Origin of the sequence: Sporosarcina sp. FSL K6-2383 (genome assembly GCF_038618305.1) — a bacterium.
Classification (GTDB): Bacteria; Bacillota; Bacilli; order Bacillales_A; family Planococcaceae; genus Sporosarcina.
This window is the reverse complement of record NZ_CP152017.1, coordinates 2787050-3017735: the sequence shown is the minus strand read 5'-3', so window position 1 is coordinate 3017735 and position 230686 is coordinate 2787050. Positions and strand designations below refer to the sequence as shown.

271 protein-coding genes, 1 other RNA gene, 3 riboswitches and 1 other annotated feature (2 of these 276 cut by a window edge) are annotated in these 230686 nt (G+C 40.2%); of the genes, 213 read left to right on the top strand and 59 right to left on the bottom strand.

Annotated elements, in window-relative coordinates:
* Window positions 1–464, top strand: partial view of an LCP family protein gene (locus MKZ10_RS15075; protein WP_342505758.1) — the final stretch only. 517 nt of this gene lie to the left of the window's left edge; the window shows 464 of its 981 coding nt (coding positions 518–981); the start codon falls outside the window, past its left edge; its stop codon occupies window positions 462–464.
* Between the two features lie 24 nt (window positions 465–488).
* On the opposite strand, the gene MKZ10_RS15070 is transcribed toward MKZ10_RS15075, so the two are convergent.
* On the bottom strand, window positions 489–1415 hold the full coding sequence (locus MKZ10_RS15070; protein ID WP_342505757.1) for a cation diffusion facilitator family transporter: 927 nt from the start codon (window positions 1413–1415) through the stop codon (window positions 489–491).
* A gap of 376 nt (window positions 1416–1791) precedes the next feature.
* Here MKZ10_RS15070 and MKZ10_RS15065 point away from each other — a divergent pair, with 376 nt between their 5' ends.
* The 3 genes from MKZ10_RS15065 to MKZ10_RS15055 are packed head-to-tail and all read left to right on the top strand — an operon-like array spanning window position 1792 to window position 5458.
* A complete protein-coding gene (locus tag MKZ10_RS15065) occupies window positions 1792–3270 on the top strand; it encodes a spore germination protein (protein ID WP_342505756.1) in 1479 nt (492 codons plus the stop codon).
* Window positions 3271–3273: 3 nt separating this feature from the next.
* Window positions 3274–4353, top strand: a complete 1080-nt coding sequence (locus MKZ10_RS15060) for a GerAB/ArcD/ProY family transporter (RefSeq protein WP_342505755.1) — start codon at window positions 3274–3276, stop codon at window positions 4351–4353.
* Window position 4354: 1 nt separating this feature from the next.
* Window positions 4355–5458 (top strand): Ger(x)C family spore germination protein, encoded by a 1104-nt coding sequence (locus MKZ10_RS15055; RefSeq protein WP_342505754.1) that lies wholly within the window; start codon window positions 4355–4357, stop codon window positions 5456–5458.
* 155 nt (window positions 5459–5613) lie between these two features.
* On the opposite strand, the gene MKZ10_RS15050 is transcribed toward MKZ10_RS15055, so the two are convergent.
* Window positions 5614–6393: an SDR family oxidoreductase gene (locus MKZ10_RS15050; RefSeq protein WP_342505753.1), complete on the bottom strand. Its 780-nt coding sequence runs from the start codon at window positions 6391–6393 to the stop codon at window positions 5614–5616.
* A 208-nt stretch (window positions 6394–6601) separates the two neighbouring features.
* Here MKZ10_RS15050 and argC point away from each other — a divergent pair, with 208 nt between their 5' ends.
* The 6 genes from argC (at window position 6602) to MKZ10_RS15020 (ending at window position 12644) form a co-directional block, all read left to right on the top strand.
* Window positions 6602–7636 carry an N-acetyl-gamma-glutamyl-phosphate reductase gene (gene argC, locus MKZ10_RS15045; RefSeq protein ID WP_342505752.1) on the top strand — a complete coding sequence of 345 codons (1035 nt, stop codon included), beginning with the start codon at window positions 6602–6604 and terminating at the stop codon, window positions 7634–7636.
* A gap of 272 nt (window positions 7637–7908) precedes the next feature.
* Window positions 7909–9135 (top strand): bifunctional ornithine acetyltransferase/N-acetylglutamate synthase, encoded by a 1227-nt coding sequence (argJ, locus tag MKZ10_RS15040; protein WP_342505751.1) that lies wholly within the window; start codon window positions 7909–7911, stop codon window positions 9133–9135.
* Window positions 9098–9877: an acetylglutamate kinase gene (gene argB, locus MKZ10_RS15035; protein ID WP_342505750.1), complete on the top strand. Its 780-nt coding sequence runs from the start codon at window positions 9098–9100 to the stop codon at window positions 9875–9877. Before argJ ends, argB begins: the two co-directional genes overlap by 38 nt.
* Window positions 9874–11025 (top strand): acetylornithine transaminase, encoded by a 1152-nt coding sequence (locus tag MKZ10_RS15030; RefSeq protein ID WP_342505749.1) that lies wholly within the window; start codon window positions 9874–9876, stop codon window positions 11023–11025. Before argB ends, MKZ10_RS15030 begins: the two co-directional genes overlap by 4 nt.
* Window positions 11026–11242: 217 nt before the next feature.
* Window positions 11243–12154: a stalk domain-containing protein gene (locus MKZ10_RS15025; protein ID WP_342505748.1), complete on the top strand. Its 912-nt coding sequence runs from the start codon at window positions 11243–11245 to the stop codon at window positions 12152–12154.
* A 187-nt stretch (window positions 12155–12341) separates the two neighbouring features.
* Window positions 12342–12644 (top strand): hypothetical protein, encoded by a 303-nt coding sequence (locus MKZ10_RS15020; RefSeq protein WP_342505747.1) that lies wholly within the window; start codon window positions 12342–12344, stop codon window positions 12642–12644.
* 286 nt (window positions 12645–12930) lie between these two features.
* On the opposite strand, the gene MKZ10_RS15015 is transcribed toward MKZ10_RS15020, so the two are convergent.
* A complete protein-coding gene (locus tag MKZ10_RS15015; RefSeq protein WP_342505746.1) occupies window positions 12931–13434 on the bottom strand; it encodes a DUF1697 domain-containing protein in 504 nt (167 codons plus the stop codon).
* Between the two features lie 112 nt (window positions 13435–13546).
* On the opposite strand from MKZ10_RS15015, the gene MKZ10_RS15010 reads away from it, so the two are divergent.
* Entirely contained in the window at window positions 13547–14473 is a 927-nt protein-coding gene (locus MKZ10_RS15010) for an aldo/keto reductase (RefSeq protein ID WP_342505745.1), read from the top strand.
* A gap of 27 nt (window positions 14474–14500) precedes the next feature.
* Entirely contained in the window at window positions 14501–15028 is a 528-nt protein-coding gene (locus tag MKZ10_RS15005; RefSeq protein WP_342505744.1) for a 5'-3'-deoxyribonucleotidase, read from the top strand.
* A gap of 31 nt (window positions 15029–15059) precedes the next feature.
* Here the strand turns inward: MKZ10_RS15005 and MKZ10_RS15000 are convergent, their stop codons facing one another.
* Complete coding sequence (locus MKZ10_RS15000; RefSeq protein ID WP_342505743.1) at window positions 15060–15569, bottom strand: ferritin; 510 nt, start codon at window positions 15567–15569, stop codon at window positions 15060–15062.
* A gap of 498 nt (window positions 15570–16067) precedes the next feature.
* On the bottom strand, window positions 16068–17111 hold the full coding sequence (locus tag MKZ10_RS14995) for a multicopper oxidase domain-containing protein (protein ID WP_342505742.1): 1044 nt from the start codon (window positions 17109–17111) through the stop codon (window positions 16068–16070).
* A 435-nt stretch (window positions 17112–17546) separates the two neighbouring features.
* Here MKZ10_RS14995 and MKZ10_RS14990 point away from each other — a divergent pair, with 435 nt between their 5' ends.
* The 3 genes from MKZ10_RS14990 (at window position 17547) to MKZ10_RS14980 (ending at window position 20171) form a co-directional block, all read left to right on the top strand.
* The gene (locus tag MKZ10_RS14990; protein ID WP_342505741.1) at window positions 17547–18302 is read left to right on the top strand and encodes an NRDE family protein; all 756 of its coding nucleotides are present in this window, start codon (window positions 17547–17549) and stop codon (window positions 18300–18302) included.
* A gap of 136 nt (window positions 18303–18438) precedes the next feature.
* Complete coding sequence (locus tag MKZ10_RS14985) at window positions 18439–18609, top strand: hypothetical protein (protein WP_342505740.1); 171 nt, start codon at window positions 18439–18441, stop codon at window positions 18607–18609.
* Between the two features lie 98 nt (window positions 18610–18707).
* On the top strand, window positions 18708–20171 hold the full coding sequence (locus MKZ10_RS14980; protein ID WP_342505739.1) for a DEAD/DEAH box helicase: 1464 nt from the start codon (window positions 18708–18710) through the stop codon (window positions 20169–20171).
* A gap of 119 nt (window positions 20172–20290) precedes the next feature.
* On the opposite strand, the gene metE is transcribed toward MKZ10_RS14980, so the two are convergent.
* Complete coding sequence (metE, locus tag MKZ10_RS14975; RefSeq protein ID WP_342505738.1) at window positions 20291–22585, bottom strand: 5-methyltetrahydropteroyltriglutamate--homocysteine S-methyltransferase; 2295 nt, start codon at window positions 22583–22585, stop codon at window positions 20291–20293.
* Window positions 22586–22727: 142 nt separating this feature from the next.
* Window positions 22728–22876: riboswitch (cobalamin riboswitch) on the bottom strand.
* 438 nt (window positions 22877–23314) lie between these two features.
* On the opposite strand from metE, the gene MKZ10_RS14970 reads away from it, so the two are divergent.
* The 3 genes from MKZ10_RS14970 (at window position 23315) to MKZ10_RS14960 (ending at window position 26448) form a co-directional block, all read left to right on the top strand.
* Window positions 23315–24310: an ABC transporter substrate-binding protein gene (locus tag MKZ10_RS14970; protein ID WP_342505737.1), complete on the top strand. Its 996-nt coding sequence runs from the start codon at window positions 23315–23317 to the stop codon at window positions 24308–24310.
* Window positions 24311–24385: 75 nt separating this feature from the next.
* Complete coding sequence (locus tag MKZ10_RS14965) at window positions 24386–25246, top strand: proline/glycine betaine ABC transporter permease (protein WP_342505736.1); 861 nt, start codon at window positions 24386–24388, stop codon at window positions 25244–25246.
* Window positions 25243–26448: a glycine betaine/L-proline ABC transporter ATP-binding protein gene (locus MKZ10_RS14960; RefSeq protein WP_342505735.1), complete on the top strand. Its 1206-nt coding sequence runs from the start codon at window positions 25243–25245 to the stop codon at window positions 26446–26448. Before MKZ10_RS14965 ends, MKZ10_RS14960 begins: the two co-directional genes overlap by 4 nt.
* A 418-nt stretch (window positions 26449–26866) precedes the next feature.
* On the opposite strand, the gene MKZ10_RS14955 is transcribed toward MKZ10_RS14960, so the two are convergent.
* The gene (locus MKZ10_RS14955; protein WP_342505734.1) at window positions 26867–27346 is read right to left on the bottom strand and encodes a VanZ family protein; all 480 of its coding nucleotides are present in this window, start codon (window positions 27344–27346) and stop codon (window positions 26867–26869) included.
* A 141-nt stretch (window positions 27347–27487) separates the two neighbouring features.
* Here MKZ10_RS14955 and MKZ10_RS14950 point away from each other — a divergent pair, with 141 nt between their 5' ends.
* From MKZ10_RS14950 to MKZ10_RS14935, 4 genes are all read left to right on the top strand, one after another.
* The gene (locus tag MKZ10_RS14950; protein ID WP_342505733.1) at window positions 27488–28915 is read left to right on the top strand and encodes a PTS mannitol transporter subunit IICBA; all 1428 of its coding nucleotides are present in this window, start codon (window positions 27488–27490) and stop codon (window positions 28913–28915) included.
* Between the two features lie 84 nt (window positions 28916–28999).
* Window positions 29000–31090, top strand: coding sequence for a BglG family transcription antiterminator (locus tag MKZ10_RS14945; RefSeq protein WP_342505732.1), 2091 nt, complete (start codon window positions 29000–29002; stop codon window positions 31088–31090).
* Between the two features lie 16 nt (window positions 31091–31106).
* The gene (locus tag MKZ10_RS14940) at window positions 31107–31544 is read left to right on the top strand and encodes a PTS sugar transporter subunit IIA (RefSeq protein WP_342505731.1); all 438 of its coding nucleotides are present in this window, start codon (window positions 31107–31109) and stop codon (window positions 31542–31544) included.
* A gap of 1 nt (window position 31545) precedes the next feature.
* Window positions 31546–32694 (top strand): mannitol-1-phosphate 5-dehydrogenase, encoded by a 1149-nt coding sequence (locus MKZ10_RS14935; protein ID WP_342505730.1) that lies wholly within the window; start codon window positions 31546–31548, stop codon window positions 32692–32694.
* Between the two features lie 154 nt (window positions 32695–32848).
* Here MKZ10_RS14935 and MKZ10_RS14930 read toward each other — a convergent pair whose 3' ends face one another.
* Complete coding sequence (locus MKZ10_RS14930; RefSeq protein ID WP_342505729.1) at window positions 32849–33112, bottom strand: DUF3006 domain-containing protein; 264 nt, start codon at window positions 33110–33112, stop codon at window positions 32849–32851.
* A 4-nt stretch (window positions 33113–33116) separates the two neighbouring features.
* Window positions 33117–34256 carry an MBL fold metallo-hydrolase gene (locus MKZ10_RS14925; RefSeq protein ID WP_342505728.1) on the bottom strand — a complete coding sequence of 380 codons (1140 nt, stop codon included), beginning with the start codon at window positions 34254–34256 and terminating at the stop codon, window positions 33117–33119.
* Between the two features lie 453 nt (window positions 34257–34709).
* Between MKZ10_RS14925 and MKZ10_RS14920 the strand changes: the two genes are divergently transcribed.
* From MKZ10_RS14920 to MKZ10_RS14885, 8 genes are all read left to right on the top strand, one after another.
* Window positions 34710–35432 carry an alpha/beta hydrolase gene (locus MKZ10_RS14920; protein ID WP_342505727.1) on the top strand — a complete coding sequence of 241 codons (723 nt, stop codon included), beginning with the start codon at window positions 34710–34712 and terminating at the stop codon, window positions 35430–35432.
* Between the two features lie 200 nt (window positions 35433–35632).
* Window positions 35633–37051 (top strand): NAD-dependent succinate-semialdehyde dehydrogenase, encoded by a 1419-nt coding sequence (locus tag MKZ10_RS14915; RefSeq protein ID WP_342505726.1) that lies wholly within the window; start codon window positions 35633–35635, stop codon window positions 37049–37051.
* Between the two features lie 179 nt (window positions 37052–37230).
* Entirely contained in the window at window positions 37231–38787 is a 1557-nt protein-coding gene (locus MKZ10_RS14910; RefSeq protein WP_342505725.1) for a spore germination protein, read from the top strand.
* Window positions 38788–39900 carry a GerAB/ArcD/ProY family transporter gene (locus MKZ10_RS14905; RefSeq protein ID WP_342505724.1) on the top strand — a complete coding sequence of 371 codons (1113 nt, stop codon included), beginning with the start codon at window positions 38788–38790 and terminating at the stop codon, window positions 39898–39900. It begins immediately after the preceding gene.
* A complete protein-coding gene (locus MKZ10_RS14900; protein ID WP_342505723.1) occupies window positions 39897–41021 on the top strand; it encodes a Ger(x)C family spore germination protein in 1125 nt (374 codons plus the stop codon). Before MKZ10_RS14905 ends, MKZ10_RS14900 begins: the two co-directional genes overlap by 4 nt.
* A 98-nt stretch (window positions 41022–41119) precedes the next feature.
* Window positions 41120–41338: a spore coat associated protein CotJA gene (locus tag MKZ10_RS14895; RefSeq protein ID WP_342505722.1), complete on the top strand. Its 219-nt coding sequence runs from the start codon at window positions 41120–41122 to the stop codon at window positions 41336–41338.
* The gene (locus MKZ10_RS14890; protein WP_342505721.1) at window positions 41335–41601 is read left to right on the top strand and encodes a spore coat protein CotJB; all 267 of its coding nucleotides are present in this window, start codon (window positions 41335–41337) and stop codon (window positions 41599–41601) included. Before MKZ10_RS14895 ends, MKZ10_RS14890 begins: the two co-directional genes overlap by 4 nt.
* A gap of 15 nt (window positions 41602–41616) precedes the next feature.
* Window positions 41617–42186: a manganese catalase family protein gene (locus MKZ10_RS14885; RefSeq protein ID WP_342505720.1), complete on the top strand. Its 570-nt coding sequence runs from the start codon at window positions 41617–41619 to the stop codon at window positions 42184–42186.
* Between the two features lie 91 nt (window positions 42187–42277).
* Here MKZ10_RS14885 and MKZ10_RS14880 read toward each other — a convergent pair whose 3' ends face one another.
* Both MKZ10_RS14880 and MKZ10_RS14875 read right to left on the bottom strand, forming a co-directional pair.
* Window positions 42278–43060 carry a formate/nitrite transporter family protein gene (locus MKZ10_RS14880; RefSeq protein ID WP_342505719.1) on the bottom strand — a complete coding sequence of 261 codons (783 nt, stop codon included), beginning with the start codon at window positions 43058–43060 and terminating at the stop codon, window positions 42278–42280.
* Between the two features lie 292 nt (window positions 43061–43352).
* Window positions 43353–43796 carry a YusW family protein gene (locus tag MKZ10_RS14875; RefSeq protein ID WP_342505718.1) on the bottom strand — a complete coding sequence of 148 codons (444 nt, stop codon included), beginning with the start codon at window positions 43794–43796 and terminating at the stop codon, window positions 43353–43355.
* Window positions 43797–44018: 222 nt separating this feature from the next.
* Here MKZ10_RS14875 and MKZ10_RS14870 point away from each other — a divergent pair, with 222 nt between their 5' ends.
* Window positions 44019–44978: a COX15/CtaA family protein gene (locus MKZ10_RS14870; protein ID WP_342505717.1), complete on the top strand. Its 960-nt coding sequence runs from the start codon at window positions 44019–44021 to the stop codon at window positions 44976–44978.
* Between the two features lie 48 nt (window positions 44979–45026).
* Here the strand turns inward: MKZ10_RS14870 and MKZ10_RS14865 are convergent, their stop codons facing one another.
* A complete protein-coding gene (locus MKZ10_RS14865; protein WP_342505716.1) occupies window positions 45027–45392 on the bottom strand; it encodes a DUF488 family protein in 366 nt (121 codons plus the stop codon).
* Window positions 45393–45550: 158 nt separating this feature from the next.
* Here MKZ10_RS14865 and MKZ10_RS14860 point away from each other — a divergent pair, with 158 nt between their 5' ends.
* A complete protein-coding gene (locus MKZ10_RS14860; RefSeq protein WP_342505715.1) occupies window positions 45551–46096 on the top strand; it encodes a DUF420 domain-containing protein in 546 nt (181 codons plus the stop codon).
* An 83-nt stretch (window positions 46097–46179) separates the two neighbouring features.
* Here the strand turns inward: MKZ10_RS14860 and MKZ10_RS14855 are convergent, their stop codons facing one another.
* A complete protein-coding gene (locus MKZ10_RS14855; protein WP_342505714.1) occupies window positions 46180–46896 on the bottom strand; it encodes a 3-ketoacyl-ACP reductase in 717 nt (238 codons plus the stop codon).
* Window positions 46897–47100: 204 nt separating this feature from the next.
* Between MKZ10_RS14855 and MKZ10_RS14850 the strand changes: the two genes are divergently transcribed.
* Together MKZ10_RS14850 and MKZ10_RS14845 are read left to right on the top strand one after the other, a co-directional pair.
* Window positions 47101–47886, top strand: coding sequence for an ABC transporter ATP-binding protein (locus MKZ10_RS14850; RefSeq protein WP_342505713.1), 786 nt, complete (start codon window positions 47101–47103; stop codon window positions 47884–47886).
* Window positions 47887–48248: 362 nt separating this feature from the next.
* Window positions 48249–50126 (top strand): SLC13 family permease, encoded by a 1878-nt coding sequence (locus MKZ10_RS14845; protein WP_342510236.1) that lies wholly within the window; start codon window positions 48249–48251, stop codon window positions 50124–50126.
* A 32-nt stretch (window positions 50127–50158) separates the two neighbouring features.
* Here the strand turns inward: MKZ10_RS14845 and MKZ10_RS14840 are convergent, their stop codons facing one another.
* Window positions 50159–51205, bottom strand: coding sequence for a tellurite resistance/C4-dicarboxylate transporter family protein (locus MKZ10_RS14840; RefSeq protein ID WP_342505712.1), 1047 nt, complete (start codon window positions 51203–51205; stop codon window positions 50159–50161).
* A gap of 209 nt (window positions 51206–51414) precedes the next feature.
* Between MKZ10_RS14840 and MKZ10_RS14835 the strand changes: the two genes are divergently transcribed.
* The 9 genes from MKZ10_RS14835 (at window position 51415) to MKZ10_RS14795 (ending at window position 62674) form a co-directional block, all read left to right on the top strand.
* Window positions 51415–51936: a cytochrome C oxidase subunit II gene (locus MKZ10_RS14835; protein ID WP_342505711.1), complete on the top strand. Its 522-nt coding sequence runs from the start codon at window positions 51415–51417 to the stop codon at window positions 51934–51936.
* 18 nt (window positions 51937–51954) lie between these two features.
* Entirely contained in the window at window positions 51955–53442 is a 1488-nt protein-coding gene (locus MKZ10_RS14830) for a cbb3-type cytochrome c oxidase subunit I (RefSeq protein WP_342505710.1), read from the top strand.
* Between the two features lie 35 nt (window positions 53443–53477).
* The gene (locus MKZ10_RS14825) at window positions 53478–54035 is read left to right on the top strand and encodes a hypothetical protein (protein ID WP_342505709.1); all 558 of its coding nucleotides are present in this window, start codon (window positions 53478–53480) and stop codon (window positions 54033–54035) included.
* Window positions 54036–54344: 309 nt separating this feature from the next.
* The gene (locus MKZ10_RS14820; protein ID WP_342505708.1) at window positions 54345–56027 is read left to right on the top strand and encodes a HAMP domain-containing methyl-accepting chemotaxis protein; all 1683 of its coding nucleotides are present in this window, start codon (window positions 54345–54347) and stop codon (window positions 56025–56027) included.
* Between the two features lie 389 nt (window positions 56028–56416).
* Complete coding sequence (locus MKZ10_RS14815; protein WP_342505707.1) at window positions 56417–57106, top strand: GNAT family N-acetyltransferase; 690 nt, start codon at window positions 56417–56419, stop codon at window positions 57104–57106.
* A gap of 207 nt (window positions 57107–57313) precedes the next feature.
* Window positions 57314–59002 carry a methyl-accepting chemotaxis protein gene (locus tag MKZ10_RS14810; protein WP_342505706.1) on the top strand — a complete coding sequence of 563 codons (1689 nt, stop codon included), beginning with the start codon at window positions 57314–57316 and terminating at the stop codon, window positions 59000–59002.
* A 288-nt stretch (window positions 59003–59290) separates the two neighbouring features.
* Complete coding sequence (gene helD, locus MKZ10_RS14805; RefSeq protein ID WP_342505705.1) at window positions 59291–61498, top strand: RNA polymerase recycling motor HelD; 2208 nt, start codon at window positions 59291–59293, stop codon at window positions 61496–61498.
* A 22-nt stretch (window positions 61499–61520) separates the two neighbouring features.
* A complete protein-coding gene (locus MKZ10_RS14800; RefSeq protein ID WP_342505704.1) occupies window positions 61521–61979 on the top strand; it encodes a GNAT family N-acetyltransferase in 459 nt (152 codons plus the stop codon).
* A gap of 218 nt (window positions 61980–62197) precedes the next feature.
* The gene (locus MKZ10_RS14795) at window positions 62198–62674 is read left to right on the top strand and encodes a GNAT family N-acetyltransferase (RefSeq protein WP_342505703.1); all 477 of its coding nucleotides are present in this window, start codon (window positions 62198–62200) and stop codon (window positions 62672–62674) included.
* Between the two features lie 31 nt (window positions 62675–62705).
* Here the strand turns inward: MKZ10_RS14795 and MKZ10_RS14790 are convergent, their stop codons facing one another.
* The gene (locus tag MKZ10_RS14790; RefSeq protein ID WP_342505702.1) at window positions 62706–63356 is read right to left on the bottom strand and encodes a type II CAAX endopeptidase family protein; all 651 of its coding nucleotides are present in this window, start codon (window positions 63354–63356) and stop codon (window positions 62706–62708) included.
* Between the two features lie 169 nt (window positions 63357–63525).
* On the opposite strand from MKZ10_RS14790, the gene MKZ10_RS14785 reads away from it, so the two are divergent.
* The 11 genes from MKZ10_RS14785 to MKZ10_RS14735 all read left to right on the top strand — a co-directional run bounded on the left by MKZ10_RS14785 (window position 63526) and on the right by MKZ10_RS14735 (window position 74635).
* On the top strand, window positions 63526–66651 hold the full coding sequence (locus MKZ10_RS14785) for an SNF2 helicase associated domain-containing protein (RefSeq protein WP_342505701.1): 3126 nt from the start codon (window positions 63526–63528) through the stop codon (window positions 66649–66651).
* Window positions 66652–66911: 260 nt separating this feature from the next.
* Window positions 66912–67598, top strand: a complete 687-nt coding sequence (locus MKZ10_RS14780; RefSeq protein WP_342505700.1) for a Crp/Fnr family transcriptional regulator — start codon at window positions 66912–66914, stop codon at window positions 67596–67598.
* A 400-nt stretch (window positions 67599–67998) separates the two neighbouring features.
* Window positions 67999–68148, top strand: coding sequence for a hypothetical protein (locus tag MKZ10_RS14775; protein WP_203247098.1), 150 nt, complete (start codon window positions 67999–68001; stop codon window positions 68146–68148).
* A 13-nt stretch (window positions 68149–68161) separates the two neighbouring features.
* The gene (locus MKZ10_RS14770) at window positions 68162–68629 is read left to right on the top strand and encodes a cytochrome c oxidase subunit II (RefSeq protein ID WP_342505699.1); all 468 of its coding nucleotides are present in this window, start codon (window positions 68162–68164) and stop codon (window positions 68627–68629) included.
* Window positions 68630–68643: 14 nt separating this feature from the next.
* On the top strand, window positions 68644–70317 hold the full coding sequence (locus MKZ10_RS14765; RefSeq protein WP_342505698.1) for a cbb3-type cytochrome c oxidase subunit I: 1674 nt from the start codon (window positions 68644–68646) through the stop codon (window positions 70315–70317).
* 74 nt (window positions 70318–70391) lie between these two features.
* Window positions 70392–71030, top strand: coding sequence for an SCO family protein (locus MKZ10_RS14760; protein ID WP_342510234.1), 639 nt, complete (start codon window positions 70392–70394; stop codon window positions 71028–71030).
* A 3-nt stretch (window positions 71031–71033) separates the two neighbouring features.
* Window positions 71034–71594: a hypothetical protein gene (locus MKZ10_RS14755; protein WP_342505697.1), complete on the top strand. Its 561-nt coding sequence runs from the start codon at window positions 71034–71036 to the stop codon at window positions 71592–71594.
* A gap of 160 nt (window positions 71595–71754) precedes the next feature.
* Complete coding sequence (locus MKZ10_RS14750; RefSeq protein ID WP_342505696.1) at window positions 71755–72555, top strand: basic amino acid ABC transporter substrate-binding protein; 801 nt, start codon at window positions 71755–71757, stop codon at window positions 72553–72555.
* Window positions 72556–72595: 40 nt separating this feature from the next.
* Window positions 72596–73318, top strand: a complete 723-nt coding sequence (locus tag MKZ10_RS14745) for an amino acid ABC transporter permease (protein ID WP_342505695.1) — start codon at window positions 72596–72598, stop codon at window positions 73316–73318.
* Between the two features lie 18 nt (window positions 73319–73336).
* Complete coding sequence (locus MKZ10_RS14740) at window positions 73337–74059, top strand: amino acid ABC transporter ATP-binding protein (protein ID WP_342505694.1); 723 nt, start codon at window positions 73337–73339, stop codon at window positions 74057–74059.
* Window positions 74060–74185: 126 nt separating this feature from the next.
* Window positions 74186–74635 carry an SRPBCC family protein gene (locus MKZ10_RS14735; protein ID WP_342505693.1) on the top strand — a complete coding sequence of 150 codons (450 nt, stop codon included), beginning with the start codon at window positions 74186–74188 and terminating at the stop codon, window positions 74633–74635.
* A gap of 70 nt (window positions 74636–74705) precedes the next feature.
* On the opposite strand, the gene cynS is transcribed toward MKZ10_RS14735, so the two are convergent.
* Together cynS and thpR are read right to left on the bottom strand one after the other, a co-directional pair.
* Window positions 74706–75158 (bottom strand): cyanase, encoded by a 453-nt coding sequence (cynS, locus tag MKZ10_RS14730; RefSeq protein ID WP_342505692.1) that lies wholly within the window; start codon window positions 75156–75158, stop codon window positions 74706–74708.
* A gap of 133 nt (window positions 75159–75291) precedes the next feature.
* Window positions 75292–75834 carry an RNA 2',3'-cyclic phosphodiesterase gene (gene thpR / locus MKZ10_RS14725; protein ID WP_342505691.1) on the bottom strand — a complete coding sequence of 181 codons (543 nt, stop codon included), beginning with the start codon at window positions 75832–75834 and terminating at the stop codon, window positions 75292–75294.
* Window positions 75835–76044: 210 nt separating this feature from the next.
* Here thpR and MKZ10_RS14720 point away from each other — a divergent pair, with 210 nt between their 5' ends.
* The 3 genes from MKZ10_RS14720 (at window position 76045) to MKZ10_RS14710 (ending at window position 80270) form a co-directional block, all read left to right on the top strand.
* Entirely contained in the window at window positions 76045–77133 is a 1089-nt protein-coding gene (locus MKZ10_RS14720) for a branched-chain amino acid aminotransferase (protein ID WP_342505690.1), read from the top strand.
* 116 nt (window positions 77134–77249) lie between these two features.
* On the top strand, window positions 77250–79292 hold the full coding sequence (locus tag MKZ10_RS14715; RefSeq protein WP_342505689.1) for a catalase: 2043 nt from the start codon (window positions 77250–77252) through the stop codon (window positions 79290–79292).
* 168 nt (window positions 79293–79460) lie between these two features.
* Entirely contained in the window at window positions 79461–80270 is an 810-nt protein-coding gene (locus MKZ10_RS14710; protein WP_342505688.1) for an HAD family hydrolase, read from the top strand.
* 130 nt (window positions 80271–80400) lie between these two features.
* Here the strand turns inward: MKZ10_RS14710 and serA are convergent, their stop codons facing one another.
* Together serA and MKZ10_RS14700 are read right to left on the bottom strand one after the other, a co-directional pair.
* Entirely contained in the window at window positions 80401–81987 is a 1587-nt protein-coding gene (gene serA, locus MKZ10_RS14705; RefSeq protein ID WP_342505687.1) for a phosphoglycerate dehydrogenase, read from the bottom strand.
* Window positions 81988–83148: an alanine--glyoxylate aminotransferase family protein gene (locus tag MKZ10_RS14700; RefSeq protein WP_342505686.1), complete on the bottom strand. Its 1161-nt coding sequence runs from the start codon at window positions 83146–83148 to the stop codon at window positions 81988–81990. It lies immediately after the preceding gene.
* A 199-nt stretch (window positions 83149–83347) separates the two neighbouring features.
* Window positions 83348–83587, bottom strand: a binding site (T-box leader).
* Between the two features lie 215 nt (window positions 83588–83802).
* On the opposite strand from MKZ10_RS14700, the gene MKZ10_RS14695 reads away from it, so the two are divergent.
* Both MKZ10_RS14695 and MKZ10_RS14690 read left to right on the top strand, forming a co-directional pair.
* On the top strand, window positions 83803–84810 hold the full coding sequence (locus MKZ10_RS14695) for an LLM class flavin-dependent oxidoreductase (protein WP_342510232.1): 1008 nt from the start codon (window positions 83803–83805) through the stop codon (window positions 84808–84810).
* Between the two features lie 144 nt (window positions 84811–84954).
* Complete coding sequence (locus MKZ10_RS14690) at window positions 84955–86982, top strand: prolyl oligopeptidase family serine peptidase (protein WP_342510230.1); 2028 nt, start codon at window positions 84955–84957, stop codon at window positions 86980–86982.
* A gap of 226 nt (window positions 86983–87208) precedes the next feature.
* Here the strand turns inward: MKZ10_RS14690 and MKZ10_RS14685 are convergent, their stop codons facing one another.
* Window positions 87209–88183, bottom strand: coding sequence for a M23 family metallopeptidase (locus tag MKZ10_RS14685; RefSeq protein ID WP_342505685.1), 975 nt, complete (start codon window positions 88181–88183; stop codon window positions 87209–87211).
* Window positions 88184–88586: 403 nt separating this feature from the next.
* On the opposite strand from MKZ10_RS14685, the gene MKZ10_RS14680 reads away from it, so the two are divergent.
* Together MKZ10_RS14680 and MKZ10_RS14675 are read left to right on the top strand one after the other, a co-directional pair.
* A complete protein-coding gene (locus MKZ10_RS14680) occupies window positions 88587–88904 on the top strand; it encodes a thioredoxin family protein (RefSeq protein WP_342505684.1) in 318 nt (105 codons plus the stop codon).
* An 18-nt stretch (window positions 88905–88922) separates the two neighbouring features.
* Entirely contained in the window at window positions 88923–89636 is a 714-nt protein-coding gene (locus MKZ10_RS14675) for a gamma-glutamyl-gamma-aminobutyrate hydrolase family protein (RefSeq protein ID WP_342505683.1), read from the top strand.
* A 5-nt stretch (window positions 89637–89641) separates the two neighbouring features.
* Here the strand turns inward: MKZ10_RS14675 and MKZ10_RS14670 are convergent, their stop codons facing one another.
* The 6 genes from MKZ10_RS14670 to MKZ10_RS14645 all read right to left on the bottom strand — a co-directional run bounded on the left by MKZ10_RS14670 (window position 89642) and on the right by MKZ10_RS14645 (window position 93815).
* A complete protein-coding gene (locus MKZ10_RS14670) occupies window positions 89642–90367 on the bottom strand; it encodes a glycerophosphodiester phosphodiesterase (protein WP_342505682.1) in 726 nt (241 codons plus the stop codon).
* 402 nt (window positions 90368–90769) lie between these two features.
* Window positions 90770–91327 carry a DUF1273 domain-containing protein gene (locus MKZ10_RS14665; protein WP_342510228.1) on the bottom strand — a complete coding sequence of 186 codons (558 nt, stop codon included), beginning with the start codon at window positions 91325–91327 and terminating at the stop codon, window positions 90770–90772.
* 107 nt (window positions 91328–91434) lie between these two features.
* Window positions 91435–92193, bottom strand: coding sequence for a hypothetical protein (locus tag MKZ10_RS14660; protein WP_342505681.1), 759 nt, complete (start codon window positions 92191–92193; stop codon window positions 91435–91437).
* A gap of 43 nt (window positions 92194–92236) precedes the next feature.
* Window positions 92237–92509 carry a hypothetical protein gene (locus MKZ10_RS14655; protein ID WP_342505680.1) on the bottom strand — a complete coding sequence of 91 codons (273 nt, stop codon included), beginning with the start codon at window positions 92507–92509 and terminating at the stop codon, window positions 92237–92239.
* On the bottom strand, window positions 92509–93069 hold the full coding sequence (locus tag MKZ10_RS14650) for a hypothetical protein (protein ID WP_342505679.1): 561 nt from the start codon (window positions 93067–93069) through the stop codon (window positions 92509–92511). The genes MKZ10_RS14655 and MKZ10_RS14650 overlap by 1 nt, the downstream gene beginning before the upstream one ends.
* A gap of 92 nt (window positions 93070–93161) precedes the next feature.
* Entirely contained in the window at window positions 93162–93815 is a 654-nt protein-coding gene (locus MKZ10_RS14645; RefSeq protein ID WP_342505678.1) for a hypothetical protein, read from the bottom strand.
* 269 nt (window positions 93816–94084) lie between these two features.
* Between MKZ10_RS14645 and MKZ10_RS14640 the strand changes: the two genes are divergently transcribed.
* Together MKZ10_RS14640 and MKZ10_RS14635 are read left to right on the top strand one after the other, a co-directional pair.
* Window positions 94085–95029, top strand: a complete 945-nt coding sequence (locus MKZ10_RS14640) for a hypothetical protein (protein ID WP_342505677.1) — start codon at window positions 94085–94087, stop codon at window positions 95027–95029.
* Window positions 95030–95213: 184 nt separating this feature from the next.
* Entirely contained in the window at window positions 95214–95843 is a 630-nt protein-coding gene (locus tag MKZ10_RS14635; RefSeq protein WP_342505676.1) for an exosporium glycoprotein BclB-related protein, read from the top strand.
* A gap of 462 nt (window positions 95844–96305) precedes the next feature.
* Here the strand turns inward: MKZ10_RS14635 and MKZ10_RS14630 are convergent, their stop codons facing one another.
* The 3 genes from MKZ10_RS14630 to lexA form a co-directional block, all read right to left on the bottom strand.
* On the bottom strand, window positions 96306–97493 hold the full coding sequence (locus MKZ10_RS14630; protein ID WP_342505675.1) for a site-specific integrase: 1188 nt from the start codon (window positions 97491–97493) through the stop codon (window positions 96306–96308).
* Window positions 97494–97577: 84 nt separating this feature from the next.
* Entirely contained in the window at window positions 97578–98096 is a 519-nt protein-coding gene (locus tag MKZ10_RS14625) for a hypothetical protein (protein WP_342505674.1), read from the bottom strand.
* A gap of 273 nt (window positions 98097–98369) precedes the next feature.
* A complete protein-coding gene (gene lexA, locus MKZ10_RS14620) occupies window positions 98370–99047 on the bottom strand; it encodes a transcriptional repressor LexA (protein WP_342505673.1) in 678 nt (225 codons plus the stop codon).
* A gap of 171 nt (window positions 99048–99218) precedes the next feature.
* On the opposite strand from lexA, the gene MKZ10_RS14615 reads away from it, so the two are divergent.
* The 22 genes from MKZ10_RS14615 (at window position 99219) to MKZ10_RS14510 (ending at window position 111035) form a co-directional block, all read left to right on the top strand.
* Complete coding sequence (locus tag MKZ10_RS14615; RefSeq protein WP_342505672.1) at window positions 99219–99485, top strand: hypothetical protein; 267 nt, start codon at window positions 99219–99221, stop codon at window positions 99483–99485.
* Window positions 99486–99576: 91 nt separating this feature from the next.
* On the top strand, window positions 99577–99816 hold the full coding sequence (locus MKZ10_RS14610; protein ID WP_342505671.1) for a helix-turn-helix domain-containing protein: 240 nt from the start codon (window positions 99577–99579) through the stop codon (window positions 99814–99816).
* Between the two features lie 47 nt (window positions 99817–99863).
* Window positions 99864–100532, top strand: a complete 669-nt coding sequence (locus MKZ10_RS14605; RefSeq protein ID WP_342505670.1) for a Rha family transcriptional regulator — start codon at window positions 99864–99866, stop codon at window positions 100530–100532.
* A 167-nt stretch (window positions 100533–100699) separates the two neighbouring features.
* Window positions 100700–100987 (top strand): helix-turn-helix transcriptional regulator, encoded by a 288-nt coding sequence (locus MKZ10_RS14600; RefSeq protein WP_342505669.1) that lies wholly within the window; start codon window positions 100700–100702, stop codon window positions 100985–100987.
* A 13-nt stretch (window positions 100988–101000) separates the two neighbouring features.
* The gene (locus tag MKZ10_RS14595) at window positions 101001–101165 is read left to right on the top strand and encodes a hypothetical protein (protein ID WP_342505668.1); all 165 of its coding nucleotides are present in this window, start codon (window positions 101001–101003) and stop codon (window positions 101163–101165) included.
* Between the two features lie 268 nt (window positions 101166–101433).
* Window positions 101434–101586, top strand: coding sequence for a hypothetical protein (locus MKZ10_RS14590; RefSeq protein WP_342505667.1), 153 nt, complete (start codon window positions 101434–101436; stop codon window positions 101584–101586).
* Window positions 101587–101678: 92 nt separating this feature from the next.
* Window positions 101679–103667: a hypothetical protein gene (locus MKZ10_RS14585; RefSeq protein WP_342505666.1), complete on the top strand. Its 1989-nt coding sequence runs from the start codon at window positions 101679–101681 to the stop codon at window positions 103665–103667.
* Complete coding sequence (locus tag MKZ10_RS14580; protein ID WP_342505665.1) at window positions 103667–103831, top strand: hypothetical protein; 165 nt, start codon at window positions 103667–103669, stop codon at window positions 103829–103831. Before MKZ10_RS14585 ends, MKZ10_RS14580 begins: the two co-directional genes overlap by 1 nt.
* Entirely contained in the window at window positions 103824–104960 is a 1137-nt protein-coding gene (locus tag MKZ10_RS14575; protein ID WP_342505664.1) for a hypothetical protein, read from the top strand. The genes MKZ10_RS14580 and MKZ10_RS14575 overlap by 8 nt, the downstream gene beginning before the upstream one ends.
* On the top strand, window positions 104960–105661 hold the full coding sequence (locus MKZ10_RS14570; protein WP_342505663.1) for an MBL fold metallo-hydrolase: 702 nt from the start codon (window positions 104960–104962) through the stop codon (window positions 105659–105661). Before MKZ10_RS14575 ends, MKZ10_RS14570 begins: the two co-directional genes overlap by 1 nt.
* 24 nt (window positions 105662–105685) lie before the next feature.
* Window positions 105686–106600 (top strand): DnaD domain protein, encoded by a 915-nt coding sequence (locus MKZ10_RS14565; RefSeq protein ID WP_342505662.1) that lies wholly within the window; start codon window positions 105686–105688, stop codon window positions 106598–106600.
* Window positions 106601–106616: 16 nt separating this feature from the next.
* Window positions 106617–107009 carry a YopX family protein gene (locus MKZ10_RS14560; RefSeq protein WP_342505661.1) on the top strand — a complete coding sequence of 131 codons (393 nt, stop codon included), beginning with the start codon at window positions 106617–106619 and terminating at the stop codon, window positions 107007–107009.
* Window positions 107006–107269 (top strand): hypothetical protein, encoded by a 264-nt coding sequence (locus MKZ10_RS14555; RefSeq protein WP_342505660.1) that lies wholly within the window; start codon window positions 107006–107008, stop codon window positions 107267–107269. The genes MKZ10_RS14560 and MKZ10_RS14555 overlap by 4 nt, the downstream gene beginning before the upstream one ends.
* A gap of 5 nt (window positions 107270–107274) precedes the next feature.
* Window positions 107275–107739 carry a single-stranded DNA-binding protein gene (gene ssb, locus MKZ10_RS14550; RefSeq protein ID WP_342505659.1) on the top strand — a complete coding sequence of 155 codons (465 nt, stop codon included), beginning with the start codon at window positions 107275–107277 and terminating at the stop codon, window positions 107737–107739.
* Between the two features lie 21 nt (window positions 107740–107760).
* Window positions 107761–108015: a hypothetical protein gene (locus MKZ10_RS14545; protein WP_342505658.1), complete on the top strand. Its 255-nt coding sequence runs from the start codon at window positions 107761–107763 to the stop codon at window positions 108013–108015.
* Window positions 108012–108578, top strand: coding sequence for a dUTP diphosphatase (locus MKZ10_RS14540; RefSeq protein WP_342505657.1), 567 nt, complete (start codon window positions 108012–108014; stop codon window positions 108576–108578). The genes MKZ10_RS14545 and MKZ10_RS14540 overlap by 4 nt, the downstream gene beginning before the upstream one ends.
* Before the next feature lie 119 nt (window positions 108579–108697).
* A complete protein-coding gene (locus MKZ10_RS14535; RefSeq protein ID WP_342505656.1) occupies window positions 108698–109198 on the top strand; it encodes a DUF1064 domain-containing protein in 501 nt (166 codons plus the stop codon).
* An 18-nt stretch (window positions 109199–109216) separates the two neighbouring features.
* Window positions 109217–109456, top strand: coding sequence for a hypothetical protein (locus MKZ10_RS14530; protein WP_342505655.1), 240 nt, complete (start codon window positions 109217–109219; stop codon window positions 109454–109456).
* 166 nt (window positions 109457–109622) lie between these two features.
* Entirely contained in the window at window positions 109623–109892 is a 270-nt protein-coding gene (locus MKZ10_RS14525; RefSeq protein WP_342505654.1) for a hypothetical protein, read from the top strand.
* Between the two features lie 278 nt (window positions 109893–110170).
* Window positions 110171–110341: a hypothetical protein gene (locus MKZ10_RS14520; protein WP_342505653.1), complete on the top strand. Its 171-nt coding sequence runs from the start codon at window positions 110171–110173 to the stop codon at window positions 110339–110341.
* Between the two features lie 226 nt (window positions 110342–110567).
* Window positions 110568–110786 carry a hypothetical protein gene (locus MKZ10_RS14515; RefSeq protein ID WP_342505652.1) on the top strand — a complete coding sequence of 73 codons (219 nt, stop codon included), beginning with the start codon at window positions 110568–110570 and terminating at the stop codon, window positions 110784–110786.
* A gap of 39 nt (window positions 110787–110825) precedes the next feature.
* Window positions 110826–111035 carry a hypothetical protein gene (locus tag MKZ10_RS14510; protein ID WP_342505651.1) on the top strand — a complete coding sequence of 70 codons (210 nt, stop codon included), beginning with the start codon at window positions 110826–110828 and terminating at the stop codon, window positions 111033–111035.
* A gap of 53 nt (window positions 111036–111088) precedes the next feature.
* Here the strand turns inward: MKZ10_RS14510 and MKZ10_RS14505 are convergent, their stop codons facing one another.
* Window positions 111089–111307, bottom strand: a complete 219-nt coding sequence (locus tag MKZ10_RS14505; RefSeq protein ID WP_342505650.1) for a hypothetical protein — start codon at window positions 111305–111307, stop codon at window positions 111089–111091.
* 239 nt (window positions 111308–111546) lie between these two features.
* Here MKZ10_RS14505 and MKZ10_RS14500 point away from each other — a divergent pair, with 239 nt between their 5' ends.
* The 30 genes from MKZ10_RS14500 (at window position 111547) to MKZ10_RS14355 (ending at window position 127754) form a co-directional block, all read left to right on the top strand.
* The gene (locus tag MKZ10_RS14500) at window positions 111547–111804 is read left to right on the top strand and encodes a hypothetical protein (protein WP_342505649.1); all 258 of its coding nucleotides are present in this window, start codon (window positions 111547–111549) and stop codon (window positions 111802–111804) included.
* Window positions 111801–112025 (top strand): helix-turn-helix domain containing protein, encoded by a 225-nt coding sequence (locus MKZ10_RS14495; protein WP_342505648.1) that lies wholly within the window; start codon window positions 111801–111803, stop codon window positions 112023–112025. Before MKZ10_RS14500 ends, MKZ10_RS14495 begins: the two co-directional genes overlap by 4 nt.
* 2 nt (window positions 112026–112027) lie before the next feature.
* Entirely contained in the window at window positions 112028–112258 is a 231-nt protein-coding gene (locus tag MKZ10_RS14490; protein WP_342505647.1) for a hypothetical protein, read from the top strand.
* 21 nt (window positions 112259–112279) lie between these two features.
* Window positions 112280–112408, top strand: coding sequence for a hypothetical protein (locus MKZ10_RS14485; protein ID WP_342505646.1), 129 nt, complete (start codon window positions 112280–112282; stop codon window positions 112406–112408).
* A gap of 332 nt (window positions 112409–112740) precedes the next feature.
* Window positions 112741–112938, top strand: coding sequence for an XtrA/YqaO family protein (locus tag MKZ10_RS14480; protein WP_342505645.1), 198 nt, complete (start codon window positions 112741–112743; stop codon window positions 112936–112938).
* Between the two features lie 17 nt (window positions 112939–112955).
* Complete coding sequence (locus MKZ10_RS14475) at window positions 112956–113588, top strand: hypothetical protein (RefSeq protein WP_342505644.1); 633 nt, start codon at window positions 112956–112958, stop codon at window positions 113586–113588.
* Between the two features lie 95 nt (window positions 113589–113683).
* Window positions 113684–114025 carry a hypothetical protein gene (locus MKZ10_RS14470; RefSeq protein WP_342505643.1) on the top strand — a complete coding sequence of 114 codons (342 nt, stop codon included), beginning with the start codon at window positions 113684–113686 and terminating at the stop codon, window positions 114023–114025.
* A 4-nt stretch (window positions 114026–114029) separates the two neighbouring features.
* Window positions 114030–114218: a hypothetical protein gene (locus MKZ10_RS14465; protein ID WP_342505642.1), complete on the top strand. Its 189-nt coding sequence runs from the start codon at window positions 114030–114032 to the stop codon at window positions 114216–114218.
* 11 nt (window positions 114219–114229) lie between these two features.
* Window positions 114230–114736 carry a sigma-70 family RNA polymerase sigma factor gene (locus tag MKZ10_RS14460; protein ID WP_342505641.1) on the top strand — a complete coding sequence of 169 codons (507 nt, stop codon included), beginning with the start codon at window positions 114230–114232 and terminating at the stop codon, window positions 114734–114736.
* 355 nt (window positions 114737–115091) lie between these two features.
* Window positions 115092–115685, top strand: coding sequence for a DUF4145 domain-containing protein (locus tag MKZ10_RS14455; RefSeq protein WP_342505640.1), 594 nt, complete (start codon window positions 115092–115094; stop codon window positions 115683–115685).
* A 79-nt stretch (window positions 115686–115764) separates the two neighbouring features.
* Window positions 115765–116055 (top strand): ImmA/IrrE family metallo-endopeptidase, encoded by a 291-nt coding sequence (locus MKZ10_RS14450; protein ID WP_342505639.1) that lies wholly within the window; start codon window positions 115765–115767, stop codon window positions 116053–116055.
* Window positions 116056–116094: 39 nt separating this feature from the next.
* Entirely contained in the window at window positions 116095–116910 is an 816-nt protein-coding gene (terS, locus tag MKZ10_RS14445; RefSeq protein ID WP_342505638.1) for a phage terminase small subunit, read from the top strand.
* Entirely contained in the window at window positions 116910–118199 is a 1290-nt protein-coding gene (locus MKZ10_RS14440; RefSeq protein ID WP_342505637.1) for a PBSX family phage terminase large subunit, read from the top strand. The genes terS and MKZ10_RS14440 overlap by 1 nt, the downstream gene beginning before the upstream one ends.
* Window positions 118200–118245: 46 nt before the next feature.
* Window positions 118246–119634, top strand: a complete 1389-nt coding sequence (locus MKZ10_RS14435; protein ID WP_342505636.1) for a phage portal protein — start codon at window positions 118246–118248, stop codon at window positions 119632–119634.
* Window positions 119627–120652 (top strand): minor capsid protein, encoded by a 1026-nt coding sequence (locus MKZ10_RS14430; protein ID WP_342505635.1) that lies wholly within the window; start codon window positions 119627–119629, stop codon window positions 120650–120652. The genes MKZ10_RS14435 and MKZ10_RS14430 overlap by 8 nt, the downstream gene beginning before the upstream one ends.
* 30 nt (window positions 120653–120682) lie before the next feature.
* Complete coding sequence (locus MKZ10_RS14425; protein ID WP_342505634.1) at window positions 120683–120877, top strand: hypothetical protein; 195 nt, start codon at window positions 120683–120685, stop codon at window positions 120875–120877.
* Window positions 120878–121030: 153 nt separating this feature from the next.
* Complete coding sequence (locus tag MKZ10_RS14420) at window positions 121031–121315, top strand: hypothetical protein (protein WP_342505633.1); 285 nt, start codon at window positions 121031–121033, stop codon at window positions 121313–121315.
* A gap of 7 nt (window positions 121316–121322) precedes the next feature.
* On the top strand, window positions 121323–121490 hold the full coding sequence (locus MKZ10_RS14415; RefSeq protein WP_342505632.1) for a hypothetical protein: 168 nt from the start codon (window positions 121323–121325) through the stop codon (window positions 121488–121490).
* 117 nt (window positions 121491–121607) lie between these two features.
* Window positions 121608–122225: a phage scaffolding protein gene (locus MKZ10_RS14410; RefSeq protein ID WP_342505631.1), complete on the top strand. Its 618-nt coding sequence runs from the start codon at window positions 121608–121610 to the stop codon at window positions 122223–122225.
* Window positions 122226–122241: 16 nt separating this feature from the next.
* Window positions 122242–122610, top strand: a complete 369-nt coding sequence (locus MKZ10_RS14405; RefSeq protein ID WP_342505630.1) for a hypothetical protein — start codon at window positions 122242–122244, stop codon at window positions 122608–122610.
* 16 nt (window positions 122611–122626) lie between these two features.
* A complete protein-coding gene (locus MKZ10_RS14400) occupies window positions 122627–123670 on the top strand; it encodes a major capsid protein (RefSeq protein WP_342505629.1) in 1044 nt (347 codons plus the stop codon).
* Between the two features lie 45 nt (window positions 123671–123715).
* On the top strand, window positions 123716–123898 hold the full coding sequence (locus MKZ10_RS14395) for a hypothetical protein (RefSeq protein WP_342505628.1): 183 nt from the start codon (window positions 123716–123718) through the stop codon (window positions 123896–123898).
* 2 nt (window positions 123899–123900) lie between these two features.
* Window positions 123901–124248, top strand: coding sequence for a hypothetical protein (locus MKZ10_RS14390; RefSeq protein ID WP_342505627.1), 348 nt, complete (start codon window positions 123901–123903; stop codon window positions 124246–124248).
* A gap of 1 nt (window position 124249) precedes the next feature.
* Window positions 124250–124606 (top strand): hypothetical protein, encoded by a 357-nt coding sequence (locus tag MKZ10_RS14385; RefSeq protein WP_342505626.1) that lies wholly within the window; start codon window positions 124250–124252, stop codon window positions 124604–124606.
* A gap of 29 nt (window positions 124607–124635) precedes the next feature.
* On the top strand, window positions 124636–125004 hold the full coding sequence (locus MKZ10_RS14380) for an HK97 gp10 family phage protein (RefSeq protein WP_342505625.1): 369 nt from the start codon (window positions 124636–124638) through the stop codon (window positions 125002–125004).
* Entirely contained in the window at window positions 124997–125410 is a 414-nt protein-coding gene (locus tag MKZ10_RS14375) for a DUF6838 family protein (RefSeq protein WP_342505624.1), read from the top strand. The genes MKZ10_RS14380 and MKZ10_RS14375 overlap by 8 nt, the downstream gene beginning before the upstream one ends.
* Window positions 125394–125567, top strand: a complete 174-nt coding sequence (locus tag MKZ10_RS14370) for a hypothetical protein (RefSeq protein WP_342505623.1) — start codon at window positions 125394–125396, stop codon at window positions 125565–125567. Before MKZ10_RS14375 ends, MKZ10_RS14370 begins: the two co-directional genes overlap by 17 nt.
* Window positions 125567–126859, top strand: a complete 1293-nt coding sequence (locus MKZ10_RS14365) for a phage tail sheath C-terminal domain-containing protein (RefSeq protein WP_342505622.1) — start codon at window positions 125567–125569, stop codon at window positions 126857–126859. Before MKZ10_RS14370 ends, MKZ10_RS14365 begins: the two co-directional genes overlap by 1 nt.
* Before the next feature lie 15 nt (window positions 126860–126874).
* Window positions 126875–127336 carry a phage tail tube protein gene (locus MKZ10_RS14360; protein WP_342505621.1) on the top strand — a complete coding sequence of 154 codons (462 nt, stop codon included), beginning with the start codon at window positions 126875–126877 and terminating at the stop codon, window positions 127334–127336.
* Between the two features lie 16 nt (window positions 127337–127352).
* Window positions 127353–127754, top strand: a complete 402-nt coding sequence (locus MKZ10_RS14355; protein ID WP_342505620.1) for a phage portal protein — start codon at window positions 127353–127355, stop codon at window positions 127752–127754.
* Between the two features lie 577 nt (window positions 127755–128331).
* Here the strand turns inward: MKZ10_RS14355 and MKZ10_RS14350 are convergent.
* Window positions 128332–128865: a helix-turn-helix transcriptional regulator gene (locus tag MKZ10_RS14350; RefSeq protein WP_342505619.1), complete on the bottom strand. Its 534-nt coding sequence runs from the start codon at window positions 128863–128865 to the stop codon at window positions 128332–128334.
* Between the two features lie 172 nt (window positions 128866–129037).
* Here MKZ10_RS14350 and MKZ10_RS14345 point away from each other — a divergent pair, with 172 nt between their 5' ends.
* The 29 genes from MKZ10_RS14345 to MKZ10_RS14205 all read left to right on the top strand — a co-directional run bounded on the left by MKZ10_RS14345 (window position 129038) and on the right by MKZ10_RS14205 (window position 146673).
* A complete protein-coding gene (locus MKZ10_RS14345; protein WP_342505618.1) occupies window positions 129038–129283 on the top strand; it encodes a helix-turn-helix transcriptional regulator in 246 nt (81 codons plus the stop codon).
* Window positions 129249–129869, top strand: coding sequence for a BRO family protein (locus MKZ10_RS14340; RefSeq protein WP_342505617.1), 621 nt, complete (start codon window positions 129249–129251; stop codon window positions 129867–129869). Before MKZ10_RS14345 ends, MKZ10_RS14340 begins: the two co-directional genes overlap by 35 nt.
* Before the next feature lie 134 nt (window positions 129870–130003).
* Complete coding sequence (locus tag MKZ10_RS14335) at window positions 130004–130273, top strand: hypothetical protein (RefSeq protein ID WP_342505616.1); 270 nt, start codon at window positions 130004–130006, stop codon at window positions 130271–130273.
* Entirely contained in the window at window positions 130266–130568 is a 303-nt protein-coding gene (locus tag MKZ10_RS14330; RefSeq protein ID WP_342505615.1) for a hypothetical protein, read from the top strand. Before MKZ10_RS14335 ends, MKZ10_RS14330 begins: the two co-directional genes overlap by 8 nt.
* Window positions 130569–130712: 144 nt before the next feature.
* Window positions 130713–131219, top strand: coding sequence for a hypothetical protein (locus MKZ10_RS14325; RefSeq protein ID WP_342505614.1), 507 nt, complete (start codon window positions 130713–130715; stop codon window positions 131217–131219).
* A gap of 46 nt (window positions 131220–131265) precedes the next feature.
* Window positions 131266–133404, top strand: a complete 2139-nt coding sequence (locus MKZ10_RS14320; protein ID WP_342505613.1) for a tape measure protein — start codon at window positions 131266–131268, stop codon at window positions 133402–133404.
* Window positions 133404–134078, top strand: a complete 675-nt coding sequence (locus MKZ10_RS14315; protein WP_342505612.1) for a LysM peptidoglycan-binding domain-containing protein — start codon at window positions 133404–133406, stop codon at window positions 134076–134078. The genes MKZ10_RS14320 and MKZ10_RS14315 overlap by 1 nt, the downstream gene beginning before the upstream one ends.
* A gap of 10 nt (window positions 134079–134088) precedes the next feature.
* Window positions 134089–135048 carry a hypothetical protein gene (locus tag MKZ10_RS14310; protein WP_342505611.1) on the top strand — a complete coding sequence of 320 codons (960 nt, stop codon included), beginning with the start codon at window positions 134089–134091 and terminating at the stop codon, window positions 135046–135048.
* A complete protein-coding gene (locus MKZ10_RS14305; protein ID WP_342505610.1) occupies window positions 135048–135362 on the top strand; it encodes a DUF2577 domain-containing protein in 315 nt (104 codons plus the stop codon). The genes MKZ10_RS14310 and MKZ10_RS14305 overlap by 1 nt, the downstream gene beginning before the upstream one ends.
* Window positions 135363–135365: 3 nt before the next feature.
* Window positions 135366–135776, top strand: coding sequence for a DUF2634 domain-containing protein (locus MKZ10_RS14300; RefSeq protein WP_342510226.1), 411 nt, complete (start codon window positions 135366–135368; stop codon window positions 135774–135776).
* A complete protein-coding gene (locus MKZ10_RS14295) occupies window positions 135769–136857 on the top strand; it encodes a baseplate J/gp47 family protein (RefSeq protein ID WP_342505609.1) in 1089 nt (362 codons plus the stop codon). The genes MKZ10_RS14300 and MKZ10_RS14295 overlap by 8 nt, the downstream gene beginning before the upstream one ends.
* Window positions 136850–137434: a putative phage tail protein gene (locus MKZ10_RS14290; RefSeq protein WP_342505608.1), complete on the top strand. Its 585-nt coding sequence runs from the start codon at window positions 136850–136852 to the stop codon at window positions 137432–137434. Before MKZ10_RS14295 ends, MKZ10_RS14290 begins: the two co-directional genes overlap by 8 nt.
* Window positions 137431–137715 (top strand): ketopantoate hydroxymethyltransferase, encoded by a 285-nt coding sequence (locus MKZ10_RS14285; RefSeq protein ID WP_342505607.1) that lies wholly within the window; start codon window positions 137431–137433, stop codon window positions 137713–137715. The genes MKZ10_RS14290 and MKZ10_RS14285 overlap by 4 nt, the downstream gene beginning before the upstream one ends.
* The gene (locus MKZ10_RS14280) at window positions 137715–138701 is read left to right on the top strand and encodes a hypothetical protein (protein WP_342505606.1); all 987 of its coding nucleotides are present in this window, start codon (window positions 137715–137717) and stop codon (window positions 138699–138701) included. Before MKZ10_RS14285 ends, MKZ10_RS14280 begins: the two co-directional genes overlap by 1 nt.
* An 11-nt stretch (window positions 138702–138712) precedes the next feature.
* Window positions 138713–139039 carry a hypothetical protein gene (locus tag MKZ10_RS14275; RefSeq protein WP_342505605.1) on the top strand — a complete coding sequence of 109 codons (327 nt, stop codon included), beginning with the start codon at window positions 138713–138715 and terminating at the stop codon, window positions 139037–139039.
* Window positions 139020–139136, top strand: coding sequence for a CD1375 family protein (locus MKZ10_RS14270; protein WP_342505604.1), 117 nt, complete (start codon window positions 139020–139022; stop codon window positions 139134–139136). The genes MKZ10_RS14275 and MKZ10_RS14270 overlap by 20 nt, the downstream gene beginning before the upstream one ends.
* 76 nt (window positions 139137–139212) lie before the next feature.
* Window positions 139213–139866 (top strand): DUF6037 family protein, encoded by a 654-nt coding sequence (locus MKZ10_RS14265; protein WP_342505603.1) that lies wholly within the window; start codon window positions 139213–139215, stop codon window positions 139864–139866.
* Between the two features lie 178 nt (window positions 139867–140044).
* Entirely contained in the window at window positions 140045–140281 is a 237-nt protein-coding gene (locus MKZ10_RS14260; RefSeq protein WP_342505602.1) for a hemolysin XhlA family protein, read from the top strand.
* A 3-nt stretch (window positions 140282–140284) separates the two neighbouring features.
* Window positions 140285–140536 (top strand): phage holin, encoded by a 252-nt coding sequence (locus MKZ10_RS14255; protein ID WP_342505601.1) that lies wholly within the window; start codon window positions 140285–140287, stop codon window positions 140534–140536.
* Entirely contained in the window at window positions 140536–141303 is a 768-nt protein-coding gene (locus tag MKZ10_RS14250) for an N-acetylmuramoyl-L-alanine amidase (RefSeq protein ID WP_342505600.1), read from the top strand. Before MKZ10_RS14255 ends, MKZ10_RS14250 begins: the two co-directional genes overlap by 1 nt.
* A gap of 138 nt (window positions 141304–141441) precedes the next feature.
* Window positions 141442–142353, top strand: coding sequence for a hypothetical protein (locus MKZ10_RS14245; protein WP_342505599.1), 912 nt, complete (start codon window positions 141442–141444; stop codon window positions 142351–142353).
* Complete coding sequence (locus tag MKZ10_RS14240; RefSeq protein ID WP_342505598.1) at window positions 142347–142655, top strand: STAS-like domain-containing protein; 309 nt, start codon at window positions 142347–142349, stop codon at window positions 142653–142655. The genes MKZ10_RS14245 and MKZ10_RS14240 overlap by 7 nt, the downstream gene beginning before the upstream one ends.
* Before the next feature lie 95 nt (window positions 142656–142750).
* Complete coding sequence (locus MKZ10_RS14235; RefSeq protein WP_342505597.1) at window positions 142751–142972, top strand: transcriptional regulator; 222 nt, start codon at window positions 142751–142753, stop codon at window positions 142970–142972.
* Window positions 142972–144231, top strand: coding sequence for a UV damage repair protein UvrX (locus MKZ10_RS14230; protein ID WP_342510224.1), 1260 nt, complete (start codon window positions 142972–142974; stop codon window positions 144229–144231). The genes MKZ10_RS14235 and MKZ10_RS14230 overlap by 1 nt, the downstream gene beginning before the upstream one ends.
* Before the next feature lie 6 nt (window positions 144232–144237).
* Entirely contained in the window at window positions 144238–144567 is a 330-nt protein-coding gene (locus tag MKZ10_RS14225) for a YolD-like family protein (RefSeq protein WP_342505596.1), read from the top strand.
* Between the two features lie 15 nt (window positions 144568–144582).
* Window positions 144583–144849, top strand: coding sequence for a YolD-like family protein (locus tag MKZ10_RS14220; protein WP_342505595.1), 267 nt, complete (start codon window positions 144583–144585; stop codon window positions 144847–144849).
* A 115-nt stretch (window positions 144850–144964) separates the two neighbouring features.
* Window positions 144965–145255 (top strand): hypothetical protein, encoded by a 291-nt coding sequence (locus MKZ10_RS14215; protein ID WP_342505594.1) that lies wholly within the window; start codon window positions 144965–144967, stop codon window positions 145253–145255.
* Window positions 145256–145363: 108 nt separating this feature from the next.
* Window positions 145364–146434: an MBL fold metallo-hydrolase gene (locus MKZ10_RS14210; protein ID WP_342505593.1), complete on the top strand. Its 1071-nt coding sequence runs from the start codon at window positions 145364–145366 to the stop codon at window positions 146432–146434.
* On the top strand, window positions 146431–146673 hold the full coding sequence (locus MKZ10_RS14205) for a DUF3006 family protein (RefSeq protein WP_342505592.1): 243 nt from the start codon (window positions 146431–146433) through the stop codon (window positions 146671–146673). The genes MKZ10_RS14210 and MKZ10_RS14205 overlap by 4 nt, the downstream gene beginning before the upstream one ends.
* A 180-nt stretch (window positions 146674–146853) precedes the next feature.
* On the opposite strand, the gene ssrS is transcribed toward MKZ10_RS14205, so the two are convergent.
* A non-coding RNA gene (ssrS, locus tag MKZ10_RS14200) (6S RNA) lies at window positions 146854–147045 on the bottom strand.
* A gap of 104 nt (window positions 147046–147149) precedes the next feature.
* Complete coding sequence (locus tag MKZ10_RS14195; RefSeq protein ID WP_203247126.1) at window positions 147150–147419, bottom strand: AbrB/MazE/SpoVT family DNA-binding domain-containing protein; 270 nt, start codon at window positions 147417–147419, stop codon at window positions 147150–147152.
* 186 nt (window positions 147420–147605) lie between these two features.
* On the opposite strand from MKZ10_RS14195, the gene MKZ10_RS14190 reads away from it, so the two are divergent.
* The 15 genes from MKZ10_RS14190 (at window position 147606) to MKZ10_RS14120 (ending at window position 157039) form a co-directional block, all read left to right on the top strand.
* Window positions 147606–148478: a YitT family protein gene (locus MKZ10_RS14190; protein ID WP_342505591.1), complete on the top strand. Its 873-nt coding sequence runs from the start codon at window positions 147606–147608 to the stop codon at window positions 148476–148478.
* A 324-nt stretch (window positions 148479–148802) separates the two neighbouring features.
* Window positions 148803–149252, top strand: coding sequence for a GNAT family N-acetyltransferase (locus MKZ10_RS14185; RefSeq protein ID WP_342505590.1), 450 nt, complete (start codon window positions 148803–148805; stop codon window positions 149250–149252).
* 148 nt (window positions 149253–149400) lie between these two features.
* On the top strand, window positions 149401–149940 hold the full coding sequence (locus MKZ10_RS14180; protein ID WP_342505589.1) for a short-chain dehydrogenase: 540 nt from the start codon (window positions 149401–149403) through the stop codon (window positions 149938–149940).
* Between the two features lie 199 nt (window positions 149941–150139).
* Window positions 150140–150562 (top strand): DUF402 domain-containing protein, encoded by a 423-nt coding sequence (locus MKZ10_RS14175; RefSeq protein ID WP_342505588.1) that lies wholly within the window; start codon window positions 150140–150142, stop codon window positions 150560–150562.
* Window position 150563: 1 nt separating this feature from the next.
* The gene (locus tag MKZ10_RS14170; protein ID WP_342505587.1) at window positions 150564–151082 is read left to right on the top strand and encodes a GNAT family N-acetyltransferase; all 519 of its coding nucleotides are present in this window, start codon (window positions 150564–150566) and stop codon (window positions 151080–151082) included.
* Complete coding sequence (locus MKZ10_RS14165) at window positions 151082–151387, top strand: DUF2087 domain-containing protein (RefSeq protein WP_342505586.1); 306 nt, start codon at window positions 151082–151084, stop codon at window positions 151385–151387. Before MKZ10_RS14170 ends, MKZ10_RS14165 begins: the two co-directional genes overlap by 1 nt.
* Window positions 151371–151952 carry a nucleotidyltransferase family protein gene (locus MKZ10_RS14160; RefSeq protein ID WP_342510222.1) on the top strand — a complete coding sequence of 194 codons (582 nt, stop codon included), beginning with the start codon at window positions 151371–151373 and terminating at the stop codon, window positions 151950–151952. The genes MKZ10_RS14165 and MKZ10_RS14160 overlap by 17 nt, the downstream gene beginning before the upstream one ends.
* A 10-nt stretch (window positions 151953–151962) precedes the next feature.
* Window positions 151963–153093 carry a DNA polymerase III subunit beta gene (dnaN, locus tag MKZ10_RS14155; protein WP_342505585.1) on the top strand — a complete coding sequence of 377 codons (1131 nt, stop codon included), beginning with the start codon at window positions 151963–151965 and terminating at the stop codon, window positions 153091–153093.
* Window positions 153094–153141: 48 nt separating this feature from the next.
* Complete coding sequence (locus tag MKZ10_RS14150; protein ID WP_342505584.1) at window positions 153142–153585, top strand: ASCH domain-containing protein; 444 nt, start codon at window positions 153142–153144, stop codon at window positions 153583–153585.
* A gap of 51 nt (window positions 153586–153636) precedes the next feature.
* Entirely contained in the window at window positions 153637–154452 is an 816-nt protein-coding gene (locus MKZ10_RS14145) for a DUF2785 domain-containing protein (protein WP_342510221.1), read from the top strand.
* A 79-nt stretch (window positions 154453–154531) separates the two neighbouring features.
* Entirely contained in the window at window positions 154532–155182 is a 651-nt protein-coding gene (locus MKZ10_RS14140; protein ID WP_342505583.1) for an SIMPL domain-containing protein, read from the top strand.
* A gap of 18 nt (window positions 155183–155200) precedes the next feature.
* On the top strand, window positions 155201–155521 hold the full coding sequence (locus MKZ10_RS14135; RefSeq protein ID WP_342505582.1) for a hypothetical protein: 321 nt from the start codon (window positions 155201–155203) through the stop codon (window positions 155519–155521).
* A gap of 34 nt (window positions 155522–155555) precedes the next feature.
* Window positions 155556–156014, top strand: a complete 459-nt coding sequence (locus MKZ10_RS14130) for an NUDIX hydrolase (protein WP_342505581.1) — start codon at window positions 155556–155558, stop codon at window positions 156012–156014.
* 57 nt (window positions 156015–156071) lie between these two features.
* Window positions 156072–156878, top strand: coding sequence for a protein phosphatase 2C domain-containing protein (locus MKZ10_RS14125; RefSeq protein ID WP_342505580.1), 807 nt, complete (start codon window positions 156072–156074; stop codon window positions 156876–156878).
* Window positions 156875–157039, top strand: a complete 165-nt coding sequence (locus MKZ10_RS14120; RefSeq protein WP_342505579.1) for a hypothetical protein — start codon at window positions 156875–156877, stop codon at window positions 157037–157039. Before MKZ10_RS14125 ends, MKZ10_RS14120 begins: the two co-directional genes overlap by 4 nt.
* A 147-nt stretch (window positions 157040–157186) precedes the next feature.
* On the opposite strand, the gene MKZ10_RS14115 is transcribed toward MKZ10_RS14120, so the two are convergent.
* The gene (locus tag MKZ10_RS14115) at window positions 157187–157366 is read right to left on the bottom strand and encodes a hypothetical protein (protein WP_342505578.1); all 180 of its coding nucleotides are present in this window, start codon (window positions 157364–157366) and stop codon (window positions 157187–157189) included.
* A gap of 161 nt (window positions 157367–157527) precedes the next feature.
* Window positions 157528–157635: riboswitch (SAM riboswitch) on the top strand.
* A gap of 100 nt (window positions 157636–157735) precedes the next feature.
* On the opposite strand from MKZ10_RS14115, the gene metA reads away from it, so the two are divergent.
* From metA to MKZ10_RS14090, 5 genes are all read left to right on the top strand, one after another.
* Window positions 157736–158644, top strand: coding sequence for a homoserine O-succinyltransferase (metA, locus tag MKZ10_RS14110; protein WP_342505577.1), 909 nt, complete (start codon window positions 157736–157738; stop codon window positions 158642–158644).
* A 61-nt stretch (window positions 158645–158705) separates the two neighbouring features.
* The gene (locus MKZ10_RS14105; RefSeq protein WP_342505576.1) at window positions 158706–159413 is read left to right on the top strand and encodes a hypothetical protein; all 708 of its coding nucleotides are present in this window, start codon (window positions 158706–158708) and stop codon (window positions 159411–159413) included.
* A gap of 103 nt (window positions 159414–159516) precedes the next feature.
* On the top strand, window positions 159517–160059 hold the full coding sequence (locus MKZ10_RS14100) for a GNAT family protein (protein WP_342505575.1): 543 nt from the start codon (window positions 159517–159519) through the stop codon (window positions 160057–160059).
* A 115-nt stretch (window positions 160060–160174) separates the two neighbouring features.
* Window positions 160175–160432, top strand: a complete 258-nt coding sequence (locus tag MKZ10_RS14095) for a PepSY domain-containing protein (RefSeq protein ID WP_342505574.1) — start codon at window positions 160175–160177, stop codon at window positions 160430–160432.
* A 129-nt stretch (window positions 160433–160561) separates the two neighbouring features.
* On the top strand, window positions 160562–161278 hold the full coding sequence (locus tag MKZ10_RS14090) for a DUF421 domain-containing protein (protein WP_342505573.1): 717 nt from the start codon (window positions 160562–160564) through the stop codon (window positions 161276–161278).
* Between the two features lie 47 nt (window positions 161279–161325).
* Here MKZ10_RS14090 and MKZ10_RS14085 read toward each other — a convergent pair whose 3' ends face one another.
* Window positions 161326–162492 (bottom strand): malic enzyme-like NAD(P)-binding protein, encoded by a 1167-nt coding sequence (locus MKZ10_RS14085; RefSeq protein ID WP_342510219.1) that lies wholly within the window; start codon window positions 162490–162492, stop codon window positions 161326–161328.
* A 435-nt stretch (window positions 162493–162927) separates the two neighbouring features.
* Entirely contained in the window at window positions 162928–163587 is a 660-nt protein-coding gene (locus MKZ10_RS14080) for an HAD-IB family hydrolase (protein WP_342505572.1), read from the bottom strand.
* Between the two features lie 192 nt (window positions 163588–163779).
* Between MKZ10_RS14080 and MKZ10_RS14075 the strand changes: the two genes are divergently transcribed.
* Window positions 163780–164688, top strand: coding sequence for an RluA family pseudouridine synthase (locus MKZ10_RS14075; protein WP_342505571.1), 909 nt, complete (start codon window positions 163780–163782; stop codon window positions 164686–164688).
* Window positions 164689–164743: 55 nt separating this feature from the next.
* On the opposite strand, the gene MKZ10_RS14070 is transcribed toward MKZ10_RS14075, so the two are convergent.
* Complete coding sequence (locus MKZ10_RS14070) at window positions 164744–165379, bottom strand: spore coat protein (RefSeq protein WP_342505570.1); 636 nt, start codon at window positions 165377–165379, stop codon at window positions 164744–164746.
* 205 nt (window positions 165380–165584) lie between these two features.
* On the opposite strand from MKZ10_RS14070, the gene MKZ10_RS14065 reads away from it, so the two are divergent.
* The gene (locus tag MKZ10_RS14065; protein ID WP_342505569.1) at window positions 165585–166871 is read left to right on the top strand and encodes a glycoside hydrolase family 18 protein; all 1287 of its coding nucleotides are present in this window, start codon (window positions 165585–165587) and stop codon (window positions 166869–166871) included.
* 168 nt (window positions 166872–167039) lie between these two features.
* On the opposite strand, the gene MKZ10_RS14060 is transcribed toward MKZ10_RS14065, so the two are convergent.
* Window positions 167040–167180 (bottom strand): hypothetical protein, encoded by a 141-nt coding sequence (locus MKZ10_RS14060; RefSeq protein ID WP_342505568.1) that lies wholly within the window; start codon window positions 167178–167180, stop codon window positions 167040–167042.
* Between the two features lie 309 nt (window positions 167181–167489).
* Here MKZ10_RS14060 and gdhA point away from each other — a divergent pair, with 309 nt between their 5' ends.
* The 6 genes from gdhA to MKZ10_RS14030 all read left to right on the top strand — a co-directional run bounded on the left by gdhA (window position 167490) and on the right by MKZ10_RS14030 (window position 174569).
* Window positions 167490–168872, top strand: a complete 1383-nt coding sequence (gdhA, locus tag MKZ10_RS14055) for an NADP-specific glutamate dehydrogenase (RefSeq protein WP_342505567.1) — start codon at window positions 167490–167492, stop codon at window positions 168870–168872.
* 351 nt (window positions 168873–169223) lie between these two features.
* Window positions 169224–170792 (top strand): DUF6583 family protein, encoded by a 1569-nt coding sequence (locus tag MKZ10_RS14050; RefSeq protein WP_342505566.1) that lies wholly within the window; start codon window positions 169224–169226, stop codon window positions 170790–170792.
* A 178-nt stretch (window positions 170793–170970) separates the two neighbouring features.
* Window positions 170971–172194, top strand: a complete 1224-nt coding sequence (locus tag MKZ10_RS14045; protein WP_342505565.1) for an ABC transporter permease — start codon at window positions 170971–170973, stop codon at window positions 172192–172194.
* Window positions 172191–173324, top strand: a complete 1134-nt coding sequence (locus tag MKZ10_RS14040) for an ABC transporter permease (RefSeq protein WP_342505564.1) — start codon at window positions 172191–172193, stop codon at window positions 173322–173324. Before MKZ10_RS14045 ends, MKZ10_RS14040 begins: the two co-directional genes overlap by 4 nt.
* Window positions 173317–173991 (top strand): ABC transporter ATP-binding protein, encoded by a 675-nt coding sequence (locus tag MKZ10_RS14035; protein WP_342505563.1) that lies wholly within the window; start codon window positions 173317–173319, stop codon window positions 173989–173991. The genes MKZ10_RS14040 and MKZ10_RS14035 overlap by 8 nt, the downstream gene beginning before the upstream one ends.
* Entirely contained in the window at window positions 173988–174569 is a 582-nt protein-coding gene (locus tag MKZ10_RS14030) for a YdcF family protein (protein ID WP_342505562.1), read from the top strand. Before MKZ10_RS14035 ends, MKZ10_RS14030 begins: the two co-directional genes overlap by 4 nt.
* Before the next feature lie 75 nt (window positions 174570–174644).
* Here the strand turns inward: MKZ10_RS14030 and MKZ10_RS14025 are convergent, their stop codons facing one another.
* Window positions 174645–175148, bottom strand: coding sequence for a general stress protein (locus MKZ10_RS14025; protein WP_342505561.1), 504 nt, complete (start codon window positions 175146–175148; stop codon window positions 174645–174647).
* A gap of 349 nt (window positions 175149–175497) precedes the next feature.
* Here MKZ10_RS14025 and MKZ10_RS14020 point away from each other — a divergent pair, with 349 nt between their 5' ends.
* A complete protein-coding gene (locus MKZ10_RS14020; RefSeq protein WP_342505560.1) occupies window positions 175498–176874 on the top strand; it encodes an S-layer homology domain-containing protein in 1377 nt (458 codons plus the stop codon).
* A 52-nt stretch (window positions 176875–176926) separates the two neighbouring features.
* On the opposite strand, the gene MKZ10_RS14015 is transcribed toward MKZ10_RS14020, so the two are convergent.
* Window positions 176927–177724, bottom strand: a complete 798-nt coding sequence (locus tag MKZ10_RS14015; RefSeq protein WP_342505559.1) for a histidinol-phosphatase HisJ family protein — start codon at window positions 177722–177724, stop codon at window positions 176927–176929.
* Between the two features lie 97 nt (window positions 177725–177821).
* On the opposite strand from MKZ10_RS14015, the gene hisZ reads away from it, so the two are divergent.
* The 11 genes from hisZ to rlmN all read left to right on the top strand — a co-directional run bounded on the left by hisZ (window position 177822) and on the right by rlmN (window position 189795).
* Window positions 177822–179063 (top strand): ATP phosphoribosyltransferase regulatory subunit, encoded by a 1242-nt coding sequence (gene hisZ / locus MKZ10_RS14010; protein ID WP_342505558.1) that lies wholly within the window; start codon window positions 177822–177824, stop codon window positions 179061–179063.
* A complete protein-coding gene (gene hisG / locus MKZ10_RS14005) occupies window positions 179060–179686 on the top strand; it encodes an ATP phosphoribosyltransferase (protein WP_342505557.1) in 627 nt (208 codons plus the stop codon). Before hisZ ends, hisG begins: the two co-directional genes overlap by 4 nt.
* 7 nt (window positions 179687–179693) lie before the next feature.
* Window positions 179694–180980: a histidinol dehydrogenase gene (gene hisD, locus MKZ10_RS14000; RefSeq protein WP_342505556.1), complete on the top strand. Its 1287-nt coding sequence runs from the start codon at window positions 179694–179696 to the stop codon at window positions 180978–180980.
* On the top strand, window positions 180973–181557 hold the full coding sequence (hisB, locus tag MKZ10_RS13995) for an imidazoleglycerol-phosphate dehydratase HisB (RefSeq protein WP_342505555.1): 585 nt from the start codon (window positions 180973–180975) through the stop codon (window positions 181555–181557). Before hisD ends, hisB begins: the two co-directional genes overlap by 8 nt.
* Window positions 181558–181706: 149 nt before the next feature.
* Entirely contained in the window at window positions 181707–182429 is a 723-nt protein-coding gene (hisA, locus tag MKZ10_RS13990) for a 1-(5-phosphoribosyl)-5-[(5-phosphoribosylamino)methylideneamino]imidazole-4-carboxamide isomerase (protein ID WP_342505554.1), read from the top strand.
* Window positions 182419–183165 carry an imidazole glycerol phosphate synthase subunit HisF gene (hisF, locus tag MKZ10_RS13985; protein WP_342505553.1) on the top strand — a complete coding sequence of 249 codons (747 nt, stop codon included), beginning with the start codon at window positions 182419–182421 and terminating at the stop codon, window positions 183163–183165. Before hisA ends, hisF begins: the two co-directional genes overlap by 11 nt.
* Window positions 183166–183370: 205 nt before the next feature.
* The gene (gene hisIE, locus MKZ10_RS13980) at window positions 183371–184012 is read left to right on the top strand and encodes a bifunctional phosphoribosyl-AMP cyclohydrolase/phosphoribosyl-ATP diphosphatase HisIE (RefSeq protein WP_342505552.1); all 642 of its coding nucleotides are present in this window, start codon (window positions 183371–183373) and stop codon (window positions 184010–184012) included.
* A complete protein-coding gene (gene hisC, locus MKZ10_RS13975; protein ID WP_342505551.1) occupies window positions 184005–185060 on the top strand; it encodes a histidinol-phosphate transaminase in 1056 nt (351 codons plus the stop codon). Before hisIE ends, hisC begins: the two co-directional genes overlap by 8 nt.
* 716 nt (window positions 185061–185776) lie before the next feature.
* Window positions 185777–186949, top strand: coding sequence for an ATP-grasp domain-containing protein (locus MKZ10_RS13970; protein ID WP_342505550.1), 1173 nt, complete (start codon window positions 185777–185779; stop codon window positions 186947–186949).
* Between the two features lie 19 nt (window positions 186950–186968).
* Complete coding sequence (locus tag MKZ10_RS13965; RefSeq protein ID WP_342505549.1) at window positions 186969–188651, top strand: HAMP domain-containing methyl-accepting chemotaxis protein; 1683 nt, start codon at window positions 186969–186971, stop codon at window positions 188649–188651.
* A 79-nt stretch (window positions 188652–188730) separates the two neighbouring features.
* Complete coding sequence (gene rlmN / locus MKZ10_RS13960; RefSeq protein WP_342505548.1) at window positions 188731–189795, top strand: 23S rRNA (adenine(2503)-C(2))-methyltransferase RlmN; 1065 nt, start codon at window positions 188731–188733, stop codon at window positions 189793–189795.
* 50 nt (window positions 189796–189845) lie between these two features.
* Here the strand turns inward: rlmN and MKZ10_RS13955 are convergent, their stop codons facing one another.
* The 3 genes from MKZ10_RS13955 to MKZ10_RS13945 all read right to left on the bottom strand — a co-directional run bounded on the left by MKZ10_RS13955 (window position 189846) and on the right by MKZ10_RS13945 (window position 191562).
* Window positions 189846–190214, bottom strand: a complete 369-nt coding sequence (locus MKZ10_RS13955) for a hypothetical protein (protein ID WP_342505547.1) — start codon at window positions 190212–190214, stop codon at window positions 189846–189848.
* A gap of 166 nt (window positions 190215–190380) precedes the next feature.
* The gene (locus MKZ10_RS13950; protein ID WP_342505546.1) at window positions 190381–190677 is read right to left on the bottom strand and encodes a hypothetical protein; all 297 of its coding nucleotides are present in this window, start codon (window positions 190675–190677) and stop codon (window positions 190381–190383) included.
* A gap of 66 nt (window positions 190678–190743) precedes the next feature.
* The gene (locus MKZ10_RS13945) at window positions 190744–191562 is read right to left on the bottom strand and encodes a GNAT family N-acetyltransferase (protein WP_342505545.1); all 819 of its coding nucleotides are present in this window, start codon (window positions 191560–191562) and stop codon (window positions 190744–190746) included.
* A 305-nt stretch (window positions 191563–191867) separates the two neighbouring features.
* On the opposite strand from MKZ10_RS13945, the gene MKZ10_RS13940 reads away from it, so the two are divergent.
* Complete coding sequence (locus tag MKZ10_RS13940) at window positions 191868–192512, top strand: VTT domain-containing protein (protein ID WP_342505544.1); 645 nt, start codon at window positions 191868–191870, stop codon at window positions 192510–192512.
* Between the two features lie 36 nt (window positions 192513–192548).
* On the opposite strand, the gene MKZ10_RS13935 is transcribed toward MKZ10_RS13940, so the two are convergent.
* The 3 genes from MKZ10_RS13935 to MKZ10_RS13925 are packed head-to-tail and all read right to left on the bottom strand — an operon-like array spanning window position 192549 to window position 195214.
* On the bottom strand, window positions 192549–193121 hold the full coding sequence (locus MKZ10_RS13935) for an SCO family protein (protein ID WP_342505543.1): 573 nt from the start codon (window positions 193119–193121) through the stop codon (window positions 192549–192551).
* Between the two features lies 1 nt (window position 193122).
* Window positions 193123–194538, bottom strand: coding sequence for a HAMP domain-containing sensor histidine kinase (locus MKZ10_RS13930; RefSeq protein ID WP_342505542.1), 1416 nt, complete (start codon window positions 194536–194538; stop codon window positions 193123–193125).
* Between the two features lies 1 nt (window position 194539).
* Window positions 194540–195214, bottom strand: coding sequence for a response regulator transcription factor (locus MKZ10_RS13925; protein WP_342505541.1), 675 nt, complete (start codon window positions 195212–195214; stop codon window positions 194540–194542).
* A gap of 441 nt (window positions 195215–195655) precedes the next feature.
* On the opposite strand from MKZ10_RS13925, the gene MKZ10_RS13920 reads away from it, so the two are divergent.
* From MKZ10_RS13920 to MKZ10_RS13905, 4 genes are all read left to right on the top strand, one after another.
* Window positions 195656–196420, top strand: a complete 765-nt coding sequence (locus MKZ10_RS13920; RefSeq protein WP_342505540.1) for a FixH family protein — start codon at window positions 195656–195658, stop codon at window positions 196418–196420.
* 164 nt (window positions 196421–196584) lie between these two features.
* Window positions 196585–197049: an S-ribosylhomocysteine lyase gene (locus tag MKZ10_RS13915; protein WP_342510217.1), complete on the top strand. Its 465-nt coding sequence runs from the start codon at window positions 196585–196587 to the stop codon at window positions 197047–197049.
* Between the two features lie 90 nt (window positions 197050–197139).
* Window positions 197140–197583: an OsmC family protein gene (locus MKZ10_RS13910; RefSeq protein WP_342505539.1), complete on the top strand. Its 444-nt coding sequence runs from the start codon at window positions 197140–197142 to the stop codon at window positions 197581–197583.
* A gap of 121 nt (window positions 197584–197704) precedes the next feature.
* The gene (locus tag MKZ10_RS13905; RefSeq protein ID WP_342505538.1) at window positions 197705–198808 is read left to right on the top strand and encodes a DUF2087 domain-containing protein; all 1104 of its coding nucleotides are present in this window, start codon (window positions 197705–197707) and stop codon (window positions 198806–198808) included.
* Between the two features lie 127 nt (window positions 198809–198935).
* On the opposite strand, the gene MKZ10_RS13900 is transcribed toward MKZ10_RS13905, so the two are convergent.
* Entirely contained in the window at window positions 198936–199472 is a 537-nt protein-coding gene (locus MKZ10_RS13900; protein ID WP_342505537.1) for a GbsR/MarR family transcriptional regulator, read from the bottom strand.
* Between the two features lie 324 nt (window positions 199473–199796).
* Here MKZ10_RS13900 and MKZ10_RS13895 point away from each other — a divergent pair, with 324 nt between their 5' ends.
* From MKZ10_RS13895 to MKZ10_RS13840, 12 genes are all read left to right on the top strand, one after another.
* Window positions 199797–201059, top strand: coding sequence for a glycine betaine/L-proline ABC transporter ATP-binding protein (locus MKZ10_RS13895; protein WP_342505536.1), 1263 nt, complete (start codon window positions 199797–199799; stop codon window positions 201057–201059).
* Window positions 201052–201900: a proline/glycine betaine ABC transporter permease gene (locus MKZ10_RS13890; RefSeq protein WP_342505535.1), complete on the top strand. Its 849-nt coding sequence runs from the start codon at window positions 201052–201054 to the stop codon at window positions 201898–201900. The genes MKZ10_RS13895 and MKZ10_RS13890 overlap by 8 nt, the downstream gene beginning before the upstream one ends.
* On the top strand, window positions 201897–202808 hold the full coding sequence (locus MKZ10_RS13885; RefSeq protein ID WP_342505534.1) for a glycine betaine ABC transporter substrate-binding protein: 912 nt from the start codon (window positions 201897–201899) through the stop codon (window positions 202806–202808). Before MKZ10_RS13890 ends, MKZ10_RS13885 begins: the two co-directional genes overlap by 4 nt.
* Before the next feature lie 102 nt (window positions 202809–202910).
* A riboswitch (FMN riboswitch) is annotated at window positions 202911–203058 on the top strand.
* Window positions 203059–203248: 190 nt separating this feature from the next.
* Complete coding sequence (locus MKZ10_RS13880) at window positions 203249–203686, top strand: dihydrofolate reductase family protein (RefSeq protein ID WP_342505533.1); 438 nt, start codon at window positions 203249–203251, stop codon at window positions 203684–203686.
* A gap of 246 nt (window positions 203687–203932) precedes the next feature.
* A complete protein-coding gene (ribE, locus tag MKZ10_RS13875) occupies window positions 203933–204583 on the top strand; it encodes a riboflavin synthase (RefSeq protein ID WP_342505532.1) in 651 nt (216 codons plus the stop codon).
* A 13-nt stretch (window positions 204584–204596) separates the two neighbouring features.
* A complete protein-coding gene (gene ribB, locus MKZ10_RS13870) occupies window positions 204597–205235 on the top strand; it encodes a 3,4-dihydroxy-2-butanone-4-phosphate synthase (protein ID WP_342505531.1) in 639 nt (212 codons plus the stop codon).
* A gap of 12 nt (window positions 205236–205247) precedes the next feature.
* Complete coding sequence (gene ribE / locus MKZ10_RS13865; protein WP_342510214.1) at window positions 205248–205712, top strand: 6,7-dimethyl-8-ribityllumazine synthase; 465 nt, start codon at window positions 205248–205250, stop codon at window positions 205710–205712.
* A gap of 229 nt (window positions 205713–205941) precedes the next feature.
* Window positions 205942–206274, top strand: a complete 333-nt coding sequence (locus MKZ10_RS13860) for an ASCH domain-containing protein (RefSeq protein ID WP_342505530.1) — start codon at window positions 205942–205944, stop codon at window positions 206272–206274.
* A 7-nt stretch (window positions 206275–206281) separates the two neighbouring features.
* Complete coding sequence (locus MKZ10_RS13855; RefSeq protein WP_342505529.1) at window positions 206282–206725, top strand: hypothetical protein; 444 nt, start codon at window positions 206282–206284, stop codon at window positions 206723–206725.
* A gap of 182 nt (window positions 206726–206907) precedes the next feature.
* Window positions 206908–207336 (top strand): VOC family protein, encoded by a 429-nt coding sequence (locus MKZ10_RS13850; RefSeq protein ID WP_342505528.1) that lies wholly within the window; start codon window positions 206908–206910, stop codon window positions 207334–207336.
* An 80-nt stretch (window positions 207337–207416) separates the two neighbouring features.
* Window positions 207417–208277, top strand: coding sequence for a GNAT family N-acetyltransferase (locus MKZ10_RS13845; protein WP_342505527.1), 861 nt, complete (start codon window positions 207417–207419; stop codon window positions 208275–208277).
* A gap of 117 nt (window positions 208278–208394) precedes the next feature.
* Window positions 208395–208727, top strand: coding sequence for a hypothetical protein (locus MKZ10_RS13840; RefSeq protein WP_342505526.1), 333 nt, complete (start codon window positions 208395–208397; stop codon window positions 208725–208727).
* A gap of 72 nt (window positions 208728–208799) precedes the next feature.
* On the opposite strand, the gene MKZ10_RS13835 is transcribed toward MKZ10_RS13840, so the two are convergent.
* Together MKZ10_RS13835 and pepF are read right to left on the bottom strand one after the other, a co-directional pair.
* Window positions 208800–209963 (bottom strand): pyridoxal phosphate-dependent aminotransferase, encoded by a 1164-nt coding sequence (locus tag MKZ10_RS13835; RefSeq protein WP_342505525.1) that lies wholly within the window; start codon window positions 209961–209963, stop codon window positions 208800–208802.
* A gap of 141 nt (window positions 209964–210104) precedes the next feature.
* Window positions 210105–211919, bottom strand: a complete 1815-nt coding sequence (gene pepF / locus MKZ10_RS13830) for an oligoendopeptidase F (protein ID WP_342505524.1) — start codon at window positions 211917–211919, stop codon at window positions 210105–210107.
* 182 nt (window positions 211920–212101) lie between these two features.
* Between pepF and MKZ10_RS13825 the strand changes: the two genes are divergently transcribed.
* Window positions 212102–212626 carry an AAA family ATPase gene (locus MKZ10_RS13825; protein WP_342505523.1) on the top strand — a complete coding sequence of 175 codons (525 nt, stop codon included), beginning with the start codon at window positions 212102–212104 and terminating at the stop codon, window positions 212624–212626.
* A 14-nt stretch (window positions 212627–212640) separates the two neighbouring features.
* Here the strand turns inward: MKZ10_RS13825 and MKZ10_RS13820 are convergent, their stop codons facing one another.
* Both MKZ10_RS13820 and MKZ10_RS13815 read right to left on the bottom strand, forming a co-directional pair.
* Entirely contained in the window at window positions 212641–212940 is a 300-nt protein-coding gene (locus MKZ10_RS13820; protein ID WP_342505522.1) for a hypothetical protein, read from the bottom strand.
* 74 nt (window positions 212941–213014) lie between these two features.
* Complete coding sequence (locus MKZ10_RS13815; RefSeq protein ID WP_342505521.1) at window positions 213015–213449, bottom strand: hypothetical protein; 435 nt, start codon at window positions 213447–213449, stop codon at window positions 213015–213017.
* Between the two features lie 100 nt (window positions 213450–213549).
* Here MKZ10_RS13815 and MKZ10_RS13810 point away from each other — a divergent pair, with 100 nt between their 5' ends.
* The 6 genes from MKZ10_RS13810 to MKZ10_RS13785 all read left to right on the top strand — a co-directional run bounded on the left by MKZ10_RS13810 (window position 213550) and on the right by MKZ10_RS13785 (window position 217236).
* On the top strand, window positions 213550–214278 hold the full coding sequence (locus MKZ10_RS13810; protein ID WP_342505520.1) for an AAA family ATPase: 729 nt from the start codon (window positions 213550–213552) through the stop codon (window positions 214276–214278).
* 43 nt (window positions 214279–214321) lie between these two features.
* Complete coding sequence (locus tag MKZ10_RS13805) at window positions 214322–214804, top strand: PaaI family thioesterase (RefSeq protein ID WP_342505519.1); 483 nt, start codon at window positions 214322–214324, stop codon at window positions 214802–214804.
* A 115-nt stretch (window positions 214805–214919) separates the two neighbouring features.
* The gene (locus tag MKZ10_RS13800) at window positions 214920–215159 is read left to right on the top strand and encodes a hypothetical protein (protein ID WP_342505518.1); all 240 of its coding nucleotides are present in this window, start codon (window positions 214920–214922) and stop codon (window positions 215157–215159) included.
* Window positions 215160–215171: 12 nt separating this feature from the next.
* Complete coding sequence (locus MKZ10_RS13795) at window positions 215172–215561, top strand: DnaJ family domain-containing protein (protein ID WP_342505517.1); 390 nt, start codon at window positions 215172–215174, stop codon at window positions 215559–215561.
* A gap of 18 nt (window positions 215562–215579) precedes the next feature.
* Window positions 215580–216848, top strand: coding sequence for a beta-N-acetylhexosaminidase (gene nagZ, locus MKZ10_RS13790; RefSeq protein ID WP_342505516.1), 1269 nt, complete (start codon window positions 215580–215582; stop codon window positions 216846–216848).
* A gap of 82 nt (window positions 216849–216930) precedes the next feature.
* The gene (locus tag MKZ10_RS13785) at window positions 216931–217236 is read left to right on the top strand and encodes a DUF4870 domain-containing protein (RefSeq protein ID WP_342510212.1); all 306 of its coding nucleotides are present in this window, start codon (window positions 216931–216933) and stop codon (window positions 217234–217236) included.
* A gap of 102 nt (window positions 217237–217338) precedes the next feature.
* Here MKZ10_RS13785 and MKZ10_RS13780 read toward each other — a convergent pair whose 3' ends face one another.
* The 4 genes from MKZ10_RS13780 to MKZ10_RS13765 form a co-directional block, all read right to left on the bottom strand.
* Window positions 217339–218019, bottom strand: a complete 681-nt coding sequence (locus tag MKZ10_RS13780) for a hypothetical protein (RefSeq protein ID WP_342510210.1) — start codon at window positions 218017–218019, stop codon at window positions 217339–217341.
* Window positions 218020–218034: 15 nt separating this feature from the next.
* A complete protein-coding gene (locus MKZ10_RS13775) occupies window positions 218035–219051 on the bottom strand; it encodes a hypothetical protein (protein WP_342505515.1) in 1017 nt (338 codons plus the stop codon).
* The gene (locus MKZ10_RS13770) at window positions 219038–219385 is read right to left on the bottom strand and encodes a PadR family transcriptional regulator (protein ID WP_342505514.1); all 348 of its coding nucleotides are present in this window, start codon (window positions 219383–219385) and stop codon (window positions 219038–219040) included. The genes MKZ10_RS13775 and MKZ10_RS13770 overlap by 14 nt, the downstream gene beginning before the upstream one ends.
* Window positions 219386–219623: 238 nt before the next feature.
* Complete coding sequence (locus MKZ10_RS13765; protein ID WP_342505513.1) at window positions 219624–221216, bottom strand: catalase; 1593 nt, start codon at window positions 221214–221216, stop codon at window positions 219624–219626.
* A 446-nt stretch (window positions 221217–221662) separates the two neighbouring features.
* Here MKZ10_RS13765 and MKZ10_RS13760 point away from each other — a divergent pair, with 446 nt between their 5' ends.
* A complete protein-coding gene (locus MKZ10_RS13760; RefSeq protein ID WP_342505512.1) occupies window positions 221663–223912 on the top strand; it encodes an EAL domain-containing protein in 2250 nt (749 codons plus the stop codon).
* Window positions 223913–223971: 59 nt separating this feature from the next.
* Here the strand turns inward: MKZ10_RS13760 and MKZ10_RS13755 are convergent, their stop codons facing one another.
* Both MKZ10_RS13755 and MKZ10_RS13750 read right to left on the bottom strand, forming a co-directional pair.
* Complete coding sequence (locus MKZ10_RS13755) at window positions 223972–224880, bottom strand: ketopantoate reductase family protein (RefSeq protein ID WP_342505511.1); 909 nt, start codon at window positions 224878–224880, stop codon at window positions 223972–223974.
* A 65-nt stretch (window positions 224881–224945) separates the two neighbouring features.
* The gene (locus tag MKZ10_RS13750) at window positions 224946–225515 is read right to left on the bottom strand and encodes a nitroreductase (protein WP_342505510.1); all 570 of its coding nucleotides are present in this window, start codon (window positions 225513–225515) and stop codon (window positions 224946–224948) included.
* Window positions 225516–225653: 138 nt separating this feature from the next.
* Here MKZ10_RS13750 and MKZ10_RS13745 point away from each other — a divergent pair, with 138 nt between their 5' ends.
* From MKZ10_RS13745 to MKZ10_RS13730, 4 genes are all read left to right on the top strand, one after another.
* On the top strand, window positions 225654–226868 hold the full coding sequence (locus MKZ10_RS13745) for an MFS transporter (protein ID WP_342505509.1): 1215 nt from the start codon (window positions 225654–225656) through the stop codon (window positions 226866–226868).
* Window positions 226869–226981: 113 nt separating this feature from the next.
* The gene (locus MKZ10_RS13740) at window positions 226982–228160 is read left to right on the top strand and encodes an MFS transporter (protein WP_342505508.1); all 1179 of its coding nucleotides are present in this window, start codon (window positions 226982–226984) and stop codon (window positions 228158–228160) included.
* A 125-nt stretch (window positions 228161–228285) separates the two neighbouring features.
* Window positions 228286–228696: a MarR family transcriptional regulator gene (locus MKZ10_RS13735; RefSeq protein ID WP_342505507.1), complete on the top strand. Its 411-nt coding sequence runs from the start codon at window positions 228286–228288 to the stop codon at window positions 228694–228696.
* Between the two features lie 4 nt (window positions 228697–228700).
* A complete protein-coding gene (locus MKZ10_RS13730) occupies window positions 228701–229882 on the top strand; it encodes an MFS transporter (protein ID WP_342505506.1) in 1182 nt (393 codons plus the stop codon).
* Between the two features lie 42 nt (window positions 229883–229924).
* Here the strand turns inward: MKZ10_RS13730 and MKZ10_RS13725 are convergent, their stop codons facing one another.
* Window positions 229925–230350: a dual specificity protein phosphatase family protein gene (locus MKZ10_RS13725; RefSeq protein WP_342505505.1), complete on the bottom strand. Its 426-nt coding sequence runs from the start codon at window positions 230348–230350 to the stop codon at window positions 229925–229927.
* 25 nt (window positions 230351–230375) lie between these two features.
* Window positions 230376–230686, bottom strand: the final stretch of a protein-coding gene (locus tag MKZ10_RS13720) for a metallophosphoesterase family protein (RefSeq protein WP_342505504.1). The gene runs 400 nt beyond the window's last position; only the last 311 of its 711 coding nucleotides appear in the window; its start codon lies beyond the right edge, outside the window; its stop codon occupies window positions 230376–230378.

Genomic DNA, 230686 nt, shown 5'->3' with positions numbered 1-230686 from the left:
TTCAATCTACCATGTCCCATGGAATTGGGATGGTATTAAAGCCAGGGAAGCAAGTGTTACATGGCGATCAGTTGCTCGGCTATGTGCGTTATCGCAATGATATTAGAAGTGATTATGGGCGAGTCGAACGTCAGCAAGAAGTGTTGTCTAAAGTGAAAGACCAAGCGATTAGTGTGCATAGTTTGCTAAACTTGCCTAAAATATTAGGTGTCGTCAATCCTTATATTGATACGAATGTTGATAATCGAACAATCCTGACAATCGGCAAAGGATTGTTGACTGGAAAAACACGGGGGATGGAAACGATGCGAATTCCCGTAGAAAATTCATTTAAAGAAGAACGCCTAAATCGAGTAGGGGAAGTGCTTACTATTGATTTTGAGAAAAATAAGCAAGCGCTGCAAGAGTTTTTATCATCTGAAGATCCAATAAGTGAAGAAGAAACAGTTGAAGTAAATCCCTAATGAAAATGGAGCTATCCTAAAAAGTCATTTTACATGACCTTTTGGGACAGCTCCATTTTCTTCATACCAGGGATTTAAGTGAATCAACACTTCATCGACATCTTTATGATGCTCCATAATAGTATCCCTGATAGTTCGCGACACATCATGACCTTGCTGGATCGTTAATTCAGCAGGAATTCCAATGCGCAAATCGACAAGGATATAATGTCCGTGTTCACGGGCGCGTAGTCTGTCAATACGTTTTACTTCAGGAAATGTGTAGATGAGTGTAGCAAACTCATCTATTCTTTGCTGGTTGATATTTTTTTCCATTAGTACGTCCATTGCTTCTTTTCCAATCTCATAAGCAAGTTTGATGACTAAAAATGACACGATGATACCTGCTATAGGGTCGCCATACGATAGGAAGTGAATATCGTAAAAATCCCCGATGAGTGCAAGCCCAATTCCTAAAACAGCTGCGAGGGAAGCATAGACATCGGCGAGGTGATCGTATGCTGTGGCAATGAGTCCTTTACTGTTTGCCAATTTTCCAAGTCGAATAGTATAGACGTATAAAGCTTGTTTCCATATGAGTGAGATGAAAGCTGTGAGTAACGCCAGCAAGCTTGCTTTGGCAGGTTCTTCAAATAATGCTGAAATCGCCTCGAAGGCAATATAGATGGCAGCCAATCCTAAAATAAGCGCTACGATAGCAGAACTAATCACTTCTGCTTTGCCATGACCGTAAGGATGATCTTCATCAGCAGGACGCTTTGAAATGCGCATCGAGGTTAAAGCGGCTCCACTTGCAATGACATCGCCTGCATTGTGAAAACCATCGGCAAGCAGAACCGGGCTATGAAAGAGAACCCCAACGACTAGTTTAAGAATGGTTAAGAGAATATTGCTTATCAGACTAATCCAAACTGCAATAATGGAGGCGTTGGAATAATCATCTTTTTTCATAGAAAACACCACCTTTTAATATGTTTCCCAGGGGAAACAAAAACCCATGACAAGTTTCTGTCAAGGGTTTTTGTTGTTCTAAATTATATATTGGTTTTCCAGCAATCATATTCATCACTCGCTACAGTAAGACGTTTTCAAATTATAACACTGACAGATTTCAACGGCAAGCTTGGGGAGGAGCATTCTTTATGATTGAGCAAATACAAAATCATCAAAAATGGGGATGAAAACAATTTTTCAATTATGAGCAGGTGGATGGATCTGTTGCGTTGATCGTATATTGCTTATCAGATGACTGGCCTTTCTTGAATAAACGATTAGGAATTAGGAAATAGTGAGCTTAAACAGATCCAGAAAAAAGCAGGTGAAAGAGATGAGTTATTGGAATGGCGATAATAATGAAGAAGTAACGAACTCTACATCTACTACACAGAACGATAAAGTACTTATTACAATTGCCATGATTAAGAGTAAATTATATGGAATTAACGATGCTACGTTTAAAGATATTCAAACCGGAGAAGAGCTTGTGACAATCATTTATTTTAGTTCACTTATTGAAAAACTGACCCTGCACAGAACGGTTATTCTTCCGTTGTTAACCCAAAAGGAAGAATTGGTGAAATTTGCAGATGTACCTGCACAAATCAATCTTGCAGACATTGTATCTACTATCATCGAAGGAAACACGATTGTTTATTTTCATACTAAAAATATTTTTGCAATTGTGAATACATATAGCCCTCCTATGAGTTCAATTATTGGATCCGATACCGAATCAAGTGTCATTGGTCCGCAAGATGCTTTTACGGAGTCGCTGCAAACAAACTTATCACTGATAAAAAGACGGATTCAAAACACAAGTTTGAAAAATAAGGACTATATCGTAGGAACAGAAACAAATACTAAAATCTCTGTAGTTTACATGGAGCATATTGTGAATAAGGATAATTTGGATAAAGTGCATAAAAAAATAGTCGACATAAAACATCCGGGCTTTAATGATATCTCTATCTTGGAACAGCTAATGGATGACCATCCGTTCTCCCCAATCCCACAATATCTTGCGACGGTAAGACCCGATGCTGTTGCATCCTATTTATTGGATGGGCGCATCGCTATTTTTATGAACAATAGTCAGGCAGTCATGATTTGCCCCATTTCATTTTTTGAACTATTTACTTCGCCCGAGGATGCCTATAACCGTTGGACGACGGCCTCCCTTCTTAGGACCCTTCGTTTTTTCGGGTTCTTCTTATCGGTCATATTAACACCTACTTACATTTCAGTACTTACTCATCATCCAGAAATGCTTCCTTTCAATGCATTATTAAACTTACAAGAGTCAAGAGGTAAGGTACCTTTTCCACCTATTCTTGAAGTACTATTTATGGAACTTGTTATTGAAATATTAAGAGAAGCTGGGACACGAATGCCGTCGAAAATTGGACAAACAATTGGTATTGTTGGTGGGATTGTCATTGGGACTGCTGCAGTTGAAGCAAGTCTTGTGAGCAATGTCCTCATCGTTATTGTAGCGATTTCAGCGCTGCTATCTTTTCTATCACCAAATTTCACGTTGAGTAACTCGAATCGTGCCATTCGCTATATTTTTATAGTGGCTGCGGGCATGTTCGGATTATATGGTCAGATGATTGCATTTGCATGGCTTTTTCATCACTTATTAACTTTAACTTCTTTAGGAACCCCATTTATGACACCTGTCATACCAAGAAAATGGACAGACTTTCTTAACAGTGTCGTACGTGCACCCTTCTTTTTTGATAAACGAAAGTCGGGTGTTGCTAACGTGCAAAGCAAAAAAGCACCTCCTATAGAAAAGGGGGAGTAGGCAATGGATAAAGATAAATTTAAAGTTTTGAATCGCTATCATGTTGTTTTTCTTGTTCAAAATGTGATGGTAGGAACCTCTATCTTATCATTGCCGAATCGATTAAGTTCAATGGGGTACAGTCAGTGGTGGATGCCACTGTTGTTTGGGGTTATCGCAAACATTGTGCTCATACCAATGATATGGCTCGCTCTAAAATATCGTGATGATCATTTATTTGCAATTCATGAAAAGCTACTAGGCAAATGGCTCGGGAAAAGTATAAATATTTTTCTTGTTGCCTATTTCGTTGTAATTATAGCAGCTGTCTGTGCAAGCTATATTCAATTAATACAAGTTGTGGCACTCGTAGACCGAACAATCACGGGACCGTTAATTATTCTTTTGCTTATGATCATTTACATTGTAAACGGTGGCATTAAATCGGTCGCACGGTTTTGTATCATGGCTTTTTTCCTAACACTTGGAACTGTTTTTATTTTGAAATGGGGATTTGTTGAAGGAGAAATTAGTCATATGCTGCCTATTTTTAACTTCAATGCACAGGAGTTTTACACAGCAACTAAAAATGGACTAATGGCAGTCGGCGGTTTCGAATTAATATCGTTTTATTTTCCATATATCATCGATCAAAGAAAAGCATTGAAACATGCGTCACTTGGCATATGGTTATGTGTCTTGCTCACCTTTCTATTCACATTCGTAAGTGTGATGTTTTTTTCAGAGTGGCAACTTAAACACCTAATATATCCTGTTTTAAATTTGTTTAAAGAAGTTGAATTATCTTTTCTTGAACGAATCGACGTGCTAGGCATCACTTTATGGGTATTTCTTATTCTGTCTACGACTGCTGCTTATTTGTGGGCTGCAAAGAGAGGATTAGATTCAATTCTTTCAACAGCGAAGAGTGCGCATCTATACATGATTGTGATTGCTGTCTACCTAGTCGTACAGATTCCGTTTATGCAAGAGTTTCAAAAACTGTTATTTGAACGTATTTTTTACGTTATGTATGTCATGTTTGTGTGGCCAATCCTATTGTGTATCATTCACGTTATGAAACCAAAAAGAACGAGGGGTTAAGATGAAGAAAATCATTTTATTACTATTCGCACTATCTACATTTTTCACAGTGGGATGTACGCGTGAAGGTCAGCGTTCTTCTGTGGAAGATTTAGCATTGGTGAGTAGTGTAGGCCTTGACTATGTGAATGAGAAAGAAATAAGGATGACCGTATCGATACCACAACCAATGGGTGAATCCCCGGTACTTACAGAAGTTTATTCAGTCAACACAGAAATGATTCAAGAGGGACTCGTCAATATATCTTCTGAAGCTGACAAAATGATTATTTTAAACCAATTACGAACGATTTTATTTAATGAAGAATTTGCGAGAAGTGGCAAGGTAACGAAAGTGATTGAACATTTTTATAGGGATTCAACAATCGGTAATAAAGTCCGTCTTGTCGTTGTAAAAGATAAAGCAGAGGAGGTGTTAAGAGCTGATTATCCAGAAAATGAACATATGGATGCTTATTTGAATGATTTGTTTCAGCCTAAGCTCCATAATTCTTTTAGTCCCTTTACCTCGATCAATGATTATATAAGCGATCAAGAAAGTCCGATCTATCATACGATGATTCCTTATTTAGAAAAAAAGGAGAACTCACTTAAAATTATTGGTATTACTTTATTTAATGATGAAAAAATGATTCAAATAATTACGAATCAAGAATCGCTACTTATTCAGGCGTTGAAAGGGCTTGAAAAACTTTCTCCTATTGCTATTAAATTTAAGGGAAATGAACAGGATCAACAACTTTTTGTCGAACAAATTGAAAACGATTTAAAAGTGACAAGTAATAAAAATATTGACTCTCCGAAATTGGATATATCCCTCAAAATAGAGGGAGTAATAGTCGAATATAAAGGGAAACGAGATTTAAGTAAAAGTGAAGAAAATAAAAAAATTGAAAAAGAAATTAATAAACAAATTACAAAAGAGATAGAAGACTTGTTAAAAAAACTTCAGGAATCGGAAGTTGACCCAGTGGGTTTCAGTGAGTATTTTAGAATGTATCACAAAGGAAAATGGACAGATGAATTAACAATGAAAGTAATGCGCACAGTAGAATACAACGTAAATGTGGAATTTAAAATTCTTAACACAGGTACGTTAAAGTAATTCATACGGTGTCTAGTTAGGGCTACAATTTGTGCTCTTTGTAGCTGGTTAACTATTTCCTTAATTGACAACGTTGAAAGTCTCCATCTTTCTAGCCACATGAAAAACCACTTCATCTACTGGTTCATTCCCAGCTGATAAAGTGGTTCTTTGATTTACCCCATAATATTATAGCCAGCATCGACATAAATAATTTCGCCAGTGACGCCGCGTGATAGATTGCTTAAAACGGCAATCGTCATATCTGCGACTTCTTCTTGCGTGACATTACGTTTAAGGGGGGCTTTCTCCTCAATTTGAGTCAAAATTGTATTAAATGAAGGAACGCCTTTTGCCGACAATGTCCGAATGGCTCCCGCTGAAATTGCATTGACACGAATGTTTTCTTTCCCTAAATCGTATGCCAAGTATTTGACGGAAGATTCCAATGCCGCTTTCGCAACACCCATTACGTTGTAGCCATCCAATACACGTTCAGCACCTAGATAGCTCATCGTGACAATTGAGCCGCCCTCTGTCATAAATGGACGAGCTTCTTTCGCTGTCGCAATTAATGAGTAAGCACTAGTATCTTGCGCAAATGCAAACCCACTTCTTGTCGTTTCTACAAAGTCATTTCTCAAATCTTCAGCGTGTGCAAAGGCGAGTGAATGCACAATTCCATGAATGATGCCAGCTTCTGCACCGATTTTTGCAAAAGCTGCATGAATACTGTCATCCTCATTAACATCACATTGCACAATTTGCTTTGCTTCGTATCCTTCCGCACTTAATAATTTCTCCAATTTGACGAGTGAACGCTCTTTCCGATAGGTGAAAATGACATTTGCGCCGACTGTGAAGAGTGATTTTGCAACTCCCCAAGCAAGACTTCGTTCATTCGCAACACCCATGACAACTATGTTTTTACCCTTTAATTTCAATAAATCCTCCATAATAACCTCCTACATAAATCGCTGATACCTATTATTAGTACCAGATGCTAATCAAATTATAGCATATCTGTGAAGAAAGTGTGAATGTCTATTCTAAAATTGTGGAAGCGTATTCATTTCTGAAATATTTGTAATAAATAAAAATGCAGTTGACTTTATAATTATGCATACATATAATAAGTCTAACTTGTAATGAGGGGTGACTGTAATGAAGGTAGGAATCATTGGTGCTTCGGGGTATGGCGGGCTTGAACTCATCCGGCTATTGCATAACCATCCCGAAATTGAACAACTTGAATTATTCACGTCTTCGGAAGAAGGTACTGTATTTTCGCATAAGTATTCACATCTTATGAATATAGTTGATCGTCCGCTTCAGAAAATTGAGCAAGAGAAATTAGCGCAACTTGATATCGTATTTTCGAGTACGCCTGCCGGTGTAGCTAGTCAGCTACTGCCACCGTTAATTGGCAAAGGGCCGAAACTCATCGATTTGTCTGGTGATTTTCGATTAAAGGATGTATCAGAATACGAACAATGGTATAACAAGAAACCTGCTCCGCAAGAGGCAGTTGCACAAAGTGTATATGGACTAACAGAATGGAACTATGATGCTATTAAAGAAGCACAGTTAATCGCCAATCCTGGCTGCTATCCAACGGCAGTATTGTTATCGTTATTACCATTGATAAAAAATAAATTGATTGATGCTAGCGGTTTGATTATTGATGCGAAAAGCGGTGTGTCTGGCGCAGGCAATCAACCTAGTCAAATGACGCATTTCAGTGAAACGAATGAAAATACAGCAATTTATAAAATACATCAGCATCAGCACATCCCGGAAATCGAGCAGGCATTTGGATTGTTTGCACAACAAGCACCTCCGATTACTTTTACAACGCATCTTGTTCCGATGACGCGGGGGATTTTGGCAACAAGCTATGCGCCTGTCCGAGAAGGGGTCACAGAGGCTCAGCTTGTCGATTGTTTACAACAAACCTATGCGAATCATCCGTTTGTTCGAGTGTTGAAGGATACGAATAAATTTGGAACCAATCAAGTATATGGCTCTAATTATTGTGATCTCCATGTCAAAGTGGATCCTCGGACGAACAGGGCAACAATCGTTTCTGTCATTGACAATTTAGTAAAAGGGGCGGCAGGGCAGGCGATTCAAAATATGAATGTTCAATTCGGTTTTGAGGAAATGACTGGTTTAGCTTTTGTCCCGGCATTCATTTGACGAACAAGGAGGGATGAAATTCAATCCCTCCTTGTTCGTCAAATAGCCTCCGGCGGATGTCACAAATTTTGAAAGGAGTTAATTAAGGCAGTCTAAGTTCGCGACGTCCTGAAAAAGTGCCTTAATTTCTGCAAAAAACACAGAAATACGGCAAATCGAACCCTTCGCTGTTCGATTCGCAACGACTGCATACCCGCATCCTGCGGGCACAATTCAAAATTTGGACGCAATTACGCCAAGGCGAAATTGATTTTATAAAAGGGGGAAACACTATGATAACGACTTATCCAACCGTGAAGCGTATTTCGCGTAAAAATATCGTTTCACCTATCGGATTTAAAGCGGCAGGCATTCATTGTGGCATTAAACATAAAAAGAATGATTTAGCATTACTCATTAGTGAAGTGCCGGCGAGTGTCGCAGGAGTCTTTACAACAAATGCGATAAAGGCGGCACCACTTCTGGTTACAAAAGAAGTGGTTCAGCAGGTCGGAAAGATGCAGGCGATTATTGTAAACTCTGGAAATGCCAATGCGTGTACAGGACAGCAAGGTATGAAGGATGCATTGCTTATGCAGCAAACAACAGCAGAAAAGCTTGGCATTGCACCAGAATTAGTCGGTGTCGCGTCAACGGGCGTTATAGGCGAAATGATGCAGATGGAGCCGATTGTCAAAGGTATTCACAAAATACAACCTATCGCTGAGTTGGAGGGCTCAATTCTCTTTTCGCAAGCGATATTGACGACGGATACCGTGACAAAAAATACTGCTTATAGCGCAATTATTGATGGTAAAGAAATCATTATCGCAGGAACAGCAAAAGGCTCGGGGATGATTGCGCCGAATATGGCCACAATGCTGAGCTTTATCACAACGGATGCAAATATCGAATCTGTTCATTTGCAAGAAGCTTTGAAGCTGGTGACGGACAAAACGTTTAATTCCATTACGGTTGATGGTGACACGTCGACTAACGATATGGTTGTTGTTATGGCGAATGGCATGGCAGAGAACGAATCATTGACGCCTACTCATCCAGATTGGTCGCTATTCGTGAAAACATTGCATGCTGTTTCTCAGGACTTAGCAAAAATGATTGCCAAGGACGGGGAAGGGGCGACAAAGCTGATTGAAGTGGAAGTTGTGGGTGCCATTACAGATGAAGAGGCGCGTATGATTGCCAAATCAGTGGTCGGCTCACCTCTTGTTAAAACAGCAGTCTTTGGTTGTGATGCGAACTGGGGGCGCATTATTGCAGCGGTTGGCTATAGCGGAGCAACATTGGACCCGAATGCCATTACGATTAAAATCGGTACCACTACAGTCGTTGAAAACGGCGAGCCAATCCTATTTTCAGAGCAGCAATTACTTGTTTATTTAAAACAGCCAGAAGTGAAATTTACGGTCGAACTGCACCAAGGAAATGGTCAAGGAATCGCATGGGGGTGTGACTTAACATATGACTACGTTCAAATCAACGCAACCTATCGCTCGTAAGCGTCTAGTGATTAAATTAGGTGGTAGTATGCTGGAAGGGTTAGATAATGATTTTTTCATCAAGTTTAAACAGTTACAGGAAGAAGGCAATGATTTGATCATTGTGCACGGCGGGGGGATTGCTATCAATCAACAGCTTGCTAAAAATGGTGTACCTTCAACTGTAGTAAGTGGGATTCGAGTTACATCGAAGGAAGCTGCGAATATTGTGCAATCTACATTAGTTGGTCAAGTGAATCCAGCACTTGTTCACCAATTGAACAAAAAAGGCATTGGGGCGATTGGTTTGAGTGGTTATGATGGGAATTTGCTGTCATGTACATTCTTAGATGAAGAACTGTACGGATCAGTTGGGTATATCGAGCACGTCCGTGCAGAGTTACTTGATGCATTTCTTATGGCTGGTCTAGTTCCTGTGATTGCCTGTCTTGGAGCAACTGCTGATGGGTCGCCTCTTAATATTAATGCAGATACGGTTGCAAGTAAGGTCGCGCTTGCCGTTGATGCGGATAGTTTACTTCTAGTGACAGATACGCCAGGCATTAAAATACAGGAAGAAGTCCAACGAGTTGTGACACCTTCTAAGATTGCCCGATGGATTGGTACGGGTGAGATTTATGGAGGCATGTTACCAAAAGTCGGAGCTGCACTAGATTGTTTAAGTGCAGGTATTCCTAAAGTGCAAATTGTCGGTCAACAATTAGAAGGAACATCGATTAAGTCCGAGGGGGTTTTTGCTTGAGTACATTATTTCAAAATTACGCAAGGCGTCCCGTTCATATTGTCAAAGGGCAGGGAACGGTCGTAACAGATGATCAAGGAAATGACTATCTCGATTTCACAAGTGGTATCGCAGTTGTCAGTCTTGGGCATGCGCATCCTGCTATTGTCGAAGCTCTCAAAAAGCAAAGTGAGAAGCTTTGGCATATCTCGAATTTATTTGCTAGTCCTGAGCAGGAACAGCTGGCGACCGCGCTTGTAAAGGATACACCATTTGGTCAGGCTTTCTTTTGTAACAGTGGTGCCGAAGCGAATGAAGCAGCTATTAAATTAGCCCGTAAACATACACAGAAAAATACAATCATTACATTTGAACAATCATTTCATGGACGAACGTTTGGTGCGATGTCTGCAACGGGTCAAGACAAGGTTCGTCAAGGGTTCGGCCCATTACTGGAAACATTCCGAACGATCCCATATAACGATAAACAACAACTTGAAGCAGCCATTGATGATGATATAGCAGCCATTATGCTAGAAGCTATTCAAGGTGAGGGTGGCGTTAACCAACTCGATCCAGATGTTGCACAAGCAATCACGGATATTTGTCAGGAAAAAGGTATTTTATTGATTATTGATGAAGTACAGACGGGGATTAGCCGAACAGGAACGCGTTATGCTTACGAGCAGACGAATCTCCAGCCAGATATCATTACTCTTGCTAAGGGGCTAGGTGGGGGCTTCCCGATTGGGGCAATGCTGGGCACGAAAGTACTTGCAGAGTCATTTGGACCTGGCACGCACGGTACAACATTCGGGGGAAATCCACTCGCAGTGGCGGTAGCCCAAGCGGTTATTGATATTGTTTTTGAAGATGAATTTCTACAGCAAGTGAAGCAGACATCTGATTATTTATTGGATAAGTTACAAGCGATATTACCACAAGATCAGTTTACGATTCGCGGTCAAGGTTTGTTACTTGGGATTGTGTGCGAAGCTGAGGTTGCACCTTTCATTCAACAAGCGGAAGCTGCGGGCTTACTGCTTGTACAAGCAGGCACGCATGTTGTTCGCCTGCTGCCACCATTAACTGTAACAACCGAAGAAATCGACAAAGCTATAAACATTCTTGCATCCATTTTGCAACCTACAAAATCAGTGATTTCTTAAACTAAACTTGAATTAAGGCGTTCAGTGAAACGCCATTCAATTGACCTCTGTCTGAAGGTTTAAACAAACGGATCTGCCATTCAAGGCAGATCCGTTTGTTTGTGTCAAAAATGACCCCAATTCGACAATAATGAAATAAAGGAAGAAAAAATGTGTAACTTCTTCCAACATGCCCCGTCAAATACATTGAGTAATGAAAAGTGAGGAGAGAAAAAACATGAAAAAAATCAGTACAATTGCATTGGCAGCACTGTTAGCGGGTAGTGCAGTAGGTGGCTATTCAGCATATGCGCAGGAGGATATCATACCTATTATGGCTGAGAATGAGCAGCAAGTTCAAAACACAACCAATTACATGAAAGCAACTGGTGTTGTTCAAGAAATTGAAAAAGAAGCAAATGGCCTTCGTTTAACAATCGAAAATGAAGATAAAATGGTAACAATTTTACGAATCAACAATGAGTCCCTTCTATTTGACGCTGGAACAACAAACGGTCTGAAGCAAGAAGAGTTGAAAAAAGGTGCTATAATTGAAGCATACTATGATAAAAACAAACCAATGATCATGATTTATCCAGCAACAATAACGCCTGAAATCGTCATTGTGAAAAACGAAGAAGTATTCGGTGAAGTAAAAGTTAGCCAGTTCGACAAAGACTTCCTTAGCCTTGACCGTGAATTAAAATTGAATATTGGTGAAGAAACACCATTATTCAATCAACAAGGAAAAGCGATTGAACTGAAAGACTTGCAAGGTAAAGAACTGATGGTCTTCTATACGATTACCACAAGGAGTCTACCACCACAAACACCACCAAATAAGGTGATTGCTTTGGATAATCTAACACCAGATGTACAAGAAATCATTGCGAATGATCATTATATGAAAAATGGTGTCAAAATGATACCACTGCGTAAAGTGGCAGAACATCTTGGTTACTACGTATTATCAGAGCCGAAGGTTAATGGAGCAATTGTTACATTACAAAACAGTTCATTCACGATTACCCGTGGTGAAAAAATGTATGGTTATAATAAAAGCTTACGTCAATTTGAAGTAGCACCAGAGCTAAAGGATATGAAAACGTATGTACCAGAAGATTTCCTGCAGCTATTGATTCAAAACTAATAAACGAAAAGCATATAACTAAGCTTGAAACGATGGGACTGCCTTGTAAGAAGGCAGGCGTTTCAAGCTTTTTTGTTGTTTATCAATTTCGCCTCAGTGTAATTGCGTCCAGATTTTGCACCTAGCCTCTTTTCAATACATACAATAAAGCAGTGGCCGATTATCCCGGAAAAGGATGTGTTTAGACGTGTATTCCAATAACTCCAACCGTAATAGACAGTCAAAGTACACGCTAAATGATCTTTTAAAGGGAAAGGATTTAGAAATTGTTGCCGCGTCACTGCTGTTATTAGGTAAATTGAAGGTCGAATCTGTTCAGCTCTTTAGGGATAGACCTGTTATTGCGGTGACGTTACTAGGTGAATTTAAGAAATTGAATGATCAAAAAGTAGATGAAATGGCCGAGTTTTTAAACAGAAATGGAAATTTAACGATAGATGAAATAGTTGAAGGTATTAAAAAGCGAATGAATAGAGAGGAGGGAAAGTAGTGTTTGGGGACCAAACTGAATTTGATGGCGTAAAATTTATAAATACAGTTATCTTAATCGTATTCCTCCTCCTACTCATTTTCGGCTCAACAAGCCTCGAAAATCTGACGGAAGTTGAGGACATATACTAGTTTGATTCAGCAGGAGTAGACTTCCTGCTGAATTTTTATGAAGGTATAGAGTAAAAGTAAACTTAATATCCTCTAGCAAATACGACTTTGGATAACTTGCTAGAGGTGTATGTTGGATGAACTGTCAAGATGAATTTTTTTTGATTGATGAGTACCTACTCCATCTTATCTAGAATTTTATTCACCGTATTTTGATTGCGTGCAGTAGAATGCATAGCTAACTTCTTTTCGAAAAAGGTATTGGTGTATTTCGTTTGATGGTAGTTTTTCGTAAGTGAAATAATGATGTCCTTCTTATTGACGATAACGAATTCATCTTCTACTAGTTCATCCAGCAAGGCTAGTTGCTCATCAGAAATATCCTTTTCAAGAAACATAACATAAACTTGTTCCTTTGAAAAAATGGGGTGCTGCTGAATCTCTAATAGCTCTTGCTTTGTTCGCACAACAACAGGAATTTCAAATCCATATGTATCCCGTAAGTGTGTTTCGATGTGGTGGATGTTGTAGGATGTCCCATCAAAAAGGACATTCCCCGTTTGAATATAAGTACGGACATTTTCATAGGCCATTTGCTCAAATAAAGCCCTTAAAGATTGCATATCCACTTTGTTTTTCTTCCCTAGGTTAATGCCCCTAAGTAAAGCAACTGATGTCATATGATACACCCCTAGTATGGTTATTTTAATTTTCAAACCTTTTGATTGTCCCTTCATTGCTATTATAAGGTATTCTAATAGTATTGTTCACAATTAAAGGAGGATTTTTTTTATGAAATATAACCAAATTAAACACACTGACCTAAACGTCTCGAATATCATTATGGGGAATATGCGCTTGCCACAGCTTACAGTAGCTGAAATCGAGCAGCTAATCCACACAGCACTTGACGAAGGGATCAACTTCTTTGATCATGCAGATATTTATGGGCAGGGCAGAAGTGAGGAATTATTTGCTGAAGCGATTCAAATGAATTCGAGCATCCGTGAAAAAATGATTATTCAAAGTAAATGTGGTATTAAAGGGCAAGAAAACTACTTCGATTTTTCGAAAGGGCATATTCTGGATTCAGTCGATGGTATCTTAAAGCGTTTACAAACGGATTACTTGGATCTGTTATTGCTACATCGTCCTGATCCATTAATGGAGCCAGAAGAAGTTGCGGAAGCATTTGAAGTTTTGCATAGCAGTGGAAAGGTAAAGTATTTTGGGGTATCCAATCATAGTCCAGCACAAATCGAGCTATTACAAAAATATACGCCGCATAAATTAGTCGTCAACCAAGTTCAATTCAGCATCGCTCACACACCGATAATTGACTCTGGTATTGCGTTAAACATGAATACCGACCAAGCTATTAATCGTGATAGTAGTGTCCTTGAATATTGCCGTTTACATGATATTCAGCTACAAGCATGGTCGCCATTCCAAAATGGATTCTTTGAAGGTACATTTCTTGGCGATTTAGAGAAGTTTGCAGAGTTGAATAAAGTGATTGACGAAATTGCAACCCATTATGATGTAACAAATACAGCAATCGCAACAGCTTGGATTACCCGTCATCCTGCTAACATCCAGGTCGTGTTAGGGACAACAAGCCCGCAACGCCTTAAAGATGCATGTGCAGGTGCTGAAATTACGTTAACGAGAAAAGAATGGTATGACATCTATAAAGCAGCAGGGAATATGGTCCCTTGATTTATTTAAGAAAAAGGTGAAGCAATAGTGAAGCGAATTGCAATTGATATGGATGAAGTCATTAGCCATTTCAGTGTGGGCTGTTTGGAGCTGTTCAATAAAGAATTCAATGAAAAATATACAATAAAAGATTTACAAGGGAAATTGTTAGTAGAATTAGACGCTAGATTTGCAGACAGGGTAGATTATTATTTGGCCAATGAATCATTTTTTCTGGATTTACAGGTGATTAAAGACAGTCAAGAAGTGATCCAAAAGTTAAGTGCTCGCTATGATATTTATATTGTAACGGCGGCAATGGAATTCCCAACATCTCTGGCTCCGAAGTATCAATGGCTGAAACGGCATTTTAGCTTTTTGAATGACAAGAACTTTGTTTTCTGTGGAGATAAAAGCATTATTCATGCAGATTATTTAATCGATGACACGCCGAGTAACTTAGATAGGTTTACAGGACAAGGCATACTTTTCACAGCTCCACATAATCGCAACGTAACCGGCTATACTCGCCTAAACAATTGGCAAGAGGTTGCAGATTATTTCCTGAAGATATAAAACCACCCATTTCGGGTGGTTTTTAAATTCCTTATTCTCCAGTTTCAGGAGAGAATTGACGTTGGCCAAGTTCTTTTTCGTAAATGAATAATGCATTTTTATCTTCACCGATACGTTTTAAATACTCGATATGTGTATCAAAAGATGCTTCTTCTTCAACTTGCTCGTCCAAGAACCATCTTAAAAATGAAATCGTTGCATGTTCTTTTTCTTCCCAAGCGAGATCAGTAAGTTCATAGAAGTTTTTTGTGACTGCTTTCTCCTGTAACAAGCCAGACTCAAAAGTATCTAAAATAGAACTAAAATTGATTTTTGGTTCAGACGTAGCAGAAAACTTTGCTTGAATACCTCTGTCGTTCAAATAGTTGTAGATTTTCATACCGTGGAAACGTTCTTCTTCGGCTTGTTGGAGATAGTAGTTGGCAAAACCGCTGTAATTATTGTGTTCGCAATACGCAGCCATTGCCATATAAGATTGAGCGGCATCAAATTCATTGTTTAATTGTTTGTTAAGTGCGTCTGCTAATCGTTGACTAATCATAGTAATCTTCCTCCATTTCATGGTGTATAACCTTCTTTTATTATAAACGATTGGTCTATGACATTCACATAATTTGATTAGTCCACGTGGGGATAATAATACGTGGTCAATCTGCATAGTAAATTCGACAGGTTATCATTAGAACAAATTCCGGAAGAAATTAAATGCTTGAACAAGAGTTTACTGCTGCTAGAGGACATATACAATAATATTCAAGTATAGTAATATGGTTAATCGTAAATATAATTATCCTGTGATAAAATTATATCTATGCAGTATAATTTAATTAATTCTATCTATGATGCTATTGTAATATAGCGAACTGATTAGTCGTAAATCAAATTTAGTTATGCTACAATTATGGAAGTTCGATTGGCTATCATATCCAGTTGATACATGAGTCCCAATTAACTATTCGTTACACACAAAAACACCCACTCCTCCACGAGTAGGTGTTCAAGGTTTAAACTATTTGCAAATGATACTTGCAACGTATCATTAAGGTGTTACTTTTATAACTCCAACAGCGCCTTTTGTAGCATGATTAAACTGGTGTGTAACGAATGGATATTCCCCTTCTTCTGTAACGATGAATTCAACAACAGCTCCTCCGCTTGCAGGAAGCATAACTGTTTGTAAGCCTTTCATGTGGTTGGCAGGATCCGGATTACCATCAATATAGACGTCATCTAAAATGGTTCCAATAACGTGGAAGGAGCTTACTTCATTTGGCCCCACGTTCATAACGTAAATACGAACTTTTTCGCCCACTTTTGCAACAAGCGGTTGATCCTTTAAAGTGAATGTATCACCATTTGTATTGCGGTCCCCTTCATTTAACGCTTTTGTTGAGAACACAACTTCACTTGGTACGCCATTTGTCATAGCATCCATATCATTTTCTTTGTACCATTCATTTTGGACAATTACGAATTCTCGGTCGACTTCATGGTCAGTTGGAAAGCCATTTTTCGGTTTGACGATAATGGTTCCATGCATCCCGTTCGCGATATGCTCTAAAACGGGATCAGTTGCACAGTGATACATGAATACGCCAGGTCTATTCGCTGGGTAAGTGAATGTCCCATCTTGGTTTGGCATTACATCTGCAAATCCGACATTTGGTGCAACATGCACTGCATGGAAGTCCATACTATGCGGAACGGCAGGGTCAATATTGACCAATTTGAAGTTGACGAGATCTCCTTCATTAACGACGAGGAGTGGTCCAGGTGCTTCTCCATTGAATGTCCACGCCTTATACATTTTGCCTTTTGCAATTTCGATATCTGTGATTTGCGAAGTCATTTCTATATTAACTTCATGTTCACCAACACGCTCAAATTTGACTGGAACAGGTGGTTGATTCAGCCCTTCATGAGGTGCATACACTCTTACATCTGCTGTAGAACTTTCAACTTCCGATTTCGCTTCCACTTTAACTTTCTCCACATCTTTGACAGCTGCATTCGATCCACAAGCCCCCAATATCATAGATACGGATAACATTGCTGCACTTACTGCCATGCCTTTTCTCATCATAAACCCTCCTTGATATTTTTACCAGATACCATCTGATACCTACATCATAGGTGGGGGATACAGTCCAAAGTGTGATTTTAATCACACTATTTCGCTTGTCAAAAATTGTTCATACTTGAAGCTCTTTACTAAGGGAAATGATGAACGATTCGTGAATAAAGGGAGTTGTCACAAAATATTCAAATAGGAAGAAGGAAATCAATTACGCCTTAGCGTAATTGCGTCGGGATTTTGAATTGAGCTTGAGGCCAGCACGATGCTGGTCATGCAACCGTGCCACAGGATGTGGCGGTCTTAGGTTGCCTTCCTCTTCCTTCACTCCTGTCAAAATCCCTGACATCCGCCGCGCCGGAGGCTTTATCTGATTTCAGCCGGGTTTTTCTGCTGAAATCAGATAAAACAGGAATATATACGACTAAGGAAGGACGTGTAATCATGTGTCTGATTAATCTTAATTACGGTGAACACCCAACCTACAAATTGATTGTTGCGGCGAATCGGGATGAGTCCTATGATCGCCCAACTGCTCAAGCTGACTTTTGGGAAGAGAATCCCGACGTATTGGCAGGACGAGATTTAGTACATAATGGAACATGGCTTGGTATTACGAAGTCCGGTCGCTTTGCAGCATTGACAAATTACCGTGATCCTGCAGAATTTGGTATAGAAAAACAATCGCGTGGTGATATTGTGAAGGATTTTTTGATGGAAAACATTTCACCTGTTGAGTTTTTGGAAACATTACAGAATCATAGCAATGAGTATGCGGGTTTTAATTTAATTGTCGGCGATTTAGATGGATTGTTCTATTTTTCTAATAAACAAGAGGGAATCAAAGAGATTCCAAAGGGAACACATAGCTTGAGTAATGAATTTCTTAATACGCCTTGGCCGAAAGTGAAAAAGGGTAAGGGGAGACTTCGTAATTATGTGCAGCAACATGAAGTGGTTGAAACAGATGCGCTATTTGCTATTTTACGCGATACGGAAATTGCTTCAGACGAGCTGTTACCAGATACAGGTGTGGGATTGGACCTTGAACGACAGCTTTCTCCACTTTTTATCAAAACCACGAATTATGGAACACGTTGCTCGACTGTAGTTCTAGTCGGTCATGATGGTAGTATCACCTTTGTGGAACGGACATTTTCAAAAGGTTTGCTGGTGGACGAAGTGAAATTCGTTATTTGATTATACATACAATGTTGAAATGATAGGTTCTATAGACAAAGAAATATGTCAAAATATAATGTTTTACTTTTAGTATTAATATCAGGGATTATGCCATATTAAAAGGGAGCAGGATTGTGACAAAGGAGGTTTTATTGTGGGAAGAAAAGAGGATAAACATAGCTCGACGGCTCCACGGAAAAAAACAGGTAAGATGAAAGAAGAAATTTCTCTTGAGTTAGCTGAGCTAGACAATCTAAATCCTAAACAAGAGCCGATGACGCAAAATGACCGGCAGAAAAGTGAAACGGAAAGGACATATAAATAGATCCTTTAAGGATAAGTTGTTGTCTTCGGGCAGCAGCTTATTTTTGTGCAAAATCATAATAATCTCTATACTAACGTATATAGCCTGTTCATGGGATAATGTACGGAGAATGTGAGGTAGATACAATGTCATTTCAAAATTATCGATTAAGTAATGAAATTATACGAGCGCTAGATGGGCTTGGCTATTCGTCCCCAACAGAGGTACAGGAGAAAGTGCTTCCTGCGGCGTTAGACCGTACGGATTTGGTCGTCAAATCGCAGACGGGGAGTGGGAAGACCGCGGCGTTTGGTATTCCGATTTGTGAAATGGTCAATTGGGATGAAAATAAGCCACAGGCGCTTATTTTAACACCGACACGTGAGTTGGCTGATCAAGTTAAGGAGGATATTACGAATATTGGACGTTTTAAGCGAGTGAAAGCAGCTGCTGTCTATGGCAAGTCTCCTATTGCTTATCAGAAGGAAGAGTTGAAGCAGAAGTGTCACGTCGTTGTGGGGACACCTGGGCGTGTATTGGATCATATTGAGCGAGGGACATTGGTGCTTGAGAAAATTGGTTATCTTGTATTAGATGAAGCGGATGAAATGTTGAATATGGGCTTTATTGACCAAGTTGAAGCGATTATTAATCATTTGCCGAAAAATAGAACGACGATGCTATTTTCTGCGACACTTCCCGAGAAGATAGCGGCGTTAAGTAGTAAATATATGGACAATCCGAAAAAAATTGAGATTGCGTCGACGGTTACATTAACAGACCAAATTGACCATTCGGTAATTATTGTTAGAGAGCAGCAGAAGTTTGATTTGTTGCGTGATGTGACGGTTGTTGAAAATCCAGATAGCTGTATCATCTTTTGCCGAACGAAGGATCAAGTAGATGGGGTTACTGAACAACTTGAGAAGTTCTTTTACACATGCGATAAACTGCATGGTGGCATGATGCAGGAAGATCGTTTTGCGGTGATGGATGCATTTAAGCGTGGAGAATTCCGGTATTTGATTGCGACAGATGTTGCCGCACGCGGGATTGATATTGATAGTATTACACATGTCATTAACTATGATATTCCATTGGAGAATGAAAGTTATGTCCACCGCGTTGGGAGAACAGGACGAGCTGGTAAAAGAGGGAAGGCAATTTCCTTTGTTACACCTCATGAAGATAAATTCTTAGCGGACATTGAAGCTTATATCGGCTTTGAGATTTCGCAACGAAATGCGCCATCTAAGCAAGCTGTTGAGGCTGCCAAGGATGCATTCATTGAAAAAATGGAGCAATTGCCTAAGCTGAAAAGAGATAAAAGTGAACTTGTGAGTAAAGATATTATGAAGTTGTACTTTAATGGCGGTAAAAAGAAAAAACTGCGGGCATTTGACTTTGTCGGTACGATTACTAATATCCCGGGTGTAACGGGCGAAGATATTGGTATTATTAAAATCCAGGATACGGAGACGTATGTTGATATTTTAAATGGCAAGGGCAAGCTCGTGTTAGATGCAATGCGAACGACGACGGTGAAGGGCAAGTTATTGAAGGTGCATAAGGCGAATAAGTGATAATTAGCTAAAAAGCCAGCTATCCTTCCATTTCAAGTTTGAAATGGGGGAAAGCTGGCTTTTCTGTGTGAGTTTATGAAAAGACAAGCGATTTTGCAGAATTACACGCGATTCACCAATTACTTCTGTAAAACAGCATAGCGTTCGCGCATTTTATTCGTCGCAAGGACCATGTTTTTCAACGCGGCAATTGTTTCTTCATACTTCCTTGTTTTCAGGCCACAGTCTGGGTTAATCCAGAATTGACTTGGTTCCAGTACGCCGAGTCCTTGTTCGATGACGTCGACCATTTCTTGGACTTCAGGAACTCGTGGACTATGGATATCATAGACGCCAAGACCGATGCCTTTATCGTATGAGAAGTCGTTGAAGGCGGAAACGAGATCACCGTGGCTTCGTGATGTTTCAATAGAAATAACGTCTGCATCAAGTCCGCTGATGGAGTCGATGAAGTCATTGAATTCACAGTAGCACATATGCGTATGAATTTGCGTTGTATCTTGTACGGACGCTGTTGCTAGTCTGAATGCGTTGATAGCCCATTCTAGATAGTCACTCCACTCCGATTTTTTAAGTGGCAAGCCTTCACGCAGAGCAGGTTCGTCGACTTGAATGATGTGGATACCGGCAGCCTCCAGTGCTTCAACCTCTTTACGCAATGCAAGCGCAATCTGATACGTGACGTCTTTCCGTGAAATATCGTCGCGTACAAATGACCAATTCAAAATAGTGACAGGCCCTGTCAGCATTCCCTTCATCGGTTTGTCCGTCAAGGATTGAGCATAGACTGATTCCTCCACTGTCATCGGATCGATGAATGTCACATCACCGTAAATAACTGGTGGTTTAACACAGCGAGAGCCATAGGAAACGACCCAAGCCTTTTCAGTGAAGACAAAGCCGCCCAATTTCTCTCCGAAATACTCAACCATATCTGTCCGTTCGAATTCACCGTGAACGAAGACATCCAGTCCAATATCCTCTTGAATATCAATCCACTGTTTGATTTCATCACGTACGAAATCGCGATATTGTGCATCTGTTGATTCACCTTTACGCCATTTTGTCCGTGCGCGACGAACTTCTGGTGTTTGCGGGAAGCTACCAATTGTGGTTGTCGGTAGCAGAGGCAAATTGAATGTTTCTCGTTGTTTGTCGCGACGTTCCTTAAATGGAGAATTTCGTTTACTATCTTGTTCTCCGATGTTTTGTACGGATGCCAACAAATCAGGGTGATTTCTTGCAGGCAAGTCCGCAAGATTTTGACGGGCAGTTATACTTTCTACCACTGCATCAGTAATAGCTTGCTTACCTTCACGTACGCCTTTTGCTAGTGTTGTGACCTCCACAAGTTTTTCATCTGCAAAAGCGAGCGCAGCTTTAATCGTTGCGTCTAGCTTTACCTCAGATTGTACCGTGACGGGAACGTGAAGTAGACTGCTTGAAGACTGTACCCAAATGCGATCCACTGGCACAAGTTGTGTTAATGTATCGAGTAATGCTACTTTTTCCCGCAAATCAGCACGCCAGATATTGCGTCCATCGATTAAACCAGCCGCAAGTACTTTATCCGCCGGGAATCCGTGTGCTTGCAAATGTTCAAGGTTTTTCTCAGCACCTTGTGCAAAGTCAAGGCCAATCCCTGCAACAGGAAGGGCAACAACCTCTTCATAATGCTCAATGGCCTCAAAATATGTTTGTAATAGAATGTTGGCATTTGGAGCTTCGACGCTTAGTTGTTTGTAAATTTCAGTAACTGTTTGAATATCTTCTTTCGTTAGAGATGTGGAAAGAATAGGTTCTTCAAGCTGAATCCATTGCGCTCCTGCCTCTGCTAATTCGTTCAAAATTCGGCTATATAGAGGAACTAATTGCAAAATGAACGCTGGAATATCTTTTTTCGCATAGCCTTTTGATAGCTTTAAAAACGTATACGGTCCGATTAAGACAGGTTTACCGTCAATGTCTAATTTTTCTTTCGCCTCCAGATAGGCAGTAAGGGGTTTGTTCTCTGTTAATACTAGTTTTTTCTTGCTATATTCAGGAACGATATAATGGTAGTTCGCATTAAACCATTTAGTCATTTCTGAGGCAACAGCCCCATCATTACCACGTGCAATGGAGAAATACGTTGCAAGCGATACATCACCGCCAGACCAGTTAAAGCGTTCAGGAATCATACCAAACATGACAGCCGTATCGAGCATCCTATCGTACAAAGTGAAATCACCGACAGCAATAAGGTCGATTCCTGCGTCTTTTTGTTTTTGAAGACGTTCTAGACGAAGTTTTTCAATTTCCTCGAGGAATAGACCTTCCTCCAATTTCCCAGCCCAAAAGGCTTCGAGTGCTTTTTTCCATTCTCTATTGCCCCCGATATAGGGGTATCCAACCGTACTACTGACAATTGACAAATCGTTTCGTCTCCTCTTTTTGTGAAGTAACGAAGTGTTTAAATAAGGAAACAAAAAAACACTTCTAACGAAGGTTAGAAATGTTTACGCAGAATATAAATAGAGATGCGTTGTCATCCTAACACTCCCTATCGACCGTAGGGTAGAGCGTCGCAAAAAAGGCAGTTATCTGGCTTCAGCAAATTTACTGTTACAGTGGCGGGACCGCGCCGGATTATGGTTTCACCGGCTTCACTTTTAAGATCTGACAAAAGCATGTGTTATCAGACCACCTATTTCTATTGCTTTACTATGGAATTGTCGATGTATTCAAAGTTATCACGTATCTACTGTTCTGTCAAACTGAATACAAAGGATTGTCAAATGTTCCGAATGTATGAAAAACAATCAAGGTATCAACAAGTTAGGTGGCAAGTTGGCAGGTATGATTCTACAATAAATTTATATCTATGTTTCCCTTTTTGTATAAATATATTAAATGATTCACTCGTAAATTTAACTATTTTTATAATGATTTTAACTGTATTATTGCCAGCAAATTGCCGATGTGGGTTTGCAATGACTTGGAAACTCCTGTATTATTAAAAACTATAAATTAGACAGATAGATTTTTTTGAGGTTTCCCTATTCAGTTTTGGGGGAATAGGAGCCACGATAAACCAAACAGTTAGGGGGAAGTATGTTTATAACGTCTAATTTAAAAAAGATGAAAAGGGGTAACAATTTCTAATGAAAAAAATTACGATCTTTCTCTCAATTTGTATGCTTTTAATTCTTTCCGCGTGTAGTGGGGAGACAAGTAAAGACAGTATTAAAGTAATCCAATTTGCTGATGCCGGTTGGGATAGCATTCGTGTCCACAATAGTATTGCCCAACTCATTGTTGAGGAAGGCTATGGTTATGACACAGAAGTAACAAGTGGTACGACGGCTGCAACAGTTCAGTCATTGGAGAAAGGGGATATTAATGTCTATATGGAATTATGGACAGATAATATCAAAGAAGTTTATGAGGCAGCAATTGAAAAAGGAAATATTGTTAATGTCTCTACTAACTTCGCCGACAATTCACAGGGGTTATACGTACCGACATATGTCATTGAAGGGGATGCAGAAAGAGGGATTGAGCCAATCGCACCGGATTTAAAAACGGTTGAAGATTTAGCGAAGTATCCCGAAATTTTCCAAGATCCAGAAGATAAAAGTAAAGGACGTATTATTGGTGCTCCCTCTAGTTGGACGGTTAGTGAACATCTAGAAACGAAGTTGCAAACGTACGGCTTGGATGAGCAGTATAATTATTTGGCACCAGGATCAGATTCTGCAATTGTGGCATCACTAGTAGGTGCTTACAAAGAAGGTGAACCATGGATAGGGTATTATTGGTCTCCGACGTGGGTGACTGCAAGTTACGACTTAACATTACTTGCTGATAATCCATATGATGAAACTGTTTGGGAAGAAACTAAGGGAACTGAATTCCCACCTAATGATGTTGTGATTGCAGTCCATAAGGATTTCCCAACTCAGGCGAAGGATGTTGTTGACTTCTTAAGTAATTATGAAACAAGCAATGAATTGACTGAGCAGGCACTTGACTACATGAATGAAGCTGACGCTGAACCTGCAGAGGCGGCTAAATGGTGGATGCAAGAACATGAAGAGATTTGGATAACGTGGGTACCAAGTGACGTAGCTGAAAAAGTGAAAAAAGCTTTACAGTAATAATACTTTATCCAATTTACCCAACGAAAAAAGAAAGAGGTGAGGAAGCGGCTGTCTGTTGAACAGTCCAAACTTATGATTGAATTTCCCAATATACGCATACCGATCGGTAATGGTGTGGAAAAGTTCATAGATTTTTTAGCACAAAACTTTAGTGCATTTTTCGACTTCGTTTTTGTCATTGCTTCAACTACAATTAAGGGGCTTGAATCGGCACTTCTTTCAATTCCGTGGTGGGTATTTATCATCATCATTTTTGTATTGGGATGGTATTTTACTTCTATATACGGGGGACTACTATTCTCCTTTTTTATTTTCCTTATTGGTACATTTGATTTGTGGCCAGAAACAATGACTACCATATCAATTGTGTTAATCTCCGTATTGCTCTCCCTTGCAATTGGTATACCACTGGGCATTTTGACTGCCTTCAGTAAAGTGATGTCTGCTTTTATGCGTCCGATATTAGATGCGATGCAGACCATGCCAAGTTTTGTTTATTTGATCCCTGTTATTTTCTTTTTTCCGTTAGGAAATGTACCAGCAGTGATTGCAACAATTATTTACGCACTTCCCCCTGTCATTCGCTTGACGGAGTTAGGAATTCGTAATGTCGATGAGGAAGTGGTGGAATCCGCTCAATCTTTTGGTTCTTCGACAATGCAAATGCTAGTTAAGGTGCAATTACCGCAAGCGCTTCCAACAATTATGGCAGGCATTAACCAAACGACAATGATGGCTTTAGCAATGGCAGTTGTTGGGTCGATGGTAGGTGCACAAGGACTCGGTGAACGAGTACTCTATGCCATTAATCGAATTGATATTTCACTGGGTTTTGAAGCGGGAATTAGTATTGTTTTCTTAGCTATTATTATTGACCGCATTACCGGTGGAATAGCTGAGCGCCTTCAGAGAAATAGGAGGAATGCAGCATGACCGTTAAAGTGAAAGTTGAAAAAGTCTCAAAGATTTTTGGATCGAGACCTAAACGAGTAATTCCTTTAATTGAGGCAGGGGTCTCAAAGGAACAAATATTGGCAGACACAGGCCATACTGTTGGAGTTTATGATGCTTCGATGGAAATTATGGAAGGTGAAACATTTGTCATTATGGGACTGTCGGGAAGTGGAAAATCGACCCTAATTCGCTGTCTAAATTTATTGAATAAGCCAACATCTGGAGCCATTTATGTAGATGGTGAAAATGTTGCGGATTATAACAAACAGCAGTTGAAATATTATCGTCAGAAAAAAATTGCGATGGTATTTCAGCACTTCGGATTATTTAGTCATCGGACTGTTTTAGAAAATATTGAGTATGGATTAGAAATAAGAGGAATTGACAAAACAGAACGTCGACAAATTGCGCAGAAACATTTAGAAACAGTGGGGCTAAAGGGATACGAGCATCAATACCCAGAAGAATTATCTGGAGGGATGCGCCAGCGTGTTGGCATTGCAAGAGCGTTGGCAAATGACCCAGACATTTTATTGATGGATGAACCATTTAGTGCACTTGACCCTCTTATACGTCGTGAAATGCAGTTGGAGTTACTCGATATTCAAAATAGGCTACAAAAAACGATTATTTTCATCACTCACGATGTGAATGAAGCATTTAAAATTGGTGATCGTGTTGCTGTGATGAAAGATGGAAAAGTTGAACAGATTGGTACACCTGAAGAAATCTTAGAAAGTCCAGCAAATGATTATATTTCGCAGTTTATAAGAGATATCGATCGCTCAAAAATTTTACAAGCCAATCATATTATGGTGAAGCCTTATGGTTTGGTTTCGTTAAAAGACGGGTTAAATATGGCGATAAAAGTCATGCGCGAAAATGGAATCTCCAGTGTTTTTGTGACGGATCGGAAACGTCAGTTGCATGGTTTGGTAACAATTGACCAAGCGATCGATGGGTTAAAAGAAAAAAAGACATTGCAAGATGTCATGTTTAAAGAAGTAAAAACAGTTAGCCCAGATGATTATGTCCAAGATATTATTCCGTTTGTATTGGATTCAAAATATCCACTTGTTGTTGTTAATGAAGACAATCAGATAGCAGGAATCATTTTGCGGGTTCATGTTTTAGCAAGTTTGATTAGTGATAGTGTGGACGATTTTGATACAAGTCAATAATCAATAGTAAAAATCGGCTAGGGAATAGTTATTATTCCTTAGCCAATTTTTTTCTTTGCACGTTTTACGCGGTGTCCCTATTTTACTTTTAGCAAGCCCTATAAGAAAGTGACGTTTCCAGAAATAACAATAGAAAAGACCATGGTGAAGGGCTTCAGCAGCCAAAATTGAATCTTTGGCTGCCTTCTCCAGTTAAGAAGCACTCTATTTCCTCGTCCCAAAAAGCATTTGCACTTCACGTATCTACGTTTTTGGAGAGCGATGGATGAACGACCACCATACGATTACCGGCAAAAATGTATAGGGATGCGATGAAGTCGCATCTCTATACATAAAGAACGGTTATTGTAATAGAAGTCCGTTCAATCCCAAAGCGGTCAAAAACGTCCATCAACAGAGCACCTTGAATTTAATTCAGTTATTTTTTAATTGATCGACAGGCGAGATGTTTAAGAATCCTAGAATAGTGTAATAGGATAAGGAACGTTACTGCGCCCGCCATATCGAGCATGACATCTTGGGTGGAGGCAGTTCGACCAGCTGTTAAGGATTGGTGGATTTCATCAGTGATGGCAATAAGAAGTGTGAGAAAGGCAGCCATTACTTTTCGAAATTTCCACTTAGGTAGTACGGCATGAATCAAGAGGGCCAGTAAGCCGAAAGAGAAGAAATGAGTACTTTTTCGAATTAAAAATTCAACAAAAGCATAATACCCACGTTCTTCAATAGAAACACTTATGCCCCAGTAAGGAATATCTAATTTCATAAGTAAAGATTCCAACGGTTTTCCAGGTAACCATTTCTCAAGTTCTACCACAAGAGACTGTTGCTCATAGGTCTGTTCGGATGACATAAACAAAATAGTAAGAAGGACTAATAGGAGTATTATTTTTCGCATATAAAAACAGTAGCACACCAACTTTAGTCATGGCAACAATGAAGGTGACAGAATAGGGTTTACATTAGATTGATTATAGAATGAAAACGCTTTATTGTTATTATTAATACCACATCAATGGGGAGAAGGGAGTTAGTAACTATGACAAACGAACAACAAGGTTCAGGTTTCAAAGTTAAGGTTCAGCGTTTCGGAAGTTTCTTAAGCGGCATGATCATGCCGAATATCGGTGCATTTATTGCTTGGGGTATCATTACGGCATTATTTATTCCAACAGGTTGGATTCCTAACGAAAGCTTTGGAGAACTCGTAGGACCGATGATCAATTATTTACTACCAATTTTAATTGGGTTTACAGGTGGACGTCTCGTCTATGATATCCGTGGGGGTGTCGTTGGTGCAATTGTCACAATGGGGGTTATTGTTGGGGCAGAGATTCCAATGTTCCTCGGTGCAATGATTGTAGGACCTTTAGGTGGATGGGCGATCAAGTCGTTTGATAAACTAGTTGAAGGAAAAATTAAGTCAGGCTTTGAAATGCTTGTCAATAACTTTTCATCAGGAATTATTGGTTTCCTTTTAGCACTGGTTGCTTTTAAAGGAATCGGACCGGTAGTAGAGGCGTTAAATAAAGCGCTTGGATCAGGTGTGCAAGTAATTGTCGATGCTAATCTATTACCATTTGCAAGTATATTGGTTGAACCAGCAAAAGTACTATTTTTAAATAATGCTATTAACCATGGTGTGTTAAGTCCACTTGGTCTTGAGCAAGCTGCAGAAACTGGTAAATCGATTCTCTTCCTATTAGAGGCAAACCCAGGACCTGGTTTTGGGATATTGCTTGCCTATATGATTTTTGGTAAAGGAATGGCGAAGCAAACGGCATCAGGAGCAGGAATCATTCATTTCCTTGGGGGGATTCACGAAATTTACTTCCCGTACATTTTAATGAGACCATTGCTATTAGTTGCTGCAATTGCAGGTGGCGCAACTGGCGTCTTTACACTTCAGTTATTGGGTGGAGGCTTGGTTGCCACTGCATCGCCAGGTAGTATATTCGCAATCCTCGCTATGACGCCAAAAGGTAGCTTTGCAGCTGTTATCGCAGGCGTGTTCTTTGCAACACTCGTATCATTTGTTGTCGCTTCTATTATCCTGAAAACAGGTAAACAAACTGATGAGGATGAGTTGGCAAAAGCAACAGAAAAAACATCTGTACTAAAAGGCAAAGAAAGCCACGCAGCTGGCCTGCTAAACCAATCAGTTGGAGGAGCAGTTCAGGAAGCATCACTTGCGAATGTCAAAGGCATTATTTTTGCCTGCGACGCAGGAATGGGTTCTAGTGCGATGGGTGCAGGGATTTTACGCAATAAAGTCAAGAAAGCTGGTATTGATGTGGCCGTTACAAATATGGCGATTGCTAATTTACCGGCAGATGCGGAAGTTATCATTACGCATAAAGATTTAACTGATCGGGCGAAAGAAAAAGCACCAAACGCCTACCATGTATCAGTAGAAAACTTTTTAAATAGCCCGAAATACGATGAGTTACTTGAGAAGTTAGGATAATAATAAGGAACAGCAAAACTCGGCCTAATTATGGGCTGAGTTTTGCTAATGGTAAGAATATGCAGCATCAATGGGGTGTTTACGATGTATATTTCAGCTCGTGAAAAAGCAATCATTGAGATGTTGATCGACAGGCAGCAAGAAGTGACTATCAAAGAGTTATCTGAGGACATCGACGTAAGCTCACGGACGATTCATCGTGATTTGGATAGAATCGAAGAGCTTTTACAAAGCTCTCATCTTGAATTGTCGCGAAAAGCTGGGGTAGGTATTCAGATAATAGGCACTCAGCAAAATAAGGAAGCCTTAAAAAAAGAGCTTAACGCGTTTACTTTTCGAGAATATACAGTAGATGAAAGACAAACGATGATACTCTGTATATTGTTCGAATCGTCCGAACCCGTAAAGCTTTTTGCTCTTGCCAATGAATTGAGAGTCACAATTGCAACGATTAGTTCGGATTTACTGAAGTTAGAGGAGCTAGTGAAGCCATTTGAACTATCGATTGTTAAAAGAAGGGGCTACGGTATTGAAATAAGTGGATCAGAAAAAGCGAAACGAAGGGCAATGAGCTATCTTATTGCCAAAACACTAAAGGAAGATGAGTTTTTATCGCTTATTAAAGAGCGTATCGAGAAAAATTCTGTCAGTCAGGAAAATTCCATCTCAGAACGATTATTGCATCTTGTCGATCGGGAAAAGTTATTAATTATCGAGAATGTTATGCAAGACTTACAGCGAGTTCTACCATTTCCCATAACGGATAGTGCGTATGTCGGCCTGCTTGTTCACCTAGCGTTGGCGATTGAGCGGATACTAGTAGGTGAAAATATTGAGATGGATCAGATGTATTTACAGCAGTTAAAAATGGAACCGGAATTTGACATTGCACAAGAAATTATTGAAAAAATGGCAGTCCGTTTTCAAATTGACATACCAGTAGCTGAAATTGGTTATATAACGATGCATCTTCAGGGCGCTAAACTTCGTCATCATAAAGGGGAGTTACTTGAAGCATCCAATTTGCAAACAGTCATGCAAGCGAATAAATTGATGCACATCATTGAAGAGGCAACAGGTTTCGAATTGATGAACGATGAGCCTCTTTTGGAAGGGCTTGTCGCGCATTTAAAACCGGCAATTTATCGTGTCCGACAAAACATGGGCATTACGAACCCGTTATTGTCGAGTATTCGCAAGGATTATGAGGATTTGTTTCAGCTCGTTAAAGAGGCAGTGGAAAAAGTGTTCCCGGAGTTACAAATTCCTGATGAGGAAATCGGCTTCTTAGTTATGCACTTCGGATCTGCCCTGCTTAGTTCGAAAGGAGATAGGGATTTAAAAGCATACGTTGTTTGTTCGAGTGGTATCGGAACTTCAAAAATGCTTATATCTCGACTTCAACGTGAAATTCCTGAAATTGTTGAAACTAAAAACGTTTCTTTATTCGAATTGAAAGAGCTTCAAATTGCGGATAGGGATTTGGTTCTTTCTACGATTTACTTGCATGACTTCCCGAGAGAGTATATGATTGTAAGCCCGTTTATGACGGCAGAAGAAATTAAGAAAGTACAGCTATATGCGAGAAGACAGATGCTGATAAAAAAAGTGACTCCTCCATCGATGGAAAGTGATTCAACCATTGAGGAAATCATGGGAAATATGAGCAATATTCACTTATATACAGGGGCAGCGTCTACATTATTGTCGAATTTTTATCTGTCATCTTATTCAGAAACAATGACTGCAAAACAGTGCATACGTGAAGTCTGTATTGAATTAGAAGAGCAGGAGATCCTAGTAGAAGCTGAAATGATTGCAGATGCCTTATTTGAAAGAGAAGCAATTGGTGGAATCGGTATTCCAGGCACAAAACTCGCTTTGTTCCATACGCGTCACGAACATGTGTTGAAGCCCTCATTCACGATGCATTCACTTCAAAAGCCGGTTACTTTAAAAGCAATGGACGGGACGGATATTGAAGTGGACCAGTTATTACTTTTGCTGTCTCCCGATCCCTATCATGGCCCTGGTTTGGAAGCACTTAGTTTAATTAGTACAATGATTATTGAAAATGAAAAAAGTATTGAGTTATTTGAAACTGGTGAGGAAATAGCTATTCATACGTATATAGCTAAAAAATTTGAACAGTTTATGCATGAAAAAACAAACTAATCGAGGAGCGTTTACAATGACTTTATCTATTTTATCAGCTGACAATATTGTGTTAAATAAAGAGCTTACAACAAAGGAGGAGGCAATTCGTTTCACAGGACAAATCCTTGTTGAAAGGGGCTATGTTGAACCAAGTTATGTAGAAAAAATGTTGGAACGCGAAGCGATGACATCGACGTATATGGGTAATTTTGTAGCAATCCCTCACGGAACAGATGATGCGAAGGAGCAAGTGAAGACATCGGGAATTGCCATTATTCAGGTACCAGAGGGTGTTGACTTTGGAGATGGTAATATCGCGAAATTGATCTTTGGTATTGCCGGTAAAGGCGATGAGCATTTGGACATTCTTTCGAACATTGCAATCGTTGTTTCTGATGAGGAGAATGTAGAAGCCATTGTCAAAGCAACTTCAAAAGAAGATATTCTGTCGTTCTTTGAAGGAGTGAACTAATATGCAGGCAGTTCACTTTGGTGCAGGAAATATTGGAAGAGGCTTTATCGGTAGCTTATTGTACCAATCAGGATTTGAAACTTGTTTTGTGGATGTAAATAGTGAGCTTGTTGATTTGATTAATGACAAAAAAGAGTATCGTGTTCAACTTGCGAATGAGTCGCAGGAAGAATTAGTTGTTAAAAATGTGCGTGCTATTAATAGTGCAACGGATCCGCAGTTAGTTATTGAAGCAATTGTCCAAGCGGACTTTGTATCGGCGGCTGTTGGACCGAATGTGTTGCCTCATATTGCTGTATTGTTGGCAAAGGGGTTGAAAGAACGCCTTGAACAATCAGACAAGCCGTTAACGATTATTGCTTGTGAAAATATGATTGGCGGTAGTGCCTTGCTTATGGAGAAAGTCTATGAGCAATTGATAGATGAGGAAAAAGCCCGATTTGATGAACGTTTTAGTTTCCCAAATGCTGCAGTGGATCGTATTGTTCCAAATCAGGTAAATGAGGATAAGCTTTTGGTCAAGGTCGAACCATTTTACGAATGGGTTGTAGATGAATCTCAGATTAAGGGAGAAAATCCTCCTATTAAAGGGATACTATTTGTTGAGGATTTACAGCCATATATCGAAAGAAAGTTGTACACGGTGAATACGGGTCATTCGATTGTTGCTTACTTAGGTTATAGGGCGGGGAATAATACAATTCATGAGTCGCTTGCTAATGAAGACATCGAAAGCATGACCAAAAAAGCCTTACAAGAAACGGGGAAATTGCTCGTTGCAAAATATGGATTTAATGAGAAAGTACATGATGACTATATTCAAAAAATTATCGGTCGTTTTGCCAATCCATTCATAATTGATGATCCAACACGGGTAGGTCGTTCACCAATTCGTAAACTTCAAGCGAATGATCGACTTGTTGGTCCAGCACAGCAATATGTTGATATGTTCAAGGAGATACCGAAGTATTTAGTCGTCGGCATTGCGGCAGCACTGCGTTACGATTATATGGAGGATCCCGACGCGAAAGTTATACAAGAGGCGATTCAACAACAAAGTCTCCAACAGGCAATTGAAACATTTACCGGATTGAAGCCGGGAACAATGTTGTTCGAGGCGATTGTTGAACAGTATGGATTATTGATGTGAGTAAAAGCCGGAAGATTTTTCTTCCGGCTTTTTGGTGCGAACGTTGTTTAGTTTGAGTAAAACGTTGTTAGGTTTCGCGTTTATGTTGTCTAGTTCGTCGGAAACGTTGTGAACTTCGTGGCAATCGTCGTTACGTTGTGTGAGCACCTGACTTTCAACTACGTTTAAATCTACTAGACTTTCTGGATTTTAATCGTTGCATCCGTTCTTCAACTTCATTCGTAATCGCCTGTGTTTTGTCCACATCTATTTGTATGGAAACAATGTTGTCCTCTTCAATGTCGACAAGCAACCAAGTTCCCACAGTACTATCAGTGGGCAACAAGTCAGCTGGAACATGAAATTGCTGTTGCAGTGCATCAACAAGAATAAGTGCGTCATTCGTATCTGTAAATCGATCGAGATAGCCTGAATACATGCTTTTAGCCTCCTACGCAGGCAAGTCCCTGCGATTTAATATCATGCAAGCGTCCGGGACCCACACCTTTAATGTTGGTGAGTTCATCGACAGTACGATAAGGTCTCAGTTCGATTAATGCCTTTGCGAAGGCGGGTCCGATATGTGTAATTTCTTGAAGTTCTTCTGCATTAGCAGTGTTGATATCCAGACAGGATTTACCAACTGATTGCTGAGATAGTGTTCCTTGTTTTTGTGTCATAACTGTATAAGTTTTACCGTCTGTTTCCACAATAATCGTGCCATGTGTATCTGTGCCATAAAGCGGTACATCACGTTCACTGATTCGATCAACAACTTCAACATCAGGGTGCCCATAGGAGTTATCTACGCCAGCAGAGTAAATCGCAATTTCTGGATTAACAGCTTGTAAGAAATCAGATGTGCTAGATGTATTAGAGCCATGATGTCCAAGATGTAAAATGTTCGCTTGGATGTTTGCGCCGCTAGCGAGGATTGCGTTTTCAGCCAGCTGTTCAGCATCCCCAGTGAACAGGAACGAAATTTCTCCATATTGTAGTCGCATAGCGAGTGAATTATTATTAGTATTGCCTGTTAAAGAATCCGGATGAAGAATAGTTATTTCGAGTGGTCCGATGTCAAAAACATCTCCAACTTCGGGTTCATAATAGTCAATGCTACGCTTTTCGATGGCTTCTAGTGAGTTCGCAAACACCTGAGAAGTCGCAGTTTCTCCATTCATCCACACTTCTGTCACAGAAAAACCCTCAATGATTTTCTCCAACTGCCCAATATGATCGGCATGAGGATGCGTCACCGTAACGATATCAATGTCTTTGATATTTTTCGAATAAAGGTAAGTGACTACATCAGTTGCGTTCCAGTCACCTGTATCAATGAGTAGATTCATGGTTTCATTTTGATCAACGAGCTGCAGTAAGGTTGCATCAGCCTGTCCAACATCTATGTAATGGACTTTCAATGTTGACTGGCTAGTAGCTTGTTGATCCACTTTTTGAATGTCGCTATTATCTATCTCTTTGTCGTCTATCTTAGTTGTAGGTTCGATGCTGTCATGTGAACAACCAGAAAAAATAAGCAAACCAATAACGAGGGTAAGATAGGCGACTATGTTTTTACGCATAATAAATAGTCCTCCTATGTCATGATGTATTTCTTTTATTGTAACAGATAGGGGATAGTATGTTCTATCACTAATCATAATATGATAGAATTGATGGACAACCGAATATTGTGAGGGTGGTAGTTGTCGTGCTTCTTTTCTGTTTAAGGGAAGGAGGTGATAACTATGGAGACATTTTTTGATCTTCTAAAGGAGGTTTTGAGGGAATCATACGTGAAACAAGTGCTTTTCTTTTCCGAAAAAACATTTTGGAAAACAAGAAAACCACCCCGCGCCGTCAGAAGCAAGTGGATGGTTCTCAGGACAAAGAATAAGTTTTGACAACCACCACCCTGATGGTAGAGGTTGGGGGAGAAATGTTAGCGCATTTCTCTCTTTTAGTATATGTCCATTATATATGAAATTATTCAGGAAATCCAGTTAGGGTTTTGGGAGAAGTGGGGGAAAGCATGAATGATTTTACACACAAATATTATCGGTGAAGGCGAACCGATTGTATTTCTTCATTCTGGATTGCAGACGGGGGAAAGTGATTTTATTTATCAATGCGAGCATTTCAGTAAGAATTATAAAGTCATACTTCCTGATTTACGGGGACATGGTAGATCGAATGTTGATCAATTTGATATTGTAAATTTTTTCGAAGACTCTGCGAAGGATTTAAAAGATACGTTAGAGTTTCTTCGAATTGAAAAAACACATATTGTCGGAGGATCTTTAGGTGCGCTTGTTGGTTTGGTTTTCGCAAAGCGATTTCCTGATAGGGTAAGCAGTCTGACATTGTCTGGGATCACTTCGGAAAAACCTCATAATTGGGATGAATTACAGCTTATTGATGCACATATGCAAATGGCTGTTCTTGAAAATAGGGAATCAGTTAATTACTTTAATCAACTGCATCTGTCAAATTGGCAAAGTTTTATAAGGCAGTCACAGGAAGTTGACTGGTATCCGTTTAATGAAACAGGTGATGTCTCAAGTATTCGATGTCCAGCCCTAATAATCGTAGGGGAAGGAATGTGGCATGAAGTGAGTGGGGCTCTTAACTATCGGAAAAAAAATGACCGTTTCCATATGGCGGTCGTGCCATTCGCGGCTCACTTAGTTCATAATGAACAACCAGAGGTATATACAGTAATTTTAGAAAAATTTCTTAAAAGTATTGAACGAGAATGAAAAGAATGTGTTGATAAAGAATGAATAAAAAGCAGTTAGTGAATTTTGTTTATACAGGTGTTGACATTACCGATGATTGTACTGATGAATTTAGGCATACAGGTAGCAATTTTGAGAATGGCAAAACGCAGCCGCCTATGAACAGGGGATTGGAGAAATATTATTTGATTCATAATGAAAATAGTAGGAGTGAGTAAAAATTGAAAACCTATCACATGATCATTAATGGTGAAGAAGTTGGCCATGAGCTGCCCGTTATAGAAGTAAGTAACCCAGCAACAGAGCAAGTATTTGCGACTGTTCCAAGAGGGAGTAGTCAAGAGGCGACTTTGGCTGTCGATGCTGCCTACATGGCATTTGAGGAATGGTCTAGTTTATCGGCCTATGAGCGCAGTGAATTGATTCGCAACTGGTATGATTTGATTAAGCAGAAGACTGAGGATTTGGCGACGACGATGACGCAAGAGCAGGGGAAGCCGCTTTCTGAAGCACGCGGGGAAATCAATTATGCTAATGGGTTTATGGGTTGGTATGCAGAAGAAGGCAAGCGGATTTATGGTGAAATAATACCCGCTACACAGCGGAATAAGCGTCTTTTTGTTCATAAGCAGCCTGTAGGAGTAGCCGCGGTCATTACACCGTGGAATTTTCCGGCGGCAATGATTACGCGGAAAGTGGGGCCAGCGTTAGCGGCGGGGTGCACGGTTGTCATAAAGCCAGCGGGGCAAACACCACTGACGGCTATCAAATTAGTCCAATTGGCTAAGCAGGCGGGTATACCAGATGGAGTCGTTAATATTGTGACGGGGGATTCTAAAAAAATTGGGGAAGCGTGGCTGCAAGATAAACGAGTCCGCAAGCTAACATTTACGGGATCGACGGAAGTCGGTAAGACCTTAATGCAAGGTGCGGCGGAAACGATGAAAAAAGTATCTCTTGAACTAGGTGGACATGCGCCGGCAATTGTGATGGAAGATTGCGATATGGACAAGGCGGTAGCGGGCGTGTTGGCAGCGAAATTCCGCAATGCAGGTCAAACTTGTGTCTGTATTAACCGCGTTTATGTGCACGAATCGATTGCTAAGCAATTTACAGACAAACTTGTGGAAGCAGCAAAGCTGTTGAAGGTCGGTAATGGATTGGATGAAGGCGTGGATATTGGTCCACTTATCAACGCTTCTGCGGTTGAAAAAGTACAGCAGCATGTCGATGATGGACGAAGTAAGGGGGCAGCCGTTAAACTTGGCGGCGCACAAAAAAGCGGTTTATTCTTTGAACCGACGATTATGACGAACATAACGGATGACATGATTTGTATGCAAGAAGAGACATTCGGACCTGTTTTACCAATCAGTACATTTTCGACGGAAGAGGAAGCCATTCAACGAGCGAATGATTCGATTTATGGACTGGCAGCTTATGTATTCACAGAGAACATTACGCGGGGCATTCGAATAACCGAGAAGCTAGAATACGGGATCATCGGCTTGAATGATGGACTCCCATCTACACCACAAGCACCATTCGGAGGTTTTAAACAAAGTGGCCTAGGCCGTGAAGGCGGCCACCAAGGCATTGAGGAGTATGTAGAAGTAAAGTATGTTTCACTTGGTCTATAGCACACAAGAAAACCGATCCAGCTCGTTGGATCGGTTTTTTTTAGACGATTGAATAGTAGTTAGGAACATATTTTTGTCAATGAAAAATGGTATATGGGATACATCAAATTTCAGATGGGAGTATAGATTATCTTTTTTAAGTCAATTTTAGAAACAAAGTTAGTAATGAGGTGAATAGTGTGTTTCGTAAAAGGTTCAATTCGACTTTCACAAAAAAACAGTCTGCAGAAGCAAGTGAAAAGAATAAAGAAATTGAAGGAAAAACGGATAGCGTAGTTCCCCTCTCAAAGAATGATTTCACTCAGATGGTCAGTACTGCCGTTCATCATTCAGCTGATTTGAATATTAAATCAATTCCACCGAATCTAACGCTCACTTATATAGACACTTTAGTGGATGGTGAAGTACTAAAAGATCACATTATCCAGGATTTATTCAAAAGTAAGGATGCCTCACCAGAAAGTATCCTATCGACCCTAACAATCGCTCAGGTCAAGTTATCTTCTAACCTAGATGAGGCGATTACTGCATTGATGGATGGGACCGTACTTATTCATATTGAGGGGTACTCGCAAGTCGTATTAGCAAGTATCCCTACCAATGAATCGCGGGCTTTATCAGCACCAGAAAACGAATCTCAGGTAATTGGTGCACAAGTCGCGTTTAATGAAAGCCTGTCAACGAATGTTTCCTTGATTCGGAGATATATAAAAAATCGGGATCTTTGCAATGAAAGTATAATCGTTGGAGAGCGATCGAAAACAATGATTGCGCTGTTATACGTTAAAGGTATTGCTTCCGATGAAATGGTAAATACGCTTAGGCAGAGGATTACTGATCTCGAGATTGATTCGGTATTGGATAGCTCGATTCTCAATCAACTAATAGACGACAACTCGTTATCTGTTTTTCCGCAAATGTTGCTAACAGAAAGACCAGATAAGCTTTGCGCTGAACTATTGAATGGGAAATTGGGGGTTATCGTAGATGGAAGTTCCTTTGCAATTGTTTGCCCCCACTCATTTATTGAGTTCTTCCAAAGTCAGGAAGATCTCAATCTTCGATGGCAGATTGCTTCATTTGTCCGGTTATTAAGATTCAATGCTGTCGTCCTATCTGTATTTTTAACACCTTTATATGTAGCGGCTTTAACATTTCATTATGAAGTTATTCCGGAAACGCTCTTAGTCACACTAAGTGAATCAAGGGCCTTGGTTCCTTTCCCACCTTTACTAGAGGCATTGCTTATCGAGATTATTATTGAGTTGCTTCGAGAAGCTGGAGTCAGATTACCGACAAAGGTTGGTCAGACCATTGGTATTGTTGGCGGTATCGTTATTGGAACGGCAGCTGTGCAAGCAGGGATTACAAGCAATATTTTAATTATTATTGTTGCTTTAGGGGCATTGTCATCCTTTACAACACCAAGTTACATGATGGGGAATGTTATCAGAATTATTCGGTTCCCGTTAATATTCTTGGCAGGATTTTGGGGCTTTTATGGCATTATGCTGGGGCTTTGTTTTATTTTAATTCATCTTTTGCGCCAAACTAGTTTGGGATCCCCATATACAGCACCTTTTTATCCTCCGCGACTAATTGATTGGCGCGATAGTCTTGTCAGATTCCCACTGCCATTTACATTTAAAAGACCTTCAAATACGAGACCAGAAGATGCGGATAAGTATGAGCCCGAACCTATCAATCCTGAGAAAAATGAACAGAAGGTGAAATGAGTGAAAAGTTCTATACAAATTAGTCCTAAGGATACGATTAACGCTTTTTTGCTTTTTTTCATCATTCAGTCAGCTCAAATTGGTGTTGGGATACATGGTTTTCAACGGATTATATATCAGGATGCCAAGCAAGATGCATGGATTTCTGTGCTTCTTGCAGGTCTCGCCACTCATATCATCGCTTTTTTCATGATTAAAACGTTACAAATGTACGGTTCAAATGATCTATATGGTATTCATCAAGATGTATTTGGTAAATGGATTGGAAACTTTTTTAATATACTTTATATTATCTATTGTTCAGTTGCATTTATTGCAGTGTTGAGAAACTATATTGAAGTCGTTCAAACATGGGTTTTTCCAGATTTGGCCACCTGGTTTTTGGCGGCTTCATTGTTGTTAATCGTAATTTATACGTTTACGGGTGGTCTACGGGTGATTGTGGGCATTTCTTTTTTTAGTACTATTCTCTCCATATGGCTTTTTCCGTTATTGATTTTTCCAGTGAAGTTTATGGAGTTGAGTGACCTTCTGCCTATTTTGGAGGCCAATATGACGGAAATACTAAAAGGTGCAAAGTCTATGACATTTACCGTTATAGGATTTGAAATCATATATGTGATTTATCCTTTTGTAAAAGATAAAGAGAATGCAAAAAAACATATTCATCTTGGTTTGTTCGTAACGACCATGCTTTATCTTGTAATCATGTTGGTGTCTTTATCGTACTTCAGTGGAGAACAATTAACGAAAACGATATGGGCAACTTTGTCTTTATTCAATATTGTACAATTGCCGTTCATAGAACGGGTTGAATATATAGTTGTTTGTTTTTGGATGTTGATTATTTTACCGAATCTCTGTCTATTTATATGGTCTGCTTTTCGTGGAATCAGACGTATGGTAAAGATAAATGCAAATAAATTCGTCTGGATATTTTCATTGATTATCTTCGTTTTAAGTTTAACTTTTAAAACTCGAACACAAATAAATATGTTTAATGATTACTTTGGCAAGGTGGCATTTTATATTATTTTTGTTTACCCCATCTTTTTATACGTAATAGCGGCTATAAAAAAGAAATTCAAATCACATAAGGAGCAAAGTGAATGAGGAAAATTTATTTTTTTATACTACTGCTAGTACTCTGCGTTAGTTTAGTCGGATGTACGGAAACAAAAATCCTTGAAAGGGTGAGCTTAGTTACTTTGGTAGGCTACGACATGGGAAAAGAGGAGAGTGTGGAGACTACAGCTGTTGTTCGCCAGGTGGGGACAGAATTACAAAGTAAAGTTGTAATTATTACGAGTGAAAACGAAACGAGTCAAGGAACACGAGTAAAAGTAAATTATAGGGCAGCCGAAAAATTAATGTCTGGACAATTGAGGGGGACATTGTTTGGTGAAGAGTTTGCTGAAAATGGCATAGGTCATTATATTGACACCCTTATGAAAAATCATACGTTAAGCGAGCGGATGCTTTTGGCAGTGGTGGAGGGTGAGACGAGACCGTTACTTGAATATCAATACCCGGAAATTGATGAAATTGGTGAACATATTTATAAGCTGTTAGATCAGAACATCAAAAGTGAGCAAGTGGTTTCATCAACACTTCATGAAGTAGCTTATGATTATTATTCCATAGGTAGAGACATTGCCTTGCCGATTATAAAAAAGGATGAGGAGCTTGTGGCAATTTCTGGTATTGCTTTATTTAGGAAGGATAAAATGAAAGGTAAACTTCCTATTGAGGATAGTTTTTTCATAAAGCTAAGTCGGAATGATTATCAAAATGGGACACTTGAAATAAAAATTAAAGGGGATGATTTTCCAGCATCATTAATAGAGGGGGACCCCGAAGAAATTTTTTTGGTGTTTGATCCAATCAAAACGCAAAGAGATGTGAAGTTAGTTAACCCGACAACGCCCGAATTTGATGTACATCTTAAAGTACAAGCAAGGTTATTAGAAATAAGACCGGATGTTAATATCGAGAACCCTGAAAAAATGGTGAAATTCGAAAAAGCAATTGGTAAGAAATTAGAGAGTGAAATATCGAGGGTAATTGCCTACTGCCAAGAAATGGATTCAGATGTTTTTGGATACGGTGACCTTTATAGAAGCTCTGTACGTCATTCTGAACTGACAGAAGAGAAATGGCATGAAATGTATAAGGAAATGAAAGTTAACGTTAAGGTTGACTTTAGACTACTTAGAAGTGGTGTCTTTGAATGATCGATATGTAGGTTAATCACTTTCCGAATGATAAAAAAGAGGTTCATTTGAATCAACCAGGCAGTTCTTTCATATGATAGTTCGAGGAGTGATTAAATTTGGAACGTCCAATGTTCCGAGGAAGTTATAAGCCTTATGTTTCGCCACTTGACCCGTGTCCGCCTATTTGGGTGAAGACTTTTGTTTTACCGCCACAAATTTTCATGAATTTTCAGCCACCTGGACTACCGCAAAATTCACCTGAAGAAACGCTACGTCAAGGTACACTTTGGCCTTCGTTGGCAGATGGATTTTCTCGGGAAGAGGGGATTTCATGAATGCGTTTGAAGAAGAAAGGGAAATGATGTTACGCGTACAGCAAGCAGATTTTGTTGTAGTTGAGCTGACCTTGTACACGGATACACACCCCAATGATGCAGAGGCACTCAGTCAGTGGCGTGAAGCAACTAAAGAGGCTGCTCACGTCCGGCGCCAATATGAAAATAGATACGGACCTTTATCTCTCCTATCAGTTCCTACTGAACAAGCGATTGAACTTGGATGGCGCTGGAATTCAACACCTTGGCCATGGCAACGATGAGGAGGGAGATACGCAATGTGGGTTTATGAAAAAAAACTGTTGTACCCTGTTGAGGTAGGTACGTGCAATCCGAAGCTCGCGAGATACATCGCGGAGCAATATGGGGGAGCAGACGGGGAGTTGGCTGCAGCGCTTCGCTATATGAATCAGCGCTATACAGTCCCAAGTAAAGTTATCGGAGTCTTGAATGACATTGCGACCGAGGAATTCTCTCATCTTGAAATGCTGGCGACAATGATTTATAAATTGACGAAAGATGCAACGCCAGAACAGCTGGAAGAAGCGGGGCTTGGCGCACATTTTGTCAACCATGGGCATGCTCTTTTTTATGAAAATGCCGGCGGGGTACCCTTCACTGCAACGTACATTCAGGCGAAAGGGGATCCAATCGCTGATTTGTATGAAGATATCGCAGCCGAAGAGAAAGCGAGGGCGACTTACCAGTGGCTGATCGATATTTCAGATGATCCATTAATCAATGATTCCCTGCGGTTTTTAAGGGAGAGGGAAAATATTCATTCGTTGCGTTTTAGGGAATCAGTTGAACTATTAAAAGATGAGCGAGATCGAAAAAAGATATTTTAATAGGTTATTCTATTTATTCTTTGTTTAAAATAACTTTATCAAATCCCCCCGATTTGCATGTTACTCGGGGGGATTTACTCATCCGCAAATTTCAGGAAGGAATCTTAACTTGTTTGCTAGTATTGCTATACCAATAGGCTGCTCCAATAAATAGAGCACCTCCAATGATATTGCCGATTGTGACGGGTACTAAGTTTGCTGCCAACCCCATCATCGATACTGTTTCGGGGTGGGGAATCATTAGTGAGATAGATAGTAGTGTCATGTTGGCAATACTATGCTCAAAACCAGAAGTGATAAAAGCAAATAAGCACCAAAAAATCATAATTAGTTTTGCAGTTTCATCTTTTAATTTGACAGAGCACCAGGCAGCTAAACAGACAAGAATATTACAAAGAATCCCGCGGACAACTAACTCCATAAATGGCGTATTCATCTTGCTACCAGCTGTAGTTGTGATGAAATCAGCTGTCGCCCCAGATGCTAATCCGGAATAGAAAAATAGCATGGCAACTAGTATGGAACCCGCAAAGTTACCGATATAACTATAGGTCCATACTTTTAATGTGTCGTATCCGGTTGTTTTTTTCATCAAGGTGCCGATGGTCATAATCATATTATTACTCGTGAAAAGATCGGCCCCAGCCATAAGAACAAGACTTAGTGCAACCCCAAATGCCATTCCCATCACAAGTTTTGTACCAGCGAAACCATATGGGATCAGGATTCCGCCAATTGTATAAATTAGAACGACTCCTAACCCAACGAAAAATCCGGCCATCATAGTCACGGTGAAGTATCTAGCTTTACTTGAGTTTAATAAATTAATTTTGGAGACGGCCATATCACTAAATGTCGCGATTGTTTCTTTCATCTCATTTCCCTCCGGCTATTTATCTTCTAAGCTGCAATCAGGAATACTGTTGAATTGGGTTCGGCTACTTCTGTTAGATCGCTTCATTTTTATAATGTGTGAAGAAATTATGAAAAGTTTGTGAAGAGTTTCACATAGGTGCCGAAAAAAAAGAACCGCTCATGTTGTATTCTCCAAAATTATAGCGCAATTATTTAATTACGCTATCCCTAAATATTACAAATTAATGAACAAATAAACAATACACAAGGAGAAATATCCTACTACGATGTTTCTCCTTGTGTATCTATTTTTACTTCGTCATCATCAATTCTTTTGTATCGTGTCCTTTAAATGTCACTTTCAATTTTAGCGTTTTATAATCGAGAACTTCGAATGCCTCTGCAGTTTGTTTAATCAAATCTTCATCATCTGTATCAGGAGTCAGCTCCATTTCCTGAAAGATTTCATCGAGCTTGTCCATTGCCTGATCACCGTGCAAATAAGTGTCCTCTATTTTATTCCCATACATAGCCTCTGTCTTATCGGGCTTTTCCTCAAAGTTAGCAACCACTGCTTCTTTTTTATCCTTCGTATCAATCGCTATATCAAAAGAAGTAAAGCCATATTGTTCACCAATGGATTGTTTTTCGTCATCATCAGGTTTATCCTTAACGGTATTTTTATCGCTACAAGCACTGATGATGAATTGGCAAGCTAGTACGACGATGATTAGCTTCCACCATGTTGTTTTCAACTCGCTCATCCTTTCATTGGATCTTGTTAGTAACCTAACCGATGAAGAAGAAAGTTATACACTAAAGAAAAAACACCAGCCAGGAGCACTTCATTGCAATTCTAAAAATATTTAGAAACTACTTAAAAACTTCATATATGCCACTTATAATTTAAAAGATTATTGGCAATGTTGGAAGTTGGATACTAATTTTGGAAAACTAGTAAAGTAGGGGGAATGAATGTGTCGATTAAGCGATTATCATTTTGGGTAGCAATCATTACTTTTGGTTTAATTGTGTTCGGAGGATATGTGGCTTCGTCGCAATCAGGGTTAGGCTGTGGACCGGAATGGCCTTTGTGTAATGGAGAAGTGATTCCGACTTTGCAAGGAGAAACGCTCATTGAGTTTGCACATCGCGTTATTGGGGCAATTCTTGGTGTTTTGAGCATTATTCTTTTTGCTAAAGTTAAACGTGCGAAGATGAGTAAAGCTGTTAATACAGCAGCTAATTGGATGGTGGCTTTGCTTATTTTTCAAGTGTTACTTGGTGCGATTATTGTATGGTTTCATCTCCCAACATTTATTATTGCGGGTCATTTACTTATAGCGATGCTGTTCTTAGCGTGTGTATTAGTCATATGGCGACGATCGTCGGAACGAATGGTGATCCAGCGTATAGCACTCAGTACTCAGCAACAAAGGAAAATAACTAGGCATATCAAGGTATTATTAGGCCTAGTCCTTGCTATTTTTTTCGTAGGCGCTTATGTGAAACATGATTTTATTGGGACAAGCTGTGGCTGGGTGACATGTGGCGACTCTCTTATACCGAGATCTGGTCCTGAGATTGTCCAAACGACACATCGACTTTTAGGAATTGTGTTAGCCGTTTATAGTATGTTGTTAACGTATTGGTCCTTCGCAAAACGCTGGGGTGCACCATTACAGAAACGGTTTATAACTATTTTAGTGACAGTTGCGCTCCAAGTTATATTGGGTGTTTTAACAATTGTGACAGCAATTGATATTGTTTGGGCAATGCTCCATGTCGCTGTAGGAACATTGTTGTTTGCGGTTATAGCGGAGGCGTCTATTTATATGGCTACTTTGGTGAAGGAGAAGGGAAGATTGGTTCCTTTTTCAACCAAACAGTTGTCGATGAAAAATGGTAAGTCTGGCAGCTATTTAGGACAGCGGTAATAGGAAGGTGCTGGGCTTTTACGTGATGAAAGCACAGCACCTTAGTTGTTACTTTGTTACCCGTTCTAATTCTTCTTTCAGGATAACAGCATGGTTGTGAATGGAATCCTTGGCTGCGAATACGAGTGTTACGGGCATTATGTGCGCTAATCGATGTAGTTCAGCTATTTTGTTTATCTTAATAATATCAGTATGAAGTTCGTTTAGATATTTTTCTCGAAAGTCTAGAAATTTATTTGGATCATGACCAAACCATTGTCGAAGCTCGTTACTAGGCGCAACGCCTTTCGCCCAATCGGCCAAATGCGCAGCATCTTTCGAAATTCCACGTGGCCATAGTCTGTCTATCAATACTCGATAGCCATCCTCTATTGCATAGGGCTCATATATTCTTTTTAAATGAAATCTATCCACGCAATTCGCCACCAATCGTATTTCTACTTACTAGTTTACCTCTAATTCTCGTAAGACTAACACTTATTCATTGGGATGTAGCTATTTTTCATGTAGAATGTATAAGTCATCACTTTAAAATCTATAGTCTCAAAAAAGTATTGGAGTGGATTATTTCTATGAAAAATAGTATGAGTAAGCCGTTTGAAAAACGTAATTATAAGCCGTTTATTATTGCACTATCTATCATTCTAATTGGTGCAATCGGAGCATTATCCGGAATGCGAGGAGAGAAAAATTTCGAAGCAGCTGATCTAGCAATTTTACCGTTGACGAATGCAATTTTGAACAGTTTCACATTTGTATTTTTACTATGTGCATTAGTTGCGATTTTGAAGCGCAACGTTAAGGTGCATCAGCGTTTTATTTACGCAGCGTTTACGACGACATTTTTGTTCTTAATCACGTATGTTAGCTATCACTACTTGGCACCTTCGACATCCTTTGGGGGAGAAGGCTTTATGGCAGGATTTTATTATTTTATTCTCATTACCCATATTGTTTTGGCGGCAGCTATTGTACCACTTGCGCTGACAAGCGTCACACGTGCATGGAATCGAGAAAATGCTCGTCATAAGAAAATTGCTCGCTGGACAATGCCGATTTGGCTATATGTTAGTTTTACAGGTGTGCTCGTGTATATTTTGATTTCGCCTTATTATTGAGACGAGGTGATAGAAAAGGTGTCCCACTGGTCAGAAAATTGACTAACGGGACACCTTTTTGGGTTACATGGTGATAAACAGGCTTAAGGATTCGTCGACCATAACCCAGCCGATTTCACAAGAATACGTGGGTGTAATTTCAATTGCATCACCATCACTTCAGCTAAATCCTCCGGCTGCATGACTTTGTCTGGATTTCCGTCTGTAAGATTACTTTCGATTGCCAAGTCGGTTGCAACTGTACTTGGTGTCAAGGCGCTAACACGGATGTTATGCTTTCTGACTTCAAGCATTAGAGATTCTGTCAGTCCAAGAACACCGAATTTCGATGCGCTGTATGCACTTGTGACAGGTGCGCCTTTTTGACCAGCTGTTGATGAAATATTAATGATATCGCCAGCTTGTCTTTCGATCATTTCAGGAAGCACAGCTCTTGTGACATAATAAACGCCCATTAAGTTCACATCGATAATATTTTTGAATTCCTCTGGTGATAGCTCAAGGAATTTACCGAACTTGCCGATACCTGCATTGTTAATCAAAATATCAATCGGACCTAGTTCTGCTTTGATATGTTCTACTGCGGCGATGACGGATTCGTTATCCGACACATCAGCAGTCGCCATTGTGACATTCACGCCGTATTGGCTAAGTTCTTTTGCCACTTCCCCAAGGTTTGCAGCTGTTCTGCCCACAAGCCCTACATGGATGCCTTCTTTAGCGAAAGCAATTGCCGTCGCACGGCCAATACCTCTACCTGCTCCAGTGATTAACGCTGTTTTACCTGTTAGATTTTGCATGAAATTTGCTCCTTTATCGTTACGTATTTACCTTGATAAGTATAGCAAATGAAGTGGCAGGGACCTATTTAAATGGCTTTTGCCTAAATTATATATGCTGAATTTGTGATTATTATGTAAATTCGAGCACAAGTGGCCATTGTTCAAATAACTCAAACGATGTTATTATCATTGTTATCTGATTATTCAAAGGGGATTTTAGTTATGGAAAGTATCGTTTCATTGAAAAATGTTTCATTACATAGAGGAAATAAGGAAATCGTTCGCGATATTAATTGGTCTATTCAGCCGAATGAGCATTGGGGCATACTTGGTTTGAATGGTTCAGGGAAAACATCTTTGCTCAATATTGTATCGGGCTATCATTTTCCGTCATCAGGTGAAGTGACTGTGCTAGGGAATCGATTTGGTCGAACGAGTTTACCAGAGTTGCGTAAAAAGATCGGCTTTGTTAGTAGTTCATTGGAGCGTTTTGCTGAGTTTTTTAATCGTGAAACGGTGGAGCGAGTAGTCGTTAGCGGTAAATTTGCGAGCTTTGGGATTTATGAGCAGGTGATACAGGAGGATTGGGATAAGGCGGATGCGTTATTGGCGAGTTTGCGTTTAGGGTTTTTAAAGGGCAAGCCGTATCATCAGTTGTCCGAAGGGGAAAAAAGGAGAGTGCTTATTGCGCGTTCGTTAATGAGTGATCCGAAAATGCTTATTTTGGATGAACCGTGTTCTGGCTTGGATATTTTATCACGCGAACAATTTCTAAGTGCAATGGAGGATGTCGTACAAAATGGTTGTCATATCATTTATGTGACGCATCATATTGAAGAATTGGTGGAAGCAATAACACATGTACTTCTATTGAAAGATGGAGAGATTGTGGTTGCAGGGCCGAAGCATGAAGTTTTGACGAATGATTATCTTTCGACAACCTATCAAGTCCCCGTGACAATTCGTTGGGAAAATGAGCGCCCTTGGTTGGCGATACATAAAGAATAAACAATCAATTACGCCTTGGCGTGATTGTGTCCAAATTTTTAATTGCGCTTGGGGCCTACAGGATGTAGGTTATGCAGTCGGTGCGACAGGACGTCGCGAACTTAGACTGCCTTCCTTAACTCCATTCAAAATTTGTGTCATCCACCGGAGGCTTTATTTTCTTTAGCAGGAACTGAGTTCCTGCTAAAGAAAATAAAAAGTGCCGTTGTCACCGGCACTTTTTTTGTAGCTGGTATACAATAATAATAAGTAAGGTTATGCCGGTCATAAACCCGTTCGTGCCGAGCGTAACAGGGCTCAAGGCGGTCATAAACTACCCCATGTCGAGCATAACACAGTCCATGGCGGTCATAACACGACGTATGCCGGTCATAATTAGAAAGGATTCGAGTTCAGTGCAACTGATTATTACATTTATCATTTTAGGCATTAGCATTATTTTATTTATGAGCAATCGAGTGCGCGCGGATCTTGTGGCGGTGCTGGCGTTATTGGCATTCGTTTTAACAGGAATTTTAGATGCGACAGAAGCACTTGTCGGCTTCTCGAACTCTGTCGTCATTATGATTGCGGGGTTATTTATTGTAGGAGCCGGTATTTTACGAACCGGATTAGCCCAAATGGCAGGGAATGTCTTGTTACGTTCATCGGGAGATAGCGAGAAGAAATTATTCATTTTGTTACTTGTCATTGTAGCAGCTGTCGGAGCTTTCATGAGTAACACAGGAACGGTTGCGTTAATGCTACCGATTGTCGTCAGCGTGGCGATAAGTATGAAAAGCAGTCCTTCGAAATTTTTAATACCGCTATCGTATATGGCAAGCTTTTCGGGCTTGCTGACGCTTATTGCCTCTCCACCAAACTTAATTGTCAGTCAACAATTGGTGGACAATGGCTTTGAAAAGTTAGGCTTTTTTGAGATTACGCCAATTGGTATTATTGGTGTCGTTGTAGGGATCATTTATTTATACGCCGTTCGCAATATTTTATTGCCGAATGAAAAACGAAGAAATAATTCGAAAGATGAGCATCAGCTGTCACCTAAACAGCTAGCTTCTGACTATCAATTAGGCGGTAACTTATTCCGCGTGAGCGTACCGGAGGACTCAGAAATGATTGGCAAGCGTCTGGCGCAATTAAAGATTCCTGGAGCCTACCAATTATGTATTTTGACCATTGAACGGAAATCGACGGAAGGAATCAATTTATTGCCGATGACGTATCAGGAAATGGCGGGTCCGACGAGTATTATTCAAGCCAAGGATATTTTACGAATTCAAGGTGCATGGAACAGTATGGAAAAGTTTGTAGCGGATTATTTACTAGTGATTGAAGAGGAAGAGTCAGAAGCAGACGAGTTAATATCTAAGCAGTTTGGAATTGCAGAAGTGTTGTTGACGCCTCATTCTAGTTTGATTGGTGAAACCGTCCGAGGCATTAGCTTCCGAGAGAAATACAATTTAAATATTCTTGGCATTAATCGACGTGGAGAATATGTGTTAAAAGAAATGTCGAAGGAGCGTTTGCGCTTTGGCGATGCGCTACTTGTACAAGGTTCGTGGGATGAAATTGAATTGTTGGCAAGAGAAACGAGAGATGTTGTCGTTGTTGGGCAACCGAAAGAACATGCCAGTATGGCGGCGGCAAATGGTAAAGCGCCGATTGCTGGGGGCATTATGCTGTTGATGGTACTACTGATGATTTTTGAAGTGTTCCCAGCCGTTATTTCAGTGTTAATCGGGGCTGTATTAATGATTGTGACGGGCTGCGTGCGTAATATGGATGATGCTTACGGTAAAATTAACTGGGAAAGTATTGTGCTCATTGCGGCGATGCTACCGATGGCGACTGCCTTGGAAAAAACGGGTGGTATGGTGATGTTATCAGAAGGCATTATTAGTATGCTTGGTAGTTTTGGAGCGATTGGTGTACTAGCAGGTATTTATTTTATCACAATGGTGTTCGGGCAATTTATTAGTAATACGGCAACAGCTGTGTTGTTTGCACCGATTGCCATGAATGCCGCGATTAGCTTGGACGCTAGCCCATATACATTTTTAATCGCTGTCGCGGTTGCTTCTAGTATGGCTTTTGCAACTCCTGTCGCATCTCCGACGAATGCACTTGTCATGACAGCGGGTGGCTATAAGTTTTTCGATTTTGTCAAAGTTGGCGTTCCATTGCAAATCATCATGTTTATCGTCATGATGATTGCGATTCCACTTATCTTTCCGTTATAAGAAAATGCCTGCGCATATGCGTAGGCATTTTCTTATTTCATTAACGGGTACCTTTTCAAACAACTATAAAGATGGTGGAGCATGCCAAAAAATACGGCAAGCCAGGCTGCGATGGCAACGAAAACCATGAAGCGTGGAATGATGACTAGAAAAGGTAATTGTAAAGCTTTGGATAATTGGAATGTACTTGTTGTGTACATGGCAAGTGGGAAGGCCATGCCCCAAAACTGTGGGTCATATTTTAACGGGTAGCGATGATAGATATGACGCCAAATCATTAAGATAAATAGCAATGGAATCCACCATGTTCCTGTGATCCAGAAAAATAATGTAAATCCCTTTATGAACGGTGTTAATTCAACAAGAAGTGGCCAGTTATCGGCGTGTAATAATAATGTTGACCCGGCTAATGTAGTAATCGCAACAGCGCCCATATTAATCCAATAGGGAGGGGTGAGGGCAGCGTGTTTTAATTCTAAGAAAGTGAAGCGGTAGAAAATGAGTGTGATGATATTTAAATAAAGCATACAGCCTAAGAGAAACATACATAAAGTAATGAATAGTAGAATTTCCTGTCCGCTAGTCACACGGTCCGACAGTAAAGTACCAAGTATCGAAATGGATTGTGTGGCCACAGCGGCAATTAACCAAGCCCCGTTAATCCCTTCAGATAAAGCAGGTTTGTTTTTTCGTATGGTCACGGCAGTGAAGAAGACATACATAATCGTTAACCAAAGGATAATACCAAGTCCCCATAAATAGCTAGCTAACTGATAGTTTTCCGCGATGATAATGAGCTGACTACCAAACACGCAGGTTCCCGCAACTAATGTGAAAAAACCAGGTCCATTAGAGTGACTTGTAAGATCTTCAATTACACGGGGGAAATAATAAGTGAGCCGAAGAATGGTCAATATCCACAGGATAAGATAGGCGGCAGTATTGACGTGCAATAGCACATGCGCAATTGCATGCATGTCAAGTAAGTGCAAGGCAATGGAAAGAGCACCTGTTGCCATAACGACAGAAAAGTAACCTGAGAAAAGATTAGATACTGTTTGTTTGAATAGGTAAATCATAGTTTGTTGATTCCTTTCATGCGCAGTTATCTCAAGATTAGAAATACGTTCACTGATTATACATAATTATAAGGTAGTTAATTGAAAAGGTAGTGATTTTTATCACAGTATGGACATGTGAAAAATCGTTAACTAGAAGAAGCCGGGCTTCGTCAGCCGTTTAGTATAGAATGTGTTTTTTATGTGAAAATATGAAGGAGGATTTTACAATGGTCCAAACAGTGGCGTGGGTAGTGAGTTTGGTGTTTATTTTGGCGATTGCAGTCGTTTTTGGTTTTGTTGCAATAAAGTCGACACAAAAACAAGATTATGAGCCTATCGTGAAAAAGTGGTACAAAATTCGAAAAGTGTACGGTACGTTTGTCGTTATTTTAATGATAGTCGTTATGGTTTATACGTTAAGGGAGTTACCTTTCAACCAGCCTGTCTATAGTGAAGGCAATGAGCCTGTCATTGTAGATGTTGAGGCTTTCCAATTTGGTTGGAAAATCAGTGAGAAAGAATTTGATGTTGGCCAGTCTGTTGAATTTCATGTGACAACTGCAGATGCAACGCATGGTTTCGGTATTTATGATGAAGAGATGAATTTAATAGCCCAGACGCAAGCAATGCCGGAATATACGAATGTTGTATATATAACGTTTGATGAGCCCGGTACATATAAGATACTTTGCTTGGAGTACTGTGGGTTGGCACACCATGTCATGATGGATCAAATTGTAGTGAAGTAGAAAGGGAGTGTACAAGGAATGGCTATTACTCATAAATATACATCGTTAAAATCAAGGGACGATAAAGTTGTAACACAAATGATCATTTCAGGCGCTGTTGTCATTGTAGGAATGATTTTTGGAGTCCTGATGTTAGCATCACAAGGTGGACTTATTGAACTATCAGCAGCATCTTTTTATCAATTTTTAACGATCCATGGCACGGCTATGATTGGTTCAGCGGCGCTTGCAACATCCGCAATCATGTGGTATTTCCTCAGTCACTATGTAGACTTATCCAAGAAAATATTTAATCTTAATCTCGTATTATTTTTAATAGGTGTCGTCATGACAATTATCGGGATATTCTCGTTTGAATATGCCAGTGCATGGACGTTCTTGTATCCGCTTCCAGCATTATCAGGGGGGGCATGGGGGACAACAGGTGCTTTACTCTACTTAGGTGGAATGCTTGTCTTAGGTGTAGGGTTCCTATTGCTTTATATCGATACAGGCCGAGCAATTATTAAAAAGTACGGAAGCCTTGGAAAAGGGCTTGGCTGGGATGTTATTTCAGGTAAGAAGGCTGAAAAGGATGCACCGCCTACAACAGTTGTAGCAAGTACGATGGTGACAATCGTTAATATATCAGCACTGACTGCTGGAGCAACTGTACTTATTGTCAACATGATTAGTGTCGTTAATCCCGCTTTTACATTTAACCCGTTGCTAGCTAAAAACTTGACGTATGCATTCGGACATATTTTTGCTAATGCTACTATTTATATGGCGGTTATAGCAGTCTATGAAATTTTATCTCGCTATACAGGGCGACCTTGGAAGGCCAATAAACCATTTCTAATCGCTTGGACTATGTCAACACTCTTTACAATGATTGTCTATCCTCACCATCTTCTTATGGATAGTGTAATGCCAAAATGGATTTTAATTCTTGGTCAAATATTATCGTATGCGAATGGTTTGCCTGTACTGGTTATTACAGCTTATGGGGCATTGATGATTGTCTATAAGTCGGGCATTAAATGGGATATGGCTTCGTCTTTAATCTTCCTATCTATGTTTGGTTGGACTGCAGGTGTGGTTCCGGCACTTGTTGACTCAGCGATTGTCGTCAACCATGTCATGCACAATACGAAATGGGTACCTGGACATTTTCATATGTATATGGGGCTCGGCGTCATTGCAATGATGTTTGGTTTTATGTATTTCCTAGCGAAAAATGATAGTCAACTGAAGACAAATGGCTTAGATAAGTTTGCATTTATCCTCTATACGCTATCTATGTTTGGTGTTTGTGTGTCATTCCTTGTTTCAGGTGCTATTAGTACACCAAGACGCTTTGCTACACATTTACCGGAATGGATGGGACCCGCCCAAGTAGGTGCTGTCACAGGCATATTTGTAGTTATTGGTATTTTGATATTTGCTCTTCATTTTGTTCGTTATATTTTCGGAAGAAATAAAACATCAATTAATAGCACAACACAGGAGACTGAAGTGAGCTAAGTATAAATTAAAGAAATGAAGTGGGGCATAAGGATATGAAACAAACAATCTTTGGAATTGTTTTGTATATATTATTATGGGTTCCCCCCGTTATTTCTCTAGTGGAATCCATTATGATTTTGCATATGCTTGTTCAAATACCTTTACTGATGATTGTAGGCTGGCTAGTCGGTCAAACTGTTTTAAAAAAATATTATTCTTTTTTCATGAAATGGAATGGTAATGGTATACCAGGTATTTTATTCATCGTTTTTATAACAATGTACTGGATGCTCCCAAGAGCGATGGATGAAGCGCTAGCGATATGGTATATAGAACTGTTTAAATTTATAGGGCTTCCTCTTGCTGGTCTTGCTTTAAGAGATAGTTGGGATAAGTTACAAGTGTTAGGGAAAAGTTTTATCTTTTTGAATTATATTTCAATGTTTGGCTTAATGGGCTGGTTGTATGTGGATTCACCGATTCAATTATGTAATAACTACTTAGAATTGGAGCAGAAAATACTAGGATGGGGTTTTTTATTCATCACTGCAGGTATGATTATCTACATTGTTCAACTAACCTTTATGGATCATTCAGAAGAAGTAATCTAACAAAAATATTCCTTCCGTGCGCTGGAAAAGCGAAGGGAAGGAATATTTTTGTTTCCTTGGTACCAAATACGGGTGAATTAATAGATAGCTAATCTGCAGTAGATTTATCTAGATTTCACTGTCTTCATCGAAGGAACTATCAAAATGATTTGTACGAACTATTAAACAGGATGTTCTTGTTTGTTATACTTTTTTGATAATTCGGGTAAATTTTAATCATTAGTTTTTTAAAATGCAACCATGGTGATATAGTTATGAGTAATTAGTTCTAATGTAGATAAGAAATTTATGAGATGGAGTGAATTTTAAATGAAATTATTCGGGAAAATGCTACTTGCATTTGGTGGCGTTATTGTAGTGTTTGTTTCATTAAATATCTATAACTTAGTTCAAATAAAACAGTTAAATGAAAATAGTGAAACGATGTACACGAATGGAATGGTTCCTTCTACATACCTTATTAAAATTGGTAAGGATGCAGAAAATATACGTACTCAAATGGTAACAACTCTAGCATTTAAAGATACTAACATGCTGGAAAGAGCAGTGACTAATTTGGAAAAAATGAAGACTTGGATTCAGGAGTATGAAGAAACTAATTTGAATTTGGAGGAATTAGAAACGTTTGAAGGATTTAAGCGTAATTGGTTGTTATTTAATGAACGCGCTTACAAGAATATTCAACTAATGAGAGATGGCAACTGGATAGAGGCTGAACAAGGCATTAAAGAAGAAAAAATTATTTTTGATGAGTCTATGAGGTATTTCAATGAATTAGTAGTGCTGAATGAACAACTTGCGGAGAAAATCAAGGAAGAAAATCAGCAAGTGTATGCGAGCACTCTTCTTTTGAGTGGCATTTTAATTGCGGTGAGTATTATCATCGCAGTGCTCATTACTTATCTTTTCAGCAAATCAATGATTCGTCGATTAACAATTGTTGTTAATCGGATGAGGGAGTTCGAAGATGGTGATTTGCGTAGTGAGCCACTTGTTAGCATTAGTCGTGATGAAATTACAACACTTTCTGTCGGATTAAATAATATGCATAAGACACTTCGTGAAGTTGTAGATGGTGCACAAAATTCTGGTGAACAAGTATCAGCTAGTTCTGAAGAATTATCCGCTAGTGCCCAGCAAAGTATGGCTGCTGCTGAATCAGTAGCTAATCTCTCGCAGCAATCAGCCGATGGTGCTGATAACCAGCTTCGCAGTGTTAATGAAATATCTACTTCTATTGAAGAAATGATGTTGAATATGCAGGAAATTGCCAAGAGCAGTGTACAGATGAACGAGCAATCGCAGGGTGCATTTGATAAGACACAACTGGGAACAACTGCGGTCATGTCAGTGAATAGCCAAATGCTTTCTATTGCCGATGCTGTGAAATTAACGGCAGATTCGGTGCGAAACTTAGATGGCAAATCAAAAGAAATTAGCAATATCGTGCAGATGATTACGAATATTGCTGACCAAACCAATTTACTAGCATTGAACGCTGCTATTGAGGCAGCGCGTGCAGGAGAATCTGGTAAAGGCTTTGCAGTTGTAGCTGATGAAGTTCGGAAGCTGGCGGAGGAGTCACGTATTTCTGCAGAACAGATTTATAGCATGGTGAATGAAATTCAACATGAGATTCAGGATGTAACAGTCTCCATGCAACAAGGAACTGAGCGTGTGCAAAATGGTCTTATGAAGACTGAGGAAGTGAGTAATATATTTGGTGAAATTGAGACAATGGTTGAGCAAGTAGCCAAAAATGCAACTGAAGTAAACCGTTCTGTAGAAGCGGTTTCTTCCATTAGTCAATCCATTTCTAGTTCTGTCGTCAATGTACATGGAGTGGCTGAGACGAGTGTTTTGGCATCGCAGGAAAATAGCGCGGCATCAGAAGAGCAGATAGCAACAATGGAGGAGATTTCAGCTGCCAGTGAATCACTTGCGCATTTAGCAGAGGATTTACAAAGATCTATTCAGCAATTCAGACTGTAATCTATAGGTGCTTCCACAAATATTTACAATTTAAGCTTCTTAGGGAGTTAGATTTAATGGACATGATTAAAAAAATCCTTTTATGGGATAATCGAGCTAAAGGAAAGTTTACTTATTTAAAGTGAACTTTCTTTTTTATTGATTAGAGAAATTGAAATATAGAATACGTTCGAAATGATACAATAGATAGTAGAATTCAACAAGAGGAAGGTTTGAAAACAGTGAAGATTACTGAAATTGAGATTTACGCGATTCATTTACCGCTATATGAGCCATTTGTGATTAGTTATGCAACCTATGATTAGTTTGACAGACAGGCCAGGATTAGGAATTGATATTGATGAACAGATACTTCAAGAACTAACGGTGTTTTCAGAGGAGGTTAGCGGATGAATCCACTACAATTAGTCTTAAAAAATCAAAAAGAAATTGACGTTATCCAACTAGCCGTGAGTCATCTCGATGAAATTCTAGTACTGCAACAAAAAGTAATTGCATCGCTGACAACAGACGCTTTTTTACAGCCATTGACGAAGGAAGAATTTCTTTATATTTTGAATGGTAAAGGCATGATGATTGGCGCTTACTGTGAAGGACAACTCATTGCATTTCGTGCAATGTTGGAACCTAAAGTGGATGAGGAAGGTCATTTAGGAATTGATGCAGGTGTACCGACAGCTGGGTTATCCGCTGTTATTTATTCGGAAATATCGAATGTGCATTCTCAATTCAGAGGGAATAATTTGCAGGTGTTATTAGGAGAAATTCTCATACGGGAAGTCAATCGACAGCGATTTCGCTATGTATGTACAACCGTTGCTCCGTTTAATATTGCTAGCTTGAAGGATAAATTTGCCCATGGTATGGAAATTGTCGCACTCAAAGTGAAATATGGTGACTTGCTGAGATATGTTTTAATGAAAGATCTAGTGCAGAACTTGCAAGAGAACCCCACACAAAGTTATGAAATCTTAATGTCTGATACAGCGCAACAACAGCGTTATCTTCAAGATGGCTGGCGAGGGACAGCGATGAAACAAATAGAGAATCAGTGGGTAGTCCACTTTGTAAAGAAATAATTTTATTTTCAGATAATAATCCCATTCTGCTGAAATAAGCAGGAAGGGATTATTTTGTTGACTGGATAGCCGTTGAAAGCAAGTTGTATAAGCTTTCTAGGCATTAATACCTGCATGAAATATATTTCTTTTAAGAATATATGACTATGATAGATCTTGGGTTTAAGTTATACTAAAAGATGGATTTATTATGTAGGAGGTAAAATAATGAAATTTACAGTAGGTAGAAAATTGTGGATGGGATTTTTATCGCTGCTTCTTTTTATGATTATTATTGGTGGGACGGGTTTTTGGTCAGTATCCAAAACAAATAATGATTTTAATGCTTTAATGTATAATCAAGTAGCGAAAACAATTGTATTTGAAAAAATAGGGTCACTTCAAAACAAACTTTCGGAAAATGTTCGAAGTTATTTATTGTTTGAACAAGAGTCATTTTTGAAAAGTCGAACGGAAATAATTACGGAGCTTGACCGCCAGTCGGGGTTATTAGACCAAATGAAATGGTCTACTAGCGAACGTACATTACTCGATGAATTAAAAGAATCACACACAAGTTATATACAAATTACAGATTTAGCAATCAGTGAGTTCGATGCTGGTCAAGAAGAAAGAGCTTTGAATATTGCACTTGATGCAAGTCTGTTTGAAGCGGAAATCATGGAGAAAATTAATGAATTGATTGTAAGCCAAACAGATCAAACTTATCAAGTAAATGGTGATATTCAAGAGTTAATCAAGTGGATACGCATAGTGATGATTGGCTTACTTGTTGTTGCTCTTTATGTGAGCATTTCTATAGCAATTATGCTTGGACGAAGTATTGCAAAACCCGTTAAGAAAATGACGGCAGCATTGACAGAAATCGCAGAAGGAAATCTTATGATAGAGCCTGTCATCATTCGCAATAAAGATGAGATTGGTGAGATGGCAACTGCCTTTAATAGCATGTCGAAAGACCTTCGCGGGATTATTTCGAATGCAAATGGGTCAGCACTTCAACTTGCTGCCCAAGCAGAACAATTGTCTGCGAGTTCAGAGGAAAGTCTAGCAGCATCTGAAATGGTTGCAGAAACGACGGAAAGAAACTTAATGGGAAGTGAATCCCAAGCGGAAATTGTCAATGAGACGAATCGGGCTATCGGAGAAGTCGTAACCGGCATTAACCGGATTACGGATGATAACGAAGCGATGCTGTTATCATCTGAGGATGTTGCTCGGCTTGTGAAAGAAGGGGCCTCTCTAATGGAGGATGTTAACGGTCAAATGACAGTGATTAGCTCGGCAATTGGGCAATCAGCAGGCATTATGAGCGGTATGGCGAATTATTCGGAGGAAATCCGAAAAGTTACGTCTTTGATTACGGATATTGCTGAACAGACGAACTTATTGGCACTGAACGCGGCGATTGAAGCAGCACGTGCTGGGGAGCATGGAAAAGGCTTCGCGGTCGTAGCTGAGGAAGTGAGACATCTTGCAGAACAGTCAAAACGTTCTGCTGGAGAAATTGGTAATATGATTGATACGATGATTGGTAGCGTTGCACAAGCTGTTGCAAGCACAGAAGATGGCAGTCAACGTGTAGAAGAAGGGCTTGTTGTAACGGAGCGAACACACGAGGTCTTCAGCCGGATTGAACGGGCGGCCGGTGATGTCAGTGAAAAAGTGACAACTGTTTCTTCAGCCATCGAACAGATCCGCACAATGACCGATGCAGTTTCTGCAGGAGCTACAAAAGTACAGGAACTGGCAGCCGAATCATCGGAAGCTGCCCAGTCAACAAGTGCAGCGACAGAGCAACAACTAGCTGCTAACCAAGAGATTTCGTCCAGCGCACAGTTGCTAGCGGAGCTTTCAGAGAAACTGCAAAGTGATATGGGACGATTTAAAGTGTAATAATTAAATGGAAAGACATCCTTTAGCCCTGAATTCAGTGGTAGAAGGGTGTCTTTTTGCTAGGTATATTATTTCAATAACTATAGATGACTCAGAAAACAGCTAATTGCTTTTATGCATGTAGCTTTTTCTTTTTTTATTGAAATAATCAGTGGAAACAGAATTATTCTACTATTATAGTTGCCTAGTTCTCATGTAAGTGGTAAAATACAAATCTGTCTAAAAATCCCCAACATCTTCTATACAGTTATAAAGGACGCAAAATACGATAAATGGAGGACTTGTCTCATGCAGCAACATCCTGATTTTGAGTTTGAATTAGAGCGCCTTGACTACACCAAACACTACATGCAGCAATTATTAGCAGAATCACGACGTGACGTAAAATCCTCTCAAGATGAAATTCGTAAATCGATGGCAGATTTGGAGTATTTGGACTCCAGTTTGAGTTACATCAATATTTTAACGAATGCCCGTTTTTTTGAAATGGCTCGTTCTCAAAAGGAAGGGCTAGAAGCGATTCAATTGAAGCCATATTTTGCCCGAATTCATTTCCAAAAGGAAGATGAGGAGGCGGAATTACTTTACATAGGTAAGACGTCTTTATTCCATCGGGAAACGCAGGAGCCGATTATTGTCGATTGGCGTTCCCCTGTGGCTAACGTTTATTACGATGGAAGGCTTGGTGATTTAACCTATCAAGTACGAGAGGACGAGTTCGAAGGACATCTGTACTCTAAGCGGCAGTATCAGATTGAAGATGGAGAGCTTCTGGATATTCGTGATATTGACCTAACAACAAATGATGAGTTACTTCAAGAAGCCTTAGCTGGTAAAGCAGACACTCGATTAATGGAGATAGTCTCGACAATTCAGGCTGAACAAAATGCTATCATTCGGGCTAATTTGAAGCAGCCCATTATTGTCCAAGGGGCGGCGGGTAGTGGGAAGACGACGATTGCACTGCACCGTATTTCGTATTTTTTATATACGATGGGTGAACATTTTCCGGCCAATAAACTGATGATTTTAGCACCCAGTAAATTGTTTATGGATTATATCGCGGACGTACTACCCGAGCTGGGAGTGGGGCAGATTTGTCAGAGGACATATGCGGAATATGTTTTGAATGCGACAGGTTTGAAACTGAAGCTGACTGATCCTGACGCGAAGTTGGCGCAGTTAGCACAATCGGCCACTTTAGATGAAGAAAAGCTTTTTGTGACGCGCGTAAAAGGGACTCTCGATTATCGAGAGATCATGCAGCGCTATGTGACAAAATTGGAACAAGACATGGCGGAGCTTTTTGAAGATGTTTTTATTGAAAAGTATCGGATTATAAAAGCTTTGCAACTGAAGAAACTATTTCTTCAGGAGTTTGCCTACATGCCTGTTGAAAAAAGGCTGGAGCGTATTAAAATCATTGTGCAAAGTGATGTGAAGCGCAAGCATAAAAGATTGCTTGCTACTTTAACGACCAAGTATGAGGAAGCGCTTGATAAAGCATTATATGGTATTCGAGATGATGAACGACGGAAAGCCAAGCTAACAAGAATTTTGGATGAGCGTGACGACAGACTGCCAGTTATTGAAAAGGAAGGTAAATCAACAGCGGCCGTTTATATGCGTAGGTTTAAAAAGTTTAATATCAAGAAAATCTATCGCGATTGGTTAGCGAACGAGCAACTTCAAACAGCACTTGCCGGTCATTGGTCTGATCAGGAAAGAGCTGCTTTTGGAGAGGCGCATCAGAAGGAAACTTGGGAAATTGAGGATTTAGCAGCCATTTATTATTTACAGGCCAAGCTGAAGGGCATTGCAGATGATTGGAAAATGCGCGTGGTTTTTATTGATGAAGTGCAGGATTACAGCGAGTTTCAGTTGGCGGCTTTGCAGGAGGGACTTGAAACGGATATGTTTACGATGGTTGGCGATTTGGCGCAGGGAATTCACAGCTACCGGGCATTGACGTCTTGGGAACCAATTAAAGAATTATTCCCGAGAGCGACTTATACAACACTACAAAAAAGTTATCGAACGACAATTGAAATAATGGACTTAGCCAATCAGGTGCTCGCGCAGATGGACGAGGATTTGCCACTTGTCGAGCCGGTTGTTCGTCATGGTAGGGAACCAGATTTTTACGATATGCCGACGTTTGATGGGGCTAAAATTGATCAGATTTATAATGAAATTACGGGACGTGGCCATAAATCGGTAGCGCTGATTTGCAAATCGACAGCAGAGGCAACAAAAATTCATGCAAGACTACGGGAATTCAACATGGCGGTGCAATTATTAGGCGACCAAACGGATATGAGTGGGGCATGCCTGCTGATTGTTCCGAGCCATCTGGCAAAGGGACTGGAATTCGATGCAGTCATTGTTGTCGCGGTTGACGATCCATTTAGAGATCATCCGATTGACAGAAAGTTGTTATATGTTGCCATGACAAGGCCGATGCATGAGCTCCATATGGTTGGCGTTAATGTGTGAATTTTTAGGGGGAGTGGATATCATGTTAACCTATAAGGCCTTTTGGGGAATGCCTGAACAGCATGTCGTAGATGGAATTTTGGAACTGCATGAAAGGGTCTTTGAAGAGTCAGCTACACTAATAGATAAAATAAAATCAAAACCGAAAGTATTGATGAATGTAGCCTTCAATCAATCGGTGGTGGTTGGTTATAAAATAGGCTATGAGATTGATGCTAACAAGTATTATAGTTGGTACGGAGCAGTGCATGAAGCGTGCCGAGGACAAGGAATTGCAGCGGAGCTTATGAAACAGCAGCATTGTTTAGTAGGGGAAGCTGGCTATACAATTATTCAAACAAAGACCAGAAACAAGTGGCGTAGTATGCTGATTCTTAATATAAAAAACGGCTTCGATGTGATGGAAGTATTCACAGATGATGACGGTATTCATAGAATTGTGTTGGAGAAAAATATTTCTAAGGGAACTGATGCTGTATAGTCGGCAATTAAAAAATAGAATATTCTTCAACATCGCTTTGTCGCTTGGTGATGGCCTCTCGTAATAAGCCCAGCAGAAGATCATTGTCGGTCTTATTACTTCGGTTCACACTTGTCGCCCCTTGGCTATATTAGTACGTTGTACTAGTAAGGGAGGCCACCTAGTTAATTCTAAACAAGTAGCAGCAGATTTGTATATTGATGGAAAGGGGTGTTTAGTTGGAACAGCTAGTTATTCAGAAGGCGGCTATAGAGGATGCGACATTCATCCATTCCATACAAGTGGCAGCATTTAAGCCATTGTTAGCTAAGTATCAAGACTTTGACACGAGTCCAGCAAATGAAACGATTCAACGGACGACAGATCGTTTACAACAAAAACAAACTGATTATTATCTCATTGTCTACAATATGATAACAGTTGGTGCGATACGAATTGTTAAGAAAGCTAATAGACGTTATCGGGTATCTCCTATTTTCATTCTCCCAGAATATCAAGGGAGGGGAATTGCGTCGGTAACCATGCGTACAGTTGAGAGTTTGTATAAAGATGCTGTAGTTTGGGAACTAGATACGATTCTGGAAGAACAAAAGCTGTGTGGGCTGTACGAAAAGCTAGGGTACCGCAAGACTGGAAAGGCTACAAAAATGAATGAACGAATGACCATTGTATTCTATGAGAAGGAACTAGTATGAGCGATAACAAGCCTATACTAGTTTTTCTTTGCTATAAAATATAAGTCAAATACACCAGCATAATTCCTAAGTCAGCAAGAATATGACTGATAATTGGAGCCGAAATAGAATTTAATTTATACCTAAAATAGCCCCAAAATAATCCGGCTAAAAATACAGGAATGACCGCGATGAAATTGAATGGGAATGTGAAAATAGAAATGAGCGATACTAAGTGATAAAGGCTATAAAAAAATGATGTAATGACAACAGTTTTTGTAATACTAGTTTTAGTCTCAAGATACTTGTACATGAAATTTCTCCAGTATAGCTCTTCTAAAAAAGGATTGATGAAAATAAGAACTAAAACTAACCAAATAACATTGTTTCCTGTGAAATTCCAATCCACCAATAATTGACGCAGTGCAGCAAGATCGAATACAGTATCTTTCAGTACTGTCACCGCCCCATAAATCGCTAGTAGAGAAATAAGTCCACTAATTATGCCAACTACAATAGTTTGACGACTGAATTGTTTTTTTAGATTAAATTTGTCTTGTTTATTTCTAATAGAGCTGAAAAGTGGGACGAATAATAGCCAGCTATAAAATAGTGAAAAAGTAACAATGATGCTTTTGCAGATGATTAGACCAATGAAAATCATGATTGTGGGACCTATTAATAAGAGTGTGAGTTTTTTCATAAATCCTCCATTTATTTTAATCTGTCCAAGCCGTTTCTGGGAATATTTCCTTGTTCTTAACTATAGTACTACTAAATCAGGGTAGAAGAAAGATATGAAAAAGAACATTTATTCTATATAATGAAGTATATATTGAAATTCATTGATTCAGGAAAGGAGGTTGGCCAAAATGATAACGCAAAAGCAGATCCTAGACATGTGCGGGAACAGTTCATTTAAAAGGGGCGAAACCTTTCAACGTTCTGGGAAAGTGACGATTGAACAATATAGCGCCACGCATTGTCAAGCGACTGTGGTGGGAGCAGAAAACTTTTATGTCACAATTGACGATGATGGAGAAGAAATTCAGACAGCGTGCAGTTGCCCATCGTTACCTTTTTATCCATACAAATGCCAGCATGTCGCCGCAGTCATGCATGCCATCATTGAATTGGATAAGCCTTCTGGACTGCTATCCCTTTTCAATGAAAAGCCTATCAGATCAACGGGACATCAGCTTCATTTCGAAGACCGGGAAGTACTTGACCTGCTGTTTACGTGGATGCCTGTTGCTGTCAAAGGTGGGCATATGCTCGGCATCGAAATTCAAATCGGTTCAGTTCCCATAGAGCATATCCGGGGATTTTTGAGTAGGGTGAATGAAGGAAAACCTACTACCCTTTCGCCAACTTTTACGTTTGATTCGAGCCGCCATTGTTTCCCTCATGAATCGGATGCTGTTCTTCAACAGCTCATTCGGATGAATCAGGAGGACAAGGTGTACATAATCGACCAGACAATTAGTCCGCAAACGTTACTCATCCCGCCCACTTCATGGGATCGACTATTGCCGTTTTTGAACTGTGCGCCATTAGTCAGATTAGGGTACGATGGCCAGTATATTTCAGGCATGCCTCTTTCCAATGAGGCATTGCCTGTACAATTCCGCTTTGACAGGTTGGAAGGCCAGGGACATTATTTAGAAATTAACGGTTTGGCCAATATTCTTATCCTTCAGGCTTATCAGTCTGTCCTATGCAATGGGCAATTATTTCAGCTGGATAATGAGGATTGCAAACGTCTCACGGATCTCAAGCAGATGGTTGAAACTTCGGGGGCCCGTCAACTGCCGATTTCCAATGAACAAATTGGTTTTTTCTTAGAAAAGGTTGTCCCAGGGTTGCGGAGGATTGGTGAAGTTCAACTTGCCGAAACTATTCTGGACAAACTGGTGAAATCACCATTGCAAGCAATGCTGTACGTCGATCGGGTAAATCATCGGCTTCTTGCAAGCTTGGAATTCCAATATGATCATGTCTTCATTAATCCATTGACGGAAGGGGATTTACCAACTGGTTCTGTAATGGTTCGTGACTTGGAAAAAGAAGAGGCCATCCTTGCATTAATGAAAGAAAGTGCGTTTACGGAAAATGATGAAGGCTATTTATTGCACAATGAAGAATTGGAGTATGAATTTCTACAGCATATCCTTCCGAAATTGCAAAAGCTTCTGAAGGTGTATGCTACGACAGCGATCAAGAACCGAGTTTTTAGAGGAAATGCCCGCCCGCGAATTCGTGTAAAATCACAGGAAGAGCGAACAAACTGGCTCGAATTCAAATTTGAACTGGACGGTATACCGGACAAGCAAATACGAGAAGTCCTTGAGGCATTGGAGGAAAAACGGAGGTATTACCGTTTGCAGGATGGAGCTCTTCTGTCATTGGAAACAAAGGAATTTGAGGAAATTCAACGTTTTTTGAATGAAGTTCCTGAAGGATTGGACGAATTGGAAAAAGGTCTGTCTGTACCGATAGGTCGTGGGATCCGATTTCTCGCTGGTGCTGATGAGAATGGAATGTTTTCTGTAGAGGCAACGGCGCGCCAATTCTTTGAAAGCCTTCGAAATCCTGAAAGTACCGGATTTCTGCTTCCAGTGCAATTGGAAACGGTTCTTCGTGATTATCAAAAACAAGGCTATCAGTGGATGAAAACCCTAGCGTCCCATAGCTTAGGGGGTGTGTTGGCGGATGATATGGGGCTTGGCAAAACATTGCAAAGCATTGCGTTCGTCCAGTCTGTACTTCCTGAAATACGTGAGACAAAACGGCGTGTGTTAATTGTTTGTCCTTCTTCTTTGATGTATAACTGGCTGAGTGAGTTTCAGAAATTCACACCTGACATTCATGCTGAAGTCATAGAAGGACCCAAAAAGGTGAGGACGAAGCAACAAAATGAACTGGAAGACACAGATGTTTTAATCACCTCCTATCCATTGATACGTCAGGATATTCAGTGGTTTGAAAAACAAGATTTTCTGACAATCTTTTTTGACGAAGCACAGGCATTCAAAAATCCATTTACTCAAACAGCACGAGCAGTTAAAAAACTGCAGGCCGATAATCGTTTTGCGTTGACGGGCACACCAGTTGAAAATTCAGTGGAAGAACTGTGGTCTATCTTTCACGTCGTATTTCCTGAACTTTTTATGGGGTTACGCGAGTATAGTGAACTTACACCGAAGGCGATAGCCCATCGCATCCGTCCTTTCATGCTAAGGCGACTAAAAGAGGATGTTCTCGCAGAGCTACCAGCAAAAATGGAGTCGATGGAAACGACGGAGTTGCTTCCTGAACAGAAGGAACTCTATGCCGCCTATTTGGCAAAGCTACGCCATGACACACTAAAGCATTTGGATAAAAACACTATTACAAAGAATAAAATCAAAATCCTCGCTGGACTGACCCGATTGCGGCAAATCTGTTGCCACCCAGCACTATTCGTGGACGGCTACCAAGGAAGTTCGGCGAAGCTAGAGCAGTTGAAACAGCTACTTGAAGAATCGAAACAAGCAGGAAGAAGGGTATTAATCTTTTCACAATTCACAAAGATGCTAGGAATTATAGGCAAGGAGTTGGCATTGAATGGGACCCCTTTCTTCTATTTGGATGGTCAAACAGCTTCAGAAGAACGTCTGGAAATATGCAATCGTTTTAACGCAGGCGAGCGTGACTTATTTTTGATTTCATTGAAAGCGGGCGGGGCCGGTCTCAATTTGACAGGGGCAGATACGGTCATATTATACGATCTTTGGTGGAATCCAGCAGTGGAGGAACAAGCAGCGGACCGAGCCCATCGCATCGGTCAGAAACGGGTTGTCCATGTCATCAAACTGGTTGCCCGTGGAACGATTGAGGATAAAATGAATGAATTGCAGGAGAAGAAAAGAGACTTGATTGAAGAAATCATTGATCCAAAAGATAGGGCAAGTACATTGCTGACTGAGGAAGATATTCGGGAGCTGTTGGAAATATAAAGGCCGCATCAGTCAAACGCGACTGATGCGGTTTTGTAATTTCTGAGTTATCGATTAATTCAGCGGAGTTATCGTCATTTCTGGGCTTTAGATTCACCGAATTTCGACTGTGATACCTTAAAATAGAATTTTTATACCAACTGCTATCAAAATGTATCTGTATAGTTCACAAAATAGAACGATGTAAGTACATAAATGAACGTGCTATGTGATAAGATATATATGTAATGCATATTAGAAATTCTAAGGAGTGAATTCCTTTGGAACAGTTAAAAGAGATGATTAGACAGTTTAGGATTTTTAAAGACTTATGCGATAAAGAAATTGTACCGTTCCTAGAAATTATAAAAAAGAAGAAATTCGATGATAAAAGCATGGTTTTTATGCATGATAATCCCATCACCCATGTTTATTTTGTCGGCTCTGGAAAAGTGAAAGTATTTCGAAACGATATGGCGGGTAAAGAACAAATTGTTTGCGTCAAACAACCAGGCGATATGTTTCCACATGTTGGATTTTTCCGCAAAGGTGATTATCCTGCACATGCACAAGTTATTGAGGATTCGGAACTGTACTTCATTTCCATACAGGATTTTGAAGAGGTGCTAATGGCAAATCCCCATCTGGCTATCAAGCTATTTAGTGTATTGGGCGATCAAATTGTAGATGTTCAGCAACGACTAGAAGAAATGGCGCTTCGTAGTACCAATGAAAGAATTTTATTGCTTCTATTACGTCTTAGTGAGACACATCGAGAGGAGCAGGGGGACGGATGGATTAAGTTAAATACAAAATTTACAAATTCAGACCTTGCCAATATGATTGGAACAACGCGAGAGTCCGTCAATCGTATGATTTCACATTTGAGAAAAGAACAAGCGATTAAGTTAGTAGAAGGTAGTTACTTTATTGATCCTGAAAAGGTACAAGAGGAACTATCAATGTAATTGTTTTTCTATTTTAAAGAGAGACCAATACGGCCTCCTATTGATTCAAATTTAAAAGCTATCTCCATTTGGTTTGCATGATTTAGATGCAAACCAAATGGAGATAGCTTTTTCTAATTGAGAATGGAGGAGAGGATTTTTGGGGTGAAATGACTATGTTCGATAAGTTGTCACTATTTCAAAAGAGCAAGTAATCCGTTGATTTTTTATATAAAATAGTAGTGTGAAATGCGATGTTTAGGGGCTTAAAGGTGGTTTCGTAATTTATCCCGACATGATTGATTTGTAAAAAAATATGAGCCCCTTACGAGATTTAACTAGGTGTGTGATTTTAATCACAAATGTGAGAAGTATTATCAACTAGAGTGAAGATAAGGAAAAACACAGGAGGTGAATTTGGATGGGAGCTCAAAAAGTGAACATCGAAGATAAGGAGAAATTCGAACAAGAGCATTCACTAAAAGGAACAGTATTTTCCGTAGGTGTTGTAGGGGCAGTTATTCTCGCAATGTGGGTTTTGCTATTCGTATTATACATGGGAAGAGTATAGGGAGGGAAAAGACATGAAAATGCACCGTTATGAAGAATTATGGCTCATCATAAGTGGCGGCATGTTGGTTATCTTCATGTTAATCACGGGATATCAAACATTCGCACTAGGCATGGGGCCACCAAGTCATAAAGAAACACTTGATCCACAAAAGGTGGACCAAACAGCACCATTCGATAACCCAGGTGTTTACGATCGAGGCGACAACGAATATGAAGTGATTATGACATTACAAACATTTGGTTTTACGCCAAGTAATATCGAAGTGCCGGTAGGGGCAAACGTGACATTCACAATGACTTCTAAAGATGTGGTTCACGGATTTCAAGTAGTGGGCACTAACTTGAACGCAATGGTTATGCCAGGATATATTCAAAAGATTACACAGAAATTTGATGAACCTGGTGAATATTTAGTGTTATGTAATGAATACTGTGGAATCGGTCATCAGATGATGAGTACGACAATCACGGTTAAATAAAGGAGGGAAGGAAAATGGCAACAGCACAGTCACTTAAGGAAAAAACAAATAAGATATTGGGCGTTAATGCTCAGGATGCGAAGTTATCGAAATCATATATGGTTGTAGCGTTTATAGCATTATTGATAGGTGGGTTTCTAGGATTAGCACAAGGTCTGGAACGAGCAGGTCTTATCCAATTACCATCATGGTTTACCTATTATCAAGTGCTCACAGCACACGGAGTATTACTTGTTCTCGTATTAACAGCGTTCTTCACAATCGGTTACTTTTATGCGGGGCTTTCCCACACACTAGGAGGACTTCTTCCGAAAGTAAGAAAAATGGGTTGGATTGGCTTCTGGATGAAAATTGTGGGATTCGTTATAGCAGTTATACCAATCCTACTGAATAAAGCAACGGTTCTTTATACATTTTACCCGCCAATGGCAGCTTCCCCATTCTTCTATATTGGATTAGCGTTCATTGTATTGGGTGTCTGGGTTTGTGCGTTTGGAGCATTTATCAACGTAGCAACTTGGAGAAAGAATAATCCGGGACAAAGTATTCCAATCCTGGCATTCTTCGCAACAGGTGTATTCGTACTATTATTCTTTGGAAGTATCGGTGTCACAATTGAAGTTGTTATGCTGATTTTTTGGTCAGCTGGTTTCCTTGAAACAATCAATGTCATGGTCAGCCGTACACTGTTTTGGGCTTTCGGCCATACGTTAGTAAACATTTGGTATCTAACAGCCGTATCTGCTTGGTATGTCATTGTACCGAAAGTAATCGGTGGTAGACGATTTAGTGACACGTTAACACGTATTGTCGTCATCATGCTGGTCATCACAAATATCCCAGGTGGATTCCACCACCAAATTGTTGACCCAGGAATGGCGGAAACATTGAAATTCTTGCACGTCTTTATGAGTTTATCAATCGGTTTACCGTCACTTATGACTGCGTTCGCGATGTTCTCAGTGTTTGAACGTACAGGTAGAAGAAAAGGTGGTAAAGGGCTACTTGGTTGGTATAAAAAATTACCTTGGGGCGATGTTCGCTTCCTTGCACCGATGATTGCGATGATTGCTTTCATTCCAGCAGGAGCGGGTGGTATTGCTCAAACAACAAATCAATTGAACCAAGTTGTTCACAATACGTTATGGGTTGTTGGACACTTCCACTTAACTGTGGGTACATCCGTTATTCTAACATTCTTCGGAATTAGTTATTGGTTAGTACCTTATCTATCTAAACGGGTGTTAACACCGGCGATGAATAAACTAGGGGTTATCCAAACAATTATTTGGACGGCCGGTATGCTGTTCATGTCAGGTTCGATGCACTGGGTTGGTTTACTTGGCTCACCACGTCGAACATCTTATACAACATATGGCGATAACGCAACAGCACTCGGTTGGGATCCATACATGATTCTACTTGCTGTCGGTGGAACACTATTAATCATTGGTGTTGTGCTCCAAGTTTACGCAGTCTTTAATATGATGTTCTTTGCACCAAAAGGAGTAACAGAATTCCCGATTGCTGAGCCAGAGGAAAACGAAACAAAAACACCACTTTGGACAGATCGTTGGGGACTATGGATTATCATCATGCTATTAGTCGTCGCAATGGGCTATGTCGTTCCGTTAGTAGACTTAATTGTAAATGCACCACCAGGTTCACCACCAATTAAGACTTGGTAAAGGACTAAAACGGAGAGGTAGCCTGTGTTAAAAGGCTACCTCTTTTCGTCTATAAAACAATGAGGAAGTGATGGATTGTGAAGAACAAACAGCATAATTTACTAGCGACAATCATCGTTCTACTCTTTGGCTTTGTTCTATTTTATGTAGGAACTGATCAGTTCAGCGCATTTACTGCGGAAACGGCAAGGGTGAATAAGTTAGTGGAGGAAAAACCGCAATTTCCTGACGTAGCATTTGAGGATAGTAATGGTCGCACTTATTCAATTGATGAATTTAAAGGGAAATATGTTTTCATTACATTTATCTACTCGATGTGCACAACAGTTTGTATTGATTTGGAAATGAATATGGATCAGGTTTATGATTTAATTCCAAAGGAGTATATCGGAAAAGACATACAATTTTTAAGTATTAGTTTCGATCCTGAACGTGATGATCCTGAAAGATTGGCTGTTTATCAAAATTTGTTTACGAATAGTGATGGAGAACTCTGGAGAATGGCAAGGATTAAGGACCAAGAGGAGCTACAGTTTTTGTTGGATGAGTTTGGCGTCATCGTAATTCCTGATGAATATGGAAATTTCGCGCATAATTCAGCATTCTATTTGGTTGATAAGCAAGGTACTTTGGCAGAGGTCTTAGATTATAAGAAGGTTGATGAGGCAGCGAATACAGTCATCAAAATCCTTGAAGAAGAAGCAGGTGCGTAGGCTATGAAACAATTTAAATACGGTTTGGTGCTCTTTCTGTTCTTAATCCTTCCTCCTGTTGCAAATGTATTGGAATCAATCATGATTATGCATATGCATATGCAAATGCCGTTGTTTGTTGTGGCGGGTTTTTTAATGGCGAAGCTACTCCAGCAAAAGTTCCCACGCTTCTTTGACAGATGGAATGGTAACGGGTTACCTGGTATTTTGCTATTTTCTATCATTATGATGTACTGGATGATCCCTCGAACAATGGACGAGGCGTTGACTATGCAGAGTATCGAGTTATTTAAGTTTATTAGTTTACCGTTTTTAGCTGGTGTTCCACTACGGGATAGTTGGGGGAAAGTGAGCCTACTTATTAAAAAGATTTTCTTTGTTAGTTTTACAATTGTCTTTTTAGTAATGGGACTATTGTATATTATGGCACCAGTTCAATTATGTAATAATTATTTACTAATTGAGCAAATCATATTGGGCTGGGGATTTTTAACGACCTCCTTCGTAATGATTATTTACTTATTCTATTTCAGATTTACTGATCAATCAACGCATGAGGTATAGTGTCGATGAAAAGCTGATTGCTCAAGGCAGTCGGCTTTTTGCTTCTTTTATTTTCTATTGAATAGGTCGTTCTACTCGTATATAATAATGAATAACTATCTGAAAAATTCAGATAATTTAAATTGATACTAGTATGAAAATTATGTAGGGGGGAATTATTTTGAAGAAGACAGGTCGTTTCTTGTTATTAGGAGTTCTTTTAGTTAGCTTAAGTGTTGTTTTATTTGGATGTGGAACGAAGGATTCAGGTTCGTCAACGGATGTAGGGGAAGGTGAAAATGAAGGGGTTCGTAAACTAATTGTTGGTACTGATGCAACGTATGCGCCAATGGAATCAATGGACGAGAAAGGGAATATTGTCGGGATCGATATTGATATTGTCAATGCGATTGCAGAAGCAGCAGGTTTTGAAATAGAGTTTAAAAACATAGGATGGGAACCATTATTCCCAGCTGTAGATAATAGTGAAGTGCACTTTGCTGTTTCTTCAATTACGATTACGGAAGAACGTCAGAAATCATATGACTTCACTGATCCTTATTTTAGTGCGAATCAACTCATTCTTGTTCCTGAAGATTCTTCGGTAGAAAGTTTTGCAGAATTGAAGGATAAACGCGTAGCTGTTCAAATTAATACTACAGGGCATATTGTCACAAAGGGTTTATTAGGGGATACAAGCTCTAAAATTGTAGCAGCGGAAACAATGCCATTGGCGATTAGTGAAATGATTAACGGGAATGCGGATGCTGCTGTAGGAGATAATGCCGTTATTATTGACTACAAAGCTAACAACCCGAAAGTACAAGTGAAGACAATTGAAGATGCAAGTTTTGAAAAAGAGTATTATGGATTGATGGTTAAAAAAGGGAATACAGAAGTTCTCGAGTTATTAAATAAAGGAATTCAAATTATAAAGGATAATGGGAAATTGAAAGAAATCACTGGCTTTGATCTAGAGTAAATAATACACTATGTAAAGCTGTGGTAGGGGAGTGGTAGATTTGGATTTCTTAGATATACGTTGGGATATGTGGGGGGTAATTTGGAACTATCGTGAATTATTTATCCGTGGGATTGGTATTACAGTATCACTCACACTGATTAGTTACGTGCTAGGACTTGTCTTAGGGTTGTTCGTTGGTATGGGGAAGCTATCAAAGAAAAAGTGGCTGTATTATCCAAGTAAGTACTATGTGGACTTTTTCCGAGGGACACCGTTGTTAGTACAAATTTTATTAATTCATACGGCGGTAATACCAGGAATTTTCGGCCAATCCTTAGGGTATTTCACATCAGGTGTCATTGCGCTCAGTTTAAATAGTGCCGCTTATAATGCGGAAATCATTCGTGCTGGTATTCAGTCGATTGAAAAAGGTCAGATGGAAGCCGCGAGATCACTTGGAATGACAACAGTGATTGCGATGAAGAATATTATTTTACCACAAGCTTTTCGACGGATGGTTCCACCACTGGGCAATGAACTAATTGCCTTGTTAAAAGATTCATCATTATTGATGGTCATCGCTGCAAATGATATATTATTTGCAGGTAAAGTTGTTGCTGGAGCTACGCTCAGATTTTGGGAGCCGTATATTATGGTTGCGATTCTTTACTTATGCTTAACCTTTGTATTAGGGAAATTGATTTCATATGTGGAAAAACGCTTTAGTAATAGCTATATTCCGATGCAACGAAGGAACGTCTTTTCATTGCGGCGCTCTTAAAGTAGGAAGGTGAATAAGATGATCAAGGTCCAAGGATTAGTGAAATCATTTGGCAAGTTGGAAGTGTTAAAGGGCATTGATTATGAAGTGAAGGAAAAAGAAATTATTTGTGTCATTGGCCCAAGTGGTTCGGGGAAAAGTACTTTTTTGCGATGTATTAATTTGCTGGAAGAAATTACGGCAGGGGAAGTTTTTATTGATGGTGTGAAGGTTAATGATCCCAAAACGGATATTAATGCGATTCGCAAAGAAGTGGGGATGGTATTTCAGCAGTTTAACCTATTTCCACATATGCGTGTCATAGACAATATTACGATTGCCCCGAAAAAAATTCGTAAGATGACTGCGGCGGATGCTGAGACGCTGGCTCATCAATTGCTAAAAAAGGTCGGACTCGCAGATAAGGCAAATGTCTATCCCGAGCAATTGTCGGGTGGTCAAATGCAGCGGGTTGCGATTGCTAGGGCATTGGCTATGCAACCGAAAATTATGCTGTTCGACGAGCCGACCTCGGCACTTGATCCAGAAATGGTTAATGAAGTGTTAGATGTTATGAAACAGTTGGCGCAAGAAGGCATGACGATGGTCGTTGTTACGCATGAAATGGGCTTTGCGAAAGAGATGGGTGACCGTGTATTATTCATGGATGGTGGTTATCTAGTAGAAGAAGGAACGCCTGAGCAAGTGTTCAACGCACCGAAAAATGAACGGACGAAAGCATTTTTGAGTAAAGTACTGTAAGGGAAAGCCGTACTATTTCAAAGTGATTTGAGATGGTACGGCTTTTTATTGTTGTGTTTCTTTTAAGCCGAAAGGAGGACATGATGGTGTTAAATGTTTGATTAATAGGACAAGGTGGTTATTAGGATGAAACAATGGACGAACACAGTTGAAATTAATGCGCCGATTGAGACGGTGTGGCAGTTGTTTGATGGATCTTTAGAAAATATGCAAAAAATAATGCCGAAGGTTGTTGGAAACCAACCGGTAACGATAACGGATGAAATGGTCGGGAGTATCTATTTGCAAAAATATCAAGAAGGTAAGCGTGTGATGGAATACGAAGTCGAGACGCTAGAGTATAGCGATTCTTCAGATGAAAAAAAGATGAAAGTCGGTTTTACACTGGGAAATATGTTCGATATTACAGCGGGCTACCATTTGGTTAAAATAGATGAATCCAGAACGTCATTTACGTATACAACGACGAATCTTCCCTTAAAATGGTTTGTGAAATTATTTCTATTATTCGGCAATGATAAAGTCGTTGTTGAGTTTGTTCAACGTGTCAAAAAGATTGCTGAATCAGCAAATTAAAGCATCCTACATTACAAAATCCGTACCTTCTCAAAGGAACTTGAGAAGGTACGGATTTTTATGCAAATGCTCACCATTTTTTATAAGGCAAAAATTTACCGTCTAATGTGACAACAACACGATCGCCAGCAGGGTCTTCTTTTTTGTCAATATCCATCGTAAAATCAATCGCACTCATAATGCCATCGCCAAATTTTTCATGAATAACACCTTTGATGGTTGTGCCATACACTTGTAAAATTTCATGGAAGCGGTAAAGCAGTGGATCGACTGGAATACTTTCATCTAACGAACCTTTTAGCGGAATTTGTTGTAATGAAGTTGAAACGGATGCATCCAGTTCTAGTAGATTTACCAACTTGTCTGCCTCTTCAGCACTCATCGACGCCTGTCCCATAATAGCGGAGGCTGTCCAAACAGGGTGGCGCCCAACAACTGCCGCAATCTCGTCAAAAGTTAATCCTTTATCCCTTTTTGCTAATAAAATTACTTCTGTTGCCATTTCTTTAGAAATATTCGTCATGGTACTTCGCTCCTTTGTTAGTAGAGGATTTGTTACTACTAGTTTAACATTGTGAGAATTGAGGAAGCTATTCATTCGAATGAAATGTGTATTTTAAATATAGGTTTAAGGCGGAATTGTGTCCTAGTCTTTGTTAACTAAGCTCAAATTTTTGTATTTCTTCATACTTCGGTGATTGATTTGGATGAATAGTAAAAAGCGAAAATGAGTGAACCGATACTTCAATCGGCTGGATTTTCTCCTTTTGAATGAAAAAATCATCTGTTGTTTTACGCTTTTTTGCAATGGTGATATGGGGAGTGAAGCGTTCTGAGATTGGTCGTACCAATTGTTGGGCAATATTATGCTCAATCTCACGCTGTAGAGAGGATAAAGCGATTGATTGCTCAATTGATAAATAAACTACGCGTGGTCCAGATGAAGCACCAAAGTATGAAAAACCGTTTATTTTGGTAGGAAATGCTTGATGATGTGTAGCAATTTCTATCAGCCGATTCTTTAGCGGTGGCAACAGTTCATCCGGCACCGCACCTAAGTAAAATAGAGTCACATGTAAATCCTTTAGGTGTGGAATTACTTTATAAGTTGTTTCTAGTTGATATTTCTTGTTAAACATTTCCACAGTGTCTTTAAAGGTTGGTGGAATGGGAATCCCGATGAAATAATGTTGTTGCAAAAAAATACCTCCTCAGTTTAGAATTTTTTTTTTAGGATGGGATAGCATATTGTTCGATATGTTGATATAATCTATATTATTAGAAAAATGAATTCCGAAAATTGCAATTAGGAAGGAATATCATTTAAGCCATCTAATTGAGCTTATCTTGGTATTCCTTTTTAGTATTCATTGATTGGAATGAAGAATAGAAAAAGGGAGATGCACACCATGGGAAAACATATAATCGACATTACATTAAGTGAAACAAAAAAGCAAAAACCATTATCCGATCAATTGGAGTTTGGAAGAGTATTCACAGACCATATGTTTATTGCGGATTATACTGAAGGACAAGGTTGGAGTGGACATCGAATTGTTCCCTATGCACCTATTGCGTTAGATCCTGCCGCCACGGTTTTTCATTACGGTCAATCTGTATTTGAAGGCATGAAAGCCTATATGGGTAAGGATGGTAAGGTTCTCTTATTCCGTCCAGAGGAAAATATGCGCCGTATGAATCAGTCATGCGATCGCTTATGTATGCCTCAATTTACGGAGCAGAGTGCGATTGAGGCTTTGGAGGAACTATTGGTTATTGATAAAGAATGGATTCCGACAGAAGAAGGCACGTCATTATACATACGCCCATATATGATTGCGACCGAACCGTATTTAGGTGTGGCCCCTTCGAAAAAGTATCAATTCACCATTATTCTATCCCCAGTTGGATCCTATTATAAGGAAGGCATTCATCCAGTTAAAATTTTGGTTGAAGATGAATATGTGCGTGCTGTTGCAGGCGGAACTGGCATGGCGAAAACGGCTGGTAACTATGCATCCGGTTTAAGAGCACAGGAAATTGCTGATCGCAAAGGCTATTCGCAGGTACTGTGGCTGGATGGAGTGGAACGAAAATATATTGAAGAAGTGGGTAGTATGAATGTCTTCTTTAAGATTAACGGTGAAGTGATAACACCTGTTTTGAATGGTAGTATTTTAGAAGGAATTACAAGAAAGTCTATCATCCAGCTATTAAAGCATTGGGATATTCCTGTCATTGAGCGTAAAATTTCAGTTGAAGAAATATATGAGGCGCATCGAGCAGGTACGCTGGAAGAAGCTTTCGGAACGGGAACAGCTGCTGTTGTTTCTCCGATTGGTGAACTGAATTGGCGTGATGAACAGCTAGTTGTTAATAATGGTGATATTGGTAGTTTATCCGAAAAACTATACAACGAGTTAACAGGTATTCAATATGGAAAAATAGTGGATCCATTTAGTTGGGTTGTTGAGGTTGTAGAACCAGCTAAGGCATGATGAATATTGGACGAAAAGGGTAGCTTCTCAAGGAGCTACCCTTTTATTGTGCCAGTCGTAGGCTGAATCGCATATAGTAATGATGCATCTATATAGGCAAAGTGGAAGGGGATTGCGTGGATAAATCATTAGAAAATAGCAAGGACCGGCAGCTGGAACAGTACCGCGTGGATAACTTCGACAAGAAGATGACAACGAATCAAGCTTTGAAGGTTTCAAATGACGAGGAATCATTGAAAGCGGGGGTTCGTGGTCCAACGTTAATGGAGGATTTTCATTTTCGTGAAAAAGTGACGCATTTTGACCATGAACGAATTCCGGAGAGAGTTGTTCATGCGCGGGGCTATGCGGCACACGGAGAGTTTGAATTATATAAATCGATGAGGGAATTCACGACTGCAGGATTTCTACAGGAACCTGGAACAATTACACCTGTATTTACTCGATTTTCAAATGTTGTAGGAAGTTCAGGTTCGGCAGATACTGTGCGGGATGTTAAAGGATTTGCCGTTAAGTTTTATACGGAACAAGGGAATTACGATTTAGTGGGTAATAACATTCCGGTGTTTTTTATTCAGGATGGATTGAAGTTTCCAGATTTGATTCATGCGATTAAGCCAGAACCACATAATGAAATACCGCAAGCCTCCTCTGCGCATGATACATTTTGGGATTTCGTGGCGAATAATCAGGAGTCAGCACATATGGTTATGTGGCAAATGTCCGATCGTGCGATACCAAAAAACTTTCGCATGATGGAAGGATTCGGCGTGCATACTTTTCGTTTCGTCAATGCGCAAGGGGTATCTAGATTTGTGAAATTTCACTGGAAGCCGTTGTTGGGCGTCCATTCGCTTGTTTGGGATGAAGCACAAAAAATATCAGGGAAAGATCCAGATTACCAACGACGGGATTTATGGGAATCCATTGAACATGGTAATTTTCCCGAGTATGAACTGGGCGTCCAGATGATCAATGAGGAAGATGAATTCATGTTTGATTTTGATATTTTAGATGCAACGAAACTATGGCCGGAAGAAATTGTGCCTGTTCAGATATTTGGCAAGATGGTGCTGAATCGTAATGTTGATAATGTTTTTGCAGAAACGGAGCAAGTGGCATTTCATCCTGGGAATGTCGTTCCGGGCATTGATTTTACGAATGATCCGCTGCTACAGGGCAGGCTGTTCTCTTATTTGGATACGCAGCTGATTCGTCTTGGGGGACCGAATTTCACGGAGATTCCGATTAACCGTCCGGTCTGCCCTTTTCATAACAATCAACGTAATGGCTATAGCCGGCAAACGATCAATGTCGGACAGGTGAGCTATCATAAAAATTCACTGGCAGACAATACACCATCGACGTCTACGGCACAAGAAGGCGGCTTCGTTCATTATGCAGAGAAAGTAGAAGGTCGTGTTATTCAAGCGCGTAGTGAGTCGTTCAAGGATTTCTTTTCGCAGGCTAGGCTTTTCTGGAACAGTATGTCACCTCCCGAAAAGCAGCATATTATTAATGCGTTTACATTCGAAGTTGGCAAAGTGAATAGTAGAAGTGTCAAGCAGCAGGTCGTAGATATGTTTGCGCATGTGGATAAAGAGATGGCCACAATCATTGCAGAAGGCGTTGGGGTAAATCCACCTACTGCTGAACAATCGACGGTTACGGCGTCATCACCAGCGCTGAGTCAGGCCAATACGATACGAGTACCGCAAACATTGAAGGTTGGCGTATTGATTGGTAATGATTTTAACGGGGCTGACGTGAAGGCGACTGTGCGAATGTTGAGAGATTATGGAGTAACGGTTGATTTTGTTGGTGCGAAGTTGGGGCATGTGCTTGGTGCGGATGGACTTAAAGTTATGGTCAATGAGACGTTTTTGACGACAGATTCTGTGTTGTTTGATGCGCTATATGTTGTTGGTGGAACAGCTGCAAATCAGGAGAAGTTCAATTATGATATCGTGTCGTTTATCGATGAAGCGTTTAAGCATTTTAAACCGATTGGCTTTGCGACCACAGGTTTACCGTTTTTTGAAGTATCGGCTGCAAAGGAAGGACCTGGAATTGTCTTTGCAACTAATAATCCTGATTTTGATCAGGAGTTTGTGAAGGCGATTGCGCAGCAGCGGTTTTGGGGGAGGAAGGTTTACTAGGGAGGAATGCAGTTCAATTCCTCCCTAATAAAGCCTCCGGCGGATGTCACGGATTTTTTATGATGAAATGCCGCTTCGAGTATGTATTCGGGGTGGTATTTCTTTATCTCACTAAAGAATCTGAAAATGATGTATACTAAGGTAGATGTAAAAAGGGAGATGATTTGTATGATAACAACACTCATTTTTGATTTAGATGATACTTTATTATGGGATAAGAAAAGTGTGGCGACGGCGTTTAGAAAGACATGTGAACGAGCGGCACAGGTGCGTGACGGTGTTGATCCGATAGAGCTTGAAGAGGCGGTTCGGGCAGAGGCGAGGGAGCTATATGCTACATACGATACATATGAATTCACAAAAATGATTGGCATTAATCCATTCGAAGGGCTTTGGGGTGTGTTTGACGATGCAGGGGAATCCTTTCAGAAGATGAAGGAGATTGTGCCAGGATATCGTCGCGAAACATGGACAAAAGGCTTGCAACGGGTTGGAATTGAGGATGTTGAGTTAGGCAGTGAGTTGGCTGAATTATTCCCAGCGGAGCGGAAAAAGCGTCCATTCTTATACGAAGAAACTTTTCGTGTGTTAGATAAGTTAAAAGGGAAATATCAACTGGCATTATTAACGAATGGTTCGCCAAGCTTACAGCAGACGAAGCTCGAAATTACACCTGAAATCGCTCCTTATTTCGACCATATTGTTATTTCGGGTGCGTTTGGAAAAGGGAAGCCGGATATGTCTATTTTTCATCATGTGCTAGAAACCTGCGGTATCACAGCAGATGAAGCGCTAATGGTTGGCGATAATTTAATGACGGATATTTTAGGTGCATCGCGCGTAGGGATGCGTTCGGTTTGGATTAATCGTGAAGGTATGGAATTGGCTGAGGGCAGTACACCAACATATGAAATTGATAACTTGGAGAAATTGTTCGCAATTTTAGAGGTATTAACGAAGGAGGAAGCCATCCAGTAGGAGGCTTCTTTTCTTTGTACTAATTGTTTGCTGGATAGTCAGTGCAACAAACTACAACTTATTAATAAAACCCCACTTCACCCCTGAAGAAATTCTAGTGGATGAAGTGGGGTTCCTTGCTTAACATAAATTAAAGATCGATTGCAATTACATCATAAATGTCTTCAAGCTCTTTTAAACGCTCGACGTTTGCTTTTTCGACATGATGATCGACGGTTAACATCATGATGGCATTTCCACCAATTGTTGACCGGCCAACTTGCATCGTCGCGATGTTAATGTTTTCGATAGCGAGTAATGTCCCAACGCGTCCGATTGCACCAGGCTGGTCCTTATGCTTGATAAATAGTAAGTGACCTTCAGGACTAATGTCTACTAGATTGTCATCGACTTTGACGATACGTGCACCTAGTCCGTTAAGAAGTGTTCCAGAGACGCGACGAACCCCGCTTGCTGTTGTGACTTCGACTGTCACTAAGTTAGAGAAGCCTTTTGTTGTAGATGTTTTATGTTCATTCACCTTGATACCAAAACGCTCTGTCAAAAACTTAGCATTGACGTCGTTGACATGATTACCAAGATTACGTGTTAGCAAGCCTTTCAGCGTGTTGCGTGTCAATGGACGAACGTCTGATTCTGCAAGGTCGCCAGAATAGTAGATGTTCACTTCTTCAATTACTTTATTGGATAAACGAGATAGGAAGATCCCAAGTTTCTCAGCTAAATCAAAGAAGGGCTCAATTTTAGCTAGTACTTCCTTCGAAACTGATGGTAGATTCACGGGATTGCGAACCGTACCTCCGCTGAAAAAGTTGACAACGTCGCGACTAACATCAATTGCGACACTCTCCTGCGCTTCAATTGTACTTGCACCTAAGTGTGGTGTCGCGATGACTTCTGGCAGAGTTAGTAGCTTGTGGCCAACGAATGGTTCGGTTTCAAAGACATCGAGCGCAGCTCCTGCAACTTTTTTCGAGACAACTGCATCGTACAAAGCATCTTCATCGATAATTCCACCGCGCGCACAGTTAACAATTTGAACGCCATCTTTCATAATTGCAAATGCTTCTTTATTAATCATGTGCTTCGTTTCTTTCAATAAAGGCGTATGGGCTGTAATGAAGTCAGCGGCTCTCAATACTTCTTCTACTGTTCCTAACGTAATCCCCATTTTCTTCGCTTTTTCTTCTGACAAAAATGGATCGTATGCGATGACGCTCATCCGTTGTCCTTTTGCTCTCGCTGCTACTTCTGCACCGATGCGTCCCATACCGATAACGCCAAGTGTTTTATTTTTTAATTCCACTCCGATGAACGATTTACGATCCCATTGTCCATTTTTCAATGAATTAAAGGCTTGTGGAATTTTACGAGCTAATGACATCAACATGGCAATCGTATGTTCAGCCGCTGAGTTCGTATTACCGTCCGGAGCGTTGACGACGATAATCCCTCTTTCCGTTGCAGCATCTAAGTCAATATTATCTACACCAACGCCGGCGCGTCCAATGATTTTTAAGTTTGTTGCTTTTTCAATAATGGCACGTGTGACTTGTGTTTGGCTTCTAACGATTAAAGCATCAAAGTCTTTAATTTTTTCAGCAAGCTGTTCTGGTGTATTTGTAGTATCAATGACAACATTAAAACCTTCTGCTTGTCGTAATGGAAAAATACCATCTTCACTTAGTGGATCGCTGATAAGTATATTAAAAGCCATTTAAACCAACACTCCTTCATTTACATAGATTTGTTGTGCGGCGGCTACGCCTGTGCCTAATGTAATTTGTTTGCCAACCTTGAGTAAGCCGATTTCAATCATACTAATCGTCTGAAGAACGTCTGCCGGCGAGCAATAGCCCATATGGCCAACGCGGAATATTTTGCCGCTTAAATGCTGTTGACCGCCTGCTACTGTGAGCCCAAACTCTTTTTTAATCACTTTTCTAAATGCCTCAGCATCGAAGTCCTTGGGTTGAACTGCTGTAACAGTAGGAGAAGCATCAGCGTCAGTTGTTAACAAAGGAATATCAAGTGCCTTGAAAGCCGCGCGCGTCATGTTCATCATTAATGTATGGCGTGCGTATACTTGCTTCAAGCCTTCTGCTGCAATCAATTCAAGTACTTGCTGCAAGCCGAATAATAAAGAAACGGCAGGTGTAAATGGTGTCGCGTCATTCTGGAGATTATCTCGGTATTTTGTAAGGTCTAAATAAAAGCCGCGTTGTGTATTTGATTCAATAACAGTCCACGCACGTTCACTTGCTCCGACGAATGTCAGTCCGGCGGGTAGCATAAATGCTTTCTGAGAACCGGTTACCATAATGTCGATTCCCCAAGCATCCATTTCTGTTTGAACACCACCGACGCATGATACGCCATCGACAACAATTAATGCATCTGATACTGCACGAACCGCCGTTGCTAGTTCGTGTATAGGATTCAAAATACCTGTAGATGTTTCGCAATAAGTAGAGAATACCGCCTTAATAGCCGGATTCGCTTGCACAAATTGTTGAACATCTTCTGGCTGAAGTGCTTGGCCCCATTCTACATCCAAACGATGGGCTTTAATATTATATGCGTTACAAATTTTCGTGAAGCGATCACCAAATGCACCTGTGACAACAACAAGTACCTCATCGCCTGGTTGAACGATATTGACAACAGCCGCTTCTAAGCCCGCTGTTCCACTGCCTGTAATGACTGCAACATCTTGTGTTGTACCAAATATTTGTTGTAGACCAGGTTTGATAGACTTTACGATGGCAGATACTTCTTTTCCGCGGTGGCCGAGCATTGGCTGGCTCATTGCTCGCTGTACACTCGGTGGAATCGGACTCGGTCCTGGAATTCTAAGAAACTGTTGATCTTGTAACATACTGTTCTCCTCCTAATTGAATGGTTTATTGACAAAAATCAATTATGCCTCGGCGTAATTGCGTCTGGATTTTGAATCGAGCTTGCTCGATTAACTCCCTTCAAAATCCGTGACATCGGCCGGAGGCTTTATTTTTTCAGTAGGAACTTGAACTTCTGCTGAAAAAATAAAAAAAGCCTTCCGTCCCTTACAAATAATTGTAAGGGACGAAAAGCTAGATTAGCTCACGCGGTACCACCCTGATTTACTGTCAGCAGAAATAAACACAATCTGACAGTCTTCGTTAGCATGCTTAACGGGCATGTGGCGGATTGGCTTACTTTGAATTTCAGCCTCTCAATTCCGAAGTGCTACTTTACGTTGAAATCACTGATTCACACCATCCATCAGCTCTCTTGAGATTTCGTCACATAAAGCCTGTCTCCATCATTACATTTTGAATTGTTATTGAATTTAGAACTTATCATAACAAATGAAAAACAAATGTCAAGCGTCTATTTTGCTTTAACGCGCTAAATCACTAAAAAAGTTTTTTGTAAGCGCTTTATACCGAATTTATTCGAAAAATAGCGTGAGAATTTTTCTTGGAGTCGGTTTGGTAGAGGAATTTTGTCTACAAGGGTATCATTTTGTATGACAATAAATTAAGGAGTGATTGACATAGAGACATTCAATTCGATTCCGCTTTCCGTGCTGGATCTTGCTCCTATCAATGTCGGGAGCAACGCAGGGCAGTCATTTAAAAATAGTGTAGAACTAGCACAGCATGTAGAAGGCTGGGGATTCAATCGCTACTGGCTCGCTGAGCATCATAATATGCCGGGTATTGGCAGTTCGGCAACATCTGTGCTGATAGGGCATATTGCTGGTGCTACAAAAAGTATCCGTGTTGGCGCTGGTGGTATTATGCTACCAAACCACGCGCCACTTGTCATAGCGGAGCAATTCGGCACGCTAGAATCGATGTATCCAGGAAGAATCGACTTGGGGTTAGGTCGGGCACCTGGCTCAGATCAGGCGACTGCTTATGCGCTACGCCGCACTTTGCAAAGCACCGGTGATGATTTCCCTGAACAGCTAGCTGAGCTACAAGCATATTTTGAACCGAATCGTGTCGCCCGTGTTCGTGCATTCCCAGGGGAAGGGCTTGACATACCTATCTGGTTGCTCGGCTCAAGTGGCTTCAGTGCGCAGCTTGCCGCACAAAAAGGCTTGCCATTTTCCTTTGCTAGCCATTTTGCGCCTGCCTATGTATTACAAGCTTTGCAGCTATATCATCAAAATTTTAAGCCGTCGAAATTTTTACAAGCACCTTATGCTATGCTTGGCGTTAATGTAATCGCAGCAGAAACGGATGAAAAAGCCCGCTGGTTGGCAACTTCTCAACAGCAGCAATTCCTTAGCCTAACGAGAGGTATGCCGACACAATTACAACCGCCGATTGATAACATTGATGAGGTATGGTCAGCGCAAGAGCGAGCATCTATTGAGCAAACACTCGATACGCGATCCACAATTGTCGGTAGTCCTGAAACGGTTAAACGGAAATTGAAGAGCTTTATTCAAGAAACGAAGGCGAATGAACTGATTATTAACTCGCAAATTTTTGATCAGCAAGCCCGCTTACGTTCTTATGAAATTGTTGCGGAAATGATGGACTAAAATTATAAAAAAATGACCATAATTCTTAATCGAATTATGGTTTTTCCTTTTAATCAGTAATCTGAAAAGTCATACGAATCAATCGTTTGTATGGTAAAATATAGTTGAAGTCCATTGTTGTAAGGGGGAACTAAATTGAGCGTTATGACAAAGAGAGAAGACGTTATTAACAATTATCATGGAACAGAAGTAGCGGACCCGTATCGCTGGCTAGAAAGTCCTGATGCAGCAGAAGTGAAAGAGTGGGTGGATGAACAAAATGAAGAGACGCAGGCTTTTTTAGCGACTTATCCAGAGCGTGAAAAAGTGAAGGAAAGATTGACGAAGTCTTGGAATTATCCGAAATACTCTGTTCCCCAAAAAGAAGGAGACTATTACTATTTTCATAAAAATGATGGGTTGCAAAATCAAGCAGTTTTTTATCGAACAAAGGATTTGGAGTCTACTGTGCTTGAGGTGATAATCGACCCAAATACATTGAATGAAGAAGGAACGGCTGCTATTACTAATCTGTCGTTTACGAAGGATGGCAATCGATTGGCTTATGGAATTTCATTGAACGGTAGTGACTGGCAGGAAATTCGTGTACGTGATTTGCAAACGGGTAAGGATGAGCCTGACGTTATTAAGTGGTGTAAATTCAGTAGCATTGCATGGAATGAAGCAGGCAGCGGCTTTTACTATAATCGTTTTCCAGAGCCGGGAACTGTGGATTCAGAGGATGAAAGTAATTATAATCGTGTTTATTGGCATACTGTTGGTACTTTGCAACAAGACGATGTGTTGACGTTTGAAGATATTGAGGATAAGGAGCTGTCTTTCGATCCTGTATTTTCCGATGATTATCGTTATTTGATTTTATCAGTATGGAAAGGGACGGAAAATAAGAGTCGAATTTATTACCGTGATGAGCAATCGGATGAGGGGTTTGTACATTTATTGGCAGAAGATGATGGGGAGTATTCCTTTATTGGTAATGAGGGACGACTGTTTTATTTCACAACAAATTATAATGCGCCAAAGGAGAAAATTATTGCGGTGCAGTTGGATAACCCGGGGAAAGAGCATTGGGTAGATATTGTTCCTGAGCGGGATGAAGTTCTGACATTTGTGCAAGTTATTAATAAGCAGTTCGTTGTTTGTCATTTGCATAATGCGCATGACAAACTGAGTATTTTTGATTTAGACGGGACATTTCTAAAAGAAATACCGCTTCCTAGTTACGTTTCGCTGGTAGGCGGGTCAGGCAAGAAGATGGCAACAACGATGTATATCGGTTATACGTCCTACTTAGTACCGACAACGATTGCGTGCTATGATTTTGAGCAGAATGAATTAACGCCTGTCTTTCAGCAGTCAGTGTTGTTTGATACGGAAGGTTTTGAAACGACACAAGTATTTTATCCATCGAAGGATGGGACGCGGATTCCGATGTTCTTAACGCATCGCAAGGGGTTGGAATTGACGGGTGACAATCGCGTGCTGTTGTATGGTTATGGTGGTTTTAATGTCAATTTGACGCCTGCATTTTCGCCGTCACAGCGTATGTGGATTGAGGCTGGTGGCGTGTATGCCGTTGCCAATTTACGTGGTGGTGGGGAATTTGGTGAAGAATGGTACAAAGCCGGGACATTGGAGCATAAGCAGAATGTCTTTGATGATTTTATCGCTGCGGCGGAGTGGCTGATTGAACAGAACTATACGAACAGCAAAAAGCTTGCGATTAGTGGAGGCAGTAACGGTGGATTGCTTGTGGCTACTTGTGTAACGCAACGTCCGGATCTATATGGGGCTGCACTTTGTTTAGTTCCAGTTACAGATATGCTGCGCTATCATAAGTTTACAGTTGGCCGTTATTGGGTGACTGACTATGGAAATGCTGAAGCGAATGCGGAGCATTTTGAGTTCATGTATAAGTATTCGCCTCTGCATAATGTTAAAGAAGGCGTCGAATATCCATCGACGCTTATAACAACTGCAGATACAGATGATCGTGTTGTTCCACTGCATGCTATGAAGTTTGCAGCAACCTTGCAGGCGGCACAGCAAGGTGAAAATCCGATTCTTCTGCGGGTTGAGAAGAATGCTGGCCACGGGCTTGGTAAACCAACTGTGAAAATTATTGAGGAGCAAACGGATATGTATTCGTTTTTGTTTAAAACATTAGGATGAAAAAATGCTCGACACCGTGAAATGTGGTGTCGAGCATTTTTCAATTGAAGAACATGTGAACGTTGTTTAGTTTATCGAAAACGTTGTCTAGTTTTAGGAAAACGTTGCTAGGTTGTTCGTTTATGTTGTTAAGTTCTTGGAAAACGTTGTCAGGTTATATGGTTGTATTGTTTAGTACCCCAGTTCAATAAAAGTACCAAGAACTTCCTCATACTGGTGATTAAAGTCAACGTGTTTTGTCTTGTCGTTCCCAAATCCGAAGTGAAGGATACGGATCGAATGCCCATTCGGTTCGCCCGTTATTTTTGTACATGCCGTAATGGAGATGCGGCGGGAATCGGCCGGATGTACCTTCTTTGCCGTACCCTGAACTGCCGACAAAACCGATGATTGTTCTTGGCTCGACGATATCACCCACTTTGATATCCTTATTAAAATAAGCTAAATGGGCAAAATAGTGATAGGTGTTGTGATTGTCACGAATTCCTACGCGCCAACCACCGAATTCATTCCAACCCATTATTTCAATAACGCCGTAGGATGTTGCCCGAACTGGCGTCCCATATCCTGCGAAAATATCGGTGCCTTCATGAATTCTTCTGCCACCCCAGCCTCTGCTCGCACCCCATGTACCCTTGTAACTATAATCGTAATTGGTTGGAACGGGAAAGGAATGCTCGTCCAACTCCAACGTTTCAAAGTATTGATATAATTTAGCGATGGTCATGATTTGATTAACGGTTTCTTCACGCTTGTAATAATCCCATAACGCCAATTTAAAATCTTCTTCTGTTTGTCCGTATCCGCTTAAAAAAGTCGCCATTGTTGAAAGTATGTCTTGTGGATTATTAGGATCAGCAATCCCGTCACCGTTGCCATCCTGTCCTTTACCGTCGAAGAATGTGATGGATTCAGGCGAGGTATCCGTTTTATGGGGATTAAGCACGCCTACCCAATATTCTTCAGAGTATTGGATGGCAATCGGTCCTTCTCTTTTAGGAATATCATTTCGAACCTGTTGAATATTGCGCTCAAACTGATCGATGGCAGCCAAGTTGAACCAGGGAACATCGGGGCTATCAAATTGTAAATACAACTGCATGCGCTGTTCGTTTATCGTCTCTTCTTTAGCCGCAACAACCGTGTAAAATAGTAAAGATAACATGATGATATACGTTGGTAGTAACACCCAGTGACGCACGAAAAAACCTCCTTTAATCCGTTTACATAGAATTCCCCAATCGAAAATTTTTATGACTACAAATTTTTTTGAAGTGAAGTTCACTGAAAACATGAACTAATCGTTCTGGTAATGATACAATTAAATTGTCTTAACTTGAATCAGCAAATATTTTTGCTGATTCAAGTTAAGCCTCCGGCGGATGTCACCAATTTTGAAGGGAGTGAATTGCGGGCAGTCTAAGTTCGCGACGTCCTGATTATGTGCTTAATTTCTGCAAAAAGCACAAAAATACGGCAAATCGAACCCTTCGCAGTTCGATTCACAACGACTGCACACCCACGTCCTGTGGGCACAATTCAAAATTTGGACGCAATTACGCCGAGCCGTAATTGATTAAATAAAAAAACAGGAGTGATGATAAATGGAAAAACTACAATCAATGGAACAATTTGAACAACTGAAAAATGAGGAGCGTACTATCTTTATGTTTTCAGCTGATTGGTGTGGGGATTGCCGTGTGATTGAGCCGATTTTACCTGGTATCGAAGCCGATTATCCAGAATATACATTTATTCACGTAGACCGTGACGAGTTTATCGACTTATGCGGAGAGCTTGATATTTTTGGGATTCCAAGCTTTATCGGATTCCATAGCGGTGTAGAAGTAGGTCGATTTGTGAGTAAGGATCGCAAAACGCATGCAGAGATTGAGGAATTCATTAATAGTCTTTCAGTTTGATTCGAAGGGGATTTGTCGATGAAACCAATAATTGGAATTACACCAGATGTGGAGAAAGATGACAAGCACTTCCTGCGAAATGATTATATGCAAGCGATTATCCGAGCAGGAGGATTGCCTTTCATAATTCCGATAGGTGATGAGGCAGATGTTGCGCAGATAGTTGGCTTATTAGATGGTCTTTTATTAACCGGAGGAAATGATATCAATCCGATATTATTTAATGAAGAGCCACACACGCATCTCGGTGAGGTTTCACCGAGTAGGGATTTGTTTGAACTGGAATTGGCACGGCAAATGCTGGCGGTGGATAAACCGATTTTAGGTATTTGTAGGGGGCTTCAATTGTTGAATGTTGCGGTTGGGGGTACTTTGTATCAAGATATTCAACAGCAATATAAAGGGCCGATTCTTCAACATTTACAAAAAGCACCTGATGCCCACCCATCCCATTTTGTACAATTGGCAAAGGGGAGTTTGCTTGCGAAAATCGCGGGTAGTGAACGCATTCAAGTAAATTCATTTCACCATCAGGCTTTGAAGGATGTACCTACGGTGTTCAATATTTCTGGTATTGCGAGTGACGGCATTATCGAAGCTGTTGAAAGTGTAGATAAACAATTCGTGCTTGGTGTCCAATGGCATCCTGAATTACTAGCGTCAAATGGGGATGTGGTTTCTCGACGGATTTTCGAAGAGTTTGTAGGTGTATGTGTGAATAAGAACAGCTGATTTACTCAGCTGTTCTTATTTAGATAGGTCAACATTTTTTCTGGGAAGTCCGTAAAAATCGCTGCGACCCCGACGTCTAATAATGCCTGGGCGTATTGTTCTTCATTTACGGTGAAAGTGCGTACTGTAGTACCGACTTCTAACACTTGGCGAATAGATGGGCGGAGTGCCGCTGGGAAAAATAGATGTAGTGCATCTGCAGGAATTGCATGTATATAATCGAGTGGCTCCACCAATACTTCCATGACTAAAGCCGCTGCTTCGATGTGGGGTGCAAGTTGTTTTGCAGTTCGGATAGCTCCGTGATCAAAAGACGACAAAACGACTCGTGAATCAAGATCCATCTCACTTATAAGAGCTATAACTTTCTTCACCATGCCATCATATGGAAAAATATCTGATTTCAGTTCGATATTCAAATGATGCGTTGTATCGGCAAAGACTTGAAGTACTTCGTGAAGTGTTGGAATCTTTTGCCCTTTAAATTCGGAGGAAAACCAGCTGCCAAAATCAAAGGATTGCAGTTCCGCTAGTGTCATGTCTTTGACGAATCCTGTTCCGCTTGACGTCCGATCAATCGTTTCATCATGGATAACAACAAGTTCACCGTCTTTTGTTAGATGAACATCAAATTCAACGCCATGTATGGGAAGACGCGTGGCTTCTATAAAAGCGGCGATAGTATTTTCAGGATGTGTGCCAGATGAACCGCGATGTGCGTAAATATCCATATGTTGTCAACCACCTTTTCATTTTGTTTATTGCAGTACGTGTTAAAGAGCTAATCGAATAACCATTGGAAAAGGGATGCTCTCAAATTGAGAACACCCCTTTATTTTGTCGGTAACATTTAAGTTTTGAATGTAATTTTTCATCCCGAATCATCGGGGAATAATTTCCATAGAAAGGATAAGCTTTCAGTGCCGCGGTCATTGTTCCACTGGGTTTTCTAACCTAAGCAACGCAAACCCTACCTACTTTTGCGTCCTTGCGACCCTATAGTCGCGCCAGTGTGAATAAGTATTCTCAAAAACATTTGTAGAATGCCAGATATTCAAATCTTGACAGTTACCTATTTGTTAACCGTTTAACTATAGCATGGAGGATTTGGGTTGTCAAATGATTTCGGGAAATCAGTACCACTCACTTAGCTGCTCTTCTTCCGCTATGACTTGTAAATCATCAGCGGTAATGGTGAATACCTGGTAATCAGAACGTTCAGCATAGCTTTCCGCAGCTTTCTTAATAAATTTCGGTGAGCCATCATTCTCTTCATCATAAACAATGAGAATGCCATCAGAATTCCGCATGAAAAACTTATCTTTTTCGATAAATTGCCAAGGGGCTTCATAGGGTCTTTTCGTCAGACTTGTATGGTAATCGGCTTGGGCGACAATTCGGTGATAAGTTTCTTTTTTCATGTCATTCCAATTCTTCTCTTGTTCAAGAAAAGGTGTGATAACGGCATATTTTAATTCGGTGTATTCTTTTTTTAAGTCAAAAACGACTTCGGCAGCCCATAGTTCAATGCCCAACTGTCCGCTAATAATGACCCACTCTAATCCTTCATCAATTAAGGCAACAAGTCGTTTTTCTAGTGCTTTCTTAATAAATCGTATGCCAGGATGTTTATCATCAAATATGCCAAGCTCATGTTGTTTATAGCCCGTGACGACTAAGCGTTTTACGATATCGTTTCACCCCCGACAAATGTATACAGTAGAAAAATCAGTTTTGATTGGCTCATGAACCTTCATATTACCAGAAATCCAATGCTTCGAGATAGTACTTCTACTTATTATTCAACTTTCGAAATTTGTCCACTGACACCGAAGATTTTTATTTCGTCAACTTCAACCGTTAGTTGATCCAATTTATGTTCCAGTGTATGAAGTGCAAGAAGTTTGGCAGATAATTGTTCTTCGTATTCCAACGATTGACCTAGTAATTTTTTGATTTGCAGATCGACTTGCATAAATGTTTCAGTGTCAATCGCAGATGCACCATTCCCGGCTACTAGCTTGTCGTTTTGTTCTTGTATCACCGAAAACTCAAGTCGAAGTTTATCAATTATATTATTTTTCTCGTCAATTTCTTGCAGTAAATGTTGTTCAACTTGATCAAACTCAGAATGTTCCTTGTTGGATTGCGCTAGCTGATCGATTGTTGGTAGAAGTGGTTTGTTTGCATTTTGAATATGACTCATTAGCCTATATTCAAGCTGTTCAATCATTATCGAGACACTTTTCATTTGCTGTAAAGCATCAATGGTTTCTAACTGTTTTTTACTTTGTATTTCATACGAGTGAATACGTTCCTTATACTCACTCGTCCGCTTGACTAATTCTCTATTGAGTCTAAATAAATCCTCGGTTAGTTCATTTTTTTCAACTGTTAGTTGTTCATTGTCGTCTGTTAATTTTTCCGATAAAGAGTAGTAATAATCACTTTGAACTTTCCTTACTTCATTTTTATATTTAGCTAATTCCGCCTTTAAATAGATAATTGTTTGCTCCAGTTGCTGAAAGCTGTTTTGTCTGGTGTTCTCACTAATCATGTTAATACCTCCCATCGTAGATGTTTCCGAGGCAGATGCTGGATTAGGACTTTTCTTTAAGGAACGTGATGATAGCTTCAAAATCCTTTTGATTATCTGTGATAATTTGTTCAAGTACTTCTATAATTTGTACTCGTGAATCACCTGAAGCTCTTTGTTCTATATTGACGAGTAGATGGTTCATCAATATATTCAAAGTTTCTTTTTCTAAAAAGATAAAGCTATTATCGTTGTCATGTTTATCTTTTTTTCGATCATTAAGCTGTTCTTTCATAAACTGTCGGATGATTTGTTCATCGTCAGCTAAATTGCTCATTATTCATCCTCCTGTAATGGAATAGTGCCATTGAGATTGATGGGATTAATAACTGCAATCCCCTCTTTCAGCTGATCGCTATGTGTAAACCCCATAATGCTTCCGGCATAGGATTTTGTAGGAGACCATTTAATCTGGAAATTTGAAAATGAAATAGTTTCATTTGGAGCAATAGGGACATTACCTATAGGTCTAAGCCAAAATTCCTCCGTATTTGTTTTATCATTTATACGCTCCCATTCACTAGCATTTTTTAGAGATTGCTTGAAGTTATCATGAACATAGCGTCCGGAAAATGAGAACGGGGATTCCTGAGGGACTTTTATGCATATATAGGGATTAGTAATTGGGGTATTACCTGCATTATGTACATGATAAGTACCAAGACAAAGGCTCTCCTGTCCTGGTTCATGGGAAATATTTAAAGAAAAAGTGAAATAACTTATGATATTTATTTTATTAGAATCATTCTGTTCAGCTATCAATATTTTGATTTGATCTAAGTAGGACTTTGATTGCCGTTGAAGTTTGGTAATTTTTTGTTCCACTTCATTTTTCATTATGACTTCCTCCTGTTCAAAAAAAATAAAGAGAGGGATATCCTCTCTTTATAATATGTTTGGTGCTTCCTAATTATCACCATCAGCCGCTATCAACTACAGCAGTTGCCGCCAGCGTCGGGAAAAACAACAGAGCATTGTTGTGGACGTATTGGTGCAGCGCAGCCTGATACTATATCCGCCCTTGGTTCACAGAAGTCTGCTAAAAATTCAACAGTAACTGGGAATGTCGATTGAATGCTTTGACAAGTAGCTACTGAGATGGTTAATGCAGAGAAGGTAATGGTACCATCGCCTGCGATGAGTGTGCCAGTAGTACATACAAAGCAATCTAGATTAGTGTATGTCACTTCAACATCAGTTCCTACAGGCGCACATAATGTGACTTGTTCACAACGAGAAACAGGGATATCCGCACTTGTTAACATCGTCCCGTTTGGAAAAGTAAGGATAACTGTGACGACAAAATTCTTTTGAATATTAAGCTGTTGAAGGCATACATTCGTTCCATCGATGGAGAATGGACGATCTTCGCGATGTAGGATAACGATTGGATTCGATGCGGCCGGAACAACATCACATGTAACGGTTGCACCTGTTAAACTTGTCGTTGGTGTAACTCCCGGAAAAGCAAGAGCTCCTGTTGGAGAAATATCAAACGAATTTTCTTTAACAATCCAGTCATATACCTTATCGACATTAATACAAATTAGTTCTTTGCCATCAAACGGCTTTTTTTCTTGCATTTTTGCAGACACCTCCAAATTTTTTATCTTTCACCCGTAGCATATGATGTGGAAAAATGAGTGTCTGGGCGGGGAAATAACTTATTGGGATATTTTTTAAATTTCATTCGTTAGGAAAGAAATAAGTACAAACATTATTTAAGAAGGGGTCTCGATTTTTAAAAAGCTGACACTTCAACCTATTAATAATCAGCGTTAAAGGTGACAATTTGTCACGAAATGAAAACATGAGTAATAGAATAGGTATGTACTGTAAAGGGGGAATAGTGGTGGCTGATGCTAAGTTATACTCCGCTCAAGACATTGAAAAATTAAAACAGAAAATCGCGACCTATAGAGATACCTTAACAACATTGAAATCTGGAAATACAATTGATGACTATCTCTTTATGAAAAGTGAATTGACTAGCTTTAAAATGCAAGTCTCGCATTTAGAAGGATTGATGGGACGACTAAGTGACAAACGGAGTATGCAGATAGAGGAGTATGAGCAACAACTTGATACATTTTCACAACAGATAGGTTCACTTAACAAAACTGTCGAGGAGTTGAACAAGGATCTTTCCGCAGTTATGAATCAATTACTAAATGAAGGTACAGAAAATATGAATACTTCTATCGACATGCAGGATACAGTGAATAGTAATCAAAATGTAGTTGAGATGGATGTTATTGAAGCAACTCCTCAATTGGAAGAGAAAACATCCATTTCTTCGATTCAACAATCGAATCGTACTCCCTCATATAAGTCTCTGCAAAGTCTTATAGCAAGGGCTAATGAAATCCAAGAAGTTCCAAGTGCTTCCGCGCCAATAGTAAGTAAGCTTCAACCACCTGGTAAACAAAGTTTCCCTTCAATCGGTAATCACCCAAATCAAATCTATAATGGTCTAAATAGAAATTTAAACAGGGAGACTACGATTCATTTCAATAATGCTACGACCAAACAGGCTATGCCAACAAGAAGAAATGATAATCAGGTTCCTGCTCAATTACCACCGGTTATAGAGCCTGATGAAAATGAAGTAATAGAACTATTACCTGAGGAAGTATTTTATAAAGCAACACTTGAGGAGGTTGCGCCTTATGTTGAGGAATTTAAAGAGGAGATGAATCCGGAGGTTTCGATAGAAAAATCTAATGAAATGAAGCGTCAACAACATAAAAATAAAGAAGCACTATCTTTGTTCAATTTTTTTCGAAGGAAGTCTTAAGATTATATTAAAAATGAATATCATTTTACCCTGTGTTCAACAATCACTTTGACTTAGTGTCAGGATGGTTGTTTTTTTCTGGAGATTATAAGGCAACGATAAAAAACTGTGAAATACAAATAGTTGATAGCCCGTCCGCCCTGCTACTGGTTTGAATAGGATAATGGAGAAAGGAGGTGTTAATATGAGTTTTAATCATGGATTTAATCAAGGATGTTGCGGTCGGCAAGCTCCCTGTAACGGGAGTGTCAATTGTACTGCACTTGGACCATTCAGAGCGATTGACTCAGCGTGCATCGTTCCACCAGCTATCACTGGTTCGGTCATTCCATTCGCTTCAGGTTTGACTCCGGTTGTTTTGACTACTATTGCAGGTGATTTAGTGAGTACGGGTGGTTTAGTTGGATTTGGTACAAATGTACCTACAGTGGGTGCTCTCGGTACTACAATTGACTTGACTGGTCTGTTAAACGAAGCTTTTTCTGTTCCACGAGCAGGTACAGTAACGGCTATTTCTGCAGCATTCACTGTAACAGCTGCAGCTACTCTCCTTGGAACTACAACGGTCACTGCACAAATTTATCGTGCGCCAGCAGGAAGTACTCTCTTCACTGCTACAGATGTGGCTGTTAATCTAGCCCCGGATGTCGGCCTAGTAGCTGTAGGGGGTATAGTTGAGGGAACATCCTCGAATTTCCCACCATTGTCCGTAAATGCGGGAGACCGTTTGTTAATGGTGTTTTCAACAACTACAACGGGTCTTCTAGGTGGAGTAATAACTGGTACTGCAAGTGCGGGTATTACTATTGCGTAATGTGCAGAGAATAGATACAAAAATTGAAATAAAGTATACAAAACGAATGATTCATTCGTGAAAGTCAGCCCTTTTCATCTGAACGATGAAGAGGGTTTTTATCAGTTCAGTAGTATTTTTTTCTACTGGATGAAAGTTTCTAATAAGAGGTAAAACTTGTCCACAGCACGAAATTTTATAGTTTTCGGAGAACAAAAAAAACACCATCCTCGTAAGGATGATGCTAGTCTATAAACCCTCGTTCCATAAGGGTTTGTATGGTGAGCCGCCTTTGCCGTACGGTCTTAGAAAGTTTTAAACCACCACTTCTCAAATGTGCGGTTTGCATTTTTATCATTTATTAAGAAGTGGTAAGAATGCTGATAAATTGAGGTTTCAAAGTCTGAGTTTAATAGATTTTAGTAGAGAATGATAGATTTTGATAACAATTTTAACCCCAGTTTAGCCCCGCGTTAACCCCAATTATTTTGGCCTTGGTTTGAATATACTTTCTAGCATATTTGCAGCAGCACGATCGGCAGATTTGAACGCATGACCATATGTGTTCATTGTAACAGAAATATCGGAATGTCCCAAGCGCTCTGATATTATTTTTGCGTGTGCACCCTGAGCAATTAATATGCTCGCGGAAGTGTGTCGCAGATCGTGTAGACGTATATATTTAAATTCGTGCTTCTTCAAAAACTTACTCCAACGGTTCGTAGGGCTAGAAGGGTACATATGAGTTCCGTCCCGCTGTCGAAACACCCAGTTATATTCTTCTTCAATCCAACTGTCGCCTGCATCTGTTTTTTCAATTTCTTGCTGGTCGTAGAACAACCTTAACTCCGCCATCATGCTTTCTGGCAGGGTAACTGTACGCCTAGAGGACTTTGTTTTCGTCTTCTTAATAAGCGGTCCTGATTTTGTAAGGACGATAGTAGTTCTGATTTCAATTTGGTTGTTCTCGAAGTCAACGTTGTTCCATTCTAATCCAAGTAACTCACCTCGCCGTAAGCCGGCAGCTAGGGCAAGGGTAAACATGACGCGCCAGTGGGGCAGCTCAGTTTGCAATAGTTGCATCAGTTCCGCTATTTCATCTTCTTCATACACTTGTACTTCCTCGTAATCTTCTTCTGTGTCTGTCGGTTTCGGCTTTTCCACCCCGTCCATCGGATTGTCTTTTAGAACTTTCCACCTTACTGCATATTTGAAAACACTTTTTAAAGTGCCGTAAACATCCTGCTTTGAATGATACGTCAACTCGCCATCTTTTCCATCCTTCCGTTCCAATTCATCCAATAGCTTCATTAATATAAATTCGTTTATCTGTTTCATTTCCATGTGATCCAATACAGGGGAGATATGCAGTTCTAATTTACGTTGATGGTTGCCGTGAGTTGTCCCTGCAAGTTTCGATGCATACTTTACGTCCCACTCTGTCCTGAATTCAGCAAACGTCATTTCTTGCGGGCGGATATAGTTTCCCGAAAGAACCTGCGTTTTGAATTTTAAGTATTCGTGTTCCAAATGTTCTTCGAGTTGCTTCGGAGTAAATTTACCTTCTACTTTATATGGCATTCGTTCTTTAGGGTATATGCCTTTCGCATTTATAGGTAAATAAACAGTAAAGCGGTATGAATTTTCACCGCGTTTTTCGATGTTAGCCATTAGAATGTCCTCCTTAATCAATAAATTACGATTGTACGTTCGGTTAGTTGGTCAAAAGAAAAGCCCTGGTAGGGCGGTGTTACTTTACATAAATGGCCTTACATCAAATGAAATTTTAATCACATCAATATCTTTGTCACTTCCTATAGACCAAACCTCATCAATTTTATCCGAAACAGATTGGTAACGCCAAGCGAATCCAGTATCGGCAGCCTTCGTCATTCTTTCGGCAGGTGATATACCTAGCTGTTTCAAATGCTCTTTAAATGTCGTTTTTACGAATTTAGATTCTGGGTTATCGCTAACATAGATATTAATCCTTATCAGCCGATCTTTATCATCGAAAACGAATTCTGAATAATAACCCTCCCAATCGTAGTAAAAATAGGTGAGCACGTTATTTGCACCTGTTGATGGAGTTTGGTAGTTAATATCCTCAAAAGATTCCGGTTCCCCGAGCTTGTCCTTAACAAAAGCCTGATTAACTAATGAAAATTGTTCTACATTTAATACAGGTTCAACAGGCTCATTAGTAGCAGATTCACCACATCCGGATAAGATAAGTATGAAAGATAATAACATCACTGCTGATATCTTTTTCATAATAAACCTCCTATTTATTTCAAAGAACATTCCGTAAATTCTTAAGATGCGCAACCCCTTAAGTAGGGGAGACTGTTCAATCAAACCACTCAAGTTTTTCAAGTCTACCACCATGATTTTAAAAAAAGATTAAATGGTAGGTTTTTACATTTAGGAAGAACAATATTTTTATTTTATATAATTATTTTGTACCTGAACACAAGTAAACTCGGGTTTAATTGACTGCGAACGGATGTTTTTTATGATACTATTTCCTATTTTATATAATTATTTTCAAGGTTCAAAAATAACTTGGATAACTTTTCCGACAATCCTAGCACTTTCATGATTCACGAGAATAGGTTCGTATTTATCATTAGATGCAATTAATAAGGTTTGACCGTTATCCAACTTTTTCACCTTTTTTAATGTTGCTTCGTCACCATTTACATTAACTACTGCGATTTCTCCGTTTTCAACTTCTGGTTGCATCTTTACTATCACTCTGTCACCTTCGTAAATTCGACTACCTACCATTGAATCGCCTTTTACCTTTAACATAAATAGTTCATCGGGGTCGTAGTCGCCCATACTCGGGATATCAATGTAATCCTCAATGTGCTCAGCCGCGAAAATAGGTTCTCCTGCAGCGATGTGACCTAATAACGGAATTCTAAAAAAATCAATTACAGGATTAAGTTTTGTTACATAAGCCGCGTTATCTTCTTTTATTGCTTCGTGTTCGCCAAAGTGACCCGCGGCGCCCATTAAGTCGGTGTAAGTTACCTCATTATAAGCCTTTTCAGCCAATAACTTTATTGTATCTGGATTCGGCGGAGTATCTAGTAAACTCCTCATCAATCTTGAAATGTGCGCCGCACTGATACCGGAGTGCATCGCGTATTGGTTTATAGATCTGGCGCCTTTAGCTAATTCCAGCAGTCGCGAGAATTCTTCTTTATTAAATGACATAATTCCACCTCACTCTAATTAAATCTTATTCAAATCATTGACTATAATCAATGATTACAAAAATAATTCAAATAAATCTATTGACTACATGTAATACTTGATGTATATTTAGATCAGTTCATTACATACAGTCAATGTTGTTTGTAGTTAACGATTCTAGGAGGTGATAGTATGTACTTGAATAAAGATAAACTTTTCCAGTTAATGAATAAGGAGTGCGAAGGGAATTATAACGCTTTCGCTAGAGAAATAGGGGTGAACGTTGCACACCTTCACAGATTCATCAACACTGCAGAGAGTGAAGCGGGACCGAAGTTGTTAAGTGCAGTAGCTAAATACTGCGAGAAAAGCGGATTAGATTATAAGGATTTTATTTTTTTAGATAAACCGTTGACTGCATGTAATGGTGATTTGGACAAGCCGAAAGAAGTCGTCTAAAAAATACGCACCTCACACCCAGCGAAATGCATTTGAATAGCCACCTGCGCCACGATCCGATTAGGAGAGCGACTAACAGAGTTAAAGAGCCGTGATTCAAATCCAGTTTGGTGGGTGTGAAGGAAACGGAAGAGAGGTGGACGAGATGGAAGAAACGGAAGCAATCACTTTATCCGTAAAAAAAGTAGCAGCACTAATCGGCGTAAGCACTGCGACAGTTTATACAATGGCCAGACTCGGCGAAATACCGCACAAGAAGGTTCGCAGTCGTATCTTGTTTCATAGACCGACGATTGAGCAATGGTTGATGAACGAACCAGTTCATTCGTAACTATGTAGGCATTACAAATCTACTAACTATTAATAGGAGGGGTTGGAATGAATCAATTAAAAGTGGTTTCTATTAACGGGCAGCTAGTAACTGATAGTCGAGATGTTGCAACGATGGTGGATGTTCAACATAAGCATTTATTGGCAGACATTCGTAAGTATAGTGAGATTCTTCACGGACGAGAGTTCGGCAGTGAGAAATTCTTCATTGAAAGCACGTATTTGAACACACGTAACCAAATACAACCATGTTACTTACTCACGCGGGTTGGTTGCGACATGGTAGCGAACAAAATGACTGGTGAAAAGGGCGTTCTATTTACAGCTGCATATGTTACTAGATTCGAAGATATGGAGAAGTCACTCAACGCTCCAAAGCCACTTACTGAAAAAGAACAACTCAGAGCTTCATTGAGGCTAAGCCTTGAAACGTCGGAGGATGTTGAGGTCCTTAAAGAAGACGTAGCCGTACTGAAAGACAAAGTGGAGAATCAAATAACACTGGATTACGGGGAGCAACGTGGATTGCAAAAGGCTGTTGCGAGAAAGGTGTACGAGTTAGAAGTGCATGAGCAACTGAGGCCGAAAATGTTCCGTGAAATCTACAGAGAAATCAAGGACAGGTTCGGAGTTGCTTCTTATAAAGATGTGAAGCGGAAGGATCTTCAAGCGGCAGTGAATTATGTGAATGCTTGGATACCGAGAAAAGTTTCGTAAAGCGGGGAGGGGCGGGCATGCCCCTTGCGAAGCGATTTGTAGCGAGGTTGTCGGAGGGGTCGTTCCAACAAGTTAACTTCATTAACTATATTACTAGGTTCGTATTGGAAATGTCGGCTCGTTTTGGAACATGTCCGAAAATGGAACATTTGAGAGGGTGAATGATTATGGATATCAGTTTTCTTCGGGAGACCAGAAAAAGGGCTAAATTATCGCAAGAAGATATAGCGCCACTTATGGACCTCTCGAGAACAGCTATTACCAAACTAGAAAAAGGGGACAGGGCGCTTAAGTTTGATGAGGGTATCAAGTGGATGCAGATTGTAGGATCGCGAATACAAGCTACTGGTACTACCTCTTTGGAGTTAGGGGTGGCGATGGTAAATGGTGTGGACATATTAGCACTGGCGCAGACGTTAACTCAATTCGTTGGCGGCTTTATCAAATTCTTTTAAGTAGGAGGAAATCATGGACGTATTTGTAGGAGCGGAACACGAACGCTATGCGGCGGAATTATGTTTGAGGGTTGCGAACCAGAGATTGAAAGAAAACGACGTTGAAATGGCAATCAAACGCACAGAAGAAGCATTACGTTCACTGAAAGCATTGCAGGAAATAAAAAAAGCCGACTAACGTTACCGCGTCAGCCGACAAGAATCTCTCGATACAAACATTATAACACATTGTAGGAGCTTTGGCTCCTATCAAACAATTCGCGAACGAGGATTTCCTCCATCTTCCACGGCGTCGTTTGCGGATTGTTTGATGGGATTCAACCATCAGAAAGGATGTGAAATGCGATGTCTATCAAGGTGAAAGATTGGAAACGTCTATCAACCAAGCAAAAACTAGTATTGCTACACTTCGCTTCGCTTCGCAAAAATAAAAAGGGGTGAGCTAGATGGGTGAATACGCTGAAATGACGTTAGACGGTGATTTCTGCGAATCCTGTGGCGAATACATGGGTGATGGTCACGGTTACCCGCAACGATGTGCTGGCTGTCATCACGAAATCACAAAGGACGAGCTAGAAAGGGAAATTGGACAAAAATAAACCCGCTGCGACAACAGCGAGTTCGGGGTTCTGACAATCTTATTACCGCTATTCTAGCGCAGAACCCCTCAAATGACAAGGAGGAGAACATTTTGAAAGAAATTAAATTGATCAGCTTATCACTTAAAAACTTCAAGGGTGTGAAAGATTTCACCCTCACAGCAAACGGAAACGATGTGCAAGTATTCGGTGACAATGCAACGGGTAAGACAACCTTGTACGATGCGTTTCTATGGCTCTTATTCAACAAAAACAGCCAGAACCAAGCGAAGTTCTCGCTTAAGACACTGACGCAGGATGGGCAGGAAATGAACAACTTGGAACACGAGGTTGAAGCGGTGTTCCTGGTAGATGGACAACCCCTCGCGTTGAAAAAAGTCCACTATGAAGACTGGACTCAAAAGAGGGGTGCAGCAGAGAAAACGTTCAAAGGTCATAAAAATGACTATTTCATTGATGAAGTACCTACGCCAGAAGGTCAGTATAAAAAAGCGATTGAAGCGTTGATTGATGAAGAAGTATTTAAACTTTTAACGTCTCCTACCTATTTTAATGACGATAAAATCTACAAATGGCAAGATCGCCTTAAGATATTGCTTGATATCACAGGCGACTTAACGGATGAAGAAGTCATTAACGCTAACAAGGCACTCCAAGAACTCACAGGCATCTTGAACGGTCGGAAAATCGAGGACCACAAGAAAGTCATCGCTGCTAAAAAGAAAAAAATCAACGATGAAATCAAAAGCATACCAACGCGAATCAGCGAGATTAACAACATGCTTCCAGAAGGAAATGTTGACGTTCCTTCTATAGAGAAAGAAATCGCGGTAATTGAAAAGGAAATTGATGGCCATACGGCGCAAATTAGCAATATCAAGAATGGTACAGCGATTGTAGGAAAGCAACAGGAACTGCAGCAGGTCGCACTAGATTTAGAAGCCATTAAACGAGAACTTGAAGCTGATTCAATCGAAAAGGCGAATAAGGTCAATGCAAAAATTCAAGAAGAGCAATCTAACATCGCTATCCTTAAACGTAAAAAAGAGGATGCGGAATACCAGGTTAAACGTAACAATGATGAATTTGCGACTGTCGAAGCGAAAATTGCACCACTTCGTGAAGAATATACCGTACTTGAATCGTCTGAATTCACTCACGAAATTGAATGCGTTTGTCCGACTTGTGAGCAAGACTTACCAACGGACAAAGTTGCAGCGGCAAAAGAAAAGGCATTGACTGCTTTCAACCTTAAAAAGTCGCAAAGGCTAGAAGAGATTCAGGAACTCGGGCAAGCCGGCGCCAAAAGGAAAGCTGAGCTCATTGAGCAGAACGAAAAATTAGTTAACGGAGTAGCCACTACGCAGTCCGAAATTGAAGCGAAACAGCAAGCGGTAGCGAAGCTAGAAGATGAACTAGAAGCCCTTAGAACGGCTGTTAAGGACGCGCGACAAGATGAAAAATACCAGACCAAAATACTTGAGCAAGCAAAATTGAATGAAGAAATTAAGGCGCTTCAAGAAAACGCCGAGAACGCAGTTGTAGGCATCGAAAGCGAAGTCGCTACTCTACGTACTAAACGCGCTGAACTCAATCAGCAAATAGCGCAACAGGCACATTTCGAGTCATCTATCAATCGAATTGCCGAACTGGAAGCGCAACAAGAACAGCTTGCAAAAGAGTTTGAAAACGTTGAAAAAGAATTGTTCCTAGTCGAAGAGTTTACGCGTATCAAAGTGGAAATGTTGGATGAAAAAATAAACAGTAAGTTCAAGATTGCTCGATTCAAACTTACTCACAAACAGGTAGACGGAACGTTGGTGGATGTGTGCGAAACAACGCTCAATGGAGTTCCGTATGGTTCTGGATTGAACAATGCAGCGAAGATCAATGTCGGACTAGATATCATCCAAACGCTTTCTGAGCATTACGGATTTAGAGTGCCCGTCTTTATTGATAACGCAGAAGCTGTCACTCGTTTAGCCGAGATGGATGCGCAGGTTATCAGTTTGGTTGTATCAGAAAAGGACAAGCAGTTACGGATTGAAAAGCAGACGCAAGATATGAAGGAGGCCATCTAATGAGTACTCTTCCAGAGCGGATAAAGAACGCTAAGAGCATGAAGGATTTGGATGCACTTCGCATGGATTGTGTCTTGGACCGTGAAAACTTCCTATCAAACCAGCGACTTTTTATCAAACAGAAAAATAAAATCAGAAGACATGGAGGACAACTAAATGACTAACCAAATAGCAGCACCAGCATATTCAACAGCACTGACGAAAATCAGCAACACATTTTTCCCGATGATTGAGCAACAACTCACTGGCAACGGACTCAGCATGGACCATTATGCAAAACAATGTGTAATGAGTGCCATATCAAGCATCAATGCTGTTTTAGATTCGAAAAATGTTACATGGCACGATCAGCAGTTAGATAAAAGCAACGTTACGCAAACGCTACTAACTGTCGCTTCGCTGAAGTTGAATGCTGCGGCAAGCCCAAGGGAAGTGTACTTCCAAATGCGGAATGTCAAAAAGAAAGTCGATGGGAAAGATGTTTGGAACAAACAGATTGAGATGGGGATTGAAGGAGACGGCAACGACGCCATTCTATCCAACTTCGGACGAGGCGTTAAAGAAGTTCACCAGTTTTGGTTAGTTCGCTCAGAAGATAAATTTGAATATCCAACTTATCGCGGGATTGAAATGGAACCTCCTGTATGGCAACCGAAAGGTGTAGGTGATGTTGTACGTGTTGTTTATCCAATTACCAAAGCGAGTGGACAAGTCGAATATCACATTGCTGAGCGCGAAGACGTTTCAAAGAATTTAATTGCTCATATTAACAACAACCTCATGAATGAAACGTTCGGAATTGCAGAAAGTCGTTTCAAAGCGAATACAAAACAGAAACAAGAAATTGATGCAAAAAAACGTGAAATACTCAACAAAGTGAAGGAATTAGGTTTAGCGGCATTAGATGACGAAGGTGTCCAGCAGCATGTCAGTCCAGCGTGGAAAGAGCCGCAAAGTCGTGAATCTATGATAATCCGAAAAATGCGTAACAACATTGTGAAGAAAGTACCGAAAGATTTCGGCAATGCCTTTGTCGAGATGACTTACAACGAAGCGGAAGACGAGTCATACGCTCGTCATCGTCGAGAAGTTAATGAAAATGCGAACTCTGAACTACTGGATATTCAACCAGAAGCAACACCTGTGAATGAAGCAGAAATCATTGAAGAGAAAGATTTGGAATCACAAGCTCTTGATATTGATCCAGCCACTGGCGAAATCACTTCCGAACCTATTATTCAGGCGGAACCAGAGAGACAACCAGTCACAGCCACCAACGGACCTGGTTGGTAATGATTGAAATCAAAACGCTCGCAACAGGAAGTACGGGGAATTGCTACTGGGTTACAGATGGCAAAACCCCCCTCCTCTTGGAGTGCGGCATATCATTCAAAAACATACAGAAAGCACTCAATTTCAAGACATCGGACATTACGGGCGTATTAGTCACCCATGAACATAAAGACCATTGTAAAGCCGTCAGAGAGGTTTCAGAACGCGGGCTGGATATCTACATGTCGCCAGGTACAAGAGAGTCGATTGGAATTGAACATCATCGCATCAAGGCGGTCGAGAACAAGAAGCAGTTCAAGCTCGGTACGTGGACCATATTGCCGTTCGACACCGAACACGATACAGCGGAGCCGTTTGGCTTCTTACTCGCAAATGATGTAGGGGATAAGCTGCTGTTTCTAACTGACACGTACTATTGCAGATACCGCTTTTCTGGCATTACGCATCTTATGGTCGAATGTAATTATTCTATGAAAATACTTGATGAAAACGTAATGAATGGAAGAATCCATAAAGGACTGAGAAAGCGCGTTATGCAGTCGCATTTCAGCTTGGAAAACTTGCTTGAATTTCTGAAAGCTAACGATCTATCACAGGTCCAAGAGATTCATTTGTTACATCTTTCGGATACAAATTCGGATGAAGCGGTGTTTAAGAAAACGGTACAGGAACAGACGGGGAAACTCGTAATCGTTCCCTAATTTAGATAGGGAGGAGGTACGAAATTGGGTGGTTGGATTAAGTTTCACAGGAAGATATTAGACAACGAGATTTGGCAGGATGTGACCGCATTCCGACTCTTCACACTGTTATTACTCAGAGCCTCTCACAAGGACGGCGTGAAGACGAGGGGCATCGAAGTGAACCGAGGGCAGTACCTCCGAGCCTATTCGAAATTAGCGGAAGATCTGGAATATATGGAGGGGAGAGGCTACAAAAAGGTCCCAAAAAGCACTGTCGAAAGAAAAGTTAAGAAATTAGTTGATGCATCTATGGTGTCTGTTAGCGAGACGGTTAGTGGGACGCTGTTTACCATCACTAAATACGATGACTATCAAGGGTTGGATGATATAAATGAAACCCCTAACAGGACGGAAGACGAGACGAACTCGGGACGACCGCGGGACGACCGCGGGACGAACGTGGGACAAGAACAAGAACTAAAGAACTTAAGAACTAAAGAATTAAGTAATACTACTACAACTACAGCGACGTCTGTCGACGGATTTGCAGAAGTCTTTCAAACGTTCGAAGCCAATCTATGCAAACTGTCACCACTACAAAGAGATTCGTTAGGAATGTGGTTTGATGACTTCGACCAAAACAAAGAAATCATCCTAGAAGCAGTAAAAATTGCTGATGATCGAAACAGAAAGAATTTCGGATTTGTTGAATACCTGTTCAAAGAATGGGCTAATAACAAATTGACCACTGTAGAGCAGATTCAGTCCCACGAAAGAAATAAGTTTAATAAACCAAATCATCAATCTGGCGGACAAAGAAGATACGGATCAACTCGTGAAGAGAATACACCTGAATGGTTCGGCAAAGAAGATCGAGCCAAACCTGTTGCGCCAGTATCGGATATCGATGTCGAACGTGAACGACAGAAATTATTAAGGGAATTAAACGCGAATTGAGAAAGGGGTGTGCGGTATGAGAGAGATAAAGTTTCGAGTTTTTGATACAACAACGCATGACATGTACCACCCGGGAGAGGACGGCTCACAGTTGATAATCGGTATGAGTCATGCTTTGGACGGTGACCGTAATTACGTGGCTCTATGGTCAGATGAAGGCGAGATATGCCGAGAAGGCGATGCGGAATTTATGCAATACACAGGGTTAAAGGATAAAGACGGCCGAGAGATTTACGAAGATGACATTGTTGAATTTGGGGCAGGACCGTATCAGGTTGTTTATGAAAAGGGTTGCCACTATGTCCATACGCCTCATGATTCTGAATTTCTGCATGTAATTAAGGAGTCTTACATCGAAATTATCGGCAATATTCACTCTAATCCGGAGTTGCTGGAGGTGGCGGAATGATAAGAAAAGGTGGTCATCTTGAAAAAGAAACCGGATTTATGATGATTGACAATGTGCCGGAGGGAAAGTGCAAAGTTTGCGCAACGGGGCATTCCGAAGACCAACCACATAACCAACAAAGCATACATTATCAATATAAATTTTATGATGAAAATGGACGTTGGCCGACATGGAATGATGCTATGAAACATTGTTCTGATGACGTTAAAAAATACTGGTCAAATGCACTTAAAAGTAAAGACATAGACATTGGAGTGTGATTTAAATGATAAACCGCGTCGTATTAGTCGGCAGGCTCACGAAAGATCCCGAATTGAAATACACACAGACGGGTGTGGCAGTTACTCGCTTCACTCTTGCGGTGAACAGAACGTTTTCAAGTGCATCGGGCGAACGTGAAGCTGATTTTATCAACTGTGTAACTTGGAGAAAGCAGGCAGAGAACACAGCGAACTTTTTAAGAAAAGGCAGTCTAACAGGAATCGAAGGTCGAATTCAGACAAGCAGTTTTGATGGTCAGGATGGGAAACGCGTTTTCATGACTGAGGTTGTGGCAGATAGCGTCCAATTCCTAGAGCCACGCAATGCATCTGCTGGATCCGGAACATCAAATCAAGGTACTCAACCAAATCAGCAGCCGACTCAACAAAACTATACACGTACTGATAACGATCCGTTTTCGACAGGCGGGGGACCAATAGAGGTTTCGGATGATGACCTCCCGTTTTAACTCTATGAAAGGGTGAGTACTGTGAACCTAGATTGGCAATGGCAGCAGGAAAACGCGAAGTTACGGAAAGAGAATGCGGAGTTGAAGAGGAAACTCGCAATCTACTTGGTTGGGGAGTTAGACGATAGAAAAGCGTCGGATAAGCAAATATTCACTAAGCAGCAGACGGAGTTTATCCGTGAAAACGAACTGAATTATAACAAAGTTTACAAGTTGACACATAAGTACAACTCAGTTGAGGATGCGCTTATAGAAGTATTGGAGGGAACGATTTGAATCTTGAAAAGTTGTTTGAAATGCAGAAGATGCTGGATAGAAAAATACATGAACGATTTCCAGAGTTAGATGGGCAGAACAATATGGATTGGAAGATCCTCGCTTTACTCACGGAGATTGGCGAATGTGCGAACGAATGGCGCGGATTTAAGATGTGGAGTGAGGATAGGGAGCCGAGGGCAAAGGCGTATTCCCATCATGAGGAAAAACGGTATGAAGGCGGAGGTTTTTCGAGCATAGCGAAATACGATAGAAACCCACTACTCGAAGAGTACGTTGATAGTCTGCATTTCATTTTGTCGATTGGGTTGGAATTGGGACAAGAGAAATATGTAGAAAACATAAATCATTACATTTACGAAGAACCATATATGACAAATGACGTGACACTGCAATTTAATTACGTTTTCAGTTTGGCGACGAAAGTTAGAAAACAGTATAAGCCATTGTTTAGTTGCTTTGTAGCTTTAGGGGAGATGCTCGGCTTCACATGGGAGGAAATCGAATCTGCTTACTCCGCTAAAAATGAAATCAATCATGCTCGGCAAGACACAAACTACTAGGAGGGGCGACATGAAAAGGAAGTGTGTTGAATGTAGCAGCCCAGTACGGCAGAGGGGTAAGTATTTATGTTATGCGTGCTTTGAAAAAGCGTTGAGGGATTTGCTTAGGAGGGATAGCGATGAGGAATCCGCAACGAATCAATAAATCGTCCAGACGTTCGAGAATACCAAAACCAGTTAAGCAGCCACGTCAACACCGTTCGAAGAAAGTGGAGTTTCAAGGCATTGAGTTCGATAGCCAAACAGAATTTCTTTATTACCGAAATTTGAAAAGTGATCCGACCGTTAGAAATATTCATTTGCAACCAGAGTTCCAGATTATCGATTCGTACAAGGTTACATGCAAGCGGTGCGTGGGCGTTGGGATGTTAATCAATACCAAGACAGGCAACGCGAATAAGTGCCGTCTGTGTAACGGCAAAGGACGTAGGGACAAGCCGGGAGCAAAATACACGGCAGATTTTGAAGTAACGTACATTGACGGGCACGCCGAAGTCATTGACGTTAAGGGAGGTCCGGTCACAAGGGATTTCCCGTTGCGAAAGAAGTTGTTTGAAATGCGGCACGGCGTGGAGTTAATCGTGGTGCGATTGAAGGATAAGGAATGGGTGAGGGAATAACCATAAGGGGATGAGGAGATGGGCGAGTATTTTACAACGAGGGTAAAGCGTGGGAGCAAGGAAGATCTCGACAAACGAGTCGCGGAGCTTGTAGCAGACGGTTTCGAAGTAGTAGGCGTTCATAACGAATCTGAAACGCGGAAAATGTTTGATTTGAATCCAGATTCGCGAGGCCCAAAGAAAAAGTTCGCTAATGATTTCACGACACATAAATACGTAGCTGTTTTACGCAGAAAGAACACGAGGGTCCACGCATGAACGCTGTCATTGTTGACAGTCGCACGCCTTGGATGATTAAAGAGGACGAGCAGATGGCTTGTATGACCAGATGTAGGTTGTACAAGCATTGTGAAAGCAGGATTGGTAGTAAGTGCAAGAAACTCGGCGGAAGCGAGATACCCAAGTTAAGGGAGCGTGAAAGCAAGTGACGGTAATCACCATACAGGAAGTTTTGTTATTGATTATTAGCGCCGGATTGATTGCGTTGTTGGCATATTGGCTGGGTAAGCGAGATGGAAAGAATGGAAAAATCTACGTGGTTGAAAACGGTAGTTATGTTGAGGATTATTATCGTGACAAAAAGAATGCCCTGAAACAAGTAAATGAGATTAATAAATTCATTGATAGTAACGGGCATTTAGAGAATATGGACAAGACACCTTACTATGTGAGGGAAATGGAAACGGCGGATTAGACACATTAAGTGACGTAAGGAAGGTGAAATGGATTGCCTATAATTACAAACAACTTGGAAACGGAACAAGACATTGCTGATTACAAGGCCTGGTTATCGGGTAAGCGAATCAATTCTATAAAAAGAATTAAAAGGATGTTGGAAGTCGATAAGATTTATAGACCGAATCATTGGAGAAATATCATTTTGAGGATTGAATTGATGGACAAGGAAATAAAAAGTAGAGAGTCCTAGTGACACATAACGACCAAAATGCGTAACAAGGAGTGATTAAAATAATGGAATGGTATTTTAAACAATTCATAAAAGAACAGATCGAGAAAGGAGTGTCGGATGAAGAAATTGCTGCACAAGTTCCGTACTCCGTAGCTGATGTTGCTTTTGCTAGGGCGATGCATAACGGTCCGATGTCTTATTTGCAATTAAACAAAGTTGAGTCATTGGAATGAAACATTGCAAAGATACTTACCGATCATTTAGTTGATTAAATCAAGATTCATTAAATGACTCAAAAGAGGTGGATATATTGAGGGTTTGTATTAATTGCTTGGAGCATTTCAATGCCGAAGAATCATGTGCAGTAAATGATGAGTTTTACTGTAGCGCAATATGTGAAGCCGAGCATGATGATTAGCTCCACAGTTCGATAATGTGTAGTAAAGGGGCTGTTTCGATATGTTTGAAAAATCTTTAGGGGATTTGTTGTCTGAACAACAACAAGAAGAATTGAAACGTTTAGAATCTTTACCGAAACCGATTAAATACGTCAGTGATGAATGTGTTAAATGCGGAAGGGTTCGTGTGGAACTTTACGACAATGGGCATTTAATTTGTGAAAAGTGTAATTGGAGTCACACAACCAACGAATACAGTACGCACAGAGAATTCATCTAACGAACAGTACGACCATTAAGCGTAGGAAGGGAGATTTGATTGTTAAATCTATTGTTAGCAACGGTAATTACGATTGTTGGAGTGATTATTCTTCTGTTACTTACAAAGCCGTCGAGAGAAGAAATTGCATTCGACGATCTTGAAAAGGCATGGAATGAGCTGTTGGATGCGTTTGCTAAATCACTTAAAATTGATAGATTTCTGGAATGGTTAATTAGAAAATTGAATCGATACCAAAAGCGAAGTTAGGTCAAACAGTCGAACTTTGGATGATTGCGACTGATTAAGCGTAAAAAAGCCCGTTAATCGGGCTTATAAACTACCAAAGCTATTTCAGCATCTTGTTCGGATACACGAAAGATTGAACGAACTTGTTCAATGGATGGTAATTCACCGTAATCCTCCGTGTAACCAGTTATGTAAGCTTTCATTTTAACTTTACGTGGAGCTTCAAGGATTACCACTTTCGGGTCAGTCGTTTCAATTTTGGTTTTTGGGTATATTATGAATTCGTTTTTCATACGGAAACATCCTTTCAATTGTTTATTATCGCATGATAAGAGTTCCGAAAATAGTGGAGAAATAAGGGAGTGAGTGCCTTGAAGAAATGCAAACGTTGCAACGGGAAAGGGATGCTGTTTGTTAATAGTGAAGTAGACACAGGAAAAGTTACACGCTTGTTTGGTATTGAGTTACCAATTTACAAGGAAGGTAAGACTCAAATGACATGCGGCTATTGTTTCGGAAAGGGGATGAAATAATGTTAAGTCAAGAGCAGATAAACGTTGATTTGTTTGATGAGGTTAAGAGGTTGCAAGCGAGAAATGCGCGGTTGGTCGAGAGTTACAACGAACTCGTCATCCAAGAAAACGCTATGCAAGCACACTATAATTTAGCATTTAAAAACATGCAGATGTTTAAGAAGTGTGTTGTCGATATTACTATTGCGATGAACACTGAACGTCCAGCGGAGGAAAAGACACGGGATATACGTCGGATTTTGGATAGCTTGAAATGATTGCCCAAGAAAATAAACACGTGTTATTTGAAAATGTCGAAGTCAAATGGGTGTGGAAAGAATGGGAGTTAATGAGGTTTCGCGATATGTGGAATACAGGCGAACCAATTAACGCGATTGCTAAAGCGCTCAAAACGAATCAGCGTAGTATCACTTTACTAGTGGTGGATCAGGCAGAAGAAGATTACATCAAGCAACGACGGATGGGATTGGGGGTGTGAAAGTGAAGATTGATTTAGTAAGGTCATTCATGCAGGTTGAAGGAAATCTGAAATTGGATATGACTTGGATGGAAAAGGACGGTTCAGTGAAATTTACAGGGTCTCGCAATTACGGTCCAGACGATGAAAGTCGCATCAGAATAACCATGGACAAGCATCAGGTGGAAGCTATCGAAGAATGTGAGACTGTGATAGGGATTTATGCACGCTATAAAGATATGGGGTACTTCTGAATTATAAAAAGGGGTGAAAGTATGCATTGGGAATGTAGATATTGCGACACAGGGTTTTATCCAGTGAATAATGGTGGCGATCTTGTATGTGTTGGATGCGGTGCGGAATGGGAAGCGGCAAAAATGTTAGTGAAGGATGAAGAGGAATAAAAAAGGCATCAATCAAGACGCCTTACATCATTTGAAAAGCTCGTGAAATCCTAGATTCATTGGAATCGCCCATATATAAGCACCGAATAGAGCTACTGGGCCAATAAGAAAATTAAACAGTTTGGTAGGTAGCCAACTAAATAGTATTTTATATATAAAAACGACGGCAAACATTGTGATAGCTAATACGATTATCGGACCTACGAATTGCATCGAGTTAAATTCAACACCTTCAAATAAGTTCAATAGATATACCACCTTTTTAGACAAATAAAAAGACAGGATTCCTCCTGCCCTAGACAAGCAAAGTATACCACATAGGAGGGGTCCTGGTGAATAAAGACATTACTTTTAATCAAGATGCAATATTGTTGGGAATTGGTATAATGGAACTACCAATGAACTGTGTTGTGGTGATTTCGGACGGGGTTGCGAAAGTGAGAGAGTTGCCGGAGCACGGGGAATATCGGATTGTGACGCATCAGGGGAAGATTAAGCGGATGCGGAGGGAAGAAGGGGAAGAGTTTTGAGGGACGACGTTGAACATATGGTTAAGAATGTCTTGATAGCAAGCCTTTTATTGATCACTTTATCATGCATTTCGTTGTTACTCGTATCAGGGATTAACTTTACGTCTATTTTCTCTGACAAGGTTTCGCAAATTGTATTTGATCCCTCATTTTTAGGGTCATTTTTAGGGGCCTTGTTTTCAAGTTCTATAGCGTTAATAGTTTTATTTATTCAATTTAATAATCAGAAAAAAGTACGGAGGCAAGATGAATATCGAAAGTATCACAAGTATATCAATCTTTTTAGTATCGAACTAGAGTGGTACTTAGATAAGATAACTTCTGAAAAAATCGAAAAACTAGTGAAAAGTAATAACTATATTAACAATAAAATATTAAGAGACAGTACAGTAGAAATTATTAAGAGTATTGAGTCTATTGATGACGACGTTATTATAGATGATGTTTTTGTTAGATTTGCGACAATGAAACTCATTCTAAATGAAATGGGAACTATACTAAGTGAAGATTTAAATGGTATTGAAAACGAAGAAGATGAGAATAGCGTAATAAGTTCACTTCAAGCAAATCGGATAATCTTACAGCAATCAAGCGATGAGATTAACAAGAAGTTAAGTGAAGCGAAAAGGGAATTAAGAATAAAAGAATAAGTCCCCCTGGCCAACCAGAGGACAACGATTGATTACAGCATTGCGCTGTGTCATTTGTTGTCCTCTTTTTTATTTCAGAAATAGGGAGTGAGGCAATGGATATCGTTGTAACTATACCAAAAAGCGAGTACGAAAATGACGACAATGAATTGGTTGATTACTTATCAAGCGACGATGTAGTGATGTTCTGGACGCTTCCAGTCATTCCGAAACAACTTCAAGTCGGCGATAGGGTTTATTTCGTGAAAAACAATCGGATAGAACGGTCCATGAGGCTCTTAGAAATAAAAATGGATAGCCAAATGACTTGTGAAACGACAGGAAGACAGTGGAGCGGCAAATGCCAACTGATTATGAATGATTTACGAATGGAACAATTCAATACAGAAATAAAGGGATTTCAGGGTTTTAGATATTTAAAAACGGTGATGGGGTGAGGGAATGCGATCATTGCAAACGGAGTTGATTGAAAAAGGACTCTCTGATGCTCGTACAGGCGAGATAGACCGACAGAATGCTAGGACAAGCATTAAGTCGAAAGAACGGCTGTCAGATAGAGAGTGGCGGGAATTGATGGGTACAAACAGGGCGACGCACAGGAGAGTTAAAGGGCGAGTTAAACAACGATAGGGGGAGCTTGCATGTTGAGTTGGGCGGATGAGTTGATTCAGGAGTATACGGACGGTAGGCAGGACCTAAAAAAGCGTGCGGATCAAATCGACAGGGACAACCCGATCGCCATGGAGGATTTAAAGCACATCAACAGCATGATTGAGAGCATGTCCTTTTCGCTTGAATGGATGACAACCGGACGACAGCCGGGGACGTATCGAGGGGTGGACGAAAAAGCGGTTTATCAACGTCGGTCGTATGAGAATATTGATTTGATTCCGGATATTGAAATGCAGTTGAGGGAAGAGAATGATATCAATAAAAAGCATCTGTTTATGACGAAGGAAGAGAAGATTATACTAGCTGACATCCTTGCTTCATTTTCTTTGCGAGAACGTCAATGTTATATATTGCACATGGCGCAGGGTATGAGTTGGTCAAAGATTGCTGATGAATTAGGCGTTAGTAAGAGTATGGTGCAGCAGTCTATCAATCGGGCTAGAAAGAAGATTAATAGCAGAATTAATGCATCGTGATGTACGGATGATATGCGGATGATGTGCAAAGTCACAAGGGTGAGGGGAACCATTAAAGGAGGGGTGCGTTCGTGCATCCCATAAAATAATAAAACCCCGCATAGGACGTGTAGGCACTGGCGGCTAAGTCACAGTTAAGATTTAGCGTAATATATGGCGAGTGCGCATGTTCTTGACGAGAAGAAAAGCATCTGGTGAGCCGCGGAAAGCTTGTTGGGTGCTTTTTTGTATTTTGAAAACTATGCATCATACGGTCATAAAAGCTGACGGCAGGACTTGATATGGTGTGTAGTTTTGAAAATATAAAGGATTTACACCTTTCTTGGCGAATGATGTCAGGGAGGAGGAATGCGTAATGTATAAAATGATTGGTAAGTGGCACAACACGGCGTATGGAGAGCTTGGTTTATCATATAATTGCGGATATTGTGGAAAAAACGCTGGACCTTCACGATATTATATATTAGATGGTACGGGTATTTCAGGGGTGACTATGGGAATTTATATTTGCCCTTCTTGTAACAGACCAACTTATTTAAATAACTACACCAATGAACAAGTTCCTGGTCCAATGATTGGTAATGAAGTTGCTCATTTGCCGGAAGGTATAGAAGAGTTGTATGCCGAGGCTAGGAATTGTATTAAAGTGAATGCATATACTTCATCTGTTTTATCTTGTCGTAAACTATTAATGAATATATCAGTTACAAAGGGAGCGGAGCCTGGTCAAACTTTTGCGTTTTACGTCACTTTTTTAGAAAAAAATAATTTTATCCCACCCGATAGTAGAGAATGGGTAGATCATATTAGAAAGAAAGGGAACGAAGCAACTCATGAAATTCCTAGCATTGAAGAAGAAGATGCTATTGAATTGCTAGGGTTCACAGAAATGCTACTTCTCTTTGTTTACGAAATGCCGGGGAAAATGAATAAATATAGGACAGAATAAAGTTTTTAATGGCATCCTTTCGGGTGCTTTTTCTATGCCTAAAAACAAACTAAGCGATTAGCATAAAAGGGGTGATACATTGATACCGAATAAAGTGGACGTTGCAGGAATCGAATATACAGTCGAGGAAGTCGATACAGTTATTATTGATGGCAGTACTAGTTACGCAGGTTCCTGTAATTATGCGTCATCAGAAATTCAGTTATTGAGTAGTTTAACTAAAGCAAAGAAAGAGCAAACGTTTATCCACGAGTTATTACACGCGTGTTACAACGAAGCTGGGTTTGATGAACAAGACGAAGATGTAATCAACCGTGTTGGAATAGTGTTATATCAAGTGTTGAAGCGTAACAAGTTGTATTTTGGATAGAAAGATAAACGGTAAATTCGGAGGTGGCGGTGATGTGATGTGCCTAATTGGGATGATATTAAACGAGAATGGGAAGCAACTAACATAACGCTTGCTGCATTAGCAGAAAAGCATGATGTGAAACTTGGTACGTTGAAGAGTAGGAAGAGTCGTGAAGGATGGTCGAGGGGTGCAACTAAAAAGGATGCAACCATACCCAAGGATGCAACCCCTGAAAACAAGAAGGATGCAACCGGTGACAAGACCGCTAATGAGGAAGCAAGAAAGAAAGCTTCATATACTGATGAAGGTAAAGAGCGGAGCAACCGAAGTGGTAACCCGAATCCAAAGAACCAATTCACCGAACGGAACACTGCCGCATTAAAGCATGGGTTGTTCAGTCGATACATCCCGAAAGAAACACTAGCGATTATGGGGATGATGGATAAGGACAACCCAGCTGATTTGATATGGGACCAAGTTATGATTCAATACGCGGCAATCATACGAGCGCAACAAATCATGTTCGTTGAAGATAAGCATGAAACAGTCAAAGAACTTAAGAAGTTGAAAGTTGAGAACGTGGTTTCTTCAGATGGAAAAGATATTCAACTTCCGATTGAACAAGAATACGAGATTCAATTTGCTTGGGATAGACAGGCGTCATTCCTTAACGCTCAATCGAGAGCTATATCTGAGTTGCGAACATCTATTAAGCAGTTCCTTGAAATGGCTTATGATGACGATGAGCGTCGTTTGAAGCTCGAGGGTATGCAGGTAAATATCAACAAATCGAAAGCAGAGATTGAGAAACTATCCGGCGACAACGACGAGGCCCCAATCGAAATAGTGATTAGCCGAAAGGGTGGTCGCTGATGGTTGCGATACAGAAAGAGGTTAATCCTCATTTCGAGGATTTTTTGTTTGACTGGAATCAAAAGTTTCAGTTTCTGGTTGGGGGCTATGGCTCATCTAAGAGTTACCATGTGGCATTTAAACTTATCCTAAAGTTGTTAAGCGAGAAAAGAACGGCACTAGTTGTCCGCGAAGTCTATGACACTCACAGGGATTCGACGTTCTCTTTATTAGAAGAAATCATCAATGACTTAGGGTTGAGTCATAAAATACGATGCGGGTCATCACCAATGCAAGTCAAATTCCCGAATGGCAGCAAGATCATATTCAAGGGAATGGATAAACCCGCAAAGTTGAAGTCAATAAATAACGTATCGCTTATCTGGCTGGAAGAATGCTCCGAAATCAAGTACGCAGGCTTTAAAGAGCTGCTAGGACGTTTACGACATCCTTCTTTAAAACTGCATATGATTCTTTCCACAAACCCAATTGGTGAAGACAACTGGACGTTCCTGCACTTCTTTAAGGACGAGAGAAACAAGCGTATTGTTCTGGATGACCAAGATTTGTACAAAGAGCGTACTGTTGTAGTTGGCGATACCTACTACCACCACTCAACAGCTGATGATAATTTATTTTTGCCTGAAAGCTACATCGAGCAATTGGATGAAATGAAAGATTATGATCCAGACCTTCACCGTATCGCTCGGGAAGGTCGTTTTGGTGTTAACGGTAAACGTGTATTACCGCAGTTTTCGGAACGGCCACACGAAGAAGTTATGGAAGCGATTAGAAGGCTACGGGATCCTATCGAGCGGGTTGGTATGGACTTTGGATTTGAGGATTCATACAACGCTGTAATTCGTATGGTTGTGGATCACAAGAAGAAATACTTGTACATCTACTGGCAGTATTACAAGAATCATATGACAGATGACCGTACAGTCGTTGAATTAGATGAGTTTAAGAAATCCAGAGAACTAATTATCGCTGATAGTGCCGAGCCGAAAACTATCCAGTACTTTAAGCAAGAAGGATTTCGCATGAAAGGTGCTGTAAAGTTCGGTGGTTCTCGACTGGCCAACACGAAGAAGGTCAAGCGATTCAAAAAAATCATTTGCTCATCTGATTGTCCAGATGTCATAAGGGAACTGAAATACTTAACATACAAGGAAGATAAGAACGGAAATATCATACCAGATGAATTTAAGACGGACCCTCATACGTTCAGCGCCATTTGGTATGGGTTGGACGGTTACGAGGTGTCAGACCTGAAAGGTGGGTCGGTATCTGTACTAAAACCGAGGTGACAACATGCTAATTGAAGATTTATACCGTGCACCCTGGCACGAACGAATGAATGAGGTGATAAAGAATATGGTTGATGATGTCATTACAGATCTTGAAATCCTGGTGCAAGAAATAAAGGAGTGGGAAGACAGTGAAGTACGCACCAACATGATCGTTGGTGAGCGTTACTATCTGAACAAAACTGACATTCTCGAAAAGAAACAAAAGATTGAGTGGAAATCCAATCAGAAACTGGCTCACGGTTTCGCTAAAAAACTAGTAGACCAAAAGATTGGTTATTTGTTAGCGAAAGAGCCGACCTTTGGCACGGAAAACGTGACGTATCGAAAGTTGATTACAGAAACGTTTGACCGCGGTCTGTTAAAAAAGATAAAGAACGTTGGTAAAGAGGGTGTTAACAAGGGTATTGCGTACCTCCACCCATTCTTTAATGAATCAGGCGATTTGTCATTCAAAAAGTTCCCTTCCGAACAGATCATTGTGAACTGGGCCGATAACGAACACATGGAAGCCTTGTCGTTTACTCGTGTTTACGAAGTGACTCACTACGAAGACCGTAAAAAGGTCACGAGCAAGAAGGTTGAATACTATCATTCTGGAGGCGTTAAGTATTACGTCTTTGATGGCGGAAAGCTTATCCCTGATGTTCCGGCTGGCATTGAAAAGAACTACCATTTCTTGATTGATGAAGAGCCGTTTGTTTGGGACAAGATCCCGCTGATTCACTTCAAATACAACGAAGAAGAACAACCGTTGATTGATAGCATTAAGTCGCTAATCGACAACTACAATACGCAAGCTTCGACTAATGCTGATTTGTTGGCAGATATACCGAAATTTATCTATAAGCTCATCAATTACGGCGGCGTGGATCTTACAGAGTTTCTATCCGATTTAAATACTTATATGACTGTCAATTTGGATAAAGATGGTGATGTAGATAAGTTGCAGGCGGATATCGAAACCGATGCAGTAGAAAAAGAGATTGACCGCAACCGTAACTCAATTTATGAGTTCGGTCGCGGAGTCGATACGAGAGAAACGGGTTTACGCGATGCGTCTGGCGTCGCCCTACGTTTTCGATACAGCGATTTGGACATGGACTGCAACATCTTAGAGTCGGAATTCCAATCGTCCATTGAACACATGTTGTGGTTCATTAACACGTACTTCTCTGTGACCGGACAAGGTGATTACTTTGAAGAGAAGGTAAACATCATTTTTAATCGTGACATCATTGTTGCCGAAACCGAGGCTATAAAGAATGCTACTGAGTCTGTTGGTATTTTGGACGACAAGACAATTCGTGAAAATCACCCTTGGTATAACGAAGAAGTCGAAAATCGGTTAAAAGAGCAGGAAGAAGCTGAAAAACAAGAGGAAGACGATTACAAGGATAAGTTCCCTCCAAAAGAAGTGAAAGCAGATGGCTAAGCCAAATAAAAAGTATTGGGAAGATCGTGCTGAGCAGCGTGAGATGGAATCGCAGCTTATTGCGAGCAAGTATCTTGCGCGAATGGATGAAAGTTTACGAGAAGCGCAACTTGACATCGTGCGTCAAATTGAAGCGTTCTATGCTAGGTATTCTATCGAAAACAAAGTAACCCTTACCGAAGCTCGAAAGTATTTAAATGTTAAAGAGTTAAAGGATTTTAAGGACATCGATTTGAAGCGATTCCGTGAGATGTCCTTATCTAGCAATCCGGAATACAACAGGATTCTGAATGCTGCTAGTTATCGAGTTCGCATTTCACGTTTAGAAGCTCTCAATCTTAATATCGAAATGCGAATGGCTCAGTTATACGGTGGTCTGAACGGGTTACAACAGTACGCGTATACTGGTTTAGGAGAAGTCTATCAAGCTTCTTACTATCAGTCGATGTTTAGTTTGGCCCAAGCGGGTGTGGTTGGCGGCACCGTGGCGGTACTAACTGATAAGACGATGCAGGAAGTGCTGACATACAACTGGAGCGGTAAGGAGTTTTCTGAACGAATTTGGGGGCATCAAGCATCTACACGAATGGCTATCCGTAAAGAGCTAGAGAAAAGCTTTGCTTCTGGCAGGTCTATTCAAAAGACAACGAAAGCTATCATGGATGCAACAGATGTTACCCGCTCGAGAGCAGAGACGCTTGTACGAACTGAGTCAAACTTCTTCCACGGTTTGGCTGCGCAAAACAGCTATACCGATGCCGGGATAGAAAAGTACGAAGTCTTAGCGACGCTAGATAGCCGAACATCTAACATTTGTCGCGAGCAGGACGGGAAGGTCTATGATTCGAAGGATTACGAACCTGGTGTTACGGCAAATCCATTTCACCCGAATTGTCGCTCCACCACAATTCCTTGGTTTGATGAATCCGAATACACCGATGGCGAACAGCGACAGTCCGCTGATGGCTTGATTGATTCGATGACGTATGAAGAGTGGTTCGGGAAGTATGTAGTTTAATCAGCGAAAAGTCATTCGGAGGTGAGTAATGTGGAAAGAGAACGAATCGCAGTCGCAGAACAGTCGAATTTCCAAACTCACAACTGGAAGAAGAAAGCAAATGGCGAACCAGATGAATGGGGCTTTGAGTCAGGCAATCATAACGGCTTTTATTGTATAGATTGCAGTGACTACTACTGTAAGCACTGTAATGAAACAGTTGAAAAATGTGAAGGTAAAGTTTAAGCATCTATATAAGATGCTTTTTCTTATGCCCGAAATACGTGAAGTAAAGGTGGTGGTGAACTTGTGTTTCAAGAGGTCAAATTCGAGAAAGGATAGGTGATCCAAATCTCGGTTGGCTACTCCGTCATGTAGCTATATGAGGAGGTTCGTCAGATGATAAACAAGTGTAAGCATAAATGGATTGACATGGAAGATGGTACGTTCGACCAATTTTGCGTTCTTTGTAGTTTGAAGCAAATGCAAAATGTGATGAGCCCCATTAGTGCTGAATTAAATGTCCCGCTAGGTATGTCATTGGAGAGAGAAAAAATAGAGGTCCCATTATTCACTGGAGATAAACACATTAGAATTTCTATTTATAAAGATGAATTGATCAAACAAATGAACGAAGAAATGTGTTTGTCGATCAATCACTTAAGTAACTCGATTGGGAGGTAGTCGGATAATGAATTATAAAGTACTAATTGCTAACGGCGACAAGTTAATTGACCGACGTGTTAATGGAGTAGGGGAAATTGAGGTTAAAGACGGAGCATACATTTTACTGAACAGGTCAGGCGACTTGATATTTACTGCACCATTCGATTCAGTCATTTATATTGCATCTGTTTAAGTCGCTGATAGGGCGGCTTTTTATTTTCGTCTTTTTATCAATTGCAGACGTTAAAGATTCAATGGGGTTCGCAGACGTAACTGCGTAATAAAATCGTAACCAAAGGAGCAGATATACATGAATAGAGAGTTTTTAAAAGGTTTGGGTTTGGATGATGCTGCTATTGACAAGATCATGGCAGAGCATGGTAAAACAGTCGAGTCGCATAAATCAAAGGTTACTGACCTCGAATCAAGTGTCACTGATTTGAAAGGTCAACTCACACAGCGTGATTCCGACCTGAAAGACTTGAAGAAAAAAGCAGAGGGTAGCGAAGAACTTCAAACGCAACTTACTACTTTGCAAGGGAAATACGATACTGAGACGGCTGATTTTGAAACAAAGCTGAAAGACACAAACCTTGCAACTGCAATGAAATTAGATCTAATTGGTAAAGTCCATGACGTTGATATGGTCATTGGTCAAATCGATAAGTCTAAAATCAAAGTAGATGAAACAGGTAAGGTCACCGAAGGACTCGACGAGCAGATTAAAACCCTGCAAGAATCGAAGTCCTTCTTGTTTGTCGAAAAACAGGAAGAAAAATCTCCATTGTTCAAGGGGCTCACACCGGCAGATGGTAAAAAAGGCGAAGACAAAGAAAAAAATACGAGCGAAGATTTCGGGAAAAGTCTAGCTCACTTAGCAGCAGGAAATGCAGATTTAGATAAAGCCCGAGATTCATATTTCGGATAAATAGGAGGATGACAAAATGAAATTTGTTCAAACGGATTACGGTAATAAGAAGGGTATTTTAAAATTCCCCGATCACTTTGTCAATCTAGCGATTACGGTTGATGATACAGGCGTTGTAGCAAATGCAGATGGTAAGAAGATTGTTCCTGCGGGTACGATTCTTGGCGGCGGCGTACTAGCTGACGATACTAATTTAGCAGTTAAGGCAACAACAACAGCTGATGTATCTGACGCGGAAGGTGTTCTTTTTAACGACACTGATGTAACTTACGGTCCTGCATCTGGCGCTTTATTGATTCACGGATTCGTTGCCATCGACAAATTGCCAACAGTTCCAACCGCGGAAGAAGTTGCGGCACTTAAACAAATTACATTCTTGAAATAAGAGAGGACGGATATAAATGCCAAACATTTTTGATCTAGTTAATGCGAAAAGCATTGCAACTTACTACACAGAATCAACATCGAATAAAACGCCATCACTGGGGCGGACGTTATTTCCTCCGAAGAAGCAGCTTGGGCTTGATTTAAGCTGGATTAAAGGCGCTAACGGGTTGCCTGTTGCTCTTATGCCTTCCGAGTTTGATGCGAAAGCGACTCTACGTGATCGCATTGGATTCAGTAAAGTTGAGACGGAAATGCCATTCTTCCGTGAGGCGATGCGTATCGGGGAGAAGGACCGTCAAGAACTGAATAAACTTTTAGCGTCGTCTAACGAAGCTTATTTGATGCCGATGATTACCAAAATTTACGATGACGTTACTACGCTTGTAAAAGGTGCTGAAGTTCAGCCGGAACGCATGATTATGCAATTGCTTTCAACTGGGAAGATTGCTATTCGTGCGAATCGACAAGACTTCGATTACGACTATGGCATGAAGAACGATCACAAAGAAACGTTATTGACTACTGCGAAATGGTCAGATAAGGATTCAACTCCTATCCAGGACATTCTCCGTTGGCAGAATAAAGTGTTGGACAACACTGGTTCGAAGCCGACCAAGGCAATTATGACGAACAAGACGTTTAGTTATTTGTTAAATCACCCAAGTATTCGATTGGATATGAATCCGTTGGGCGGACAAAACATCATCATGACGGATGCGATGCTTAAGCAGTATCTAAGTGTAAAACTTGGTCTATCCGTTGCTGTATATGATAAAAAGTACATCGCAGAAGACAAAACAACACAGAATTTCTTCCCGGACGATGTGTTTACACTCATTCCGGATGGATCTCTTGGAAACACGTATTTCGGTACTACTCCTGAAGAATCCGATCTTATGGCTGGTAATTCTCCGGCTGATGTCCAAATCGTTGACACTGGTGTGGCGATTACAACGATTAAAGAGCCGCATCCAGTGAACGTCGAAACAATCGTTTCCGAGATTGTATTGCCGTCTTTCGAAACGCTCGACAATATCTTCATTGCGACAGTTAACTAAGAGGGGACTTGTTCCTCTCTATTTTTATTGAAGGAGGTAAATCAATTGTCAAAAGTTATGGTGACATTCACCCTAAACGTCAAATACGGTACCGAACTATATAGTAGAGGAGATTCTGCATCAGTATCGGCAGATGATTGCGATGAATTATTAGCGTTAGGTGTTATCGAAGATGATTTTGTGCGGCCTGTTAAGAAGAAACAGAAGGCGGAAAGCAAGGAGGAGTAAACGTGGAAGTAATCGACATCGTGAAGTCCAAATTGCCAGACCCGAAACCCGGTGATTCAATGCTGAATATGCACATTGAAGAAGTTGGCCAGTCAATCAAAACTTATTGCAACCGCTCTGATATCCCTAAAGAACTCCGTTTTGTTCATGCGAATATGGTTGTCGATTTCATCAACGGAGAAAACCGCAAGAGTGATCCTGAGGCGCAATCCTCTGTTGCATCTGTAAAAGAGGGTGACGTAACGGTTCAATTCGGTTCGGCGAAAGTTGCTTATAGTGAACGTGCTGCCGAACAACTCTTCTTCGATTATGCAAAGCAGCTGAACAAGTTTCGGAAGTTGAGGTGGTAGCGTGAACATTCGAGAAATCATGGCGAAAGCTACAGCAGCCACTGAATTTATGTATGACAAGACTGCTGAAATTAAGCGTTATGAGGATTACGTGAAGCCAGGGGGTGCTGATGGTCATCGGTGGGTGACAGTTCATGCAGACGTTCCCTGTCGCTTATCATCCACGACGCTTAACAATGCGACACAAGGTGATGCGAACGTCATTCAGTATGATGTGAAACTGTTTCTTTCAAGTGATCATGATGTCCTAGCAGGCGATGTAGTCATTGTTGATGGCGTTGAATATGAATCAGCAAAAGAACCGTTCGTGTACGTTTCCCATCAAGAAGTATTACTCGTCTTCAAAGGCTATGCATAATGGGCTTCGAATTCAGCGAGATACGACAGATGAAACAAAATCTGATTGAGTTACAAAAAGCTTCGCACGCCATCCATTTGAAGGTCGCGAAGCGCATTGCTCAATTGGCGATACGTAAGGTTAAGAAGATGACGCCAGTTGATACAGGAGATCTTCGTAATAACTGGAAATACCACATCGTAAAAAAAGGCGATATCTACACTATACTCATTTACAATCAACTAGAATATGCAAGTTTCGTTGAAGACGGGCGCCGAATAGTTGTAGCAGGAGCGACAATCGGCTGGGTGGAAGGCAGATTCATGTTAAAGCTCACGAAAGATGAAATGGAACGCATCGCCCCTCGGATGTGGAAAATAGATGTCGAGAAGGAGATGAGGAGAATCTTTGGTGAATAACTTGAAATCTCTCATTATCCAACAAATAAAAAGTGTATTCGGCAGCACGATTAAAGTGTATGACGAAGAGGTTAAACAGGGTTTGAAGGTACCGTCTTTTCAATTTCTGATTGCAGATAATTCGCAAACTACTGGCTTGAATGTGGTGAAGCGTAACCCTGTTTTTAACGTCAACTATTTCCCGAAGTCATTGAACGAGCGACGTACAGAGTGCGACGAGGTGTTAGAAACATTTCAAAACGAATTTAGGCTGATAGGCGGTAAACACTACGCATACGAAATTGAAGGGAAAATGTCGGATGGTGTACTAGTCATCACGTTTGGCCTGCGTTTGTTGTTAAAAGAAGTAGTTACAGGTACGCCGATGACTACGCTTGGAGGTGTGACGGTTGGGTTCAAAAAATGAAAAAAGTAATTTCAGCAAAACGGCTTTTATAGAAGCCGAAACTAATAATAACGGTCGCAACCTGCTTCAAGTCTTGCTGAAGGAGGATAAAACCTATACGCAAGATGAAGTTGCGAAGCTAGTAAAAGATTGGAAGAAGAAGGAGGTCAAGCAATAATGGCAGGTGGAATTTGGATTAAACAAGACAAAGTGCGTCCAGGCGCATATACAAATTTTAAAACAAACTCACTCGCAGACGCAGGTCTTGATTTAACGGGTGCGGTTATCGTCCCTATAGCTTTAGATTGGGGAGTAGTCGGCGAGTTCGTTAAGGTGACTCCATCTAGCGATTTCAAAGCGCTATTTGGTAAGCCGTTGAATCAAATCGTGCCTATTCGCGAAGCGTTCAAGGGTTCGAGTCAAGTGACGGTGTTCAATGTTAACGGCGAGGGAGTTAAGGCTACGGCAGTAAGCACAACGTTCACAGCTACAGCGGTACACGGCGGTACAGGCGGCAATAACATTAGTGTTAAATTCACGCTAGGTCTGAATGAATCGGTAGTTAAAACATATCTCGATGGCGTAGAAGTAGATTCACAAACTGCTGCTATTGCTACTGATTTGGCGGCTAATGACTACGTTGTATTCTCGGGAGATTTTCCCGTCGCAGACGCCACGCTGACACTTGCAACCGGCACTACTGTTCCAGCCACTAATGGCTCATATGATGCAATTGTCGCAGGCTTGGATACACAAGAGTTCAAGACTATCGCACTCGGAACAGAAGAAGCAGATTTAAAAGCGCTATTTGCATTGAAAGTTAAAGAATTGCGTGAAATGGCGGGTAAGAATGTGACGTTCGTTACGAATGGTTACGCAATCGCCGACAGTGAAGCGGTAGTATCGGTCGTCAATGGCGTGACACTCGAAGGCAACGAGGTTCTGACTGCTAAAGATGCAGTTTACTTCTATGGTGGCGCTTATGCCTCGGCGGGTGTTGATTCGTTAACATATGTTGCTTATCCTGGCGCTATCGACTGCGAACGCAAGACTAACGACGAGATCATTCAAGCGTTGAAAGACGGCCATATCATCTATACATTCAACAATGGCCTTGTTGTTATCGAGCAGGATATTAACACGTTCAAGTCGTTTACTGTGGAGAAGAATCAAGATTTCCGTAAGAACAAGATTGTTCGTACGCAAGATGCGATTTCTGATGCTACCAGTTTCGTGTTTTCAACTAAGTTCATTGGTAAAAACATCAACAACGGCAATGGTCGAAACTTGTTCAAAGCCGCGTTGATAAAAGATGTGTACGATCCGCTTGCAGGAGTAGAAGCTATAGAATACACATCAGAAGAAATCATCGTCGAGCAAGGCATTGAAAAAGACGCAGTTACAACAAATTCTTACGTCACAATTCAAGATGCTATGGAAAAACTATATACAACAGTAAATTGCAAATAATTGGAGGTGCTATAAATGACTATTATGGAAACGAAAGACGCAATCAGCGGTAAAGAAGGCGCCTTATTCCTAACAATCGGAGGGCGTTCTTTAGAGTTTGCCGAAATCACGAAATTTGAATCGAAAATCGAGTTCACGAAAGCCGATGTAAAACGAGTTGGCGCTCGTATGGATGGAAGTAAGATTGTAGGCGCAAAAGGCACCGGAAACATGACAGTCTACTACCACAGACCTGAGATACGCGCCATGGCACTTGAATACTTGAAGACAGGAAAATCCCCAATATTTGACGCCATGGTTGTTAATGATGACGTATCAAGTGACGCTGGTAAGCAAACGACGCTTGTGAAAAACATCGTTCCTGATGGCATGTTGATCGCTTTGCTTGATGGTGAGTCAGATGATGTATTAAAAGAGGAAGTTACGTTCACGTGGGATGACTTCGATTTGTTAAACCAATTCATTGCACTTAACTAATAGGGGGAAAACATGGATGAGTAAATTTAAATCATTTTTAAAAGGGAATGTAAAAGAAGTAGAGAACGCCTCTTTGAAGCTTGAACGCTTTGATGAAGCTATTATTTTGCGTCCGTTGTCATCTGGCGAAGCAGATGCAATTAGTGAAGGTTGTTTTAAGAATAAGCCGGGTAAAAAGGGTAAGCAAGAGCGTGTCTTCGATACGATCAAATACAATCGCGAGATTTGTACTGCATCAATAGAGCATCCCGACCTAAGCGATGTGGAATTACAGGAATCGTACGGTGTACGTGGAGCTGACAACCTTTACTCCAAACTGTTCTTGCTTGGTGAAGCTAACCAGATTCTTGAAAAGGTAACGGAGATCAGCGGAATTGATGTATCTATGGATGACGAGATTGAAGAAGCAAAAAACTGATTGATGGAGGGGAAGATGAGGTAGATGCCGAAGCTGTCTACGCTCATGTTGCCCTCCACCGCTTTAATATTCGCCCGCTTGAATTTCTAAATATGGATCGCAAGGAGAAATTATTTGTGATTGCTAGTATTAAGGTGCAGTTGAAGAAAGAGAAGGATGAAGCGGATAAGATTAAGAAATAAAAAAGAATACTTGCATGTAACTAAAAGGTGCTGTAGCATAGTGAGTAATTGAATTGCTTACAAATGTGGAAGCACCACAAAACCCCGTCAACCGGTGGTTTTGTGGTGCTTTTTTGTCGGGAATCTCAAAACTAGTTGAAAATTTAATTAAATAATAGTTGATAATCGGTATGGGGTGTTGTATGATTCAAATAATCATATAAACCTTAAAGGGAGCACCCCTCGGAAAGCCGTTTATTATAATAAACGGATTCTTAGGGGTGTTTTTGTATGGTTTTTTAGGGAGGGGAGTGTTTAGTGTATTGGATTTAGATTATTTATCGACCCAAAACAAAAAGAGTCAGAGAAGATTCTCAGCTCTTTTGAATTTCTTACTACCACTTCGATGTTAAATATTAATAGAAAAAAGCTTTTAAATCATCATCAAAAGAGTAGTGAAGAATAAGATTTGACTTAACGGTTTCTAATAACTCCTTTTCCAATTCAGTAATAAACGCACGTGGTACATCCTGCAAAATAGTTTTAATTTCATCAGAATATTTAGCATGTAGACCTATGTCGGTGATGTATTCCTTTCCATCAACGGGTTCTTTTTCCGAACTACCGATACTAATATCTACCAAAAATTCGGAAACGATTTTTTGGTCTTTAAACTCTATTATTGAGTTTACACGGGATTGTTCAGAGCGGTTACTCGGATTGTAATCAAGCACTTCGAATTCATAATTAAATTTTTCTTGGATAAATAATTCATTCGGAGTGACCTTTAGGTAATTGCAAAGAGTATCAAATGTGTCAAATTGTATTCCTTTACCGTGATTATAAGCTAACGCGGTTAATGTAGTACGAGATATTCCGGTTATTCTAGCTACATCACTGATTTTGAGTTCCCTTTCAGCTAACAAAACAGATAAGTTGCATCTAATCATTTCATCACCTCTTAAGAACAATTGTATTAGAGTCTGAACAAATTGCAACTATTTAACAATGAAAGACTTGACTTGATTAAAAGTGTGATGTATTGTTTAGTTATTGTATGTTCAGATGTTTGAACAATCAATTTGAAAATGACGTAGGATGAACAGATGGGAGGTGTGGTGGATGGTCGATATAAATTTACCTGTTTTATTGGCGCAGCGACGTATGACTATTTCAGATTTACATCGAGCGACTGGAATATCTCGTACAACAATAATCTCACTTTATTATGAGAGAGCTAAAGGAGTGAAATTTACAACACTATCAATAATTTGCAAGTATCTTAAATGTGAGATTGGAGAACTAATTAAATTCAAAGAGGAGGAAGCGTTGGATGAATATCAAAATAGAGAATTGGATGGGGCGTGAAATTCGTTTTGTTGAGAAAAATCCTGGTGACTGGTGGGCGATTGCGAAAGATGTGGCATTGGCGTTGGGTTATAAGACTGCATCTGATTTAACAAGAAGGCTAGATGTTGAAGAAAAGAGCAATATGCGTTTAACGCGTATTGGGAAAGGTGGACGACCAGACACGATTATTTCGGAATTTGGTATTTACGAGGCGATATTCGGCAGTGAGAATAAAGAGGCTAAAGAATTCAAGAAGTGGGTTAAGCAGGTAATTAAAGAACTTCGCCAGTCTTCGGGCTTAGAGGGATTCCAAGTGTTCCGCATGTTGGATAAGGAGCATCAAAAAGAAATGATGTCGAAGCTAAGCCAATCTTTGCAGGAGCCAAAACGAGTTAACTTTATCAAAGCGAATACAATTGCGAACAAAGCAGTATCTAGTCGTCATGGACATCCAAAAGCATTGAAAAAGAATCAAATGACACCGAGAATGCTAGTGGAACGAGAGCCGATTTTAGCAGATACAGTGGATTTGATGATTGTTAAGGATAAGTTTCAACTTGAACTTTCAGTAAGTGAGGAAGTGTACGGAAAATATGTGCAGTAAAAATAAAAAGCCACAATCTAAGTTGGCGCTCAGATTGTGACATTATAAGAGTGACATCCACCCTAACCTAAATCTATTATAACCTTATAAGGTTATAATTAAAAGTGGATGTCCTCGAAATGAGGAGGATAATTATGGGTAACACTAAACTTACGGTTACGGCATTCTCGATAGTGCAAGAAATAAGTAAATCATTGGGTGTCGAGATTACGAATGGAACGGGTTACGATGACTTCTTTAAGTCTTGTGTAGAAAAAATGAAGTTAGATATTGAAAATATTCACCTAAGAACAGTTTTCAAACTTATTAATTTCTTTGAATCAGAAACTGAACCATTAAAAGAATGGGAAAAAGAAATATTTTCCGTTTTGCATCAAAGAAGGTTGGTGGGTCTTTGTGGCTGAAACAATCGAAAGAGAATCGATTGCAAAATCTTTAAAAGAGGTAATCAATCTCGATGTTGCTAACATATTGCATGCCGGATTAGAAAAATTGAAAGTGTTTCTAACTCATGATTTAGATGATAGTGTTCGGGATGGAATTGTAGAATATACTTTATCGACAATGAATATAGAAACAAATACAGTTTTACAAGAGATAAAGTTTCGGTGTGACTCTTATGATGAAGCACGCTTAGCGACAAAATCGTATAAGAGTCTGTTACTAGAAAGTTTTCAAGAGTTACAAATACAAATTTAAATTAAGGAGGAACACTCTCATATGAGGGTGTTTTTTCATTGAAAGGGGTGATTGTCATGTAGTATTTATCGCATAAATTTTAAAATAGCTTTCTCAATATGCAAAATCTGCTAGAATAGTAGAAAAGTATTAGGAGGGGTTATTTTGAAAGCTATTGTAAGTTTAGTTGATGGGTTACCAATAAAAGACCCGAAAGCTCAAATAGAATTAACATTTGACGAAGAACGATTTATTATTGTTGAAAAGGGATTCAAAGGTTTTAAAAGTATTGCGGCAACCACTTTTAACATACCGCTGAAAAACATGTTGGCTACTGTGTTGACGACTGAGAAAGAGCTAATTGAAAAGAACAAAAGCGCGATTGGTCGAGGCGTACTTGGTGGAGTTTTGTTCGGGCCAGCAGGTTTGATTCTGGGAGGACTTTCAGGTATCGGGAAAAAAAGTGGTTCTAAACAGAACTACCTTTATATCATTTCATACGTATCCTCGAATGAAGAAATTGCGAATATCACTTTTGGTATGCCGGCAATGATGAATGGTGTAACCGGAAAGTTCGATAAAGTACTTTTAAAAAAATTAGCTACTATTGAACCAAGTGAATTAGTTAAAGAGTTCCGCGGTGTAGATGAGCAAACAGAGTTTAATCTTTGATAAAGCAAAATAATTTCAAGCATCCCGTTTAGGGGTGCTTTTTCTTATGATGAAAGAAGGTGTGACAATGGCTGGGGCACAAACAACATTATCTTTACAAGACAAATTGACTGGTCCATTAATGAAAATGATGAGAGCAATGGATCGTACCATTGCAATTATGGAGCGTATGGATCAAACAGCTAACAGCGTTGATACCCGAGGATTGCAGCGAGCGAGAAGTGATATTCAAAACGCATCTGCAGACTTGGAGCGTTTACGTTCCTCGACAAGCTCTACAGATCGATTGAGTGAAGGATTTAGACGAATAAGGAGCCCTGTTGAAAGTGCGGCGGGGGCAGTGAAGAATTTCTTCTCCAGTTTTGTAGGAGCTGCAGCGGCGTATCTTTCCTTACAAGGGTTAGCGAACGGATTTAAGAAATTTGTTGGTGCTTCAGATACGATGACATCCACAACAGCCCGACTGAATTTAATCAATGATGGATTGCAGACGCAGGCAGAATTGCAAGATAAGATATACAACGCAGCTCAACGATCGTTAACTCCGTACAATGTTATGGCAGATAGCGTAGCGAAGTTGAACTTACTAGCAGGACATGCTTTTAGCGGAAACGACGAAACTATTCTTTTCTCTGAATTGATGGGGAAAGCACTTTCGGTATCTGGTGCAGATACTCAAGCCCGTCAAGCTGCTACACGTCAACTAACCCAAGCGATGTCCTCTGGGCGTTTGCAGGGTGATGAATACGTTTCAATAATTGAAAACGCTCCTTTACTTGCAAAAGCAATCGAGAAAGCAATGGGGCAAGGTGAAGGTTCATTGAAAAAGTTATCTTCTGAAGGGAAAATAACTTCAGCTGTCATTAAAAGCGCATTATTTAGTGCAGGGACAGAAATCGAAGAAATGTTTGCTTCACTTCCATTAACCTTTGCAGATGCTATGGTATTGTTCAAAAATTGGTCCGGCAGAGCATTTGAACCATTATTTATTAGGTTCAATCAATTCGTTAACTCAGATGCATTCCAAGTTCTTGCAGGACATGCTATGGGATTTGTCGCAGTGTTTGTAGCAGCAATGTCTATTATGTTTGATGTCATCGAAGGAATATACGGTGCTATTGGTGCAGTTTCTGAATATTGGCCCGTCATGGCAGCGGGGCTAGCGGTATTAATTGCAGTATATTTCCCTGTGATAATGGGGTGGTTAAGTTCGATGTCAGTTAAGCTTTGGCTTTTGGTACAACCTGTATTGGCGCAGGCCGCCGCTTGGTTGGCTGTTTATTGGCCGATTGCTCTAATCATCGGAATAGTAGTTGCTTTAATAGCTATTCTAATGCACTTCGGAGTAACAACCGAACAAATTCTTGGTTTCGTTGGCGGACTATTCTTCGCATTAGGTGCAGTGGTTTGGAATCAAGTAGCGAATATGTGGAATATGTTTGCGATGCTTGCAGAATTCCTTATTAATCTGTTCATTGACCCAAAGTACGCGGTAGAGAAACTGTTCTATGATTTAACTAAACATGTCATAGACAATATGGCGGCAATGGGCGGCTCATTTGACAACGTAACTAACTTCCTAGGTAAAGCTTTTGTAGCGGGTGCTAATGTCGCTATTGGAGGCATTAATGGTTTGCTGAAAGCTATTGCAAAAGTAACCGGTATTGATCTAGGGGAAGTTGGTAAATTGAGCGCCGGAACTAGCAATGTGCTTTCTAATAGCCTTAAAAATATGGCTAACAACTTAGAAGCTCCTACTAGTACTAAGAATGTCGTTAATCTCGCGCGAATGGATTTGAAAAGCATCCCCGGAGCATATCAATCGGGCTACAGTAAAGGTTCGAATATGAAATTGCCTAGCTTCGGGAATGCAGGTGATAAATTCAAAGTACCTCCAAATATAGATACAGGTAATGTCTTTGGTGACGGAAAACTAAAAGGCGGTAAACTCGACAAGGTCGGTAAAATCGATGATGAAATCAGTATTGCAGATGAAGATTTGAAAATGCTGAGAGAGTTGGCGGATATTCGTTCCATTCAAAACTTCCAAACGCTTAACCCTACGGTCCAATTCATGGGGGATATGACTATCCGAGAAGATGCTGATCTAGACAAGCTTGTCGCTAAATTAACCGATAAACTGACGGATCAATCGAACGAATCGGTAGAGGGGGTCTACACGTAATGCGTGGTATCTACTTTAGCGCGAATAACGATGAAGAAGGCTTCCAATTACCGATTCTGCCTGAGAAAGTGAGTGAATTGGGAGCTGGGGATGGTGAGGATTTCTCTATCTCGAAACTCGGAAATATCAACATACCGAAAGACCCGAAACTCGAAGAATATCCTTTGGAATCCTTTTTCCCTGCTACCGAAACGCATTATTCGTCGACTGCTTTTAGGGAACCTCAGTATTATATCGATGCTTTAAAACGTTGGAAGAAAAATAAGATGGCCGTTCGCTATATTTATGTGAACGGTTCTTTTTCTATCAATGAGCTGGTTACTATTGAGAAGTTTGATTATGAGGAATCGGATGGTAGCGGAGATGTTTATTTCACTTTAGCTTTAAAGAAATATGTGCATTTCGCTCCAAAAAAGATGGCGGTGAAAAAGCCTATTGTATCAACTGCATCCGTTAAAGCGGCAGTCGTCAAAAAAACAGCTCCACCACGTCAAAACTCAAAGCCTGCACCTCAAACATATTCACTCATTAGCGGTGACAGCCTGTGGAAAGTTGCTCAAAAGTATTTAGGTGATGGTAACCGATTTAGAGAAATAGCGAATTTAAATGGAATTAAAGACAGTCAATTTAGTAGCCTACCAATCGGCTTGAAAGTAAAGCTCCCAACGAAATGAGGGATGATGCATGGAAGTGTTGATTGATAACCTTAATGGTACTGTCTGGGACATACCTGTATCATCCGTAGATTGGAAGACGGGACGTATAGGCAAGGTTGGGACACTGGATGTGAAACTCGTTGTAAATGAGCCGTTGAAACATCCTATCAACAATGGGAATATCGTTCGGGTTATGGACGGTAAAGAAAAAGTGTTTTATGGTTTTATCTTCGATGTTGGTTTAAATAAAGATAGTGCTGCAACAGTTAAGGCGTACGATCAGTTAAAGTATTTGATGTTTAATGACACATTTGTTTTTTCATCTACAACCGCTACTGCGGCTATCAAAAAAATAGCAACGGATGCTAAGTTGAAAATTGGCACGTTTGAAGATACGAAATATAAAGTACCTGGAATGATTGAGGACGACAAGAAAGCCTTTGACGTTGCTACAAAGTTCTTGGATTCCACTCTAATTGCTACGAATCGAAACTTTATTCTATTCGACAACTTCGGAGCATTAGACCTAAGAAATATTGAAAATATGAGAATACCAGCAGACGACTTCTACATTGGAGAGGAGAGTCTGCTTTTTGATTTTGATTATAAAAAATCCATTGATAAAGAAACATATAACCGCGTTAAACTTGTCCATGACAACAAGGAAACGAAAAAACGTGAAGTATATATCGTACAAGATAGCGCGAATATCGCTAAATGGGGCAGACTGCAACATTTTCAAAAAGTTGATGAAAACATGGAGCCGGCGCAGATTAAAGATCTTGCTGACCGATTTATTAAGTTGAGAAATCGCGAATCCAAAGAATTGACTCTTGATTGCATTGGTCATTGGAAAGTCCGTGCGGGTAGCTTTGTCATGGTGTACATCGAGAAGCTTGGAATTAAAGAATATTTTCTTGTTGATGATTGTTCGCACAAATGGAATGCAGGGATACACACAATGTCTTTGAAATTGAAGGTGATCTAATGATTGAGTTAATTAAAATAACAGCAATGAAAGCTTTTGAAGCGTCTAATCCCGTGAATATCTTTGTTGGAACAGTCGCAAATGCAAATCCTATTGAAATTGAAATACATCAGAAGTTGAAATTGACGAGAGAATTTCTGGTAATAACCGAACGCGTTACTAGGTTAGAGATAGATTTAAAACATAATCACGGAGGTGTTGATGCCCTTACTAAAATAGTGATTCGAGAGGGATTGAAAAAAGGCGATGGCGTGGTATTGGCTCGCGTGCAAGGCGGCCAACAATTCGTGGTCTTAGACAAGGTGGTGGACTAATTGGTGTTGCCAATCGGTGAATTTACAATAACTGATGAAGTAGAAGTCATTGATGAAGCTGAACTACCTACTAGGACGTACAAGCTCGACTTTAAACGTGGTCGCTGTGTGGGTATGACCGATAAGCTCGATGCAATGGAGCAAGCGATATTTAAGATGATGCAAACAATCCGCTTTGAACATCTGATTTATTCCGACGATTATGGCTTTGAGGGTATGACAGGCAAAGAACGAATATTTGTCCAAGCTGAGTTACCTCGACGAGTTAAAGAAACACTGTTGCAAGATGGCCGCATTACATCCATCGAAGATTTCAGTCTTGAATTTGAAAAGGATAAGGCGTTTGCTAGTTTAACCGCAATCACAATTTATGGCGATGTCAACGTGTTAAGAGAGGTGATTAATTTTGTTTGAGCATAAAACCTTTGAAAATATACTAGCCGAGCTGCTAGCGGATGTGCCGGACGACGTCGATAAAAGGGAAGGCTCGATTATCTATGACGCCCTTGCGCCAGCAGCAATGAGACTTGCCGAGAAGTATTCAGACTTGGACGTTGTTCTTCGGCTCGTTTATGCGGATACGTCAGATGGGGAGTATTTAGGGCGAAGAACTGCGGAGTTTGGTGTGAATCGTAAAAGGGCTACTGCGGCCATTCGAAAAGCAATATTTACAGATACTAACTCAGTAGCTCTGGACGTCGCAAACGGAAGTAGATTTAGGTTGAATGAAATAGTTTACGAGGTAACGGATCGAATAACTCTAGGCGAATTTAAGCTTAGAGCGGAAACGCTCGGGATTGTTGGAAACCAAGACTTCGGCGACTTGCTACCCGTTGAATCAATTGATGGTTTAGGTAGCGCTCAACTAGCAGATGTGTTGGTCCCCGGTGAAGACGAAGAAACCGATGAGGTGTTGTACGATCGTTACCAAGACGACATCAACGAGCAGTCTTTTGGCGGTAATCGAGCAGATTACAAAAAGAAAATCGAAGAAATTGTCGGCGTGGGTGGCGTAAAGTTACTCAGAACACCTGCAGGTGGTGGTACTGTCGGTGCAGTCATTATTGATTCTAGTTTTAATGTCCCGTCCGTTGGACTAGTAGATTCTGTCCAAACAGAGATGGACCCAGTTGTTAATCAGGGCGATGGATTAGGTACGGCTCCAATTGGTCACCGGTTAATATTATCAGGTGTCACAAAAGTAGTGGTCGATGTTGAAACCACTCTCTCGCTAAGTGGCGGGAGAACAGTCGGCCAAGTTCAAGCGGATGTCGAAAGCGTGATAGAAAGTTATTATGCGAATCTCCGAAAAGAGTGGAAAGATGGAGAGCCTACAGATTTTCTTGTTGTACGAATCAGTCAAATTGAATCACGTATCATAACGGTTGAAGGTGTTCAAGACGTGAGCGGCACTCTCTTGAATGGTATAGCGGCTAATGTTGATTTAACTCCTACCCAAATCCCAGAATTAGGGACGGTGACGCTCCATGACTGATTTACTCGAGTACCTACCAGAGTTCTATCATGACATTCGGGAATTTCGCGTCATTGCTGAAGTTGAGGGTGAGCAATTCGACGAACTGGATGCCGAACTCGATAACATTCTCAATGACCAATTCATCATGACAGCAAGAGAACCATCAATAGTGCGGCGTGAGAGGACATTCAAGATTCAAGCCGACCTGACTATCGAAACATTAGATTTCCGTCGTAAACGAATCATTAACCGTCAATCTATCAGACCACCATTCACGGAAAGATACCTGCAGGATAGATTCGATTTCCTGCTAGGCAAGGGCGTCTCGACTGTTAATGTCGATGTAGATAATTTCATCCTTTCCGTCAGTTTAGCAATAAACGATGCTGCCATGTTTAAAGAAGTTCTTATTACGATTGAAAAAATTGTACCCTTAAACATGATTTACTTACAAAAAACAGCTATTAATGATTCTATGGGCATCAAAGAAAGTATTGTAGCCCACAAGTTAAGTAGAAATCTGAGGCTGGGAACAACTTGGAGGTTGGGCGTTACGCCTTTTGCAGTCTCAACAAATGAGGTGACGTTAAAATGATTCCAACAGCTTTTCAAAGCGATATAGCATCTTTTGTCGAGTCACAAATCGCTAAGGTACAAATTAACGGCACGTTTGACATTACAAATTTCATCGTGAAAAGCGTGGTCGGCAACAAAGTGAATATGTCATATGAAATCCCATTTGGATCAGTAGCAGAAGTGAAGACGATGGCGCTATTAAAAGCCGGTGACCAAGTTATTTCGATTAATGACGTTTATCTACCTATAAGCTCCGACACGAATATCACGCACACATTCACCATTTTGGAGGTGGGATAATGGCATATGATGCAAAGACAGACTGGCAGTATAATGAAACACCAACCGAGGCTGATGCTAACAGGTGGGAGCAAGGAATCGAGGATGCTCATGACGAAATTGAGACACATAAGGCGGATTTGGCATATCAAAAGGCTGGCGGTACTGCATCAGCAATTACATTAACAACCCAGCTATTAACCGACGGCTACGCTAAGACATTTATTGCTTCTGCTAATAACGGCGGCGCGGCAACGACGATTAACGGTAAGCCCCTATACAAGCCAAATACAACGGCGGCGCCTACATTAATTGCCGGCAAAGCATATACAGTTTGGTACAATCTGGCGAGTAATTGTTTTTTTATCAAAGCTAGTGCCGAAGGGACAGCTACAACGGCACAGGTACTAGCAGGTGTGCCGTTTAGCAACGAATTTGATACAGGACTCATTGGCACTATGCCTAATCGTGGAGCGATTAATCAAACTATCACAACCCAAAACGGTCAATCAATAATTCCTGCGGGCTATCACAATGGAGCGGGGAAAGTAACTGCGGCTTTTGCGAACTTGATTGCAGGTAACGTTAAACAGGGGGTCAATATCGGCGGAGTGGTAGGTACAGCCGCCACAATTATGCCTGGTGGTTTTAACGTGTATGAAATGTCCGGGGCGATATCTGCGCCCAGTCCAAACAATGTCTTGATTTTCGCATTAACAATAAGCGTTGGAGGTTTATACAGAATCGGTTTTAATTTGTTTAACCAACTTAATATAGCTCCGGATAGGATAATGGTGGCACAGATATATAGAAACAGTACTCCCCATGGAACCGTTAGAAAAACAGCTAATGGAAATACCAATCCAATGAGATTCACAGAGGACTTGCTTTTTAATAATGGTGACTCGATGCGGATTTATGTGTCTGCCGAAGGTCCTGGATCAACAATTCTAAATGTATCAGAGATCACCTTGTCGACAAATCTAGGGTTCAACAGGACTACTTAGGAGGTTGCAAAATGAAAACAAAGGTCCGATATGATTCAGAAGAAGAACGAGATACTATACTTGACGAATACTCACATCTCTTCTTGATTGAAGAACAGAATATATCAGAAGGTGATTTTTTAATATTTTCGGATACAGAGCCACAGCCTCCAATTATTTATGTGAATGTGCCAGAAGTGGAGTTTGAAGAACTTAAACAAGAGAGTACTGATTTAATGCTTGCCATTGCAGAACTGGCAGAGGCAGATGCCCAAGAAAAGACTGAGATGCAGTTAGCCATTGCGGAATTAGCAGAAATCATAGCAGGGGGTGCTCAAGATGGCGAAGTTATATTATGATTTAATCCAAAAAGAATTGCGGACGGTTGACGATGTGCCGCTTAAGTGGCGTGCGGATGTACAAGTCCTATTAGATGCAGATGTAGACGCAGCATAAGCTAGCGTTATTTTTCATGTCATTTATTGCAGGGAATCCTTTCCTTTTGTCGAATTAGGATGAAAGGGGGGGAGACATGATGACGCAGAATAATAAGAAAACAGAAATACTTTTTAAAAATTTACCTTCTTTATTGCGGGATATGAAAGAAAAAGAATGGGTTATAGATTCTTTTCCTATTACTTATAAAGGAGAAAAGTATATTGTGATTTTAACTTTATATAATGAAAGGGAGAGAAAACCTAACGATTACGCTAAGGCTAAAGTTGAATTTATATCATGGAACAATACAAAAAATTCAATTAAGGGTTATATAGACTTCTACGATGTTCGTTTTGAGAGTGCTAGGGAGTTTTGTATCTTTTTTGACGTTGAAAGAGGAGATGCTAATAGAGATTTTTTTAAAGATTTCTCTCGAAACTTTTCCTTTTTCATTCCTAAAATGAAAGTACTGGATAAAAGTTGTGATATTGAAAGAATCTTAATTGGAAGACGAGCAGAGCGGAATAACCCCAATGCAATTTACTGCTATGATGTACGTCGCAACGGAACGAAAGAAGATGGTTCACCAAATAAACGAAGCATTGAGAATAGCAATAAAGCACAAACGCTACGTCCCGAACTGTATGAAACATATTCCATAGACAAAAATTTGAGCTTCTTCTTTTCTGAGTTGAAAGGTGAGGGAAAAAGTGATGATGAAATTAAAAAAGGATTTTCAAAACGTTAATTCATACTATTAAACAATCGGACGCTTTAGTTTAACATGTTAAGTCAACTTTTAGTTGGCTATTTTGTTGCCTATTCGGACCATAAGGCGTAGCGAGAAATAATCAAATATCAAGGTAAAGGGCATCCAATCGGGTGTCCTTTTTGTTTATCAAAAAATAAAAAATAGGAGTGATCATGTGGCGGAAGACGATATGAAAATGATTATCGAAATGAAAGAAGATATTGCTAGCATCAAGACTTTGCTGTCAACGATGAACAAGACGAATGACACAGCGATGGAAGCGGCTCAATCTGCCAAGTCGGCGCATCACCGTATTGATAAGCTAGACAGAATTGTATTTTGGGCAGGCACAACGATTGTAGGCACAGTCATTATTGCGCTTATTGCGCTACTTTGGAAAGGGAGTAATTAAATCATGAATGCAGACAAACTAAAACAATACATCGGGTTATTCGGAGGGTTGCTATCAGCAATCCTTTTATTTTTGGCAACTTTGAATATCGAATTTGCATGGTTTAATACGGAGTCTATCGGAGCATTTGAGGGTGTGCTGATTGCAGCTGTACCGTTTGCGTTGTTGATCTACGGTGTGTACAAAAACTCATATGTACTGACTGAAAAAGCTAAAAAACAGGAAGAGGAATTGAAACGTAAGGGGTTGAAATAATGCGGTTACTCACGAACGGAATGAAAATCGGCAATGCTACAGTTGTTGTCGATATCATCCAAAAGGGCAATCCAGAAATTCGTCCTGGCACGCCAATGAAGCCGAAAAAGATTACCACTCACAACACAGGCAACGCTAGCAAGGGCGCGAACGCTAAGGCGCATAACACTTATATCCACAACTTAGCTAGCTATCACCCGAAAGACACCACGCACGTATCCTGGCATCTGTCAGTCGATGATAAATTCATCTACCAGCACATTCCGTTTGACGAAATTGCATGGCACTGTGGAGATGGTGGCGGGGTGAATTCAGGCAATCGTACATCTATCGGCATCGAGATATGCGAAAACCCAGAAACGAATACAAAGCAAGCTGAAGACAATGCAATTGCTCTTACAGTGCTGTTGTTGAAAGGATTTAAATTGAAGCCGACGGATGTTGTTCCTCATCAGCATTGGAGTGGTAAATACTGTCCACGTTTGATTCTTAAGCGTGACGGATCATTTAATCCATATAGAAATCGTGTAGAATCAGCATTTAATAACACTAAAAAGGAGGAAGAGGAATTGGTATTCTCAAGCCCTACTTTAAAATCGGAAACGGAAACATCTTTGGTGAGTAAAGCGCACCGTCAGATCATAGTGGATGCAGCCGTTAAAGCGGGAGCGCATCCATCGTGGCAGGACAAACTAGCGAATAGGACGCTCACAGATGCGGATGTGTTAGGTTTGGCGGTCAAGTATACGGTAGCGGTAAATAAGTAAGCAAAAGGCGTCTTCTCTTAATTGAGTGGGCGCCTTTTTTGTTTATATTGTTAACTTTATGTCTCCCAGGGGTTTCCTTTATTTTTTAAAGCATTATACTAATAGAAGCATTTACTGAATAAGAAAAAGAGGTTACTTATGAATATAATACTTCCAGAACGTTTAAAGCGCGAAACATTAGCAGATCTTACGAATCAATTGGTAACAGAAGCAGGGGATCCTTTGCACGAAGAATATATTTTCGATTTCGAAACATGTAAAAAGGACATAGAACCAATTGGGGTAACCGTTCTTCATGGAATGGTGACATGGCTACTTTCAAAAGGGAAATCGGTTGATTTCTTGTGTGTTGAGTATGATGAGTTTTCACCGGAACACGTAAATCCTCAAAAGTTTTTAGATGATTGTGGTTTTTTTGAAGGTTTTATAGGAAACAGGATTAACTTAAATTCTTCATTGCGTGAGGACACTGTTGCGCTCCAAGATGTAATGTTAGATAATTTTAATCACTGGCTTAATCATTCTTTTATACCATGGTTGTCGCGGTTACTCAATAAATCTTCAAAAGAAGTAGAGTCATTTAAAGCTTGTTTAGAAGAAATATTTAACAATGTTAGGGATCATGCCGATATACATTTTAGTAACATCTTTGCGCAATATTATCCAGAAAGTAATAGTATAACTATTACTATAGGTGATATCGGAGTAGGCATAATAGAACACATAAAAAGTTTTCCACAATTTGCACACTTTACCGATGAAGAAGCATTGAGAAATGCTGTCAAACGTAATTTCACTACACAAACTACACCTCACAATCGTGGAGCAGGCCTTGATATGTTAATCCATAATGTGGTAGCGAATGCTGGTGGGACTGTTTACATTTTGACGAACAGGGGTATACTGGAATCAAGACTTGAAAACGGTCATATGATACAAGAGTATCGTTCGGCGGAAAGTTTCTATCCGGGTACCCATATCGAAATAAAAATCGATGTCTCGAAAGCTGAAAATCTATTTGATAACGTAGAGGAGGATTTTTCATGGTAAACTTTATCAGAATAAGTGATGTAGTGAATAGCACATCGTTTAATAAAGATGGTGAGATCATCTTTGATTTAGTGAAAACCGCTCTGCTTAATAATCAACAAGTAACTGTTTCATTCGAAGGAATTTATGCGCTCAATACCTCATTTGTAAATAGTGCTTTTATTGAACTTTTGGAGCATTTTTCATTTGACGAAATTAAAAACAACCTTAAATTCGTTGATAGCACTAAACAAATCAATTCTATTATAGGCAAGCGGTTTATTGATACAGTTACTAAAAATGAGCTGTTAGCTACTATGTAACTTGTTTGTTCAAAGCATCTCTCACGAGGTGCTTTTTTATTTGCTTTACAACCGAACATTCATTCGTTATACTGAAATCAAGGAGGGGAACAAACGTGCTAAAACTATTGGTTAAGTCGGTAGAATATGGTCAGTTATTGGATATGGTCTACATGGCGAAGGACGGTTCAATCAGTCAAAGGCGAATCAAAGTGCTACAAGTTGGCGATGTATCCTTCAGAGCGTATTGCTTTACGAGGGAATCCAAACGAACCTTTACGATTGATAACATTTTGGCACTTGTTCCCGTCGTTAGAAAAGAGAGTGACGTCGTGTGATTGACTACAGTAAGATGCCAAACCGCTCGGTCGCTTGCATTGATATGATGAGCTTTTACGCCAGCTGCATGGCAGCAATCCACAATTTAGATGTGAGGGCAGTTCCTATCGCGGTGGTCGGAAATTTCAAACAGCCGGGGAGTATCGTATTAGCTGCAAGTCCACCAATGAAAAAGCGTTTCGGTGTTCGTTCGGCTGTAACCAGGCTATATGATATTCCTAGCCATCCAGATATTCGCTTGTTCGAGCCTAAAATGGCGTACTTTTTAGAAATGTCGATGTCCATTACTCGCATCCTTCACAAATACGTCCCAGCTGAAGCGATACACGTCTACAGCGTCGATGAATCGTTTATTGATTTAACTGGAACAGAAAAGCTGTGGGGAGATCCGGCGGAAACCGTTAGAGAAATTCAAAAAGAAATATTTGAGACGCTTAGCTTACCATCAACGGCTGGCATGGGACCGAACATGCTGATGTCTAAATTAGCATTGGACTTGGAAGCGAAGAAACAAGGTTTTGCAAAATGGAGATTTGAGGATGTTGAAAAGAAACTATGGCCAGTATCTCCACTTTCTGAAATGTGGGGAATCGGCGGCAGGACAGAAAAGTCTTTAAATGCAATGGGAATCTACTCTGTTGGTGATCTCGCCCACACATCCCTTGACATTTTAGAGAAGAAATTTGGCGTCATGGGCAACCAGCTGTATCACCACGCATGGGGTATAGACCTATCCAGAGTGGATACACCAGTACCAGTAGGTCAAGTCAGCTACGGTAAGAGTCAGATACTCATGCGAGATTACAATTCAATTGCAGAGGTTAAAGCCGTCATGCTCGAGATGTGCGAAGACGTAGCGAAAAGGGCTAGGGATGCTTCGAAAACAGGTCGTACAATCACTTTGGGTATCCAATATAGCAAGAATGCATTGGGTGGCGGTTTTCAACGTTCGCGCACTATTAATGAAGCTACAAACGAGACAATGGCCATCTACGCAGTATGTAAAGAACTGCTGAGTGAAAACTATGACGCCCGTCCAGTACGCCAGGTGTCGATTTCGATAACTAAATTAGAAAACGAACAATCTGTGCAGCTGAGTCTATTCGAGAAGGATAATTGGCGTGAACGAGAAATCGGGAAAGTTATGGATAGAATACGAAATAAATACGGTTCTACAGCAGTCTTAAGAGCAATCTCATTAACTGACGCAGGCACAGCAATTAAACGGTCGGCATTGGTCGGCGGACACAAAGGATGATAAAATATGATTAAAGATAGAGGGAATATTAAGTGGCAAGGCATGATGTTGCCTGAGCATAACGCCGAGATGAAAAAGTGGCAGGAAAATGACAAGAAGACGGCTAAACCGCAGTTGGAGGACTACGAACTAGAATTAATTGCTGATGAAATCCAACGTGCATTTAAAAGCAAAAGCACCATCAAGTTGACGTACTGGCGTGATGGATATTTGGATGTTGATTACGGAAAAGTGATTGAGATAAATATGGACAATAAAACAATCGTGTTGGATGATCCATTTTCGACAATACGTTATAAGTTTGACGAGATAGCAGCGGTGTCGCTAATCAATTAAAAGGGGATGTTTATAATGACGGCAATTCCAAAACCAAAGAAAACATACAAGAGCTCAGAGACTCCAAAAATGACAGAAGAAGACTTCGAGTTAATCGCCGAAAAAATAAACGAAGCGTTAGAATTTAAAAATGAAGTAGAAATCACTGTCTATCATCAGAAGCAGTTTGATTCAGCTCGTGGTGTCATAACTAACGCCGACAGTCAAACGGGTAAATTAACGCTACAGGTGGGTTATGAGGAAAGAAAGATAAATATCAACGCTATCGTAAGTGTAAAGTGAGAAAGTGGCCAGTCCTAACCGGATTGGTCTTTTTGTTTGTCGCTATTTGTCGAACGATTAATAAAGGTGATATTACAACGGTATTGAATCTATGCGTAAAGGGGGGGGCTGAGTCATGGAATTTGAAAGCAAATTAAATTTGTACGGCAATGAATTTCTAACCACTTACTTTATCGACGACACTGTAATGATCCTAGCGCTTGGAGAAAATACAAACTTCGAAAAAAACAGAGGGGCAACTATCTACTTATATTTATGCGCTGATGGAGACGTTGACTATTGTATTAACACGTTCGTATTCTTTGAACCAGGTGAACTAGATGACTTTCTTGAAAAACTACCAGAAATGAACGCGTTTGATTTCATTATGCGCGGAACGGGGATACAACCTACTTTGTATGAATAAAATACCACTTCAATAGTAATTTAGAGAATACATTACAGTACTATATAGACATTTTGTATTATTTAATCTACGATTGATAGATAAATAGAATTATAGGAGGATGAAGGAATGAAAAAGTATTTCTCGATACTGATAGCATTTATTCTAGCAATCAGTTTATTACCAGCATCAATCGCAAACGCAGCGCCAGCAGAATTAAAAGTGCATTTCTTGGATGTGGGGCAGGGGGATTCGATTCTGATTCAAGCACCAGGAGGCAAAAGCATGCTAGTTGACGGTGGCACAAAAGCAAACAGTGGCAAAGTGGTTTCATTTCTTAAATCAAAAGGTGTGAAAAAACTAGACTATGTAGTTGCTACGCATCCTGACGCTGATCATATTGGTGGACTAATTACGGTGTTAAATGCATTCCCTGTCACTAATTTCATCGATTCTGGACATGTGCATACGTCTCAGACTTATTACGATTTACTTACATTGATCGATAAAAAGAATATCAAGTTTTCAGTCGCACAAGAATTGGACAAAATAGCACTGGATCCTAACATGATTATCCGAGTGCTTCATGCGGATGAAAATGCGAAAGACAGCAATGACGCATCGATCGTGTTAAAAGCTACTTATAACAAAGTGTCATTTTTATTGATGGGTGACGCGGATGCAGCGATTGAGGATAAGATCAGAGCAAAATACGACGTAGCTGCAACTGTACTTAAAAACGGGCATCATGGATCCGATACAAGCAGCTCGGCGGCGTTTATCAATAATGTTAAGCCATCAGTGGCAATATTATCTTACGGCAAAAACAATAGTTACGGACATCCACATTTAGCAATAGAAAGTCGTTTGAAAAATGTTGGTGCCAAAACTTACAAAACACCACTTGATTGCGATATTACTGTGACGAGCAATGGAGTTAAACATGCGGTATCTACTGCATGCAAGGATGGTAAAAAGGTGACTGCTCCTGCTACAAAATCAACTGTTAATCCAGCGCCGAAACCGATTGCTAAACCGGTAACTAAACCGGTAACTAAACCTGTTCCAAAACCATCTATACGCACGAACTTTAAAAATTGTACAGACTTAAGAACTGTGCATCCAGCAGGTGTCGCGAAAGGTCATCCAGCATATCAATCTAAGATGGATAGAGATAAAGATGGGTGGGCCTGTGAATGACAAAAAAATACACACTAGATAAAATCGAAGATAGCCAGTATGTATTTTTGGAGCATCCGGAAGAAATAAACCAACTACTGATCCCGAAGGAAGAAATCACAGTCGAGATTTCCGAAGGTGACATTGTATTAATAGAAGAAACAGAATCGGGCTATACAATAGAATTACAAAAAGAAGAAACTGAAAACACACGTGAGAAAGTAAGCAACTTGCTCGAAAAACTAAAAAATAAAAAGTGAACAAAAAACAGCCACCTTCTATATAATAGGGTGGCTGTTTTAGTTCAAATATGATGAATTGTGAATGATTCAAAAGAATTTTAACCCCACTTTAACCCCATAGGCATTTTTACAACAAAAAAACACCATCCTCGTAAGGATGATGCTAGTCTATAAACCCTCGTTCCATAAGGGTTTGTATGGTGAGCCGCCTTTGCCGTACGGTCTTAGAAAGTTTTAAACCACCACTTCTCAAAGTGGGTGTTCGCAGAAACAATCCTGTTTGTCCTCGTTATCGAAAGAACGAGGTATGCCATTCCTGTTTCTAGAAAAAACTCCCGTTTACAGCTTAAAGGTTAAAACTTAATGTTGATACGAACAACGCAGCTTCTAAAAATAGTGTACATCAATCGAAGTGTATTATCAAATGAAATAGTTGGAAATAGCTAGCCAAGCATGACCACAATTTAAAATCGTCTGCTATAAATCAGAGTGACTTAGCTATTTTTCGCAATCTCTTCTAATACAATTTGCGCGCCTTTTGGGCTTAAGTACATACCATTCGAGTACATTTTATTCTCAGGTGTTATTTCGCCAGTTACGATACAAGCTTCATTGACTGTGTACTTTCGTAGAATGATTTTATCTTCCTCTACGAATATTTCCATTGGTGAATTGGTACTCAAATGTAGTGTTTTTCTTAGTTCTTTTGGTATTACAATTCTGCCAAGCTGGTCAACCTTTCTTACGATACCCAAGCTTCTCAATAGAATCCTCCTTTAAATATTATTTAGAATATAACTTATGTCTATTATACTATAAAAAAGTAATAAATCCAAAAGTAAGTACAAGCGTAAATGTATTTGGATCTAGATATTATTTTTTTGAAAAATGATGATGATTGGTTGTTTTTTTGTTAGAATAGAAGGGTTGAAGGTGAGGGTGTATAAGTAATGGCGATACAACAATTTAGAAAAACAGTTTTTTTTGAATATATTCAAGTTATTTTTGGGGCTGCACTCGTTGGTTTGGCATTTAATATTTTCTTCTTACCGGCGAGACTGGCAGCAGGCGGCGTTTCAGGAATAAGTACGATTCTTTATGAACTTTTTCTATTCAATCCGGCTTACGTGCAGTGGCTCATTAATATCCCTCTATTAATACTCGGAGTTGTCCTTGTGGGGAAAGAATTTAGCCTGAAAACATTAGTCGGTACATTTTTTGTGCCATTCGTTATTTGGATAACCGCGGATATCAAGCTCTCTGTCGATAATCCTTTGCTGAGTGCAATTTACGGTGGGATTATGCTTGGAGTCGGATTAGGGATTGTGTATCGTGGAAATGGTTCGACAGGTGGAACGGCTTTGATCGCTCAATTGGTGAAAAAGTTCACAGGATTATCCAGTGGCTTTTCACAACTGCTTGTTGATGGGCTTGTGGTTCTCACATCGGCGTTTGTTTTTAATTTTGAGCTAGCACTATATGCAATGATTGCGATTTACGTCACAAGTAAAGTGATTGACTTCGTCCAACTGCAAACGTCTCCAACGAAGCTGGTGATGATTATTACGGATAAAGAAGAGGAAGTACAAGCCATTATCAAAAATGAAATTAACCGAGGCTTAACGAAGATTAAATCGATTGGCGGCTACTCGAATCAAGAAAAGACCATGATCCTCTGTGTCGTGGAACAAGCAGAGGCTGTTTATTTTAAAAAGGTGCTTCAAAAGCTTGAACCAACTTCATTTGTCATTTTCTTGAACGCATCGGAAATTCTCGGTCGTGGTTTTTCAAGAGCGCAGGTGGATGGAGATGTAGAGAAATAGAAATGACAAAATGACTCACTACGTGATAAACGTATGTGGGTTATTTTTGTTTATTTGATAAATGGAGGTTTTTTTAGTGGAGTTGTTGAAAGGTACTAGTAGGAAAAATTACTTTATCTGAACTCAGATAAAGCCTCCGGCGGATGTCACGGATTTTTATGGGGGAATTAAGAAGGCAGTCTAAGTGCACGACGTCCTGTCGCAACAAGGAAGGATGCAGTTCAATCCTTCCCACTGCATGATCTACTTTCTGTAGGCCACAAGCTCGAAAAAATCCGGACGCAATTATGCCGGAGCATAATTGATTAAAGGGAGGAAAAAGCAATGACATTTACAGTGGAACGGGTTGAGGATTTACAAGCGATTACAATTTCTCATTTAGTGAAGGAAAGTGAAACGGAAGGCTATCGCTTTTTGTCGCGCTTAGTTAATGATTTTCAAGATGGCACCAATCGGTTCAACAAACCGGGAGAGGCCTTATTCGCTGTTCAAAATAAAGCTGGCGATGTTGTTGCGATTGGTGGTGTCAATCAATCACCTTTTTCCGACGATACACAAGTTGCGCGTTTGCAAAGGTTTTACGTGTTAGACGATGCAAGGCGGCAAGGTGTTGGATCTCTTTTACTCAAACAAATTATTGACCATTCTCGCGGTAGCTTTAATGAAATGACGGTCCGAACAGAATCCTCGAAGGCGGATGCTTTTTATCGGTCGAATGGGTTTGAATTAGATGATTCTGCTTCAGAGACGACGCATGTGATGCAATTGGAATAAAGTGTGGGGAGAAAATGAGGGGTTTTATGAATGAAGAAATGGAAAACAATCAAGTCAACATATCACTATAAAACGCCGTTTGGCAACTTAAGACAAGATACATGTCAGTTGCCAAACGGAGTCATGTCTTCGGAGGAGAGGTGAGTGAATGAACAGTAATGGTCATGCCCTAGTGATTGGCGGAACGGGTATGCTTGCTGGGGTTTGTATTGACCTTGCATTTAAAGGCTATTCTGTCTCTGTTATTGGGCGGACATTGCCCAAATTTAAACGACTACAAGTAGAAAGTCCACCCAATTCTATATTTCCACTTATAACAGATTACGATACAGATGATGTCTTTGACGAAATTAATAAAGCGATGAGGGAACGTGGTCCGTTTGATCTTATTATCAGCTGGACACCTAATTACAGTGTGCTTGAGCGTATTTGTGGGATGAATCATGAGGCTAAATCTTTTCGGTTATTTCATGTAAAAGGAAGTCGGCGATATTTCGAAGATGATCCCATTCATATTCCTAGTCAATGTAACTACAGGAAAGTCTTTTTGGGATTTGTAATGGAGGACAGTGGTTCACGCTGGCTCACACACGATGAGATTGCACATGGAGTCATTAAACAAATCGCCACCGATGATAAAGAGGGAATAATAGGTCAAATACATCCTTATGAAGCCCGGCCGGGTTAAGTTTTCAATGGAAAGCTGTATCTGGAAAATAAGGAAATAATATGAAATGAGGATATGGATGCTAAAGCGAAAATACGGAAGCAGGTATGACTGGAAACGTGTACTGAATAGGGCGTATACCGAGCTTTTTATTGAAGCGGAAGCTTTTAAGGGAAATGTGAGCCTGCTTTATATGAAGGAAGTCAGGGAGCCCCTTTATATGAGCTATGAAGGTAGGAAGATTTGTATTGCTGATAGAGGCTATTATTGGATGCAACATTTTCCAGAAGGACAGCAATATTCGGTTACTACAGTGTTTAATCCTTCTGGTAGTATTGTGCAATGGTATATCGATATTTGTAAAGAGATAGGGTACTGCTTGGAAAATGGGCCATGGATGGATGATTTGTATCTAGATCTCATTGTATTGCCAACGGGGGAAGTGATTGACAAGGATATTGATGAGTTGGAAGCTGCCTTAAAGAACAATGAGATTTCTAGTAGTGAATATGAATCTGCTTGGGCAGAGTTTAAAAGGCTGAAAGTTTCATTGGCGGAAGAGCGTTTGAAATTAAAGGAATTGACGGTACCTCATTTCAAACTACTAGTTCAAACGCTGAACGATCAGGAAGGGGGCGATTGACGTGTTTATTCGAAAGGCGGAATTAGCGGATGCTTCGGGTATCGCGAAGGTCCATGTGGATAGCTGGCGGACAACGTACAAGGGAATTGTACCGGACACTTATTTGGATAATTTGTCATATGAAAGTCGCGAGCAGGTGTGGATGAGTGGTATAAAGCAGAATAACGTATACATAGTAGAAGATGAGGATAGTCAGATTGTGGGATTTGCTTCAAGCGGTAAAGAGCGCACTGGTAAATATGAAGCGTATGTGGGCGAGTTATATGCGATTTATCTATTAGAAGGGCAGCAGATGAAAGGGCTTGGACAAAAGCTCATCCAGACAGTCGTGGAAGATTTGAAAGAAAAGAAACTGAACTCGATGCTTATTTGGGCGCTTAAAGAAAATCCTGCTTGCCGTTTTTACGAAAGGTTGGGAGGAAAGAAAATCGACACGGCAGAAATCGAGATTGATGGCAAGAAGTTGAGTGAAATTGCCTATGGTTGGGCTGATCTTGCTGATTGGAAAGGACGAGAATAATGGAAGAGCGTTTTTTAATTACGGATAAAGAAAGAGAAAAAGTATTGGGGAATTATTTCAAGCAAGGTATTAATGGGCCGCTTGATGTATTTCCGAGCAAGGAAAAAAGAAAATATATTATTGCCCAGGAAATCATTAAACGTTTTGACATTGGAAAAGTCTATTTGGAGAAGGAAGTTAATGAATTATTAAAAGCAGTTCATGAAGACTTTGCTACAATTAGACGATTTTTAATTGATTACCGCTTTATGAGTCGTAGTGATGATGGCAGGGAGTATTGGATTGATGATGTTGATTCAAAATGAAAAAGATGTCATTTCTCTTATTCAAGAAGACAAATGGATGATGGACCTATTAAAATGTGCTAAATCATTGAATTTACCTGATTGGTGGATTTGTGCGGGATTTGTTCGATCTAAGATTTGGGATGTACTGCATGGTTTTGGTGAAAGAACTACGATGCCTGATATTGATGTGATTTATTACGATGCGGAGAATATTGAAGAGATAGTCGAAAAGCAATATGAGGAGACATTGGGGAAACTACTCTCAACTGTCCCTTGGTCGGTTAAAAATCAGGCGAGAATGCATATTGCGAATAATATATCGCCCTATTCTTCATCTGTGGATGCAATCGGAAAGTTTCCTGAAACGGCCACATCATTTGGTGTGAAGCTAGATGAGAGGAACAATGTCATCTTGGCAGCGCCTCATGGTATACAGGATGCTGTCAATTTGATAGTGAAACCAACTCCTTATTTCTTGGAATCAAGGGATAGGATGTTGATTTATAAAAAAAGGGTTAGGGAAAAGAATTGGCAAGCTACATGGGGCAACATTGAAATGATGAATTTGGAGCCGATTATATAGGAGGATTTTTATGGATTTTAAAGTAAGTGGTTCTTTATTTACAAGTGCGATGTCTGATATCAATAAAGTTATTTCATCAAGAAGTGTTATTCCGATACTTTCCGGAATAAAAATAGTGGCCAACGAAAATGGTTTAACGTTAACAGGAAGCAATTCGGATATTTTTATAGAAAGAATAATTCCCTCTTTAATTAATGGAGAAAAAATTGTGGAAATAAGCGAATTTGGAAATGTTGTTGTCCTCTCCAAGTATTTAAATGAACTACTAAAAAAATTACCTGATGATATTCATATGAAATCGGATTTCAATGGTTCAATCACAATTAAATCTGGGAATATTGAAACGAAGCTAAATGGATTTGATTCGAATGAATATCCAAAACTCCCGGAGATGGATAGTGACAATAACGTGAAAGTTCCGTTTGGTAAATTAATGGAGGCTATAAAGCAAACTGGGTTTGCAGTTTCTAAAAGCGAGTCTAGACCCGTACTAACTGGTGTGAAAATGGAGTTTCAACAAAATAAGCTAATTTGTACCGCGACTGACTCACATAGATTAGCACGGAGAGAAGTACATATAGAATCGGAAATACAACAATCATTCGTCGTTCCAAGTACGAGCCTTTCTGAACTGATGCATCTTAAGGAGTCTGAGTCTTCAAACGTAGATATCTATTATACAAATAACTTTATCGTATTTAAGACTGCTAACAGTTCACTTTATTCGAGGTTAATAGAAGGTAGCTTTCCAAACGTCCAAGCCCTAGTACCTTCAGAATCAAAATCTACGATAACAATTAACACGAAAGGACTAATGGAGGGGATTGACCGAGCTTGTGTATTTTCGACTGAATGGAAAAATAACAACGTAAATTTAAAAATTGTAGATGATGCAAGAATTAAAATAGCATCAAATGCTACAGAAGTTGGAATGATTGAAGAATATCAAGAAATAATCCAAATTGATGGTCAGAACGACATTCAAATGACTTTTGATGGTCGCTTTATGCTGGAGGCATTGAAAGGGATACAAGAAGAAAACGTAACAATAAGTTTTGGTGGCATGATGAAACCAATTGTAATTAAGCCACAACATAGCGGGGCTTGTTTGAACCTTATCTCGCCGTTGCGGACTTATTAAAAAAGCGAAATTTGTAAAAAGTTTAAGAAGAATAGGTGGTCGTTAACAATGAATAAAGCAGCACAAATATATTGGGATGAATTTTGGAAGGGCAGTGAAAAACCAACATCTGTCACTGCATGGATGTTTGGCGGTATACCTGATGAACTTGCACAGCTTGTAATTGATGGAAAAAAGACAGCGACGTGTTCAGGACATGTAATCTATGAGTTGGAGAATGAGCCACTGCCTGAAATAAATGACTACAGCGTTGTTTTAAATAGTGAAGAACAGCCGGTTGCCATTATTAAAACGGTTGAAGTATCGCTTATGCCGATGAATCAAGTGTCGGAGGACTTTGCGATAGCTGAAGGTGAAGGACCTTATGAAGATTGGAAATCAGCTCACGTAACATTTTTCACTGGTGAATTACAGAGTCATGGACTTGAATTTTCGGAAGACATGCTTCTTATTTGCGAACGATTTACGCTGATTGACGTAAAGAATAAGTAAAATAGAAAAAGTGCATGTATGTAGCACTACGAAATAGGAGTGGGAACAGTGATGTTGATAACAACGTTAGAAAGTTATCTCGATGGTAGAATATCGGAGTTAACACCAGAAGTTAGGCAAGAAATGTTAAGGGAAATTGGAAATTCGGATGGTTATTTACGTGACAATCTAATTTATAAAAGCTTCGGAAAGTTGATTTTTTCGGATCAATTAACTCCGCAAGAAATCGATGCATTACTCGAAGTCGTCATAGGGGAAGAGTACCTATGCTATAGGCTTGGGGAGTCTGGAACGGATTCCGTTTTTACACGGTCCTTTTCTGCACTTGCCATAGCAGCGATTATCGAATACGACATAGAGAAAAAAGTTGTGCAACGAGATCTTGTGCAACACACTGTACATAATGTCATTCACTATATGATGGAAGAAAAAGATACACGCGGGTTTATTGAAGGAAAGGGATGGGCGCATGCTATTGCACATGGCGCGGATGTCTTGGACGCCTTAGCAAAACATCCCTTCCTTAAAAAAGAGGACATTAGCCAAGTTCTTCACGCAGTTCAACATTGCCTGTGTAAGCAAGTGGATTATTTGGATGAAGAGGAGGAACGGCTGGCGAACATAATCGCTTCCTTACTAGAGCACCAGAATGCTGAACGGGATATCCAAGCCTGGATGGCAGGGTTGACTGGAATGGTCGAAACACAATTGGATGAAAATAAAGGGTCAATTGACGCCTATCATACTAAACGGACAGTAAAGAATTTCTTGAAAGCTGTGTATATCATGTTGAACTCAAAAGAAATCGGCGTAGAGAGTAACAAGGACATTTTTCGAGTTCTAGAAAAATGGATGTACATTCATTAGGTGTTGCCTAATGATTTTTTCCTGATAATAAACATAGTATTGAATGAAACTACATATATGTCAGGAAAGGTGGAGGTCCATGTATTATCCTTATGTTCAGCAATTCACGAGCCAGCAACGCCGAGTTATGACTGTTACGGGAATTGGTAGCCTGTCAGTCGCACCAGATACTGTTCAAATTCAGTTGGAGGTACGTACGGAAAATAAACAGTTGAGTCAGGCACAACAGGAAAATGCTGCTGCGATGAATCAAGTGATAGCAGCATTATTGCAATTAGGAATTAGCAGAGAGGATATACAAACAGTTTCTTATAACATTTTTCCGCAATATGATTTCGTAGATGGCCAGCAACTATTTAGAGGATATGAGGTTACAAATGCAATCACTGTTAAAATCACTACTATTGAACAAGCTGGAAATGTAATAGATGTGGCTGTTCAAAACGGGGTGAACAACGTCTCTAATATTCAATTCATGGTAGAGGGTGAACAATTGCATTATCAACAAGCACTGAGCCTAGCGTTAAAGAACGCTGTTGCAAAAGCGCAAACAATAGCGGAAACGATGCAACTTCAGCTTGATCCTACACCGATTAAAATTGTTGAGGAGCATAAGGCAGAATCGGTAACACCTCGGATGTTTGCGGCAAAAGAAATGAGCGGATCTACACCGATTGAACAAGGGCAAATTGTGATTAGTGCCACGGTAGAGGTACAATTTCAGTATTGAAAAAAGGGAAGTGATACCATGCTATATCGCAGAAAAATATACATGATTGAACCGACAATGTACGAAACGTTTACACACTTTTTTCACACTTATTTGCTTCCAAACCAATTGACGCATGGTGCAGAGTTTATTGGACGTTGGGTTAACGAACAACAAACGGAAATTATGGCGATGTGGGCATATGTAGATAGGGGGCACTATGAAGCGGTGGATGCTGCAATCCGTGCTTCGGATCTGCATACAGAAGCACAAGACTATCGGAAAACATTGCCTTCATTATTCTTAACATCAAAAGAGGAATTTTTCACGTCTGCAGGTATGTATGGGCAATCGAAATAATATTTCTATTAATTGCTTGTAAGGGGGATTTTACATGGGATATATACAAGAATTAAGAAAACTTGTTGGTCATCGTCCTCTTATTATGCCAGGTGCTAATGTGATTGTTATAGACAGAAACAATCGACTACTGTTGCAATTAAGATCGGATAACAAGAATTGGGGGTTACCGGGAGGCTCCATGGAACCGGGAGAGACGCTAAAAGAAGTAGCGAAGCGTGAGTTATTTGAAGAAACTAATTTGGTTGCCAACAATTTAACGTTGTTCAATGTTTATTCTGGTAAAGAATTTTATTATAAATATCCGCACGGTGATGAGGTTTACAATGTCATCACTACTTTTATCTGTACGGAGTATGAAGGTGTCATGAAGAAAGATGAACATGAAGTGTCGGATTTAGCGTTTTTTCATTATGATGAGCTCCCTCCCACACTAAATCCACCTGAAATTCCAATTATAAATGAATTTATTACTATTTATTGGGAGGAATGAATGGCATGAAAGAGTATTATTTCATACGAATCAAAGCCTATTTGGAAACGTATCGTCATGAATGAATTCTCTTGGGTAGGAAGTAAAAAGGATTACGTTGATGAACGAGATGTTCAATGGATGAATCGTGTAGCGGTAGGACGTTTTGGCGGTAATTCTTCGGCAGGTCAAACAAAAAATGAGGACGGTTGTATCGTCTGGCAGACTGATGACTGGGAATTTGCAGTTATTCTCGATGCACATAAAAGTGCCGAAAGTGCGGAACTTGTCATTCGTACATTCGAACAATATAAAGAAGGCTTGTCAGAGATTTTATCAATGGAAGGCCCTCCAAGGTTTAAAAAATTGGAAGACAAGTTGCTTGGAATTTTTCAATCCGATGAACTTTTGGCTGCATGTAGAAATGTCACAGGAGAAACGGCTTGCCTTGTTGTCGTAAGGAAAGATAACTATATATGGTGGTTTTCCGTCGGAGACTGCTTGGTCTATCTATTGCATCCAGAATTAATTGCCCTTAACCAATTTCAACTGAATCAAAGGCAGTTCTTCGAGTGGATTGGACAAGTGAATACATTTGAAAAAACGGTTCCATGCTATACATCTGGGACAAGGGAATTGAGAAAAGGGACAAATATCATTTTCATGACAACAGATGGTTTGTTAGAATGTCCAGGTGAACCTTTTACAAATCCACAAAATCTGGTAGAAGTGTTAAATGCAGAAGCACTCGATGAAAGTATATCAAGGATGTTGATGGAGATTGAAAGGCGAAATGTAAGGGATAGCACGACAATTATCTCTTGGACTGTCGAGGTAGAAAAGGAAGGTAGCATTCCAAGCGATAATGAGGGTGAAGCCCAATGAAGGAAATACGGCCTGTTTCAGATTTGAGAAATAGTATTGCTGAACTATATAGAAAGTTAGCTGAAGCTGAAAGCGAAAGTGCGAATCCGATGACCCGGAAAAAGACTCATCAAGAAGTAATGAATCGCTTGCGAGGAAGAATAAATGAATATAGAAATTAAGTGGAGAAAAACATGCAACCAATCGAATTAAATAAAGCCGTCCTCCGTTATATAAGATGACAAAAAAATACCCCGCACGAGCCTCATTGCTGTGCGGGGTATCGCCTTTTTCATGGTAGGTTAGGTGCTAACATCGCAAAAAATGTCTTACTTTCTTTTCCGTTCGTTTGGAATCATGCGCTCTCGCATAGGCTTGAAATTGCTCAATTCTTCAAACTCACGTGCCATTTCTTCTTTCATATCGCCCGGTTGAATCTTTTGCCTTTTCGGCGTTTGGGGTAATGAACGCGAATTCTTGGTGCTACCTTGTTTGTTATCTCTACCCATGAAAAAAACTCCTTTCAAACATGTAGTACGGAGTTAATATGGCCTGAAGTGATGAATTTATTCTGTAAAATCGGACGGAAGCTGCGACTTATAATTATTCAAAAAGTAAAAAGACTGTTTACAATATAAAGTTTAAGCGTATAATTGAATCTAATTGAATATTCTTATCAAGAGAAGCTGAGGGATATGGCCCGGTGAAGCTTCAGCAACCTCTGACATCGTCAGAAAGGTGCTACCTCCAACAGGACTTTTGTCTTGAGAGATAAGAACAAGAGCCTAAAGCTAATCCTCTTTTCTTATCATACAGAAAAGAGGATTTTTCTTTATGTTCAGCATACATACTAAATAGAGAAAAGGGAGAGATAAACGATGCCAATCAACATACCTAAACAATTACCAGCCGGTGAATTATTGAAAAAGGAAAAAATATTTGTCATGGATGAGGAACGTGCAACTACACAAGATATTCGACCGATAAATATACTTATTTTGAATTTGATGCCAGAGAAAGAGCGCACAGAGTTGCAACTTTTACGCTTATTAGGCAATACACCACTACAAGTTGACGTAACGTTTATGAATATGGCAACTCATGAATCGAAAAATGTTAGCAAGTCTCACTTGGACAATTTCTATTCAACATTTGAGCATATTAAGCATCGTCGTTTTGATGGCATGATTATTACAGGGGCGCCAATCGAACATCTCCAATTTGAAGATGTGAATTACTGGGACGAAATGAAGGAGATTATGAACTGGTCAAAAGAACATGTGACATCGGTACTACATATTTGTTGGGGCGCACAAGCGGCATTGTATCACCATTATGGAATTGACAAATTTGATTTGCCTAAAAAATGCTCGGGCGTATTTACGCACCGTCTATCTGATCCGACAATCAATTTGGCACGTGGATTTAACGATGAATTTAGAGCGCCACATTCACGTTATACAGCTGTTTCTGTGGAAGAAATTGAAAATGACCCTCGCTTACATCTACTTGCAAAGTCTGAGGATGCCGGTGCATTTATTATCATTTCTAACGATAATAAACATATTATGATTACCGGTCATTTTGAGTACGATGCAACAACGCTTGCAGAAGAGTATGCGCGTGATTTACAAAAGGGTATCGACATTGATCCACCGGCGAATTATTTCCCGAACAATGACCCGAGCAAAGAGCCATTAAATACGTGGCGCTCACATACTCATCTGCTCTTCTCTAACTGGTTGAATTATTATGTTTATCAAGAAACACCTTTTGTCTGGGAGTAACTACGTGCTAACCGCTTTGTCGCCATTTGCATAAGATAGTATGACAAGGGGGCTTAAGTAAATGGGGTTATTTATTAACAGTCAAAGTCACTCGGATGTTTTCAACAATGATGCGAATCTCGTCGAGCATAATCAAAGTCATTCGAAAATAGATTCATTAACACAGTGGATAGAGGAGCAGAAGGAAGCAAATGCTACGCTTAATCGCCATATGAACGACCTTGAAATGATTTTAAAACAACAAAAAAAAGCACAGTCAAATCAATTGGAAACAATTCGTGCTGGTTTGAATGAATTACAGGAAAATGAAATACAACGTGAAAAACATGAAAACGATGTTACGGGGTCGTTAGTGAAGTTGGATGATAAACTTCAAAAATACCACCAAATATTAGTGGATCAGCAGGTAGTGAATCAGGAATTCCAGATGCAAGTTAGTGAATCGTCGAAAGAAATGGCTATTAAATTGAATGGACAATTGAATCAGCAACAGCGAATAGTAGAGCAGATTTCAGAGCAAACGAATTCCCAGGAAGTCATCATTAGCAGACTGGATCATCAAGAAGGCTTAACTGAAAAGATACTCAGGCAATTGGATCATCTACGAGGTGTTTTTTACGAGCGAACTAACTTCTTAACAGAAAAAATAGAAAGTAGCTATACGATGACAGCTTCTCATTTAGCAAAACTTCTGACGAATCCTGAACAACCAATGACACACTTTTGGATGAATCCAAAGTCAGAGCAGAAACAGAAAAAAGTTGATTGAAATAGCATTCAGAACCGTGAGGGAATAGGTTTTATTATAAGAAAGCACTGAGTACACTTCATGTACTTTGTGCTTCTTTATTTAAAAGAAAGGGATGGCGTACATGGAAAAATGGCAACCCAAAAAACGTATTCAATGGAGAGAAATGGTACAAGAAGATTGGACAGATGTACATAAATATTCCTCGATGGAAGTAGTCAGCCAATACCAACCATGGGGACCAAACACTGAAGAAGAGACCTTGTTTTTTGTGGAAACTGTACTACTGGATGCCAAGAAAATTCCGCGTAGACGCTTTGTTTTTGTGGTTTTTGAAGAGAAAACTGCCACAATGATTGGCTCAGGAGAATTAACTATTAGAGACACTGTTAATCGTGAAGGGGAAATCGGATACATTTTCCATCCAGATTATTGGGGGCAAGGATATGCAACTGAAGTGGCACATTTACTTGTGAATTTTGGTTTTAAAGAATTAAACCTACATCGAATCTACGCAACCTGTGATCCTAGGAATGGTGCTTCCGCAAAAGTGTTGGAGAAAATCGGAATGGTGAAAGAGGGGAGACTTCGTGAAAATCTACTTATTAAAGGTGGCTGGCGAGACTCGTTTGTTTATGGCATATTAGAGCATGAATGGAATTCATAATTTATGTTTTAAAACATTATTCATTGTAATTATTAATAGCATTAACAAGGCACATATCCCTCCCTTACGAATAGAATGTTAAAGATTGTATAATAATTGAAAGGGAGAGAAACAGGTGACGCATCAAAGTAGGGAAGGGCAACATCCATATTGGTCGAATCATTGGCAACACCCACAATACCGCAGGATTACTATTGAACAAGCGATGGTGATTGCCTTGCAGCGTGTACCAGGTCAAGTTGTAAAAGCAGAACTAGATTACGATGATGGAATGTTAGTCTATGAAATTGATATTAGAACAGCAGAAGGTCATAAGTATGAAGTGAAAATTGACGCAAATACAGGAGCCATTCTTAGAGTGAAACTGGATTAACTAGGAAAGCCGCAACGGTAAACGATACCGTTGTGGCTTTTCTCTGCAGTACCAATCTCCCTATTATCTCCATGTATAGCCACCTAGCGATAGTGGAACACTTTCTAAATGACAGGAGTGTGACTACTAATGATGATGGATGAATTATCGAAAATCCATTTTTGGGAAACGTTACTGAGGACAACACTTGCATTTATCGTTTTACTTATTATGGCAAGGATAATGGGGAAAAAACAGATCTCTCAGCTGACATTTTTCCATTATGTAACGGGCATTACAATTGGTTCAATAGCAGCAGAAATTGCTGGGCAAAACGAAACACCGTTTGTGGATGGGATCATTGCAATGATTTGGTGGGCGCTATTAACGTTATTCATGAGCTATATCGCGCTTAAGTCAAAGAAAGCGCGTGTAATTTTAGACGATCAGCCGACAATTGTTATGTATGAGGGCAGACTTGTCGAGGAGGCTATGAAAAAATCACGTCTCCATTTGAATGATTTGAATATGATGTTACGAGAACAAAGTATTTTTTCTATTAAAGATGTTCAGTATGCCATATTAGAAACAAACGGAAATTTAAGTGTTTTGAAGAAGGCGGGTCAAGAGCCGGCGACGAAAAAAGATGTCAATGCCCCAGCACCTGAACCGAAATATATTCCAACCGAAATCATTTCTGACGGGAAAATTGTTAAAAAGAATTTGACTGAGTTGAATTTAACGGAAGAGTGGGTTTATGAACAACTGAAAAAACAAGGTATCGGCAAGGTTGAACACGTGTTTTATGCCGAAATACAAATGGATGGAAGTCTGTATATTCATAGGAGTTCTGAAGCGGAAAAATAAATGAAGAGCGTCATAACTCCGGTTTATGACGCTTTTCATTACTTAAATCACAAGGTTATATATTCTTTTATGGCAGACACACCTGACTCAATTGCAGCTTTACTAACTGCTTCCGCAACCACTTTTACAACCCGCTCATCGAATGGATCCGGAATAATATAATCATCCCTAAGGTCATCTCCATCAATCAATGAAGCAATCGCATAGGTTGCAGCAAGCTTCATTTGTTCATTGATTTCACTTGCACGGACATCGAGAGCTCCACGGAAGATACCTGGGAAAGCAAGGACGTTATTCACTTGGTTTGGATGATCAGAGCGTCCCGTCGCAATAATGCGTACACCATACTCCTGTGCTTTGTCAGGAGACAGTTCTGGATTAGGATTCGCCAAACCAAAAACAATCGGATCGGCATTCATGCAAGCAATTAGCTCTTTTGTCAGTAAATTAGCGACGGAAACCCCTATGAATACATCTGCACCCACCATTGCATCCTGTAAAGATCCCGTTAAGCCCTCAGGATTTGTGATGTCGGCAATTTCATGTTTAGTAGGATTCATGCCATTTGGTCGTCCTTTATAAATAATCCCCTGTGAATCGCAGATGGTGATTTGTGTGAATCCAATAGTTAGAAGCAGTTTGGTAATCGCAATCCCGGCTGCACCCGCTCCATTGACCACAATTTTAACAGAATGGATTTCTTTTTTGACGACTCTTAAAGCATTTAACAATCCTGCTCCAACGACGATTGCTGTGCCATGCTGATCATCATGGAAAACTGGAATTGCACATTCCTCACGTAGCCTTCTTTCAATTTCAAAGCAACGCGGTGCAGAAATATCCTCCAAATTGATGGCGCCAAATGTTGGACTAATTGCTTTAACTATTTGGACGATTTCCTCCACATCAGTTGTGTCTAAACAAATCGGAAAAGCATCGATGCCAGCAAAGCTTTTTAATAACATAGCTTTTCCTTCCATGACAGGAAGTGCTGCTTCAGGCCCGATATCCCCTAAACCCAATACAGCCGTCCCATCCGTCACCACCGCAACTAGATTTCCCTTGATGGTGTACTCGTATACCGCTGTGGGATTTTTGGCGATTTCTAAACAAGGTTCAGCTACTCCTGGAGAGTAGGCCAAACTTAGATCTACTCTATTTTCAAGCGGAACTTTAGACACGGTTTCCATTTTTCCCGTATGAATCCGATGCATCTCTAATGAAGACCGATAATGATTCGTCAATGAACATCCCCCATTCCCTACAGTATTTTATTGAGTAATAAATTTTTACCATGAAATCGAAAATAACACAAGTCAGAAAATTTAGTTGAATTAGAAAGTTCATCTGAGTAAAGCGCTTCCATTCCCTTTGCTATAATATTTACGGTGAATATAAAAATTTGGAAAATAATTTATCATTTGTTTGATTTGTGTTACATTATTGGTGTTTTTGGAGTTATACTACTTATGGAAAAAGAGGATATGTGATGAAAGATATAGTCATTATTAGCCTGTTTTAATCTAATGTGATGAATTTTAGAGGGGAATTATTATTCGATAACGTATTTCTGGAAAAGGAATACGCTATCGAATTTTGGAGAATTATTATGAGTGGGTCGTACTACTATGCCGCGACGACTTAGTTATTCAGATAATCTCCCACTCACGCTGTTCAGCAATCACCTTCAAGCGCGGTTCTGGTCGCACAGCGACAGGATGACCAACAAGCTCTAGAACAGGGATATCGGAAAAACTATCGCCGTAGGCAAAACTATTTTGCCAATCGATATCTTTCCCTGCTAAAGCCTGTTCAATTTTCTCATTTTTCCGGGCACCATGAACGTGGTGAATCGGTGCTTGATAATCGATATCTTGTCCATTGAGAGGGACGTCTGTACCAATAATCGTATCGAATTGTAATCCCTTTGTGACGGATTGTAGAAGGGGAGTGTAAGCACCGGAGACGAGCATTACATGCACGTCGTCTGCAATATGTTGTTGTAATCGCGACAGAACATCTGGATTGAAGCCCTGACGTACTTGATCAGCCAATTCTTCGAAATAATGATCTAGTTCTTCCTTTGACTGTTGTCCGAGTGCATCTAAATAGATTTGCATGGATTGTTCTTTCATTTTAGCTTCGGGAACGAGTTTTATTTTGTGCCCAAGATAGGGCTTAAGAATAGCTCGGTAAAATTTTTTGAATTTAGGATGGTGAACCGGATGATGTTTTAAATGGTCCATTAATAGCTGGAAAGTTTCCTCAGCATAAAGTGTTCCGTCAAAATCGAATATGGCAACTCGCATAATAATCCCCTTTTCTTAGCATCATATCAATCACGTCTTGGCGTGATTGTGTCCGGAGGCTTTAACTTAATAAAGAGGCATTGAACTGCATTTCTCCTTATTAAGATAAATAATTCCCTCATTTAATCATACAGCGTTTGTATTGTGTAGGCAATTTGAGGATAATAGGAGAAGAGAGTGAGGAGTTTTACTATGCAAAAAAATCGTAAAAGTTTAGTGAACAAAAAAGCAGATACATCCGTTTACACAGTACGAGAATCGGCGGAGTTACTCCCCTTTTTATTGGGAATGATGGGGGGGAGTGGGCGGAATGCAGTGAAATCTATCTTGACACGTGGGCAAGTGACTGTGGATGGGAAAATGGTGAAGCAGCATAATCATCCACTTCAACCTGGCCAGACTGTTGAGATTCTTAAGAACCAAGCGGCTCTAAAAGGAGAAACGTTAGTGGGTGTCAGTATTTTACATGAAGATGAAGACATTATTGTCATCAATAAAGATGCAGGTCTGCTATCCGTTGCTTCGAAAAATGAAACGGAAATGACTGCGTATCGTCAAGTACGGGATTATGTCAGCAATGGTAATCCAAATAAACGAATTTTTATTGTTCATCGACTTGATAAGGATACATCTGGTGTTATGCTGTTTGCGAAAAGTGAAGAAGTGAAGGAAGCATTGCAGGCGAATTGGGCTAAAGTAGTGAAGGAGCGCATTTATATTGCACTTGTTGAAGGAACTGTGCGCAAAAAGGAAGGCAAGATTGCATCGTGGCTGAAGGAAAGTAAAACGTTTAAAGTATATTCAAATCCGACAGACAACGGTGGACAACATGCCGTGACACATTACAAAACGCTACAATCGAACAAACAGTTTTCTTTAGTAGAGGTGGAGCTTGAGACGGGCCGAAAAAATCAAATCCGCGTCCATATGGAAGATCTAGGTCATCCTGTTGTAGGCGATAAACGATATGGTGCAGCAGGCAATCCTATTAAACGACTGGGCCTTCATGCAACGCGACTAGTATTGACACACCCTCGAACGGGAGAGCTTGTGCGATTTGAAGCAGATGCACCGAAGATGTTTTACGCAAAATCAAAATGAATATATGAAGAAAAGGTGCTCACTTTCAAAAAAGTGAGCACCTTTTCTTCATATATTATTGAACCGTATGATTGGGCATTGCTGGTTGTCCGGCAGTAGCAAACGAATTCAACAATTGCTGCATATCTTGTTGAGCGAGCTGTGGTATTTGGTAATAATGATGCTTATTTTGATAAATCGATAGTTCGTAGCCCATTTCTATACAGTTCGGTATAGAGTCGGCAAGTACGCGGCGGACGACGGGATTGCACGTTTCGAGTGCAGCAGTTGTTTTGGATGTTGCCCCAGTTTTAGCGGAACCAAGTAAATAGCCCGAAATGATTTGGTCTGATAGTTCTGCCTCAGATTGGATAGGCTTGGTTGGTTGCGATGCTTTCATGCCGTAAACGAAGTCATTGCCACCCTCCATCTTATAGCTCCCAGTTGGCTGCGAGGGGTCTTGACCTGTTTTAAAGGCTTCAACGGTACTATTATATTCGTTCAAAGTGAAGCGGTATTGGCGGTCCAATATGTCCAATAACTCGGGATCCTTGACGTATGGCCGTAATAATATAGCTTGGTTGAGTGCGGCGACTGTGCATGATAATGCCTCGTGGACATCAAAAAGCTCGTGACCACCATGATTCATCTGCTGTGAAACAGGGCCGGTATGCATATTTTCATGTGTTTGACCGAATGGATTTTGCGTCACTACATATCCTCCTATAGATTAATTATTTTTTCGTCAGTAGTATGGATGTTGAAATGAAATTTATACGTCAGAAATTATGCATAATTATCCCTGTGTAAAAATAGGCTTAGATAGAGAATGTTTTTATCTTCATTCAGTAGAAGCCCTTTGTTGAATAAAGATAAGCCTCTGGACGTAATTGATTATTGAAAGGTAGATGATAAATATGCAAATTCATGTAGTTCAAAAAGGGCAAAGTTTGTATAGCATTGCTCAGGCTTATGGCATTAGCTATCAAGAGATTGCAACAGCCAATGAAATTCCGAATCCTGCTCAAATTGTAGTTGGCCAAGCATTGGTCATCCCGATTACAGGCAGTTATCACTGGGTTCAGCCAGGTCAATCGCTGTATCTCATTGCTCAATTATATGGTTTGACCGTCAACGAGTTGGCAACGATTAATCGAATCTCTCCGTCTAGTATTCTACAAGTTGGGGAGCGACTCTACATCCCGCCAAGACCGAAAAAATTGGCAGAGGCGTTGCTTTATGTCGAGCCAAGAACTCCAGTGGCACAATCAATGATTGATGAAGTAAGAAAACGAGTCGCTTCACTAACTTATCTTGCAATGTTTAGTTATGAGGTCAGGCGTGATGGTTCTTTAAAAGTACCGTCGATTGATGATATTCCGAATATTGCACAATCCGCTGGGGCAGCAAATGCACTGGTTGTAAGTAATTTAGAGGATTTTGCATTTAATGCAGATTTGGCCCATGCAATCTTTACGGACCTAGCAGCCCAGGATCGCTTATTCAGCAATCTTATTCAAATTGCCGATGAAATCGGCTATAAAGACATTCATTTTGACTTTGAACTTTTACACCCAGAAGATCGTGAGCTCTATAATAGCTTTCTCCGAAGGGCAAGGGACAGTTTTCATCCAGCAGGGCTGACACTTTCGACTGCACTAGCTCCTATGACTAGTGATATACGAACTGGGATTTACGGAGCACATGATTATAAAGCGCATGGAGAAATTGTTGATTTTGTCTCCATTATGACATATGAATGGGGTTATACGTATAGTGATCCGCAAGCTGTTAGCCCCATTGGCCCTGTGCGAAATGTTGTAGAGTATGCTGTCAGCCAAATTCCTAGCGAGAAAGTTTTCTTAGGGCAAAATTTATATGGCTATGATTGGTCCTCTCCTTATCCAAGCCAAGGTGGATTACCTGCCAGGGCGCTTAGCCCTCAACAGGCGCTGGCAATTGCAGTTAGCCAAGAGGTAGACATCGATTATGATTATGTCGCACAAGCTCCACATTTCAACTATATGGATGATTCAGGTGTACAACATGAAGTATGGTTTGAAGATGCACGGAGTATCCAAGCCAAATTCGATTTGGTCAAGGAGTTTAGTTTACGCGGTATAATGTATTGGAAACTCGGCTTGGCCTTCCCACAAAACTGGCTGTTGTTAACAGATAATTTTACGATACGGAAAATCACATAAAAATCCGCCGGAGGCTTTGGGGCAACTGTATTTGAACTGAAAGTGAAGCATCAGCTAAAGGGTTTTGTCCGCATTTATCTCGCCGCTTATAGGGGCGGAGGACTTTTGCTGAATCAAATTAAAAAATGAACCGCTATGAGTTACACAAGCGGTTCATTTTTACATTTATTATTCTTTATTCATGTAATTGATGAAGCTCTGAATGAATTCAATGTCAGGATTCAATGCTAGGATAGGTAAGAAAGCAAAGGTCATGAGTAGCATGACGACCCCACCTATAGATACTCGAAAAAATTTGCTGATCTTCATAAAACTCTCCCTCTTTCTGTTAGCAATCAATTTTCAAACAATTGACCTAAGGGCCTAATGGTCTGATTACTTAAATAATAAACCTTGATCTAAGAAAAGTAAATATTTTTTTAATTGTTTATACATAATTAGGACACAATATAGTATAATTATTGATTATCCATAAAAATATGTTGTATCTCTACTTATTTTCAGAGATAATATTTAAAAACAATTCGATTTTTTTGAAATATCAATATACGATTAATATTGGAGATTAACTAAAATTCTCCACTAATATATAGCATTTCACGAAAGGGATGAGCGAGAATGACTAAATTGAATTCAATTCATACAGATAATAAAAAAAGGGCTAATGATTACGTTCATGAAGTATATGAATTAGTGAAGAAGCGTAATCCAGATGAAAAGGAATTTCTGCAAGCGACAAGAGAAATCTTCGACTCCCTTCGCCCCGTTTTTGCCCAGCATCCCGAGTATATTACGAATGGAATACTTGAGCGTATTACAGAACCGGAGCGTATCATTACATTTCGTGTCGCATGGGAAGACGATCAAGGAAAAGTCCATGTGAACCGTGGTTTCCGAGTTCAGTTTAATAGTGATCTAGGACCTTACAAAGGCGGTATTCGTTTCCATCCTTCCGTAAATAGTAGTATTATGAAGTTTCTTGCCTTTGAACAAATCTTTAAAAATGCCTTAACTGGCCAACCAATTGGGGCCGGTAAAGGGGGCTCTGATTTTGATCCGAAAGGAAAATCGGATCGTGAAATTATGCGTTTCACGCAAAGTTTTATTACAGAATTAAGTAAGTATATTGGTCCTGATCGAGACGTTCCGGCAGGAGATATCGGTGTTGGCAAAAGAGAGATTGGGTATATGTTTGGGCAATACAACCGCTTGAAGGGCGGATACGAGGCTGGTGTTTTCACTGGGAAAGATCCGAATCACGGTGGAAGTCTTGGTCGTAAAGAAGCCACAGGATATGGAACTGTCTATTTTGTAGAAGAAATGCTAAAGGTGAAAAATGAGAGTTTTGATGGGCAAACGGTTATCGTATCAGGCTCGGGGAATGTCTCCATCTATGCAATGGAAAAGGCCATTCAATTAGGTGCGAAAGTTGTGGCATGTAGTGATTCGGGAGGTTATATTTATGATAAAAAGGGTATCGATTTGGATACGGTGAAACGTTTAAAAGAAGTAGAGAACAAGCGGATTTCTGAATACACTAAAGAACATCTGCATGCGGAGTATCATGACGATTGTTCAGCAATTTGGTCCATACCTTGTGATATTGCTCTTCCATGCGCAACACAAAATGAAATTGATGAGATTGCCGCACGGATGCTAGTAGCCAATTCGGTGAAGGCGATTGGTGAGGGTGCCAATATGCCCTGTACACTAGAGGCAATGGCGTTGTTCCAGGAGAATGGTATATTATTCGGTCCAGCAAAAGCTGCCAATGCAGGTGGTGTGGCAGTTTCAGCGATGGAAATGTCACAAAACAGTATGCGTCTGTCATGGACAGCTGAAGAAGTCGATGAAAAACTTCATCTTGTCATGAAGAATATTTATACAAGTTGCGTAGATGCCGCAGATCGCTTTGGTCACCCTGGTAACCTAGTGATGGGCGCCAACATCGCAGGCTTTCTGAAAGTTGCAGATGCTATGGTCGCGCATGGTCTTAGTTAGGATATGTTGATGTAATTAAAACGTCTACACAAGTTAGTTATTGTGTGGACGTTTTTTGTTGGTTTGACGGATATGGTTAGTTGGGTGCCTGGCAAACTATATTTTTTACAAGGCTTTGTCATCTTATATATGGCATGTTGGGCTCTCCCACTCGATTAGTGTGGAGGGTTCTTATTATGTGGTTCTTTTGGTAGGATATACGTAATAGTCATTTTTAATCATTTAGTAGATTTGGGTGTATTCTTCCAAATTTCTTTTGAGTAAAGGCTTTGTTTATGATAATATGAAAAAATGTGAATAGAGGGAGATTATGGCTCATTTCACGATGGAATTGTGAGGGGGAAGAAGTTGATGGAAGAGACTGTGGTAAAGAAAAAGTCGTTTAAGACTTTAATTGTTCTAATTGTTACGGCTTTAGTCGTGGTAGGCGGAAGTGCGTCGGCGTTTTTCCTATTGAATAAGTCAGCAAAAGTGCAGTATTTTTTAGCTGAAGTAGAGACGTATAAACAAATGAATGCACTAGCAGAAGAGCGTTATAAAAATGAAGTGAATTGGGTGAAGGTTCAACAAGAGAAACCAGTAGAAACAAAGTTTGATCTATCTGGTGAGTGGAATGATCCATCTGTTGACTATGCGATGCAGGAAATTCAAAGTATCGTCAATAGCGTTACATTATCTATGAATCAAGTATACGATCCAACGAACAAAGAGATTGAAGTAGCGTTGAGTGGAGAACTTGGAAATCTATCTGTTGATTTTGGCACTATTTTTGCGACGACTGAAAAATTAGTAGCAGAATTTCCATTTATGGAAGAGCTTATCCGATTTGACGATAAGGATTTCGGGAAAACAATGAGAGAGTTTGATGAGAATTTTGAAGGTAATGAAAATTTAGGTTTACCTCAGTTATTTGAAAGTAGTTCTTCGTCAATGGAAGAAGTGAATGAATATATCGAAAAAGAGTATATTGAATTCTTTATAAAAGAGCTTCCAGAAGATGCCTTTACGACTGATAAAGAAGAAATACTTGTAGCAGATCAAAAGTTGAAAGCGAAAAAAATAACGATGGATCTTAAGGAAGAACAAGTGAAAACACTGTTAAAAGATCTATTGGCAAAAGCAAAAACAGATGAAAAACTGAAAGAAATCGTGAAAAATCAATTGGGTGTTTCTGCATTTGCAGGGGATCTATCTGCAAGTGATCTAGCAATGGTTGTTGAAGAGTTTGATAAAGGTATTGATGCTGCTATTGAAGGTGTGGACACATTACATATTCCAAACGGTCTTCAATCAACTATTTGGCACCAAGCCAATCATATTGTGAAAAGGGACTTTGCGTTGGCAATTGGTTCCAATGAAGTTGATGTGGTGACAGTTAACGTTACAGGTACACAATTATTAGAAAAAACAGCCCAGCAATTGGATTACAAGCTTGCTTTCACAGATTCCTTTGGCGACGAGAATGCTGTGAATATTAAAGGGAATCTATCATGGAAAGATCAAAAAGCAGATGACTCGATTGCTATATCTGTAGAGGATTTGAAGTTTACCTACCAAGGGAAAGAGGAACTGATAGATAACAAACGGACATTTACCCGTACATTCAAATTTACAGATGGTTACAGCGAGCCAGCACTTATTTGGAAGGGCAGTGCAACGCATGACAGTGATGCAATGACAGCCAACCATGAATTTACGATTAGCGAACAAGGCTTGGGTGGAGATATGTTCAATTTACTACTCAAACAACAGGGGAAAGTCGTGAAAAAAGTGGATATGCCGGAAGAAACAGCTGATACAGTAAACATCGGTCAGATGAATAGAGAACAGATTGAAAGTTTTATAGAATTAGAAGTAGCACCAAGAGTGGAAGATTGGTTTTACGATTTGATGGGCGACGTTGAAGGAGAACTTTATTAACTTAAATCAGCAGAAGTTTAAAATCGGTTGATTTGGGGAACTCAGACTAAGACCGCCGCGTCCTGCGGCAATGGTTGCATACCTGCATCCTGCAGGCACAAGCTCGATTCAAAATCTGGAATCAATTACTCCGAGGCGTAATTGATTAAATTGAATGAATAGGATGGAAGTGAGCTGTATGCTTTCTATTAGAAGATTATTATTTTTTATGCAGCAATATACGAAACAATTGAGGAAGAAGTGGGCAACCCTTCTTCTTCTTTTTCTATTTCCTATTCTTTTGATAGGTTTGTTATTAGGACTCGTTGCTGGTTTGTTAGTGCCAGATGAACATTCTCCTATTCGGGTTGCTTTAGTGGATGAGGACGGCACAAAGGAGTCACGGTTATTTGCTAGCTTATTGGAAGGTACAGCAGCGGACGGGGCCTATATTCAAATCATTGCATTATCGAAGGAGCAAGCGCAGCAATTGATAACGCAAAATGAAATCAGCACGTATTTTTCATTCCCAGAAGGGTTTACAGCGGATTTGTATGAGGGAGAATCTGTGACGATTCCGATTGTCGGAAATCCTTTCAGACCTACGGATAGCTATTTGGTTAAAGAGTTAGTCGAAAGTATGACGCGCTATATTGGTGCGGCACAGGCTAATATATTGACGATTTATGACTATGCTAAAAAAATAGATATGTCAAAAGAACAACGACAAGAATTGATGTTGCAGCAATTTATAGATTTTACCTTGTATACACTTGGTAAGGATAAGTTACTGGACAAGGAAATACTTGAAAATGTAGCGACGTCTTCTTCGGTGCATTATTACGTATTGGCAGGCTGGTTTATGAGTTTGTCGATTTGGGCACTTGCTTTTTATATGATTTTAGGAAAAGAGCAACATCCGGCGATGCAAATACGTCTGACATTAGCAGGAGTGAAACTGTGGCAACGTATTTTTGCACGCGTGATTGTGGCATTGGCTGGCAGTGTGGTCTATGCAACACTATTATTCGTCGCTATTAGCCAGTTTGTGGACTATGATTTGTACCTCATCGATTATGTAAGGTTTGCGTTGTTTGCAGTTTTGTATGCCTTATTGTTGCTCATAGGGATTGCGTTGCTGGATATCTGGGTTTCATCACAGAAAGTGGCTTTACTTTTACAGGGATTGTGGACTTTTATCATGATTTTTACAAGTGGTGCAGTGATACCGACCTTATACTTTCCACTCGTTGTGCAAGGTGTTTTGCCATATTTCTTTTCCTACGACAGCATGAATTGGATGATTGATATTGTGTTAGAGGGACGCAATTATGCGGATTTCACATCGTTAGTTCTTGTTGCGACTGCTGGACTACTCGGTGTATGGTTGTCAACGATCGGAAAAGAGAGGTGGGACCGATGAGAAGGATTGTATCTACCCGGCTGATGCGTTGGCGCAAGGAATGGAAAGGCTTGGTGTGCTGGTTACTGCTACCAATTGTGTTGACGGTATTGATGATGAAAAGTATTGGGATATGGCAAGAGGAGATGACAGTTCCGATTGGACTTGTCGTAGAAGAGCAATCGGAACTAGTAGAGCAGCTAGTAGCTGATATTGCGAGCGCTGATCTTCTGTATATTCACTATCTGGAGAAGGATGTTGCACTTCATAAGCTTGAGCAGCATGAGCTGGATAGTGTATTTGTGATACGCGAGGGGTATGCGGATAATATTCTTGCGGGGCGGCGCAATCAGCTGATTGAAGCCTATTCATCGAATCGTTCCTATGCTTATCAGGCTGTTGTTGAAACGATTGCGTCGTTTGCTCAGCAGGATGCGTCCCGTTCGAAAGCGGCATTTGTTATTAAGCAATTATTCAAAGATGCACAGATGGAAGATGAATGGAGCTACATAGAAATCATCGATAGCAGTCGGAAGCGACAACACAATGAGACATTACTCCAGTCGAGTTTTACTTATTTTGATAAAGATAGTGAAGTGGTCGAACAATCACTGCTAATTGTACCTGTATGGGGTGTTTGGGCGCTATTTGCAATGATTACGGTGTTTTTCCTGTTTGATTGGGTATTGAAGGAAAATCGACTATCGATGCGCTCGCGTTGGCAATTTACATCGATATCATTTGGACAATATGCACAGGGAACATTTTTGCTGTATACACTGCTCCTATTTCTTGTAGATCTACTAGCTGCAATTATTTTCTCGAGTTTATTCGATGAAAAAATCTCTGTTCAAGCTGTCATAGCACTTGTCACTTTTCGACTAACCATTAATCTGCTAGCATTTTTACTAGCTAGTGTGTCCAAGCAAGCATTCATGTATTATGTGAGTGGTGTAGCGATTGCACTACTGCTTACAGTAGTTGGCGGAGCGATTATACCACTTGAGGGTCTGACGCGGAAGTGGTCGTGGCTAGAAGCACTCAGCCCGGTTCACGCCTTACTGGATGGGATGATTCCAGTTGTTTGGCTCACGGTATTAATCGTCTTATTCATCCTATGGCTGTGGAAAGGGGGAAAATCGTATGCTTGAAGTGTCTGGGGTGCAAAAAAAATATAAGAATAAGCTGGTCATTGACAATCTATCTTTCCGAATGAAACCAAGTGAAATTATCGGGCTCGTTGGGGAAAATGGTGCGGGTAAATCGACATTGTTGCAATTATTAGCAACGGTTATGCAACCGACGCAAGGAGATATTCAATTAGACGGTCTTTCTTATAGAACGGATATCAAGAAAATTCGTCAGAAAATCGGCTATGTACCCCAGGATATTTCGATTTGGGATGAATTCACGGTGGAGGAAAATATGCTGTTTTTTGAAAAACTATCGTGGAAAAGACGGTCAAAAGAACAATGTCGTCAGCTGTGCTTGGACATGCAATTGACACACTGGAAGGAAAGTGTCCAGTCTTTATCAGGAGGTATGAAAAGGAAATTGAATTTGGCGATTAGCCTGCTACATGATCCAATATTGCTGTTGTTGGATGAACCAACAGTTGGCATCGACTTGAAATCAAAAACAGAAATCGGATTATATTTACATAATCTAGCGAAAAATGAAGGAAAGATGATTATGTATACATCGCATGATATGGATGAAATTACGAACGTTTGCGATCGGGTGTATGCCATTGGCAAGGATCCGTTTTATACAGATTTATTACAGAAAAAAGCAGTGGAGGTCGAGGTGATTACATGAAAATATCGAGAAGAGTCATTTTGATAGCGTGTTTTCTAGTCGTTGCTGCCGGTATTTTCTGTTGGTCGCGAACAGGGAAATGGATAGAGTCGGGCCTAGAGCCGAAGGCAGATGGCACGAATGATTATGCGATTGTGTTGGGGGCCAAGGTGAAACAAGATAGTCTATCGTTATCATTGCGCTATCGCTTAGATGCTGCACTAGCCTATGCCAATGAATATTCTCATGTGACATTGATTTTATCGGGTGGGCAAGGCTCCGATGAACCGATGAGTGAAGCGGAAGCAATGAGGCGGTTCTTAACAGATAATGGTATTGAAGACAGTCGGCTAATACTAGAAGATGCGTCGACCTCGACATATGAAAATCTGCTTTTTTCGAAGAAACTGCTGCCATCCGATGTCGATTCCATTACGATTGTTTCAAGTGATTTTCACTTAGCGAGAGCGCAAAAGATTGCGGAGAGTATAGATTTAAAGTCTGATGTAGTAGCGGCTAAAACACCGAAAGTGGTAGAGGCGAAGTCGAATTTTCGAGAGCGTATTGCGTTGGTGAAGACGTTTGTTGTAGGGAGGTAAGCACTTGACCACAGCATAACGAACCATACAAAGGTGTGGGAAGTCGAGGGGGATCTACCCTCCTATTTGACTAGCCTATAGGTTTCTTGTGTTGAGGCGTGGAACTGTGGGGTCATTATTGACTATTTGTTGGTTTTCATCTTGCCCCTCCAAGGCTCCCCTGCTTATGCTACGATCTGTACTGCTATCCATTTCTTCTACAACAGAACGAGGGTTATCTGATTTCTGTTCCGACAAATGACTTTTCGACACTCCATTTTCAATGAATAGGGCAACTCCCCCGTTCTTCACCTCATCATAATAATGTCTTGATTGTTGTTCAGAAAATCCCATACTTGAAAAAGCATCTAAAACAGATTCTTCACCTTTCAAAAAAAGTGTAAAGCGATTTAACCAATCATCATCAGCCGTACCAAGAAGCTCGATGTCTGATCGCCCCCGGAGCATTGAAATATTATCTTCCTCGATTGTAACAGCGTACATATTACTTTCATCAATGCCCTGTGCTTTCATTTCTATTATTTTGTATAAAACAGTATCAATCGAATGAAATGTTCCTACGTATTTTTTGTCATCCATTTTGCAAAAACCTCCTTGTGTATGAAATAGCTCTTATTTCATACTGTACCCATTTCTTTCATTAACAAACAGGTCGTCCTTAATGTTTAGCTTTTTTTAAAAAAGTGAATAACATAAGAACAATAGGGTATTCAAGATGAATTTGATATTTGATAATGGAAAGTAATGGGGAAGAACTATAATTCATATTCGGAACACGTCGGCCTATGTCGATGTGTTTTTTTTATTTGTGAAGGGAAATTATTATTCTATGTCGAATTAGAAAGTGATGAGCTTATTTTGTGTTTTACGCTATAGGATGAATATTGTAGTAATTAATTTACCAAATATAAAAACAGGAGGTACATGAATGAAGAAGTTCAGATTTAGCTTATTATTTGTTGTTGCTCTCATGTTTCAAATGTTGGTCATCCCGTATCATTTTTCAGCAGATGAACTAGATACGAATGCACCAACTATTGATTATCTAGCACTAGGAGATTCATTGACTGTGGGAATTAGTCCGTACAATGAATTAGGGAGAAGTTATGCAGATTTCTTGGCGGACGGGCTGTATGCTAAGGGAGATTTGAAGTCATTTAATAAAGGTTTTTCGTATCCAGGCTATAAAACAACGGATGTATTGAGTGATATTCAGCAGAATGTAACGAAAGACATTTTGGGAATCGGTTCTGTAGAAAAGACAGCTACACTTCAGCAGTCTATCAAAGATGCTGAGCTTATCACGATTAGCGCGGGTGCTAATGATATATTACCACTTCTTAAACAAGACCAAACGACTGGCAAGATGATTGTCGATCAGATGGAGTTAGTAAGGACACTTCAGCAGATTGGAGCCAACTACAAGGCAATTATGGTGCAGATTAGCCAATTAAATCCTGATGCACAAGTGTATGTAATGGGTTATTATAATCCATTTCCCTATATGTCGGAGGATTTACAACCAATGCTCAACCAGTTACTTACTACTTTGAATAAGACCATTGCAACAGGCCTTGGGGGGACACAGGCTATCCTAGTCCCAACAGGTGATGCCATCGCGGTAGACTATAAGACTTATCTTCCTAATCCAGAAAATATTCACTTGAGTGAAGCAGGCTATAAAGTCATTATGGAACAATTTTGGACAGTTATAGAAAGCTCGAATGCAGAGGTTCCAGAGGTAATTGCTCCGAAACCGGCACTGTTCACGGATACTGCCGGACACGGATTGAGGGTGTATATTGAACAGGCTGCAACGGCTGGGATTGTGGGTGGCTATGCAGATGGCACATTTAAGCCTAATCAAAACCTGAAGCGTGTACAAGCCACAAGTATAATTGTTCAAGCGCTAGGTTTGACAACAGATGAGATTGCGCCGTTCGATGATATCGTTAAGTATGCAGATAAAACAAAAGCAGACATCAATGCAGCCTATAAATATGGAATTATAAAAGGAAGTAATGGTAAATTTAAACCGAATGATACAATCACACGTGCTCAACTTGCTTTAATGATTGGGCGTGCCTATGAGTTGAAAACAGGAGTGCCATATAAAAGCTTCCAAGCAGTACCATTTTCTGACGTAGGAAGCTACAATGCAGAAACGGTCAATGCGATTTCGATGCTCCATGAATTGAATATTGCAAATGGCTTCGAGGGCAAGTTTATGCCGAATAATCCAACAACACGTGCACATGCTGCGAAAATGTTCGTTCATTTTATATCGCTTAGTCAAAGTGAATAATAGAATGTGAAAAACGGTCCAATCTTCTCTATAGAAGACGGACCGTTTTTTATCATAATAAACGTGAAATCGCATGAAACTCCGGGCGTTGCTCTTCAAACGTTGTAATATAGTCGAATCCAACTGATTGTAGCAATTGCAGGGATTCACGGAATTGGAAGGCGATATCATCGGGCTTATGTGCGTCAGAGCCAAGTGTAATAATTTCACCACCGCTTTGTTTGTAGAGCTTTAAAATATCGTCACTCGGCATGCCGTTCGATAATCCATACCGAACGCCCGATGTATTCAACTCAATGCCTTTGCCTTCAGGGATGATAACCTTGAAAATCTCCCGCAATTCATCATGAAAAGGATTATCGCAATGCTGTTTTGTATAGCGTTTGACAAGGTCAGCATGTCCGAGAATATTAAATTGTTTGTAGTTTTGGACACAATATAATAATTCTCCATAATAAATACCATACGATTCTTCGAGGGTTTTATTCTCAAAAAATTCACCGAAATGCAGCCCTTTTTTCTCAACGGTATGCATAGAGCAGATGATGAAATCAAATGTTTCCTTGTCCATGAGTACCTTGTATTGGTCTAGAATATGGGGCTGTACACCGATTTCAACGCCTTTTTGAATGCGAATACGTCCTTCGTATTGCTGCTGCATATCTTTGATTTTTTGGGTGTATTGCTGTTTATCGAAATCAAAAATGAAGTCTTCATAGGGGTAGTCATAGTCAATATGCTCCGTGAAACAAATTTTTGTCAGTCCTTTTTGAATAGCCGCTTCGATCATTTCCTCCATTGGAACTGGGCAATCAGCTGAAAAGGAACTATGTACATGATAATCAAACATAAAAAAACTCATCTCCTCGTGTTGACATTTCGTCTGTATACCCTTATAGTACTAAATAACTTTAGTGTAGTAAAGTGATAAAGTAGAGGTGTTGGAATTGGTCAGAAATGAAGTGTATCCCGAACGTATATTAGTAGACAATGAAAAAGTAGAACGAATAATTAAGACCATTAACAAACGATTTACAACGTACGGTTATAAACGGATTAAAACATCAGCCTTTGAGCAATATGATTTATATTCTAAAGTAAATAGTTCGATTAATCAAAATGAAATGATTAAGGTTATTGATCATACGGGGCAAGTGTTGGTATTGCGGCCAGATGTAACGATTCCTATTACGCGAGAATTGGCGGAGAATTATCCTAATCTAGCAGATGAGCTACGTTATTTCTATGTACAAGAAGTATTTCGTCAGCCAGTGGATCGCAATGATAGTATTGAAAGTACGCAAGCTGGGGTTGAATATTTTTGCCAAAGCTCGGCCGAAGCAGATGCCGAAGTGATTGCACTTGCTTGTCATACAATGAAGGATTTAGGATTTATGGATATTAAAATTGAAATTGGTCATACAGCCTTTTTCAATGAACTGGTGCAAGATTTGCCGTTAACAGTGCAACAAATTAAGCAGTTGAAGACGCTCATTCAAGCGAAAAATGTGGTAGAAATTGGTCCATTCCTTCAACGACTGAACATTGACGAGGGAGTGCGGGATGCCATTGAGCGAATTCCATTACTCTACGGTAACCCGATGGAAGTGAGCGAACGTGCACAGGGGATTGACTTGACGCCGAAAATGCAAGAGACACTCGATTATTTACTAGAAGTCTACCGCATATTGAAAATGTATGGGTTAGAACAATATATTGTTAGCGATTTAGGACTAATCAATGATATGGGCTATTATTCGGGTGTTGTTTTCCAAGGCTATGTTGGAAGGTTTGGGAAGCCGGTGTTAATGGGCGGACGCTATGATCGATTAGGTGATGAATTTGGAGCGACATTGCCGGCTATTGGCTTTGCTTGTGAGATTGAATCTTTGGTCAAGGCGACGGAGAGTAGAGAAGTGAGTAGTCGTTTTCCGATTGATGTCAAAATCATTTATGATGATACGCAGTTGGAACAGGCCATTGCTATTGCGAATGAATTACGGGAGCGCAATTATAGTGTATTGTCTTTTTCGGAGCAGAAGAAGCAAGTCAATCGCCAGCAAAGTGTGTATACCATTCAGCTCGAAAAGGATAGTAATCGACTGATTTATAGAGAGAAGACGATTCCATTTATCGATTTGAAAGAGGTTTTGGATTTACTTGTAGGGGTTAAGGGGGCGACACAATGACACATCTTACTGTCGCGATGGCGAAAGGGCGCACCGCTGATCAGGCGTTAGCATTTTTGGATAAGGCCGGTGTTCGATTTTCAGAGTTTCATGATGGAAGTAGAAAATTAGTCATTTTCGATGATGCTGATAAAGTAAAGCTTATTTTTGTAAAGGCTGTGGATGTGCCTGTATACGTAGAAAAAGGGGCGGCGGATATTGGCATTGTGGGCAAGGATACCATAATGGAAGATCCTGTGGATGTCTATGAGCTATTGGATCTTGGCATTGGAAAATGTCAGCTGGCAGTAGCAGGATTTCCAGATAAAGAGTTTTCGAGCAGTACATCATTGGTCGTAGCATCCAAATATCCTGCTGTGGCAAAAGACTATTTTGAAGGTAAAGGCATTCGGGTTGAAACGATTAAATTGAATGGTTCAGTCGAATTGGCGCCACTGATTGGTATGTCTGATGTCATCGTGGATATTGTTGAATCAGGTGCAACATTAAGGGAAAATGGCTTGGTTGTCTTAGAGGAGATTGCCGATGTTAGTGCACGTTTGATTGTCAATAAGGCGAGTTATGCAACAAAAACGACTCAAATTCAGCAGTTTATCTCAGACTTAAAAGTGGCATTGGAGTGATGGGTTCATGCGAATTGTAACTGTGGCACAATATAATGATGAAAACAGTCAGGCGAATGCTGTGCAACATAACGACCTCGATTTCGATAAAACTGTGCTTGGAATTATCGGAACAGTTCGTGAAAATGGGGATGCGGCATTAAGGAGTTATACCGAGCAATTCGATGGGGTACAGCTGGAACAGCTCATCGTGACAGAAGAAGAGTTTGAGGAAGCACAGACGCTTATTACGGAAGAGTTTCTTCAGGCATTAAGAAAAGCGAAGAATAATATCTCTGCATTCCATGAAGAACAGAAAGAGAAATCCTGGTTTGTGAATCAAGATAAAGGGATTGTTCTTGGACAGAAAGTGACGCCTCTTGAGAGTGTAGGCATTTATGTACCAGGCGGCAAAGCGGCATATCCTTCAACGGTTCTGATGAATGCTCTACCAGCGAAAATCGCAGGTGTGGGGCGCATTGCGATGGTGACGCCGCCGCAGCGAGACGGTAAAGTGAATCCGCATGTCCTTGTGGCAGCACGGGAAGCGGGTGTCGATGTTGTCTATAAAGTTGGCGGTGCACAAGCAATTGCGGCGTTAGCCTATGGCACGGAAACGGTAGAAGAAGTAGTGAAGATTACAGGACCGGGAAATGCCTATGTGGCACGTGCGAAAAAATGGGTATTTGGGGATGTCGCGATTGATATGATTGCGGGTCCAAGTGAAATTTGTGTTGTAGCGGATGATACGGCGGTGGCGGAGTATGTGGCTGCTGATTTGCTATCACAAGCGGAGCATGACGAGCGAGCGACAGCGATTTGTGTGACGACGAGCTCAGCATTTGCCGAAGCTCTTCAACAGCAAGTGACCAAACAAATGGAGCAGGCAGATCGCAAGGGTATCATTGAAGCATCTATTACGGATAACGGCCGTATTTTGCTTGTTGATTCATTGGAAGAGGCCTATCAATTTGTTAATGAATTGGCACCGGAGCATTTACAACTCATGGTGGAAAATCCGATGGAGCAATTGGCGTTCATTCATAATGCGGGGGCTATTTTCTTAGGAAATTATTCACCAGAAGCATTGGGCGATTATATGGCGGGACCGAATCATACGTTGCCAACAAGTGGAACATCGGCATTTTCTTCGCCACTAGGCGTTTATGATTTTATGAAAAAATCAAGTATTATCCAGTACACAGCGCAAGCGTTGCAAGACGTTGCGGATGACATTATAACGATTGCGAATGCAGAAGGCTTAACGGCCCATGCAAATTCGATTCAAGTAAGAAAGGCGGGATACAATGCGTAGTAAATCGATTTCAAGGCAAACGGCAGAAACGAAAATTAAGCTAGACTTCGCAATTGATGGCAGCGGGGAAACAGATATTCAAACAGGTGTAGGTTTTTTCGATCATATGCTGACATTATTCACGAAGCATGGACGATTTGATTTAAAGGTTGATTGTGATGGTGATACAGAAGTGGACCAGCATCATTCAGTTGAAGATATTGGCATCGTATTAGGACAAGCATTTTATGATACCATTGGCACGAAAGAAGGCATCGAGCGCTATGCGACAGTGTCAACGCCGATGGACGAGGCGCTTTCCACGGTTTCACTTGATATTAGCGGACGTTCGTATCTTGTTTTCAATGTTGAAGGTATGAAGGATAAAGTCGGCGATTTCGATACCGAACTTGTGGAAGAATTTTTTCTAGCATTTACGAATAACGCGAAAATCAACTTACACATCAATTTACAATATGGCAAAAACACACACCATATTATCGAATCGATTTTCAAAGGCTTCGGCAGAGCATTGCGGGTTGCAAGTACGATTAACCCAGATGTAAAAGGTGTGCCATCTACAAAAGGCGTGCTGTAAAGCATCCGGAGCGAAGATATTGGCGTTCACCGGCTGTTTATTGGCGCTTACAGATGACTTATTGGCGTTCAGGACCAAGTTATTGGCGCTTACAGTCAACTTATTGGCGAATTAGGACTTTACTACCGATAGAAAAAGGGGGCATCATCATGATTTTATTTCCAGCCATCGATATTCGAGATGGGAAATGTGTTCGATTGATTCAAGGAGATTACGATCAAGAAATTATTTACAACGATTCACCAACTGCGATGGCGAAAGAGTGGGAACAGCAAGGTGCTGCTTATATCCATGTTGTGGATTTGGACGGGGCAAAAACGGGTAATTCATCGAACAAAGAAGCCATTCGAGCGATTGCGGCGAGTGTATCTGTCCCTGTGCAAGTCGGTGGAGGCATTCGGAATATGGAAATTGTTGACGCACATATTGCTTCAGGTGTCAGTCGAGTGATTATCGGAACAGCAGCTATCCAAGATCAGCAATTTCTAAAAGAAGCTGTTGAAAAATATGGCGACAAAATTGCAGTGTCCATCGATGCAAGGGGTGGATTTGTGGCGACAGATGGCTGGACAGAGTTGAGTGATGTCAAAGCAGTCGACCTGCTGCAACAGCTAGTGGAAATTGGCGTTCAAACAGTTGTCTATACAGATATTTTGAAAGATGGCATGTTGCAAGGGCCTAATCTAGTTGAATTAGAAATGATGAATAATGCGTCGAGCATTGATATTATCGCATCAGGTGGAGTTTCTACGGAGCAAGATATTGCAAAATTACGCGAATTAAATATGTACGGAGCAATTATTGGCAAAGCGTTATACGAAGGCAAATTATCCTTAATCAAACTATTGGAGGACGACAACGATGGCAAGTAATCGAATTATTCCATGCTTAGATTTTGATAACGGTAAGGTTGTAAAAGGCAAGAAATTTCTTGAGGTGAAAGAAGTGGCAGATCCACTCACACTGGCTCGAAAATATGTAGCGGACGGTGCAGATGAACTGGTATTTTACGATATTGCCGCGTCAACGAATAACCGCGCCATGTTTCTCGATTTGATTGCTGAAATTGCGAATGAAGTGCCGATTCCATTTATCGTCGGTGGTGGTATTCGGACGATTGAAGATATTCAAAAGGTTTTTGATGCCGGTGGCGATAAAGTATCCATCAATAGTGCAGCGCTAACGAATCCATCTTTAATTGAAGAGGCGGCGAAAAAATTCGGTTCTGAACGAATTATCCTATCAATGGATGTCAACGAAGTAGGGCCTGGTAAATGGTCGGTATTTGCCAAGGGGGGTATGGAAGATACGGGGATGGATGCCATTGAGTGGGCGATAAGAGCTGAACAACTTGGCGCTGGAGAATTAGTCGTCAACAGTATTGGCGAAGACGGCGTTAAGGACGGTTATAACCTCGAATTGACACGCACGATTGCAGAGGCCGTCACGATTCCTGTCATTGCCAGCGGTGGTGCAGGTAAGCCTGAGCACTTCCATACCGTATTGACGGAAGGGAAAGCTGACGCAGCACTTGCAGCATCCGTTTTCCATTTTGAAGATATTCACATTGGCGAATTAAAACAATACTTATCTAAATTCAGCCGATAACGACCACTTCCATAAGTCGTGTAGTGAATAAGAATAGCTTTTCATTCAGTTGAAGTCCAAACTTCGGCTGAATCTAGATAAAGCCTCCGGCGGATGTCACGGATTTTTAGGGGAACTTTTCGAGTAAGCTCGAAAAAAATCCGGACGCAATCACTCCGAGGCGTAATTGATTTAAACAAAATACATCTGTTGGGAATGACTAACTATGACAATCGAAATCGACAAACTGACATTTGATAATAACGGGTTAATTCCTGCCATCGTTCAAGATGACCGGACAGGAAAGGTCCTGATGCTCGCTTATATGAATGAAGAGGCATTGCAAAAAACGATTGATACGAAAGAAACGTGGTTTTACAGTCGCTCTAGACAGGAACTATGGAATAAAGGCGCAACATCTGGCAATCGTCAACAAGTCCAACGCTTGTTGTTCGATTGTGACCAAGATGCGATTTTAGTCCAAGTTATACCACAAGGCCCGGCTTGTCATACAGGCGAAGAGACTTGCTTCTATAAGAAGGCTTTTGAACAAACGACATCAAGCCGAGAAGTCGTGCAGGAAGTAGTAGATGAGATTAAAGAACGTCACAATAATCCCGTAGAAGGCTCGTACACAACGTATTTATTCCGCGAAGGGCTAGATAAAATCCTGAAAAAAGTTGGGGAAGAAACAACTGAAGTTGTCATTGGTGCGAAAAATCGTGACAAAGCAGAGGTGACGAGTGAGCTAGCGGATTTAACCTATCACTCGCTCGTATTAATGGAAGAACTTGGTGTGACGGTGGCAGATGTCAAAAATGAATTGCGAAAAAGACGGCCAAATCGTGAAGTGTTGCGCGATGAGTAAATTTTGGAGCAGTATGGTGAAGCGAACGGAGCCTTATGTACCAGGTGAACAAGTAAATCAACAGAAGATTGTGAAGCTCAATACGAATGAAAACCCGTATCCGCCAAGTCCGAAAGTGATGGAGGCCATTCGTGGAGAAATGGAGCGTAATCTTCAATTGTATCCATCTCCCACCGCAGATGATTTGCGTGAGACGATTGGGCGGCAGTATGGACTAACTGCCGATGAAGTGTTCGTTGGCAATGGATCAGACGAAGTATTGGCATTTTCTTTTATGGCCTTTTTTGAGCCGGGTCAGCCCATCCGTTTTCCAGACGTTACATACAGTTTTTATCCGGTGTACGCCAAGCTGTTTGATATTCCATATGAAGAAGTTCCATTAAATAGGGATTTCACATTGCAGATTGACAAGTTCTTTCAATCAAAGGGTGGTGTCATTTTGCCGAACCCGAATGCACCGACGAGTCTCTATGCTGAACTGGATACTATTGAAGAGATTGTGAAAAATAATCCCGATCGAGTAGTGATCATTGATGAGGCTTATATTGATTTTGCAGCAAAATCCGTGGCAGAATTGATTCAGCAATACGATAATCTACTCGTCGTTCAGACGACATCGAAATCGCGTTCGTTAGCAGGATTGCGTGTTGGTTTCGCAATGGGCAATCATTCGTTGATAGATGCGCTCATTCGCATTAAAGATTCTTTCAACTCCTATACATTAGATCGACTGGCACTTGTCGGAGCTAAGGCTGCATTTGAAGATGAAGCTTATTTTAAGGAGATAACTGCGAAGATTATTGCTACGCGCAACGAGACAACTGTTGCGTTAAAGCAACTTGGATTTGCCGTCCTACCTTCGCAAGCAAATTTCATTTTTGCTTCTCATAGTTCTGTTTCAGCAGAGCGTCTATACAATGAATTGAAAAAAGAAGGTGTACTTGTTAGGTACTTCAACAAGCCGGGGATTGATAATTATTTACGGATGACCATTGGTACGGATGAGCAGATGGAGCGATTGCTAGAGAAATTGACAGAGATATTATAAGCTTTAACCAGAACCAACAGAGAGTCGAAACTCCCTGTTGGTTCTGGTTAGGTCTGTGGCAGATGTCACAAATTTTCACTTGATTTGAGGTGTAATAAAATAATGTTAGTAGTTCAAAAAACATCAACTCTCACTGAAAAACGTGAAAGTTGGTGTTTTTTGCATTCATCATTGAGTTTCGTTGAAAGTGTAGCATGTTTGGTGGTAACTATTTTGAAATTTGAATATTGTGTGTCTGATCATAATGAATATATTTGGAGAATACATAGTTTTTGATGGGAGATTTTTACATATATTGGATTCCGAGCGTGCTGTCATGTGTTTTTATTATTTATGGCTTATTCCATATTTAAATGATTTACAAAGGAATAAGCCGGAATAGAAGGATTTTAAAATAATAAATAATACTTTAATATGTTTTTATTTTAAAAATACTAAAATAGTAATATGAAAAAATTACATTAGTCAACAAAAAAATATTAATTCAAAAAATATCAAATAATGGTTCTTTAATACAATATATAGCAATTATTGTACTGAGTAGGTATGATGATAGGAGCTATTAACTGCATATTTTTTAGTAATTGGCAGGTCTTTTGGATTAAAGTTATCTATTTTAAAAGTCTTTAGATACTGTCGAGAAATACTAATTATATGAGCGGATAGCAATCCGAATATAGTAATTTAACAAAGAAAAACAAAATAAGGAGAATAAAATGATCATACTAGACAAGCCTTATGTATCAGCTCTACTTTCTTCAACTTTACAACGGTTGGATGTTCCGGTTTTAAAATTAGGAGATGTAAAGGTCCCAGAGGAGGAAAAACTTACTTTACTCGATGGGGATTTATTTTTTGAACAATTAGAGAATTTGTCTGCTCCACTGTTATTTAATTCAGAAAATGGTCTGACCATGTTAACGAAGTACTTGCCTGAGAGTAAATTCGCCGAGTGGACATCATTGTTTAAAAACAAAGCGGAATTTAGAAGAAGAATGACGAAGATTTATCCCTCATTCTATTTTAGGGAGGTTTCTATTCGAGATTTATATGAGTTATCCCTAGATTCAATCCCATTTCCTATTATCATTAAACCGATTATTGGATATTCCAGCGTAGGGGTTTACAGAATAGATTGCATTGGGGACTGGTATAGTACTGTTGAGAAGTTAATAGCCGATATTAACCACTCCGCATCGGCGTACCCTAGTGATGTAATAGATAGTCAAACTGTCATCATAGAAGAACTTATTCAAGGGGAAGAGTATGCAATTGATGCATATTTTACTAAGGAAGGGAAACCAGTCATTTTAAATTTATTCCAGCGAATGTTTGCTAATGACAGAGACATGAGTGACCGTATTTATTACACGAGTAAACAAGTGTTAAAAGAGACACTTATTCCAATTACTAATTTTTTGGAAAAGCTTAGAAATATTGATTCGCTTGCGTCATTCCCACTCCATTTTGAAGTTAGGATAACGAAAGACGGGAAAGTCGTACCAATTGAAGTGAATCCATTCCGTTTTGCAGGTATCGGTACGACAGAACTAGGTGTACATGCTTACGGAGTAAATGTCTATGACTATTATTTCAACCAGTTAGAACCAAATTGGGAAGAGAAAATAGAAGCTATGGATGATGGGATTTACAGTTTTCTTTGCGCGGAATTTGACCCATCCATTTCGCTTGAATCCATTCAAGCAGTGGACCATGAGCGTTTTCAACAACAGTTCGAGGAAATCCTTGAATATAGACATATGGATTACAAGGAGTATCCTATTTTTTCAGTTGTATTTTTTAAACAGTATACATGGGATGAAAATAAACGTTTACTTGCACTTGATTTAAGTAATTTTATTTCGCATTTAGAACCACAGCTTATATAACTATTTAGGAGGAATTAATTTGTTTAAACAAAAGGGATCAATCAGAACAAAAATAATGCTTGGAACAATTATTCCAATTGCGATAGTAGCCCTATTATTTAGTGTGATTTTTTACCTTCAGACAACATCTATTGTCAATAAGAACGTTATTCCACAGTTTGAAAGATTGCTAAGTTCAAACTTAGTTGACTTAAAGAATAATATTGATGCAAAGATGATCAATGAGGCAAAGACAAATCAACAGGTTCATGGAGAATTAGTGGATATCATCAATAAATCTCGTGATACAAGTGGTTTTGAAAATGTTTATATTATGAGTAAGGTTGATAGTGAGGATGTAATTCTTGCTCTATCTGACTCGGAAGACTATCTGACGCCCTATGCATTTAAGGATGAACAAAATGATGCGCTAACTATTAATCAGCCATTGATTAGTGAAATTTATGAGGATGAGTATGGTGTACACAAATCAATCTATTTACATATAGAAGGTACCGATTCTATTATCGGGTTGGATCAGGATGCAAAATTTATCCCTGATTTAAAACGTACAATCTTATTTATTAGTATCGCGTTAGCGCTAGGGGCATTATTGCTGGGCGGTATAATTTCTTATATTGTATCTACAAAAATTACGAAGCCAGTTCAGCAATTAGTTAGGTTTACGGAAATCGTGGCTGAAGGTGACTTAACAAAGAAAGTCAGTGTGAAAAGTCAAGATGAAATTGGTCATCTTGCATACAGTTTCGGTAACATGCAGCAAGAACTGAAAAATACCATTGAACATGTCAATACAGCGACGGATAATGTAATCACTTCCTCTGAGGAAATGACTTATAGTGCGGAGCAAATGACAGAAGTAGTCAATCATACGACGATTATGACGCAGGAAGTATCAACTACGAGTGATACGTTAGCAAGTAGTGCGTCACAAAATTTGCTAGCACTTGAACAAATCACAATAGGTATTCAAGAAATAGCAGATGCCTCTATGAAAGTAACTGAAGAATCGATAGATGCATCCCATGAAGCTGAGCAGGGAAATCACCTGATTGTAGATTCGATTAAAGGAATTGATACGATAACGGGCTCAGTTGAAATCTCTATGGCTATTACTCAACAAATGAATACAAGGTCTAATGAAGTTGGGCAAATTATAAATATTATTACGGCAATTTCAGATCAAATCAATCTACTAGCGCTGAATGCTGCGATTGAAGCGGCACGTGCAGGAGAAGCAGGAAAAGGATTTAGTGTAGTTGCGGATGAAGTGAGAAAGCTTGCAGAGCAATCTGCGTCTTCAGCGAACCAAATTAGTGCTCTAGTGAAGGAAATTCAAAATGATTCACAAAGTTCTGTGACAGCTATGACGAAAGTATTCGAGGATGTAGAACGTGAAACTGAAATTGTACATGAAGCGGGTAAATCGTTTACGAGCATTTTGAATCGTATTTCTCAAATTACAGAAAAAAATCAATCTGTCTCTGCGACAATTCAGGAAATATCCGCTAGTTCTGAAGAAATACTTGCTTCTACAAATGAAACTGCTCACTCATTAGAAGAGACATCTTCTCATACACAAAATATTGCCGCTTCAATGGAAGAGCAATTGGCTTCGATGGAAGAAATGGTTGGAACGACAACGACACTGAATGAGATGGCTATCAACTTAAAAGACCAAGTGAAGAAATTTACAATATAAAAACTAAATTAGTTGTTCCATATCCCCATTTCTTGTAGTATAATATGTGAATTGTATTTTTTTGAAATGAGGAGTATTAATGAAAAATTCTATATACGGTTTAACAATAGAACAATTAACAGAATGGCTACTCGCACAAGGGAATAAAAAATACCGTGCGGCGCAAATTTGGGACTGGTTATATAAGAAAAGAGTCAAGAACTTTGCAGATATGAAAAATATCAATCAAGAGCTTATTCAATTATTGGATGACAATTTTGTAATCCAAACATTGGAGCAAACGGTGAAGCAAGAGTCGGCTGATGGCACGATTAAGTTCCTTTTTAAAATGCGTGACGGAAACTTAATTGAAACAGTGCTGATGAAATTCCCTTATGGTCAATCGGTTTGTGTTACGACGCAAGTTGGTTGTAATATCGGCTGTAGTTTCTGCGCAAGTGGTTTATTGAAAAAGAGCCGTGATTTAACCGCAGGAGAAATTGTGGAACAAATTATGGAAGTACAGCATCATCTTGATGCAAAAGAGCAAGATGAGCGCGTCAGCCACATTGTCGTCATGGGGATTGGAGAACCATTTGATAACTATATGAATCTGATGAATTTCCTCCGTGTTGTCAATGACCAAAAAGGATTATGCATTGGAGCACGCCATATTACGGTATCAACAAGTGGAAATCCGCAAAAAATCAGAGAGTTTGCCAATGAAAATATTCAGGTGAACCTGGCAGTTTCTTTACACGCACCGAATAATGATCTGCGCACACGTATTATGAAAATTAATAAAGCATTCCCGATCGAATCATTGATGGATTCCATTGATTATTATTTAGAAACTACCAATCGTCGCATTACGTTCGAATACATTATGCTACAAGATGTCAATGACCATGTTGTAGAGGCGCAACAATTAGGAAAACTACTTGAAAATAAGCGTCATCTATCCTATGTCAACTTGATTCCTTACAACCCGGTTGATGAACATGACCAATATCGCCGTAGTACACCAGAAGCGATTGATGCATTTTACAAAGCACTTCGCAAAAAAGGTATTAACGGCGGGGTCCGTCTTGAACAGGGGACAGATATTGACGCGGCATGTGGACAATTACGAAGTAAGCAGATTAAGAAAGAAAAAGTTGTTTGATTCGATAAATAACAAAAACGCATCCAATGTTCATTCGGATGCGTTTTTTGTTATTTATTTTTCCGCGTAAGAATGACAACGGCTTGGACCATAAAGGCGATACCTAATCCGAATGAAGTGATGATGAATAAAGACAAAATGCCTGCTAAGTCACCAAAACCATCTGTATTCATCAAGAAATTACGGAAAAGCTCTATAAATCCAAGTGCGACAGCAATGATGAAAATACGAAAAGCAATTTTCAATTTGTAAAATAACAATAGGGAAGAAAAAGTACCGACAATTAATCCGAATATCGCAAACGCCAAATAATTTTTCCATTCAAGTTCTTGTCCTAATACGGTGCGTACACCGAGTATAAGAAGAACAAAAGACGTTAGTCCTGCAAAAAAACCAATCTTCCACAATTTACTATCCATAAACTGCACCTACCTTCCATACTATCATACCGAATGAAGGGGAGATTATGCCACTGAATACGTCGTATTGTCAAAAAGTCGGAACAATGAAAATCCCATTCGACTTAGGGAATGGGATTAAAGTATAAATATTTCTTCGCGATGATAGTTAGTTTACCTTTAAGCCTTAATCACGTAATTTTTTATACGATTGAATGAAGTGAGTAGGATCTGCATCCACTTCATACATAAAGACACCTTGATTGGTATGCAGATAAAAGAGTCCAGCCCCGCCAGAGAAAGGCTTATACGACATATCCAAAACCTGCTTAAATTTGAAGCTGTTTTTTGTGGTTGAAATTGAATCTGCGTATAGATGAATGTAGTGAGTGGTGCGATTTGTTGTTTGATCATACCAACCCGCAATACGCTCGACAAGATGATACGTAATCGTGCAGATGGCTTGATGATTTTGTTCATGCATAGGTGATCCCTCCCCTGTTAAGATACCCATGTCGGATAGAGCTAAGCCTATTCTAACGTTTTTTTGTTAGTTCCACAAATAATAATCCTGAGCTTGGGCAGCCTTGAAGCCGATTGATTCATAAAGTCGAAGAGCATGATTGTTTTTTGCCTCAACATCAAGTCCAATGCTATATCCAGCCTCGTGCTGTTGCTTGACTATGTTGCGAAGTGCTTTCCCGCCATAGCCTTTTCCTTGAAACTCCGGCAAGATGGCAAAACCATAGATATATGCTTCGCCATCTATTTTACTCACACGAATTTTTCCGACATCAGTACCATCAGCCACGATAATGAAGCGATATTCTTCTGTTCGATTTTTAATGGCATCATGATGATGCTGTGCATCTTCTTCACTCATTTCGAATGATAGGACGTCAAGCTGTATTTCAAAGGAAGCATCGGAGGGCAATGATTGCCGTATTAAGATATCCGTACTCTCTTTCAGCGATTGCTGCACCCACTGCATCTGAAACTCTGAAAATTCATATATGCATGGTTGAGTTGCAATCCACTCCTTAGCAGATAAGGAGGAGGCCGGTGCATTCAATAAAATTTTCTGAAAACCTTTTTCTTCAATCACTTGAAGTGCTTGTTGCCAAAGGTTTGAAAAGTGACGCTTTCTTCTTTCACTTGGTTTGACCATCCCACAAACTTCTACTGATGAGCCGAAGCCATATAAAGCTAAGTAAGCAAGAAGTTGTCCGTTTTCTTCATAGAAAAAATCCATAGTCAGATCATCTCTTTGCCGTAGCATATCCCAGTTTAGTTTTAGTTGAATCGTATCGGCTTGTTCACATTCTTTTTGAAGAGCCTCAATTGCGTGTAATTGTTCTAGTGTTAGCATGTTTTTACCCCTCAATCATAAGATACTATTACTATATACGAAAAAATGGAGGAGTGGTCAATTAATCTGTTTCGTGACAACCTCAGTAGAAAGAAGTATGATGAAAAAGGTTGTTTTAACATTATTCAGCCACTGCTTTTGTACTGAAGACGAAATACCTGCTGATAAAGGGAACTCAGGGTAAGTTTGCGTCGTCCTTTATTAATGGTTGTGTAACGGAGCTCAATTCAAAATTGGTGTGTAATTACGCCGAGACACGTTTGACACAACTGATTTAACAAATAATCGTGAAAGTGAGTACATACATGACAATTATTCAGAACTTAATTAGCTTTATTTTGCATATCGATCAGCATTTGGTTGAAATCATTCAACAATTTGGCACATGGTCGTACGTCATTTTATTTTTAATCGTTTTTGTGGAGACAGGTATTGTTATTTTTCCTTTTTTACCAGGTGATTCTTTATTATTTGCTAGTGGTGCACTTGCTGCAATGGATGCCTTCAACATTGTCCTTCTTGTAATTATATTCTTTACAGCAGCGGTCATAGGCGATACGGTAAACTATCAAATTGGTAAAAGAGTAGGGATGGCAATCTCACCGAATAGCTTTATGGGCAGAATGATCAATCAAGAGAAAATGACCAAGGCTCAGAACTTCTTTAATCGACATGGTGGTAAAACAATCGTAATCGCACGCTTTATGCCGTTTATCCGCACGTTTATCCCATTTGTTGCAGGGGCTAGTCGCATGAATTATGGTTATTTCTTTTTATATAATGTTTTGGGCGCAGCTCTTTGGGTAGGGATTTGTACGATCGCAGGCTATTTCTTTGGCAATTATCCCCTCATTAAAGAGAATTTTTCAACAGTCATTTTACTTATTATTTTTGTATCTGTTTTACCTGTTCTGATAAGTATTGTGAAATCTCGTATGCAAAAAAAATAGTAAAACAGCTCTTGGATTGAGATCCAAGAGCTGTTTTTATCGTGTTTGAATTTTTTTTATGTCTTTCATTAATTCTTTGGCATAGGAAGTATTCACATAATTATATTCTTTGATAAGAACCCCTTGCTGATCGATCAGGTAAAAGTTAGTACCGTGAAGAACTTGATTGGATGATTCAGGTTTAATAATGATGGTTTTGAATTCATCCATCGCAAATTTTTCTATTTCTTGTTGAGAATAGCCAGTGAGCATATGCCAGTTAGACTCGTCATCTGAATATTGACGGATGTAATCCTTTAATACTTCAGGTGAATCGACTAAAGGATCTACCGTAAAGCTTACAAACTCAACTTCTAAGTCTTGTTCTTTAAATTGTTGTTGCAATTCAGCTGCTTCAAACATCATCGGTAGGCAGACAGTCTGACATTCGGTGAAGATGAAATCGGCAATCCAAATCTTACCGGATAATTCATCTGTTCCAAAAGTTTGTCCATCTTGATCTGTAAAAGAGAAAGCTGACACCGGCTTACTCATTAAAGGTTTGGTACCACAGGCTGATAGTAGTAGCAGGAAGACGATGGAAAAGAGCAAACCATTTATTTTTTTCATATTAAATATCTTCCTTCTCTTCGGTTGGTAAACCAGGTAATTGAATCGTAACGGTCGTTCCTATTACAGAATCACTGGTTATCGTAAATTGTCCATTGTGTAGGCGAATGATTTCTTTGACGATTGTGATGCCTAAGCCAGTTCCACCCGTTGTGCGGGTTCGTGCTTTGTCAGTCCGGAAAAAGCGTTCGCCTATCCGTTTCAAATCCACTTCGTTAATATGTGTTCCTTTATTCGTCAGTCTGAATTGAACAAAGTCGTCTTTGTCTTTCAGCGTGATAGCGATCGTCCCATTGGCAACGGAATACTTAATGGCATTGTCGATTGTATTGTAAAAGACTTGCTGAACTCTTTTTGAGTCGCCCATAATAATGAGGTCTTCACCAATATTTAAATCCAAACGCAAATTTTTCTCAGTGAAATGAATTGCGAAAAGATCGATTGTATCAACAAGAAGTTGAGCGATAGCGATAGGTTGTCTATCGATGATATACATATCTTCCTGTAAATGATTCAGTTCGATTAAATCATTGATAAGCTTGTTGAGTCGTATTGTTTCTTTCTCAATAGTCGTCAAATAATTTTCAGCTTCTTCTGGTGATGAATAGATTTTTTCCTTTAGCACATGCGTATAGCCCCCGATATACGTTAATGGGGTGCGTAGCTCATGGACAATATTGGAGATAAATTCCTTCTTACGTATCTCTTGCTGCTCTAACGACTGACTCATAGAGTTGAATGCCTGAGTCAATTGACCGAGCTCATCTTGACTAACGGTTTCAATCCGATTGGAATAATTCCCCTTCGATACTTCAACAGAAAGTCGCTGTAGCTCTTGAATCGGCTTGAATAAAGATTGCCAGACACGATTGACTGCAAGAAAAAGCAAGAAGAAAAATAAGACACCCACAATGATTAGAAGGGGAATACTTTCCTGGAATACGTCTTGAATAGCTGCAAGTGGTACATAAATATAGATGAAGCCAAGAAGCCCGTCTTCGCCTTTGATTGGGAAAATTGCCCCAATTATTTCGCGATCAAGCTCTTCGACAAACCCTTCTTTCATAACGAAGGTCCCTTGTTCTAAAATGACTTGGTCATCTGCGTCAATAAGCGTTTCGTAATTGATTTTATATGGGAATGAAGTCGTGAGCTCCTCCAAATTATCGACAACAATAATTTCATATTCTGAAATGACGTTATACCATTGGATTTTGTCAATGATATCCTCACTTAATTCTCCATAATGATAATGAGCTGCTGTTTTTTGACCTTGATAGATGATAGATTCCTCAATACTTGCTAAATACAATTTTGAATATAAATAGTAAATGAAGAAAAAGGAAAATAAAATAGAAAAGCCAATACTGGCACCAAGCACGATTAAGATTTTTTTACTTAGTGTTAAATTTTTCATCTCACACCTCGAATTTATAGCCGAGACCCCAAACGGTTTCAATCAGATCGCCTTCATCGCCCATTTTAAGGCGTAACGTCTTGATATGCGTATCGACAGTCCGTGCGCTGCTCTGGTGATCCTCACCCCAAATCAACTGAAGTAGCTGTTCACGCGTATAAACGCGCCCTTTGTTCTTCACAAGTAAATGAAGCATACCAAATTCCTTTGGTGTTAAGGATAGTTGTGTCCCGTTCAGGGTCACTGTGTGTGCATCAGTGTCGACAATAATAGGTCCGACCTTCAAAATATCAGCTAGGGGTTTATTTTGATACGAGCGTCTTAACACAGACTCGACCCTTGCTAGCAACTCGTCAGGTAAGAAAGGTTTGACAATATAATCATCTCCACCAAGCTTCAAGCCTTGTACTTTGTCCCATTCCTCCCCTTTTGCAGATAAAAAAATCAATGGAACGTTAGAGCTACGCTTCACTTCACGTGCAAAGGTAAAGCCGTCCATATAGGGCATCATCACATCGACAATTAATAATTGGGGAGCTGTTTTATCGATTAAAAACAGCGCGTGTACACCATCTGTCGCTTCGACAACGGTGTAGCCTTCTTTTTCCAACAAAGTACGGATTAATTGTCTCATTTGTTCTTCATCGTCTATAATCATAATCGTTGATTTATTCATAAAATAACCTCGTTTCGCTTGATTTAGCGGAATTATCCACTTCAAAATAAGTCACGGATGGATGCTAACATGTATTTAAATTAGAGGGAATCCAAATTCCCCGCTAATTCAAGCTAAGCCTCCGGCGGATGTCACAAAAAGAAGGCAGTCTAGGTTCGCGACATCCTGAAAGGAAGTGCCTTAATTTCTGCAAAGAACGCAGAAATATGGCAAATCGAACCCTTTGCTGTTCGATTCGCAACGACTGCATACCCGCGTCCTGCGGGCACAATTACGCCGAGGCGTAATTGATAAAAGAGATTTATCCATCCATTATGTTCTCAAAAAGATGTGAAGTCTATGTGAAATGATAAACTTCACATTTACTTCTTACTTTCTGTATATAATGATACTGAATTTATTCAATTAAGTTAAGTAATACAGCGTATGGAGGGAACTTGAATGAAACAAAAATCATGGATATTTATAGTAGGGCTAGTGCTGGCGATGATGGCAGCATGTGGCAATGAGAAACCAAAGGATACTGCTGTTGATGAGGTGCCGCAACCAATTATTGTGGATTTGACGGTGACAGAAGAAGTTGAAGTGAATGGAACTGTGGACATGGCGGCAGTTGTGACACAAGGTGATGAAGCAGTAGAAGATGCAGATGAAGTTCTGTTTGAAATTTGGGAAGAAGGCAAGAAAGAAGACAGTGTGAAGATGGAATCTATCAATGAAAAAGACGGTTTATATACAGCTGAAACAGCTTTCGATCATGACGGCGTATTCCATATTCAAGTACATGTAACGGCAAGAGGTTTGCATACGATGCCGATGAAAAAAGTGATTGTCGGTAGCGGTGCGCAGGATGCGGAAGGGCATGACAGCGAAGAGCATCACGGTGAAGGTCATCATGATGGACACGCAGAAGGATTTTCAATGCATTTCGTTGAGCCAGAGCATGTAAAAGAGGAGGTAGAGACAGATCTCGTTGTTCATCTCCAAATAGATGGAACACCGTTGGAAAAAGCAAGGGTGCGCTATGAAATCTGGAATGAAGAAAATCCTGATAAACATGATTGGATTGACGCTACCGAATCTGAAGCAGGTGAATATGCATATACATATGCATTTACACAAGCGGGAACGTACAGCGTACAAATTCACGTTGAAGATGACAAAGACTTGCACGAGCATGAAGTGTATACAATTATAGTTGAATAACCATGAAGGACCTCCTGGATAGTGAATCAGGAGGTCCTTTATTTTGAATAAAGTAAATTGGCGTTCAAATTAGAATTATGGTATAACTAGACTGTTAAGTAGAGTAATTAAGTCGGGATAGTGGAACTCAAGATTAAACTGACAAACCAATGGGAGGAATGATGATGGTGAAGATGAATGTTGAAAGTTTTAATCTAGATCATACGAAGGTTGCTGCGCCGTTTGTTCGTTTAGCAGGTACAAAACAAGGTAATCATGGTGATGTTGTCTATAAATATGATATTCGTTTTAAACAACCGAACAAAGAGCATATGGAGATGCCTGCTTTGCATTCAATTGAGCATTTAATGGCAGAAAATATCCGTAATCATTCTGACCAAGTAGTCGACTTGAGTCCAATGGGCTGTCAAACCGGTTTTTATTTATCTGTCATCAACCATGATGATTACGAGGATATCTTGATTATTTTAGAAAAGACATTGCAGAATGTTGTTATCGCGACGGAAGTTCCAGCCTGTAATGAAGTACAGTGCGGATGGGCGGCAAGTCATAGCCTAGAAGGTGCACAACAGCTTGCGCAAGAGATGCTTGCGAAAAAGGATGAGTGGCGTCAGGTGTTTTCGAAATAGTACTGAAGAGAAGTCATTCACGACGTTGTGAATGACTTTTGCGTTGTATAATGATAACTATCATACAAACTTTCATTGGAGTGATTTAACATGGCAGAGCACCATTTTCATTTAACAGCAAACTGGCCAGGCTTGCGGAATGATGTAGGAACAATTGAAGCGGGAAATTTAATAACAGAAGTGTCAATCCCACCTGAAATGGATGGCCCAGGGATTGGTACAAACCCTGATGAAATGCTGTTAGGCGCGGCGGCCACTTGTTATATCATTACGCTAGCAGCGATGATGGAACGCAGTAAGCTAGACAAGGAAGCTTTGACGATGGAGTCTGTAGGTGTTGTTGATGTGACGAATGGTGTCATTACCTACAAGAAAATTATCCATAAACCGCTTATTGTGTTGAAATCGGATGCAACAGAAAAAGATGAAGCACTTGCGCAAAGATTAGCTGAAAAAGCAGAAACCTCCTGCATGATTAGTCGAGCTATTAAGGGGAATGTTGCAGTTGAGCTGGAAGTGTTAGTGAGTAAATAACAGTGATAAAAGCCATATCCTACAGGGTACGGTTTTTATTTTTAATCCACATTGATTGATTAGTAGATAAAATGTATAATTGTCTATATAAAATAAGATTTAATCGAAAGGTGTTTGTGGTGTGAATAAAATAGAAGGTTTTTCTGTAGAAGTAATGGAAATGGGGTATATGGAAGAAAATCGTTATTATTGTTGTTTGTTTTGTGATGAAAGGGTTGCAAAAGGGGTTATTTACCCTGTAGGAGAGGTGCTTTTTGAAGACTGGCGCTTTATGGAGCATCATATCGAGGAAGTACATGGTACTATTTTTGAACGTCTGCTCGAAGGTGGGCGGGAGAGCACAGGATTATCTGACCAACAAACGAAACTGCTTTCTTTTATTTATGCTGGGAAGTCAGATAAGGAAATTCAGCAAGAACTACAAATCGGTAGCCTGTCGACCGTTCGCAATCATCGCTTTGCGTTGCGGAAAAAAGAGAAGCAAGCTAGAACGCTTGTCGCTGCTATGAATTTATTGAACCAGCAGCAAAAATTAGTAGTGAGTGAACCGATAAGTCAGAAATTAATCGAGAAATCATTTAAACCGCCTGTAGAATTGGAACGTTATTTTTCCAAGGAAGATGGACGTTTGATATCGTACCAGTTAAAAGAGTACGAAAGAGATCTGCTAGTGGCGCATGTAGCGTTGCTGTTTAGACCTGGAAAGGTGTATGCCGAAAAAGAAGTCAACACAATATTGGTGGATATATTTGAGGATTATATGCTGTTACGGCGAGAGTTAGTTGATCGGGGCTTGTTGACGCGTAATAGTGAGGGCAGTAAGTATCACCTGGGGCCCAATTTAAAAGATGGAGAGGATCGCGAAATGGATTTTAAAAAAGAAATGAAACTGAAGGCGAAAGAAGAGAAACCGAGTTATGGAATTTTTCAAATCAAGAATTTGACCAATGGAAAAGTATTTGTCGGTTCTACACCAAATTTTAAAACGTTGAACGGATTGAAATTTAGTTTAAATAATGGTGTCAGTACGCTGAAGGATCTTCAAGCTGATTGGGATTTTTACGGAAAAGAACAGTTTGAATTTGTAGAATTGGAAGCGGTTGATGAAAAGGATTGGCAAGGGGTCAATAAAAAGAAAATCCTTGAGCAGCTGTTGGATAAATGGCTAGAAAAATTACAGCCATTTGGAGATAACGGCTATAACGGTGTGAAAAAAGAGTCGTGAATAGAAGGTGATATAGTTATCAGGTGGGAACTGTCAGTCTTATCCCGGAAACTGTCAGCGCAAGCTCATTCAACGAATACAAAAAGCCACTCCGTCAGATTTTTTAGTCTGATAGAGTGGCTTTTCATTATGGTTTTTTAATCGGTACGAGATTGAAAATATCATGGTCCTCGAAGGCATCAACTAGTCGATCGAGCCATTCATAGTAATCACGCATATATTGTAATTTTTCAATATCTATATGGGCTAGTTCTTTTACTTCATCACTAACAGATGAGTCCATGACTAATTCTTCTAGCTCTACTAACGATCTTCTAATTGCGACTGAATGCTGGTTAACCGATTTTCTCCATTTAATTGAAAATAAATCAATAAAGCTTTGATACCAATCATCGGTCACCTGATAGAGATCTTTCCGAACTCCTTTTTTCCAAGCCCGTTCAACTAATTTTAAATCGGATAATGCCCGTACAGAAGTGCTCATGCTTGTTTTACTCATTCCAAGTTCTTCCGTCATATCATCTAATGTCAACGGCTCATTATGAAAAAACATAGTGGCAAACTGCCTTCCTGAAGAAGGTGTCAGACCATAAAGATGTATATTTTGTGCGATAGATTCAATAATCCGTTCACGCGTTTTTTCAAGTCTTTCTTTACCGTTCATGCAAGTTTTCCCTCCACTGTCATCGGCATACGTAAGCCAATCCAGTTATTTTAATCTAGCGTATTATATCCTGTCGAAAAAAGCAATTTATAATAATTATTATACAAACAGTTTTTTCCGTACAAACTATTAACTTAGTCTAAACGGTTGAATTTTTATTTTGTTTAGTCTATACTTGTGAGTGTTCTAGAGTTTTAACTTGAATCAGCAAGTGTTTTTGTGTTGCAGGTGAGTCAATAGTTACAAGAAATTTAACTCCCTGCTTATTCAAAATTTGGACGTAATTACGCCAAGGCGTAATGGATAACTGTAAGGAGTGTACGCATGAGTGATCAAATTGCCAGTAAGAAAATCGAAGTGCATAACACGACGAAGATTTTTGGCAAAAATAGTAAACGGGCGGCGCAGCTACTCAATGAAGGAAAGACGAAAAGTGAGATTTTGAAAGCGACTGGGGCTACAGTCGGTGTGAAAAAGGCATCCTTTGATGTTTACGATGGTGAAATATTTGTCATCATGGGCTTGTCAGGTAGTGGAAAATCAACGCTGGTTAGACTGTTGAACAGATTGATTGACCCAACGATGGGGACGATCCTACTAGATGGTGAAGATATCGTTAAGATGAATAAAGAGCAACTTCGTGAAGTAAGACGTAAAAAAATTGGAATGGTTTTTCAAAATTTTGCGCTCTTCCCGCATAAGACAATTCTTGAAAATACGGAATATGGTCTGGAAATTCAAGGCGTGGCGAAAGCGGAACGTCAGGAAAAAGCAAAAGAATCTCTGAAACTTGTTGGCCTTGCTGGTTATGAGGATCAGTATCCAAATCAATTAAGTGGTGGGATGCAGCAACGTGTTGGTCTTGCAAGAGCACTTGCAAACGGTCCAGATATTTTGTTAATGGATGAGGCTTTTAGTGCACTCGATCCACTCATCCGAAAAGATATGCAAGACGAATTATTGCAGCTTCATAATGATATGGGAAAAACAATTATTTTCATTACCCATGATTTAGATGAAGCACTGCGAATTGGAGATCGGATTGCGTTAATGAAAGATGGCGAAATCGTTCAAATTGGGACGCCTGAGGAAATATTAATGAGTCCATCGAATGAATATGTTGAACGTTTCGTTGAGGATGTTGATTTGTCTAAGGTATTGACAGCAGGTCATATTATGATAAAGGCTGACACAGTTCAAATCGACCGTGGTCCTAGGGTTGCGCTACGACTGATGAAACGCCTTGGGATTTCATCCATCTATGTGGTGGATAAAGGGAATCGTCTACTGGGTGCGGTAACGGCGCAGGATGCAGTAGCTGCAACTGAATCAGGAAAAACACTGCAGGAAGTTCTCATTAGCGATCTACCGATGATGTCTGCGGATACATTGCTAATTGATCTATTTGATATCGTTTCAACAGCAACCATACCTGTCGCTGTAGTAAATGAGGATAACAAGTTACAAGGAATTATTATTCGCGGTGCACTGATCGGCGCATTGGCTGGCGACAATCAGTTTATTAATAATGATGGCGTTGCTGATACCATCGAACAAACCGATTCGGAGGTGGAATCAAATGAATAACTTACCTCGTATACCGTTTGCGGATTGGATTGATAATGGGGTCGACTGGCTCGTGACTACATTTGGCACTGTGTTTGATGGTATTGCAGATTTACTTGCGGGGATTGTTGAAGGGTCAGTGGAAGGACTTAGTATGGTGCCATCGATTCTGCTTGCCGTTCTATTCTCCTTGCTCGCGTGGTTAATCTCCACGCGGCGGATTGCTTTGATGTCGCTTATCGGCTTATTGTTCATCGATTATTTAGGCTATTGGTATTCGATGCTACAGATGCTGGCGCTAGTGGTTACTTCCGTTGCGATAGCGATTGTGATTGGAATTCCACTTGGTATTTGGGGTTCGCAGCAAGCACGAGCACGTAAAGTCATTAATCCTGTTTTGGATCTTATGCAGACGATGCCTGCTTTTGTTTACTTGCTACCAGCAATTTTCTTTTTCAATATTGGAGTCGTTCCGGGAGTGGTTGCATCAGTTATATTTTCAATGCCGCCAACCATTCGTTTGACGATGCTCGGTATTGAACAAGTTCCAAAAGATTTGATTGAGGCAACAGAAGCGTTTGGTTCGACAACTTGGCAGCGGTTAGTGAAAACACAAATTCCGTTAGCCAAACCAACGATTATGGCAGGTGTCAATCAAAGTATCATGCTGTCATTATCCATGGTGGTTATTGCTTCTATGGTTGGTGCACCGGGCCTTGGTGAAGAAGTATACCGGGCTGTTACACAATTAAAAACGGGTGTTGGATTTGAAGCAGGTCTCGCCATTGTTATTGTGGCAATTATTTTGGATCGCGTTACACAGCACGCCGGAAAGAAAAAACAAGGGGGAACTACATTATGAAATTGACGAAAAAGGTTTTAGGACTCGGAGCGGTTGCTCTACTGGCAGTAGGACTTGCGGCATGTGGTAACAGTGATGACAAGGCAGGTACAGATTCAGGGACGGAATCAACAAAATCTGTTGGTGAGTCACTAGACTATAAAATTACTGGGATTGACCCAGGTGCAGGTATTATGGAAGCGACTGAAAAAGCAATTGGAGAGTATGGCTTGGATGATTACGACTTAGTAACAGGTTCAGGCGCAGCAATGACGGCAGCTTTGAAAAAAGCCTACGATAAAGAAGAACCAATTGTTGTAACAGGATGGACGCCGCATTGGAAGTTTGCTGAATACGATCTGAAATATCTTGAAGATCCAAAAGGTGTATACGGTGAAGAAGAACAAATTCGTACAATTGGTAGACTTGGACTTGCGGATGATTTACCAGAAGCACATCAGATTTTGTCACAGTTCAACTGGACAGAAGCTGACATGGGTGAAGTGATGATTGCTATTCAAGAAGGTGAAAAAGAAGATGTTGCTGCACAAAATTGGATTGATGCCAATGAAGATAAAGTCGCTGAGTGGACTGCTGGTGTAGATAAAGTAGAAGGCGATAAAATCAAACTAGCTTATGTGGCATGGGATAGCGAAATTGCTAGCCATAATGTGATTAAATTAGTGTTGGAAGCTATGGGATATAATGTAACACTGGTTCAAGTTGAGGCAGGTCCTTTATGGACAGCGGTAGCGGATGGCAGTGCAGATGCATCGCTTGCAGCATGGTTACCATTGACGCATAAAACATATGCTGAAAAATTTGCAGGCAAATTTGAAGAACTTGGTGTTAACATGGAAGGTGTTAAAACTGGGCTAGTTGTGCCACAGTATATGGACATTACATCAATTGAAGATTTGAAGAAATAAGTTAGAAACCTAGCAGAGACTTAGCTCCGTTCAATCGGAACTAGGTCTTTTTTTTTGCTTAAATTGAGGTAGTATGCTAACTTAACATAAATACGTTTTAGAAAAACTCTTCGGGGCAAGGTGAAATTCCTTACCGGCGGTGATCGAGCAATTGCTCGTTAGTCCGTGACCCGTCCTTCCTTGTTGGAAGGCGGTGGAGCTGGTGAAATTCCGGCACCGACAGTTAAAGTCTGGATGGGAGAAGTTGTTTGACTATACGTATGATGCTTATTTAACTTGATTCAGTGGGATCAAGTCCCAATTGAATCAAGTTAAAGCCTCCGGCGGATGTCACAGATTTTCAATGGAACTTTTCGAGCCTGCTCGAAAAAATCTGGACGCAATTACGCCGAGGCGCAATTGATCTCTGCCCTTTCATAACAGTGAAAGGAGGAATGCTGATGGACCATAGATATTGTATGGGAATTACTCTTGGACTGGCGCACAGTGCAATAGGACAGAATTCACCGAATCCTTCCGCCAACGGAACAGGAATCGGGCTTCTTAAAGTTGCCGAAATTGAAGTTGCCACCGGCATTTTACAGGAAGAGGCAGAGCAGATGAATCGAGCATTTTTTCACCTTATTAATTACTACGGGAAGCCGTATGTCACCTTGAAAGCCGCCGCAACTCTCGACGGTTGTCTTTCAACGCAGACTGGGGACAGCAAATGGATTACTTCGGATGCAGCTAGAACCGATGTCCATCACCTCCGCCATACCCATGATGCTATTTTGGTCGGCATACAAACCGTACTTCATGATAACCCTTTCCTCACCACCCGTTTGCCCCATGGTGGAAAGAATCCAATTCGAATTATTTTTAGACCGGCATCCTAGGACGCCAACAACAGCAAATATCGTCACTGACGGTGCTGTAGCAACAATTATTTTTTACCCGTTTTAACTTGATTCAGCAGAAGTTCTCCGCTTCTATAAGAGTCGGAAACTGATTAGCAATGATGCTTCTTTATTCATGGACAATACACGGAACCGGGTGACGAATCACTCCGTTTTTTAGATGTGCCACAAATCGGGGATGATTTTCGATTGCATGCCAGGTTCGTGAAGGAGGATTGACAGTAATTGTTTACTGGAATTATTGAAGAAATCGGAACAGTTTCAGCGGTAAGGCCAGCGACGAATTCATTGCAACTATCGATCCGTTGTAGCAAAGTGCTAAGCGATGTTAAAAAAGGAGATAGTATTGCGGTGAACGGTGTTTGTTTGACGGTCTCACACTTCTCAAGCAACCAATTTACAGCGGATGTCATGCCGGAAACAGTTAAGGCGACAACACTCCAAGCGTTGCGTGCGGGAAGTCCCGTCAATCTAGAAAGAGCGATGGCGGCGGATGGTCGTTTCGGTGGTCATCTCGTCAGTGGACATGTTGATGGCACAGGCGAAATTATTTTGATTAGACAGAAAGAAAATGCTGTGTATGTAGAAATCAGTGTAGAGGCTAACCTGTTAAAGTATTTTATCCCAAAAGGTTCTGTAACAGTGGATGGAACTTCACTGACTGTCTTTGGTGTGACCGATAAAGGATTTATCATCTCACTCATTCCGGTCACGCAAGATGATTCAATCATAAGCAGAAAACGAAACGGGGATCGAGTGAACGTTGAATGTGACATGCTCGCAAAATATATTGAACGGCTAATGACTACAAACAAAGAGAATTCAGCAGGTGGTTTAACAATGGATACACTCATCACCAGTGGATTCCTCGGTTAAGGGAGGACAACAGATGTATACTACTGTTGAAATAGCAGTCGAAGAACTGAAAAAAGGGAAAGCAATTATCGTCGTTGATGACGAGGACAGGGAAAATGAAGGGGACTTTGTTGCCCTCGGAGAATTTGCTACACCTGAAATGATTAACTTTATGGCAACGGAAGGCCGTGGACTTATCTGCGTGCCGATAGATGAGAAGAAATCACGACAGCTCGAACTTGGGCTCATGACAGAAAATAATAGTGATGTGCACGGAACTGCATTTACCATCAGCATTGATCACTCGGAATGTCACACCGGAATCTCCGCGTTTGAACGTTCAGAGACTGTATTGAAAATGCTTGGAAGTGATGCTGGCCCAACAGATTTTAGAAGACCGGGACATATTTTTCCATTGATTGCAAAAGAGGGTGGAGTCCTGAAACGGGCAGGCCATACAGAGGCTGCTATTGACTTGGCTAGGCTGGCTGGAGCAGAACCAGTCGGTGTTATTTGTGAAATTATGAATGTCGATGGAACGATGGCAAGAGGTCCGCAGTTGAAAGAGATAGCGGAACGATTGAATCTTGTTATTTTGACGATACAGGAACTGATTGCCTATTGCAGAGAAAATGAAAAACGTATCAAGCATGTCGCTGATATTGAATTTTAAGGGGGATTTATGATGGGAACAATTTACGAAGGACATTTAGTTGGAACAGGATTGAAAATCGGAATCGTCGTTGCGAGATTTAATGAATTTATTACGGGAAAACTGTTAGATGGCGCGGAAGATGCATTGCGCCGTCACGGTGTTGCTGAAAGTGATACGGCGGTTGCTTGGGTGCCGGGTGCTTATGAAATTCCGCTTGTGGCAAAAAAAATGGCTGCTTCGGGGAAATACGATGCTGTCATTACGCTTGGTACGGTGATTCGTGGCGCAACACCACATTTCGATTTTGTGTGTAATGAAGTGGCAAAAGGCGTCGCCGCCATTAATATGCAAGAAGGAGTTCCCGTTATTTTCGGTGTCTTAACGACAGATACAATTGAGCAAGCAATTGAACGTGCTGGGACGAAAGCTGGCAATAAAGGCTGGGATGCGGGTACAGTTGCCATAGAAATGGCGAATTTATTGAAACAAATATAAAAAGTTGGATAGGCTCAGTTGAAATTTAATGGACTGAGCCTTCCTTTTGCCCTTCACAGAAATCGGAAGCTGGTGAGAGTGAACTTTATGTGGGTTAAATGTGAACGATAAGTGTCTGGGAATGTTTTTTTATTATAATGAAGTGATTTCATCCTCTGAATTGTCGCAAAAACAAACGGAAATCGTTATGATAAAGATAGAAGTAATTATAGTATAAGGAGCGATTTAAATGACTGATTTTCCTGAAAAAACATGCTCGATTGAACGACTTGTCACAATCCCTGAAGATGTTCAAAAAGTATTGAACGGCAAAAAAACGGCTACGCGCCGTAATGGTGTTTACGCATATCCTGGAGAAATTATGGTGCTGGATGGCAAAGAGTTTAAAGTGGATGCACTTTATTCACAAACACTTGGTGAAATGACGGACGAACACGCACAGCAAGAGGGCTACACGAACATGGAGGAGTACAAACAAGCGATTTTGTCTATGCATGCAAAAATGCCATGGATTCCGAAGATGAGCGTGTGGGTACATGAATTTAGCCCGATAGCGAAGTAATCGTGAGATGAAATCGGAAATCTACGGAATAATTGTTTTTCTCCATGTGCTGAGTGCAGTTCTGTCCATTGGTCCGTTAACAATTTTGATGCCGGTTATCAAGCGTCTACATGGTGTTGAAGCTGGCATAGAACAAGCATATTTATCCGTAATTAAGGTTGTCATTCGAATCGTTATGCATGCAGGGCATGTCCTTGTAGTTAGTGGTGTCTTGCTACTGATTTTTGGACCTTATCCATGGACTACATCATGGGTGATCCTAACGCTTGCTGTTTTACTTTTATCAGGTGTTTTCTTATCAAAAGGCTTTACAATTGTATTGCGTCGGTTTCATAATCCTGATGCCGATAAAACTGATATTCTCAAAAGGTTGATGACCACGTCATGGGTTTATCTTGGCCTAATGCTCCTCATGTTATGGTTGATGGTACAAAAGCCGATGTTTTGGTGAATGAGTACCTGTGATACATAGTTAGAGATGTGCATCTTTGCGGATGCATGTCTTTTTATATTCTATTTCGTCCTTGTATGTTTTATTGTCCTCATTTTGGGGAACAATTCTGTGTGGTCTATTTAGATTTTACTATTTTAATGATAAAATAGGCTTAGTATGAAAAAAGAAGGAGTGGAAAAATGGCTATTGATGTGTATTTTAATTTTAATGGAAATTGTCGTGAAGCAGTAGGGTTTTATGCAGAGGTTTTTGAAACAGAAGCACCCAAAATTATGACGTTCGGAGAAGGGCCACCCAATCCAGAGTATCCTCTTCCAGAAGAAGCGAAGAATTTAGTGATGCACACACGGCTTAACATTAGCGGTAGTAATGTGATGTTTTCCGATACTTTTCCAGGATCACCTTTCACCCTAGGAAATAACATTACGCTTGCAGTCGTCAGTAAAGATGAGAATGAAATTAAATCTGTGTTCAGTAAACTGAAAGAAGGCGGCAAGGTAAACTTGGAGCTACAAGAAACATTTTTCAGCAAATGCTATGGCCAAATAACGGACAAGTTCGGTATTGAGTGGCAATTAAGCCTAGACAGTGGCGAAACATTCGGGTAATTTAAAGGATATGGTACCTTTCTATTTTTGAGGAAGGTGCATATCCTTTTTTAAATAGCATTTTAGCGAGGGGGATGGCAATGGAATTTAGACAGTATGCCGATGTGCATGACTTTGCGTTACAAGCAGAGCCGATTTTGACAGAAAAAGAAGATGTCTACAGCCTGTTTTTCGGTGTGTTACAAGCCATCAAAGCTGGTCGTTATGACAATCCTTTTATGGCGACGATAGAAGAGGATGGGAAAGTGTTGGCATTAATGCAAATGACACCACCACATCCACTAAATCTCATTATTGTGGATGAAAAGCGAATAGAAGGAATCGTAGATGTATTAATAAAAAAACTGGTGGAATTTAGGATTGAAATGAGTTCTGTCATTAGCCTGAAGGCATGGGCATACCGTTTTGCAGAGAAATGGGAAGTAAAAACAGGAACAGTTCATAAATTGTTGATGGATCAAGGATTGTATCGGCTAGATAAAGTAAATAAAGCTTTGCAACAAAGTCCTGGAAAATGGCGTCTTGCGGATGAGAGGGATTCTCCGCTGATTGAGGGATGGTTTACGATATTTGAGGAGGATACTGGGCTACCAATTACATCTTTAGAAGAGGTGAAAAAACGTGTGTCCTTGTTTATTAGTGAACAAGAAGTGTTTTTGTGGGAGCATGATGGAAAAGTCGTGTCAATGATGAAAAAAGCGCGTCCTACCGAGCATGGTGTCACGGTATCTTTCGTGTTCACACCGCATGAGGAGCGTAAAAAAGGCTATGCTCGGTCGATGGTGGCAGCTTGCTCAACTGAACTGCTAAGAAACTATAATTTTTGTGTATTGTATACAGATTTAATGAATCCAACGTCGAATAAAATCTATCGGGAAATTGGATATAATCGTATTGCTGATTCTGTGCAGCTAGGATTTGTAATGCCCGTATCTCATTAATCAAAATCACTCATCAACTAGATACTCATCTGGAAGGACCTCTACTATCATCAATCACATATAATAGCTTGAAAGCTGAAATAATCATTCGACAAATTGGGTAGAGGGGCGATGGTTTTGCGACGAAATTATCCAATCATAAACGATAAAATAATGTCTAATGATGACTCTTTAAATAGGGGCGCGAAAATTTCGTTATTAGGGTCAGCCATTTCGACATTAGGTGATGCTTTACAAACGATTGGTGGAGCGATTTCAATAGAAGAAGGCCTGATTTCTGATGCACAGCAGCAACAAGAACTCGACAAGCTTCAAAAGCAAATTGATGAATTGAAAAAAGAGAAGTCAAATAATAATACGACGAGTCCGGATGTTGAAATGCTTGGAAAATTACTAGAGAGACTTGTAGATCGACTGGACAGAGACGAGGATGAAGGAATGAGCAGTTAGTTTTACGATGTATGCTAGTGCCTGTGTGTAAATAAAGAACTGCCGGACTCGATACAGTCCGTCAGTTCTTAATCATGAAAATAAATCTAGTTTTTCAATACGAGCAACAGCTTCTCTCAATCGATCTTCCGTTTCCAATAATCCGACGCGTACATAGCCTTCTCCATAAGTCCCAAAGGCGCGACCTGGTGAAACGGCTACATCGGCTTTATTGAGCAGGACATTTGTGAAAGATTCACTTGTATAGCCCGTAGGAACGGGCAACCATGCGAAGAATGATGCGGTCGGCGCGATGACGTTCCAGCCAATTCGGTTGCACTCTGCAATTAAAACATTACGCCGACTTTCATACAGAGCGACGAGCTCATCGACACAGTCTTGACTACTTGTTAATGCAACAGCGGCGGCACGTTGAATGGCTGGAAAGATGTCGATGAATAAATAATCTTGCAAGGTGCCAATGGCTTGAATCATATCGGCATTGCCAACAGCAAAACCGACGCGCCAGCCGGCCATATTATACGTTTTTGACATGGTGTACATTTCAATTCCAACCTCTTTAGCACCTGTTGCCTGTAGGAAGCTGATAGGTTTTTGACCGTCGAAACCGATACCGCCGTATGCAAAGTCGTGCATAATAGCGATGTCATTCGCTTTTGCTAAAGCAACTGTTTCCTCGAAAAATGGAATTGTTGCAGTAGCACTCGTAGGGTTGTTTGGATAGTTTAAATACATTAACTTGGCTTTCTTTTGTTCGTCAGATAATGTGCTGTAATCTGGTAAAAAATTATTTTCCACCAGCAATGGAATTGTATCGTAGTTGATATTTGCTAAGCTGACACTAGACAAATAATCTGGATAGCCTGGGTCCGGTAGTAATAGCAATTCTCCTTCATTCATAAGGGCAAGAGGCAACCCGACTAATCCGGGCTTTGTGCCAAATAGGACAGCAACCTCGGTTTTTGGGTCAATATTGACATTGTACTCACGTTTGTAAAAGTCAGCAGCAGCCTCCTTGAATTCCGCGATTCCTCTGAATGGCGAGTATCCATGCGTTGCGGGGTCTTCAACAGCCTCCTGCAATGCTTTGACAATATGAGGCGGTGTTGGTTGGTCGGGATTGCCTCGACCTAAGTTAATCACATCTCGCCCTTGAGCGAGTGCTTGTTCAACATTTCGAACGAGAGAAGAAAAGAAGTGTGGCGGTAAATTTTTTAATCGATTTGACAGTGTCATAGATTAACCTCTTTCTCTTAAGTAGTCCCTATTTATACGTTAGTATACATGAATTATTCCATTAGTAGTACTAGTCTGTCATTTTGTTTGTGCGAAAAAAAGTGACCCCAATCAAGGAGTCACTTTACAATGTGAGGAAAATTAGTTGCTTGCTTCGATTTCTTCTGTCAACACAACTAATTGATCAATCAGCTCACCAATATAAGCGATTGTGTCACGTAACGGTTGCTCGGTTGTAATGTCGACGCCAGCCATTTTGGCAAGGTCGGCAGGTGATTTTGTACCACCAGCCTTCAACACTTCCAACCATTCATCGACGGCTGACTGACCTTCTGCTAAGACACGTTTAGATACTTGTGTGGAAATCGTCAGTCCAGCACTGTATGTGTATGGATACAAGCCCATGTAGTAGTGTGGCTGGCGCATCCATGTCAATTCAGCACCCTCTGTAATGTCAACGTCATCTCCCCAGAATTCCTCTAAAACGCCACGTTTCAAGTTATTCAACACGCCTGCATTGACACTACCACCTGCATCGATACGCTCATAGACTTTACGCTGATAAGCGGCTTCTAGCAAATGTGTTACAAAGTTATGGTAGTACGTGCGTGCCACGATAGAAGAAATAACCCAACGTTTAAACTTCGGATCATCCGAGTTTTTCAACAGATGATTGGCAACCAACATTTCATTCATCGTTGAAGGTGCCTCAATGAAGTATAAAGATGGACGCGCATTGAAAATATTTTGCTCGCGATTGGCATTATAGAAATGTCCAGCATGCCCAAGCTCATGTGCTAGGACGAAGACGTCTTCCATGCTACCTGTCCATGAAATGAGGATATACGGGTGATTGCCGTAAGGGCTTGAACAGAAAGCGCCTGTGGATTTGCCTTTATTTTGAGCAAAATCTATCCAACGTTCGTCGTAAGAACGTTGCACCATGTTCAAATAATCATCACCCATAATCGCAAGTGCATCGTCAATATACTTTTTCGATTCCTCCACTGTAATTGTCGGTTCGTATGTTGGATCAAGTGGAATTTTTAAGTCAGCGAACGTCATTTTATCCAAGCCATGTACTTTTTGAAGTAATTTTGCATACTTGCGCATATGCGGTGCAAGCTCTGTCGTGATCAAATCGATTTGGCGGTCATACATGGGTTTATCGACTTCTTGATTGAACAATAAATAATCGAAAATCGTGTTGTAGCCGCGTACATCAGATGTTGTTTTTTCAATTTGCAGATGCATATCGTACGTTTTTGCTGTTGTATGCTGATAATCCTTCAGTTTAGTAGAGAAGGATTCAAATGCTGCACGACGCTTGGCGGTATTTGCTTCAGACTCCCAGTCACCTTCGAATGATACATAGCTTAGCGGATACTTTTGACCGTCTGCTTCAAAATCATCGAATGACATGTCGACCATTTTTGTTGTGTTATACAAGCCATATGGTCCACTGAATGTTGAAGAAAATGCGGCAAGTGTTTTCTCGACTTCAGGATGTAGCTGATAGTCTTTTTGGCGAATTAATTTTTCTAAGTAATTCTGGTAATCAGCAGATTGTTGCATCGCTTCTTTCAAAGTTTCAACAGGCAATTCAGTCAGTTCGCTGTCGACAAAAGACAGTTTACTATTGATTTTTGCAGCAATCGAACCGAATTTACTTGAACGCATTTGTGCAGTATCATCCGTTTGGTCTGTACTGGATGATAGGCTTGTATACGTGCCGATAGGAACCATTTTTTCGTAAAGTGCCGCATAGCCTTTTAATGCTTCAATGGCTGTTGTTGGATTAGATATGTTGCCAGTGAATTTCCCAGCAAACACATCCACGGCAGTTTCAAGCTCTGCGATGGCTGCATTGTAGTCTTCCTCAGTTTTGAAAAGATCCTGCAAATTCCACGTTTCTTCTAGTTTTACTTCCGAACGCAGTGGTAAACTTTTAACCAAATCTCATCTCTCCCTTTTATTACGGATTTCGAACTAATTAATAGTATATCGTAGAGTAGATGAAAAGTAAAAATGAATCAATTCATTATGAATATTACGATAGTGGGTGTTATATTTATATTATCTGCGGACTGTGAGCCCTTAAACAATAATTAAAAGAAAGTATTGGGGATGTGTGTTTTATGTTTTTTTTACAAATGTCTGGGTTCCCTGGCTCTGGAAAGTCGACGCTTGCTAGAATAGTAGCAAAATTGACGGGTGCAATTATCATCGATCATGATATAGTCAAATCGACTTTATTAACATCTTTAGAAGCGAATTGTATCGACACGAATGCTACTGGTAAAATAGCGTACGATATCGAGTGGTCATTAATTGATTTTCATTTATCCGAAGGTCATAGCGTTATACTGGATAGTCCTTGCTTCTATTCAGAAATGGTTGAAAAGGGCACTAAGCTCTCTGAGAAACACCGTGCTAAGTATAAATATGTTGAATGTTATTTAAATGACGTTGAAGAGATCCGGAAAAGACTGAAGAATCGTACACGTATGATTAGTCAAATTCAGCAAGTTTCCTCCGAAGAAGCGTTTGTAGAATGGGTGAAAAATAGTAAAAGACCTCCAGATATCGAATGTTTCACAGTCGATTCTGGGAGGCCTTTAGATAGTTACGTAGATGAGGTAATGTCCTATATTGGTGAATGAAAGTTATAAGTGCCTTATTTTCGAGTGAGCCGTTCTATCTCGTCTGCTACGATAAAAGCCAGGTCTTCATTGCTGAAAAGCTGGAGCACATCGAGCATTGTTTCGTTATCGATGTTGATGTCATCTTCGGCATCTGCTTGTTCGATGATGTTCTTCATGGCGGCATTTTCCTGTTGGTTTGGATAGGCACGTTTGTACAACTCGTGGGGGTCCAACTGATGATTGGTACACCATTGGACGAACAAACGAATCATGAGTTGTTCGTCTTCTTGATATTTTTGAATGACTTGTTCTTCGATATTTTTAAAATCCATAGTAATGGGCTCCTTTTTACACGCTTTTGACTAGTATATAGCATGGAGCCCAAAATGAAGGAAGTCAAATCTGTTTAGTAATAAAAAAAATGAACAAGCCACTCTGTATCAAGTGGACCATCGACAATTTCAAAGTAAAGTAAAGAGTTTTGGATGATTAGATTTTCATTGACTAGAATGCTTAAGGTATTTCCATCTTCATCTTGTAATTGAATAGTGAAATGGCGAGTTTCATCATTCGTATTTATTTCTTCGGGCTTTAATTTCCGGATATGGTAATCTTGAAGGAAGTCCAGTAAGCTGTTAATTTCGGAATGCTCATCGACATGCCATGTTTCACTGGTGTTTCCCGAAGTGGATGGTTTTGTGAAGAGTGCTGTGGTGAATGATGGATTCATGGTATTAAGAAGGTCTGTGAACTGTTTTTCGTTGTAGTCGTTGAACGACCGTATCATCGTATAGCAACCGCCAATGAGAATGGCAATGAGTAGGAATGCTCTCATTTTCATATTGAATACCCCCTGCATTTCGTTTCTGTAGTATACGCAGACGACGGCGGTTAGTATCGTACTTGCGACCATAAAGGTGTAAGATTGGAGGGATGAACAATTGGTTTTAAGAAGAATAACGCTTCTTCAGGAGGAGAATTCAGTGAAAGAAGAATATCCTTTCTCGATTCCTTCTATTCAATCCATGACGGAATTGGATTTAACAAAGAGAGTGACCTTTTTTGTAGGGGAAAATGGTTCTGGTAAGTCGACCTTGCTGGAGGGCATAGCAGATTTATGTGGGTTTAATCCAGCAGGTGGGGGCAGAAATAATACGTACGAAGTCGATGCATCAGAAAGTGCATTGAGTGAACATCTACGATTGTCATGGATGCCGAAAGTAACGAATGGCTTCTTTTTACGAGCCGAATCGTTTTATCACTTTGCTTCTCACGTCGATGATATGGCGAGACAACCCTATGGCTCTTATCAGGCTTACGGTGGAAAATCACTACATGAGCAATCACATGGTGAATCATTTTTGTCGTTATTTCTCAATCGTTTTCAGGGGAAAGCCATTTACTTACTCGACGAGCCTGAGGCCGCTCTATCCCCTCAACGACAATTGTCCTTTTTACGCGTCATGCATGATCTTGTCCGAGAGGAAGATTGTCAATTCATCATCGCGACACACTCACCGATTATTTTAGGCTATCCAGATGCGACGATTTTGAGTTTTGATGATGGAGTTATAAAAGAAACTGATTATGAATCAACAGAACACTATCAGATTACGAAATATTTTCTGGATCACCGAGAAAAGTTTTTGAAAGATATTTTGAACGATTAAAAGACTGTTATAATTGCTTTAAGAGAATGGGGAGGATGTGACAATGGTGAAAGAAGTCATACATGCGATTCAAGACGAATACCCAGATGATTTTGCTTGGTGCTTTGGCTGTGGACGACTAAATGAAGACGGCTATCATTTTCGGACAGGCTGGCAAGGTGAAGAAACGGTGACGTATTACGAGCCGTCATCGAAGCATATTGCCATTCCAGGATTCGTCTATGGTGGGTTGATTGCTTCACTTGTGGATTGTCATGGAACGGGTTCGTGTGCTTTAGCACTTCATCGGAAAAATGGGCATGAACCAGGTGGTGGGGAAGAACCGCCACGATTTGTGACGGCCTCGCTGAATGTGAATTATATGAAGCCTACGCCGCATGGAGCTTTGTTGAAGGCAGTTGGTAAAGTGGAGGAAATTCATCCGAAGAAATTTAAAGTGTTTGTGGAAGTATTCGCAGATGACGCACTTTGTGCAACTGGTGAAGTCGTTGGCGTTGTGATGCCTGCAACATTTGCGAGTAAATAATAAAACTGTGTAAAAAGTCGATTGCATGTGCAGTCGACTTTTTTACTGAAATCCTATGACGGACAATTGTAATAATGTACAATTGAATAAACTATGTAAGCAAGGGGAGATAACCATGTTGACTTCAGTACTAATCGTCGGAATGGTCATGGCTGTTCCGATTACCGCAATTATTACAGATCATAATCGTAGAGTTGTGAAACTGAAAGCAGAATTTATTCGTGATGAAATTGAATTGGAAAAATTGAAACAGCAAAACTTCATTGTAGAGACTGAGAAAATGAAACTAGAGTTGGAAAGGATGAAGTTGGATTATTCCACTGAGCAAAAGCATATTTTAGAACTGAAAAAATAAGGGGTGATAGTGATGAAGGACGATCATTTCGTTCCACCGTACAACGACCTTATGGGGGATATTCTAAAAAAGCACGAGGCAGAGGGCGGCATGGACAACTTAAAGGGACAAGGAAAGCCGCTTTCGCAAGAGTATTTTTCGGGTGATACCTTTCAGCATTTTCAACGAATTGCTAAAGATGCAGGATATAAGCCACAGTGGTTGAAGCTACAGCATGATATTCGTGATGAAGTGGTTGCGATTGCAGAGGGTTACGCAGATAATCCGACAGCAGATTGGAACAATCAAATCGACGAGTTAAATAGCAAGATATTTGTATACAATCAATCATGTCCATCCCCAATGCAGAAAGGGTCTGTATCGCTTGCGACAATTCAATCTGCAATTGAACGGTGGAAATAATAGTAAGGGGGCGTGAGGATGAATCGACAAGGGTCACTCATTTTGGGGATTATCTGTTGTCTATTGATATTATCCGGATGCTTACAATCAGTACCGCAAGACAACAATCAAGATGACAGTGAAACAATTCCACCTATGATAGAAACTCCTGAAAAAGAGCCAGTTATCATTGGGCCACCAGAAATTATTGTCTCACCGATAGATGAGATGATTGACCAAATGACATTGGCAGAAAAGGTTGGACAGCTCCTTGTAATAGGGGTGGAAGGGACATCATTTTCGGATGAGATGGACAATCTAATTCGCAATTATCATGTCGGTGGCGTTATTGTCATGGGTAAAAATGTATCGACAGCGGCGGAAATGTTGCAGTTAATTAATAACATAAAACAAACTAATGAGCCGAATAAAATCCCTTTATTCATGTCTGTGGATGAAGAAGGGGGCAGGGTTTCACGGCTACCGGCAGGGATCTCTAAACTACCTGAAGCAGCAAAAATGGGTAAGCAAAATGATAAAACAATTAGTTATCGCGCAGGTAACTATGTAGCTGAAGTTCTTCATGAATTCGGCTACAATATGAATTTTGCACCTGTGCTAGATATCAATAATAACCCGAAGAACCCAGTGATTGGAGATCGCTCACTAGGGGCAGACCCTGAATTAGTTGGAAGGCTAGGGGTTGCGACGATGCATGGCATGATGGATAATGGCATTATTTCAGTTGTGAAACATTTTCCGGGACATGGAGATACGGTTGTAGATTCACATAAGGCATTGCCGAAGGTGGAAGTGACACTGGAAAGGCTACGAAATGTGGAGCTCGTCCCTTTTCAACAAGCCATTGATAAAGGCGCAGATGCCGTTATGGTTGCCCATATTTTATTTCCAGCACTAGATCCGGATTATCCATCGTCTATGTCCGAGGCAATTATCACGGACTTGCTCCGTGACGACATGCAATTTGACGGTATCGTTATAACGGATGATTTAACAATGGGCGCCATCGCGAATGACTATACGGTTCCGGAGGCAGCTGTTCAATCCTTCATTTCAGGAAGTGATTTGTTGCTCATTGTGAACGGCTACGATAATCAAATCAATACAGTCAATGCACTTGTAGCAGCTATTGAAGCTGGAGAAATTACGGAAGAACGGTTGAATGAAAGTGTTAAACGAATTTTGACGCTCAAAGAAAAATACGATGTAGCAGATGATGTCAACGAGTCCGTTGATGCGAAAAAATTGAATGACCTGTATCAAGAATTAATCAGCCGTTTGAAATAAATGAAACTTCCTTTTGTTTCATCCGTATAGTAAGGTACAAGAAAGTGGGGAGGTTTTTATTATGGAAAGTAAGAGTTATTCTATGGAAAATAAAGGGTTAAAAGTGTTGGTACATGCGAGTGCTTTCTTTATGCCTTTTTTAGTGCCATTTATTATGTATCTAGTTGTTGAGGATGCTGAAGTGAAAAGGTTATCCATTCAAGCTATTTTGTTTCAACTCGTGATGGGAGTATTGATAACTATTTCAGTTGTGTTAAGTTTCATCCTCATCGGAATACCATTCTTGATTGTGTTTGGTTTGATGACGATTATTATTCCGATTATCGGTATCGTGAAATCGCTTAGTGGCGAAACATATAATTATCCGATTGTGGGTAGATGGATTTAAGGTATTTTAGAAGTATAAAAAAACGAGATTCCGTTATGGAATCTCGTTTTTACGTGGTTCAGCTTTTAGATATAAAGTTATATTAAGCCACTGCTCGTTTGACTATGGAGCACTCTTCTCAGCCTTCAGTTGGCGAACAATGGTAGCTACCAAAGGAGTCAGTGGATTCATAATAATTTTGGATGTCTCGAATTCAACTTGCCGCGCTGCATCGACCATTGAAAGCTGTGCCACGGAAATAGGAGTCATATCGTCTTGAATTATATGTGTTAATGATTTGACGATTTCTTGATCATATTCTTCTTTTCGCCCTTGCATGATCAAGTCAAACGTATCATCAATTACAACAACCTCAATATCCAATGATTTATGGAGGCGATTTGCATGATGGTGAAGCCGTTCCATTGTGCCTCCTATAGTGGCGGGATTGGTAAAGAGAATTTTCTGAGGTTGCTGTCTATGACAGATGACATCAAAGTAAGGCTCGTCAATTTTTATAATCGGTACTGTTATCGACAGGTGTTCTTCTCGTAAAAGGGTAACATAGTTTGTGCAGGTAATCAGGATAGCATCCACATTCGCTTGGGCAATCCATTCAAGTTGTTCTTTAACTTTATGTTGAGCATCGGATTCCTTGAAATTTGGATCGGAAATGACTCGATGCATGAGTGCTGGGTCAACAAAGTGGACGCATTCAATATCAAATGGAGCAAGTGCCTGTTCGATATAGTCTATATTTGAATAATGGGCGTGTAAGCATCCTAATCTCTTGCTCAAAGCTATTCCTCCTTTACGCTGTTATTTTATCTTTGCTTTACGAAAACCTGTATAGCAGTCTATTAAACTTGTCACAATGACAGAAGCCACAATGATTCCGTAGATCCAGCTAAGCGTTGAAGACAAATTATCTTGTGAGTTGTCTAGTAGCTGGGAGAAGTAAGTGACGAATTCAGGATTTACTAAATTGGGATTGCTGACGATGATGATGAATCCAATGACGCCGACTATTTGGACGACTGTATTAGTTATCGCAAGTTTGAACGTCCATTGACGTAGCTTAGCTTTGTAGGCAAGTAACAGTAGCTCCAGTACGATGAGCAATGATATAAGTGGCCAATAGGAGAGGAGAATATCATGCTGGAAAACAGGCGTGACAAATTCTAACCCGCTTTGACCTTCTCTTGATTCATAAATGCCAATGAGATGTGTAGCCCTGAAATAAACAACAGCCCAAATGACTGTCCAGAGGAGCCCAGCACCAATTTCACTTGTTTTAATGGCCTTTTTCAACGGAATGTTAGGAATATTATCCAAATCATCCGGTTTCCAAGGAGTACCTGATAGTGTTAAAGGAACATGAATGTTTGGTGAAATGGTACGTTCTAAGATGATAAAAACAAGGGTTACCCAGAAGAAGCTTTGAATGGCGGCTTCAAGCACGATCCATATTGCTTCACCAATAAAACTCGTGATGGTTAGCAAGGATAGCGTGTCACCATTTGAAAGTGACGCGACTTTTTCAATGATAAATAGCGATAAAACAACGATGGATACAATGGTCAGTGTCAATTTTAGTATTGAAATGTAGATGTCATAAAATTTAGGTCCTATAAGATGCATCGGCCGGTCTCGATATTGGGCGGCAAGTGTTGCGGGATTGCCGAGCTTCTCAAGTGCTTGCTTTACATTGTCCTCCGTATAATCATCTGGAAGCATGTCTTCAATTGTCGAACGCAATTCCAATGCGATATCATTGCGCATTTTTTCGGGCAATCTACGCGTCACCTCTCGTACATAGACCTCAATCAGTTCCATTTGTTTCAGCTCCTTTTAACACGATTGTCAGTTCCCTCGTCATTTTTTCCCATTCTGCTTGTAACTGCTCAAAAACCTCAATGCCTACATCGCTTATCAAGTAATATTTTCGCGGTCTACTTTCCGTCGTATCCCAGCTACTTGATAATAGTTCTTGTTTTTCAAGACGTCGTAGTAAGGGATATAACGTGCTTTGGTCAATTTCTATTCCGGATTTCTCAAGAAGCTGAACGAGTGAATAACCGTATTGTGGTGTTTTTAGCTGACTGAGTACAGCTAATGTCAATGTTCCTCTTCGCAATTCTGTCGTTAAGGAATTCAATAGATCACTCATTGGATCACCTCACTCTTTATAGTGTATATCATACACTAATGTTTAATGCATATCAATTGAAAATATAATCATTGATTTTAGTGGGGAGTACCGGTCGTACCATATAAAAAGATATAATGTCAGAAAGTAAAACAAAAAACCAGCTCACTCCAATGAATTTTCTCAATGGATTGAGCTGGTTTTTTATAAGGTAAGAGAGTATAAGTGTTTCTACTTGGAATAGTGGGTTGCACTTTTCTTAATAAGGTTCTGCGTTATGACCTTTGTCAACGGCTTCTTCAGGTGCTTTGTCACCATCTCGATTGCCGAGCGGCTTCCGACTAGATCCTTTTGCAGTTGCATGTGCCAATCCATCACGTAAGCGGCGTCCATATTCTTCGTCGGCATCATCAGCAAGAGCCATCATTGTATCTTGAATGCGGGGGTCACAATTTGAAAGATCTGCCACTAAATTTGAAATTAAATCCTCACGTTCCCACTCCTCAAACATGCGATAGGTTTCTCCAGCTTGTTTCGTATTACTTTGGCGATCAATCGACTCGCGTACGAGATGTCCTTCTATAAAAGGCATATATTCTTTACCGTCTTGTTGTGCTTCTGTTAAACCACCTAACATCGATGGTTCATAGTTAATATGAGGATTTTGACCAGGAGCTCTATCTAGTTTATATTGCATTTGCCCGCCACTCTGATTCGTCGCGACTCGCTTTTTAGGAGAATTGATGGGCAGTTGCAAATAGTTAGCGCCTATGCGATGGCGTTGTGTATCGGAATAGGAGAAGGTCCGCCCCTGCAGCATTTTATCATCAGAAAAATCGAGACCGTCCACAAGAACTCCGGTACCAAACGCCACCTGCTCTACTTCAGTGAAATAATCGTCAGGGTTTTTGTTTAACACCATTCTACCAACAGGTAGCCAAGGGAACTGATCCTCTGGCCATAATTTCGTATCATCGAGCGGATCAAAATCGAGTTCGGGATGGTCTTCGTCACTCATCACTTGGACAAGTAGCTCCCACTCAGGATAATCACCGTCTTTGATGGCGTCATATAAGTCTTGTGTCGCATGATTGAAACTCGACCCCTGGATATCACTCGCCTCTTGCTGCGTTAAGTTTTTAATGCCTTGTTTCGGCTCCCAATGATACTTCACCAGTACTGCAACGCCATCTTGATTAACCCATTTGTACGTATTGACGCCAGAGCCTTGCATCATCCGGTAGTTGGCGGGAATTCCCCAAGGTGAATAGACAAAAGTCACCATATGAAATGTTTCGGGAGAGCTAGCGCAAAAATCGAAAAAACGCTCGCTATCTTGAATGTTCGTAATGGGATCTGGTTTAAAAGCATGAATCATATCAGGGAACTTAATGGCATCACGGATAAAGAAAATCTTTAAGTTGTTGCCGACTAGGTCCCAGTTGCCATCCTCTGTATAAAATTTGACAGCAAAGCCACGGGGATCACGCAATGTTTCGGGAGAGTGACCACCGTGGATGACGGATGAAAAACGCACAAATACAGGTGTCTGTTTACCTTTTTCCTGAAAGAGCTTGGCCCTTGTGTATTTGGAAACAGAATCGTTACCTGCTGTACCGTAGGCTTCAAAATAACCATGCGCTCCAGCTCCGCGTGCATGGACAACGCGTTCTGGAACACGTTCTCTGTCGAAGTGGCTGATTTTCTCGAGGAAATCATAGTTTTCTAACACAGCGGGTCCGCGATTACCAATAGTTCTTATATTTTGGTTGTTTGTTACAGGATGACCTTGCCTATTGGTGAGTGTGTCTTGCTGTTCTTCATTGGACGTAGAAGCGGATGGTTCATTCATACAATAATTGCCTCCTTTAGAATGGTATTTATCTTTATGTGTGTTGCCCACTCTGAGTCTGCGCCATTCCAATAGAATTAATTCCAATCGACAATTTTTATCTTCATTTTTACGCTAGTGGGTGCTATTTGTGGTGGAATCGTTATTGGAATAGGGATTGGCATTATGTTTTTTGTTTAGATGCCAATTGTAATATTTGGTAACCATATTATTTTTATCGTTCAGCTTAGTCCATCAATAGTCATAGTTTGTTGTATTTGAATTACAACTAGTCTACTTATTTCGAAAGTAAGCAAAGCACACAATCGACAGCCTTCTTGAGCGTGACTGGTGGAAAAGTACTATCTAATGCAAAGTGCAAATAATGTCGAACTCTATACTGCGTTTTGAATTTTTCCGTGGTATGATAAAAAGAATAAGTTGGTAATTTTTTGAGGGGAGGGAAAATGGAATTGAAAACAATTGCTGAATTCATTGCTGAAACAAATGAATTTTGTCGACAAGCAGGAATGAATCCAGAAGAGTTACCTCCTGCAACAATTATTTTTTCAGACACAAATAACTCGGCAAAATTGGGTTTATATGAAGAAATCATTTCGGTGACTCGCCTTTTTAGTGGAAAGATTATTGAGTTGCTGAAGGACATTCCGTTACTTATAGCAGTCTCAGACCAGCATGGCGTTATTTTAGACATGGTCGGGGATGATAATATACAACAATATGTGGATAGATTTGGTTTCAAACAGGGCGTTCAATTTTCGGTAAGTACGATGGGAACAAACATTATTAACTTATCATTGGATCGTCACGGGGAGCCTGTTGAACTTATAGGTGATGCCCATTATCATCATTACCTACAGTCGACGGCTAGTTATGGTGTAGCATTTAAAAACACGGATACTGAAGAGATAATTGGTTCACTTGTCATTGTGACAGACTTGTCACATCAAAATCCGACGATAACGATGTTGTTGGCGACAATGGTTGACTCGATTGAAAGAGAGTTAGTATTACAAAAGCAAAATAGGCAGTTGAATATGCTGCACCAAGTGATGATGGATAATAGTCAATATGGCGTCATTACGACAGATTTAGAAGGAAATGTTTTAGAGTTTAATATAAGGGCAGAAATCCTTCTGGGCAATAAAATCCGGGACGTCATCGGAAATCATGCAAGGCACTTAAATGTTATTGGAGAATATATAGAGGCTGTGTTGGGTGAAAGAAAACGATTTGACGACGTGTATATTACGATAGGCAAAGATGGAGACCCTGCACAACGATATTGTCTATTTGATGCTTTTCCTATCTACGATGATAGCTACCAAACAATCGGTGTATTTGCACAGTTGCGTGACATTACAGAAGTATACAATGTGCAAAAGCTTTTTAACTTTTTAGCAAATCACGATGAACAGACAGGCTTACCGAACCGAAGATTTTTAATGGCTAATTTAACAGATATAATAGAAGAACATGGCAAGAGCAAAGTGAGTGATCAACTTGCTGTAATCCATTTAGATTTGGATCGCTTTAAGATTGTCAATGATACATTAGGGCAAAAAGATGGGGATTTCGTATTAAAAAGAATTGCTAATCGATTAGCCAACTATTCTGGAGAAACTAATTTCATAGCAAGAGTGGGTGGGGATGACTTTGTCTTAATTTTTCACCTGCAGAAGCAAGTTGATGTGCAACAAATTGGTCGGCAACTTCTCACCCTATTTAACGAGCCATTCACCATGAAAGGCTATGATTTTCACATTACGGCTAGTATTGGTATTGCTGTTTTTCCGAATAATGGTCGCACAACGGAAGAACTACTGGTCATGGCTGATACAGCCATGTTCCAAGCTAAAAAACAAGGGAAAAACCAATTTGTTCTTTATTCGGATGAGCTGGATCCTAAATCACATGATAAGATTCTACTGGAAGCTTCCTTGCGAAAAGCGATTGATTCTGACGAGCTTGTCCTTTATTATCAACCACAAATTGATATTCAAACGAGGGCTATGATTGGTGTAGAAGCACTCATCAGATGGCAACATCCGACATTGGGAATGTTGCTACCAAGCGAATTTGTGCCATTAGCGGAAGAAACGGGTCTTATTAATCAAATGGACGAATGGGTGTTGCGGACTGCGTGCAAGCAAAATAAAAAGTGGCAGGATATGGGCATCACGCCATTTAGTGTAGCGATTAATTTATCTGCGAATCAGTTTGCGAGTGATAAGTTACCGAATTTAGTTCAAAGCGTTTTATACGATACAGGGTTAAAGCCTGAGTACATAGAACTTGAAATTACTGAAACGATGACGATGGATGTAGAGCATGCCATTCCAACATTGAAGGAATTAAATGAGCTAGGGGTTAAAATTAGCATTGACGATTTTGGTACAGGTTATAGCTCAATGAATTACTTGACGAAGTTTCCGATTGATCGATTAAAGATTGATCGGTCATTTATTTGGAATATCGAAAAAAATGGTAGTGATTTAAATATTGTCATTACGATTATTCGGATGGCCCATAATCTTGGACTAAAAGTTATTGCTGAAGGAGTCGAGAATGACAAGCAATTTCAGTTTTTACATGATCACGGCTGTGATGAAGTGCAAGGATTCTTCTTTAGTGAACCATTATCAGTGGAAAAGATTGAATCGAGCTTTTTCGAGATGGTAAGTGGAAGTAAATAAAGAGGTTGTTCGTTGATTTGAAAAACAAGACCGGAAATCGACTCGGTCTTGTTTTTTATTTAACTATTTTTTTCGTAAATCTTAAGTTTTGTATAGATTGTTTCGAGTACAGGGACAGTCATGCCATGTGCTTGTTTGTATAAATAACCTTGTAGATAATCTGCTTCTAATGGCAGGGATTTTTCCAAGTCGCGTTGCATGGAGGATTTCATATCGTAAGGCATCATACTTATTTTATTGAACAGTTCGGTTGTAATATTTTCTTGAATGGGTGCATCCATTTTACGCATAATCGCTGCAAGTTCTTCCAAAAGGGAAGCAACCGTATGACGCCCAGTCTCCAACTCCATAATAGGCCCAATCGGCGCCTCCATGAGTGAAGTGATACCAGATAATGTCGTGATGAATAAATATTTATGCCACATTTCTTGAGTAATCTGCGTACTCAGTTCGAATGCAGCGTTTGCACCATTGAAAACTTCCTTGAGTCTTTCTATTCGGGGTGTAAGTTCTCCAGATCTTTCGCCAAACATCAATTGATGAATCGGACTTTTTTGAAGAATTGTCCCGTGTTCGTCAAGTGTCGTTTCAATAAAGCAAAGTCCTCCAATGACAGCATCTTCACCGAATGCTTCAATTAATTGGTCGATATGGGCGATGCCGTTTAATAGTGGTAAAATAGTGGTCCCGTTTTTCACAAATGGGCGGACATCTTCGATGGCCTGTTCAAGATGATAAGACTTCGTCGCAATAAGGATTAGATCGAATGCCTCTTCAGTGTCCTTTGTAGTAATAAGACGAGGTACGAGCTTAGCATTTCCATTGATACTTTCGATTTGCAAACCAGTATTTTTGAGTCTTTCTTTCCTTCGTTCTCTTACTAGGAAGGTGACATCCTCCCCTTTTTCCAATAGCCTACCGCCAAAGTAGCCTCCAATTGCACCTGCTCCTACAACTAAAACTTTCATTCTTTTCCTCCTCGTACATACGTTATCTCTATTCTAGTATACATGAGTTAGATTAATAAGAATATTTAATCAATCCAAGTCGTTAATTCTTTGAAATTGGTTCTTGTATACGGTTTTGGTTCGAAATCTGAATAGCCGAGGTAAATAAAGGCGGAAATCTCACCGTTTTCAGATAGACCGAAGAAATCGCGTACATTTGGATGATAACAAATAGCACCTGTTCGCCAAACTGCCCCAAGACCAAGGGCATGTGCAGTTAGCAACATGTTTTGAATAGCGCTACTGACTGCGGCAAACTCCTCTTTTAAAATGATGTTATCTTTGTTACCAGGTTCAACACCGACTGCAATGACGACAGGTGCGCGAAGGGGATTGCGTTCGCTCCTTGCGATTTTCGTCTGGCTGTCCTCTGACTGGGGGTCTTCTTGTTGCGCTGTCGTAATTTCTTTAAATACTTTCCCTAATTTTTCTCTGCCTTCGCCACGGAGAACGAAAAAACGCCATGGTTCCGATTTATGGTGATTGGGTGCATATGTACCTGATTCAATAATTTGTTCAATCAATTCTTTCGAAACGGGTTGTTCATTAACTAATGAGATACTCCTACGCGTTTGAATCGCCTCATGTATGTTCAAATTAAATCTCCTCTTTTCCCCAAGTGATAATGATTCTCTTTGTAAGTATAGCAGGAATAAAAGGGAAGTCATTGTTTTTAACTTTGCGAAAACTGGGCTATACTAACTCTAGTACTCGATGAAAGAAAGGAAGATTAAATGACAACGATAAAAGAATCAACGACACTTGGAAATCCTGTCTATCCAGTCATGTTTGCCATCGCTGGTTGTCATTTGCTGAACGACACGCTACAAGCAGTGATTCCAGCCATCTTTCCAGTCCTTGCAGAGGAGAAGGGACTTACCTTTACGCAACTTGGTTTTATCGCTTTTGCATTGAATATGGTTGCTTCTGTTCTGCAACCTGTCGTCGGTTATATTAGTGATAAGAAGCCGATTCCTTATGCGTTGCCAGCGGGCATGTTATTTTCACTTGTCGGAATAGGAGGGCTTGCTTTTGCTCCGGACTATTGGATGATTGTTGTTTCAGTCATGTTACTTGGGTTTGGTTCTGCTGTATTTCATCCAGAAGGGTCGCGTGTATCGTTTATGGCGGCGGGTTCAAAACGAGGATTATCGCAATCTATTTACCAAGTGGGTGGGAATTCAGGACAGGCACTCGCTCCGTTAATAGGTGCATACATATTGGTTCCGTATGGTCAGAAAAGTGCAGCTTTATTTATGATGGTTGCGGCGCTTGGTATTTTTATATTAATGAAAATTTCTGCTTGGTATAAGCGGCAGTTAGAACAGGAAAAAATGAATAAACGTAAAAAAGTATTGTTATCATCTATCGGGGATTTAACGAAAAAGCAAGTAGGGATTGCGCTATCATTACTTCTGGTTATTATTTTTGCGCGCTCATTTTATGTCACAAGCATTACAAGCTTTTTCCTCTTTCATTTGATGGAAAAGTATAATTTACAAAGTGGAGAAGGTCTATTATATATCTTTCTCTTTTTGGCACTTGGGGCAGTCGGTACATTTTTCGGTGGTCCCATGGCGGATAAAATCGGTCGCAAGAATGTCATTGTCTTATCGCTTGCTGTACCGATTCCGCTTTGTATTCTTTTGCCCTATGCTCCGTTATGGGCAGTGATTGTCTTACTCATGGTCATCGGCTTTTTCATTATGCTTAGTTTTTCGGTGACGGTCGTTTATGCACAGGAGCTTGTGCCAAGTAAAATTGGTACGATGGCAGGACTGACAGTTGGTCTAGCATTTGGTATGGGAGCTATTGGTGCTGTGGTGATCGGGATATTGATGGATCATCTTGGTATTTATACAACTATGATTATCGTGTCATTTTTGCCAATCATAGGACTTGTTGGATTAGGGTTGCCACGTGATGGAAAAATAACTGTTGCTGGCTAATTGTGGAGAAAAAAGATAGTTTTTGTGAAATAAATAAGTAGCTTATTCTTTCAAATCTCATTATAATGGGGAGTCGGCAAAAATATGCTGATTAGAAAGAAGGTTGAACCATTATGACGCGAGATCAACGGAAGAAAATGCTTATATTAATGATCAATATGTTTATTGCAATAGGTAGTTTCGGCATTATTATCCCAATTTTACCCGCATATCTATTATCAATTGGACAAGCAGGAACAGCGGCAGGCTTAATGATTGCCATATTTGCTGGTGCACAGCTTATCATGTCCCCTATTGCCGGAAAGTGGGCAGATAAGTACGGACGAAGAATTATGATTATTTCAGGGCTAAGTGGTTTAGCTTTGTCGATGTTTGTTTTTTATTTTTCCGACTCTATTTGGATTCTCTATTTGTCACGTGTTATCGGTGGCGTTGGTGCAGCGTTATTAGTGCCCGCAATTTTTGCTTATGTAGCTGATATTACAACGATGGATCAACGTGCAAAAGGGAACAGTTTTATATCTGCATCAATGTCACTTGGGATTGTGATTGGACCCGGGATTGGCGGTTTTTTGGCAGACTTCGGTTTGAAAATGCCACTACTTATTTCTGCGATTATCGGAGTGGGGGCGGTTATCTTTTCAGCAGTGATGCTGAAGGAAAGTAAGGATTACACACTTGAAGAGCCAGATGCAGAATCTGTACCAATGGTTGAGGAGATTGTACAATCCTTCAGCAAGCCGTATTTTATTCCACTAGTCATCACACTCGTTATGAGTTTTGGTTTAATGGCATATGAATCGGTGCTTGGTCTTTTTGTGGATAATGAATTTGGAGCAACTCCAAAAGATATTGCTATTATGGTGACGTCTACGGGTATTATCAGCGTGATTATTCAGTTGTTTGCCGTCGATCGGGTTGTCCGTCGATTTGGTGAAGTAGCAGTACTTAGTATTTTCCTTGGTGTTGCTGCAGTTGGTTTTTTACTTTCCATAATTGCACCAAGCTATATTATGTTTTTTGGTGTAACAATGATTATTTTCCTAGCAACCTCTATTTTAAGACCTGTTTTGACCACTCTTATTTCTAAATTGGCAGGGAATGAGCAAGGATTTGCGATGGGTATGAACAATGCTTATATGAGTATTGGTAACGTCCTTGGCCCGCTCCTTGCAGGATTACTATTTGACGTTCATATTTTGTATCCATTCATTCTTGGGCTGGTCGTACTTGTCATGACAATGTTCTTGTCGATGAAATGGAAAGAGACGGGTCAGGGGTTAGTTAAATAATAGAGTAGAAAAGAGGCAGACCATGCGTATTTGCAGGTCTGTTTTTTGGATTCAAATCCTTTACAAGTTTCGGCTTCCGAAGTATAATTATATACTTACCTAGGTAAATAAAGGGAGTTGGAAGAATGAATCCGTTATTTCATGATATTTTTCAAAAGACACGATTGTGGAGTAAAGAATTAAACTTGGTATTGAAAAAGTATGATTTATTCGCAGCTCAATGGACAGTTTTATATTGCATACATCAACATGGTGAAATGACGTTAACGCAAATATGGAAGTATTTGAACGTTGAAGCGCCTACTATTACTCGAACGGTCAACCGACTAGAAAAATTGGGATGGTTGACGACACATGAAGGAAAAGATCGTCGAGAGAAAATTGTACGACTTTCGGAAGATACAATTGCCAAGTTTCCGGAAATCAAAGCGGCAATTATTTGTTTTGAAAATGAATTTTTAAAAGGTCTGTCAGATGAGGAGCAGGTGCAACTGATGGTCTTGCTGAACAAGATGGACAAGGAAGGACGTGTGTAATTCAATGAATAAGGAACCGATTTGGACAAAACCATTCATCAGTTTGTTTGTTACAAATATAGCCGTTTTCATCGTGTTTTATGGTTTAGTTTCCGCATTACCGCTTTATGCCATAGGTGTGTTGGGGCGGACGGATCAAGAAGCGGGTTTATTGATGACGATCTTTTTACTGTCGGCCATCGTTGTCAGACCTTTTACAGGTAAAATACTGGATGTGACAGGAAAGCGTAAAATGCTTTGGATCAGCCTCATACTCTATTTACTTTGTACAATCCTCTATTATTTTATACAGCCATTTGGGGCACTGTTAGTCTTACGTTTTGCGCAAGGAATCTGGTTCAGTATTATTACGACAGCAGCTGTCTCACTTGCTGCGGATATCGTGCCGGTTGCGCGAAGGGGAGCGGGACTTGGTTATTTTACAATGTCGACAAATTTAGCTGTTGTACTCGGGCCGCTCATCGCACTATCCATCATTCAAACGTTTTCTTTTGATGTATTGTTTATCGTGATGAGCATATTAATGGTGATTGGCGTCTTGACCTCCGCTTTGGCGCCGGTGGGTGCGTTACCAGAAAAGACTGTTGGGAAAAAAAGAATGTCAATTGGCGATCTTTTTGAAAAAGGTGCAATGCCGGTGGCGCTCTTTGGTAGTATGATTGGGTTGTCTTATGCGAGTGTTTTATCGTATCTGTCCATTTATGCACAGGAAAAAGGACTCTTGGCATTAGCGAGTACTTTCTTTCTTGTGTTCGCTGCAGTCATGCTAGTGACACGTCCCTTTACAGGAAGGCTTTTTGACGAAAAAGGACCTCAATACGTGATCATACCTGGGTTTATAAGTTTTGCCATTGGGCTTGTCCTGTTGGCAAACATGGATTCCGCAGTTTCATTTCTAATCGCGGGAGGATTTGTGGGATTTGGATATGGGGCGCTTGTGCCGAGTTTCCAAACACTTGCGGTGCAGTCGACAAAACATGAAAGAAGCGGTTATGCAACGGCTACATTTTTCACATTTTTTGATTCGGGACTGGCGCTTGGTTCGTATGTACTGGGTCTAATTGCAATCCATTATGGCTATCAGAATGTCTATTTAGCTGCAGCTATACTCGTCTTCCTCGTATTCCTTGTCTATTTGCTAATCAAACGGAAACAGAAAGGGAAGGAAGCTGTCCTAAATAGCTGAAAAATGCCAGTCACCTTTACGTTACGGAGACTGGCATTTTTTTTAGTTTTCGTATAGTCGTTTTAGGGCTTCTTTGAATTGTGGTTTTACATTGATTGTTGGGCGTATTGCTGTTGCTTGTTGTTCTGCTTCATCTACGGAATTCGCAAGGCCTAATTCCAAAAGTGCGGCTGTTGCGACAGTTCCAGCTCGTCCACGTCCGGTATTACAATGGAAGTAGACATTTTTGCCGGCTTTATAGGCAGTAACGACTTCTGAAACGGCTGCTTGTATTGATTGATCTTGGTGTTCGGCATCATCAACGATAGGCTGATGGATGCTGATTTCACTTGACAGGGGACCTTTTACTTCTGCGCGTAAGTCATAAATGACATCGATTTTTTCATTAGTAAGAAGATCGTCAATTGCATCGACTCCGCCAATGAAAATGCGATTGGCAACTAGTTCTTCATAGTTTTTATTTGTCATAGATTATCACCTCATATGTAGTATATCATTTTTTCACATAGTGCATGGCTTTAGTAGGTAACTCAAGACAATTTAATTGCCCACCATAAACCGCTGCACCATCAATCCCAATAATATGATTTTCTCCAAAGTAAATCGAATGATCGTTTTTATCATTATGTAAGATGGTTGTTGGGGTATGTCCAAAAATAACGGTCTTGTCTCCTTTGTAGCTAGTATAGAACTCCTCGCGAATCCACATTAGGATATAGGGATCTGTTTCACTAATTGGTGTAGTTGGATGGACGCCAGCGTGGACAAAAATATAGTCATCGCACTCGATAATAGGGTCTAAAC

Coding starts and splice junctions, on each gene's coding strand:
- MKZ10_RS15070 (WP_342505757.1), bottom strand. CDS start 1,415: ATGAAAAAAGATGATTATTCCAACGCCTCCATTATTGCAGTTTGGATT.
- MKZ10_RS15065 (WP_342505756.1), top strand. CDS start 1,792: ATGAGTTATTGGAATGGCGATAATAATGAAGAAGTAACGAACTCTACA.
- MKZ10_RS15060 (WP_342505755.1), top strand. CDS start 3,274: ATGGATAAAGATAAATTTAAAGTTTTGAATCGCTATCATGTTGTTTTT.
- MKZ10_RS15055 (WP_342505754.1), top strand. CDS start 4,355: ATGAAGAAAATCATTTTATTACTATTCGCACTATCTACATTTTTCACA.
- MKZ10_RS15050 (WP_342505753.1), bottom strand. CDS start 6,393: ATGGAGGATTTATTGAAATTAAAGGGTAAAAACATAGTTGTCATGGGT.
- argC (WP_342505752.1), top strand. CDS start 6,602: ATGAAGGTAGGAATCATTGGTGCTTCGGGGTATGGCGGGCTTGAACTC.
- argJ (WP_342505751.1), top strand. CDS start 7,909: ATGATAACGACTTATCCAACCGTGAAGCGTATTTCGCGTAAAAATATC.
- argB (WP_342505750.1), top strand. CDS start 9,098: ATGACTACGTTCAAATCAACGCAACCTATCGCTCGTAAGCGTCTAGTG.
- MKZ10_RS15025 (WP_342505748.1), top strand. CDS start 11,243: ATGAAAAAAATCAGTACAATTGCATTGGCAGCACTGTTAGCGGGTAGT.
- MKZ10_RS15015 (WP_342505746.1), bottom strand. CDS start 13,434: ATGACATCAGTTGCTTTACTTAGGGGCATTAACCTAGGGAAGAAAAAC.
- MKZ10_RS15010 (WP_342505745.1), top strand. CDS start 13,547: ATGAAATATAACCAAATTAAACACACTGACCTAAACGTCTCGAATATC.
- MKZ10_RS15000 (WP_342505743.1), bottom strand. CDS start 15,569: ATGATTAGTCAACGATTAGCAGACGCACTTAACAAACAATTAAACAAT.
- MKZ10_RS14995 (WP_342505742.1), bottom strand. CDS start 17,111: ATGATGAGAAAAGGCATGGCAGTAAGTGCAGCAATGTTATCCGTATCT.
- MKZ10_RS14990 (WP_342505741.1), top strand. CDS start 17,547: ATGTGTCTGATTAATCTTAATTACGGTGAACACCCAACCTACAAATTG.
- MKZ10_RS14980 (WP_342505739.1), top strand. CDS start 18,708: ATGTACGGAGAATGTGAGGTAGATACAATGTCATTTCAAAATTATCGA.
- MKZ10_RS14970 (WP_342505737.1), top strand. CDS start 23,315: ATGAAAAAAATTACGATCTTTCTCTCAATTTGTATGCTTTTAATTCTT.
- MKZ10_RS14965 (WP_342505736.1), top strand. CDS start 24,386: ATGATTGAATTTCCCAATATACGCATACCGATCGGTAATGGTGTGGAA.
- MKZ10_RS14960 (WP_342505735.1), top strand. CDS start 25,243: ATGACCGTTAAAGTGAAAGTTGAAAAAGTCTCAAAGATTTTTGGATCG.
- MKZ10_RS14955 (WP_342505734.1), bottom strand. CDS start 27,346: ATGCGAAAAATAATACTCCTATTAGTCCTTCTTACTATTTTGTTTATG.
- MKZ10_RS14950 (WP_342505733.1), top strand. CDS start 27,488: ATGACAAACGAACAACAAGGTTCAGGTTTCAAAGTTAAGGTTCAGCGT.
- MKZ10_RS14945 (WP_342505732.1), top strand. CDS start 29,000: ATGTATATTTCAGCTCGTGAAAAAGCAATCATTGAGATGTTGATCGAC.
- MKZ10_RS14940 (WP_342505731.1), top strand. CDS start 31,107: ATGACTTTATCTATTTTATCAGCTGACAATATTGTGTTAAATAAAGAG.
- MKZ10_RS14935 (WP_342505730.1), top strand. CDS start 31,546: ATGCAGGCAGTTCACTTTGGTGCAGGAAATATTGGAAGAGGCTTTATC.
- MKZ10_RS14930 (WP_342505729.1), bottom strand. CDS start 33,112: ATGTATTCAGGCTATCTCGATCGATTTACAGATACGAATGACGCACTT.
- MKZ10_RS14925 (WP_342505728.1), bottom strand. CDS start 34,256: ATGCGTAAAAACATAGTCGCCTATCTTACCCTCGTTATTGGTTTGCTT.
- MKZ10_RS14920 (WP_342505727.1), top strand. CDS start 34,710: ATGATTTTACACACAAATATTATCGGTGAAGGCGAACCGATTGTATTT.
- MKZ10_RS14900 (WP_342505723.1), top strand. CDS start 39,897: ATGAGGAAAATTTATTTTTTTATACTACTGCTAGTACTCTGCGTTAGT.
- MKZ10_RS14890 (WP_342505721.1), top strand. CDS start 41,335: ATGAATGCGTTTGAAGAAGAAAGGGAAATGATGTTACGCGTACAGCAA.
- MKZ10_RS14885 (WP_342505720.1), top strand. CDS start 41,617: ATGTGGGTTTATGAAAAAAAACTGTTGTACCCTGTTGAGGTAGGTACG.
- MKZ10_RS14880 (WP_342505719.1), bottom strand. CDS start 43,060: ATGAAAGAAACAATCGCGACATTTAGTGATATGGCCGTCTCCAAAATT.
- MKZ10_RS14860 (WP_342505715.1), top strand. CDS start 45,551: ATGAAAAATAGTATGAGTAAGCCGTTTGAAAAACGTAATTATAAGCCG.
- MKZ10_RS14855 (WP_342505714.1), bottom strand. CDS start 46,896: ATGCAAAATCTAACAGGTAAAACAGCGTTAATCACTGGAGCAGGTAGA.
- MKZ10_RS14850 (WP_342505713.1), top strand. CDS start 47,101: ATGGAAAGTATCGTTTCATTGAAAAATGTTTCATTACATAGAGGAAAT.
- MKZ10_RS14845 (WP_342510236.1), top strand. CDS start 48,249: ATGCCGGTCATAATTAGAAAGGATTCGAGTTCAGTGCAACTGATTATT.
- MKZ10_RS14840 (WP_342505712.1), bottom strand. CDS start 51,205: ATGATTTACCTATTCAAACAAACAGTATCTAATCTTTTCTCAGGTTAC.
- MKZ10_RS14835 (WP_342505711.1), top strand. CDS start 51,415: ATGGTCCAAACAGTGGCGTGGGTAGTGAGTTTGGTGTTTATTTTGGCG.
- MKZ10_RS14830 (WP_342505710.1), top strand. CDS start 51,955: ATGGCTATTACTCATAAATATACATCGTTAAAATCAAGGGACGATAAA.
- MKZ10_RS14825 (WP_342505709.1), top strand. CDS start 53,478: ATGAAACAAACAATCTTTGGAATTGTTTTGTATATATTATTATGGGTT.
- MKZ10_RS14820 (WP_342505708.1), top strand. CDS start 54,345: ATGAAATTATTCGGGAAAATGCTACTTGCATTTGGTGGCGTTATTGTA.
- MKZ10_RS14815 (WP_342505707.1), top strand. CDS start 56,417: ATGAATCCACTACAATTAGTCTTAAAAAATCAAAAAGAAATTGACGTT.
- MKZ10_RS14810 (WP_342505706.1), top strand. CDS start 57,314: ATGAAATTTACAGTAGGTAGAAAATTGTGGATGGGATTTTTATCGCTG.
- helD (WP_342505705.1), top strand. CDS start 59,291: ATGCAGCAACATCCTGATTTTGAGTTTGAATTAGAGCGCCTTGACTAC.
- MKZ10_RS14800 (WP_342505704.1), top strand. CDS start 61,521: ATGTTAACCTATAAGGCCTTTTGGGGAATGCCTGAACAGCATGTCGTA.
- MKZ10_RS14790 (WP_342505702.1), bottom strand. CDS start 63,356: ATGAAAAAACTCACACTCTTATTAATAGGTCCCACAATCATGATTTTC.
- MKZ10_RS14785 (WP_342505701.1), top strand. CDS start 63,526: ATGATAACGCAAAAGCAGATCCTAGACATGTGCGGGAACAGTTCATTT.
- MKZ10_RS14775 (WP_203247098.1), top strand. CDS start 67,999: ATGGGAGCTCAAAAAGTGAACATCGAAGATAAGGAGAAATTCGAACAA.
- MKZ10_RS14770 (WP_342505699.1), top strand. CDS start 68,162: ATGAAAATGCACCGTTATGAAGAATTATGGCTCATCATAAGTGGCGGC.
- MKZ10_RS14765 (WP_342505698.1), top strand. CDS start 68,644: ATGGCAACAGCACAGTCACTTAAGGAAAAAACAAATAAGATATTGGGC.
- MKZ10_RS14755 (WP_342505697.1), top strand. CDS start 71,034: ATGAAACAATTTAAATACGGTTTGGTGCTCTTTCTGTTCTTAATCCTT.
- MKZ10_RS14740 (WP_342505694.1), top strand. CDS start 73,337: ATGATCAAGGTCCAAGGATTAGTGAAATCATTTGGCAAGTTGGAAGTG.
- MKZ10_RS14735 (WP_342505693.1), top strand. CDS start 74,186: ATGAAACAATGGACGAACACAGTTGAAATTAATGCGCCGATTGAGACG.
- cynS (WP_342505692.1), bottom strand. CDS start 75,158: ATGACGAATATTTCTAAAGAAATGGCAACAGAAGTAATTTTATTAGCA.
- MKZ10_RS14720 (WP_342505690.1), top strand. CDS start 76,045: ATGGGAAAACATATAATCGACATTACATTAAGTGAAACAAAAAAGCAA.
- MKZ10_RS14710 (WP_342505688.1), top strand. CDS start 79,461: ATGATAACAACACTCATTTTTGATTTAGATGATACTTTATTATGGGAT.
- serA (WP_342505687.1), bottom strand. CDS start 81,987: ATGGCTTTTAATATACTTATCAGCGATCCACTAAGTGAAGATGGTATT.
- MKZ10_RS14700 (WP_342505686.1), bottom strand. CDS start 83,148: ATGTTACAAGATCAACAGTTTCTTAGAATTCCAGGACCGAGTCCGATT.
- MKZ10_RS14690 (WP_342510230.1), top strand. CDS start 84,955: ATGACAAAGAGAGAAGACGTTATTAACAATTATCATGGAACAGAAGTA.
- MKZ10_RS14680 (WP_342505684.1), top strand. CDS start 88,587: ATGGAAAAACTACAATCAATGGAACAATTTGAACAACTGAAAAATGAG.
- MKZ10_RS14675 (WP_342505683.1), top strand. CDS start 88,923: ATGAAACCAATAATTGGAATTACACCAGATGTGGAGAAAGATGACAAG.
- MKZ10_RS14670 (WP_342505682.1), bottom strand. CDS start 90,367: ATGGATATTTACGCACATCGCGGTTCATCTGGCACACATCCTGAAAAT.
- MKZ10_RS14660 (WP_342505681.1), bottom strand. CDS start 92,193: ATGATTAGTGAGAACACCAGACAAAACAGCTTTCAGCAACTGGAGCAA.
- MKZ10_RS14655 (WP_342505680.1), bottom strand. CDS start 92,509: ATGAGCAATTTAGCTGACGATGAACAAATCATCCGACAGTTTATGAAA.
- MKZ10_RS14650 (WP_342505679.1), bottom strand. CDS start 93,069: ATGAAAAATGAAGTGGAACAAAAAATTACCAAACTTCAACGGCAATCA.
- MKZ10_RS14645 (WP_342505678.1), bottom strand. CDS start 93,815: ATGCAAGAAAAAAAGCCGTTTGATGGCAAAGAACTAATTTGTATTAAT.
- MKZ10_RS14635 (WP_342505676.1), top strand. CDS start 95,214: ATGAGTTTTAATCATGGATTTAATCAAGGATGTTGCGGTCGGCAAGCT.
- MKZ10_RS14630 (WP_342505675.1), bottom strand. CDS start 97,493: ATGGCTAACATCGAAAAACGCGGTGAAAATTCATACCGCTTTACTGTT.
- MKZ10_RS14625 (WP_342505674.1), bottom strand. CDS start 98,096: ATGAAAAAGATATCAGCAGTGATGTTATTATCTTTCATACTTATCTTA.
- lexA (WP_342505673.1), bottom strand. CDS start 99,047: ATGTCATTTAATAAAGAAGAATTCTCGCGACTGCTGGAATTAGCTAAA.
- MKZ10_RS14615 (WP_342505672.1), top strand. CDS start 99,219: ATGTACTTGAATAAAGATAAACTTTTCCAGTTAATGAATAAGGAGTGC.
- MKZ10_RS14605 (WP_342505670.1), top strand. CDS start 99,864: ATGAATCAATTAAAAGTGGTTTCTATTAACGGGCAGCTAGTAACTGAT.
- MKZ10_RS14600 (WP_342505669.1), top strand. CDS start 100,700: ATGGATATCAGTTTTCTTCGGGAGACCAGAAAAAGGGCTAAATTATCG.
- MKZ10_RS14595 (WP_342505668.1), top strand. CDS start 101,001: ATGGACGTATTTGTAGGAGCGGAACACGAACGCTATGCGGCGGAATTA.
- MKZ10_RS14590 (WP_342505667.1), top strand. CDS start 101,434: ATGGGTGAATACGCTGAAATGACGTTAGACGGTGATTTCTGCGAATCC.
- MKZ10_RS14580 (WP_342505665.1), top strand. CDS start 103,667: ATGAGTACTCTTCCAGAGCGGATAAAGAACGCTAAGAGCATGAAGGAT.
- MKZ10_RS14575 (WP_342505664.1), top strand. CDS start 103,824: ATGACTAACCAAATAGCAGCACCAGCATATTCAACAGCACTGACGAAA.
- MKZ10_RS14570 (WP_342505663.1), top strand. CDS start 104,960: ATGATTGAAATCAAAACGCTCGCAACAGGAAGTACGGGGAATTGCTAC.
- MKZ10_RS14560 (WP_342505661.1), top strand. CDS start 106,617: ATGAGAGAGATAAAGTTTCGAGTTTTTGATACAACAACGCATGACATG.
- MKZ10_RS14555 (WP_342505660.1), top strand. CDS start 107,006: ATGATAAGAAAAGGTGGTCATCTTGAAAAAGAAACCGGATTTATGATG.
- ssb (WP_342505659.1), top strand. CDS start 107,275: ATGATAAACCGCGTCGTATTAGTCGGCAGGCTCACGAAAGATCCCGAA.
- MKZ10_RS14535 (WP_342505656.1), top strand. CDS start 108,698: ATGAGGAATCCGCAACGAATCAATAAATCGTCCAGACGTTCGAGAATA.
- MKZ10_RS14530 (WP_342505655.1), top strand. CDS start 109,217: ATGGGCGAGTATTTTACAACGAGGGTAAAGCGTGGGAGCAAGGAAGAT.
- MKZ10_RS14520 (WP_342505653.1), top strand. CDS start 110,171: ATGGAATGGTATTTTAAACAATTCATAAAAGAACAGATCGAGAAAGGA.
- MKZ10_RS14515 (WP_342505652.1), top strand. CDS start 110,568: ATGTTTGAAAAATCTTTAGGGGATTTGTTGTCTGAACAACAACAAGAA.
- MKZ10_RS14505 (WP_342505650.1), bottom strand. CDS start 111,307: ATGAAAAACGAATTCATAATATACCCAAAAACCAAAATTGAAACGACT.
- MKZ10_RS14500 (WP_342505649.1), top strand. CDS start 111,547: ATGTTAAGTCAAGAGCAGATAAACGTTGATTTGTTTGATGAGGTTAAG.
- MKZ10_RS14495 (WP_342505648.1), top strand. CDS start 111,801: ATGATTGCCCAAGAAAATAAACACGTGTTATTTGAAAATGTCGAAGTC.
- MKZ10_RS14485 (WP_342505646.1), top strand. CDS start 112,280: ATGCATTGGGAATGTAGATATTGCGACACAGGGTTTTATCCAGTGAAT.
- MKZ10_RS14475 (WP_342505644.1), top strand. CDS start 112,956: ATGGTTAAGAATGTCTTGATAGCAAGCCTTTTATTGATCACTTTATCA.
- MKZ10_RS14470 (WP_342505643.1), top strand. CDS start 113,684: ATGGATATCGTTGTAACTATACCAAAAAGCGAGTACGAAAATGACGAC.
- MKZ10_RS14465 (WP_342505642.1), top strand. CDS start 114,030: ATGCGATCATTGCAAACGGAGTTGATTGAAAAAGGACTCTCTGATGCT.
- MKZ10_RS14460 (WP_342505641.1), top strand. CDS start 114,230: ATGTTGAGTTGGGCGGATGAGTTGATTCAGGAGTATACGGACGGTAGG.
- MKZ10_RS14455 (WP_342505640.1), top strand. CDS start 115,092: ATGTATAAAATGATTGGTAAGTGGCACAACACGGCGTATGGAGAGCTT.
- MKZ10_RS14440 (WP_342505637.1), top strand. CDS start 116,910: ATGGTTGCGATACAGAAAGAGGTTAATCCTCATTTCGAGGATTTTTTG.
- MKZ10_RS14435 (WP_342505636.1), top strand. CDS start 118,246: ATGAATGAGGTGATAAAGAATATGGTTGATGATGTCATTACAGATCTT.
- MKZ10_RS14430 (WP_342505635.1), top strand. CDS start 119,627: ATGGCTAAGCCAAATAAAAAGTATTGGGAAGATCGTGCTGAGCAGCGT.
- MKZ10_RS14420 (WP_342505633.1), top strand. CDS start 121,031: ATGATAAACAAGTGTAAGCATAAATGGATTGACATGGAAGATGGTACG.
- MKZ10_RS14415 (WP_342505632.1), top strand. CDS start 121,323: ATGAATTATAAAGTACTAATTGCTAACGGCGACAAGTTAATTGACCGA.
- MKZ10_RS14410 (WP_342505631.1), top strand. CDS start 121,608: ATGAATAGAGAGTTTTTAAAAGGTTTGGGTTTGGATGATGCTGCTATT.
- MKZ10_RS14405 (WP_342505630.1), top strand. CDS start 122,242: ATGAAATTTGTTCAAACGGATTACGGTAATAAGAAGGGTATTTTAAAA.
- MKZ10_RS14400 (WP_342505629.1), top strand. CDS start 122,627: ATGCCAAACATTTTTGATCTAGTTAATGCGAAAAGCATTGCAACTTAC.
- MKZ10_RS14380 (WP_342505625.1), top strand. CDS start 124,636: ATGAAACAAAATCTGATTGAGTTACAAAAAGCTTCGCACGCCATCCAT.
- MKZ10_RS14365 (WP_342505622.1), top strand. CDS start 125,567: ATGGCAGGTGGAATTTGGATTAAACAAGACAAAGTGCGTCCAGGCGCA.
- MKZ10_RS14360 (WP_342505621.1), top strand. CDS start 126,875: ATGACTATTATGGAAACGAAAGACGCAATCAGCGGTAAAGAAGGCGCC.
- MKZ10_RS14355 (WP_342505620.1), top strand. CDS start 127,353: ATGAGTAAATTTAAATCATTTTTAAAAGGGAATGTAAAAGAAGTAGAG.
- MKZ10_RS14350 (WP_342505619.1), bottom strand. CDS start 128,865: ATGATTAGATGCAACTTATCTGTTTTGTTAGCTGAAAGGGAACTCAAA.
- MKZ10_RS14345 (WP_342505618.1), top strand. CDS start 129,038: ATGGTCGATATAAATTTACCTGTTTTATTGGCGCAGCGACGTATGACT.
- MKZ10_RS14340 (WP_342505617.1), top strand. CDS start 129,249: ATGAATATCAAAATAGAGAATTGGATGGGGCGTGAAATTCGTTTTGTT.
- MKZ10_RS14335 (WP_342505616.1), top strand. CDS start 130,004: ATGGGTAACACTAAACTTACGGTTACGGCATTCTCGATAGTGCAAGAA.
- MKZ10_RS14320 (WP_342505613.1), top strand. CDS start 131,266: ATGATGAAAGAAGGTGTGACAATGGCTGGGGCACAAACAACATTATCT.
- MKZ10_RS14315 (WP_342505612.1), top strand. CDS start 133,404: ATGCGTGGTATCTACTTTAGCGCGAATAACGATGAAGAAGGCTTCCAA.
- MKZ10_RS14310 (WP_342505611.1), top strand. CDS start 134,089: ATGGAAGTGTTGATTGATAACCTTAATGGTACTGTCTGGGACATACCT.
- MKZ10_RS14305 (WP_342505610.1), top strand. CDS start 135,048: ATGATTGAGTTAATTAAAATAACAGCAATGAAAGCTTTTGAAGCGTCT.
- MKZ10_RS14290 (WP_342505608.1), top strand. CDS start 136,850: ATGACTGATTTACTCGAGTACCTACCAGAGTTCTATCATGACATTCGG.
- MKZ10_RS14285 (WP_342505607.1), top strand. CDS start 137,431: ATGATTCCAACAGCTTTTCAAAGCGATATAGCATCTTTTGTCGAGTCA.
- MKZ10_RS14280 (WP_342505606.1), top strand. CDS start 137,715: ATGGCATATGATGCAAAGACAGACTGGCAGTATAATGAAACACCAACC.
- MKZ10_RS14275 (WP_342505605.1), top strand. CDS start 138,713: ATGAAAACAAAGGTCCGATATGATTCAGAAGAAGAACGAGATACTATA.
- MKZ10_RS14270 (WP_342505604.1), top strand. CDS start 139,020: ATGGCGAAGTTATATTATGATTTAATCCAAAAAGAATTGCGGACGGTT.
- MKZ10_RS14265 (WP_342505603.1), top strand. CDS start 139,213: ATGATGACGCAGAATAATAAGAAAACAGAAATACTTTTTAAAAATTTA.
- MKZ10_RS14255 (WP_342505601.1), top strand. CDS start 140,285: ATGAATGCAGACAAACTAAAACAATACATCGGGTTATTCGGAGGGTTG.
- MKZ10_RS14250 (WP_342505600.1), top strand. CDS start 140,536: ATGCGGTTACTCACGAACGGAATGAAAATCGGCAATGCTACAGTTGTT.
- MKZ10_RS14245 (WP_342505599.1), top strand. CDS start 141,442: ATGAATATAATACTTCCAGAACGTTTAAAGCGCGAAACATTAGCAGAT.
- MKZ10_RS14240 (WP_342505598.1), top strand. CDS start 142,347: ATGGTAAACTTTATCAGAATAAGTGATGTAGTGAATAGCACATCGTTT.
- MKZ10_RS14225 (WP_342505596.1), top strand. CDS start 144,238: ATGATTAAAGATAGAGGGAATATTAAGTGGCAAGGCATGATGTTGCCT.
- MKZ10_RS14220 (WP_342505595.1), top strand. CDS start 144,583: ATGACGGCAATTCCAAAACCAAAGAAAACATACAAGAGCTCAGAGACT.
- MKZ10_RS14215 (WP_342505594.1), top strand. CDS start 144,965: ATGGAATTTGAAAGCAAATTAAATTTGTACGGCAATGAATTTCTAACC.
- MKZ10_RS14210 (WP_342505593.1), top strand. CDS start 145,364: ATGAAAAAGTATTTCTCGATACTGATAGCATTTATTCTAGCAATCAGT.
- MKZ10_RS14205 (WP_342505592.1), top strand. CDS start 146,431: ATGACAAAAAAATACACACTAGATAAAATCGAAGATAGCCAGTATGTA.
- MKZ10_RS14190 (WP_342505591.1), top strand. CDS start 147,606: ATGGCGATACAACAATTTAGAAAAACAGTTTTTTTTGAATATATTCAA.
- MKZ10_RS14185 (WP_342505590.1), top strand. CDS start 148,803: ATGACATTTACAGTGGAACGGGTTGAGGATTTACAAGCGATTACAATT.
- MKZ10_RS14180 (WP_342505589.1), top strand. CDS start 149,401: ATGAACAGTAATGGTCATGCCCTAGTGATTGGCGGAACGGGTATGCTT.
- MKZ10_RS14175 (WP_342505588.1), top strand. CDS start 150,140: ATGAGCTATGAAGGTAGGAAGATTTGTATTGCTGATAGAGGCTATTAT.
- MKZ10_RS14165 (WP_342505586.1), top strand. CDS start 151,082: ATGGAAGAGCGTTTTTTAATTACGGATAAAGAAAGAGAAAAAGTATTG.
- MKZ10_RS14160 (WP_342510222.1), top strand. CDS start 151,371: ATGTTGATTCAAAATGAAAAAGATGTCATTTCTCTTATTCAAGAAGAC.
- dnaN (WP_342505585.1), top strand. CDS start 151,963: ATGGATTTTAAAGTAAGTGGTTCTTTATTTACAAGTGCGATGTCTGAT.
- MKZ10_RS14150 (WP_342505584.1), top strand. CDS start 153,142: ATGAATAAAGCAGCACAAATATATTGGGATGAATTTTGGAAGGGCAGT.
- MKZ10_RS14145 (WP_342510221.1), top strand. CDS start 153,637: ATGTTGATAACAACGTTAGAAAGTTATCTCGATGGTAGAATATCGGAG.
- MKZ10_RS14140 (WP_342505583.1), top strand. CDS start 154,532: ATGTATTATCCTTATGTTCAGCAATTCACGAGCCAGCAACGCCGAGTT.
- MKZ10_RS14135 (WP_342505582.1), top strand. CDS start 155,201: ATGCTATATCGCAGAAAAATATACATGATTGAACCGACAATGTACGAA.
- MKZ10_RS14130 (WP_342505581.1), top strand. CDS start 155,556: ATGGGATATATACAAGAATTAAGAAAACTTGTTGGTCATCGTCCTCTT.
- MKZ10_RS14125 (WP_342505580.1), top strand. CDS start 156,072: ATGAATGAATTCTCTTGGGTAGGAAGTAAAAAGGATTACGTTGATGAA.
- MKZ10_RS14120 (WP_342505579.1), top strand. CDS start 156,875: ATGAAGGAAATACGGCCTGTTTCAGATTTGAGAAATAGTATTGCTGAA.
- MKZ10_RS14115 (WP_342505578.1), bottom strand. CDS start 157,366: ATGGGTAGAGATAACAAACAAGGTAGCACCAAGAATTCGCGTTCATTA.
- metA (WP_342505577.1), top strand. CDS start 157,736: ATGCCAATCAACATACCTAAACAATTACCAGCCGGTGAATTATTGAAA.
- MKZ10_RS14105 (WP_342505576.1), top strand. CDS start 158,706: ATGGGGTTATTTATTAACAGTCAAAGTCACTCGGATGTTTTCAACAAT.
- MKZ10_RS14100 (WP_342505575.1), top strand. CDS start 159,517: ATGGAAAAATGGCAACCCAAAAAACGTATTCAATGGAGAGAAATGGTA.
- MKZ10_RS14090 (WP_342505573.1), top strand. CDS start 160,562: ATGATGATGGATGAATTATCGAAAATCCATTTTTGGGAAACGTTACTG.
- MKZ10_RS14085 (WP_342510219.1), bottom strand. CDS start 162,492: ATGCATCGGATTCATACGGGAAAAATGGAAACCGTGTCTAAAGTTCCG.
- MKZ10_RS14080 (WP_342505572.1), bottom strand. CDS start 163,587: ATGCGAGTTGCCATATTCGATTTTGACGGAACACTTTATGCTGAGGAA.
- MKZ10_RS14075 (WP_342505571.1), top strand. CDS start 163,780: ATGCAAAAAAATCGTAAAAGTTTAGTGAACAAAAAAGCAGATACATCC.
- MKZ10_RS14065 (WP_342505569.1), top strand. CDS start 165,585: ATGCAAATTCATGTAGTTCAAAAAGGGCAAAGTTTGTATAGCATTGCT.
- MKZ10_RS14060 (WP_342505568.1), bottom strand. CDS start 167,180: ATGAAGATCAGCAAATTTTTTCGAGTATCTATAGGTGGGGTCGTCATG.
- gdhA (WP_342505567.1), top strand. CDS start 167,490: ATGACTAAATTGAATTCAATTCATACAGATAATAAAAAAAGGGCTAAT.
- MKZ10_RS14050 (WP_342505566.1), top strand. CDS start 169,224: ATGGAAGAGACTGTGGTAAAGAAAAAGTCGTTTAAGACTTTAATTGTT.
- MKZ10_RS14045 (WP_342505565.1), top strand. CDS start 170,971: ATGCTTTCTATTAGAAGATTATTATTTTTTATGCAGCAATATACGAAA.
- MKZ10_RS14040 (WP_342505564.1), top strand. CDS start 172,191: ATGAGAAGGATTGTATCTACCCGGCTGATGCGTTGGCGCAAGGAATGG.
- MKZ10_RS14035 (WP_342505563.1), top strand. CDS start 173,317: ATGCTTGAAGTGTCTGGGGTGCAAAAAAAATATAAGAATAAGCTGGTC.
- MKZ10_RS14030 (WP_342505562.1), top strand. CDS start 173,988: ATGAAAATATCGAGAAGAGTCATTTTGATAGCGTGTTTTCTAGTCGTT.
- MKZ10_RS14025 (WP_342505561.1), bottom strand. CDS start 175,148: ATGGATGACAAAAAATACGTAGGAACATTTCATTCGATTGATACTGTT.
- MKZ10_RS14020 (WP_342505560.1), top strand. CDS start 175,498: ATGAAGAAGTTCAGATTTAGCTTATTATTTGTTGTTGCTCTCATGTTT.
- MKZ10_RS14015 (WP_342505559.1), bottom strand. CDS start 177,724: ATGTTTGATTATCATGTACATAGTTCCTTTTCAGCTGATTGCCCAGTT.
- hisG (WP_342505557.1), top strand. CDS start 179,060: ATGACACATCTTACTGTCGCGATGGCGAAAGGGCGCACCGCTGATCAG.
- hisD (WP_342505556.1), top strand. CDS start 179,694: ATGCGAATTGTAACTGTGGCACAATATAATGATGAAAACAGTCAGGCG.
- hisB (WP_342505555.1), top strand. CDS start 180,973: ATGCGTAGTAAATCGATTTCAAGGCAAACGGCAGAAACGAAAATTAAG.
- hisA (WP_342505554.1), top strand. CDS start 181,707: ATGATTTTATTTCCAGCCATCGATATTCGAGATGGGAAATGTGTTCGA.
- hisF (WP_342505553.1), top strand. CDS start 182,419: ATGGCAAGTAATCGAATTATTCCATGCTTAGATTTTGATAACGGTAAG.
- hisIE (WP_342505552.1), top strand. CDS start 183,371: ATGACAATCGAAATCGACAAACTGACATTTGATAATAACGGGTTAATT.
- hisC (WP_342505551.1), top strand. CDS start 184,005: ATGAGTAAATTTTGGAGCAGTATGGTGAAGCGAACGGAGCCTTATGTA.
- MKZ10_RS13970 (WP_342505550.1), top strand. CDS start 185,777: ATGATCATACTAGACAAGCCTTATGTATCAGCTCTACTTTCTTCAACT.
- rlmN (WP_342505548.1), top strand. CDS start 188,731: ATGAAAAATTCTATATACGGTTTAACAATAGAACAATTAACAGAATGG.
- MKZ10_RS13955 (WP_342505547.1), bottom strand. CDS start 190,214: ATGGATAGTAAATTGTGGAAGATTGGTTTTTTTGCAGGACTAACGTCT.
- MKZ10_RS13950 (WP_342505546.1), bottom strand. CDS start 190,677: ATGCATGAACAAAATCATCAAGCCATCTGCACGATTACGTATCATCTT.
- MKZ10_RS13945 (WP_342505545.1), bottom strand. CDS start 191,562: ATGCTAACACTAGAACAATTACACGCAATTGAGGCTCTTCAAAAAGAA.
- MKZ10_RS13940 (WP_342505544.1), top strand. CDS start 191,868: ATGACAATTATTCAGAACTTAATTAGCTTTATTTTGCATATCGATCAG.
- MKZ10_RS13935 (WP_342505543.1), bottom strand. CDS start 193,121: ATGAAAAAAATAAATGGTTTGCTCTTTTCCATCGTCTTCCTGCTACTA.
- MKZ10_RS13930 (WP_342505542.1), bottom strand. CDS start 194,538: ATGAAAAATTTAACACTAAGTAAAAAAATCTTAATCGTGCTTGGTGCC.
- MKZ10_RS13925 (WP_342505541.1), bottom strand. CDS start 195,214: ATGAATAAATCAACGATTATGATTATAGACGATGAAGAACAAATGAGA.
- MKZ10_RS13920 (WP_342505540.1), top strand. CDS start 195,656: ATGAAACAAAAATCATGGATATTTATAGTAGGGCTAGTGCTGGCGATG.
- MKZ10_RS13915 (WP_342510217.1), top strand. CDS start 196,585: ATGGTGAAGATGAATGTTGAAAGTTTTAATCTAGATCATACGAAGGTT.
- MKZ10_RS13910 (WP_342505539.1), top strand. CDS start 197,140: ATGGCAGAGCACCATTTTCATTTAACAGCAAACTGGCCAGGCTTGCGG.
- MKZ10_RS13900 (WP_342505537.1), bottom strand. CDS start 199,472: ATGAACGGTAAAGAAAGACTTGAAAAAACGCGTGAACGGATTATTGAA.
- MKZ10_RS13895 (WP_342505536.1), top strand. CDS start 199,797: ATGAGTGATCAAATTGCCAGTAAGAAAATCGAAGTGCATAACACGACG.
- MKZ10_RS13890 (WP_342505535.1), top strand. CDS start 201,052: ATGAATAACTTACCTCGTATACCGTTTGCGGATTGGATTGATAATGGG.
- MKZ10_RS13885 (WP_342505534.1), top strand. CDS start 201,897: ATGAAATTGACGAAAAAGGTTTTAGGACTCGGAGCGGTTGCTCTACTG.
- MKZ10_RS13880 (WP_342505533.1), top strand. CDS start 203,249: ATGGACCATAGATATTGTATGGGAATTACTCTTGGACTGGCGCACAGT.
- ribB (WP_342505531.1), top strand. CDS start 204,597: ATGTATACTACTGTTGAAATAGCAGTCGAAGAACTGAAAAAAGGGAAA.
- ribE (WP_342510214.1), top strand. CDS start 205,248: ATGGGAACAATTTACGAAGGACATTTAGTTGGAACAGGATTGAAAATC.
- MKZ10_RS13860 (WP_342505530.1), top strand. CDS start 205,942: ATGACTGATTTTCCTGAAAAAACATGCTCGATTGAACGACTTGTCACA.
- MKZ10_RS13855 (WP_342505529.1), top strand. CDS start 206,282: ATGAAATCGGAAATCTACGGAATAATTGTTTTTCTCCATGTGCTGAGT.
- MKZ10_RS13850 (WP_342505528.1), top strand. CDS start 206,908: ATGGCTATTGATGTGTATTTTAATTTTAATGGAAATTGTCGTGAAGCA.
- MKZ10_RS13845 (WP_342505527.1), top strand. CDS start 207,417: ATGGAATTTAGACAGTATGCCGATGTGCATGACTTTGCGTTACAAGCA.
- MKZ10_RS13835 (WP_342505525.1), bottom strand. CDS start 209,963: ATGACACTGTCAAATCGATTAAAAAATTTACCGCCACACTTCTTTTCT.
- MKZ10_RS13825 (WP_342505523.1), top strand. CDS start 212,102: ATGTTTTTTTTACAAATGTCTGGGTTCCCTGGCTCTGGAAAGTCGACG.
- MKZ10_RS13820 (WP_342505522.1), bottom strand. CDS start 212,940: ATGGATTTTAAAAATATCGAAGAACAAGTCATTCAAAAATATCAAGAA.
- MKZ10_RS13815 (WP_342505521.1), bottom strand. CDS start 213,449: ATGAAAATGAGAGCATTCCTACTCATTGCCATTCTCATTGGCGGTTGC.
- MKZ10_RS13805 (WP_342505519.1), top strand. CDS start 214,322: ATGGTGAAAGAAGTCATACATGCGATTCAAGACGAATACCCAGATGAT.
- MKZ10_RS13800 (WP_342505518.1), top strand. CDS start 214,920: ATGTTGACTTCAGTACTAATCGTCGGAATGGTCATGGCTGTTCCGATT.
- MKZ10_RS13795 (WP_342505517.1), top strand. CDS start 215,172: ATGAAGGACGATCATTTCGTTCCACCGTACAACGACCTTATGGGGGAT.
- nagZ (WP_342505516.1), top strand. CDS start 215,580: ATGAATCGACAAGGGTCACTCATTTTGGGGATTATCTGTTGTCTATTG.
- MKZ10_RS13785 (WP_342510212.1), top strand. CDS start 216,931: ATGGAAAATAAAGGGTTAAAAGTGTTGGTACATGCGAGTGCTTTCTTT.
- MKZ10_RS13775 (WP_342505515.1), bottom strand. CDS start 219,051: ATGGAACTGATTGAGGTCTATGTACGAGAGGTGACGCGTAGATTGCCC.
- MKZ10_RS13770 (WP_342505514.1), bottom strand. CDS start 219,385: ATGAGTGATCTATTGAATTCCTTAACGACAGAATTGCGAAGAGGAACA.
- MKZ10_RS13765 (WP_342505513.1), bottom strand. CDS start 221,216: ATGAATGAACCATCCGCTTCTACGTCCAATGAAGAACAGCAAGACACA.
- MKZ10_RS13760 (WP_342505512.1), top strand. CDS start 221,663: ATGGAATTGAAAACAATTGCTGAATTCATTGCTGAAACAAATGAATTT.
- MKZ10_RS13755 (WP_342505511.1), bottom strand. CDS start 224,880: ATGAAAGTTTTAGTTGTAGGAGCAGGTGCAATTGGAGGCTACTTTGGC.
- MKZ10_RS13745 (WP_342505509.1), top strand. CDS start 225,654: ATGACAACGATAAAAGAATCAACGACACTTGGAAATCCTGTCTATCCA.
- MKZ10_RS13740 (WP_342505508.1), top strand. CDS start 226,982: ATGACGCGAGATCAACGGAAGAAAATGCTTATATTAATGATCAATATG.
- MKZ10_RS13735 (WP_342505507.1), top strand. CDS start 228,286: ATGAATCCGTTATTTCATGATATTTTTCAAAAGACACGATTGTGGAGT.
- MKZ10_RS13730 (WP_342505506.1), top strand. CDS start 228,701: ATGAATAAGGAACCGATTTGGACAAAACCATTCATCAGTTTGTTTGTT.
- MKZ10_RS13725 (WP_342505505.1), bottom strand. CDS start 230,350: ATGACAAATAAAAACTATGAAGAACTAGTTGCCAATCGCATTTTCATT.